Origin of the sequence: Providencia sp. PROV269, assembly GCF_028477785.1 — a bacterium.
GTDB classification, from domain to species: Bacteria; Pseudomonadota; Gammaproteobacteria; order Enterobacterales; family Enterobacteriaceae; genus Providencia; species Providencia rettgeri.
Genome location: NZ_JAMPLV010000005.1, coordinates 115,344 through 346,029, shown reverse-complemented (window position 1 = coordinate 346,029; position 230,686 = coordinate 115,344). Strand labels below are relative to the sequence as shown.

Here is a 230,686-nt window from a genome sequence, read left to right as displayed (position 1 = left end):
TTCTCGTGTTCGTGATATGTTCGAACAAGCGAAAAAAGCAGCGCCTTGTATCATCTTTATCGATGAGATTGACGCAGTAGGTCGTCAACGTGGTGCCGGTCTTGGTGGTGGTCACGATGAGCGTGAGCAAACACTGAACCAAATGCTAGTTGAAATGGACGGTTTTGAAGGTAATGAGGGTATTATTGTTATCGCAGCAACTAACCGTGCTGACGTACTTGACCCTGCTTTATTACGTCCAGGTCGTTTTGACCGTCAGGTAGTTGTTGGCTTACCAGACGTTCGTGGCCGTGAACAAATTCTGAAAGTACATATGCGTCGTGTTCCTATCGATCCAAGCGTAGATACTTTCATTCTTGCTCGTGCAACACCTGGCTTCTCGGGTGCTGAATTGGCAAACTTGGTTAACGAAGCCGCGTTGTTTGCCGCACGTGCAAACATGCGTGTCGTTTCCATGGTTGAATTCGAAAAAGCGCGTGACAAAATTTGGATGGGTGCAGAGCGTCGTTCTCTGATGATGACCGAAGAGCAAAAAGAATCAACGGCTTACCATGAAGGTGGTCATATGATTATCGGTCATTTAATGCCAGAGCATGACCCTGTTCACAAAGTCACAATTGTTCCACGTGGTCAAGCACTGGGTGTGGCCTTCTTCTTACCGGAAGGTGATGAAGTTAGCCGTAGTCGCTTGAAACTCGAAGGTATGATTGCGACAGCCTATGCGGGGCGTATTGCTGAAGAACTGATTTACGGTCGCGATAAAGTAACGACGGGAGCATCTTCAGATATTCAGTTTGCAACTAATACGGCACGTAACATGGTAACGCAATGGGGCTTCTCAGACCGTTTAGGCCCAATGCAATACTCGAAAGAAGAAGGTCCAGCGTTCTTAGGTCGTTCTTCAGGTAATGGTTCTGGAATTTCTGATGAAACAGCACGTATTGTTGATGAAGAAATTAAGAAAATTTTAGACCACTGTTACCAACTGGCTTACAAAACACTGGAAGACAATATCGATATTCTACATGCAACGAAAGATGCATTACTGAAATATGAAACTATCGATATGCCAATGATTGATGATTTAATGAATCGTCGTCCAGTTCGTGAACCAGCGGGTTGGGATGAAGATAAAAAAGTCAGTAATGTGACGGGAACATTTGGTAAAGGTGCGGCAAATGTAGCAAAAACAGCCGAAAAACCTCAATCTGAAGAACCTAATAACAGTGCTGAAGAACCAAGTAATACCGATAATAGTAATAATACTGATGAATCAAAACCATCAGATAATAACGACAGCAAACCACAATAAGCGGTCGTGAAATAAAATACTAAGACCCCAGTTCGCTGGGGTTTTTTTCGTTAAGGAAAAATAACAATGCAAATCAAAGCGAGAGGCAGTGTTCTTGACTTATCCACACCAAAGGTGATGGGGATTTTGAATGTCACTCCTGATTCATTTTCAGATGGTGGCACTCATAATCGTTATCATGATGCGCTTGAGCATGTGGCAAAAATGGTTCAACACGGCGCGGCTATCATTGATATTGGTGGCGAATCGACCCGTCCTGGCGCCGCTGAAGTCTCTGTGAATGAGGAACTTGACCGAGTTATTCCCATTGTTGAAGCGATAGCACAGCGTTTTGATGTGTGGATTTCAGTTGATACTTCGAAAGCGAAAGTCATGGCCGAAGCTGCAAACGCAGGCATGCATATTATCAATGACATTCGTTCGCTCCATGAGCCAGGTGCATTAGAAGTTGCTGCGAAAACAGGTTTACCCGTTTGCATTATGCATATGCAAGGCCAGCCAAGAACGATGCAAGAAGCACCAAATTATGAAAACGTGGTGCGTGAAGTAAAAGACTATCTTGACGCTGAAATCACCCGATGCGTGACTGCAGGGATAGAGAGACAGCAAATTATCCTTGATCCAGGCTTTGGTTTTGGTAAGAACTTGTCGCATAATTACCAGTTATTGGCAAACTTAGAGCAATTTCATAATTTCGGACTACCGCTATTGGCAGGGATGTCACGTAAATCTATGATTGGACAATTATTAAATGTTCCACCACAAGAACGTCTCGCAGGCAGCCTAACTTGCGCAGTGATTGCTGCGATGCAAGGAGCACACATCATTCGAGTTCATGATGTCAAAGAAACCGTGCAAGCGATGCAAGTGGTACAGATGACTCTGTCAGAAAAGGAAAAATAAGCGTATGAGCGACCGTAAATATTTTGGTACTGATGGTATTCGTGGCAAAGTGGGCGATAGCCCAATTACCCCTGATTTTGTTTTAAAATTAGGTTGGGCGGCAGGAAAAGTTCTCGCACGTCATGGTTCTCGTAAAATTATTATTGGTAAAGATACGCGTATTTCTGGTTATATGTTGGAATCCTCGCTAGAAGCTGGCTTAGCTGCTGCAGGTTTATCTGCATCTTTCACTGGCCCAATGCCAACCCCTGCGGTCGCTTATTTAACACGTACTTTCCGCGCAGAAGCGGGGATTGTCATTTCAGCATCTCATAACCCATATTATGACAATGGAATTAAATTCTTCTCAATTGATGGAACCAAATTGCCTGATGAAGTCGAAGAAGCTATTGAAGCTGAAATGGAAAAGCCGATCACATGCGTTGAATCAGCAGAATTAGGTCGTGCAAACCGTATTGTCGATGCTGCGGGCCGTTATATTGAATTTTGTAAAGGTACGTTCCCGAACGAACAAAGCCTAGCAAGTTTAAAAATAGTGATTGACTGTGCTAACGGGGCGACTTATCACATCGCACCAAATGTGTTTCGTGAATTAGGGGCTGAGGTTATCACTATCGGTTGTGATCCTAATGGGATCAACATCAATGAAGAATGTGGTGCAACGGATGTGCGTCAATTGCAACAAAAAGTACTGGAAGAAAAAGCGCACGTTGGCTTGGCATTTGATGGTGATGGCGACCGCATTATCATGGTTGACCACCTCGGTGAAAAAGTCGATGGTGACCAAATCCTCTTTATTATTGCTCGTGAAGCACTACGTCAAGGCCAGCTAAAAGGCGGCGTAGTCGGAACACTAATGAGTAATATGGGATTAGAAATCGCTCTGAAACAGCTAGGAATTCCTTTTGAGCGTGCAAAAGTGGGCGACCGCTATGTCCTCGAAAAATTACAGGAAAAAGGTTGGCGCATGGGGGCTGAAAACTCAGGCCACGTGATTTTATTGGATAAAACGACTACTGGTGACGGGATTGTTGCAGGCTTGCAGGTATTAAGTGCTATGGTACGTAACCATATGAGCTTACATGACTTATGCAGTGGTATGAAATTATTACCTCAAGTGTTAGTCAATGTCCGTTTCAAAGGCCAACACGATCCACTACAAAGTGATGCGGTGGTTGCAGCGAACGAAGAAGTTGAAAAACAATTGGCAGGAAAAGGCCGTGTATTACTGAGAAAATCAGGAACAGAGCCGTTAATCCGTGTCATGGTTGAAGGTGAAAATGAAGCTGATGTGACTGCAATGGCAAACTATATTGCGGATGCTGTAAAAGCAGCGGGCTAAGTTATTATGGGTGAAGCTGAGCGATATTTTGATGATTTGTTGTTTTTTTCTGCAAATAATCAAATGGAATCAAAATAGACTTGCTTGTCGGCTCAGCTTTGGTTAGTATTCGCACCTGCTCAATCCCGTAAGAGTATTCTTTCACGGTCGAAATGAGTAGGTGTGCAGTGATAAAGGTCATAGCATTAGGCTATGCACCGCAACTGAATAGGTAACTCAAATGTATGTAGCTCTTTTAATTATTTTCTTGCTAGCGGCTATCGGGCTTATTGGTCTGATTATGTTACAGCAAGGTAAAGGTGCTGACATGGGAGCTTCATTCGGTGCGGGCGCTTCTGCAACACTGTTTGGTTCATCGGGCTCAGGTAACTTCATGACCCGTATGACTGGAATCTTGGCTGCTGTGTTTTTCATCATCAGTTTGATACTTGGCAATATGACTGCTAACAAGTACGGAACTGGTAGTGGTAGTAAGTGGGAAAACATTAGTGAACCTACAAAAGTCGAGCAACCAACAGACGTTCCGGCAGCACCAGCTACACCAACGAGCGATATCCCTCGTTAAGTGTGAAAGATTCCGAATGAAGGCAACTAATGCCATCATTAAGTAGTAAGCTCAGCGATGAGTGAGAAGTTAAAATTTGAGGTTATTGATTAACTATTGATAACCTCGCCTCAGTGCCGAGGTGGTGAAATTGGTATACACGCTACCTTGAGGTGGTAGTGCCTACAAAACGGGCGTACGGGTTCAAGTCCCGTCCTCGGCACCATTATTTTAGATAGCTTGTGATTTGCAGGTTATCTGTGTAGAATATGACACGTTTTCGAACGCGGGATGGAGCAGCTTGGTAGCTCGTCGGGCTCATAACCCGAAGGTCGTCGGTTCAAATCCGGCTCCCGCAACCATTTCTTATTCAATATACCTTGTCAGTATCTTAGTCTATAGTAGTTATCCGGTGTAGCAATCAAGTGCAGTTATCTAACAGCTCTCAAAATTTCTCATCGATTTCTCTAGATTTTACAGGTATAATAAGAATATGGTGAACCCGTGCACTACAGGGTCCAGTTGCATAAAGCCCCGAATTTCGGGGTTTTTTGTTATTTGACAATCGAATTAACTGGGCTTTTATAGCCCTTTTTTTATGTCTGGGGGTGGGCTTGTCCACATTAGAACAGAAATTAACAGAGATGATTTCAGCACCGGTGGAGGCGCTAGGCTTTGAATTTGTTGGCTTAGAGTTTATCCGTGGTCGCACATCGACACTGCGTGTCTTCATCGATAGTGAAGAAGGCATCACTGTTGATGATTGTGCTGATGTCAGCCATCAGGTCAGTGCAGTATTGGACGTTGAAGATCCAATTTCTGTCATTTATAACCTGGAAATATCGTCACCAGGGCTTGAGCGTCCATTATTCACTATTGCGCATTACGAGCGTTTTATGGGTGAAGAGGTGGCATTGACTTTGCGTATAGCAATGCAGAACCGCCGTAGGTGGCAAGGCGTTATTAAGGCCATAGACGGTGAAATGATTACGGTTACTGTAGATGGTAAGGATGAGGTGTTCGCCCTCGGCAACATCCAGAAAGCTAACTTGGTACCCCACTTTTAATAAAGTTCAATGAGGCAACTAGGATGAATAAAGAAATTCTGGCTGTTGTAGAAGCGGTTTCTAACGAAAAATCCCTCCCTCGTGAAAAAATCTTCGAGGCTCTGGAAACTGCATTAGCGACGGCGACTAAAAAGAAATACGAGCAAGAAATTGATGTCCGTGTAGAAATTGACCGTAAATCAGGTGATTTCGACACCTTCCGTCGTTGGTTAATTGTCGAAGAAGTCACAATGCCAACGCGTGAAATTACGTTAGAAGCGGCTCAATACGAAGATCCTGCACTGCAGCTTGGAGAGTACGTCGAAGACCAAATCGAGTCTGTTGTATTTGACCGTATTACCACTCAAACAGCTAAGCAAGTTATCGTACAGAAAGTACGCGAAGCAGAGCGTGCGATGGTTGTTGACCAATTCCGTGAGCAACAAGGTGAAATTATCACTGCTCAGGTGAAAAAAGTTAATCGTGAAAATATCACGTTAGACTTAGGCAATAACGCTGAGGCTGTGATTCTGCGTGAAGATATGTTGCCACGTGAAAACTTCCGTCCAGGTGACCGTATCCGCGGAGTCCTGTATGATGTTCGTCCTGAAGCGCGCGGCGCACAACTTTTTGTTACGCGTTCTCGCCCTGAAATGCTGATTGAGTTATTCCGCATTGAAGTGCCAGAAATCGGTGAAGAAATTATTGAAATCAAAGCCGCTGCCCGTGACCCAGGTTCTCGTGCAAAAATTGCGGTTAAAACTAATGACAAGCGTATCGACCCTGTTGGTGCTTGTGTTGGTATGCGTGGAGCGCGAGTTCAAGCCGTTTCTAGTGAATTAGGCGGCGAAAGAATTGATATTGTGTTATGGGACGATAACCCAGCTCAATTCGTTATTAATGCAATGGCTCCGGCTGATGTTGCATCTATCGTGGTCGATGAAGACAAATGTACGATGGATGTTGCCGTAGAAAGCAGTAATCTGGCGCAAGCCATCGGACGTAACGGTCAAAACGTGCGTCTGGCAGCGCAATTACTGAAAAAACACCGTGGTGATGACAAGTGGGAATTAAACGTCATGACCGCAGAAGAGCTTAATGCAAAACATCAGGCAGAAGCACATGCTTCTATTGATACATTCACCAAGCATCTTGATATTGATGAAGAGTTTGCCACTGCACTTGTTGAAGAAGGCTTCTCGACGTTAGAAGAACTGGCTTACGTGCCTATTAATGAACTTCTGGAAATTGATGGTCTTGATGAAGAGACTGTTGAAGTTCTACGTGAAAGAGCGAAAGCGGCCCTCACCACAATAGAATTGGCTCAAAAAGAGAGCCTAGGTGATAATCAGCCAGCAGAAGATTTGTTGAATCTTGAAGGTATGGATCGTACTCTTGCCTATAATTTGGCTACTCGTGGAATCTGTACACTGGAAGATCTTGCTGAGCAGGGCATCGACGACCTGATTGATATTGAAGGTCTGGATGATGAGAAAGCAGGTACGCTCATCATGGCCGCACGTAATATTTGCTGGTTCGGTAACGATGCGTAAACACTGTAGCAGGAAGGAACGGCATGACAGAAACTGTAAAAACATTGGCAACGGAAATTCAAACCACAGTTGATCGCCTGGTACAGCAATTTGCTGAAGCAGGGATCAAAAAAGGTGAGAATGACTCTGTTAGCCAGTCAGAAAAAGAAGCTTTACTGAGCCATTTAAACCGTGAACAAGGCGGAGCAGCGGGTCAGCCAAGCAAATTGACACTACAGCGCAAAACTCGTAGTACGCTGAGTGTCCCCGTCACCGGTGGCAAAAGCAAATCGGTAAATGTCGAAGTCCGCAAAAAACGCACTTATGTGAACCGTGATGCTGAAGAAGCAAAAGCGGAAGAGCAGGCGCAGCGTGAAGCGGAAGAGCAGGCACAGCGCGAAGCTGAAGAACTGGCACAACGTCAAGCAGAAGCAAAACGATTAGCAGAAGAAACAGCTAAACGTGAAGCGGAAGAAAAGGCAAAACGTGAAGCCCAAGAGAAAGCAAAACGTGAAGCAGCAGATAAAGCTACGCGCGAAGCAGCGGAAAGAGAAAAAGTGAAACCAAGCGAAAATCAACAAAAAGCAGGCAAAGCTGTAGAAAGTAATGCCGACAAACAACGCCGTGAAGCTGAAGCTGCGGAGCTAAAACGTAAAGCTGAAGAAGAAACTCAGCGCAAAGTTGAAGCAGAAGCACGTCGCGTGGCTGAAGAAGCACGCAAAATGGCTGAAGAAAACGGTGAAAAGTGGACTGCAGACACGAAAACTGAAGAAGATAGCGATTATCACACAACAACTTCGACGCACGCTCGTGCAGCCGAAGATGAAAGTGATGAGAAAGAAGAAGGCCGTCGTTCACGTAATCGTACTGCAAAAGCACCTCGCCAAAAGAAAGGTAATAAACTTTCTGAAAAAGCAGATCGCGAAGAAGAACGTGCCGCTGGCCGTTCAGGTCGCAGCAAAGGTAAGCAACGTAAAGGTAGTTCTTTACAACAAAGCTTTACTAAGCCAGCCGTTGCGGTTAACCGTGATGTGGTAATTGGTGAAACGATCACCGTTGGTGAACTTGCTAATAAAATGGCAGTAAAAGGTTCTCAAGTCATCAAAACTATGATGAAGATGGGCGCCATGGCGACTATCAACCAAGTGATTGACCAAGAAACTGCACAGTTAGTCGCAGAGGAAATGGGCCACAAAGTTATTCTGCGTCGTGAAAACGAATTAGAAGAAGCGGTAATGAATGACCGTGACACGGGTTCTGCACTTCAAGAGCCACGTGCGCCAGTTGTGACCATTATGGGTCACGTTGACCATGGTAAAACCTCTCTACTTGACTACATTCGTTCAACGAAAGTAGCATCAGGTGAAGCGGGTGGTATTACTCAGCACATTGGTGCTTACCACGTACAAACTGACAAGGGTATGATCACCTTCTTAGATACCCCAGGTCATGCCGCGTTTACTTCAATGCGTGCTCGTGGTGCTCAGGCAACGGATATCGTTGTTCTGGTTGTTGCCGCAGACGATGGTGTTATGCCACAAACAATTGAAGCTATTCAGCATGCGAAAGCGGCAGGTGTGCCAATTGTTGTCGCGGTAAATAAAATTGATAAACCAGAAGCAGACCCAGATCGCGTTAGAAATGAGCTGTCTCAGTACGGTGTTATTTCTGAAGATTGGGGTGGTGATACTCAGTTCATCAGCGTTTCTGCGAAGAAAGGTACCGGTATTGATGAGCTGCTCGATGCTATCTTGCTGCAAGCTGAAGTCTTAGAACTGAAAGCGGTATATGCAGGTATGGCAAGCGGTGTCGTTGTTGAATCGTACTTAGACAAAGGTCGTGGCCCAGTTGCAACAATCCTGGTTCAAGAAGGTACATTGAACAAAGGCGATATCGTCCTGTGTGGTTTCGAATATGGCCGTATTCGTGCAATGCGTAACGAATTAGGTAAAGAAGTTCAATCTGCAGGTCCTTCTATGCCTGTTGAGATTTTAGGTTTATCTAACGTGCCTTCGGCGGGTGATGAAGCCACCGTTGTACGTGACGAGAAAAAAGCACGTGAAGTTGCCCTGTACCGTCAAGGTAAATTCCGTGATGTTAAATTAGCTCGCCAGCAGAAATCTAAACTGGAAAACATGTTTGCTAACATGGAAGAAGGTAAAGTATCTGAGCTGAACATCGTTCTGAAAACCGACGTTCAAGGTACTTGTGAAGCGATTACTGACTCTCTAATGAAGCTGTCGACTGATGAAGTTAAAATTAAGATCATCGGTTCTGGTGTCGGTGGTATCACTGAAACTGACGCAACATTAGCTGCGGCATCGAATGCTATTATCTTAGGCTTCAACGTACGTGCAGATGCTTCTGCTCGTCGTGTGATTGAAAGTGAAAGTGTTGACTTACGCTACTACTCTGTTATCTATAGCTTAATTGATGAAATCAAACAAGCTATGAGCGGTATGTTAGCGCCTGAGTACAAACAGCAAATTATTGGTCTGGCAGAAGTTCGTGATGTGTTTAAATCACCGAAATTCGGTGCTGTTGCTGGTTGTATGGTCACTGAAGGCACCATCAAACGTAATAACCCAATCCGTGTATTACGTGATAACGTCGTTATCTATGAAGGTGAATTAGAATCACTGCGTCGCTTTAAAGATGACGTCAATGAAGTTCGTAACGGTATGGAATGTGGTATCGGCGTTAAGAACTACAACGACGTTCGCGTTGGCGATATGATCGAAGTCTTCGAAATCATTGAAGTTAAGCGTTCTATCGACGGTTAATTTTGTGGGAGCCCACGAAGTTTCGTGATTACAAAATAGTGTTATAAGGGGGCGATAGCCCCCTTTATTGTCAGGAGATATAACGATGGCAAAAGAATTCAGTCGTGCTCAGCGCGTTGCGCAAGAGATGCAAAAAGAAATTGCGATCATCTTACAACGTGAGATCAAAGACCCACGTATTGGTATGGCTACTGTTTCAGGTGTCGAGTTATCTCGCGATCTTGCATACGGTAAAGTCTTTGTGACCTTCTTCAATATCGCTAATGATAAAAGTGAAGAAGAAATGGTTGCAGACGGCATTAAAGCATTAAATGAAGCATCAGGCTTTATACGTTCATTAATTGGAAAAGCAATGCGTTTGCGTATTATTCCTGAGTTAACATTTGAGTATGACAACTCTCTTATTGATGGTATGCGGATGTCTAATTTAGTGTCAAATGTGATCCGCGATGATGAAAAACGTCGTGCGGATGTTAGTGATAAAGAGGAAAAATAATGGGGCGTCGTCGTAGCGGCCGTAATATTGACGGTGTAGTGCTGCTGGATAAACCCACGGATATTTCTTCAAATGATGCGCTGCAAAAAGTGCGGCGCTTTTTTAATGCCAATAAAGCTGGGCATACGGGGGCACTTGACCCTCTCGCAACAGGTATGTTGCCTGTTTGCCTCGGCGAAGCGACGAAATTTTCCCAGTTTTTACTCGATTCAGATAAACGTTATCGCGTCATTGCTCGTCTTGGACAACGTACTGACACGTCAGATTCACACGGCGAAATTATCAGTGAGCGTAACGTAGAGTTTACACAGCAGCAATTGGATGACGCTTTAGCGTTTTTCCGCGGTGATACATTACAAGTTCCTTCAATGTATTCTGCGCTGAAACATCAAGGTCGTCCATTGTATGAATATGCGCGTAAAGGAATTACGGTTGAGCGTGAAGCTCGTCCAATTACAGTGTATGAATTGCAGTTTATTCGTTTAGAAAACAATGAATTAGAGCTGGAGATACACTGTTCTAAAGGAACCTATATTCGTACCATTATTGATGACCTAGGTGAGATGTTAGGCTGTGGTGCGCATGTGATTTACTTGCGTCGAGTGCAAGTGGCTAATTATCCTTATGAGCGAATGGTAACATTAGAGCAATTAGCCGCTTTACGAGCAAAAGTAGATGCAGGTGAAGGGTCTTTTGAGTCCTTGCTTGATACTTTATTATTGCCAATGGATACCGCAGTCGTTCATTTCCCAGCTGTAAATATTACAGAGGAAACAGCGGCTTACTTTAAACAGGGGCAACCTGTAAGAGCTGCGGTTGAAGGCCTTGAAGAAGACGGTATGGTTCGAGTCACTTGTGGTACAGCGCAGCGGTTTATCGGCATTGCTCTGGTGAGTGAGGATGGACGTATCGCACCGAAGCGTTTGGTTGTGGAAAATGAACAGCCCGCGTAGTAGCGCTTATTGCTTTGCTGCCTTAAGCAGCGTAGAATAGCGGCGCTTAATCTTGAGATGCTAAATTAGAGATTGGCTCTCATCACTTACATTAATCATTTTGGAGTTTATTATGTCTCTAAGTAATGAAGCGAAAGCTAAAATCGTTGCTGAGTTCGGCCGCGGTGAAAATGACACTGGTTCAAGCGAAGTTCAAATCGCTCTGCTGACTGCACAAATCAACCACCTGCAAAGCCACTTTGCAGAGCACAAAAAAGATCACCACAGCCGTCGTGGTCTGCTGCGTATGGTTGCTCAGCGTCGTCGCTTACAAGCTTACTTGAAAGGTAAAGATATCGCGCGTTACACTGCTCTTATCGAGCGTTTAGGTCTGCGTCGCTAATCTTACTCTAGATAATTTGAGTTGCAGCTAGGCGACAAATGAGTGAGTTGCTAGGTATATACATCAGTATGTGGCTAGTACAAGTGAATGTAGTCAGCAACGTTGCAACTTGAAGTATGACGAGTAGAGTCAGTTTCAGAGAAAAGGGGCCAGAGGCCCCTTTTCTTCTAAAAGTTATTTTGAAAGTTGAAGTAATACTCGAATTATACTTAACTTAAATGCTAAGCTATAAGTCGTAGTAAGCTGTTTTATTAATGCCTCTTCGCTGCATCCGATTCGCGCGGCTAATGAGAGAGCTGATCACTGGAATATCAGTATTCTCATTAGTCGCGAGGCTGTAGTAGGAAGAGTAAGCCAATGCTCCCTGAGAATCTCAGGTAGCCTTACAAAAAGGGTAATATAGTGTTAAATCCTATTGTTCGTAAATTCCAATACGGTCAACATACTGTCTCGATTGAAACAGGTATGATTGCACGCCAAGCATCTGCTGCTGTTATGGTTAACATGGATGACACTGCAGTATTTGTGACTGCAGTTGCACAGAAAAAAGTGAAAGAAGGTCAAGACTTCTTCCCTTTAACTGTTAACTATCAAGAACGTACATATGCAGCGGGCCGTATCCCAGGAAGCTTCTTCCGTCGTGAAGGTCGTCCTGGTGAAGGTGAAACGTTAATCGCTCGTCTGATTGACCGTCCTCTACGCCCTCTGTTCCCAGAAGGTTTTTATAACGAAATTCAAATCATTGCGACTGTTGTGTCTGTTAACCCACAAGTTAATCCAGATATTGTTGCGATGATCGGTGCGTCTGCAGTATTAGCACTGTCAGGTGTTCCATTTAATGGCCCAATCGGTGCGGCACGTGTTGGTTTTATCAATGACCAATATGTTCTGAACCCTACAGCAGACGAGCTGAAAAACAGCCGTTTGGACTTAGTGGTTGCAGGTACTGATAACGCGGTATTAATGGTTGAATCTGAAGCTGATTTATTAAGCGAAGAGCAAATGTTAGGTGCGGTGGTATTTGGCCACGACCAACAACAAGTTGTTATTCAGAATATCAATGAATTAGTGAAAGAAGCGGGTAAAGAGAAATGGGATTGGCAGCCAGAGCCAGTTAACCAAGCTCTGCATGACCGTGTTGCACAATTAGCTGAAAGCCGTATGGGCGACGCTTACCGCATCACTGAGAAACAAGAGCGCTACGCGCAGGTTGACTTAATCAAAGAAGAAGTCACTGCAGTATTAGTTGCTGAAGACGAAAACGTTGATGTTTCTGAAGTTGCTGACATTTTAGCAAGCTTAGAAAAACAAGTTGTTCGTAGCCGTGTTATCCGTGGTGAGCCACGCATCGATGGCCGCGAAAAAGATATGGTTCGCGCTCTGGACGTTCGTACAGGAGTTCTGCCACGTACTCACGGTTCTGCACTGTTTACTCGTGGTGAAACTCAAGCACTGGTAACGGCAACGTTAGGTACAGAACGTGATGCGCAGGTTATCGACCAATTAATGGGCGAATATACTGACCGTTTCTTATTCCATTACAATTTCCCTCCATACTCTGTTGGTGAAACTGGTATGGTGGGTTCACCAAAACGTCGTGAAATCGGCCATGGCCGTTTAGCGAAACGTGGTGTGTTAGCAGTAATGCCAGACCACGCTGATTTCCCATACACTATCCGTGTTGTATCTGAAATCACTGAATCTAATGGTTCATCATCAATGGCATCTGTTTGTGGTGCATCATTAGCACTGATGGATGCTGGTGTGCCAATTAAAGCCGCTGTTGCAGGTATTGCAATGGGTCTGGTGAAAGAAGGTAACGATTTCGTTGTTCTGTCTGACATCTTAGGTGACGAAGACCACTTAGGTGACATGGACTTTAAAGTAGCTGGTAGCCGTGAAGGTATCAGTGCACTGCAAATGGACATCAAAATCGAAGGTATCACACGTGAAATCATGCAAGTTGCTCTGAACCAAGCAAAAGGTGCACGTCTGCACATTCTTGGTACAATGGAACAAGCAATTAATGGTCCACGTGAAGAGATCTCTGAATTTGCACCACGCATTTACACGATCAAAATTAACTCAGACAAAATCAAAGATGTCATCGGTAAAGGTGGTTCAGTGATCCGTGCATTAACGGAAGAAACTGGCACAACGATTGAAATCGAAGATGATGGTACTGTTAAGATTGCCGCAACTGATGGCCTGAAAGCGAAAGAAGCCATTCGTCGTATCGAAGACATTACTGCAGAAGTTGAAGTGGGCCGCATTTACCCAGGTAAAGTAACCCGTATCGTCGACTTTGGTGCATTCGTTGCGATTGGTGGGGGTAAAGAAGGTCTGGTTCATATTTCTCAAATCGCGGACAAGCGTGTTGAGAAAGTGACAGATTACCTGCAAATGGGTCAAGAAGTTCCTGTTAAGGTATTGGAAATTGACCGTCAAGGTCGTATCCGTCTTAGCATGAAAGAAGCGGTAGCAACTGAAGAATCAACTGCACAGCCGCAGGACTCAGCAGAGTAAGCTGACCTAACAGCGCTCTATTAAGTTAGGGCGCTATCAGCCTAAATTTGCTGAAACCATAATTTGTAAAGCGTGGTAATGTAAGGGCGGAGTATGTCGAACAGTATCTGTCTTCGGGTGAGAGATTATCGCACGTTACCGCGTGTGCTCTTGGCGCTTATCTTTTTTGTTATTATTGGATGTAGTAGCAAAGATTGGCGAAAGAACGAGGTATTTGCCGTTCCACTTCAACCTTCATTGCAACAAGAAGTGATACTGGCTCGTATGGAACAAATTCTTGCGAGCCGGTCTTTAACCGATGATGAATACGCACAGCTTTTATATGAGCGCGGTGTGTTGTATGATAGTCTCGGTTTAAGGGCACTGGCGCGTAATGATTTTTCAACTGCGTTAGCCATTCGTCCTGATATTCCTGAAGTTTTTAATTTTTTAGGAATATATTTTACGCAGGCAGGCAATTATGATGCTGCCTATGAAGCGTTTGATTCTGTTTTAGAGCTTGATCCAACTTACAATTTCGCGCGAATGAATCGTGGCATCGCATTATATTACGGTGAACGATACAAACTAGCGCAGGATGATCTGCTGGCGTATTATCAGATAGATCCAAATGATCCTTTTCGTACTCTGTGGCTTTATCTCGTAGAGAAAGACATAGACCCGCGTATGGCGCAAGATAATCTTGCCGCCCGCTACAACCAAGCGGAGAAAGGGCAATGGGGCTGGAATATCGTAGAATTCTATCTTGGCAATATCGATGAAAATACATTGATGGCGCGTTTGAAAGAAACGTCTACGGATAACACTTCGCTCGCTGAGCATCTCAGTGAAACTAACTTCTATTTAGGTAAGCATTACCTAAGTCTGGGGGATAAGGATAGCGCAGTTGCGTTATTCAAACTGACGGTAGCTAACAACGCTCACAGCTTTGTTGAACACCGCTATGCATTGTTGGAATTGGCGCTGTTAGGCCAAGAACAAGACGACCTTTTAGAATCGGGCCAGCAATAGCTGACGAACATTTCACGATATTTTTTTAAGTCATCATCCCTCGGGATGACGGCCTATTTGTTCGTTTAATAAACACAATTTGAGCCAGTTCACATTTTAAATGAAAATGACCGAAATGATTTTCGCATGGTTATGTAAACTGGCTGCCATTATGTATGAGGCACCTTTACATGACTACTGAGACCGATATTTCTTTTGCTGAGTTAGGTTTATCAGCATCTATTTTGACAGCACTAAACGACCTGGGATATGAAAAACCATCACCAATCCAACAACAATGTATTCCATTGTTAATGGATGGTAATGATGTATTAGGTATGGCACAAACAGGTAGCGGTAAAACTGCTGCATTTAGTTTGCCATTACTGCATAACATCGACCCAGATTTAAAAGCTCCGCAAATTTTAGTCCTTGCACCAACTCGTGAGTTGGCTGTTCAGGTAGCGGAAGCAATGAGCGATTTCTCTAAACATATGAATCGCGTTAACGTTGTTGCCCTGTATGGTGGCCAACGTTATGACGTACAATTACGTGCGCTGCGCCAAGGACCGCAAATTGTTGTGGGTACACCAGGCCGCCTTCTGGATCACTTAAAACGTGGAACGTTAGACCTCTCTAAATTAAAAGGCTTAGTTTTAGACGAAGCTGATGAAATGCTGCGTATGGGCTTCATTGAAGATGTTGAAAACATCATGAGCCAAATTCCAGCTGAGCACCAAACTGCGCTGTTCTCTGCAACAATGCCTGAACCAATTCGTCGTATTACACGTCGTTTTATGAAAGACCCGAAAGAAATTCGCATTCAGGCTAGCATTACCACTCGTCCAGATATTGCTCAAAGCTATTGGACTGTGTACGGCATGCGTAAAAATGAAGCGTTAGTACGTTTCTTAGAAGCAGAAGACTTTGATGCTGCGATTATTTTCGTACGCACCAAAAATGCAACATTAGAAGTGGCTGAAGCATTAGAACGCAATGGCTACAACAGCGCCGCATTGAATGGTGACATGAACCAAGCACTGCGTGAGCAAACGTTAGAGCGCTTAAAAGATGGTCGTCTAGATATCTTGATCGCTACTGACGTTGCAGCGCGTGGTCTGGATGTTGAGCGTATTAGCTTAGTTGTTAACTACGACATCCCAATGGATGCGGAGTCTTACGTTCACCGTATTGGTCGTACAGGTCGTGCGGGCCGTGCGGGCCGTGCGTTACTGTTTGTTGAGAACCGTGAACGTCGTCTGCTACGTAACGTTGAACGTACGATGAAACTGACTATTCCTGAAGTTGAGTTACCAGATGCAGATCTGCTTAGCCAACGTCGTCAGGCGAAATTTGCTGAGAAAATTCAACAGCAATTAGAAAGCAGCGATTTAGACCAATACCGTTCACTGTTAGCGAAAATGTCCCCATCAGAAGATGTTGATATGGAAACCTTAGCCGCAGCCTTGCTGAAAATGGCACAAGGTGAACGTGCGCTGATCTTGCCACCAGATGCACCGCGTCGCCCACGTCGTGAATTCAACGACCGTGATGATCGTCGTGGTGATCGTCGTGACCGTAATAGCAATGGTAATGGTTTTGACCGTGCAGAACGCGGTGAGCGTGGCGGTCGTCGTGAGCGTCGTGATGTGGGTGATATGGAGATGTACCGTATCGAAGTTGGCCGTGATGATGGTGTGGAAGTTCGTCACATTGTTGGTGCGATTGCTAACGAAGCGGATATCAGCAGCCGTTATATCGGTAATATCAAATTGTACGGAACGCACTCGACAATTGAATTGCCAAAAGGTATGCCAACGGACGTGTTAACTCATTTAAGTCGCGCACGCATTTTGAATAAACCAACTCAAATGCAGCTGATCGGTGATGCACAACCGTTCGAACGTCGTGGCGGTGGTGAGCGTCGTGGTGGTGGTCGTCGTGATGGCGGTAGCGAAGGTGGCTTCGGTGCAGGTCGTCGTAATGACCGTGGCGGTGAGCGCGGTGGTGAACGTCGTGGCGGCGGTGAGCGTCGTGGCGGTGGTAACCGTGACCGTGGTAACTCTGCTCCACGCCAAGATGGCACTAATGCGGCACCTCGTCGTCGTAGCAGCAGCCATAACGCATAATGACTTGGTTTTATAGGGATTAATTCCCTACTAAAACACAAAACCCGCATTTCATTGAAGTGCGGGTTTTTTTATTTAAGTTTGTTTAGCCCTTCTTTCAATCAACCTTCTTCTAGCTTCACTAACTGTCATTATACGATTATTATCCACGTTATTTTTAGCGGCCATAATCAGTTTTAATAAAGCATCTGATTGTTGTGTTTTCAAATTGTTATACATATTAGAGAACAATTTTTCATATTATGATTTTAAGCTAACCCCAATGCCTCTTTTAGTGGTTTTAGATAACGACGGCTAACAGGAATGCGCTCACCTGAGCTCAGTACTAACTCCGCTTGCCCACTGTCACCAAATAAAATTTCGTTTAATTGGGTCATATTGACTAAATATTGGCGATGGCAGCGCACTAAAGGTGTTCGAGTTTCTAAGGTTCGTAAAGTGAGCTCTGTAAAACCTTCCAATCCTTGCGTACTCATTACATACACGCCACTCATTCGCGAGGTGGCATATAGCACTTCATCAAGTTTCATTAAATAAATACGGCTATGGCCAGTGCAAGGGATAAATTTTAGTGGCTCATTGTTACTTAACAGCTCTAGATTTTGTTTTTGCTTGCCTTGGCGTAGGCGGTTTAAGGTCTTTTCTAATCGTTCTGTTTCAAGGGGTTTTAACAAGTAATCAAAAGCATGTTCTTCAAAAGCCTGAATGGCAAATTCATTAAAAGCGGTAAGAAAGACAATATAAGGGCGGTCTTCTGGATCTAGCATGCGTACCATTTCTAAACCCGTTAGGCGTGGCATTTGAATATCCAAAAAGACCACATCAGGCTTTTTTTTATGGATGATGCCAATCGCTTCTATTGCGTTGGCACATTCGCCAATAATTTCAATATCATCGTGTTCTTCGAGCAGGCAACGCACATTTTCCCGTGCAAGAGGTTCGTCATCAACAATCAATACATTCATAGAGGTAATTTAATCATTATTATGTTGTAGCCAAATAAGGCAGGCGAATTTTCATTCGGGTGAATTTTTCTGGCTCGTGTTCTACGCTGATGCCATATTGCTCACCATATTTTAAACGTAAGCGCCTATCGACTAAGCCCATCCCTAAGCCATCAGACTGTTTTGCAGGCTTATATAGCCCTGCGTTATCTTCTATTTCGATATACACATGTTCACTGCCGATATAACTACGTATTGTAATATAACCCGTTTCTAATAACTGTGAGGTGCCATGTTTAATTGCATTTTCAACCAATGGTTGTAGGGTAAATGCAGGCAGTTCAACCTGTTTGACTTCATCAGGGATCTCAATATGAATTTGTAAGCTTTCTTGAAAACGGGCTTTTTCTATCTGTAAATAGGCATTGATATGTTCAATTTCTTCGCCGAGTGTGGCACTTTGCTCGGGCCGTTTTAGGTTATTACGGAAAAACGTCGAAATATACTGCACAAGCTGGCCTGCTTGTTGGCTATCTTTGCGGATCACGGCTTGCAGAGTGTTGAGCACATTGAACAAAAAGTGAGGATTTACTTGAGCGTGAAGCAGCTTAACTTCGGATTGCAACAATGATTGTTTGTTGCGTTCATATTGGCCCGCTAAAATTTGTGCAGAAAACAAGCTGGCAATTCCTTCACCGAGAGTACGGTTTATGGAACTAAACAGGCTATTTTTCGCTTCATACAGTTTAATGGTACCAATCACTTTTTCGTTTTCTCCGCGTAATGGGATCACTAACGCAGAGCCGAGTTTACAGGTGGGGCTTAATGAACATTTATACGGGGTCTCATTGCCGTCAGCATAGACGACTTCATTATTTTCAATAGCTTGCCTTGATTGGCTTGACGAAATCGGTGTCCCGGGTCGATGGTGGTCAGCGCCAATGCCAATAAACGCGAGTATTTTTTCACGATCTGTAATGGCGACAGCACCAATTTCTAACTCTTGATAAATAATCTTAGCGACCTTCATGCTGTTGTCAGCATTAAAGCCTTTACGCAGAATCCCTTCAGTCGTTAAAGCAATTTTTAGTGCCTGAGCAGAGAACGCGGTAGTGTATTTCTCAACAATCGCACGGCGGTCGAGTAAAATTCGAATAAACATTGCCGCACCAATAGTATTCGCGATCACCATCGGTGCAGCGATATTTTTAACGAGTTCTAGCGCTTCATCGAAAGGTTTCGCCAGCAATAAAATAATTAGCATCTGTATGATTTCAGCGATAAAAGTGACACAACTGGCAATCATAGGATTAAAAATTTTATTAATTTCGCCACGTTTCATAAAGTAACGATGAACTAACCCGCCAATCAATCCTTCAACAATGGTCGAGACCATACAAGCAAAGGCGCTCATCCCTCCTAATGAATAACGATGCAGCCCACCAGTGAAACCGACAGCAAAGCCGACCACAGGGCCGCCTAATAGGCCGCCAAGTACGGCTCCAATAGCGCGAGTATTGGCAATAGAATCATTGATATGCAAACCAAAATAAGTACCGATAATGCAAAATACCGAGAAAATCAGGTAGCACATGACTTTATGCGGTAAGCGGATGGTCACCTTCAGAAGAGGGATAACTAATGGTGTGCGGCTAAGCGCCCAAGCAATAACGAGGTAGACACACATTTGCTGGAGTAGGAGTAATATTAAATCAAATTCGTACATGCTCGTCATAATTCGTGATGTGGGGGTGTTGACTTCGTCATCTCGCCCTAGTCACATACTGATGTATGCTCCTAGGGTCTCGCTTCCTCGTCGCCTACCCACATCGCGAATTATTTAGAGCATGGCTCGTTATGTTTCACGTTGTGGGGGTGTTGGCTGCTCTCGCCTACTCGGGTCACATGCTGATGTATGCTTCCCAAGATAGTCTCGCTTGCCGCCTACCCACATCGCGAATTATTTAGAGCATGGCTCGTCGTGTTCACGTTGTGGGATTCTTATTTGGGGTTGAGTTATTTACTATTGTTATCTATTTTTAGTATTTATTTGGCTAGTCATTATACCGTAAGTCATTGGCTAAGTAATCGGCATTTGAGAAAAGTGCACTCATCATTATTTGACATAAGGTAGAAATCGCTTCAATATTAGTCAATGTCCTACCTTTTCGTGATCTTGCGCACGAATTTATTAACGCTGTATTTAACTTTCTTGTCATACTCTAGGGATGATAGTTTCCCCCGTTATTATTTAAGGTTCACATAAATAATGAAAAAAAGAACAATAGCACTGATTTTGCTGATGCTTATCTTAATCGCAGCAGCGGCACTTTTTCATTCCCATAACCAATATTTATTGTTACAGGGAGAGGTGGATGCACCCGAGGTAATCGTCACCTCGAAGGCAAAAGGACGAGTGATAGAACGGCACGTAGAGCGTGGCGATGATGTCAAACAAGGGCAATTACTGATAACTCTAGAGAGCCCAGAACTGCAAGCGCAATATGAGGCATCGAAATCCGCGAGAGACCAAGCAAAAGCGCAACTAGAACAATCCATGAATGGGACTCGTGTTGAAACCATCCGCGATTTACAAGCCTCATTATCACAAGCCAATTCTCAATATCAAAATGCGTCTCGTGAATATGCTCGTTTGAGTAATTTGAAAGGTAAAGGGTATGTTTCCGCGAATGAGCTTGATAATGCACGTAAAGCCAAAGATGTGGCTTTTTCGCAAGTGCAAAGTGCAAAAGCGCGCTTAGATGAGGGCTTACATGGTGACCGTATAGAGCAACGCCAACAATATGAAGCGGCATTACAACAAGCAGAACATAAACTTGCTGAAATCCAAGTACAAATTGATGACTTGCAAGTAAAAGCCCCTGTAGATGGCGAAGTTGGCCCTATTCCTGCTGAAATAGGTGAACTTTTCAATGCCGGTAGTCCTTTAATTTCATTAATTCGACTTCCTCAAGCTTATTTTGTCTATAACTTGCGTGAAGATATTTTAGTTGATGTGAAAAAAGGCGACAAAGTGCAACTTGATGTGCCTGCCTTGGGGAATAAGTTAATTGAGGCTGAGGTTCGCTATATCGCACCGAAAGGTGACTATGCGACAAAACGAGCGACACGTGCAACCGGTGACTTCGATTTAAAAACATTTGAAATTCGTTTATACCCTGTAGAGCCGATTGAAGGGCTAAGGCCTGGTATGAGTGTATTATGGCACTGGGATAAGTAAAAGGTGTTGCCATGAAATTTAAGTTCGCTTGGCACGGTTTTGAGCACGCCTTTAGCCGTGAAACCCAAATGGCTATTCGTAGCCCTGTTTTTCATTGGTTAAGCTGGCTGTTTCCATTAATGCTGTTTACGTTAGTTAGTGCTAACTTTTCAGAGGGGACATTGATGGATTTACCCGTTTCTGTGGTGGACAATAACCATAGCCCAGTGTCTCGGCAAATTATTCGTGACCTCGATGCGGGTTCACATGCGGATGTGAAAACCATTGATGACAATCTCAGTACATCATTAAAAAGACTCGGTAGTTCAAAAGATTACGCGTTATTGTACATTCCTCATAACTTCGAAGAAGATGTCTTACGGGGGCGTCAACCTGAGCTACGTATGTATTATAATGCGCTCTTCTATGCATCAGGCAGTTATGCGATTCAAGATTTTAGTGGGTTAGTGGCAGAGCTGAATGCGAAGTATCGCCAAGAAATGGCCAAGTCAATGGGAAAGGCGTTGCCTCCGTTAGCCCAAGTGACACTTTCTTATGACAGTTTATTTAACCCGAGCGGTAGTTATATTTATTATCAGCAGTTTGCTGCAACCATTCATATGCTCCAGCTGTTTGTTGTTACCGCAACAATCTATACGATGTCACGAGGTTCTACCTTACAAAGTGTTAAACCGTTTGTGATGGCGTTACTTGGGAAGTTAGCCCCTTATACCTTATTTTTCAGTATATTACTTGCTGTAGAGATTGCGGCATTAGTTACTATTTTTGATGCTAAAGTGGTAGGAAACCCGTTGTATATGATTATATTAGGGTTTTTCTATGTCATAGCAGCGCAGAGTATTGGTTTATTGCTGTTTAGTTTTACCTCAAGTGCCATTATGGCGTATAGCTTGATAGGGATGCTGGTGAGTATCGCTTTGGCCTTTTCGGGTATGGCGGTACCGGAACTGTCAATGATATTGCCTGCACAAATTATTTCGAATATTGAACCACTTACACATACGTTAAATGCCATGTTTGATATTTTCTTGCGGGAGATTTCCTTTGCTCGCATTGTTCAAGTGTGTCTATTCTTATTGATTTACCCATTTGTCATTGGCTTTTTAATTCGTAAGCGTTTAGTCAAACGGTTAGAAAACCAAGGAGGGGTTGTCTGATGGCTATTTATTTTGCAACCTTTCGTAAAGTGCTACTGGGAATGCTGGAAAAACCGATGTGGCTATTATTGTTGGTTTCTCTGTGCGTCATGAGCTTAGTTTATGCAAAGCCCGTTCTTTGGGATTTACCTGTTGCTGTGATTGATATGGATCACAGCACAGCAAGCCGCGAGTTAATCCGTGACCTCGATGCGACACCGAAAGTGGAATTGCAAAGTTATGATAACCTTGCTCAAGCGCGTCAAGATATGATCGCGAGAAAACTATTCGCGATAATTATCATTCCAACGGATTTCCAACAACATTTACTGAGCGGTAAAAATATCACGGTGCCAGTGTATGGAGATGGAACCAACCGGCTAGCGAGTGGGCAAATTCAGCAAGAGTTATCAAAAGCCTACCAAACCCTGCTCAATGCTTATAACACCCAATTACTCACTAAAGCAGGTTATAGCCAAGAGCAGGCTAAAGTGATTATTACCCCTATCCGCAGTGAAACTGAGCCATTGTATAACCCAGGGATCAGCTTTGCAGCGATCGTTTTTCCTGGCTTATTGGTGATGTTATTGCAGCACTCCTTACTGATTGCCTGTGTACGAGTCAGTATCGCGGTGCGTTCTACGCCTAAAGGAAAGCCGCCATTAGCCGTTTATTTAGGGGCGTTATCTGCTTTAATTCCGATCTGGTTATTTTTATCCACTGTATTTTTCGCGCTTTGGCCATGGGTATTGGGCTACCGACAAGAAGCGCCATTGTATGTAATTTGGATGTTCACGTTCCCATTCCTATTAGCTGTTTTAGGGCTTGGCAAGTTAGTGACGGAATGTTTACGCAGTGTTGAAATGATTTACTTAACTTTGGCATTTATTACCACCCCGGTGTTTTATATGTCAGGCACGATTTGGCCACTACAGGCGATGCCTGATTGGGTACGTATGATTGCCTCTGCATTACCATCTACATGGGCTACAAACGCCATGGCAGGCCTTAACCAAATGGGATTACCGTTTAGTGATGTACTTATGGATATCGTGATGATGTTGATTTTAGGCGTTATTTACACGGTTATTGGGGTATTCATTGGTATGCTCCGAGATGGAGAATTACGCCATATTAGCCATATGTTTAACCGTTGGCGCAGGCATCGGCATTAACCGTTATTTTTGAGTAGGAAACCTATTGCTGAGTTGGGATCAACGGCTTTTGTTGCCATTTTTGCTTCTTGGCTTAAGGTTTCCCAGTCATCAGGAGGGCTACCTGTACTTAGCATTGAGGCAAATACTTGATAGGCATCACGTATAGCCGCAGGGATAGTTGTTTGGCTGCATTCGGTAAGGTGGGATTTTGCACGTAAAGACACGGTGCTTGGGTCTATATCAATCATTTTATTTACCTCAAAACTTTCCAGTCTATCCTCAGTGTAATGCAAATGCATTGTACCTGAGGATAGGTGGTTATAAGGTGGATAATTGATTTAAGGCACCATCGACAATCCTGCAATTTGTCGCCAATAACCATTGCAATTTTTATCTGAAATATTCAATGGAATATCCCCATTTTCATTCGCTTTAAATTGCTTGAATATCTCAAGTGACTCAATACCTTCAGGGGATATGCGTACAATATCCACAAGGTCATGCATTGAATACAGGTCATTGCCAAGGTTATAGCAAGCACCACTGAGCGTTTGAATACCATTCAACGTAAACACCTGCTGATGTTCCTGAGAAAGCACCTTGCGCCCTTGTGGGTAGTTTATACAACAAGTTTCGCATTCATCTTTTTGCTTATTTTCAGAGCGCGCAGTAAAGCAGCGTGCGGAATAGGCAAGTGGTAAGTGACCGTAGCTCATTACTTCAACATCAAATTTGCCACGAATACCGATGTCATCGCACTGATTTAGCAAATTAACCAGCCAGTCACGCGATAACTCTACAGGCATACACCAGCGCACCATACCTTGGCGTAACAGAATATTTAAGGTTTGTGCGTTATAGCAATTCAAACCGTGACCAGCGACAAAAGGAAGGTTTCTTTCGACTAACATGTTGATCACACCAAAATCATGGGCTTCAACGAGAAACTCGCCATTATCAACTAATTTGCTGATTTCTTTAAGTTCGGAAGGAGCTTGAAGAAGAGCAAGGGTACTCAGAACAATTTGTTTGCCACTCTTGGCGAGTTGTTGTGCGAGTTCTATCCAGTCATTGGGCTTCATTTCTCGGCGTTTACTACACACCGTCTCACCGAGATAAATAATATCAGCGTCGCTTTGCATGGCGTGTTGATAAAAATCTTCCAGCGTTTGTTTTGGCCAGTAATAAAGAATAGATCCTAACGAGTACTGCATGATATTTACCTTTTAAATTACTGCCATTTACGATGATAGGCACCCAATGTGGTTTGGCTTCCTTCAGACAGCCCACCTAACGCTTTTAGCCATTTCGGGTCAGTGACAAAATTGTTAGGGTTGGATTTGAAGCGGTCGATGGCTTGGCGCCAAATACGCGTCACTTCAGTCACATAAGCAGGACTGCGCTGGCGGCCTTCAATTTTGACAGAGGCAATATTTGCTGCCATCAGTTCAGGTAATAATTCAATGGTGTTGAGGCTGGTAGGCTCTTCAAGGACATGATATTTCTGTTCATCGACAAGATAACGTCCTTTACATAGCGTTGGGTAGCCTGCATTTTCATCTTTTTGGTAACGGTCTATCAACACATTATTGAGGCGTGATTCCATTCCTTCTTCCGTTTGTTGCCAACGAACAAAACGGGCTGGAGAGCATGCGCCTACCGTATTTGGTGACTCACCTGTGAGATAAGAAGACAGATAGCAGCGCCCTTCAGCCATGATACATAAACTACCAAAAGCAAACACTTCCAGTGGCACAGGGCTATTTTTGGCTAATTGTTTTACTTGGTGAATAGATAGCACACGTGGAAGGACAACGCGGTGGACTTGGAAATTACGTTCATAGAAGCGGATGGCTTCAGTATTGGTCGCTGAGGCTTGGACAGAAACGTGCCTTTCAATATGTGGGTATTTATTTGCAGCGTACTCTAACATGGCAATATCGGCTAAGATCAAGGCATCAGCACCAAGATCTGCGGCAAGATCGACGGAGTTTTGCCAACGTTCGTAACCATTAGGATGTGCAAACGTATTAATCGCAATATGTAATTTTCGTTTACGGTTATGGATATAGCGCTCAGCTTCATGCAGTTTTTTTTCAGTAAAATTAAGTCCTGCGAAATGCCGTGCATTGGTATCATTTTTTAGTCCAATATAAACGGCATCAGCGCCGTTATCGACCGCCGCTTTTAATGCGGGCAAATTCCCTGCGGGGCAGAGTAATTCCATTGTCCTATCCCTGTGTAAAATTTAACAGCTGACATTCTAGTCAACAGAACTGTTATAGATTTTGATTTAGAGCAGAGAAATTGTTAATGGATATCAGTATTCGTTAATTAAGGTCGTTAGGGAAATAAGGGGGCTGGTGGGTAATAAAGCAACTTTACCAAATGAAAGAGGATAAGTTTTATAAATAGGGTATATGAATTATTTATGACTAGTTTTTGATCGTTTATTGGAACGGATAGGTAATTAGGGATGATTTTTTATCCATGGGAAGTGAGAAATAAATATTGGCGGGATGGGCAAAAATTGATATAGGATCAAGCCAATAATAACATTTTTTGGCAAGATAACTTATCGTGAGTCAAATGTTAGGTTAATGGCTTCAATAAATGGGGTTATTAGCGTCGAAAATTTAATCGTCTAAATATGCAATATGTTACCCTAAATAATTCGAGCTGCTACTGCTGTTAAGTAGTTACACGAAAACGGGCAGACAATTACTACGGGAGTCAGTACTGTGTTAGGTAAAATTCGTTCTCAACTCATCACGAAAGGCCCTTCATTTTTGAAACTGCCTTTAAAAGTAACCCCATTCGCATTGCAGCGCCAAGTTCTTGAGCAATTACTAAGCTGGCAATTTCGTGAATCAGTGAAAGAAGGGGAACTTGATTTTCTCGAAGACAAATGGCTAAAGGTTGAAGTTCGTGACTTAGCGTTAGTCTGGTTTATCAGTTTGCAAGGTGGCCAACTGTCCGTCAAACAGCATGCAGAGGCTGATGTTAGTGTGAGTGGTAATGCGAATGATCTAGTACTGATCGCCGCGCGTAAAGAAGACCCTGATACGCTCTTTTTCCAACGTAGGTTGGTGATTGAAGGGGATACAGAGCTTGGCCTCTATGTGAAAAACTTAATGGATGCTTTTGAACTCGAAAATATGCCAGCTCCGTTGCGTTTTGCTTTATTACAATTGGCTGATGTAATTAAAACCGTGCATGAAAGTGAGGACGTAGAGCATAAGTCGCCTGCGTTAACTTCATGCTAATTCGAGTTGAAATCCCTGTCGACGCAATGGGTATTGATAAATTATTGCGTGAAACGTTTCCAACTGAAGCAGAAGCTAATCTTGTTCAACATTTACGTGAGGATGGTTTGCTAACTCTCGGGGTTGTGGCAACAAATGATGATGGTGAAGTGATTGGCTATGTAGGCTTCACGCCTGTCGACGTTAACGATGAAGACGTGCAATGGGTTGGCCTTGCACCATTAGCGGTAAATAAAGCGCATCAAGGCCAAGGGATTGCAGAAAAACTGGTCTATGAAGGGTTAGATAGCCTCAATGAGTTTGGTTATGGTGCAGTCGTTGTACTGGGGGATGAACGCTACTATTCGCGCTTCGGTTTTGAACCCGCTGCAAGTCACGGTATAAGCTGCCAATGGCCTGAACAACAAGCTCATTTTTTGGTTTGTGGCTTAGAGAATGGTGAAATTGGCGAACACCAAGGTTTGGTGACTTACTCTTCACACTTCAATAATTTATAGTTAGCTAAGTAGTTAACTAAGTCATCGGGCTGGTCTATGACCAGCCTTTCTTTTGTTTTTTTATTCAGTTGCTTAACTTGATATTCTATTTTCGACGCTGCTGAACGAGAACCAATAAAACACGAGAATGCTAATGTCAGTGGCATTTTCCCTTTCAATGCTTTTGCCCCTGTTCCTGCTTTATGTTGCTCAAAACGACGTTGCACATTGGTGGTGATACCACAATACAAGGCGTTATTTTTCTCTCTCACCAAGTAAAGATACCAGTCATTTTGTTCTAATTGGCTATTATTTAGTGTTTTTTTTATCATTTTGTGCTGATTTATAAGGGAAAAATATTGGGTGAACAACGAATATATTCGTTAAGTAAGATATTTATAACATATTAAAATTTAAATAAAAAATGATATGAAACTGTCACAAATTTGTAACCTCAATCTAAGTTATGATTCAAATTATTTGAATAACTATAGCAAAATTAGCTAATTTTCTTTTCAAACTAAAGCGCATAATATGATCCATATCACAGAGGGACAGTAAAAATCCCAACTAAAAATCAAGTTTACAAGAAGGAATATACAATGAAAAAATCAACATTATTTGCTGCTGCTTTAGCTTTAGGTGCTGCATCATTCGGTTCAATGGCTGCTGAAGAAGTTCAACATACTAGTCAGCCAGCTGCGGGTTATGTCTCAGTAACAGGTGCAGTGAGTGTCAATGACCTGACCGCACAATTAGCCAAAAAAGCTGATGAAGCTGGTGCAACTTCATTCCGTGTGATTTCTGCTGGTGGTGAAAACTCAATGAATGGTACCGCGGCTATCTATAAATAAATTTATTCGTCATATTTACTCGTCATACTTCGAGCCGTAGCGTTGTTGGCCGCGTTCATTCGCACTAGTCACATACTTATGTATGCTCCTAGCGCCTCGTTCACTTGCCGCCTAGCTACAACTCCAATTATTTAGAGTAATGACTCGAATTTAGTTGGCGTATAGGCCTAAAAATATTTAGGTTAATATTTCAGCTAGTTAGAGTATAGTAATAGCGAATTTTATGCCTACGTTCAGAACGGTTTAAGCAAGCTTAAGGGGAATCCCCCAAAAGCTTGTTCTGAACGGGTTTACATGGAAACCGCTATGACGCCTGAACAAACTTTAAAGCACATCCAGCGCTATATTGCCCGCCAACACGTTTTCTCTCTTTTTACTCACCATAACAATGATATCTGGCCTGCCAGTTGTTACTATGCATTTGATGCGAAAACGATGTGCCTGGTTTTAATGACAGACGCGAATTCAAGGCATGGGCAATTGATGGTGGCTAACTCGCAAGTTGCTGGCACAATATCAGCGCAAACCAAAGCCGTTAATGCAATACAAGGTATTCAATTTACAGGTGAAATTAAAATATTAGAAGGTGAGGAAGAACGGCTTGCCCGCGGTTTTTACTGTCGTCGTTTCCCTGTGGCATTAGTAGCGAAACTGCCTGTTTGGCAGCTTCACTTGCGGAATGTCAAAATGGTCGATAACAAATTAGGTTTTGGTACCAAACTACATTGGGAATGCCAAATTTAGCGCAATTTGTGGATCACTTGATTGGAGCTACCGCGCCAAATTAAGCGTGGGTCATGTAAATCCTGTTCAAATTTACCGTCAATTACGGTATTAACTAAACTCACCACTTTTTGTTGTTCAAGCGTCAAATCACTCAATATGTATCCTGTCCATAACCAAATATCCTTATCTGGGCAAACGGCTTTTACGCGTTTAACTAACTTGAGCACCGCAGGCAAGTTGGCTGGGTGTAGCGGGTCTCCGCCCGACAGGGACAAACCCTGTCGACGAATACGCGTGTCTTGCAAATCTTGGATAATTTGATCTTCCATTTCTTGGGTGAATGGCACACCTGAATCTACTCGCCATGTGCTTTGATTGTAACAACCACGGCATTGATGAACACACCCTGCCACAAACAGTGTACAGCGAGTTCCGGGGCCATTGACGACATCAACAGGATAATATTGGTGATAATTCATAGTATTAACCTATTTGACCGTTACCTAAATGCTTAATACGGCGTTTTACTTCTTCTTGTTTACCTGCATTAAATGGTCTTGCATCTGGGCTGCCTAAATAGCCACACACACGGCGGATAACCGAAACTCGGTTAGTATCATGGTTACCACAAGCAGGGCAGGTAAAGCCTTTGCTGGTGCAGGAAAACTCACCGGAAAAACCGCATTCATAACACTCATCAATGGGTGTGTTAGTACCATAATAAGGCACATGTTGATAGCTGTAGTCCCACACGTCTTCTAAGGCTCTAACATTATGTTGTAAGTTTGGATATTCGCCATAACAGATAAAACCGCCATTCGCGAGTGCAGGGTAAGGCGCTTCAAAATCAATTTTATCGTAAGGATTCACCTGTTTTTCAACATCTAGATGGAAGCTGTTTGTATAGTAACCTTTGTCGGTAACACCTGGTATCACACCAAATTCAGCGGTATCGAGACGGCAGAAGCGGTCACATAGGTTTTCACTTGGTGTGCTGTATAAACTGAAACCATAGCCTGTTTGGGCTTTCCATTCATCAGTGGCTTGGCGTAAGTGGTTGACAATTTCGACGGCTTTTTCACGTAATTTTTCGTCATCATAGACATGGGTCTGTGTGCCAAAAAGTGCATTGATGGTTTCATGCAACCCAATGTAACCTAACGAAATGGACGCGCGACCATTTTTGAAGATCTCAGCAACGTTGTCATCCGCTTTTAAGCGAACTCCGCAGGCGCCTTCCATATACAAAATTGGGGCAACACGCGCTTTTACGGTTTCTAAACGGGCAATGCGAGTCATTAAGGCTTTTTTGGCAATGGCTAAACGTTCATCCAGTAATGCCCAAAACGCATCTTCGCTGCCCTGTGCTTCGATAGCAATACGAGGCAAATTGAGGCTAATAACGCCTAAATTGTTGCGCCCATCGTGAATTTGTTGCCCATTTTCTTCATAGATACCCAAGAAACTGCGGCAGCCCATCGGCGTTTTAAATGATCCAGTAACATCAACGACACGGTCGTAGTTAAGAATATCGGGGTACATGCGCTTACTGGCACACTCTAAAGCGAGTTGTTTTATGTCGTAATTAGGGTCACCCAATTTATGGTTTAGGCCATCTTTAATTGCGAATACGAGCTTAGGGAAAACCGCCGTTTTACGATTTTTGCCAAGGCCCGCAATGCGGTTTTTCAGAATAGATTGCTGAATTAATCGTGCTTCTTTAGAGGTTCCAAGGCCAAAACCAAAGGTGACAAATGGAGTTTGGCCATTCGCAGTGTGAAGTGTATTAACTTCATACTCTAAAGATTGAAAGGCGTCGTAACACTCTTTATCGGTGCGGCTGTGTGCATAACCCTCTGCGTCTGCAATTCCCCATTCTTTGGCGACGTTTAGGTGTTTTTCGAAGCTAATTGCCACATATGGCGCTAAAATTTCGTCAATACGGTTAATGGTTGTGCCCCCATAAATATGGCTTGCAACTTGGGCAATAATTTGTGCGGTAACGGCTGTTGCGGTTGAAATAGACTTTGGCGGCTCTATTTCGGCATTTCCCATTTTAAACCCGTTAGTTAACATGCCTTCAAGGTCAATTAACATACAGTTAAACATTGGAAAGAAGGGAGCATAGTCGAGGTCATGATAGTGAATTTCACCGCGTTCGTGTGCGATAACGACATCTCTTGGTAAAATATGCTGTTTTGCATAGTGTTTAGCGACAATACCCGCGAGTAAATCGCGTTGTGTCGGGATCACTTTACTGTCTTTATTGGCATTTTCATTGAGTAAAGAGACGTTACTTTGTTCGATTAGCCCACGAATGTCATGAGTCAATTGGCTGCGTTTTTCACGTTCGCTGTCTCTATCGTGGCGATATTCAATATAAGCACGAGCTAAGTCTTTATAAGGCCCGGCCATTAGTTGGTCTTCAACCGCATCTTGAATGTCAGCGATATCCACTCGGTCACGGCTGCAAAGTTGTTCTGTGACGACAGAAGCAACCTGAAGACAATAATCGTCATCCTTAACATTCACAGCAGCCGCTGCGCGTTTAACGGCTTCCTGAATTCGTGGAAGGTCAAAACCGACCTGACAACCATCTCTTTTAATAACAACCGTTCCCACGGGCATTCTCCTTGTTAAGTTATCCACAATACGACTTCAGCTATTCGCCATGTTTATCACGGGTACTAATCTGTGGATAAAATGTGAATAAATACTATATGTTGTGTCAATTGGTGTAATTAAAGCACAATATGTGGGATATTGCTTTTATTTAGATCGCTAACATTTGATTTAAAACAAAGAAAAAAATAATTTGTATGAAGATCAAAAGCGCAGAGGAAATAAATCTTTTCAGTTACTAGGATTCATTTTAATCATGCAAATAAAGTGTGTGTAATCGAATTTCCATCAGCGGAAAACGGGAAAAGTAGAGTTATAGTGTACAATCGGGAAGTTTTATGAGGACGGTAATACGTTTGGGGTGACAAAATCAGCGGGAAAAATAAAGACACCCCACTCAAAGCATGGGGTGTTTGGCTCGAACTAATCGTTATTTACGTACTGCGATTGCTTCGATTTCAATTTTTACGTCTTTTGGCAGACGAGCAACTTCAACACAAGAGCGAGCTGGGAATGGTGCATTATGTTGCTTGAAAAACTCTTCATAGGTGGCATTCACTGTCGCGAAGTCATTTAAATCTTTTACAAATACCGTTGTTTTCACGATATTAGCCGCACTTAAGCCAGCTTTTTCTAAAATTGCTTTTACGTTAGCCAGTGATTGGCGAGTTTGTGCTGCGATATCTTCAGGCACTTCACCGGTTTTAGGGTCAACAGGGATTTGACCTGATGTGATAACCATACTACCCAAATCTACGCCTTGAACGTAAGGACCGATCGCTGCTGGTGCGTTTTCTGTATTGATTTCGTATGACATAACTACTCCGTTTCATCACGTAAAGAGAAAATACTCATCATGTGGCAAGCCACAGCAGTGTTTGTGGCTTGGTGTGACTTTGAGTATAACTTTATGGGGTATTAGGCGCTATTATAAACATGGATTGCACCTAGACAACACCGCAGTCTACGCAAAAACAACCTACTGGTTATTGATCACAGCGTCTCTATCGAACTCTTTTTCGCAGAATTTACACGTCAGTGCGACTTCTTTGCCGATTTTTTTCACTCGGAAACTGCTTGATACGGGCTCATTATGGCTAATACAGTTGCTATTTGGGCAAATTAACACATTGTCGATATACTGAGGCAGTGTGAGTTCAAGCTTTTCGACCACTTGGTAATCTTCAATGCGATTCACAGTGGCTTCAGGGGCATACATAGCTAATTGGTTAGCTTGCTCAGGAGTTAAAAAGGTATTTTCAATTTTGATAATATCTTTCTTGCCTAAGTTGCTTGAAGGTAAATTTAAACCAATGGTGATGCGCTCATCCGTTTTGGTCAGTTTGAACAGTTTGAGTAATTTGAAGCCAATTTGAGCAGGAATGTGGTCAATCACTGTACCGTGGCTGATTGCTTCAACTTGTAATTTATGGTCGTGTGTCATGATGATTTCCTCCTCAGATAGCCAATTCTTTATTTAAAACCAGTGATAGCAATGCTTGCCTTGCATAAATCCCATTGCCTGCTTGTTGAAAATAATAAGCATATGGGGTGCTATCTACATCAACCGCGATTTCATCAACTCGAGGTAATGGATGTAAGACTTTTAAATTCGGTTTTGCACAATGCAGGTCAGCGGCACTTAAAATAAATTGGGCTTTCACATTCGCGTATTCAGAAGGGTCGAGACGCTCTTTTTGTACGCGAGTCATATACAGAATGTCGAGTTCTGGCATCACTTCATCAATGTTATTGTGCAGGCTGTAGGTTGCGCCTTTTTCTTCTAAGATGTGCAGAATATGGTTTGGCATTGAAAGCGCTTCGGGAGCAATAAAGTAGAAGTGATTACCTTCAAATTTAGACAGTGCTTGTGTAAGAGAATGCACGGTTCTACCATATTTTAAGTCACCAACCATGGCAATTTGTAGGTTCTCTAAACGGCCTTGCGTTTCTTGGATAGTAAACAAGTCGAGTAATGTTTGCGTCGGATGCTGGTTCGAGCCATCGCCTGCATTAATGACAGGAATATGGCCTGCAAACTGGCTAGCGAGGCGAGCGGCACCTTCTTGCGGATGGCGCATGACGATAGCATCCACATATTGGCTGATAACAGAGATAGTATCGGCCAATGTTTCCCCTTTTTTACCGAGGGAGGTGTTGGTGCTGTCAGAAAAGCCAACAACAGAAGCGCCTAAACGGTGGATAGCTGTTTCAAATGACAAGCGCGTGCGTGTCGAGGCCTCAAAGAAACAGCTTGCGATAACTTTATGTTTTAGGAACTCGGGTTGTGGCTGCTTTTTTAATGAAGCAGCGACGTTAAGTACTAATTCAAGATCTGAACGGTCTAAATCATTAATCGAGATGATATCGCGGTGGTATAAAGGGTTCGGCATTGTTGTTCTCCTGTGTCAGCAAGACATATTAGGTCTATAGGCCAAAAAAAAGCCCCTCATTGAGGGGCTTTTTTATAAATAAGAAGGGGAAAAACAGGCTGTCCAGACCGCCAGAAGGCAGTGCAGTGGAGGTGTTCTCTGTAAAAAATAGAGCAGCAACGTTCATGGTTTCTCCCGGCAAATTGTGGCGCATTATACGCATCTGATTCCATGACGCAAGCGTTTGCATAAAGAAAAATACATTTTTTTTATTTTTGCGTTTTGGTGAATATTTGAACTAACTGAAAAATGGGAGAAATAGTATCTCTCAATAGGGAATGCGCTGAGTATTGGTGTTTTTTAAACCAAAATTAAATCACATGATTGAATATACAGTACATTTATTTACACTTATTTTATGTGCGAGTAAGATAATTTTTCTTTTTAATTAAATATGATCATTATGAAATCACGACTTTTTATTCTATTGGCATTCCTTCTCTCTGGCTGTTCATCTGTTTGGGTACCTGTTTCCGGCGGTTCAAAATTCACTCAAGCTGAGGCGAATGCAGTTTGTAAACCTGAAGCCCTTCATTTGTACCCAATCAAAAATGAAGTTGCGCAGCGCTCTGTTATGTCTTATGTCGAAAAAAAATGCAAAAAAGATGATGATTGTGGCAAAGACAAAACTTATAAAGAACAAACACCAGTTATGGAAAGCTATGTGATTGATGTCAATGAAGACACCCGTAATAATTATTACTTGGAATGCATGGTGTCTAAAGGCTGGACAAAAAAAGATAAGTATATGTGGGAATAGCATACAAGCAGCTAAATAGCCCAGTAGGCGCAGTTTACTTGGCTATTTAGCATGACAACGTTTATTTTTGCCCAAGTCTTTTCGCTACTTTCTCTAATTTCATCATTAGTAATAATGTAATCGAAACTAATACAATCGTTAGTGCCGAACCATCTGCAATATTGCCTCTATCGGTTAAACTGAAAATTGAAACAGGTAATGTCGCCCAGCCGGGGGGATATAACATCATCGTGGCGCCAAGTTCCCCTAAAGACAGTGAGAGGCTTAATGCCAGTGCTGAAATCATCCATGGCATTAAGAGTGGTAAGGTCACATGGCATAAACGATACCAAGGGGAAGCGCCTAAGCTAAAAGCTACGTTTTCTATATCGGGAGAAATACGTGCTAAGCCAGTGGAAACATTGCTAAAAGTAAAAGCCGAAATCAACACAAAATGGGCACTAAATACAATCCAAAAGGTGCCGTTCATCTGTAAATAGCCTTGGCTGAATGCCACAAGGATCCCAAGCCCGATAGAAACAGAAGGAATGGCGCTGGGGAGGTAAAATGCAATACTCAGCCACTTTTGTATTTTCCCACTGTGTCTTCTTAATGCTAACGCAGCCCAAAGCCCACAAAACAGCGCAAATAGACTGGCACTAAAACCAACCACTAGGCTGGATAACATGGCGTCCCAAGCTGGCCCACTAAATGCGTTCACAAAATGTTCAAAAGTAAAGCCTGAAGGCAAAATGCCATTCCATTGGCGGCTGAAACTCGACATTAAAATCATCACTAAAGGCAGTAAAAACAATAAACTAAATAAGCTGATGGCAATGATAGTAGCAGTAACTCGTCCTTTTTTAGACCAAATCAACATAATTAATTCCTTACACCAAGACGAGTGGTTGCCATTCTGTAGAGAAAAAATAACCCGAGTGAAAGCAAAATGTTAATTAAGGCAATCATGCATGCTACGGCATAATCTGACTCTAATATTGCCTTGCTATAGACCATCATCGGTAAGGTATTGACGCCTTTCGCCCCGATAAACAGTACGATGCCAAATTCATTGGTGGTTAACAGCAGGCACAGGCTACCCCCTGCTAATAGAGCGGGAAGTGCTGCTGGGAAAATAACTTGCGCGATAACCCGTGCAGGATGTGCGCCTAAAATACTGGCGGCTTCTAATTGGCTCTTGTCGATTTGGCGCAGTGCCGCCATAAGGGGACGCATCACCAAAGGGGTAAAAACGGTAATTTCTGCTAAGATCACGCCATGAATTGAATAAAGGAACTCAACGGGCGGCAATTCGAAATCAAACAATGCCATCAAGGTGCCATTGAGTAGCCCTGCAGAACCATAAATGAAGGTAAAAGCGAGTGTAATCAAAAAGGTCGGTAGAGCAATAAAAGTATCAATCACTTGCGTGATAAAACGACTTCCCGGGAAAGGAATAAACACTAAGATCAGTGATAAGATACTACCTATCACAAGGCAACCTAAAGTGGCCAAAATGGCGATGTAGAGTGTGTTCCATAACCCATTAATAAAGCGCTTTGACTCAATAAGTTGCCAAAATGCGTCTAACCCCCATTTTCCCGCCTCATTTTGTAGTGCTTGTTGCGCTATCAACAATAAGGGATAAAAAAACAGCGTAGCTAACACCAGTAATGGCGGTAATATCCAATAAATGGGCTTTATTGTTATTGATGAACCTTTTGGCACGCTAATATGTGACATGTTATTCCTCAATTAAAACGGTATCTACTGGTGAAAACCATAAGGTGAGTTTATCGCCGATTTTAGGCGGTGAGGCCAAATGGGTGATGGCAACACTCACGGTTTCACCCGCAACATCACAAATTAAATGCGTTAAATCCCCCTGCCAACGAATAGACGTTAATGTGACTTGTAATTGATTGGTGGTATTGGCGTTTTGTACTAGCGTAATGTGTTGTGGGCGGATACACACCCATTTGTGGGTGCCAGCTCGCATACCTAATGTATGAGCTTCCAGCAATGTTCCACCACAACTGACATTTACTTTTCCGGGAGTTGTTGAAAAGCCAAGTGCTGTCGCGGCAAGAATATTGGCTCGGCCTAAAAACTCAGCTGCAAAACGGTTGGGGGGGCAGTGATATAAGGCATTTTTCTCACCATGTGCGACTAAATAGCCATCTTTCATAATGCCAATTTTATCACCAAGCGCGAGAGCTTCCGTTTGGTCATGGGTCACATAAAGAATGGTTAAATCAGGTAGTTCACGGTGTAACCGGGCGATTTCTTCAACCATATTATGGCGAATTTGCGCATCTAGCGCGGAAAGTGGTTCGTCGAGTAACAGAACACGAGGCCTTACGGCAATCGCTCTAGCAATCGCCACTCGCTGTTGCTGACCTCCTGAAAGTTGGTGAGGGTAGCGGGTTGCGTAATCCGTCATTCCGACGATTTTAAGGGCTTCAACGACTCGCTCATTAATGAGTGCTTTAGGTTGTTTTTGAGCTCGTAAGCCAAATGCCACATTTTCTTCCACTTTCATGTGGGGAAATAATGCGTAGTTTTGTACAACCATACCAAGTCCACGTTGGTAGGGGGGAAGGTGGGTGATATCCATATCACCTAATAAGATGCGCCCGCTATCAGGTTGAGCAAACCCGGCAATAGCACGTAATACCGTGGTTTTCCCCGATCCTGAAGGGCCGATTAAGACGAGTATTTCACCGGGGTCGATAGTGAGATCCAAGGGTTTCAATACCACATTGTTGTGGTAGGACACCCGCAAAGACTCGAGTTTGATCCCTGAGTGCTCGTTTTGCTGCATTGCAGTAGTGGCTTTTCGTTTCATCAACATCACAAGTTACTCACCATCAGTGACTTTTTGCCAACGTGAAATATCATCGGATAGGGAAACTTCAACTTCATTCCAATTAGGCTGCCAGGTTTTCACACCGTCTAACATTTGGACAGCAGTGTGGTATTGCTTATCAGATGGTGTGATATCTGAACGAACAGGCATTCCCCATGAAAGCTCACTGACTCGGCTTTGTGAGGGTTTATCTAAAAGGAAATTAATCAGCTTTTTGCCGTTTTCTGTTTCAGGGGCGTTGTTAACTAAGCCGATAACATAAGGTAAAACCAGTGCACTACGTTCCCCATTGGCATCTTTTGGCCAGAAAATTTGGACATTCGGGTTACGTGCCATTTGAGATAAATTCATTTGTAAGTCGCCATTAGCGACATACAGTTCCCCTTTATTGACAAGTGCGGTGAGTTTACCTGTGGAGGCCGATGGGCCAACGTTATTAGCCTGCAATTTACCGAGGTAATCAAACCCTGCATCTTTGCCATTAAAACTGTGGAAAACTTGTAACATCACTGCGGTGCCGTCCCCTGCTTGTCCCGGTGTTGAATATTGCAGTTTATTATTAAAGCGAGAATCGAGTAGGGAGTCCCAATTTTCAGGAGGAGACTTAAGCAGTTTAGCGTTATAGATAAAGGTCAGGTAATTATTGACTAACGGTGTGTAATAGTGATTGGAATTAGGAATATTTGCTGCATTTTCTGGCGTAAATTCAGCTAATAACTGGTTTTTTGCGGCACGTTGAATAAAGGGAGGAACAGTAATCAGCACATCGGCTTGTGGATTGGTTCGCTCTTTAGCGAGCCTTTCAACTATCGCCCCTGAACCACTTTCGACATACTGTACTTTGATACCGGTTTGTTTGGTAAATGCTTCGAACTGATTTTTATACCAACTGTTGTTGCCATCGTGAAGCCCATCAGCGGAGTAAACAGTCACAACATCAGCAGCAAAAACAGAGGTAGAGCAAAGGGTTGCCATTAATAGGCCAGCTAAGTAGGTGCGTTTCATGGTTTTCTCCTGTTAAGGTAAAATGTATTCTGGTATATACCAGATGTTTTTTACGCTAACGGGTTTATATGACAGAAAGATGAAATGCAGATAAATAGCTAAAATTATTTTCTATAGGCAGAAATAATCACAAAGTATCGACTTCGATGCGCAAGCTATCATGACGCCAGTACTCAACATCATAATCTAAAATTCGGCCATGTTGGTCATAGTTTAAGCGCTGCAACAATAGGGCTGGGCGACCAACGGTAACCCCCAGTGCTTGTGCTGCTTGCGCCGGCATTGCTGTTGGGTAAAAAGACAAATGCATGCTGGTATAAATTAAATTGAAATGGGCTTCGTATACCTCCGTTAGGCTGCCATTGAGATCGTAACGTAGCAGCTCAGGAACGCGAGCAGGTAAGCAATGGTTTTCACAGTAACAAACAGGTCTGTCATCAGCAAAACGTAGGCGGGTGAGTAAATAAATTTGTTCAAACGATTGAAGTTTTAAGGGAGTCATCGCTTCGAGAGGAACGGGAATGACTTTTCCATTCAGTAAGACTGTCTTCGGTTGGCGACCTTGTTCAAGGCAAAGTTTATGGAAATTGGTATTTTGGGTTGGATCTAACCAGAGGCGCTCAGGTGTGACAAACCAACCGCGGCGTTCAGAGCGGTAAATGACTCCACTGGATTCTAACTGCGCCAAACTTTCGCGAATAGTGACGCGAGTAGTATTGAAAATGGCGCAAAGTTCGCGTTCAGAGGGGAGTTTATCCCCACATTTTAACGAACCATTTTGAATCCTTTCCTGTAATTGGGCTTTGATAAGCAAGTATTGTGGGGTTTCATCCGCTGATAATTTCATGGTTATTTCCTATCATTGTTTCAATCATATTATACATAGTTATATGAATTTTTTGTTTCACGCACACTTTTCCTTTGACCTTTTGAGTCGCCTACGACCATTATAATAGCAATCTGGTATAGACCAAAGGTGAATTGAATGACAAACAATAATTATTTGCTATTAACACCGGGACCGCTCACGACATCTAAAACGGTGAAGGAAGCCATGTTGTTTGATAGCTGTACATGGGATGATGATTACAATTTAGGCGTTGTACAACATATTCGCCAACAATTAGTGGCACTGGCAACGGCCAACGCAGGGTATTCATCGGTACTACTTCAAGGAAGTGGAAGCTATGCGGTTGAAGCTGTTTTAGGTAGTGCTATCGGCGATAAAGAGAAAGTTTTGATTATCAGTAATGGCGCCTATGGTGCTCGAATGGCACAAATGGCCCAAGGCTTAGGTGTTGCCCATTGTGTTTATGATTGTGGTGAAGTGGCTTTGCCTGATCTGCAACGGGTCGAGCAGTTATTACAACAAGATAACCAAATCACTCATATTGCGATGGTACATTGTGAAACCACGACTGGGATTTTAAACCCGATAGAGAAAATCGCGAAGTTAGCGAAACAGTATCAAAAATGTTATATCGTGGATGCAATGAGCAGTTTTGGCGGAATTCCCATGGATATTGCTGAGCTTAACATTGATTTTCTCATTAGTTCGGCAAATAAGTGTATTCAGGGAGTTCCGGGGTTTGCTTTTGTCATTGCTCGTGCTGATGCACTTGAAGTCTGTAAAGGGCGTTCCCGTTCATTATCGCTAGATTTGTATGCGCAGTGGCGCTGTATGGAAGATTTCCATGGTAAATGGCGTTTTACGTCTCCAACCCATACGGTATTAGCATTTGCCCAAGCACTTAAAGAGTTAGCTCAAGAAGGTGGCGTAGCCGCGCGTTTTCAACGTTATCGACAAAATCAACATAAGCTGGTGGTTGGTATGCGTCAATTGGGTTTTACCACATTGTTAGAAGATGGTCTCCATTCGCCGATTATCACCGCATTTTACTCACCAAATTCGCCTGATTACCAATTCAAGCAATTTTATCAAAATTTAAAATCACAAGGCTTTGTCATTTATCCGGGCAAGGTCTCGCAAAGTGATTGTTTCCGCATTGGAAACATTGGTGAAGTTTATGAAAAAGACATTGATGCCTTGTTGGTAGCAATAGAAAAAGCCATTTACTGGGAAAAATAAGGGAAAGAAATGAACCGTATTGAAGCTGTTATTCTTGATTGGGCGGGTACCACTGTTGATTTTGGTTCTTTTGCGCCTACTCAGATTTTCATTGAAGCATTTAAATCTGTGTTCGATATGGATATCACACTGGCTCAAGCGCGCATTCCTATGGGGCTAGGAAAATGGCAGCATATTGAAGCACTGGGTAAATTGCCTGAGGTAGACGCTTTATGGAACGCGAAGTTTGGCCGCTCAATGAGTAGTGAGGATATCGATAAAATTTATGCGGCCTTTATGCCATTGCAAATTGCTAAAGTGGTCGACTTTGCTGCGCCAATTGCTGGAGTTGTCGACACAATTGCTACATTACGCAGCCAAAACATTAAAATTGGTTCTTGTTCAGGTTACCCTCGTGCCGTGATGGAGAAGTTAGTTCCAGCAGCAAAGGTGTTGGGCTATCAACCTGACTACTGGGTCGCGAGCGATGATATTCCCGCGGGTGGGCGACCGGGGCCTTGGATGGCACTTCAGAACGTGATTAAGTTAGGTATCGGCTCCGTATCAGCTTGTATTAAAGTGGATGATGCTGTTCCTGGTATTGAAGAAGGACGTAATGCCGGGATGTGGAGTGTTGGTTTGTCTATCTCGGGTAATGAGTTTGGTAAAACATGGGAAGAGTATCAAGAGATGACTGTAGATACGGTTAACTCGTTAAAACAACAAGCCGCCGAGAAATTGTATGCTGCTGGTGCTCATTATGTGATTGATACGTTAGCGGATTTGCCATCGGTTATTGATTGTATCAATCAGCGTTTGGCGAAAGGTGAACGTCCATAATGATAGGTTACCCTCAACTCATTTGGTTGAGTTGAGGGTAGGAATTTAAAAAACATTAATAGGAAGTTCTGGCGCTAATGTCGCCACCATTACCGCTTTGATGGTATGTAAACGGTTTTCTGCTTGATCAAAGACAATACTGTAAGGAGATTCAAAGACTTCTTCCGTGACTTCTAACCCACCAAACATATTGAATTCTTTAGCAAGTTGCGCTCCCAATGTGGTGTCTTCATTATGGAATGCAGGTAAGCAGTGTAAGAACTTAACATTCGGGTTGCCAGTGAGCTTAATCACATCCATATTCACTTGGTATGGTTTTAATAAATTAATGCGCTGTGCCCATACTTCTTTGGCTTCTCCCATCGATACCCACACGTCGGTATAGATAAAATCGGCATCTTTAACACCTTCGGCGACATCTTCCGTGAGTGTGATTTTCGCACCCGTTTTTTGAGCCAGTGCTTGGCAAGTATTCACTAATTCTTCTTCTGGCCAGCAGCTTTTCGGCGCAACAAGGCGTAAATCTAAACCTGTAAGCGCAGCAGCTTCTAGCATCGAATTACCCATGTTATTGCGTGCATCGCCTAAATAGGCAAATTTAATTTTTGAGAATGGTGTATTTGGTCGGTGCTCTTGAATAGTTAGCAGGTCGGCTAATAACTGTGTGGGATGGAATTCGTTAGTTAGTCCATTCCATACAGGCACTCCCGAGTGCGCGGCTAAGAGTTCTACTGTGTTTTGAGCGAACCCGCGGTATTGAATACCGTCATACATCCTGCCCAATACTCGAGCAGTATCTTTCATGGTTTCTTTGTGGCCGATTTGGCTACCAGAAGGCCCTAAATAAGTGACTCTAGCACCTTGGTCAAATGCACCAACTTCAAATGCACAGCGTGTCCGAGTTGAATCTTTTTCAAAAATAAGGGCAAAATTTTTACCTGAAAGAAAGGGCTGTTCTGTACCGGATTTTTTTTCTGATTTTAACCAAGAAGAGAGTTTTAAAAGTGAATGAATTTCGCTAGAAGTAAAATCAAGTAACCTTAGAAAAGGTTTATTATATAGGGGGTTCATAATTGGTAGCCTTTTTGTTTTGAATTAATATTCAATTTATATTCATAAAAATTCAAAATCAACCCCCAATGCAAAAGAAATTATCTTTAAATATATGGTTTCACTGTCAACCGTATGGGAGAATGGCGCAAAGAAAGACGAGCGACAAAGAAATAAAAGGGGTGTGGATATGGTAGATAAAGCTGAATTGGATGCGCAGTACGAAGAAACTCGCTTAATTATCGAAGAATTATTGGAAGATGGCAGCGATCCTGATGCATTGTATGCGATTGAGCATCATTTCTCTGCTGACAACTTTGCACTGTTAGAAAAAGCGGCTGTTGAAGCTTTTAAACTAGGCTATGAAGTCACGGATGCGGAAGAACTCGAAATTGAAACGGGTGAAACTCTGATGTGCTGCGATGTGATCAGTGAAAGTGCTTTAAATGCAGAGCTGATTGACGCACAAGTTGAACAATTAATGAAACTGGCTGAGAAAATGGGCATCAACTATGATGGTTGGGGCACGTATTTTGAAGACCCAGACGCAGAATATGACGACGAAGACGGTGACGATATCGACCCTGAAGATCGCGTTCATTAATTATTAGTCGCATCATGCAACTGCATAAAAGGATAGCTAAAAACTATCCTTTTTCGTTTAGCGTAGAATTATAATGCCTTTAACATGCGAATTTCACAGTCACTATGACCCGTATTTCCTAACGGTTCATCAATAAATTCAAACCCTAATTTTTCATATAACTTAATAGCTGCTTGGAGCTCTTTGGTTGTTTCTAGGTAGCAACGGGTGTAACCTTGCTGTTTAGCGAACTCCAGAGACATCAGTACGATTTGCTTCGCTAAGCCTTTGCCGCGTAGTACTGAAGATAAATACATTTTCTGTAATTCTGCTGTTTCGCTATCACCACCAGCAACTTGTGAAACACCGCCACCGCCAACAATTTTGCCATCCATTTCAACTACCCAGTAAGCACTGCGCGGTTTGCTATACACCTCAAATAAGGTATCTAAAATAGGGTCAGCAACGGCAAAGCCTTTGTCCGCAGTTAAGCCATGTTCAGCGGAAACTTCGCGAATAACGGCGGCGATCCCAGGGTTGTCTTGAGGTTGAATTAAACGAACTTTAACGGTTTGGTTTGTGTCTGTTGTCATGGGAACATCTCTTTTATTTGTATTAATTATATTTTTCATTGCGGCATTGGTAGTCGCAATATGTATGATATTGGCACATTTTTAATATTTTCAATGCCCTAATACAAAAAAGCCCTGACTCATCAACGACGAGTCAGGGACAGATACTTAAAGCTTAATGATTACAAAGAGGCAATCGTCACTTTTTGTGCTTCAATTTTAGCTTTTGCTTCAATATTGGCAGTTAAGCGTTCACGCTCTTTTTCAACAACGGCAGCAGGCGCACGGCTCACAAAACCTTCGTTTGCCAGTTTGTTTTCAATGGTTTCGATTTCTTTCACCACTTTTTCCAGCTCTTTATCTAAACGAGCCAGCTCTGCGTCTTTATCGACTAAGCCAGCCATTGGGATAAGGAGATCTGCACCGCCAACCAGTTTGGTGACAGAAACCGGTGCTTCTTCGCCTTCAGATAGCACGCGGATGCTTTCTAAACGCGCCATTGATTTGATAAAGTTTTGGTTTTCTTCGATACGGCGTTTTGCATCAGCAGAAGCACCACGCAGCATCACATCGAGCGGTTTACCTGGTGAAATATTCATTTCTGCACGAATGTTACGAACGGCAATAATCGCTTCTTTGATCCACTCAAGGTCACTCAGCGCAAGTTCATCGACTTTAGCGGCATCGAACTCAGGGAACGCTTGCAACATAATGGTATCAGCGTCAATACCTTTAACGACTTTCACTCGTTGCCAGATAGTCTCAGTGATAAATGGAATGATTGGGTGAGCAAGGCGCAATAAGCCTTCCAGCACTTCGATCAGGGTGAAACGCGCTGCACGAACTTGCGCTTCATTACCTTTATGAACTGCAGGTTTAGACAGCTCTAAGTACCAGTCACAGAATTCATTCCATGTGAAATCATACAAAATACCCGCTGCGATATCGTAACGGTGAGTATCTAACGCTTCACGGTAAGCTTTTACAGTCTGATTAAATTGCGCCATGATCCAGCGGTCAGCCAATGAGAAGCTCATTTCACCGCCGTTTTGGCCGCAATCTTGGCCTTCGGTATTCATCAGAACGAAGCGGCTCGCATTCCATAATTTATTACAGAAGTTACGGTAACCGGATAGACGTTTCATATCCCAGTTGATGTCACGACCTGTTGAAGCTAATGCGGCTAAAGTAAAGCGTAGGGCGTCAGTACCGTGGGCTTCAATGCCTTCTGGATATTCTTTACGAGTACGTTTAGCAATTTTTTCAGCCAATTGCGGCTGCATCATGTTGCCAGTGCGTTTTTCAAGTAAGTCTTCTAAAGAAATACCGTCAATCATATCCAGTGGGTCAATAACGTTCCCTTTGGATTTTGACATTTTTTGGCCTTCTTCATCACGGATCAAGCCTGTCATGTAAACGGTTTTAAATGGTACTTGTGGTTCACCGTTTTCATCTTTGATGAAATGCATGGTCATCATGATCATACGGGCGATCCAGAAGAAAATAATATCGAAGCCACTGACCAATACATCTGTTGGATGGAAGGTTTTCAGTGCATCGGTATTTTCTGGCCAGCCGAGAGTCGAGAATGTCCACAGACCGGAAGAGAACCACGTATCCAGTACGTCATCATCTTGACGCAGAGCGATATCTGCACCTAAGTTGTTTTCACGACGGACTTCGTCTTCATCACGACCCACATAGACATTGCCTTTTTCGTCATACCATGCAGGAATGCGGTGACCCCACCAAAGTTGGCGAGAAATACACCAGTCTTGAATATCACGCATCCAAGAGAAATACATGTTTTCGTACTGACGAGGAACGAACTGAATACGGCCATCTTCAACAGCCTTGATAGCATCACGAGCTAAAGGCTCGGTGCGCACGTACCATTGGTCGGTCAGCATAGGTTCAATAACCACGCCACCACGGTCACCGTAAGGCACTGTTAAGTCATGCGGTTTTACTTCAACCAGCAGGCCAAGTTGTTCGAACTCTGCCACGATAGCTTTACGAGCCGCGAAACGTTCCATCCCACGATACGCTTCTGGCATTTCGCAACTATAAGCCGTAGATGGGTTACCGTTGGTATCGAAAACCTCTGCTTCGTTACGAACGTTACCGTCTAAGTCCATCATGTTAATCATCGTTAACTGATGGCGTTTACCGACTTCATAGTCATTAAAGTCATGAGCTGGCGTGATTTTCACGCAACCAGTGCCTTTTTCCATGTCGGCGTGTTCATCACCCACAATTGGGATACGGCGGTTAACGATTGGCAGAATAATTTCTTTGCCAATTAAATCTTTATAGCGTGGATCTTCAGGGTTAACTGCAACACCAGTGTCCCCTAGCATGGTTTCAGGACGAGTGGTCGCGACCACTAAGTAGTCTTTGCCTTCAGCGGTTTTTGCACCGTCAGCCAGTGGGTAGCGCAGGTGCCACATAGAACCTTTAACTTCACGGTTTTCAACTTCTAAGTCAGAAATTGCCGTGTGCAGTTTCGGGTCCCAGTTGACTAAGCGTTTGCCACGATAAATTAAGTTTTCTTTATAGAGACGAACGAATGCTTCTTTAACAGCTTTAGATAAGCCTTCATCCATGGTAAAACGCTCGCGATCCCAATCAACAGAGTCGCCTAAACGGCGCATTTGTTGTGAAATTGTACCGCCAGATTCCGCTTTCCATTCCCAGATTTTGTCAATGAACGCATCGCGGCCGTAGTCGTGACGGTTTTTACCTTCTTCGGCTGCAATTTTTCGCTCAACGACCATCTGAGTTGCAATACCCGCATGGTCTGTTCCCGTTTGCCATAAGGTATTTTTACCTTGCATACGCTGGTAGCGGATCATGGTATCCATGATAGTTTGCTGGAAGGCATGCCCCATGTGCAGGCTACCAGTGACGTTCGGTGGCGGAATGACGACACAGAAGCTGTCTTGGGTGGTATCCCCATTAGGTTTAAAATAACCGCTTTTCTCCCAGTGAGCATACAGTGACTGCTCAATCTCTGCGGGGTTATATGTTTTATCGAGCGAGGGCTCATTCATTGGGCTATCTGGTTTCTTTTCCATTATCTTTTTGTATTCAGTAAGTTGGCGGCGTCGCCATAGTCAAATTGAAGCCGACGCTACGGTACGTTTTATACCGTTCACGCGCCAACTGTTTTAAAGTTTCATCAATAGGTACGAAGTCTATCACTTCATGGAAAGCCGAGGCAAAATCTGCGAACTGATTTTGTAAATTAATCAGTATATCGCGAGGTGTTGTGCCTCTTTTGGCCGGCCAGCAAATTTCAATCGGTGCACCATAACGCGGGCCTTCCCCTGCCAAATTATGCGGGACAAACTGGTGTGGATCACGCTGCCAAAGGGCCTCATCAATCTTTTCTGCTTGTAGCTGTGTTTCGCAAGCAACCAAAACACGCTTTCCACTGCGCCACATCTGAGCGGCAAGCTCACAAGCTAACCATTCATGGGCTTCAAGTTCAGAATGTGGTGATGTCTGTTCTAGTTGGTAAAATGTACCTTTTTTCATATACCCGTCATACTTCAATTTGTAGGGGTGTTGGCTACGCGCTTTCGCCTTAGTCACATACTCTTGTATGCTCCCAAGGCCTCAATTGCTTGCCGCCTACCTACAAACTGAATTATTTAGGGTATAGCGTAAATTGCCATCCTTCAATTTGTAGGGGTGTTGGTTAAGTTTTTTGGTGGCATAGCTCAAAATTATTTCTATGTTGAATTATAACCTTTTTTATTGCTGCCTCAAAATGGCTTCTATGTGTATCGAAAAGCCAAAAATAATATCCCGAATCGCATAAGTGCTCATCGGGATATTTTTACGAGTGATGTACAGCTAAAATGCTAAATCGGGTTATTCATCACCATTAAGGCCTGCACGGTTCAACAAGAACTGCGCTAGCATGGAAACAGGGCGGCCAGTGGCCCCTTTCGCTGCACCTGAACGCCAAGCAGTTCCTGCGATATCAAGGTGTGCCCAGTTATATTTCGTCGCAAAGCGAGACAAGAAACAACCTGCGGTGATAGCACCCGCTGGACGTCCACCGGTATTGGCTAAATCAGCAAAATTTGGTGTGATTTGGTCAAAATATTCATCTGCTAATGGTAAACGCCATGCACGGTCGCCTGCTTGCTCAGAAGCATTTAATAGCTCGTGAGCCAGTGGATTATGGTTTGACATCAACCCAGTGTAATGGCTACCTAATGCAATCACACAAGCCCCTGTTAAAGTGGCTATATCGATAACCAGCTCTGGCTCAAAACGCTCAACATAGGTGAGTGCATCACACAGAACTAAACGGCCTTCGGCATCGGTATTGAGGACTTCAACGGTTTGCCCAGACATGGTAGTAAGGATATCACCTGGGCGATAAGCACGGCCACCAGGCATGTTTTCACAGCCAGCAAGAACCCCAATCACATTAATTGGCAATTGCAATTCAGTGATAAAGCGCATGACGCCATATACACTTGCAGCACCGCACATATCGTATTTCATTTCATCCATGCCTTCGGATGGTTTAATTGAAATACCGCCGGAGTCAAAGGTTAGGCCTTTACCAAGTAAAACGATAGGTTTGCTTTCTGGGTCTGGACTGCCTTTATATTCCATGATGGACATTAGCGATTCATTTTGTGAACCTTGACCGACCGCTAGATAGGCATTCATTCCAAGTTCTTTCATTTGCTCCTCACCAATCACTCGAGTGGTGAGTTTACTGTCTGAAATATCAGCTAATTGACGAGCTTGAGATGCTAAATAACCTGCATTACAGATGTTTGGCGGCATATTGCTTAAATCTTTCGCCGCTTTAACACCTGAAGCAATCGCTAAGCCGTGGGAAATAGCACGTTCACCACTAGTTAATTCACGGCGAGTTGGCACGTTGAAAACCAGTTTGCGTAGCGGACGGCGATGCTCTGTCTTATTACTTTTCAGTTGATCAAATACATACAGCGACTCTTTGGCTGTTTCGACGGCTTGGCGCACTTTCCAGTAATTATTACGACCTTTGACGTGTAATTCAGTTAAGAAACAGACGGCTTCCATTGAGCCAGTTTCATTCAGTGTGCTGATTGTTTTCTGAATAATTTGTTTAAATTGGCGCTCATCTAATTCGCGTTCTTTACCACAACCGATAAGTAGAATGCGTTCAGACAGAACGTTGGGTACATGATGGAGTAGCAGGGATTGCCCCACTTTACCCTCAAGTTCGCCGCGGCGCAGCAGGGCGCTGATATATCCGTCACTTATTTTGTCCAGCTGTTCAGCAATTGGGGACAGACGGCGTGGTTCAAAGACTCCGACAACAATGCATGCGCTGCGCTGTTTTTCCGGGCTACCACTTTTTACACTAAACTCCATGCGTTCTCCTGAATCTTAAAGACAAAGGCCGATGCTCCCGCTAAAATTAGCGTTTCGCATGATCTACCTCATAGAGAATGAACTCTTTATGTTAAACTAACCATCTATACGCGAAATAGCTCACATTGTATGCTGTTAATCGCGATACACCATGAAGTATGGCGGGTATATCTGGTTTCTCGAATATTAAGCATGTTCTGATATTTCAATCAGTATAGATAATGCTTTTATATCATTCTAGCCATACAATAAACTAGAGTATATGTTAGTAAATGGCAGACATCGAACGAACTTAGCCATTTTCTTCCCAAAAGACAAGTTTTCACAGGCGTAATAAGCGTGATCATTATTAGATATTTGGTACGGGAAACCCTGAAAAGTCAGTTAGCCATACTTTTTGTATTGATGCTAATCTTTTTTAGTCAGAAGTCGATAGATATTCTTGGCGCTGCGGTTCAGGGCAATATTCCTTCAAACTTAGTACTTCCTTTGCTGGGGTTAGGTGTGCCTGAAATGGCTCAGCTTATCTTACCTTTGAGCCTATTTCTTGGGCTTTTGATGACCTACAGTAAACTTTATACTGAAAGTGAAATCACGGTAATGCATGCCTGCGGTTTAGGTAAAAGTGTTTTAGTGAAAGCTGCGTTAGTCCTTGCAGTCATTACCGCTATGGTCGCGATTGCTAATATTACGTGGATGTTGCCGTGGTCATCTCAATATCAAGAGCAGGTATTGGCTGATGCGAAAGCCAATCCCGGGTTAGCTGCAATGGTCGAAGGGCAATTTAAAACCACTAAAGATGGCAACTATGTGCTGTACATTGGTGATGTAAAAGGTAACAACTTCAAGAATGTATTTCTTGCACAACTACGCGCCGCTAATGAACAACGGCCTTCTGTTGTGGTTGCTGATAGCGGCTATATGAAAGAAGATCCTGATGGTCGACAAGTCGTTGTTTTAAATGAGGGTACTCGTTATGAAGGAACCGCGTTACTGCGTGATTTTCGCATAACTGACTTTGTTAATTACCAAGCCATTGTTGATCACCAAACTGCAGAAACGCGTAGTGACAGAGTCGAGCAAAAAAATATGCTGCAACTGTGGTCTGAAAATACGCCTGAGGTGAACGCTGAGTTTCATTGGCGTTTAACCATTGTTTTCTCCGTTGTCGTCATGGCTTTGATGGTTGTGCCGTTAAGCGAGGTTAACCCACGTCAGGGGCGGGTACTCAGTATGCTTCCTGCAATGTTGCTGTACCTCATTTTCTTTTTATTACAAAGTACATTGCGTAACAGTGCTGATAAGGGCGACCTTGACCCAAGGTATACCATGTGGGCGGTGAATGTGGGGTATTTGGTATTAGCGATAGTCCTAAATGCGTGGAATACCGTCCCAATGCGCCGTATACGTCTTAAATTGAGTAAAGGGGTTGCCTGATGTTTGGTGTTTTAGATAGGTATATCGGTCGAACCATCTTAAATTCGATTTTAGTGACGTTATTTTTGCTCGTTTCCCTAGCTGGGATCATTAAATTTGTCGAGCAGCTTCGCAAAGTGGGCGATGGCGACTATACGGCATTGAGTGCAGGTGTATTCACCTTATTAACTGTTCCAAAAGATATTGATATTTTCTTTCCAATGGCGGCGTTGTTAGGTGCGCTCATGGGGTTAGGGGCACTGGCCTCACGTAGTGAGCTAGTCGTTATGCAAGCTTCTGGTTTTACTCGCTTGCAAATCGCATTATCGGTGATGAAAACGGCGGTTCCATTGGTCATTGTCGCCATGTTTATCGGTGAGTGGATCGCACCAGCGGGAGAGCAGTGGGCAAGAAATTATCGCGCAGAAAAAATCGTGGGTAATTCATTAGTTGTGACAGATGAAGGTATGTGGGCAAAAGATGCCAACGATTTTATCCATATTCAGCGGATTAATAATGCGACATCGATTCAAGATGTGTCGGTGTATCGTTTTGATGACCAACGTAAATTGAAGTCAGTGATGTTTGCTGCGAATGGCGAGTATGACTCGACAAATCAGCTTTGGGTATTATCTCAAGTGGACGAGTCAATTCTAAGTAGTGAGAAAAAAATTACAGGTTCACAGCGATTAACGGTTGATTGGAAAACCAATCTCACCCCAGAAAAACTAGGAATAGTTTCACTGAATGCTGACTCGCTTTCCATCCGTGGCCTATATCAATATGTCTCGTACTTAAAAGAAAGTGGCCAAGTTGCCGCGGTTTATGAGCTCAGTATGTGGAAAAAAATACTGGCGCCATTATCCGCAGCCGTCATGATGTTAATGGCAGTTTCATTTATTTTTGGGCCGCTGCGTACCGTTCCGATGGGTGTTCGTGTTATTTCAGGTATTGTGGGTGGGTTCTTGTTTTACGTACTCAACCAAGGGTTTGGTAACTGGAGCCTAGTTTATTCGGTACCACCCATTGTTGCGGCAATTTTGCCAAGTTTACTGTTTTTGATTGTTAGTATCGTATTATTAGTCAAACGAAAATAGTGATAGAGGAATGAGAGATAAAAAACGGTAGTATATTGAAAAAACTACCGTTTTTTATTATCCAAATAACGCATAACCTAATGCACTGATAAAGGCTACTATCCTTGTTTGCGGTTGAAATAACTTTTTTCTGGCACCTGGGATATTACTTTGGTCATCAATAGCTAAAATATTTTGGCGACTCCGGTTTGCTAATTGCTGAGCAAGTGAAAAAATTCCACCTTTCATACTATTTTGTCGTTTAAATTTAAAAGCCATCTGGCACTTTTCCCGATATATTCGTCTTTCTTCTTGTCGGCAAGCTTTGATAGCTTGTAATTCTGAGCCTTCGAAATACTTGTAGGGATATTGAATAGCAATAGACCTATTTTCTACATACTCTGGTTTTTTAGTACAATGGCCTTTAATACTATTTAAAACTTCTATCAATTCAAATTGGCTAATTTTGGGGTATTGTGTAGCCTGACAACTTGATGTTATCGCGTGGTTTTTTGTTCTCATTTTAGCTCCGCATGTGTTAATGGAAGGCTAAAAGATTATCGGTAATCTGAATGAATTGATTTTAAAAATGGATAGTAAAATTATCAAAAACAGCCTGAATTTATCAGGCTGTTGTCGCAATTAATGAGATAACGCGGGTAAATCCACGTTTTAGGGTCGGGGTGTAACTCGCCATTGTTTGTAACACTTCGGCGGTACTCCTTCAATGTTTCCCATACGCATGGTTAGTAGATAATGAGGCGACTAGTTCATTAACACCAATCGTTAATTTACTGAATTTACTGTTATCTTTGCGGGTCATTACCACAAATACCCCAATATTTTGCTGTGGGATCATCGCCATATAGGTGTTAAACCCGCCACCGCCACCTGTTTTTTGGTAAATACCAGGAATGCCATTTTTCGGTTTCATATACACCCACCCAAGGCCTAATCCATCAGCATGGCCTGCAACATCCATCCCTTTAATTTCTAAAAGTTTTTCACGGGGAAAATAGATGCCTTGTTCACGGGCTGCGGTGACTTTTCTTAGGTTACTGTCTGTCGATAAAAATTGCTGCATCCATTTTTGCATATCTGCAGGGGTGGAATACACACCACCACTTCCTGCTGCTGCAAGAGTGTTATGGCAAGGGCTGGGTTTCGTTCCTTCCATTAACCGCGCGCATTGTGCATTATTGGGGGTGTAAGTGGTATTCGTCATTTTGGCGGGAGAAGTAACATAGTGGTTAAATAGCTGAGGGTAAGAGACTCCTGAAGCTTTAACCATCGCATCTGCCAATAAGTCATACGCTAAGTTGGAATAAGAAGCTTCTGTTCCCGGTGTTGCATCTAACTTACCTGTTTTTAGCCAGGTCCAGCGGTTATCTTGAGTTGGCCAAATAAAAACAGGACGTCCCCATTTCCCACCGGGTTGTTCGCGAGGTAAGCCACTGGTATGGCTTGCTAAGTGATATAAGCGAATAGGTTGCCCGCTGGCATTATCAGGAACAGTAACGCCATGGTAAGCGTATTGTTGTAATGGGTCCGTAATTAGTAGTTTCTTATCTTGTTCAAGCTTAATTAATATTTCGCTTGTCATTAATTTTGTAATTGATGCAATGCGAATTAATGAGTTTGGACCAGGTTTTTTACCATTACCCGGTGCGGTTTCACCATAATAACGCGATAACGCCTGATTATTATCGATAACAATGATAGCCATGCCCCGTGCATTGCTTTCATTAAAAATGCGATTAGCGTATAAATCGACAATCTTAGCGACGCGCTCGTAAGTCCTTCTATCTCCCTCAAAAACTTGCCAGTCAGAGGATTCAATATCATTACTTTGCAAAAACTTTGGTGCTTTTTCTGTCTTACTTGAACATGCCATTAACACTAAGGATAATGCAGATACAGACAGAACTTTTAGAAATGATTTCTTCATGTTGGAAGCCAGCCGATATGATTGTTTGCAAATGGCCTTTCAGCCATATTATTTTTTCTTCGCGAAAATCTTCATTACCACACCAATTAAGATGCCAATAAAGATACCTGTTGCTATCCACCCAACAAAACCCATGATTAAACCTTAAATATTGACATTAGATTGCAGATAAACTAACAAAAATAATGACCTGCCGCCAGTCACAGAGCCTCGTGATAAGAAAAATAATTTGGGAGAAGTTAACATACTCATTAATAGATATATAAACAAAAGAAGCTTTCCTTGTGATTTTATAAGATCTAAGGAATATGCTTTTTTTTTAATCGAACAAACCGTATCTTCACGAATAAGTGTTGCCAGTAGGCACAAGGCAAGTATAATGGCAGCGTTTTCCAAGAAACACATCACTTCGTGCCGGAGTGGCGGAATTGGTAGACGCAGTTGATTCAAAATCAACCGCCTTCGGGTGTGCCGGTTCGAGTCCGGCCTTCGGCACCATAAGAACATCAAGAGACGTCAACGGACGTCTTTTTTTGTATCTAAAATCCAGTGTTTGCAAGGCTTTCACCGCGTTTTCAGTCAATGCATGTCAATCTAACTCAACCCACATCAATCTCCGAGTGAGTATATATCTGAGTATATACGTCGCTTCGATAATGAATGTATACTCGTCATACTTCGAATTACATGGGTGTTGGCTTCGTTCAGCTATCCGAGTCACATAGTTATCTATGCTCCTCGGCTATCTTCACTTGCCGCCTACATGTAATCCGAATTATTTAGAGTATATGCTTGCTCAAAGGTGAGAGGACAAAGAATATGGCATTAACCGATACGAAAGTTCGAGCAGCTAAACCTGACGAGAAAGCTTATACACTGACAGACAGTGATGGCTTGTTTCTTTATATTCACCCCAATGGTTCTAAATATTGGCGCTTCCGTTTTCGCTTTGGCGGCAAACAACATTTGATGGCTTTTGGTGTATACCCTGAAATCTCCTTAGCGGATGCAAGAGAAAGAAGGGATGCTGCCAGAAAGCAAGTTGCTTTAGGTATCGACCCACGCGAACTCAAGAAAGAATTAAAGGAAGAACAGCAAAAGGAATTTAATACCTTTGAGAAAGTTGCTCGCGATTGGCACGCAACCAATAAGAAGTGGTCTGAAGGGCATAGCCATCGAGTACTCAAAAGCCTTGAAGACAACATCTTTGCTGCTATCGGTAAACGTAATATTGCCGAACTAAAAACTCGCGATCTCCTCGAACCGATTAAAGCCGTAGAGATGTCTGGACGTCTTGAGGTGGCGGCACGCTTACAACAGCGTGTGACAGCCATTATGCGCTATGCCGTACAGAGCGGTTTAATCGACTATAATCCAGCACAAGATATGGCTGGCGCAGTTGCCACTGGTAAACGAGTTCATAGAGCCGCATTAGAGCTTAAACGTCTACCTGAGTTCTTACAACGTATTGATGATTATAAAGGAAGACCTTTAACTAAACTTGCAGTCAAACTCACCTTATTAGTCTTTATTCGTTCCAGTGAACTGCGCTTTGCTCGTTGGGATGAAATCGATTTTGATAATGCCATGTGGACGATCCCCGCTGAACGCGAAGCGATAGAAGGCGTTAAACACTCTCATCGCGGATCAAAAATGCGTACACCTCATTTAGTTCCTTTAAGTAGACAAGCCATTGAGATCTTAAAGCAGATCTATCAATTTAGCGGTAACCATGAGCTGATCTTTATCGGCGATCATAATCCTAGAAAACCAATGAGTGAAAACACAGTGAACAATGCATTACGTGTGATGGGATATGACACTAAAACGGAAGTGTGTGGGCATGGTTTTAGAACAATGGCCTGTAGTTCGTTGATTGAGTCAGGGTTATGGTCGAAGGATGCAGTAGAAAGGCAGATGAGCCACCAAGAACGCAATTCAGTAAGAGCAGCTTATATTCATAAAGCAGAACATATTGAAGAAAGGCGGCTGATGGTGCAATGGTGGGCGGATTATTTGGATGCGAATAGGGAACGGCATGTGGGGGCGTTTGGGTTTGGGAAAAGGTAGATTAATTTATATCTGAATCTAATTTCAAGGAAGGTTGAATGTGAATAATTATGAAGAAATAAAATCATTTCTTGATGAATTGAACCAATATAATCAAGTCGTAGATAAAGAAACATCTATCTTTTGCATCGGTAGCCGAGGGTATTATGAAAATCCGACAACTGATATTCTTGCATTTTTTCTCGATGATAATGAATCTCATGGCTTAGGTGCTTTGGTTATTGAAGCATTAGTTGCTATTTTACCAGACGAATATAAAAAAATAGACTGTTCTCTGGTTTCACCTCCAGAGCGTGAAATCAGAACTAAAACGGGTAAAAGAATTGATTTATTACTAGAGAATCAGCAGTGGATTATGGTGATTGAAAATAAAATTTTTCATGAACAAAATAACCCATTTAAAGATTATGAAAATCATGTTTCAAAAAAGAATGCTTCTGATAACAAAAAAAGTATTTTCATTATTTTGTCGCCATCAGGGAGTGTTTCGCAAAAAAATACAAAATGGATTGGAATAAGTTATGCTACCTTAATTAATTCTATTAAGGATAAGCTCTCGGGCTACTTTATTTCAGAGCCACTAAATAAATGGGTGATTTTGCTTCGTGAATTTATTTTACACTTGGAAAATATAATGAATAAGCCAGAAGTCTCAGATGAAAATATAAATTTTATCTTGTCTAATTTAGCTAAAATAAAGCAAGCACAAAAAATGCAAGATAAAGTATTGAAAGCATATAAAGATCAATTGCATAACGCTTTGTCTGTGAAGCTTAATGCTGAATTATACTCAGTTATTGTTCATTGGCACGGTTATCCAGCAATCAGATTTGCATTAAAGGGATGGCCCACTGATTCTGATGTAGTACTGTTTTTAGACTCACGAAAAGGGAAATCGTTTTGTATTAATTATTATTCCAGTGTTGTTAATGATACTCAACGTAAAGTAGCAGATGAGCATTTCAAAGAGGAAGATTGTACCGATATATGGAATGAACTTAAGGGTACTTATCGTTGCTACAAAGCTCATTTTACAGCAGAAGAATTAGAAAATTTCAATCAAGATGTAGCTCTGAAAAAATTAGCACATAAATTGGAACTAATGGATAGATTTGAGAAAGAAAAAAGGCCAAAATTGCTCTAACCAAACTATATTCATTATAATTATTTATAGATTAAGTAATTTATAACTTGATAATAAACATTATAGAATGGTTTAATCGTTGAGAAAAATCTCAACGATTATTAATTTTAAATTACAGTCTCTTAAAGTTAGGTTTTAAATTTTTAAAAAAATTATTTTAATTCTAGTGCTTTCTCTCTATTAATTAATCCAGAACTACCACAAGTAGAGCATTCTAATGTAATATTCCCCCTACAATCAGGACATTTGAATTCATTATAATTAGCGAGATTAATATTTTTAACTTCAGCTATTTTTATCGACCCCATACCATTACAAACAGGGCAATCCTCTTTAGTTAAGCGGCACTTACCATTACAAATAGGGCATGTTGTTGTTGGTAGGTGTTCACTTATCTCTTTATTATTATTGATAATAGATTTTTGAATACCAGTATTTACAGTTAAATTGTACTTAACAGGCTCAGGGAATATTAAGCCTAGATCTCTTGGATTAATTTTAAACAGAGGCCCTTTTTCCGATACTCTACCATTTTTTGCTGAGCGTTTAATCAAATGGTCCATCGTTATGGTTCCATTTTCAAGCAAAGGCATTAGTTGGTTTAAGAGGGGGGCTTTTGTATGAGTAACAGAAATTAGCTGAAAGTATTCAACGCCATCAATAAATTGACTTTTAGCTTCAATCCAAAATGTTTCAGAATGCTTTTCTTTCAATCGTTTGCGAAGTAGTTTGCCACTCCAACTTGCTACGTGCTCTTTAAATATATTTTTATCATCTTTATACTCAGCACACCACTCCTGTAAAACATCCTCTTCAACCTTGAATACTAATCCTTGGCTGTTAGGTTTTCGCGTACTAATGGTACAATAGAGCTTAAAATCATCTTCTCTGAAGTAGCCAAATTTATCTAGGATCTCAGCACTTTTCTTATAGGGGCTTATTTCCCATTCAGCAACTTGAGCGAAAATTGTTGTTCTATTTTTCTCGGCATTACGCCCAGACTTTAGTTCAATACCTTTATAATCTGGTAACTTACTTGAGTTTGCTTGAATACCTAATGCATCTTCAATAGACATACCTACTGCAGTATCACCAACATGTGTCGCTTTTATTGGTGTTTTGGCTAATTCTTTTAGCTTGTTGAGTAATTCATTAGCAATAGCATTATTTTCGCTTAAGTAACTATCAACGAACTTTCTTAGCTGACTTGCTGTAGATTCTAGTTCTAAGGTCAGATTTACTGAACTTAGATCTATTAGATAGGCGCAGTCATTATGAATAACAATAGCAATTTGTGCTCCGGCGAATGTGAAATGTTGAAGGCTGGGGAACCACATTCTTGGGTCACCTTTTTTCGTTTTAGGGCGATATAAACTAACAGTGGTCTGTTTCCGTTTTTCGGATGTGAGCAAAAAGGCTGTTTTATTTATACCATATTCTTTCGCCCCTTGGCCTTGTTGCTCATAGTGATGAAAATCTGTTATTTCAAAGTGAGTCCTTACGACTTGTGTTGCATCTAATATTCCTTTTTTTAATCCTGTCTTAGTTGGTTCAAAAATAGAAAACTCGATAGCTAATTGTGCAAGGATTTTTTTATTATTGTTGACTCGTAATTTTGTTACTTCATCAATATCTTCAGTCCGTTCTTGCTGAAGTAATTGTTGGTCACTATCATCTAAAATAACATCGGAGTCATTAATAAAAGTCTGAGATACATTAGGAGTCGGTGTTTTGATGCTAGCATCATTATCATAGGCGTTAACTACAGCTTTCCAATTACCAAAGCAATTACTTTTAGCAACAATCTCAAGCGCTTTAGCATGGGATATATTTTTTTCTTTCTTGATTTCTTTTGCTTGTTTTTTAAGCTTTTCGAATTTTGACGCAGTAATACGTGGGGGTTGTGACATGTATAGCCTCTCTGTAATTTAGTTTCAGAAACAAATACATGCACCATTTCTTACTGCCCATAAATAAGTGATGCATAGATATTGAAACTTAAAAATTACAGAGAGGACTCGAAAGTCTTTGCTTGCTTGGGCTGAAGGCTTCTCTCTAAGCCGTAAATGGACTCTATAATTTCAGAGAAACTATGTCAATGAAATTGAAATTTAGGCCTGGACATTTCTAAATAATTCCTTTAGAATCTGTCAATTATTATCAATACTGTATATTTATATAGTTTATGAAAAAAGAAAATAAATTCAATCATATAGAGCTTTTCTCTGGGTGTGGGGGGCTTTCTCTAGGTCTTGAAAAAGCAGGATTTGAATTATTATTGGCTAATGAGCTATCGCCTATGGCGGCAGAAACATTTTCATATAACTTTTTTAATGAAGATTACCAAGATCTTGCTAAAAAAGATAAAAAGCCTAAACATTCATTTTGGATCAGTAGCAAGCATGAGAAGTTATTACCTCGACTGAGAGAAAATCCTTTTGAATACCCTGACTGTGCAGATAAAAGCAGTGTTACTGATATTCCTAAAAATATTAAAAGCCTGAAAGGTAATTTATTAATAGGAAACATTATTGAGTTAAACAAGCTTATTGAAAGTAAGGAAGAACTACGCCAAGCGTTAATATCAGGTTTTTCAAGTGGTGGTGTTGATCTTGTTTCTGGAGGCCCTCCATGCCAAGGTTTTAGTATGGCTGGATTACGGGAAAAAGATAGCGACAAAAATATGCTTCCTTGGGAGTTTGCTAAGTTTGTTGAGTATGTGCAACCTAAAATCGCTGTTTTAGAAAATGTAACAGGGATCTTAAGGGCATTCAAAGATAGCGATGGAAAGCCTTTCTATGCTTGGTTTGAGGTTGCAAAAGCGTTTGCTGAAAAAAAATATATTCCACTATGCTTACATGTGAACGCTAGGTTTGCAGGTGTCCCACAGAACAGGCCTCGTTTTATCATGATAGCAATACGCTCTGATATATTTGAAGATATCAAAAGATCGTTTGACAGTGATAGTGTTGATTATCAATTGCTTTCTTCATCAGAGAAATTCTACAAACTTGTTCAAAATAAACCTGATAAAGCGATCATGGGAACACTTGAATGTTATGACCCAGTGAAGAATATTTCGTTGTTTGAAGATTCATTTTTACGTCATCTTGTTGGTCATGCTCTTGTATCAGTCAAAGAAGCTTTAGATGATTTAAAGCAAACATCTCCTACAAAACCATCGAAATTTGTTGAAAGCTTGAATGAAACATTCTCAACCGTATTGTTAGAGCATGAGAAGTTAAGTAACCACGACCATAGAAGTAATGGTTATCATGTTCAGCGTAGATTTCGATTATACCAAGTTGTACAACAAAGCCAAAGTACAACGGTAAAGAAAGAAATATTCGATATATTGAAAGGTGATTCTTGCTCACTATCAGATGCAGTCTGGGAACAAGTAAAAGACTATGAGTTTTTAAAAGATAACAATAAAATTGAATGCTTCTATTCAAAAGATAGTTTTATTGAATATTTACGAAATCACCCAACTAAGAAGCATTCACAAAAAGCGTTAGATCCTAATCAACCTGCGCCGGCTGCTTTATCGATACCTGATGATGCATGTCATTATGATAAAAATGAATTGAGAGTTCTCACTGTTAGAGAAATGGCAAGAATTCAGTCATTTCCTGACAATTTTGTATTTCGTTCAAAAGTGACTACTGGTGGGCAAATGCGTAAATTTGAAGTTCCTCAATATACTCAGGTAGGAAATGCAGTTCCACCATTACTAGGGGTGGCAATTGGTAAGGTGGTTACTGAATTACTGGATAAATTGATAATTAGTAAATAGGATAAATCATTCCTATATTTATTAGTATAGGAATGATTATTTTCATAATTTTTGCTATTTGCAAATAGTATAATTTACTCAACTATGGCTGCTTTATCTATACATAGAGGAAGCTTTTCGTCGCCTAACCCATTCGATTTCATCAACACCTATTCTGTTAAAATCACCGACTATTGAAGACACTTTATTTTGTATATCTAAATCTTCAAGATCTCCGATCCATCGATATTTTTTTTCATTTTTTGATTGGAAATATATTTCATTCCCATTCTTTACTGCTGTAATTTTAGAAAAATCTCCAGCAGCAAACTCAATAGTTTGTAAATCATAAAATTTTAAATTAGTTTTAAGGTTTACATAAGAGCCTTCTTGAGTAATATCTGGAGCGATTAAGTCATAAACATCGTCATTTTTATCGAGCTTAGCAAATAAAAAATTTCGTTCGCCTTTTACCCTAGCTGTATCGCATTTAGGCATTACGCAAACAAGATAGCCATTTTCGGATGAATCTTTGAGCAATGTTCCTTGTGTTAAATAAGGTATTCCTTCTCGTAAATCTTGATATGTCCGTCTAAAAGCTGTAAGTGCCGATAATTTTTGAGATGATTCTTTAACTGATTCTTCTGATGATCCGAATATCCCAACGATACGTTCGAGATTTTCCCCTTGTTTTGTTATGAATTTTGCTTGCTTTTTGCTAGTTTGCTTTTGAATTTCTTTAAATAATCCTTTTTTTCCTTCAGTAAATCCATATTCACATGATGCTAAAAAGTTTTCTTTTGTAAAAATAATCTCTTTAGTTCCATCGGTTACATCGGTTACATCGGTTCCATCACTGACAATAACTGTAGCTTTTTTATGGCAATTTATATAGTTATCTTCAATCCAGTTTTTGATTTTTTCATACCCTAGAGTATTTTTGTCCACTTGAGTAATAGCTAATACATTCCTTAAATAAGATGCATAATTCTCAAGCATTAGTAATTCCGCATCTTCTGGATTTGGTAGTAGCACCCTATGTGCTAAATAGCCTGCATCAAGATTTGAGCTGAATTTGGCTAACAATGCCCCCGTATTTTGCCTTAGAGTAGAGGTTGCTTTCATGGCAAATGCAGGTACAAGGCCATCTACAAGTTTAGCAAATTCACCTAATACTGTTTTAGGTAAGTCATTTTCAGAGACGGGTCTGAGCCCATTAATGGCATCTGCTTTATTATAGAAAACAATGTTCAAATGTTCAGCGTTTATTTGATAATCAACATCCTTGCTTAACCTATGATTATTCAAATTTGTCCAAAGGGTATCACGTAACTTTGCAAGATCTGATTCTCCTGTATAAATAACAATCGTCCTTAGCCTTCCACCAGATTCTAAGTCTTGTTCTAATATTTTCTTAACTATTTCAATACTATAATTTGGATCATGATCTGTTAGCATCCAGTCTAAAATAATTATATCTGCAGCTGCTGAAATTTTTTTTGCCTTAGCAGCAAATGATTCGGCAGAATCCCCTTGTTTTATTTTAGGTTGGTAAAGGCCAGCAATAATATCTAGTTCATAGAATGCATTTGTTAATGCTAATGTGTTTAGGCTATGGGTATTTTTAGTAGACTCAGTAGACTCAGTAGACTCAGTAGACTCAGTAGACTCAATTAATGGATTATAAGATTCATCATCTATATCAATTCTTTCTGCTTCTGTGTCATAATTTAGCCCAGCTCCATCATCAATGATTAAAACTGTCTGAACATACTCTCCAACGATGCTTCTACAATGATTTGCGAAAATCCCCATTATGCTTCCTCCGAAATTTGTTTGCTGATAGCAAAACATGGAGAAGCACTAGCACCCCCATTAATTAATTGGATGTCAAATCCTTCATTATTTAGAGATTGCTTACTTATATACAAACCCATTCCTCTACCACTACTTTTTCTTGAAAAAGTAAAATCAAAAATTCTATCTTTATCTTGAATCGCGATTTCTGGACCATTATTGCTTATTGTCAAGGACTCACCATCAACATCTAACTTGATAGTCTTGAATGGGTTCTCACTATCACTCTGTGTATTTAACCAATAGATAGCATTATCAACAACATTGATAAATACGGGTAAAAAAGAAGATGGATAAACTTCAGTTGTCCTAGTTAAAAAATCATTCGTAGACTCAAAATGAATATTGTGTCGGCTCAGGCGTTCATTAAATATATCTTGTAGATAGTTTTTAATCTCTTTACCTGAAAGCTCAATTTTACTTCTGTATAAGCGCCGATTAAGGGGGGTAAACATTTTTAGATAACCATCAAGATGAGAAAAACTATGATTTATGTTATTATATAATTTACCTAGTTTTTCATTTTTATTAGCCCATGGTTTTAATGAACGTATTGATTCTCTTACATTTCGTGCCGTACTACTAAACTCATGTTGAATAATACCTAAAGACATACCTAATTGAGCAAACTCAAAGTACTGATTTAATGATTCTTTATATTTTTCATTTTCATTTTCTAATGCGCTTAGTATATCAACTGAATTAAGTTCATCATTATTTATTTCACTGAGCACCTGCTCTATGGTATCACGCATTTTTGTAAAATAAGTTTCTGTTTGCATGTTAATATCATCCAGCCGAGCATCCCAATCATTCATATAACTCATGGATTTTTCAATTGGTAGTGTATCAATAGGTGTTGAATTAATTTCTGCCATGATTTCAGATAACGCATTAGTGAACTCGGTTGATTTAGCTCTAGCCTTATTTTTAATCGTAGAATCTATTATCTCAACGTTTTCAGTTAACTCATTTTTATAATTAGAAATGCTTTTAGATAATGTTTTTTTCTCATCCTCTAATCTCTCAGTTGCTCTGGAGCGAAGAGAAAAGGAAATTTTATTTTTCTGTATATAACTAGACAGCAAAAATTCAATTTTTTGTTTCTCTACATTAATAATTTCATTAATTATTTTTTCTCTATTTTTTAAGTAAGACACCCAGTCTTGTTTAATTTGCTTATTTAAGCCGATGTTAGGTTTGGTTATTTTTATTTTTTTATCTAAATCTTTTAATGAGCTGGATACAAAATTCCTTATTGACGTAATATGATCACTTTTTTCTTTTTCAGTCCAGCTACTGTCACTTTTGGCTAATTCCGATTCAACAAAAGATACTAGTCCATTAGTTTCTCTAATGTAATATCCATCTTTTATATCATCAAAAAAGGAGTCAAGCTCAGCTTGTAATTTATCTTTTTTAGGTCCAATAAGTTTTTTTCGCTTTGCCAATAATTCCTTTTCTGCAAGTGCTTCTTGTCTAAATTTATTTTTAATTTCACTAAATCTATCATTCACTGATGAATCACGGAAAAAATCAATTGCTAATTGCTCAAAGAAATTCTCTAAAACTCCTTTAAATTCCCGATATGCGGTATTCTCTCGTAATCCTTCTCGCCCGGCTTTTTCTTCAAGCTCACTATTTTTATCATGTTCGATATCTATTGCGCCAAACATTAAACGGTGAGAGAAGAATGCTGTACCTGCATTCTTTGTTCTTTTTTCCTCAAACCTAAGAAAATCGAATTCTTGCTTTCCATATGGTAAAACTCGAATACCATCTTTATAGAGGTATAAACCACCATACATAGTTAGCTTATTTTTTATATCAACATATATATCCGGTGGTACTAAACTTTCTGAGCTATCACCTTGTAAATAGGTGAACTGAATGTTAAATGGTCCACAGCGAGTTTTTTGCCCAAAATTATCATTCCAATTAATTATATGGTATTGAGGCTCACCACGAAAAACGGTTACAAAACCTTTAAATTGACCATATTCATCAAATTTACCTTCAATAAAATGGTCTCCATTCCCAGCATCAGCTTTACTAAAAAAACTAGCTTCGATTAATTCTTGAGCATCAGCATTGCCTTGGTGTAATCGAAATTTTGTTTTTAATACTAATGCTTGTTCTTCAGATAGAGGGTTTGAGAAGCCAACAAGAATTTTTTGCAACTCTGTAGTTGATTTATTGTTCGTTTTTACATCTAGTGCTAGAGTCTCATCACAGGGGATAATAATAAAATGAGTTCCTTTACCAATACCATCGAGCTTTGGTTTTTTACCGTGTGGTATACTCATTAATTCAGATTGTTTACTTAATTTTTCCCAATTCTTCTCTGTTTGTTTTTGTAAGTTTTCGAATAATATTTTAGGTGAAAAATTTAATAACTTGGAATCTTCTTCAATTAAATTAAAATAATCAGTTGGTATTTTATTCCCCAGCTTTTTAAGATTGGATATTAATTCATCTGACATACTTTTAAGATCGTCAGCGGTGGGGAGAGTATTTTCACCAAAAGTGCGAATTGGAATGATAATATCTGAAATACTAATGTCAGGAATCTCAAATTGGCTCCAATGAATGAGCCCGACAACCATATCATGTAAGCCATCATTGCGTTCAGCGCGAGTTAGAACAACTACTTGGCGGCCAATAGATGCAATAGCAAGGCGACCAATACCTTTCTCCCCCATCAGTTTTCGCTCATTCATTCCCATTGGTATATAGTCTGATTTTCTATTTACACCGTATTTACTGGATGTTCCAATAGTCAGCCATTTACGAATGAAGTCCTCTTCAGTCATACCAATGCCATCATCACGCAGTACAACGAGGTTCTGATTTTGATAGTAATCAATTTCGGCGTTATTGGCATATGCATCATGAGCGTTTTTAAATAACTCATGAATTGCAGTAGGTATGCCAGCAATTTGCTGTCGGCCTAACATATCAACAGCTCTAGCACTAACACTCATTTGAGCCATGTAATTTTGTTCCTATGTTGATAAAAAAGTAGCTAGTGGTGTAGATACTTTTTTAGTTCAATATACGGCATATGTCTTGAATAAGAAGACTTCCGAGCTTTGGTGGTACAGCATTTCCGATCTGCCTAGCTTGTTGAGTTGAATTCCCGAAAAACCGAAAGTTATCAGGAAATGTTTGTAAGCGAGCAGCATGGCGTAGCGTGATACCATGATTTTTCCACGGGTGAACAAATCTACCTTTAGAGGGATTATTACAACCAGTTGTTATCGTGTTACTTGGCTGATGAATTAAAATTCGACCATATACATCCTTGTGGCCTTTATAACCGTTAGAATGACAGCGTAGGAGGTGTTTTTCTCCTGCGTCCACTCTGCTGCCATTTAGTGGCGTATCTTTGAATCTAATCATCATTTGTGGAGTTGGTTGCATAAAAACTTCATTAGGAGATACTGGTTCTCCTGCAGGTAAACTATCAAGAAGAAGGTATGCATCATTAGAGTTGAGAATACCTTTCTTCACAAAATATTCGTTAACAAAACGTTTTTTAATATCTTTTGGTATTGGTTCAAAGACTGTTGACGCTGGTAACCATGTAGGCTCTTTGCCAGACGAACGAGAATAATGTGTTGGCGCCGGAGGAAACGTAATAGTTTCGTTATCTAGGTCCTCATGGATACCAAAAATAAAGACTCGTTTACGGTTTTGAGGGACGCCATAGTCAACAGCATTTATAATTTCTTTGAATTTAATAATGTAATGATTTTCTTCCGCTAATTTAATAAATTCTTGAAGATATTTTTCATGCCTTTTCCACAGTAAGCCAGCGACATTCTCAACTAGAAATGCTTTTGGTTGAAATTCATGTACATATTCGAAGTAACGAAGCAGTAATGCATTACGGGGATCATCTATACCAGCATTTTTTATTCTGTGAGATGAGAATCCTTGACAAGGTGGCCCACCCAAAATAAGTTCTAAATCACCACGATTAAGTCCTAAGCTTTTCCTTAAAGTAATCGGATCAACTTTTGTTATATCACCGTGCTCAGGGCCTGCTCTGAGGTCAATTTTTCGTTCTAATTTTTCAATAAAATTCTGTTTATAGGTATTAGCAGCTGCACTATCAAATTCGATAGCGGCGATAACTTCTACCCCGGCATTGATAGCTGAGAGAGTGAAACCTCCAGCACCAGCGAACAAGTCTATAGCTTTAACTGTCATTGAAAATACCTAAAAAATATAAAAAAATCATTTTACTTATTAATTTTCAAAAAGTCATTTCTTAACACTTCCAGACCCTAGCCATTGTGATGGAGGATTGTTTATTCTGATATGGAAGGTAAGGGGTGTTCATGACTCGATGAAAGCCCTGTGTAACGTCATTGTTTTTCCCACAATGAGAGTTGTAATCGTTTTCTTTTGAGCAGCGCAGAGCCCCAGTAAGGACGATTATTCTGACTGGGGCTAATACTATTTGTAAGTGATCTCCATTCATTGTAATACGCACTGTTTTTACTTTGAGGTATTTAGGAGTGAATTTAATTTGTCTAATCGAGCTTTAGCTGAACCTATCGAATACCTAAGGTCAAAAAGGGAGATTTAACCCACTTTGATGAGTGGCTTTAAATTAAAACATCACGTTTTTCTAAAGAGTACTTAATGGTGTTAGGTGCAATGTAACGTAGTAAGATGACAAATTAGGTAGGCTGTGCTAAGTGGGCTATAACAACAGCTAATGGCTTAACATATTGGGGTAATGCTTATCCTCTAGACTGTTCAATACGTGCATTTAGCCATGACTCCACTTCACTCTTGAGCCAACGTGAACTACGCCCTAATTTGATAGGCTTAGGAAACTCCCCATCCTGAATCAGCTTATAAAACCATTTATCCGTTAAGCCCGTTAGCTTAGTGATGAATTTCATGTCAATGAATTGGTCGCTCAGTAGTGGGGTGCCAGTTGTTTGAATAGTCATTGTTTGTTTCTCCGATAATTGAAAAGGAGAAGGATTCGAAAAGGGATAATAGGTGTGGCGGGAATCCTTCAAACAATAACTGGTTGGCGTTATTTTTGACTCAGCATGAATAGTGGTATCAGGTTTACTGGCCTGTATCCATACATAAAACAGTCTCCCATTGAACAATGGGGGACTGAATGACGATGTTAATTTGTTCTCAATATTATCTTACACTTCGTCTACGTCCTCGTTGTTTTGCCTCTGGAATATCACTGACCTGATAAACACGACGTTCTGTGCGCTGATTTTCTTTTCCAAGATAGCTCAAGATGTGCTTCATACCATGGCGGCCTTCATCGTCATCGTGACTAATAGTACGCTCACCACGAACGCGATAGTGAGATTTGGGTTCACAGCGGTGCGCATAGCCTTCACCATGCGTCATCGCTTCCCACAGGTCTCGAATACCCTCCCAAAACGGCCATATGTATTGGTGACGTTGACCATTAATGTAAAATGCTGCATGAATATGCAAACGATGTTGTTCTCCGTATTCTAATACCCATGCAAATCCCACGATGCCAGAAATATCTTTTACCTGTTCGATTAACAATGTTATCTCCGAAGTGATTTGATGAATATCGGCATATTCAAATGATTCACTTTCTTTGCGATAAGCAAAATCGATACGTAACATCATGAGTTTTGAATAACACTCAAATAAACTATCTTGATGGTTAAATAATTTACGTTGCAATGAATGGTCAGGTCTGTGATTAAATTTAATTGTGTTTTTCATAATGGTTATCCTCAGTGAATAATGTTTCTCATGGGATAACGGAATGTTTTAAATTTTGAATGAAAATGAAAATATTCATGATGATAATGATGGAAGGTTGATATCAATTGAATATTATTATCACTACGTAGTTAAATTGAGCGTAGTGGTAGAATTGTTGATGGTTTTTTATGAAATAACCTTAATTCCTCAGTTGCGAAAGACACATAGTCAATTTCGGAGTATTTGCATCAAAAAATTATTATCATGACAGTGTTGTTCATAGTAATGGTAGAAATAAACACTTGATAAAATCGATAGTCTAGTCTCTTTATCGATTAACAAAATATCTTCTTTATTAAATAATACTAATTAACCTTAATGAAATATTTTAATCAAAAAACTGGTAGGGAAAATACTGATTAACCTACATAGAATTTTAGTGTTTCTGGGAGTTATCACTTTAACCAAGTGCTCGTTAACCATAAAGAATATCTTCATTAGAACTACACTCTTACATAAGAAGCATTTTAGGCTGTAAAAACGCCTGAGGCTTTGCTAATCACCGTTAAAAACGCATGAATAAAGCATGGAATATTGATGTAAAAAACAGGTAAAAATCATGAAGTTTAAATGGTAATGTTTTGACATTATCACGGCGTGATTAACAGGGGGAGTGATGGGTTTTATTGACAGTTCAAGTAATCGTAATAACGAGATAATATCTAAGCGTGATAAACTCTTGAAAGGTAGTGAGAGAGAGTTGATTTATTACCTTCATTTTTTACAGGAGGATAATAATGGGAAAATTTATATATCTAACGTGGATTATAAAAATCTTAGTGATATTAAAAAACAAATTTCAAATGTTATAGGTAAATTGAATCGTAGCGAAATTAATGTGATTTATTTAATGGATGAGATGGTCGATAAATATGATTGTGACGCTATCGGTGAATATAAACTTGAATGGTTGAAAAATAATGATAGGTCATGTTTTGGTTGCTATTAAAATTCTTCTCTAGGTATTCAGAAAGTCAATATTTAGATGATATTGAAAGAGGGAATAAACTTAATTTACAGTCAGGTTCAATTTACTATTCAATGATTGCATGGTTTGATAAAATTGCAGTTTTAAAAAATGAACGAAAGAAAAATGAAAGGAATCTTGAACGATATAATAAAGATTGGACTGATATAATACAAAGCCCGACCTCATTATGGTTTTCAAAAATTAATGAACCAGCTGAGATAGATTATTGTTTTGACTACCTCAAAGGGTCTGGTATGGAGGTAATACATATTGCGTTGAGGCGTGAAACTATTGAATTTTTTATCCGATTAGGAGAAAGGAATTTGATCGCCAAAAAAGATATTATAATGGCTTTTTTTGATTATTTATTCTCATTGCGGCGAGCAGGTGCATTTGCTGCTGAAAACTTAAAAATGAAAATGGCAAGTGGGCTTTCTTCTTGGAAAAATAGAAAAAATAAAGAAGGGTATGTTGATGTGCATTTTGATATTAAAAAGGAAAATATTTCTAAGTTGGAAGCGCTTAAAAAGCGCTTTAATTTGATGTCAAAAAAGGAAGTCGTCAATGCGTTGATAGAGCGTGAGTACGATAAAAAAGAGTAGTCTTTCTATTCATACTCAATGGCTAATTTAAAATTTTTTCAGATATATATCATTTTAGTGATATCTCATCCTTGAGAGCTCAATAAACCACCCGCCATCCATTGTGATGGCGGATTTATTTTGAGGTTAATATGAAAAAATTATCAGGCTATGCCCTTATTCGCCGTCATCTCCGACGCTATCCTCGTTCACTTCGACAAACGTTACTCAAAGAACTTAACCAATTAGTCACCTATGAGCCCGTCATTGGCATTATGGGAAAAACAGGAGTAGGTAAAAGCTCGCTATGCAATGCGCTGTTCAGAAATCAAATTTGTGATGTCAGTGCGGTAGAGGCTTGTACCCGCCAGCCTCAGCGTATTCAGTTACGTTTTGGTCGACATACGCTCACACTGGTTGATTTGCCCGGTGTCGGAGAAAGCCAAGTACGTGATGAGGAATATCGTGAGCTCTATCGTGAATGGATACCTAAACTCGATATGGTGCTTTGGGTACTCAAAGCCGATGACCGTGCTTTCTCCATTGAGGAACAGTTTTATCAAACGGTATTTAGTGAGTATAACGGAGCTCTGCCCGCCATAGTTTGGGTTTTAAATCAGGTGGATAAAGTTGAGCCCACTGAAGAATGGCATCGAGCATCCTCTCAACCTTCAAAGCAGCAGTTATCCCATATCGTGTTGAAGCATCAATTAGTCGCAAGCCAAATGCGCGTAGCCCTTGATGACGTTATCCCGATATCGATTAAAGGTCGTTACCATTTATCCCAGTTAGTGGAGGGCATTATTACTCATCTCCCAAAGCAAGCTCGCAGCCCGTTAGTGCCTCATTTGCAGAATCTCTACCAAACATCTCACGTAATTTCTCAGGCACGTCGTTCTTTCAGCGATGCCGTCGTCGAGATTATTGACCGAGTAATTGATTTAGCACCACTACCGCAGGTGGCTCGCCGCGCGTTACAAGCAACTACGCATCATATCGCGAGTGCTGCTCGTTCTGCTTGGTCATTTTTCTTCAATTAATTCAATCATATTCCTGCAATACGAATCTATCGATAAATGATTTTACGTTGTCATGATCGAATTTGTCGATCGAACCGATCGGTTTTATTCATTATCCACCGCCTGTTTAAGCCTATAGACTCTCTCAGAGAGATTTGTAATTTATATTTACTTATAAAAATCAATGCGATAAATCGCAGGGTTTGTCACGTATTTAAGGAGGTAACACACATGCCATTACTACTGCTGTGGGTTGGACTGGCTCTTTTACTGGGAATAGTTGCATCAAGCAATAGTCGTTCATTTTGGGGCTGGTTCATTCTTGGGATAATCATTGACCCTCTACTGGCGGGACTACTCTATTGGCTACTTGGGAAGTTTCGCTAATGAAAACACTGTTACGTCTGCTTGGCAAAATTACTCGTTGGTATATCACACTCATCATCTTTATGGCTTGCCTGTTATTTATTATTACCACACTCGGTGGTATGGCTGGCTTCTAATTGGAAAATCCCATGAAAACAAAATGTATTATTTCAGTGATGTTAATTTCAGCATTAACCCCGACATTAACGCAGGCTTTTGGTAATCAACACACTTGGACAAGCCATAAAACGCAAGGCCTCTCCGAGTTTGTGATTTTAGGCCAAGGACAGTCTCAGCTCTATCTGACCTGTGATGATGAAGGTAAGCAACCCGCCACAATGGTATTTACGGATGTGAATGGCCAACAAGTGCGTATGGATGCAGACCAATATCTTGAGATGAAATTTGACGGTGAAGACGCTGCTAATGTGAGCGAAAGTGAAACCCATATTGGAGCGCAATTTGTGCAGTGGGCTTGGAATATGCTACGCAGCGAGAAGCAAGTCACCGTATCCGGCGAAGGTGTGACATCGACCACGTTTACACTCAACGGTGCAGCCGCCGTCATTCCACACTTTGAAGAGAAGGGTTGTGTGCCTAAATTTGTATTCTAGCCCACACCATCATGTTGCCTAAAAAGTATCACTATTTACCGTGTTCTTGGCAAAAAATAATCAATACATCATAAGAGTGAAAGTAATGAAAAAAGCTATTTTAGCTATTTTGTTTGGTCTGAGTTCGTTTTCAAGTTTAGCGGATAATATCCCCATCCAAGTGAGCGCAGGCCCCAGCACCGCAGGTCGGTCTTACAGTAAAATCTATGTCACTTCGCGTGTCGATAGCGTGGTAATCAAAAAGATAAATGTGAATCGAGGAAACTGTAAGGATGCGGAGGACCGCCCTTGGAAGGCTGTGAGGTTATCATTTGGAAGTACGTATGAGCGTATTTTTACTGGTAAACGCGGGGGAACGCCGTGCAATGTGATTGAAGTGGTGGTTGATACTAACCAAGGTGTATGGACATTTAATTTCAAATAATCATTCTTATTACCTTCATCATTTATGGCCTGCTCAACATAGCAGGCTACCTTATTTTGTTTATCAATGACTTCCCTCTCTGACATCTAATATAAAACGCACTACCTCAGGTTATTTATCAAACCCAACTTTTTATTCTTCGTTATACCCCTAAAGCCTATTTATTATTGAATTATTACATGGAGATATCACATGTCATCCCCTTATTCAGTCTCACAACCAAACACACTTATGCAAGTTAATATTATTCCACTTACTGCTAGGCCAAATTTCTGGCAAAGCCACTTCGGTACTGTAAAAGGCTTCGCCACGTTTGAAGTGGTGATTTTCACTATCATGGGGCAATTCTGTGATGAATATACTGGCGGCTATTGGGAATACTGCACCTTACCCAATGGAGGGGCATTTATTTACCCAGATTTGGCCCCTGAAAAACTCACGCTGTTCAATATGCACAATGGTAATGAAGCGGAAATCAGCCCTGAAGCGGCTGGCGTTGCCATCTGTTTGATGCTGTACAGCCAGTGGTCATTTAGAACCGAAAGTGAAGTACTGGTCGAGCGTTTCTATCAGCTTCGTGATTACGCCATTCAACATCCTGAAAGCTCGGCTATTTTCCATTTAATCGATTAGCCCCACTCTTATTTATTCTCTCAGTCTTACCTACCTAATTTATTTTTAAGGAAATTTATTATGACTCGTTTAGCTTCTCGCTTTGGTGCGGCGAATAGCATTCGTCGCGACCGCCCGTTAACCATTGAGGAATTATTTCGTACTGTACCGAGTGTTTTCTCTGAAGAAAAACACGAATCCAGAAGTGACCGATATACTTACATTCCCACAATTACCTTGTTGGATAGTCTTCAAAAAGAAGGCTTTTATCCGTTCTTTGCTTGCCAAACTCGTGTACGTGATATGAGTCGTCGTGAGCACACAAAACACATGTTGCGACTCAGGCGACATGATCAAATCACGGGCGTACAAGTCCCTGAAATTATTCTTTTAAATAGCCACGATGGCTCAAGCAGTTATCAGATGTTACCGGGCCTTTTTCGCCAAGTTTGTCAAAATGGTTTAGTGTGCGGCGATACCTTTGGTGAAGTGCGTGTGCCACATAAAGGTGATGTTGTTGGCAAGGTGATTAAAGGGGCTTATGAGGTATTAGAGACGTTTGATGCAGTAGCGGAAAAGCGCGAACAGATGCAGTCACTATTGTTACCGCCACCAGCACAGCAAGCCTTGGCACAAGCAGCTTTAACTTATCGCTTTGGTGAGGAACATCAACCGATCACTGAGGAACAAGTATTACAGCCTCGTCGCTGGGAAGATAAGAAAGATGATCTTTGGACGGTATATCAACGGCTACAGGAGAATTTAATCAAGGGTGGATTATCGGGTAGGAATGCGAAAGGCAAGCGTGCTCGTACTCGTTCAGTGAATGGTATTGATGGGGATATCAAATTGAATAAGGCGCTGTGGGTGATGACGGAAAAGATGTATGAGTATATTGGCAAATGAAACTCCATTGAGTGTTTAGGGAGGGTATAATGTGGGTAGAGACTAGGGCTCTACCTTATATTAACGCCGTCCTAAAGACTCTAATGCCCATATCATTTTTAAATAAAATAATAAAATGATCACAGCTGAAACGAGTATACTCCAATTGAATAATGTATCCTCTTTTAATTCTGAGGCTAAGTAAATACCATAGGCTGCAATAATATAATCAGAAATGATTAAGAGCCGTCTTGCAAGAATTAATCGCTTTGAATAATGGTAATTCGTGGTATAGCGTTTTTTTATTTCAAAATAGGCTATTACCCCTAATAAAGCAAAAAAATAGTAAGCAATATAGGGGATCATTTCATAATATCCCCATTAGTGTGATACTTCTGCTCATTCCCTTTATCATCAGTACATTTGTAGTAAGAATTGTTTTCATCATTGTTTGAAATCACAATGTAAAGTTCACAGTTCTCAACAATATCTTTTACATTAGTAATGCTTTGTGGTTCAGCAACAACCATCATCACATTATTAGAATCTTGGTCTAGAAGAAAAGCATTCTGAATGTCATCTTTTATTTTGAATAAATTGATAGTATCACTAAGTATTTCAATACTTAAAAGTTTATCACTCATTTGTTTGTATGCTTTTTCTAAATCTTGTCGCGCATACTCTTTAATAAATAGATTTTTCTTTGGATCACCAAATTCATTTAGTTTTGGGACGAGTTTTAGTTTACCATGCACAGATATTCCTAAATCTATAAGGTCATAAGTAAGATTTCCAACAGACTCATTAAAGCCAAGCTCTTTAGCAGCTATTTGATAACCTTTTCTTAGTGGCCCATCAATATCGTCTCGTCCTTCTACTAAACCTTCTACACCCTCGTAAATACCATTAGCGCCATGTGCAATTAAAGGAGCTCCGATAATACAGCCAAGCCCTGTTCCACATAATGCACCACCAGCCCACACCATGCCTACACCACCAAAAATTGAAAGACCATTAGTTAACCAGTTTAGTGATTGTTCCAGTAAGCTTTTCTCTTCCTGTTTTAACTCGGCAGAACCTTGTTCATAACTTTTTTGGCCAGATTCAACTTGATCAACAATAAGATAAGCAAAAGCTTCTACTTGGCTTTGGAAGGCATTTTTTATATCAGGATAGTAAAGATGTTTTTCACATAGCTCATCAGCACAATCAATAAGATGTTGTGCATCAATTCTAATTTTGTTGTTGTCATTGGCAATAATAGGAGAAGCGTAATGATTACTTGGTTGACTAATTGGTTGCTGAGTAGGGGGCTCGGAAGCTACAGGGTTATATCCGCGAGACATTGGCTCATCTTCTTTACTGTAGCAATCTGTGATGGAGTTTATCAGTCTTGCTTTACACGGACAGGAGCTAAAGCTATCCAGTGTTCCCGCCATCATTCTGCCATTACCCCATACATTGCTAACGCCGCCTAGTATGTTGTATGTCCCAGAATGCTTTCCACAGGTAACTAGATCGCCCTGACGAGCAGCAGATCTTCCATGAAATATAAAGGTATTGTCGCCGGTTAAAATTTGACCGCCACATGTTGTTTTATCACCAACTCGTAAAAAATATCCTATAGCCATGCCTGTCCCTAAACGAAATTGAACTTAAGTTAAATGTTATTGTCGACCAGTGTTAAGCTATTGACAAGTTATTTTTAACAATTACTAAGGATTACAATAGATAAGAGTAGGGGGGGTATTTTAATAATATTCAATAAAAATGATAAAGATGCTATTATGGCAACAGCTTATGTAAGAGGGTGGATGGTGCTAATTAACCCAGTTTTCAAACCTCAAACCATTGAGTATACATTTAAGTATATAAAAAATTGATTATAAATTTATATCAAATAAAAACAATGCATTGTCTGTTGAAAGCGAGTCCGGCCTTCGCACCATAAGAACATCAAGAGACGTCAACCGACGTCTTTTTTTGTATCTGAAATCCAGTGCTTGCAAGGCTTTCCCCCGCATTTTCAGTCAATGCATGTCAACTTAACTCAACCCACATTAACCTCCGAGTGAGTATATACGTCGCTTCGATAATGAATGTATATTCGTCATACTTCGAATTACATGGTTGTTGGCTTCGTTCAGCTATCCGAGTCACATAGTTATCTATGCTCCTCGGCTATCTTCACTAGCTGCCTACACGTAATCCGAATTATTTAGAGTATATGCCTGCTCAGAGGTGAGAGGATAAAGAATATGGCACAATCCACCCGCAGCAGCGGATTGATTATTTAGCTCAGCGACTACAGCGCATAACGCAGCATATGCCATGGCATTCGCGGCTTTATTATCTTCATCTACTTGCTGTTTTATCAATGTCGCTTAGTACGGCGGCGAGGCATTTGCCAATGCACCTGCTAAATTATCAACTGCCAGGCCTTGTAGCTGCCTCGACGCTGACCTCTTGTTGTTTGGCATCATAGCCCGGGTCGATTTGGACGTTATCGCCCGTGAGGTTCAAGTCTTTTTGAGCAATCAGCTCCGCCCACATGCAGTTTGTTGCCAGCGGTTAAGCTGACATCGTTTTCTGCGGCCACCGAGGAGCCTTTAACGTTCAGGTCGTTCCCTGCGGTAATGGTGACTTTTTCGCCACTGAGCAAGCTGCCTTTTTCACGAGTGGTCTCATCGTGTTGGATAGTGTGCTCACTGCTGGCGCTTAAAAAGCCTTTACTGCTACGCTGCTCTTCGACGGTTTTTTGTTTTCTTAATTCTGCAAGATTAACGTGTTATGGCGGATATTCAAGTGGCCAAATTTATTATTAAGTAGCTACAATTTAGAGCCAAACAATTGAGCTCTAACATAGATTCTTTAAGGCTTTTTTCTTAGTATGTAAATTAAACACTCTTGTTTAATGATATCTTATACCTTAAGAAAAGAGATAACTAAAATGCCAGCTGCTAAACGCCCTATTTTTAATTTGGAGCTTGACTTACTTCGTACTTTTATTGCGGTTGTTGATGGTGCAACTTTTGCCGCCGCTGCAGAATCTGTTTGCCGAACGCAATCAGCGGTGAGTCAACAAATGCAAAGGTTGGAGTCACTCATTGGCAAGGAGTTATTTGTGCGGCAAGGCAGAAACAAAGCATTGACAGATTCTGGTACACAGCTATTGAGCTATGCCCGTCGTATTCTGCGGCTTAATGATGAGGCATGTTTATCGCTAGTTTATGAAGAAATTGACGGGGTATTAAAAATTGGTTCGCCAGATGACACAGCGAATACCATATTACCTGATTTACTAGCCAGATTTTCAGGGGCTTATCCAAATTTGATCATGGATATTATTGTCAAACGTAGCCCATTTCTTATGTCAATGTTAGAGGATAATGAACTCGATTTGGCCATTTCAACCGAGGAACATGTTGGTTACCCTAAAATTGTCTTACGTGTTTCCCCTTCGCTATGGTATTGCGGGAAGCATTTTACCTTTAATTTAGAGCAGCCACTGCCATTAGTTGTGCTAGATGAACCGAGCACTTACCGTGAGATGATGATCAATCACCTCGATCAACAGCAAATACCTTGGCGAATTGCGTACATGGCAACAACATTATCTGGTGCACGTGCTGCGGTTAGGGCGGGATTGGGCATTATGGCGCGTTCAATTGAGCTTTCAGGGGAGGATTTACGCATACTCGGTGAAGATGAAGGGCTACCAGCACTTCCGGCAATTCGATATAACTTGTACCTCAACTCAAAAAGTCCAACTAAAGCCGCCCAAATTCTTTTTAACTCATTAAAAAATGAACAAACAGACGTTATCTCCCATAACAACTAAAATTAGGAGTGATTATGACCCATTTTCACGGTATTTTTCCTTATCTTGTTTCACCAGTTGACCAAGCTAAAGGGGTTATTCTTGAATCATCCCTTCGTCATCTAATTGAACATCTTATTTCGAGCGGAGTTCACGGGTTGAGTCCGTTAGGGAGTACAGGTGAATACGCATATTTGTCACAAGAATTGCGAAATGAAGTCGTTCGCATTACGGTTGATCAAGCCGCGGGGCGGGTACCCGTATTAGCGGGGGTCGCCGGTTTCTCAACATCAGATGCGTGTTCACAAGCAGAGCAATATGCCAAGTTAGGTGTGGATGGTATGGTACTGATATCCCAAAAAATGTACCCTCTGAGTGACAAAGCTCAATTGAGTTATTTCCAGACAATAGCAGAGTCTTTTCCTGAAAAATCGATGACGGTCTATACCAATCCTGGTTTATTAGGGGATGTGCTGTCAATTTCTCTTTTGAATGAATTAAGTTATATCCCTAATATCGAATATGTTAAAGATGCATCGAGTAATACTGGAAGGTTATTAACAATGCTCAACACCTTCGGTGAGCGAGTTAAAATTTTTAGTGCTTCAGCTCATATTCCTTTATTAGTCATTAAATTAGGTGGCGTGGGCTGGATGGCGGGTCCTGCCTGTGTATTGCCAAAACAATGTGTTGAACTATATGAGTTGGCCACTAGAGGGGATTGGGATACAGCGTTAGCAAAACAGAAAGAAATGTGGCAAATCAACGAAGCTTTTACGCAATATGCATTAGCATCATGTATTAAAGCATCTTTAAACATTCAAGGATTTAATGTTGGTGACCCGATCCTTCCACAAGAACCTCTCAATGATGTTGCTATTGCTCATTTACAGCAAATTATTGCTCAGTTAAATGAATAATAATAAGGGGAAAGAAAAATAGAAGCCCATTTAGTGTGGGCTTCTATTCGTTAGTCGGTATTATTAAATACCGACACGCAATAACTGTGTGATAGCCTGTATAGTTTTCGTTTCGAAGGACAATACACTTTTAGCAAGCTGCGCAGCTTGTTCATTTTTCATTACCAACTCTGCATTGTCATAAAATTTGCTCACAATATCCTCCAACGACATTGGATTTTGTGGGTTACCGTATTGGATATCTAGTCGTTCCGTTATTGTCTCACCATTAGTTAATGTGACAAAAATTAAGCCGGGAAAATAGGTTGGAAAAGGAATTTCATTTTCAGTGGGATAACGATAACTGACTTTTTTCGCGAGGTTTTGGATATCTGTTCGCTGTAAATTTTGGGCTGAGAGCAAACTTAATGTTAATTTGTCTTCGATAAAGCCTGCGGCAAACAACCACGGGAGGCTAAATTTCGCTGCATAGGCACTCTGAGGAGCCCATTTTTGTTCTGGTGGCTCACAAATTAAGGCAGCTGCAACGGGATCGACAACGCATTCTACTTTAGCAATTTGCTCGAGGGTTATTCCTTGTTGTAATAATCGTCTCCCACAATCGACAGTGGCATGAGCAAAATGGCAAGCAGGGTAGGGTTTAATGGAAACATTCATGAACTGCCAAATATTACCTAAGTCTTGGGTGACTTGCTCGGGATGCGCATTTTCACGAAGACCATGTGTTTGGTACAGGCTATAGCGCCCTTCAAAAATAGTTTCTGGCCCTGTCATTCCGCCTTTAGCTAAACAAGCTGCAATAATGCCTGATTGCGCAGCCCAGCCCGCATGAAAACATTTTGCAGACGAGCTATTGGTTAGGTATTCAGCAACACCACTGGCTTGGCTTCCTGTTAGTCCAAGAGCATGAACCGTTTGTTCCCGAGTTAATTTAAGTAATGAAGATGCACAAGCTGTCGAGCCAAAAATACCAGCTATGGCTGTAGAATGGAAGCCGCGTTGATGGAACCCGCTGTGGCTTGCTAATCCCACTCTGGCAGCAACTTCCCAGCCAATAATCCATGCAGTAATGAGCTCTTGCGTTGTTGCTTGTAAATGTTCGCCGAGTGCAAAGGCGATAGGGGTAAGTACGGCACTACCGTGAGTGATTGAGTCGGTGTGTGTATCATCAAAATCTAATGCATGTGCAGAAATACCATTTACTAAAGCGGCGGTGGTAGTTGAAACGGTTTGGTTACTTCCCCAAATTGGAATTTTTCCTTGATGATCAGGTAAATAAGCGACTCCCTTACGGCATTGTGTTGCACTTTGTTGGAGACTTCCGGCAAGTGCAACGCCTAATGTATCGAGTAAATGATACTTGGCGCGTTCAACAACCTGCGGTGGAATATCAGAAAATGATAGGGATGTGATAAATTGGCTTAGCTGTTGGCTTAATGTCATAGATACCTCCGGTGAATGAAAAAGCCAGCACTTGACTGGCTTTAAGAAAGTAAAGATTTAAACTTTGCTAAAATGAATTAGTCATTAAGCCAACCGGATGCTTTGGTTTGTTCTATTACTCGAGTGACTTGTTCAGGAGCATTTCCCACATAGGTCGTTGGATCTAATAGGGCATCAAGTTCTTCTTGCGTTATATGGTCACGAATGCGCGTGTCACGGTTAATGGCCTCAATAAAAGTGATGCCTTCTTCTTGGCCAGACATAGAAGCTTCATAAACAATTTCATGGGCAGTTTGTTTACCCGCTTTGTCTGATAAAGCAAACATGACGCGCTCAGCGAGCATAAATCCACCTAAAATATCTAAATTTTGGCGCATCTTATCGACATGCACGTTTAATCCCTCTAATACCGTTTTCATGTTATCGAAGATCACCGAAAGCATCAGGCACATTTCTGGCATCACTTTCCATTCCATCTTCCAAATCGCACCATCTCTTTCGTGTTGGTGTTTCATCATGTCGGTAAGCACTGAAAGATTAGCTTTCAATGTATTACTGACACATGCTGCATTTTCGACAATGGCAGGATTACGCTTGTGTGGCATCGTTGAGGAGCCAACTTGACCTTTACTAAAAGGCTCTGAAAGTTCATCAATTTCATTGTGAGCTAATAATAAAATTTCATTGGCAATTTTTCCTAACGTGCCGCTAATTAAACCAATCAGCATGCCATATTCACTAAATCGGTCGCGAGCGGGTTGCCAAGAGATTTCAGGGGTGCCTAAACCGAGCCGATTTAATACACGAACTTCAAGCTCATCTGCTTTGTCGCTCAATGAGGCCTTAGTTCCAACAGCGCCAACAACGCTACCAACGAATAAGCGAGGTTCGATTTCTTTTAATCGTTGATAATGGCGTGCTAATTCCGTTAACCAAATTGCAGTTTTGTGTCCAAAGGTAATCGGTAAGGCTTGTAAGGCTAAGGTTCGTCCTGCCATTGGTGTATTGCGATGCTTTTCGCTTAACGATAATAAAGAACGCCCTAATATTTTGATATCACGTAAAAAAACGTTATGAGCCTCTTTAAGTTGAAGCACTAAGCCTGTGTCCATAACATCTTGTGTCGTGGGGCCAAAGTGGACGTATTCACCAAAATGTTCAGGACAAGCATGTTCTAAACCACGGATGGTTGGAACAAGTGGGTGACGAGTTAAACGCACTTGCTCTAAGATGAAATCCATATCTAATTTTTCCAGTTTTGCTGTATCAGCAATGATCTTCGCAGCTTGCTTTGGAATCAAGCCTAATTCAGCTTGTTCAATTGCTAATGCTGCTTCGTAATCAAGCCAATTTTGCATTCTGACTTTATCAGAAAAAATAGCTCGCATTTCTTCTGTAGACCATAAGTTCTTTAATAATACCGAATCAAAAACACTAGTACCCATAATATTCCCCTGTGTAAGAATAATATTGAAAATTAAAAAGCAATTATTTGTTAGAGAGTTTCTTTATTTATGCAACAAATAATAAAAATAAACACCTTAATAAGATTAATGTTAATTAAAGGCTTTCTTATGTGTTTATAATTTCATTAAAATCAATGTGTTGTATTTTTATTTATTGTTTATTATCTATCGATTTTAATTCTTAATTTTCTCTTAAGTTTTCATTAATTTAATTAATGCTCATTTGTATGATGAAGATCATCTTTTTAAATAAGACATGTTTTAAAAGAAAAGTAATTTGATATACATAATATGAATTAAAAATTATTAAAAATAAATAATCTTCCTTTTAATTATCAGGGGATCTATTCCTATATTTGGAGAAATAAATAATGACATTAAATAAATATACAAAATTGATACATAGTGGACGACAAACTATTACAACATCAGGACCAATCAATCCACCAGTAATGCGAGCGAGCACTATTGTTTTTGATTCAATTAAAAGCTGGCGTGATGTTCGCGATCGCCGCGCAACGGAACGTGTTTTAAGTTACGGTGCGCGAGGTACAGAAACAGCATTTGCACTTGAAAGCTTGGTGACTGAATTAGAAGGAGGTTATAGAGCACAGTTATTTCCTACAGGTCTAGCCGCGATTGCCGTCACTATTATGGGCTATGTACATAGTGGTGGGCATGTATTGTTTGTGGATTCGGTTTATGAGCCTGTGCGCAAAATTGCCGATGCTTTTTTAAAACCAAACAATATTGCCTATAGCTTCTTTAAAACAGATGGCTCAGATTTTGAACAAAAAATTCAGAGTAATACACAGCTTATTTTTGTTGAGTCCCCAGGTTCATTACTTTATGAAATGTTGGATTTACCCGAAATATGCCGCATCGCACATGAACGAGATATCCCTGTCGGCGTTGATAATACTTGGGGCTCAGCATGGCTTTATAACCCACTAGAATTAGGCGCGGATGTTTCTGTAATTGCAGCAACAAAATACCTCTGCGGGCATTCTGATGTGATGATGGGAATTATGGTCGCGACAGAAAAAGCTTGGAAACAAATTGGTGCCTTGCCAGAAGCTTTAGGTCAAGCCAGTAGCCCCGATGATGCAGCTTTAGTTTTACGAGGAATGCGGACTTTAGGGCAGCGATTAGCTGCGCATGGCAAAGCCGCGTTAGCGATTTCACAATGGCTGGAAACGCGTCCTGAAGTGGAAAAAGTCTGGTTCCCTGAATTACCATCTCATCCGCGACATGATCTATGGAAGCGTGACTGCAAAGGTAGTAACGGTTTATTAACCATTGAATTCAAAAAACAATATACCGCGAAGCAAACAGAAAACTTTATTGATGCTTTAGCCCTGTTTGGTATCGGTGCATCGTGGGGTGGGTTCGAAAGCCTCGCACTACCCGCTAACGTAGTCGGTGCAAGAACAGCATCAGATTGGCGTGAAGGCCACGGGCCTTTTGTTCGTTTACATATTGGCTTGGAGTCTGTGGATGATTTGATATCCGATATTACACAAGCATTTTCAACATTAAACCAATAACAATAAAGCTGCACCAATACTGGGGAATTCTTCTATGACAGGTTTAATCATTGCCGCGCTAGTTACAGCGCTGGTTGTTTACCTGCTGGCTCGAGGTTATAAGCCTCAGCCAGTCTTGTTGCTAGGGGGCTTGCTTTTGCTGCTCCTAACCGCATCTTTAGATCTTAATTCATTGTTACCAGAAAACAAAACTACGCATTTTAAGTACTTTGATATCTTCCAAATTTTTACTGATATCATGAGTTCTAGATTAGCAGGTCTAGGGTTAACATTAATGGCGATTGCTGGATTCTCCCGTTATATGGAGCATGTGGGGGCAAGTCGCGCATTATTTGCTATTTTTGAAAAACCACTAAAGACTATTAAATCACCTTATTTGTTATTAGTGATTTCATTTTTAGTAACGCAAATTCTCGTTATTTTCATTCCAAGCCATGCCGGGTTGGGGATGCTACTAATGGTGACTATGTACCCAATATTAATTCGTTCAGGTATCAGCCCGCTTTCTGCTTTAGCAGTTATCGGTTGTTGCCAATTTATTGACCATGGACCCGGTTCCGGTAATGTCATTATGGCAGCGAAAACAGCAGATATTGAACCCGCCGTTTACTTTGTTCAGTATCAATTACCCGTAACTATCCCTATTATTATCGCAGTGGCAATCACCCATTTCTTTATCCAGCGTTGGTGGGATAAGCGTGAGGGGTTTGTTTTTGATTTGAGCAAAATTGATTCTATTAAAGAAGATAGCGGTAATAAAGTTCCATTGTCTTATGCGTTGTTACCAGTTATTCCATTGATCTTAATTATCGGATTTAGCCCATTATTACATCCATACATTAAGTTGGAAGTCACCACTGCGATGATCATCAGCACTGTCATTGCACTGATTTTTGAATACGTCCGTTTACGTGATGCGAAAGCCGTCATGGACAGCTTTATGTTGTTCTTTGAAGGCATGGGGAAACAGTTTGTTTTAGTGGTTTCTTTGATTGTTTCAGGGGAGTTTTTCGCAAATGGATTACTCAAAAGTGGAGCGGTGGATACGTTAATTAGTGCTGCTCAAGATGCTGGCTTTGGTATCGGGGCGATGATTATTGTTATGAGCGCCATCCTTGCACTTGCGGCGTTCCTAATGGGCTCAGGGAATGCAGCATTCTTCTCTTTTGCTGCATTGACACCGAAAATTGCTGCTTTTCTCAAAGTGGATGTGGTGACGCTCATTTTACCAATGCAGATCATGACAAGCTTTGGACGTACAGTTTCACCTATCACTGCAGCAATTGTTGCAATTGCAGGGATTGCAGGGGTTTCACCGTTTCAAATAGTAAAACGGACGGCAATCCCAATGGCAGTTGCCGCAATAGTTAACCTTGTTGTAACTTTCTACTTCTTATACTTCTAATTAGACTCGCGCATTTATCCCTTAAACTTTTCGTTACTCTTCGGTTTAAGGGATTTTTTTATTGATTGGAGGGCCATTATTCATCCTTTTATCAAAAACTATCATCAATGATAGTATGGGTATGTGAATATTTTTGTCGCAGTAACCGTTGATTGGATTATTAGTAATAAGGTTGATAAATCAGGCACTGAAAGAAATATTAGTGCCCAGATATGAAAAGCAAAACTAATTAATATTCATAAAAGCAGCGTATTTTATTAAAAAATACGCTACTCAACTATCAAGTCAGTGAATTGGGTTAGAAGGTTTTGATTAACTAATTAAATGCAATAATGACGACTGCATTTCCAGTGTAATACCCAGGTGTTACCGTTCCTGATGCATGTAATTCAGAAGTGAATGTAAATGAATTCGCCGCATTATTCCCAGAAATGTTCATGTTCGCGCCATTCCAGCCATTTTGATTATTAATTAATGGATTTGAATAAAAGTTAGAAGTCGAATTTAAATATACATAACGCTCACCCGTGGTTGAACGAGCAAATAAATTGATATTTGTCGCCTGTGTACAAGTGATATTGCCAGAAACTGAGTTTGTTTTACCATTTAAACTCGTGTTACTGAGCGCCCCGTGATTAACAAAAGCAGGCAAAGAAATACTACATGTTTGATTTGTAGGTGGAATTTTACCACAGACGCTACCTGGCCACTGGATTGCATTCCTAACTCCCGGGGTTGGTTTATGGTTAACATAGAATAATCCAATACAAGTCGCATTTGGGCTATCAATGACAAACGATGCACGATAAGGAATTCCTTTTGCACTACGAAAAGCCGCTGCGACTTCTTCCGCTGTTCGATACTGGTTAATTCGAATGCAGTTACCATAATCTAAGCAAGATCCACTCAACGATGGCGCACCAGATGCATACAGAACATCAGGGCCTACCCAGCACTCGGTTGATCCATAACAAGGGTTAGTAACACCACTTGCTTCACTCCAAGAAAGAATGTCCATCTCAACACGAGGCCAAGCTCCAGAGGTCATACTCACAGGCATTACATACGCAATCGCATTGGCAGGACGAGAAGGAAATAGAGACGCTAATGCGATGATTAATAATAAAATACTCAAACGGCTTGTATTTAACATTCCGTATATTTTTGCTTTTTTCGCATACATAATGATTTACTCATAATCTAATTTGAACGTGGCACTCGCAGCCCATGAACCGAGCACAATTGATTTATTTTGCAATGCAACTGGCTCAGCTCTCACATACGCTTGAAATCGTAGGTCATTATTATTTCCGGTATACAACCCTTGGGTATAACTGCCACTATTAATTTTGATTGCTGTACCGGAAATACTTTCAATACCAACCGCCACACCTGTTGCTTGGCTTCCAGCATCTAACGCTAATAAACCAGGTAAAGCCAAACTTTCTGCGCCCATAAATGTGACTTTCACTTCATGGCCTAACGCTAAATCGCAATTGATTAAGCGAATGGTAAAAGGTTGGCTATTTGTTTGAGTATTCAGATACAGGTATTTATCCACGATCGTTCCGAAATCTAATTCAATCGATTCGTCGCCAGGATAAACGTCACAAGCATCTTCAATTAGCGTGCCATCAAATTCCACATTTGCAGAAAAAGCGGCAGTGGCACCCAAAAACCATAAGCCAAAGGCAAAGCTCATATTACGTTTAATATTCATAGTTATGACTGCCGCCTCCTATTCAAAAATAATGGTTAACGTGCCTGATGCAGTAAAATTATCCCCTACGAGTTCGCTTCCTGAGCGCATGACAGGAACCGCTGAAAGGGATGGTAGTGAAGCCGCATTAATCAAAAAGGGTTCATTCAATGGTTGAGGTTGGCCATTTTTCTGAATTTGAATGCCTAATTTGCCATTATTCAACGGTGTCACCGTTCTTAATGTCGCATTATCAAATCCACTTCCCGCAGGTGTTCCTCCGAATAACAAGCTGATATCCCACGGTTGTGTCATATCGCCAACACAATCTAATTGAAAAGGAATAGATTGCTTGAAGGCGGTACCATTGATTTTTCGTACACCGACTTTACCGAATGAAACCTTTATCGGGTCGTCATGGCTTAATTGGCAAACAGGAGGAATAATTAACGTACCATCAAATGCCCAATTTGCTTGCGCTGAAGATATGGACATCACCATTATAAATCCTGCCATCCAATGCTTAATTTGATTGTTATTCCACATAATCATTCTCACTGATACTCAATTTTCAGTGTTGCCAGCGCTGTAAAAAATCCGCCATCGGTATTGGTAAAATTGGCATTACTGTTTTTTACTGGAGCAACCTCCAAGGTTGGCAGCGCTGTATATAACACATTGAAAGGCTGGTTAATAACTTGCTTAGCATTGTTCACATAAAAGGAAAGCCCGAGTTTTGGGTTACTCGTTTTTAATGCGCCATTGCTATTAAATGATGTTCCATCGCCGACAAGCGTGAGCTTTATAGCGTTTTTCGCTAGATTTGTGCAGCTGAGTCTCATCGGTACAGTACGCTTGTATTGAACTCCATCAATACGCGGAAGCAATATATCGCCAAAATGTATAGTTTCTTGTTGGTTGTTATTCAAAATGCACTCGGGCGGTGTCACCAATAATCGACCTTTTAGCTGGATACCAAGTGTTGCTGCTTGGCTTTGGCTAAACAGGCTAAGCATCATGCAGACCGAGAGAAGATAACGGAATAATTTCATTGATATCATCCTATTGGTAATCCAATACCATCGTAAGATTGCCCGTAAAATCCCCACCTGATGTTAAGTTTACTCCTGTAGGCTTAACGGGGACGGCATACAAAGCAGGCGAACTTCCATAATTAAAATTGAATGTCGCACCATTACTAAGGCGGGTTCCATCACGGTAAATGGCAATACCTAAATTCGGGAGATTGGTTGTCACGGATGACTCACCATTAATTTGCCTATCAGTCCATTTCAGCGTCATCTTTAATGTATTCTTATATAAGCCATTACATATCAAGTTGTAATTAATAGGTGAGCGCCCATAAGCACCATCAATCTTTGCCTGATGTATATCGCCAAAATCTACCGAAGTCGTTGTTGCACCGCCAAGGGTACATTCCGGCTCACCGTATACCGTCACGCGGATTTGGATATTAGTGCTTAGGTTTGCAGCGATAGCATTGTAAGAAAAACTGAGTGAAATCAGAGCACCAAAGAGAATTACCCCAGCGAGGACAAGCGCTTTAAAGCATATCGTAAGAAAATAAGTTCCTCTCATCTCCATGCTCCTATTCATAACTTACCTGAAATCTAATTAACGCCTGATAAGCTCCAGCATTTAGTTGAGCGGAGGTACGTACCGGCGTTACATAGTAAGTTAATTGGTTTTGTCCAGGTGAAACCAACTGTGGTGTACTGTACTCACCTAAGTTAATTGGTGAACGCGCTGCATCACTTAATTGCAGGCCAATCCCCTGAACACCGATAACAGCTGCCAAGCGCGGGTCTTGAGTATCTATAGGAGCCAAAAAGCGGATCTTCATTGAAGGCATTTGTTGGCTCCACAAAAGATTCCCCTGTGCAGTGCGGCTGCGGCTTTCACCACTTAGACAATCTTCTAAACGTAGCTCAATCGCAACAGGATTACCTGTTTGCCCGACATGCTGAAGCTGTCCGATTCCCACAGTACCTAAATTAATAGTTTGATATGCTGATGACATTGCTAAACGACAAGCACTTTCCGTCAAGGCCCCATGGACATATAGCGTGCCATGTGAACCATCTACATCCCAGTTATCAACTTTATTTAGAGCTGTTCCCATCGCCATGTTACTGAATAAATTCAGCGCTAAACTTCCTAAGCCCACATAACGGAGCATCCTGCTTGTGTTTGCCATGATATTCTCCTGCTATCTCATCGCACATTTCAAATCAGTCTATTTTTTTTCAGGTACCACATGGCAGCTATTTCCCTGACATGTAAACGACAGTGTTGGACGACCACCGTAATCATTGATATAGGTCAGCACAGGTTTATTACCTAATGCGTCTGCACTGACGTTCAGTGCTTTGCTGCTTTTTGGTGCCACCATCACTGGCTCAAACCCTGCGACCGTTTGTCCATTTTTGTTGGGAACAGCATCGACAAAAGAAACGTAATAGGCAGTTGGGTTATTAATCGTATACTGGTTACCTTGGCGAGTAAGAGTCACTTTTTCCTGCCATGGGTTATCCATTTGCTCACGTGTCGGAATGATTGCTTTCGGTCGATAAAACAATTTGATACGTGTCTGTAACGCCAGTTGCAGTGTATTGGGCTTATCACTTTTTGGTGGGATCTCACGCAAATTAAAGTAATACACGGATTCTCTGTCTTGCGGCAGTGCCGCTGCACTTGGCAGTGCTTGGATTTTGATTTGGCTTTTTGCCCCTGGCTCAACACGTTGCACCGGTGGCAATACCGTAAATGGATCGCTTATTTTTTCACCTTTCTCATTTTCCACCCAACCTTGAGCGAGATAAGGTAATTGTTTGTTTTCATTGCTGATATTTAAACTGATCGATTTTTCGTCTCCCGCAATAATCGCTCGAGTTCTATCTAATGCAACTGCCGCTTGAGCAGAAGATAGCGTTGTTGAAGTCAACACAACGCCAGCCAATGCGAATACTGCTCTATGGGCATTTTTTTTGTTCATCAATTTGTTTTTCATCATGTTATTCATCATATTGTTATCTTCTATGGTTAAGGAGCACTCATCGCTCTTTGCGTACCACCATTTTTATTATTTTTGTAACCAGCGACTTGGTTCCTTTGGCGCCGTTCTTTCAACTGCAGGCACAACAAGTTCTGCTGCTTTCGGCATTGCTTCTAATGCACGACTCGCTGATTGTGTCTTTATGGTCGCTGGCGATGCGGCTTTTGCTCCCGGTTTGTGGCACGGTAGTAACCAGCTTGCCTGTAAATATTCATCTTCTGGCAAGGTATTAGGGAGTGTGATTTCACACTGCACTTGGTCATCCCAACGAACTTGCAAGGTATCTTTTGCATTTAAACCAGTAAGATAGGTATTTCCATCATCACCCACCATACCGACTTGCTGACCACGACCGTTTAAGACTATTGCTCCGAAAGGTGGTGTGCTATTGTCCGATAGCCTTAACAACGCCATCGCACTGTTTCCTGCGACAACATCAAATTGACGGTAGCCAATTGCCCCTTCTGTTAAAGTGCCTTGCTTTATAGATTGAGACACTTGCGCTTCATCTGGTAATGCATTCAAATCAACGCTAATTTGGTTACGGTAATAGCTATTCACGTCACTAATAACGGCTTGTCCAAAGCGGTTGGTACGCACAATAGAGCCGTAACCACGTAGTGGAATATTAGGTACACCATCGGTATCAACAAATATGCGAGTACCGCCAATTTGACTACCACGATGCAGTACGGCACCTTTCTCTGTTGCGGTGAAACCACCTTGCAAAGAGAACCCCGCAGACCGATAACGGTCTTGTTGGTACGTTGCGTTTGCGTTGAGCTGTGCTAAGTCCCCCTGATGAGTGTAATAGCCACTCACGAGCGCACCTGAACGCGCCCATCCGGTACTTAGCTGATAGTTATTTCTCTCATCGATGGTGCTGTAGTAACTCACACGTTGTGAGTTATCATTTTTATCCCAACTACTGTTATAACTAACGGAGCTTTTTTCACCCCAAGGCACGGTGAGTGACGCATATACGCCATCATCATTACTTTCACGATAACGATTTCGATAGGCCGTCAAGTTGAGGCTAAGATTCTTCCATTTACCAATATCAAAGTAGCGCGCTAACGAAATACTATAGCGGTCGTTATCGGGTTGATCCCAATAGGTTTGATGGTAATAGTTAATGAACGCACTTAGTCCTAACTCTGAAAATTGTTGGTTATAAGAGATGGTATACATTTCTTTGCTGTTGTATTGGCGAGCACCTGTTTCCTGCGCATCCAAATACTCAGACATACTCATAAAACCTTGCTCAGAGAATCGATATCCTGCAAATGTCACTTGGCTGTTATAGGTATCAAAACGTTTAGAGTAACTTAAACGATATGAGCTCCCACGATACGTTTTGTTGCCAATATCACTTAAGTTGGTTAGATGCGCCCGAGCATGAGTGATATCGAATGACAATGCACCGAATACCATTAAGTCACGACCAATCCCTATAGCCGCGGATGCATAGTTTTCCGCACCAATTCCACCCCCATACAGTGACCAGCCGTTGTTAACTCCCCAAGAGAACTCGCCACTTGCGAAGGTATCGCCACTAACATGATGGCGCCAATTTGTTGGGCGCCCAGCGGCTAATTTGTAACGCAGTTGTCCCGGACGTGTTAAATACGGAACACTTGCAGTATTGACAGTGAAATTCTGTGTTGAGCCGTCCTGTTCTTTAACTTCAACATCGATTTGCCCAGCTAATGCATCATTCAAGTCTTGGATACGAAATGGACCCGCAGCGACTTGAGTTTGATAAATAATTCGTCCTTGCTGGCTCACAATAACTGTCGCATTACTTTTTGCGACCCCAGTAATTTCTGGTGCGTATCCACGTAGATTGGGTGGAAGCATATTGGTATCGGTAACCAGGCTAAGCCCTGTAAATCTGAAACTATCAAAAATATCAGAGGTTAAATAATCCTCACCTAAAGTGAGTTTTGCACCTAATGATTTGATTGCTCGGTAGACATAATAACGAGTCCAATCTAGTGATGTGGTCGTGCTTTGTCCTTGCTGCTTATCAATACGCATTTGCCAGTCAGCGCGAACACGCCAAGCACCCAAGTTAACACCAGCAACCCCATTACCGCTGGTACTGTAGTTGGTTTGTTGTCCAGAGCGGGTTTGCTGGCCCACTTGTGCATTTAGGTTGTAATCAAACAATGCGCCGGGTAACCCTTCTTCCCAGCGTGCGGGAGGATCCCAATTTTCAGCGGTATATTCGAGGTAGGCTTGCGGCAAACTAATATACATAGCCGAAGTCGCAAGGTCGGCTTTAACCTCAGTTCCGGGTAAACTTTCAAGTGATAGACACTGTCCTTCGTGCCACCACTTCAATGTCGACATCAATTCAGGCTTGATACCGAATTTTTCAACTAAAGCAGGGTTCAGGCAAGGGAGGCTTTCATCCGACTCACCTTCAGGCGCATAGTAAAAGACAGTTTCTTCCGGCATGCTTTGCTTGTTTAAGAAAACCGTAAAACTGTATTCACCAGGCATGAGATAGCCTGGACGCGCAAATTGGCTTAAATCAATGTTGTTACGATCATTGACGTCTAGCATATCCATATTAAATGTAATATCGGATGCGTGACCACCACAGCTAATAGCCAACGCGACTAAAAGCCCTAATCTGCAAGGCCGAGTTATCCGTAACACAGGCGTGTGAATGAAATTCAGGGTCATCATCTCGACCTTCTTTTGCGTTCTTTTATCCGTAATGTCATTTCGCTCACGAAGCTCGTCCTACAAAGGAGATCTTCATTTCTTAGAGGAACCGACTATTCATAATCCAGTTTGAAACGTAATTGACTGTAGTATTGACCTGATGCCAATGGGCGGTTATTCGCCACCAACCGTAGCCGATAGGTGAGATCTTTTGTTCCAGCTGTTAGTGCGCTCATTGACATTCCTTGGCCTGGTATGGCAATTTCACCATCTCCCTCACGTTGAATTTGTAATCCAACACCTTGAGCTTGTCCGTTTACACCAAATAACCCCCTATCATGGGAGCCATCGAATGTTACGCGAAAATATTGCCAATTCGGTTTGTCAGGATTTTGGCGTTCAAGAACACAATTCACTAATCGGATAACAAAAGGGCGAGCAGGTCCTTGCCCATCACGGCGAATTTGAGTCAGCGCAATACTTCCCATATCAATAGTTTGATCACGGCTGCCGACATCAATTGCACATGCTGTTTCAATAATGCTTCCATTCATACTCACTGAGCCTTGAGCATGTGCAGTTGATACCGCAGCCAACGTGCCTATACTTAAGATCAATGAAAACACTCCACTGGTTATCGAATTATTCATTGCTCCCTCTCTTACACCCAATTCAGTCGGAATGAGCCAACAAATTAATTTGTTGGCTCAAGATGAATTACTCGTAAGACAGAGTGAAATCCGCTACTGAGCTAAAGTCACCGGCAGTGATAGTGTCGATATCGCCACCATTACCTTTTAAGTAAGCAGCGAAATTCAGTGTGTTGTTACCATTTTGAACTTGTTGGAATGGTGCAGCTGTTCCTAAAGTCACCACATTGCCGCTACCATTAGTGATCTGAACACCAGCGCCAGCACCAGTACCAACAATACCCAGTGTTTTATTGGTATTGTCGAAAGATGCAGCAGCACCACTAAAGGTTAATTGAACACCTTTAGTCAGTTTAGTGATATCACAGTTCTCTAAAGTGATTTCGAATGGACGTGGAGTTGATTTACCGCCATCAACTAATGCCATGTTAGAAATTTGGCCTAATTCAACTGTTTGGTCGATTGAGCTAGGAGAGATTGAGCATGGAGCATCGATAATAGCGCCTTTGAACGTTACTTTACCGTGGCCTTGATCAGCAGCATTTGCTGCAGAAGCTAAACCCAGAGCCATAAAAGTTGCCATTGCAATAGATTTCATTTTCATGAATATAAAGTCCTATGTTTTTTGTTAAATAAAGAATGAGTGTCAATTTTCATTGCTCATTGCAGACACTCTATTTGCAATGAACTGGAAAAAACAAAGCACTAGTATTTGATTTAAAAAAATCAAATACTAAAAATTAAATTTTAATAATTAAAAAATATATTTAGTCTTCTATTAAAAAAAATTGAATTGGTACTTTAAATAACTCAGATAATTGAGAAAGAAAATCAATATTAATATGATTAATTCCTGATTCATAACGGGAAATTTGCTGTTGACTTACGCCGATATATCTCCCTAACTCCTCAGCAGTTAATTTCATTTCTTTTCTATATCTTTTTATTTTCTTTCCTACAATAATATTAAATGTTGGTTTTATTATATTTTCTGACATAAGGTTAAGCCTATTTCATAAATTGACTAGATCCTGAAAACCATCCTTCAGCTTTAAAATAACATTCCATATTATGGATATAATTTACTGAGTTATTTTGAAATCCAACGCCATCTAATAAACAATTAATATCAATATCAAGTGAGTTCGCAATTTGCTTAATTTGCTCTAGGTGTAGTCGAATAACGCCGCGCTCAATACGTGAAACATGCTGCTGTGAGCATAAAAGTAAGTCAGCTAGCTCAGAACCACTTAGCCCTTTAGCTCGGCGAGCTTTATGTATATTGCTCCCAACAATTTCTTTAGGAGATAAGTTAGATTGCATAAAATCCTCCTCATGAAACTGAATGATTTATTAATTTAACTGTTGTCAAAATGCACCAAATTGACAATAGTTGTATATTGTTAGTTAAATATTTCGTTAATTACTTATTAACTTATATTTTATATTTTATTTTTAAATCTATCGGAAGATTATTCCAAATAAAACATTTCAGAATATTACAATGTGTAAGTTTGAGATGTTACGGAGAGTTTTAACGTGTGAAAAAATTAATAAATTCAATGATCTTTTAATAATGGAATGTGCTTATTTTTAGTAATATATACATAGCGTTATTTACACGCTACGTATTTGACGTGTATTTTCATTTAACTTAAGATGCACCTAATTCATTACGTTTGTCAATTTGGTGCATTTTGACAACTCTTTTAACGCCTTTATCTCACCATACTCCCCGAAATCTTGCTGGGTTACTTGCTGTGTATCGTACGGTATGTTGTATATTTGTGTGTCCCAAATAATCCTGAATTAGACGTGTATCGGCGCCTCTATCCGCTAATGCATAACCACATGCATGTCGTAACATATGGGGATGAATACCTAGGGTTAGCTCAGCTAGCTCACCAAGTCGTGAAAAAAGTTGATAAAAGCGCTGACGAGTCATCGCAGTCCCTCTTTCAGATAAAAATAACCACTGACTTTCTTTCCCTTTCCATGTATTTCTAGTTTTTAGCCAAGCTTTAATGAGTGGGATCTCTTCATCAATCAGTGGGTGATTAACTGAAAAACCATTCTTTAAACGATGTACATAAAGCTCATTACTTTCTAAGTTAAGATCAGATAATTTTAGTGATAGGGCCTCGCTTGCCCTTAGACCATGTATAAAGCACATATAAATTAAGCAAGAATTACGTTCGGGATGTCGCGACAAATGACAAGCAGCTAAAAGTCGAGATATTTCCTGTTGAGTTAAATACTTACGAGTGGACATGAACGTTTCCCCATTTAGTCAAAAAAGGTCAATCATATCTAAATTAATCGGCCTAACATATTAATTTTTTTAGATAAATATAATGCTTTTATTCTATAGGTGAAATAAAAAATTATTTATTATCCGTCAGGTCAGTAATCAAAGATTAATTAACTAAAATTTTATATTTTATTAAGCAGTTTTTATTCTGCTTTATAAATGTGAGAGAAAAGAGATTATTTACTTGTAAAACAATACTTACTCGTCGATGAAAGCAGCTAATTTCCATTTTTCGTACCGAGCTATTAATCATTCTACGAGTTATTTTTAAGGAGCTAGTGTCATGTTTTCTCTGAGTATTTTATGATTAAATTCCTACCCATATCTTTAAATTGAAAATTTCTTTAAGATGAAATGAAATTAAGTCAAATAAAGTCACTGTTAGGTTCTCATGAGAATACTATTAATTGAAGATCACCTAAAAACCCAAGGGTGGGTCAAAAATGGGTTAGAAGAAGCAGGTTTTCTTGTGGATGTGGCTGATGATGGTCGCGACGGTCTCTATTTTGCTTTAGAAAACAGTTATCAGTTGGTGATCCTCGACATCATGCTGCCCGGTATGAATGGCTGGGAGATTTTAAAAATCTTACGCACAGCAAAAAATATTCCTGTTATCTGCCTCACTGCACGGGATGCCGTTGATGACAGAATTAAAGGCTTAGAGCTGGGTGCTAATGATTATCTCGTTAAGCCGTTTTCATTTTCTGAATTATTAGCTCGGGTTAAAAACCAATTAAAAGTTAACCAGCCAGTCTCAACCACCATGGTTATTGCGGATTTAAAAATCGACTTAACTCGCCATGATGTTGAGCGGGCTGGAAAGAAAATCATCTTAACTCGGCAAGAGTTTTCCTTATTACTGTTCTTTGTTCTACATTGTGATGAAATTTTACCTAGAACCTTAATTGCTAGCGAAGTTTGGGGGATCGATTTTGAAAGTGACACGAATATTATTGATGTGGCAATCCGTCGATTGAGAAAAAAAATCGATGATGAATTTGACGTTAAACTCATTGAAACTATTCGTGGGATGGGATACCGCTTAAATAGGCCGATAGAATGAAAAAGAAGTCACTTCGTTTTAAACTTATTTCTTTGTTTATCATTCTTATGATTGCTAATGCCGGAGTGGTGACATGGGTTTTGTATCATTCACTCAAAAATGAATTATCTGAACAAGATAATAACTTACTGGTTAACCGCGCGGAGCAACTTGCTAAACTCATTGCTGGTGGCATTGATATCAAAACACTCCCCATGTATTTTCAAAGCATGATGGATATGCGACAAGACTTAATCCAAATTTCTGATGCGGCAGGGCACATATTGGTCACCACCAATCGCGAATTACTGGGTTCTCAACCTCTTCAGTTAGTCAAACTTGAACAGCTAAATATTAATGCCATCAACCATTGGCAAACCGCTCAAGGTATCCCTATTTCTGCGGTTTATTTCTCGATGAATTCCCCAAAAGGGCCACTCCATGTGGTACTTGGTAAAGTGTCTGTCGACCGTAGTGGAGTGTTGACTCAATATCTCACCCAAAGCGTAGTGATTTCTGTCCTCTCAATTTTGTTGATGGGGCTGCTCAGCTTATGGCTGTTGAAAAAAGGGTTATCCGACATTCAAGCATTGAGCCAGATAACGGTCAAAACAGACGTTCATGCGTTAAATGACCCAATCGATATTGACCAGCTACCACAGGAATTGAAAGAGCTGGGCGAATCGATGAACACGATGCGCCAGCGCTTAAAGCATGATTTTGTCAAACTTACTCAATTTGCCGATGACTTGGCGCATGAACTGAGAACCCCAATTAATGCGATTCGGGTACAAAATGAAATTACACTCCAGCGCTCGCGTAGTGTTAGCGAATATGAAGGGATGATAGTCAGTAATATTGAAGAGCTCGATAAACTGTCACAAATGATCCAAAGTACTTTGTTTATTGCCCGTGCTGAAAATAAAAATATTACCTTAAATCGAGAAAACCTTTCTTTATATACGTTAGTTAACGATGTCTATGAACTCTTTTCTGCCTATGCAGAAGAAAAACAGATTGAACTGTATAGCGAGCCCTCATCCCTGACGCTTGATGCTGACCCTGTATTACTCAGCCGAGTTTTAGTGAATATTGTCTCCAATGCGATTAAATATTCTTACCCGGGCACCCGTGTCGTTACCCAAATTAATACGCTTTCGCAACAACGGGAAATTAAAATCACTAATCAAGGAGAACTTCTACAAAACAGTGATGAAATTTTCACCCGTTTTTGGCGTGGGGATAATGCTCGAACCACAGAAGGAACTGGGCTAGGGTTGGCGATTGTGAAAGCGATAGTGGAATTACATGGCGGGTCAGTGAGTTTTGAACATCATACAGGAACCAGTACTATTACACTGAAATTTCCTACAATTAAGTAAGATGACAAATTTGTCATCTTACTGTCAGCCATTTTTACTGCGCTTTCAGTATAACTGATCTCATTTCCCTTTTGCTATGGAGCGCATGATGAAAAAGTTACCTAAAATTCCCGCATCTCAAATCACGGATGAATCCCTCTTTTTTATGAAACGCCGTCAGTTACTTAAGGCATTAGGCATTGGAGCCGCTGGTTTAACCGTTGCGGCGACGGCCAATGCGGGGCTGTTTTCTTGGTTCAGTGACGATACACCAGCACCTCCGATGACGCCAAGAAAACCGCTGACATTTATTCAACCTGAAGAGTTTCAGCCATCATTAACCCTCACACCTGAAGATAAAGTGATTGGTTATAATAATTTTTATGAATTTGGGTTGGGTAAATCCGATCCTGCCGAGAATGCCCATACTTTAGTGACGGATGAGTGGACGGTAACGATTGATGGAGAAGTAAATCGTCCCCTGACCCTTAATTTAGATGATATAAACACTAAGTTTCCCTTAGAGGAGCGTATTTATCGTATGCGCTGTGTTGAGGCTTGGTCGATGGTCATTCCATGGGTTGGCTTTCCTTTAGCGAAATTATTGGCTTTAGTTGAACCCACTAGCAAAGCCAAATATGTGGCTTTTGAAACACGCTACGCTCCAGAACAAATGCCAGGACAAAAAAGTCGTTATATTGGTGGTGGCTTATCGTACCCCTATGTTGAAGGGCTACGCTTAGATGAAGCCATGAACCCACTGACTTTGCTGGCGACTGGCGTTTATGGCAAAACATTACCCAACCAAAACGGAGCACCGATCCGGTTGGTCGTACCATGGAAATATGGCTTTAAAGGAATTAAATCTATCGTCAAAATTCGCCTTACTGAGCACATGCCTGAGACTACATGGAACCTATCAGCACCGAGCGAATATGGCTTTTTTGCCAATGTGAATCCAGATGTAAGCCATCCTCGTTGGTCACAAGCCACCGAACGTTTTATTGGTGCAGGAGGCTTAGGCCAAGTGACTCGCCAACCAACATTGTTGTTTAATGGATATGGTGAACAAGTGGCAAGCTTGTATCAAGGAATGGACTTGCGGAGAGATTATTGATGCCCCAAGACAATAAGTTTATTGTTGGATTAACCAAAGGGAGCTTTCATCTTCTTGCTTTGCTCCCTTTGGTATGGCTGATTTTTTTAGTCGATACCCAACAGCTTGGAGCTGACCCCGCCAAAGATATCCAACATTTTACAGGAATAGCGGCTTTACGTTTGCTCGTCGTTATTGTATTGATCCCTCTGGTTGCAAAATTATTGCGATTTACGGCATTGTTTCAAACGCGAAAATTACTGGGATTATGGTGTTTTTTCTGGGCTGTGCTGCATTTAAGTAGCTATCTATTACTGGAAATTGGTGTAAATAATTTAGCGCTATTTTTCGAAGAGATTTTTTCGCGACTCTATTTAGTGATTGGCGCGGTAGCTTGGTTGTGTTTATTGTTGATGGCGGTCAGTTCATTCAACCGTATACGCCTTTATTTGGGCGTATGGTGGAAAAGAATTCATATGCTGCTTTACCCAACGATTTTACTCGCATTTTGCCACTATATGCTGTCATTAAAAACCTTAACACCTGAACCATTTATCTATTTAGCCGCCGTTGGGAGTGCATTTGCGTATCGCATGTGGAACCAGCAATCACAACGAATAAAACCTTCATAAAGGTTGGCGTGCTTAAATTGTATTCTTACTTGGTATTATAAAATGCCTAATACTGCGGTTTGCTAGGATTAGGCATTTGGTGTGCATTACAATATAGTGTAAAGCAAATCTATGCTTCGTTTTATGATAATACTTTACCACCTTACTCAACCCCTTCTTACGATAACCGTTAAATCGTCACTCTTTGAATTGTTCTTAAACTTAGTGTGGCTAGCAAGGCTCTCACCTTTCTATAGATAAAAATATTTAAAAGAAGTTTTCATTAGAATTTCTTTAAAGCTTAAAGTTATACATTGATATATAATTTTTAAATACTCGTTATTTGCGTAATTAATATCCTTATTTTTGGGTAATATCGGGATTTATTATATGTGGGTGATGATTTTTGTGAGATATAATTTCGTTGATAAACTTTACAATTATTTATAATTAATTTGTTGGTGTTTGTAAATAATGAAGTTAAGATAAATCTTAAAAAAAATATTTAATAATTTACAAACTCAAAATTCGAGTAATACTACTTTTTTAAGTTGTATTTTATGGTTGAAATTTAACCATAAAATACATCTGATTAGTAAAAGATATGTTTTAATATTTTCAAATGTATCAAAATGTAATTTGAAAGGTGATTGGCTGAAGTTTTATGTCTATAACATGCTGTTATTTATATTATAAATTTCAGTGTGGTTATTTTCTGTTACATTTATCCTATGTTAATAGAGCGATAAATGATTTTAATGGTAATCAATTTGCCCTATCGATTATACAAAATAAATAATCAGACATATAATCATCAAAAATTTTAGGACGGTATCTATGGTTCAGATGGTGCCTATAATTAATTTTTAATATAAAGGTTAAATTAAATGACTTATTTTTCTAATGAGATAAATAAAGAAATAGGGCAGTATTTGAGAGGAATTAGAAAAGAGCAAAACTTAACAGGGGAAGATTTGGCAAAAAAGTTGAATATTAGCCAGCAGCAGATATCCCGATATGAAACGGGAAAAACAAAGCTGACATTTGAAATGATGGATACCATCCTTGTGATATTCAATAAGTCATGGAGAGACCTTTTTAACCATGTAATAGATAGATACGATAATGAAAGATTACAATGTATCATAAAAAATGAAAATAATTATTTTGCTATCTTAGATAAAGACACTAAAAAAATGTGGCGTTAATTCAGCCAATAAAAAATCAAATCTTTTTGGTGAAGTGTAATTAGTAAATATAATAAATTTAGCCTATTCATATGATAACTTTATTAAAAGTAATCATTAATTTAATTAAAATAATGATTACTTTTATCTAAAGTTGTTATTAACAACTCTTATGGCGAAACATACATTATACAAGTATTATACAGGATTAAATAATCATGAAATTGAATAAATTTGTAATGGGTGCTGTATTTGCATCAGGCTTTGCTTCGTTCGCAGCAATGGCAGCTTATACGGGTACACCTACTAACGGTACTATCGAATTTTCAGGTGAATTAGTGAATTCTGCTTGTGGTTTAAGTGAAGAATCAAGTCCTGTAAAAGTAAACTTTTATCAGATCCCTGTTTCTAATTTAAAAAATGGTGAGCGTGCAGGTAATATTAAGAAAGATATCGTTCTGCAAGGTTGTGATACTACAGTTGCACAAACTGCAACTGTAACTTACACACCATCAACTATTAACCCTAATGATAAGACATTAGCGGCGTTCACTTCAGGTACTGCAAGTGGTGCTGGTATTGGTTTAAGAGACAATGGAAATAAAGATGTTGTTTGGGGACAAGCTTCTACTGCAGTTAATCTAACTGAAGGTAAAACTGCTATTCCATTCGTTGCTTATTTAAAATCTGATAATGCATCTAATGCAGTGACTCCAGGTAGCTTTGATTCAACTATCAATTTCAAAATTGATTACCAATAATTTGTAATTGGTTTTATATCAATATGCGGAGTATTTAATACTCCGCATTAATAAAATCTACCAATAACTAAATGGTATTGTCCATGATAATTCGGGTTGCAAAAATAGCACTAGGCTCTAGTTTGTTATGGCCTCTATTAAGTTGGGGAATGACCGGCAATAACACCCCTGGTGATATTGTAATGCAAGGTGAATTAATAGAAGCTTCATGCACGATTGATCCTGAAAGCCGAGAGCTTTGGGTTAATTTTGGGGAAATCAGTGCCCGAGAAATCACGCCTGAAGTCAATATGTTGGTGAGTAAGAATTTTGCTATAAAACTTGTTGGATGTACGTTGCCTTCTAATGACAAAGGTAGTGCATCGCGCGCGCAAATAACCATGATGGGAACCTCTGTTAATGATGATCAACTTTTACAAGTGAGTGGTGATTCAGAAGGGTTTGGAATTCAATTTAGGGACTCTCACGGTGAAATACTTAAACTTAATAGAAAAATGCCGGATTACACATTATTAGAAGGGCGTAATAGATTAGATTTTACTGCAATTTTAGTTGCTTATCAAAAGCATATTAAGGCAGGTGATTTCGCAGGAGTTCTACGATTTAGAATGGATTATTTCTAAAACTAATAATAATTACATATAAAAGAGAATTGAGCTAAATCTCTAGCCTAATGAGTGAATACTGAGTAACTAAAATGATTATTTTAAATGGAAATATAAATAATATAAAAAAACTATTTGCAATATATATTGCAGTACTTTGCTATTCACCAAATATGTCTGCAAATGATCTTGTTGAGTTTAATGTTGACGTATTAGATGTTGGTGATCGTAACAATATTGATTTAACTCGATTCTCTAAAGATAACTTCGTATTTCCAGGAACTTATTTATTGGATGTCTATATTAATGGACAATCATTGTCGCAGCAGAAGGTCACTTATATTACCGATCCTCAAGATAGTGAAAAATCATTAGTCTGTTTTACCCCTAAGCAAATTGAAATGTTAGCGCTCAAAGAAGATGCGTTAAAAAAAATCCAAGCCATATCTCCTGAATGTTCAAATATTTTACCTATTTCAGGTGTTAAAATTAATAATCATGAAGGCAAACTGGATATCACTATTCCACAAGCATGGATGAAATATTCCGATCCTAGTTGGGTGCCGCCTGAGCGTTGGGATTCAGGGGTTTCAGGCCTTATATTTGATTATAACCTGACAGGGTCAATTTCACGTTCTTTGACGACACATACGAATAAGCATTCATTGTCAGCATATGGCCAAACCGGGTTTAACTTAGGAGCGTGGCGCTTTAGAGCTGATTATCAAGCTAATTATAACGAGCGTGGCGATAGAAAATTCGATTGGAACCAGTTTTATGCATATCGCCCTCTGATCCACATGGCGGCTAAGCTGACACTGGGTGAAATTTATTTAAATTCTCAAGTTTTTGACACGATTCGTTTCACTGGCTTTAACCTTGCCAGTGATGAGCGTATGTTACCGCCAAATCTGCGAGGATACGCACCACAGATTAATGGTATTGCGAAAAGCAATTCAAAAATTGTTGTAACCCAAGCTGGGCGTGTCGTTTATGAAACGACGGTACCTGCGGGGCCATTCAGTATTCAGGATTTGCAAAGTTCAATTCGTGGAACCCTAGATGTCAAAGTTGAAGGTGATGACGGTGAGGTATCGACTTTTCAAGTTGATACGGCAAATATCCCTTATTTAACGCGTCCGGGCTATGTGCGTTATAACGCTTCGGTCGGTAAACCATCACGATTTAATCATAAGCCTGAGGGGCCAATGTTTGCCACGGGAGATTTCTCTTGGGGGCTGAGCAATAACTGGTCACTCATTGGTGGTCTACTTTTTGCGGGTAGGGATTATACCGCTATATCTGCTGGATTAGGCCGTGATTTATCTGTATTTGGGGCACTTTCTGCGGATGTCACACAATCCATTAGCCGAATGCCAGGTGATAACACGCAAACGGGTTCTTCTTATCGCCTGAGTTATTCAAAGTCATTTGATGAACTTAACAGCACGATTACTTTTGCGGGTTACCGCTTCTCGCAGGATAAGTTTAGAACACTGTCGCAATATTTAGATGAGCGTGAAAACAAATATCTGGGTATTGGCCGTCAAAAAGAGATGTATACCGTAACAGGGAATAAAACTTTTTGGGCTGATGATCCTGATTGGAGAACAACAGTATTCTTAACGTATACCCATCAGACCTTTTGGGACCAGACATCTCAAGATAGATATGGCTTATCTGTGGGTCGAACATTTCGTTTAATGGGCATCAATGGTGTTTCAACCAATATTGCGGCCTACCGTTCTGACTATCGGGGTCGACGTGACGATAGCATTTCACTTTCGGTTTCAGTGCCTGTTGGTGATAGCCGTTGGGCGGGATATGACTTGCAAAATAGTGGTAGTAAGACCAGCCACATGCTGTCTTACAGTGACAATAGGGATATGAATAACTTATGGCGAGTTAGAGCCGGTCGAAGCAGTGATGATCGCGTACGGTTTGATGGATATTATCAAAAACGGACGCAACTTGCTGAAGTTAATACTAATGTCAGCTATCAAGAAAGACAAACGGCATCGATCAACGGGACATTGCGCGGTGGTTTCACTGCTACCAAGCATGGAGCTGCATTACATAACAGTACCGGTACAACGGATACAGCAAGAATTATGGTCGATACCAACGGTGTTGGTGGCGTGCCGTTTAACCATGAAAAAACACGAACTAACTGGGCCGGTATTTCTGTTGTGCCTGATATTGTCAGCTATTACAGCTTCGACACGCGTATTGATGTCGATAAGTTAAAAAATAACGTTGATACCAATAAGGCGATAGCAACATCGACATTAACAGAAGGCGCAATAGGTTATCAGCGCTTTGATGTTGCAGAAGGTGAAAAGCTCATAGCAACTATTCGTTATAACGATACGGTACCTCCATTTGGTGCTGATGTGACAAACGCTGATGGCATTAACATTGCCATGCTGATGGAAAATGGATTGGCGTATTTGATGGCAGTAAATCCTAAAGAAACATTAACGGTATCTTGGGGCGGAAAAGCGCAATGTAAAATTCAACTGCCTGAAAAAATTAATTCGGGTATGTCAGTTTTGCTGCCTTGCCAATAATGTAATGACAGTTTGAAAAAGTATTCTATAAGGTAGAGAAAATGGCGATTCGTATAAATAAATGGGTAGGTGGTTTGCTAGTTATGATGGTTGGCGTAGGGCAATCATATGCGGGTATTTCACTGGATAGAACACGACTGATTATTACAGGCGATGAAAATTCTGCGAGTGCTAATTTATCAAACACCAGCTCAAGTATTCCTTTTCTTGCTCAGTCATGGGTTGAAGATGCCAATGGGAAAAAAATCACATCGCCATTAGTTGTATTGCCACCATTACAGCGCATTAATGGTGGGCAAAAAGGGGTTGCCCGTGTTTCAAAAACAGCCGAGATAGATAAGTTACCCCAAGACCGAGAAAGCCTGTTTTATTTAAATGTGCGCGAAGTTCCGCCAAAACCCGATAAACCGAATGTTTTACAGTTAGCGATGCAATCGCGCATTAAATTATTTTATCGGCCGACAGCCATTATTCCTGAGTCTAAAAGTGCAGTTTGGCAAGACCAAGTCATATTTTATAAACAGGGAAATAATTGGCGTGCTGAAAACCCAACCCCTTATTTTGTGACCATTATTAGCCTTAATAATAAACCGGTGGCAGAAGGTGGAAAAAAACTAACTGATTTTCCAGGGGTGATGATTGCACCTAAATCGCATCTCGATATTAAGGTCAATAGTTCAGGCGAGAGTTTCACCATGATGTATGTGAATGATTATGGTGGTCATCCAGAACTTAAATACAGTTGTAGCGGAAATACGTGTAAAGCGTTACCACCAGAGCAACAGATTCGCTAGGAGTATTGATATGAACATTAGGTGCTTAGGGATAGTGTTATTGGGGCTAGGAAGTTTCTCCGCAGTTGCAGAAATTGCGGATGAAAAGCTGTCCCGCCAAACATTGCTAGACGTACATAGTACTGTGCATTTTACAGGGAGCGTCTATGCATCGCCTTGTGTTCTTGAATTAGAAACACAAGAGCAGTATGTCGATTTAGGTGAAATCAATGCTAGAGAGTTTCATCGTATTGGCGATAGAAGTACTCCTGTTGCATTTAATATTCGCCTCAAAGATTGCCAACGCGGAGCATCCAAGTCATTTGTGAATTCTGCCGGAGAAGCAACTCAAAATGCGCAGCGTTATTACTTGACGGGAGAAAGCGCTGTTTCATTGAGCATTGCGGGAGATACGGATTTTTTTAACCCTGATCTGGTGCGAGTGACAGGTGATATTCGAGGTGCCGGGTTGCGTATTTCTAGTAAAGAACATCAAAACCTAATGGTCAACCAGCCAACAAGTTCATGGGTGATCAAACCTGGCGATAATAACATCACACTTAATGCATCATTGGAATCTACAGCACGGTCTGTTTCGGCGGGAACCTTTAGCGGATTAGTTAGGCTAAAACTGGAGTATTTATAACCATGTTTGTATCCAACAACAAAAAACTAAAAGATATGACTATTGTGGCTGGTTTACTCACAATAGGGGTCTTGCCGTTATCTGCTTTAGGTTATCCTCACGGTTCCGCTATACCGGACGGGGGAACTTATACATTCGAAGCGAGAATGAATAATCAATTACTCGTTAATGAGAAGGATGCAGAAACGGTATTCAATTTTGATGTGGGTAACTGGCCTTACTTTGATATTTACTGCCAAAGCTACATGAATCCAGGAGGGGTTGGGAATACCGGTCCTGATTCAGGAATGACATTTGATTTAATGTCAACTATTCCTACATCAATGCAAAACCCGGGGTACCTGAACCTTAATGAATATTTTGATGTAAAAGTTGAAATTCAAATAGGGGGAAGGGTTGGTCAGAAAGTCACTGTTCCAGTGAAGGATATGTGGAATGGGGGTTCTGACCCAATAGAGTGTAGACCACCGAGTGTTAATAGCCGTGATTATGGTGTCGAGCTACGGACAGGGTCGAGTGGAACAATCACGTTTAGACTGAAAAAACCGATTATTAATGGCATTACCATCAACCAAGCGGAACTGGTGCAGGTTTTTGCTAAAAAAGGCAGTCCAGCGAATGGCAGTACAGCTTATGCGCCAATTCCATCAACTCGAGTCGTTTTAGGGGCAGGAATTATCACGGTTGCTGATGAGTGTACGATTAATGAAGGCAACCCAATAGATATTAATTTTCTTGATGTGGCAAACACGAGTGAACAGTTAAATGGCACTAATTATGCTCAGCCCTTTAAGATCCCAGTTAAATGTACCGGTGGCAGTTTTACGACAGGTGATTTAAATATTAAGCTGTCATTGTTGCCAGGAGCGTCAGGCAGCGCGGATTTTAACCCTGATTATTTCGGTACGTTAAAGAACGGTGTGAAACGCACAAATCTTGGCATTGTGGTGACTGATAATTTGACCGGAACCTTGGTAAGACCAAACCAAGCTTATCAAGTGCCTAATTTTATCAATAACCAAGGCACTTGGAACTTAACGGCTGCGCCAATAGCTGCGCCTGGTAGCAGCGTGGAAGAAGGTGAATTTACAAGTACCGGGACAATTCTTGCTGAATTCCAATGAGGCCGATCATGCGAAATAATAATCAGATAAAGCGTAATAAATATTTATTGTCGATTGGCTTATATTTACTAATCTCAGGGTCGGTGAGTGCAAGTGTGATCCCGAGTAATATGGGAAGCTATTCATTCAGAGGCATGGTTGTTGCTACGCCATGTCAGATAGCGCCGGGAAGTGAGAAGGTCCCTGTTGATTTTCAACAAATTTCGGTTAAAGACCTTTATAAAGAAGGTAAGTCGAAACCTTTAATTTTCTCAATCCATTTAACGAATTGTAATACGACCATATTTAAATCGGTGACAGTGACTTTTAATGGAATTGAAAATAAAAATCTTCCTGACCATCTTGCGATTAGTGACCAAAGTGAGGCAAGCGGAATCGGTATTGGGTTATTAAACTTAAATGAAACACCCATAGAATTGAATACGCCATCATTAGCGCAAAATTTGGCAAAAAATGATACGGAAATTCAATTCAAGGCTTATGTCGAAGCTGAGCCAGAAGCGAGAATTAACGAAACGATTACCTATGGGAATTTTTATAGCACTGCATACTATACATTAAATTATCAATAACGAATGAAACATGATGTTTGCAATCAAAATTAAAGATAATAAAAAAGAAAGTTATCCATGGGTACTTTTAGTTTTTGTCGTTATATTTTTTGGCATTATATTGCATATTTATCTGCCGAATATGGGCGGAACAGGTTTGTCATTGCCATTCAATATAATTAGTGGTTTTTTTATTGCTTTTTTTATTGTGATGATTAGTATTACACAAATTAAAAATTTAACCTTATACTATTCTAAGTCGAGTAATTATATTACGATTGGGTTAGTCTTATTATTAGGCTTGTGTTTTTTTGCGCCAGAAAATTACCAGCTTAATGCGTACTTGACTGCGTATTGGTTATTGGGGGCGTTGTTTTTTTATCAAGCTTTATTGCAAATAAATATTTCAGAAACTGTATTGAAAATAATTGTTTGCAGTGTATTATTTGCTGCTATTATTGAGAGTCTATATTCAATAGCACAGGTTTTTAATTTTTTTCCGATATCAGGGGATAGGCCATATGGTGTATTCCAACAAGTTAATGTTCTTTCTAGTTTTATTTGTGTTGGTATTGCCAGTGCAATAGGCATGTTTATTTTAATGAGAACTGTCACACGGTATGCGTTTGCCATTATCATTGTGAGTCTCATTTTAATGAGCATGGTATTGCCATTGTCCCAATCATTAACTGGATATTTAAATTTATTATTAATTGTTATTGTTTTTTATTTTTTCGCAAAGTATCATCGTCAATATATTGTTTACTCTTTAATAGCGATTGTTATCGGTCTTATTATTGGTTATGGAATAAAAGTTAGTTTTAATATTTCTGACTTTTCTGAAAGTAAATTACAAACATCACATATTAGATGGGTGCTATGGCAACATAGTTTATATTTATTTAGCGAAAATATTTTATTTGGCTCTGGGGTTGGTAGTTTTGAATCTGTATTTTTAGAGCGTTTTGGTGGTGGTTTGCTAGGAACCAGTGAAAAGGTTATTTCACATCCACACAATGAGATATTGCGTTGGATGGTTGAAGGTGGGTTAGTTGGTATTGCGGCAATATTGTTAGTTATTATTGGTGGTGTGCATCTACTTTGTTCTTCATTAAAAAATAAAAATAACAATTATGTTTTTTTAGTTATTGCGTTACCAATTGTTTTTCATATGATGACAGAGTTTCCATTGTGGCTATCCATACCTCATGGTGTGGTATTGATATTGTTAATACGTTGTGCCGATGTTCCAACTAAAAAATATTCATTGAATAAGTTTGTAGGGTATTTTTCGAAAACAATTATTGCGTTAGGTGGTTTGTTATCCATGGGGTTATTGTATTTTACTTTGCAAACACAGCAATATTTAACATATATAGAAAAAACAGGACAGCAGTATCTTCTTTCAATGAATGAGCCTGATTATAGTGAATGGAAATACTATTTAATCGATGATCGTTACAAATTAGATCTTAATATGGGGTATTTATTACGCTATAACGAGACACAAAACCCTTATTATTTGAATTTATTTTCATCTTGGGCAGAAAACTATTCGCGTTCTTGCCCAGATCTTAATGTTTATTTTTCTTGGATCCTTGTTTTAAATGAATTAGGTGAGAAAGAGAAAACAAAAAGCGTCAAAGAAAAAGCGATTTTTTTATTTGATAATAATGAGAAATTAGAAGGATTGAATTTTTAATTATTCATGCGGTAATTCGTGTGTTAATTAAAAATATAAAGGATTTATTGGTGTTAATTATCAATAAATAGGGCGTTTTATTAATTAAAATCTATATTAAAGGAAATAACATGAAAAAGTTAAATGCTATCGAAGCTGCTGCTGTAGTTGGTGGAACAAAACAAGTTTGTACTAATTCTTACGAGAGCATCACTGTTGGTGGTGTTAAATCTTGCCAATTAGTGACCACTTGTACTGATAAGCACGGTAATAAAACATACAAAGCAAAAGCTGTTGGTGCATCAAACTGTGATGTAACAGCTCCATAGTATTAAATTTGATTTTTATTAATTGATACATGGGGAGCTATCCCCATGTATTTTTCGTACCGGAATGGAATTAACTGTTATGAATACTCGTTTTAAACCAATAACTATTACACTTTATACTCTATTTGTTATTATCGCTTCTTCACTCATGACGGTTTTGTTCTATCATATTTTTGTTTTTAACACTTTCTCAAATGATGATGCACAAAGCTCTTCTTTTATTGAATTTAATAGTGAACAAGTTTTATTGAGTCCAATAAAAGAAAATAACAGTATCATAGAAGTCCTTTCTTATGGTTGCCATTATTGTGCCGTAAATCATGATAATGTCAGTCAATTCGAAAAAACACTCCCTGAGAACGTCAATTTTAAAGTCGTGCATTTAGCCATGGATAATAATATGGGGCTTGCTGCCTATGCGCCTATTTTTGCGACATTGGAAGAGATGGGGGTGGAATCTCAATACCGTCAGGATCTTTATACCGCAGTTATCAATGATAAGCTTGATTTAGCTAATAAAGATGTCTTAAACCAATGGTTAAAACAGCACAATGTTGATTCAACCCAATACCTAAAAACCAGTGAGAGCCAAGCGGTTCAAGAACGCCTGAAAAACATGCTTGAAATTAGCAAGTTTTATCAAATTACTGGAACACCTGCATTTATTATCAATAAACGCTATGTCGTCTATCAAGACCGTGATTTTGCAGACTTTACTGCTTATATGCTTGAGTTATTAGACAAAAGCAATAAGGAGTTACGGTGATCCGGTTTTGCATTGTCTGGACGGTATTTACAGTGAAAAACTGTTTGATGCCGTTTAAAAAAGGATATCAAAAACTTAATCATAGTGGACTTGCCTTTTTACGGTTGTTATTGCGCCGAGGCTATATCACATCGGTATTATTTGTCTCCAATTTATTATGTCGCGTCGGCTTATTAGGTCGTCAATATCGTAATCGGAATAAAGTCGCCACGGAAAACTTTCGTAGTTTAATGGAAACGAAAGGGCATATTGATATGAGCTGGATAGCTGTTCGACGCTTCATTTTGGAAGAGGCAGCCACATGGGGACAAAACCAAAAAATCATGGCGCAAGTTCGAGTTTGTACCCTTGAACTTGATAGCGTCGTTGCGCCTTTGCACCAACAAAATAACCCCGTTGTACTTGCTCCATTGCATATGGTTTCTGATGTTTTAGCTACCATGGTTGGCGCGGGGGTGACTCCAGGCAATGCGACGGTGGTGGTTTCGTCGAGTGCAGAACAGCAGAAGTATAACGCCTCGGCACGTGAGTTAGGGCAGGTGAATTTATCGTATTGTTCTATTCATCAAGGGAATAAAGTATTAGCTAGCCAGTTAATGACTGCGATGACAGAAGCGGCGACAGGGCAAAAGAATATAATTGTTTTTCCTGATATCACCCCTGATTACACGGTTCAAACAGAAGAAGGGGCGTCGAGCAAATTATCGTGCCATTTATTTAACCGTGCAGCAAAGCTGCACAATGGTGTAGTGCGTTTATCCAGTGCGATTTCGGCACAGGTGGTTTTTTATCATCTGTACTACCAAAACGGTTTAAAAATCAAGGTTTATCCGCCTGTTGCAGCAAAAGATGTTGCAACTCAAATGCCCGCCATCATTGAAAATGCGGTTCGTCATTATCCCAATGATTGGCTTTTATGGCATAGCCATTCACTTTATTTTATTAGCCATTAAATAATAATGAAAAATATTATTCCAAATTTTGTTTCTCAAGAAGAAACCAATGAATGTGGCTTAGCATGTATTGCGATGTTAGCACAAACTCAAGGTCTCAATGTTTCTCTTGAAACGCTGCGAGAGGTGTATCCAGCATCGGATCATGGAACTTCTTTGATTGACCTTTCGTCCATTTTAGCTAATTACGGTGTTGCGACGACACCAGTGCTATTTGAGCACCAAGAGCTCAATAGCTTACCACTTCCCGCTATTTTACATTACGGAGCAAGCCATTTTGTACTGCTTGCTTATCGCAAAGGAAATAACGTGTGCGTGATGAACCCTGCAATTGGGCAGCAGTGGTTACCTTTCTCTGCATTAAAAGCGGAAATCAGCGGTTACGCATTAATTTTAGAACCAGATACTGCGCTGGAAAAAATTGAATCACTCGCACCAGAAGACAGAAATGATGGGACTACAGGGAAAAAAGCCCCTCATGCAATGAGTCTGAAAGAAACCTCAGAAATTCGTGGTGTTTATTGGTTGATGATATTCGCTTTTTTGGTTTCTTTAACGCTATTTTTAATGCCAGCAATGGTGAGCAATGCGATCAACCAAGCTTTTTCCGACGCTAAAAATGCCATTTTCCCTTACGGCTGGTTCATTGTTGCCTTTGTGGTTGCAACACTGTTAGCACTCGGCGTGAGAATACTAAGCGAGCGTTTCGTAAAACACTTTGTGTTGATTAAAAGCGGGGTGGGTTTTTCACGTTTATTGAGTAATCCATTGCGCTTTTTTGAAAAACGCGCCCCCGGGGATGTGTTTAGCCGTTTTGTTGCTTGGCAGGGGGCATTAACCGAAAAAATCGAGCTGGATAACGGGCTACGAACGGATTGGGTTATTTGTGCGATAGCATTAGGTACCATGTTTTGGATTGCGCCCGTATTAGCAGCTATTTCAGCTGCGGGTGTTACCGTGATGGGCTTAATTAGTGTATGGGCGATTATTCGTGATCGGTGGTATACCCAACAGTTACAGTTAAAATCAGCAGAATTAAATGACTTTTTTATGGAGACGCTGCAGGGCATTCTGACCATAAAAACAGCAGGGATAGAAAATCAGCGTAAGGCGCAATTTGCATGGTTAAGCCGTGAATTGTTTACCTGTATGCAACGCAGAAATGTGTATCAACAAATTAAAGATGGCATCTATCAATTAACCGGTAGTTTGGAGATGGTCATTTTTATGTTAGTGGTTTTACCCATGGTGGCCAATGAGTTAATTTCTTTGGGGGATTTCTTTGCTTATAGTTTCTTGCGTCAAATTTTCACCAATTATGTGACGCGTATTTTTTATGCGATTATCCATAAGTCGCAACTGCATATTATTGATACACGTGCCCATTCTTTATTCCCTAAGAAAAGTGAGCAGGACACCGCGCCATTCCACGAAAAACAAGCCGCAGTGCTAGGAAAAGCCCCTCACTTATCTTTCAATGGGATTCATTTCAGTTATGACCCTGCGAAACCGATTTTAAATAATGTGTCATTAGACTTACCTTCAGGTACGCAGGTTGCCATTGTTGGGGAGTCAGGAGCAGGAAAAAGCACATTATTACGGACAATCGCGGGTTTATTCAGTCCACAGCAAGGAGTATGCGAGTCCAACGGTGAGGTTGTCAGTGTGCAGCAGCTTACGCAATTGGTTTGCTTGCAAAGCCAAGAAGATATTTTATTTAATGCGACCGTCTTAGATAACATCACGCTATTTGACCCTAACTTCCGCGAAAAAGATAAAAAAAGAGTCGAAGTGTTGCTTGATAAACTGGCTCTCGGTGCAGTGATTAATCAATTACCTGGTGGGGTTAATGCGTTAATAAGAGAAAGCCATGCGGCGCTGTCACTTGGGCAACGTCAACGTTTGTTATTGGCTCGTTCGTTATACAGTGCCCGTCCTATTTTGTTATTGGATGAGCCCACCGCCAATTTGGATGAAGAAACGGCGAAAATAGTCATGGCGACCATTCAGTCACATTGCCAGAAAACAGGTAAGACATTGATTGTTGTCACTCACAGTGAAGAGCTGGCGGCTAATTTCGATGCACTTTACCGAATAGTTGATGGGAAATTAAGTCTTGAGAACAGCCCTAATAAAGCCCCTTGTGTGACAACAGGTACGCCTCAACCTGAACCTTCTTTGTTAGCGGCAATGGAAGGAACTCCCTCATGACCTCTCGCCACGTAGCACCAAAATTGGGTTTAACGACTCAACGATTACGCATTTTAGGTGGGTTGGTAGCACTACTTGTGCTGATCGTGGTGATCGGCCGTTTTGTTTGGCAATCACCCGCGCCAGCGTTGCATGAAAACGTAATTTTATCGGTGGAACGTGGCGATATTGAAAAAGTTGTCATGGTCACGGGGACATTAAAGCCCTCAATGCAAGTTAACGTAGGGGCTCAGGTTAACGGGCAAATCAAAAAACTGTATGTAAAACAAGGCGACAAAGTAGTTAAAGGGGAATTGTTGGCAGAAATCGACCCAACTATCCAGCAGTCTGAGCTCAAAAATGCAACCGCTCGGTTATCCAGTGCTCAGGCGCAAAAACGGGCTGCAGAAGCGACATTAATACAGTATATCAAAGCCTATCGGCGCCAAGTGGTGATGCAGAGAGATGGCTCTGGTATTCGCAGTGAATATGAACAAGCACAAGCCCAATATGAGGCGCAATTACAGCAGGTTAATGTCAATGAGGCGTTAATCACGCAATCAGAAATGGACGTGCAAACTGCACAAGCTAACCTCAATTTTACACGGATCATCGCGCCGATTAGTGGCGAAGTACTGGGTATTGTGGCGAACGAAGGGCAAACCATCGTTTCTTCACAGACAGCACCGACCATTTTAGTGCTGGCGAACCTAGATAAAATGCAGGTTCAGACACGAATTTCGGAAGCGGATATTCAAAAAATTCGCCCAGGTCAACCCCTCACATTCTATGTGATTGCGGACCCTGAAACGCACTACGAAAGTACCATGGGGTATGTTCAACCCATTCCTCCCGAAGCGCTTGATGAAAATAACAATAATTCTGGGGGGCAACAGAACAGTGCAATTTATTACAATGGAACATTTGAGGTCGATAACGCCGATCGTGCATTAAAGACATCAATGACAGCTCAAGTATTTATTCGTGTTGCACAAGCGAAAGATGCGTTACGACTCCCCGTTAGCGCACTGGGGCGAGCGGTAGGTGCAAACCAATATGAAGTGACCGTGATCAACAATGAAAAACCGGAAATTCGCACTATCAAAGTGGGGATTAATGATCGCCATTTCGTCGAAGTACTTGAGGGGATTAGCGAGAGTGAACACGTTGTTATTCAATCAGATAATGTGGCGAGTTAATGATGGCGACGACACGAAATGTATCTTTTACCCGCCCTCTGATTGAACTTCATCATGTTTACCGTGAGTTTTCAGCAGGTACGCAAACTATTCCTGTTTTGAATGATATTTCGCTATCAATTAACCAAGGAGAAATGGTCGCTATCATTGGCGCATCAGGTTCAGGTAAATCGACTCTGATGAATATCATTGGTTGTTTAGATAAGCCTTCTCAAGGAGAAGTGTTTATCAATGGGATTGCGGTTCATGAGGTGAACAGTGACCAACTGGCGGAATTACGTAGCCAATATCTTGGATTTATTTTTCAACGTTATCACCTGATGCCCTACCTGACTGCAGAGGAAAATATTGCTATCCCTGCTTTGTATACGGCAATGCCAGAAGATGAGCGGAGCGCACGAGTTGCTTTATTAGCAGAAAAGTTAGGGTTACAAACACGCTTGGATCACAAACCTTATCAGCTATCTGGTGGGCAACAGCAGCGTGTTAGTGTTTGTCGCGCCTTGGTCAATGGTGCACAAATAATTCTTGCAGATGAACCTACAGGGGCATTAGATAGCGCCAGTGGCCATGCATTGATGGATATTTTACATCAGCTTCATCTCGATGGGCACACTGTTGTGATTGTGACCCACGACCAAAATATCGCTCAGCAAACTCAGCGAATTATTGAAATTAGTGATGGAAAAATTGTTTCTGATAAGCAGAACCAAGCACAGACAGACACAAAACAACGGCACCAGCTTCCTTCTGTTGAAGATAATGGCCGTGCATCGGTGTGGCGCAATATTATTGAGTCCATTCGTATGGCATGGCGGGCCTTACTCGGTCATCGTATGCGTGCATTTTTGTCGATGTTGGGAATTATCATTGGTATTTCTTCTGTGGTGTCATCAATGGCCGTGGGGGAAGGTGCAAGACGCTCCATCATGGATGAAATCGGGAAGCTTGGTAGCACGACACTGGAAATTCGCCCCGGTACTGGGTGGGGGGCAAAGCGGCCTGATATGGAGCGTGCGTTATCGTTAAATGATGTTAAAAGCCTAAAGCAACTGCCATGGATTGAGTCTGTTTCTCCCGTCGCGAGTAGCATGACGATGGTCGTTAATAAAGGCTTGGATAACTCCATCATGCTTAATGGTGTTTCAGAAGAGTATTTTGCGGCACAAGGGTTTCAGCTTTTACATGGCAGTTTATTCAGTACGCTCGATATGGCTGACAGTGAGCCCGTTATTGTATTGGATGAAGGAAGCCGAGAAGTACTTTTTCAGCCAGAAGAAGAACCGTTAGGGCAAATTGTGCAGATTGGCCATTCACCATGGCGAATTATTGGTATTGCCCGTAAACCGGGGCCCAAAATGTCGAGTGGCTTTGTTATGGGATGGGTACCTTACTCATCGTTACAGCAACGTGTGGTCGGGGACAAACCTATTGAGTTTATTTCACTGCGCTTCCCTGAAAGCTTAACCTCTCAGCAAGCTGAATTACAGGTTGAGCGTTTGTTATTACGCGAACATGGTAAAAAGGACTTTTTTATTCAGTCGGATGACCAACTCGCCAATGCATTACAAAAAACATCCGATTCTATGTCATTACTGATCACTTCGATTGCCGCTATTTCCTTATTGGTTGGCGGCGTTGGGGTGATGAATATCATGTTGGTTTCTGTAACGGAACGAACTCATGAAATCGGGATCCGCCTTTCCGTCGGTGCGCGTCCTCAAGATATTATGAACCAATTTCTGATAGAAGCTGTGATGATTTGCTCGCTTGGCGGCTTAATTGGTATTGTCGGTTCATGGTTAACGGGGTGGATTTTCTCTTATTTCACCACTGAATTTACGATGGTGTTTACTCTGTTCCCTGTTTTATTAGCGTGCGGTTTCTCTGCTTTAATTGGTTTGGTTTTTGGTTATTTTCCTGCCCGTCGAGCTGCCAAACTCAACCCAACGGAGGCATTGGCACGCGAATGAATATCAAATCACTTTATATTATTTCTGCTTTATTTTTGCTTAATGGCTGCGGCAGTTTTACGCGTACCGAATACCAACGCCCTGAACTCACATTGCCTCAGAAGTGGGATGATAAAATACGCCAATCTGGTGCGAATGACGTGATTACGTCAGTGCAGGGGGGGAATGTTGCTGGAAATTGGTGGGATAAGTTTAAAGATCCTCAACTATCCCAACTGATCAATCAGGTACTAGAAAATAATAATGACTTAGCTACCGCGGCAATTAAATTAAAGCTTGCGCGAAGTACTGCTGGGTTAGCAAATACCAATATAACCCCGGATTTCTCCCTTGGCGGCTCAGCAAGTAATACGAAATCCATTCGCCATGGCACTTCCCCTCAAGAAAGCTATAGCTCAAACCTAACCTTAAATTATGAAATCGATTTATGGGGAAAACTGGCACGTATTCGTGAAAAGAATGAGTGGGAAGCTATAGCAACCGAACAGGATTACCATGCAACAGCATTAGTGGTTATTAATACGACAGCACAATTATATTGGAATATTGCGCTGTTAAATCAACAGATTGATAACCTGATAGCAAGCCAAAAGATTGCAGAAAAAAGTCAGCAGCAAATTAAGTCATGGTATTTGGCAGGAAAAGTTAGCCAGCTGGATTTTTTACAATCACAGCAAACGGTGATTAGTCGAAAAAATGAATTGCGACGACTCATTAAAGAGCGTGATAGTTCCCGTAATGCATTAGCACTATTGTTAAACCGCCCTGCAGAGCAACATGTGCGTGAGCTTAGCGCACTTAATCGAAATCAACGGATTGAAATTCTTAACGCGACACCGTTGGCCGTATTAGCACAGCGGCCGGATATTCAAGCCGCCGAGTCACGTTTACGTTCCGCGCTTGCTGATTCTGACGCTGCTAAATTGAGCTTCTACCCGACACTGTCTTTGCAAGGTGCGCTTAATGCGGGTAGCCAGCTGTTTTCTCAATGGTTTAGTGACCCGACACGGGTTGTTGGGGGTTCGATTTCTTTGCCATTTATTCAGTGGAACACAGTGAAATTGACCATTGAACAATCCGACTTACAAGTGCAACAAGCTGCGGTGGCATTTCGTAGTGCGGCTTATACCGCCTTGTCAGAAGTCGATAATGCGATGGAGGCCCGTTTTGCCGCGGATGAAATTCGTCAGCAATTGCAGCAGTCATTATCACTTAGCCAGCAGCGACTAAAACTAACCAACAGCCGTTACAGAGCCGGTGCTGTGGATTATCAAACACTGCTTAATGCGCAAGATGACCTTTTAACTATTGAGAACTCATTAGCGCAAAATCAATACGATTATCTTTATGCAACGCTACAACTTTGGCTAGCACAAGGTGGCGGTAGCGCTCGACAGGAGGACAACCCATTATGAACCAAAAATCTCACTTTAAACGCGTTGTTGTCACAGGCTATGGGGCTGTCACTCCTCTGGGTGATACGGCTTCGGCATGTTGGCAAGCAATTATGGATAAAAAGCTCGGTTATCGTTACGTTGATAAAACCGCGCAAAATATCCACAGTCATTTTTTAGGGCTTATTGATAATGAACCTAGCTTAAAAGGGGTTCCCGCGGCTATTCGTCGTCGTTTACCACGCCATACGCGTTTAGCCTTGGGGGCAGCGCGGGAAGCCATGGATATGGCCTTCGCAGGCACGCCATTAACTGATTTTTATGACCCACTGATGTGCGGTGTCATTATGGGAACGGGATGGGCAGGGCTTGATGAAAGTTATATGTCAGTAAGTGAATTTGAAGCGACAGGGATGACCTCGCCTTTCAACTGTTTTTATGCAATGCCAAATGTGACAACGGCGGCTTGCAGCCAGTTTTGGAATTTGCGTGGATATCAAAATACCACCATCGCGGCTTGTGCGACAGGCACTATTGCGATTGGTGATGCTTTTGAAGCGATTCGTCATGGACGAGCCGATATGATGCTCGCTGGTGCAGGGGAGTCCTTGCGGACAGATTGTGCTGTATGGAATATCGATGTTCTTGGTGCTTTAACACGTGAAGCGGAAGACCCGACTCGTGCCAGTTGCCCATTTAGCGCAGATCGCAGTGGTTTTGTCCTTTCTGAAGGTGCGGCCGTGTTGTGTTTAGAAGAGCGTGAGAGCGCTATTTCTCGTGGCGCCACCATTTTGGGCGAGATTACAGGGTATGCGAATTTTTCTGATGCCTTTGATTTTACATCACCAGCAGAAGATTGTGTTGCCCGAGTGAAAACCATTGAAATGGCTTTACAACAAGCGGGAGCTGCTCCTGAATCTCTCGATTATATCAATGCCCATGGAACCTCAACGGCTCTTAATGACTTAAATGAAACAGAATCATTGAAAAAGGCATTAGGTGCGGCAGCTTACCAAGTCCCAATATCCAGTACGAAATCCTATACGGGACATTTAATTGCCGCTGCTGGCAGCTTTGAAACCATTATTTGCTTGCAAGCGATGGCGCATGGTGTGATGCCTGCAACTGCGAACTTGCACCACTCGGACCCGCAATGTGACCTCGATTATATCCCTAATGAACACCGCATTGGTGAAGTTAAGCGTGCATTAAACCTAAGTTTTGGTTTTGGTGGGGCAAATGCGGCACTGATTTTAGAGAAAGCGTCATGAGGACTTTACGCTATACCCTTGAGGATGCAAAACAGTGGGCCTCATTTTCTGGTGATGATAACCCGATTCATTTCGACCTTGAATGGGTCAAAGCAAAGGGTGGAGATCAACTGAGTGTGCATGGCATGCGTGCATTACTCGATGTGAAACAATTCGCGAGTGAATCATTAAATCATCCATTATTGGCTTCAAAAGAGGTTACCGCCCCTGAGTTTATCAAATGTGTTGTGCGACTGCGTAATCCCCTGTGGAACGATAAAGATTATCAATTAGTTGCACGAAATAAAGCGGGGTCTGTAGCTTTACTTTCTTCTGATACACAACAAAATTGCTTAACTTGCCAATTGTCGAACAGTCCTCCACCTGTATTACATGAAATCGCCAATGAGATAACGATTTCGGCCGCAGAGATGGTGAAATTGCAGTCAATATTTTCTCAGTTTTCCAACGAAATGTATGAATGGCAGTTTATTGACGCAGTTTTGTTCTGGTACTTAATTCATGATAGCTCGTTATTTGAACAACAAGAGATCGCACAATGGCTGCCGGTCGGCTCAACATTGAAAGATATTTTTTGCCGTTATCCTATCGTACAAACCCATCAAGAGGTGGTGTTTGACCGTGAACTTCTGACTAAATGGGTTCCTATCACCTCTCCTGAGCCTATTTACCTACGTATTTTGCCGGCCTTAGTGATCGCCGATAGTGAGAGTGGTCGATTAGTGAGTATTAGTATCGCTGCTCGTTACAGAGAAAAAATAATAAATAATTCAATAACATTGAAAGTTAATTCAATAACTCAATAAGAATGCAAGGATAAAACAAATGAGCCAATATCAAGAAATTTATACCAAAATTAGTGACATGATCTGTGACGCAAAAGATTTAGAAGCAGAAGAGCTGAATGCGGAGATGACTTTAGTCCAGTTAGAGTTCGATAGCTTAGATTATGTTGAACTTATGGTGCTGGTTAAACGTGACTTTAATGTTGCTTTAGATGCGGAATTTTTCCTAGAACATCCAGAAATTTCGGTGAAAGCGTTGTGTGAACATATTGATAAGGAGTCGAAATCTTAAAATGGCAAATAATCAATGGATACTCGTGACGGGAGGAAGCCGAGGAATTGGACTTGCACTGGTTAGCGAATTGCGACGCCATTGGAATGTAGTTTTTACTGGGCGTAGCGTTGATGGTGTTAATGAAACTCAAGCGAATCTTGAAAACCCCGATTTAGATACATGGGTGAAAGGATCCCCGTGTGATGGTAAAAATGAAGCCCAAGTTGATGCGCTTTCTAGCTCGTTATTGGAACAATTTGGAGCGCCTACGGCGATTATTCATAATGCAGGTATCACTAGGGATGCCTTACATATTCATCAAGATGCTGAAATCTGGCGAGACGTGCTAGAGAACAACGTCATTTCCGTGATGAATTGGCACCGTAAATTATTACCTGCCATGTTGATGGCGGGGAGTGGCTCAATCGTATTGATGTCATCAATTACTGGGTTAAAAGGCAATATTGGTCAAACAGCTTATGCGGCGAGTAAATCGGCGATGATGGGGTTGACGCGTTCATTGGCTCATGAAGTTGGGCGTTTTGGATTACGTGTGAATTGTATTGCTCCGGGGCTTATTGATAGTGATATGACCCGTGCAATGCCTGAAGCTAAATTAAAAGCTATGTGCCAAAACATCCCTTTACGTCGCTTAGGGCAACCTCAAGAAGTGGCAGAGCTAGTTGAATTTTTGATTGGTAATAACAGCCAGTACCTAACCGGGCAAACATTGGTCTTAGATGGTGGGTTAACGGCGTAATTGCCAGTTTTGAGTGCTGTTAAAAGAAAAAAGTCACTAGATAAGGTTAGTTTCTATGTTTCCCCTTAAACGCTTTAGTCAATTTTCGTTTAAGGGGATTTTTTATGGATAGAGACTCGGAAATAAATGAAAAACAGTAAACTCAAGTTAAAGAAGAATGGAATTATATTTATTTCAATTTAATTCATAATTAAACATTAAAAATAATTATTTTAATTTTAGTCTGGCTTGAATGACTCGATATAACGTATCAAAACCACACAATTTGTATTGGATTGTTGATCGTGCACAATACCCCACGGTGCCTCGGTTATAGAATGGTAATTGGAAGTTGATAAATAAATTAAAGATAAAAATAAATTTCAGAAAACCATTTTAAAACGCTGAAGCAATGTAAAGTGAGGCAGATATGAGTAAAGCATTATCTGAGGGAGTACTCCAATCGGAGATCAGCCGCAGGAAGCTAATGCAAACCAGTACCGTCGGGGGACTCGCACTTGCAAGTGGAGCGCTAAGTTTACCTTTTAATAGTGTTGCTAATACCAGTGAAACCGCATCCAAAACAACCATACCTGAAGAGAAAATAGTTTGGAGCGCATGTACTGTTAACTGTGGGAGTCGCTGCCCACTGCGTATGCATGTGGTTGATGGTGAAATCAAATATGTCGAAACCGATAATACCGGAGATGATGTTTACGGCAATAATCACCAAGTTAAAGCCTGTTTACGTGGTCGCTCAATGCGCCGTCGTGTCTATAACCCTGACCGCTTGAAATACCCAATGTTGCGCGTTGGGGCGCGTGGTGAAGGTAAATTCAAACAAATCAGTTGGGATGAAGCCTACGATCTAATCAGTGGTAACCTAAAACGAATTATTGCCGATTATGGTAATGAAGCAGTGTATTTGAACTATGGTACTGGCACATTAGGTGGCACAGTCGCACGTTCATGGCCGCCAGCGAATTCACCCATCGCCCGTTTGATGAACTGTATGGGCGGCTATTTAAACCATTACGGAACCTACAGTACGGCACAAATCAGCTGTGCAATGCCGTATACCTATGGTAGCGGAGCGGGTAATAGCGTTTCCGATATCGAAAACTCAAAGCTGGTGGTTCTCTTCGGTAACAACCCTGCAGAAACCCGTATGAGCGGTGGTGGGATTACTTATCAATTAGAACAAGCTCGTGAGCGTTCTAATGCAAGAATGATAGTGATCGACCCGCGTTATACTGATACAGCAGCAGGGCGTGAAGATGAGTGGATCCCAATCCGCCCAGGAACAGACGCCGCATTAGTGGCAGGGATCGCCCATGTGTTGATCACTGAAGATATGGTTGATCAACCCTTCTTAGACCAATATTGTGTAGGTTATGATGAGAAAACCCTGCCAGCAGACGCCCCGAAAAACAGCCACTATAAAGCGTATATTTTAGGCCAAGGGGATGATGGCGTAGAAAAAACACCACAATGGGCTGCGCAGATTACCGGTATTCCGGCTGATAAAATCATTAAACTCGCGCGTGAAATCGGTTCTGCAAAACCTGCGTATATTAGCCAAGGTTGGGGGCCGCAACGTCATTCGAATGGTGAACAAACCGCACGTGCGATTGCGATGTTACCGATTTTAACCGGTAATGTTGGCATCAATGGTGGTAATACAGGGGCTCGTGAAGGGAATTATGATATTCCATTTGAGCGGATGCCAACGTTAGAAAACCCAGTCAAAGCAAGCATTTCCGTATTTTTATGGACTGATGCAATAGAGCGTGGCCCAGAAATGACCGCAACTCATGATGGCGTACGCGGCAAAGATAAACTGGATGTTCCGATTAAGTTTATTTGGAACTACGCCAGCAACAGCTTAATTAATCAACACTCTGATATTAATAAAACGCATGACATTCTTCAGGATGATAAAAAATGCGAAATGATAGTAGTGATTGATAACCATATGACCGCCTCAGCGAAATATGCGGATTTAGTCCTACCAGATTGCACCGCCTCTGAACAAATGGATTTTTGTTTGGATGGTGCCGCCAGTAATATGGGGTATGTCATTTTCGCCAGCCAAGCTATCGAACCGCGTTTTGAGAGTAAAACAGTGTATGAAATGTGTACACAAATTGCGCGTCGCATGGGCGTTGAAGAGAAATTCACCGAAGGGCGAACCCAAGAAGAGTGGCTACGCCATTTGTATGAAATCTCACGACAAAAGTTACCTGAGCTACCTGATTTTGAGACATTCCAGCAGCAAGGAATTTATAAAAAAATGGACCCGCAAGGGCATTTTGTAGCACACAAAGCCTTCCGTGAAGACCCTATTGGTAATCCATTAAATACCCCGTCAGGAAAGATTGAGATCTATTCATCTCGCTTAGCGGATATTGCGAAAACATGGACTCTAGCGGAAGGTGATTTGATATCAGCACTTCCAATGTATTCCCCAGGCTTTGAAAGCCATGATGATAAGCTCACCGAAAAATACCCACTGCAATTGAGTGGTTTTCACTATAAATCACGAGTTCACTCCACCTACGGTAACGTTGATGTGATCAAGGCGGCTTGTTTACAAGAGATGTGGATCAACCCTATTGATGCAAAACGTCGCAATATTAAAGATGGCGACATGGTACGAATTTACAACGATAGAGGGGAAGTACAGATCACTGCCAAAGTGACTCCACGCATCATCCCAGGCGTTGTCGCAATGGGGGAAGGGGCTTGGTACGCACCTGATGAAAACAAGGTAGACCATGGTGGTAGCCTAAACGTCCTGACGACTCAACGCCCGTCACCGTTAGCGAAAGGTAATCCGCAACACAGTAATTTGGTTGAAGTGGCAAGGGTATAGGGGGATAAATCATGACAACACAATATGGTTTTTATATTGATTCCGCACGATGTACGGGATGCAAAACATGTGAGTTAGCGTGTAAGGACTACAAAAATTTATCTCCTGCGGTGAATTTTAGGCGCATTTATGAATATGCAGGGGGAGATTGGCAAGAAGATAACGGTGTGTGGCATCAAAACGTATTTAGTTATTATTTGTCGATTTCATGCAACCACTGCGAAGACCCTGCTTGTGTCAAAGTGTGCCCAAGCGGCGCGATGCACAAACGTGAAGATGGCTTTGTCGTTGTAGATGAAAGCGTGTGTATTGGCTGCCGCTATTGTCATATGGCTTGCCCATATGGTGCACCGCAATTTGATAGCGAAAAAGGACATATGACCAAGTGCGATGGTTGCTATGAGCGTGTTGCAGTTGGTAAAAAACCGATTTGTGCCGAGTCTTGCCCATTGCGTGCATTAGACTTTGGCCCCATTGATGAATTACGTGAAAAACATGGCAATTTGGCCGAGATTGCGCCACTACCTGAAGCGCACTATACCAAGCCCAATCTTGTCATTAAACCAAATGCCAATAGTCGCCCTGTCAATGATACGACAGGCCATTTAGCCAATCCTCGGGAGGTATAACATGGGCAATGGATTACATGAATGGCCGCTAATTTTATTTACGGTATTAGGCCAAAGTATTGCAGGTGGTGTGATTGTAACGGGGCTTGCATGGTTATCGACAGACGATAAACCCCAAAAACAGCGTATTGTGAATGCGATGTTGGCATTATGGGTATTGATGGGCTTAGGTTTTCTCGCTTCTATGATGCATATGGGCTCACCGATGCGTGCATTTAACTCGATGAACCGTGTATTTGCCTCGTCACTGAGTAACGAAGTGTTATTCGGCTCTATTTTCTTTGCTTTGGGTGGCTTATGGTGGTTGTTATCCGCAATCAAAAAGATGCCAACAGGACTCGATAAGGTGTGGTTAATCATCACCATGTTGATGGGATTGCTATTTGTTTGGGCAATGACACGAGTTTATATGATAAGCACAGTACCGACATGGAACACGCCACATACCACTATCGGCTTCTTTATGACTCTGTTTGTTGTGGGGCCAATTTTAGGTACTTTACTATTACGAGTTGCTAAATTTCCATTTAATAGTGGTAAATTAGCGGCAATTAGTGTCGTTGCTTATATCGTGACTATTGCATCAGTACTACTGCAAAGTGGTGAGATTGCGCTTATCACCACCTCAGTACAGAAAGCTGTGGATTTAGTCCCTGACTTTGGTGTTTTACCAGTGGTACGCATCGTGGTGACAAGTATTGGGCTGTTGTTATGGATTTTGCCTGTTGTGCGACAAAATCAGCCTTCGGTTTTGAGCTTACTTCTTGGTACCGTGCTGGTACTGGTTGGTGAATTTATCGGTCGTGGGCTATTCTATGGTTTACATATGACAGTCGGCATGGCTGTAGCTTAATTAGTAAACTTTCAGCGCAGGGTGTGATTTCCCTGCGCTGATAATTTCAGAGACAATCAATATGCAACAAGCGCACTTTCTTGAACACGTCGCAGTGACAGGGCGGGTTTTGGGATCTTTATTTTATTTCTCCCCAGAGAATGAAAACAATGCAGAAATTATCGCGATTTTACAGGAGCCGACTTGGCATAACGAATGGCCATTTGCTTTACCTTCCTTAGTAAAAATTAGCCAGCTTTTGCAATCCAGTGCTCAGGGGAATGAACCACTGAGTGAAGCATGGCAGCGCTTGTTTATTGGGCCTTATGCTTTACCTGCTCCCCCTTGGGGTTCGGTTTGGCTAGATAAAGAAAAGATTGTTTTTGGCGACTCAACCGTTGAATTGCGTCAGTGGATGCGTATTAAAGGTGTTGAACCCGTAACGACACAAAAAGAGCCTGAAGACCACTTTGGGTTGATTTTGATGTTAGCGGCTTGGCTGGCTGAGCAAAATCGCAGAGCAGATTTAGAAGAGTTGCTCGCTTGGCACTTATTACCTTGGTCGGCACATTTTCTCGAAGTATTGATAGATTCGGCTAACAGCGATTTTTACCGCGCATTGGCGATATTATCGAAAGAAACACTGGATGGGTATCAACAGCAATTGACTTTACCTATATCAGAGAAAAACGTGTACCTCACCAGAAATAGTACCCTGTAGCATTCTGTTTTTCATTGGTAATAAATTTATCTAATTCAATTGCCTGCAATAAATCTATGGATAGTGGTACTATTGATTATTGCTGCGATTTTTAGGTGACTAACTCAATATGAATGATGCGCATTTATCTCTGATCCAACAACTTTGTACCCGTCTTGCTGAAATAGACAATACACCTTTGTATGTAAAATTTGCTGAAACGGTGAAATTTGCTGTGCGAACAGGGGTTTTGCATCAAGGTGATATGCTACCCAGTGAAAGGGAATTAGGTCAGCAGACAGGGGTGTCACGTATTACCGTTCGAAAAGCGTTAGAGCTACTTGAACAAGAAGGCGTTATCATTCGGTCACAAGGTTATGGCACCCAAATTAGTGATAAGTTTGAGTATTCACTCAAAGAAGCTAAAGGTTTTTCACAGCAAGTTGTTTTACTTGGAAAAAAACCAAACACACTTTGGGTCAATAAAAGTATCGTGCCTTGTTCACAGGAGGTGGCAGAGTCACTAGCGCTCCCCATCAATAGTAATGTATTTATGTTAAAACGTATTCGCTATGTGGATGAACAGCCGGTCTCTATTGAGGAGTCATATGTTCCTATTGGGCTGATTGGTGATGTCGATGATATTGGCTTATCTTTGTACGATTATTTTCGCAGCCAAAATATTTATCCTACACGAACAAAGAGCAAGGTGAGTGCTCGAATGCCAGATGAAGACTTCCAAACGCACATTAAATTGGAAAAGACCGTACCTATTTTAGTGATTAAGCAGGTGGCTTTCGACCATAAAAATGTGCCCATTGAATACAGTTTTAATCAGTGTCGCAGTGATATGTATGTATTTGTCTCTGAAGAGTAAAAAAGAGGCTAGGCCTCTTTTTTCTCTGATGATTAATATTGCTGTAAATATGCGGTGAGTTGCTCAGACGAAGGCGCACAATCCCCTCCGCGATGGCTAACTACATAGGATGCGACAGCATTTCCGAGTAACACGGCGTCTTCTAGTGCCCAGCCGGACGCCAATGCCGCAATCACGCCTCCTGCATGGCTATCTCCTGCTCCAATGGTATCGACAACGGTGGTTTCAAATGGTGCCACCCAGCCTGATGAACGACCACTTTCTTGAAAGAACGCGCCTTCTTTGTCGACTCTAACAATCACGGGAACTAAAAATTGAGAATGCCAAATATTGGCTAATGCTTCTGTATCCATTCCTTGATGCGCGATATCAGGGAATAATGTGACGATATGTTCGACTTCTTGGCGGTTCAACGAAATGATTGGTTTTAAAGCCATTAATCGTAATAATTGTGTTTTCGAAAGGTCGGCGATCCGAGGGCCAAAATCGATAAATAAAGTGACGTTATCGGAGAGCGACTCCAGCCATGAAAGCAGAGTTTCGCCACATTTTGCGGCTAGTTGGTAGCCAGAAAGATAGATGATAGTGTTAGATGTAATTGGCAATTCATCTAGGGTTTGGCGTTCCCATTGGTTTTCTACACCGCTAATTGAAAGAAATGTCCTTTCTCCATCGGGTTCAACCAAGGCTAAACACCAGCCATTATCACCTTTATTCGTTTCTATAACGGAACTCACACCTTTTTTATTGAGTTGGTTGCGGATGATATCTGCCCATACACCTTGCCCAATAGGTAATGCATTGAGAGACTGGATACCAAGACGCTGCAAGGCCACCGCAATATTCAGAGCACATCCACCGATATTGACACTCTGCTGGTGCAATTCGATATCACTTCCGCGATAAGGCAGTGAATATGCATCTGCAATCACATCAATAACGGCAGCGCCAATCAGGCAGACAGGACGATGCTCTGCTTGCAATGGAAGATGGGCAATAAGTTCAGCAGTTTTCATAAGCTTTTTCTCTTGCAGTTCTCAATGCCATAAAGGCTTGGCTATACTGTGTAAAATCAAGTTGATTCACATCATCTAATTGTTTTTTGAGCTGTTTATCGATGGCATCAACGCCATGGAGGGCGCCACAAATGGCGGTGGCCATTGCCCCTATGGTATCGGTATCTCCCCCTAAATTAGCACACAGAATGGCACAGCGGTTGGGATCAGTTTCCGCTAATTCAACCATAGCAATGGCGGCAGGAACTGACTCAATGGTGCTCGTACCAGCGCCAACGAGTTGATAAAGCTGTTCCATTGCTTGCTCGGTGCCAATCGTGTTTTTCACCGTGTGTAAAGCAAGTTCAATACGTGCAGCTATTGATGGGCTAAAGGTTGTGACATGCTTTTCTTGTGCTAGCTTCGCAATAGCAGGTAATTGGTCGCGAATTTGCGGCCAATTTTCGCCATCTATCGCTTTAGAAATTGCCCAAGCAATAGCGACCGCCCCCGCAATTGCCACATCCGATTTATGCGTTGGCGATGAGGCGAGTGTAATTTCATCAATAAATTCATCAATAGAATGAGTTGGCAGCAAACAACCGAGTGGGGAAACTCGCATTGCGGCACCATTTGTCATGCCATTGTTTTCTAACTGAGAAATCGGAGTCCCTTGTTTTATTGCCTTTAATGCAATTTTAGAGGTCGGCCCTAAGACATTTTTATTAAAGGCATCAAATTGCTCTGCCCATTTTAAAATATTACGGCCAATAAGTTCAGGACTCACTTTGCCATCACATTCTATAATCGCGTCCGCAAGTGCGAGCGCCATTGAGGTATCATCTGTAAATTCTGCCGTATTGAAGTAGCAAGCTGCATTATTTTCTTTTGGCCCAGGTAAGAAGCGGTCTATCCAACCAAAATGTGCTTTAACACGAGAGCGAGGCCATAATTCAGAAGGCATTCCCATTGCATCACCTAAGGCTTGGCCATAAAACGTGCCTAAAATACGGTTCTCTTTGTTCATTATAATTCCTTCAATTTTGGCTAAAAACAGCGCCCTTATGTGTTGGCAGTCGGTCAATAAAGGCGTTTAATTAATGATTGCTTAACTAATTGGATGTGGGTTTTATGCCACTTTTATTAATATCAATTTCTTGAATATCACGGCTCGACTCTTTAAACATCAACATGAAAACAACCGTGATTACGACGATCATAGCAGCGCCGAAGCCCCACATACCGGCCCAGTTAAAGGTCTGGCCGTTGACAGGTTCACCGTAAGAAAAAAGTTTTTCCATCATTTGCCCACCTAGGCTATAACCCAGTAAGCTACCAAAGCCTTGGCAACAGAGAGTAATTAAGCCTTGAGCCGCTGTTCGCATATGCACAGGCGTCTTTTTGTCGACATAAATATATGCGGTGACATAGTAAAAATCGTAGCTAACACCGTGTAATAAAATACCGAGGAAGAGTAATCCGTAGGTGAATAGGTGGTCTGCATCGCCATAGATAAAGAAAGCATAACGGATAGCTGCAGTGATTAAACCAAGAAGTAATACCTTTTTGATACCAAAACGTTTAGTAAAGAAGGGCAAAGCAAGCATGAAGAAGATTTCAGAGAATTGCCCCAAGGTCATCCATCCGGTAGCATTTTTCATCCCAACTTCAGTAAGGTAGCCGTTAGCAAAAATATAGTAAAAAGCTAAAGGCATGGCGAAGAGGAATGAACACACGAAAAATACTAAGAAATTACGGTCTCTTAACAGCACAATGGCATCCAATCCGAGCATGACTTTAATACTCATTTTGCCAGTTCCTTTTGGTGGGGTGTCTGGCAAGAAATAGGTAAAAAAGCCCAGTAAAGCGGAGCTAGCGGCTGTCACTAAGAGCGGGATATTAGTCGCAGAAATATCACCAAAGCCCATTATGGAAGGTAAAAATCCACATGCAATGCCTGATGCAATCCAGCCGATAGTCCCCATTACACGAATACGAGGATAGTCACGTTCCACATCTTCCACATTGGAAAAAGCGATACTATTGGTGAGCGCAATGGTTGGCATATAAGTTAATGCGTACGCCAAGAGTAGAGGGAAAAAGCTAGAAAATTCAGTTTGCTGAGCTGCAAAAAACATAAAAACCGCCCCTGCAAACATCAGTACTGCCAGGACTTTTTGCGCGGCAAAAAATCGGTCAGTAATTGAGCCTACAAGGATGGGAGAGATAATTGCAGCAATGGCTGTACAGGCGTAAGACCATGCTATTTGAGAAGGGGTAAAGCCACTTTTATTCAAAAATAGCCATAAGGGAACAAACCAAGCCCCCCATATAAACCATTCAATGAACATCATGAATGAGAGTTTTGCTGTTGTTTTTTTCATCTTTCATTCCTTTATACGGCTAATTATAGGTATTGTAGGGTACAGCAATGACAATACCACTTAATAATACCTTTTAAATACCATTCAATGAAAACTTTGAGCTAGTTAACATTGTTTCGTATAAATTGGGAAACTGGGATCGTTTAAGTAATAACACAGTGGGAAAGAGATACGCGATAACGTGAATTGCTTTGAATATAGATTAAGTCGGGGTTGTAGGTAGCCTATACGGCAGTTTTAAATAAAAAAATAGCACCGCTATTATTTGAGCGGTGCTATTGGTTTTTCATATCAATTAGCTATTGATATTTACTGTTGTGATTCACCTTGTTGTACATACGGTGTATACACACCCGTTAAGCTTTCAAGAAAGGCAACAATATCATCGACATCTTTTTGTGGCAGTTCTTTACCGACTTGATAACGTAGCATCAGTTTCACTGCTTCATCTAAGGTAGCCACATCTCCACGGTGGAAGTATGGCGCGGTTAGCTCGACATTACGTAGTGTTGGGACTTTTTGGCGTAACTTATCGCGCTCATCAGAGGTGACATTCATGCGACCAATATCTTGTGCGGTAATTTCACCGAACTCATAGTCTTTTTTCAGGCCCAGAGGTTCGAAGGAACGACCACCTAAGATCACGCCACCATGGCAGGTTGCACATTTGTTCTCTTTAAATAACTGGTAACCATGGAGCTGTTGTGCGGTTAATGCAGTTTTGTCGCCTCTTAACCAATTATCAAACGGAGAGTCTGGGGTGATTAAGGTTTTTTCGAACTCAGCAATCGCATCTGTGATGGTGTCACCCGTAAACCCTTCTGGGTAAACTGCATTAAAATCTTGTTTTAAGACAGGGTCTTTATCCAATTTTTCAATGATTTCATCCCATGATTTTGATGCCATTTCGATAGGATTTAATGGTGGGCCACCGGCTTGCGCTTGTAAATCAGGTGCTCTACCATCCCAAAATTGCTCGACATTAAATACAGAGTTAAACACCGTTGGCGCATTGATTGGGCCTACTGCGCCACCAACACCAATTGATGTTTTACGGCCATCAACACCACCTGCATTGAGTGCGTGGCAGTGCGCACAAGAAATCGTGCTATCCCCTGACAGGCGCGCATCATGATACAAGCGGAAACCTAATGCGACTTTTGCATCATCAACATCCAGTGATTTTGGAATTGGTTGAATTGGTTCGTTACGGTGCTCAGCAGCGGTATCTTGGCTGGCATAGTGCTCTTCTCGCTGTTTAGCTATCCAATTCAAAAGGCTATTACGCTCTTCATCACTGACGCTACTTGCCCAATGAAGTGCAACATAACGAGTTGGCGGCATGGTGTGGTTCTGCATAACCCACTCAATTTTATTTAATTCACTTTGTGGTACAGGTTCTCCTGCGATGAGTGCAGCGCGAGCAGCCTCAAGGTTGAATGATTTATAACCTAGCTGAATATCGTATTCCATCAGTTGCTTAGCAATGGGGAACGATGCGTAGGCAGGTAAATCAGTTGACGGCGTGTGACAGTAATCGCATCCCTTTTCAGCGAAGAATTTGAGAACTTGATTATTTTCTGCAATTTTAGATGTCTGAATGTCATTATTTTCTCTTCGTTGATTATCGTGATACCACACATATCCAGATAACCCAAAATAACCGAGTAAAAGCAAAAATATGACAGCGACCGTAATGCGAGTAAGTTTTTTCATTACACTATCCTTGAAAGATTGCGGTCAAATATATTTAAATATTTTTTAATTAATATAATTCTACAGCCGGACTATCATGTATAAATAAGGTCGAGAGGTTCTTGATTTTTATCAATGATGGCCATCGGTTTAAGCAATTGCTGAAATAAGATTTGCCTATCAATAAGAAAAAAGTTAAAAATTAAACTTATAATTAATTTTTATTTAATTGAATTTAAAGGGTATTATTTGTTTCTGATCTTATTGTAATAAATTTTTAGTTCAATTTAATTGGTGGGTATTTATAAATAATAAATTCTGAATTATTCAAATAAATTAAGTAAAACTAATCAAAAAATTTAGTTTTATACTTTTTTAATTGTTGTGGAATAAATGCATATTATAAAATGAGTAAAATATAAATTATTCAAGAAAGCAATATTCGGAAAAATTATTGATTTTAGATAACTATAATATTAGTAAATGAAAAGTAATGATCTACATCATCATTTTTGTGCTTTCACCATTTTGTCATAAAATAAACATATTGTTGTTATGAGTCTGACTTAAGTTCGTCGTAACTCAGTTAGGAGATAGCATTATGTTTAGTGTCGATACCCTGCTGCACGATATTTTTCCTCATCAAACACCAGGCAAATGGAAACGTCGTTTATTAAAAAAGCTGCTGTTTGAACAAGAATTTCACCAATTTGCCCAAGATTATCCGCACTTAAAGGGCTTGGATCTTATTGAACAAATCATGGAGTTCTTTGATATTTCTTGCGAAATGGTTGAGGGAGACTTAGAAAATATTCCAACTCAAGGTCCTGTTGTCTTAGTTGCTAACCACCCGATAGGCTCACTCGATGGTCTTGCACTATTACGTGCAGTTGCTGCCGTTCGTCCTGATGTCAAAATCGTGGCAAATCAGTTCCTCAATTATATAGAGCCACTAAAAAGCTTATTTATTTCAGTGGACAACATGAATAACCGAACCAGTCGGCAGCAAGTTGAAGCAATACAACGGCATTTGGACAAACAAGGGGCATTAATTGTGTTTCCTGCGGGTGAAGTCTCTCGGTTTGGCCGTAAAGGGGTTCGTGATGGCCACTGGCGTACAGGTTTTTTGCGTTTAGCCGCAAAGGCCAGAGCACCTATTGTCCCCATTCATATTCAAGGGCGAAATAGCCATTTATTCTATTTAACCTCGTTGGTTTACAAGCCGTTATCGACTTTAATGTTAGTCAGGGAAATGTTTAAGCAGCGAGGAAAAAGATTAAAAATTCGTATTGGTGGCAGCATCCCATTTATTCATTGGCATGATGGCCATACAGCGGCTCATGAGCTAGCAGGGCGCTTTCGTCGCCATGTCTATTTGTTGGGAAAAGGTAAGGAAGGGCTATTTACCAGCGAATCACCAATTGCTTTACCAGAAGACAGAATTGAATTAAAAAAAGCGTTGGTGGCATGTGAGCGGCTAGGAACATCCCCTGATGGGAAAGCGATTTACCTTTATCACCGAAACCAAGAAGTAAGGTCGCCGATTTTGCGAGAAATAGGGCGATTACGCGAAATTGCATTTCGTGCTGTAGGGGAAGGCTCAGGTAAGCGCCGTGATTTAGACAGCTATGATAACGATTATTATCATCTGGTATTATGGGATGAAAGTGAACTTGATATTGTAGGGGCTTATCGGTTTATACCCACTAAAAAGCAAATTGAGACCAAAGGTTTGCAGGGTATTTACAGCTCTAGCTTATTTCATTATGACCAAGCCATGATGCCAATATTAGCGCAAGGTATTGAGCTTGGTCGGAGCTTTATTCAGCCTAAATATTGGGGAAAACGGGGTTTAGATTATTTATGGTTAGGTATTGGCGCGTATTTGGCGAAATACCCACAATATCGCTATCTTTTTGGTCCTGTATCTATGTCTGGCTCAATGCCGATTGCGGCGCGTGACTTACTGATTACTTTTTATCGGCTCTATTTTTCGGCGCAACACAGCATTGCACAGTCACATCAGCCGTATCCAGCTTCTTTGCCACAGGTATTAGCCCAATTTTCAGGGGGCAATTACCACGAAGATTTAGTTAAATTGAAAAGCTTACTCAATAACATTGGCTGTTCAATTCCGACGCTTTATAAGCAATATACTGAATTATGCGAGCCGGGTGGCGTACAGTTTATGGATTTCGGTACAGACCCCGCATTCAATGATTGTATCGATGGCTTGGTACTGGTGGACTTAACCAAATTAAAACCCGCACGTTATCAGCGATATATAGGGGTACATTTGGTTTCACAAGAAGAGTATAAAGGGCAAGTGGAAGAGGGGGACTAACCCTCTTTCACTATTGGGCCATTAAGGTACAGGAACGGCTTTGCTTTTATAGGTAACTATCAGTTAATAAAGTTATTATTGGCAGTTCTTGCTGTGCTTTATTTATTTAACATTCATATTAGTAATGTGTTTGCTAATTGAAAGAAAACAAAATAACTGCATTAGCGTTAAACTTACCTGCAGATGTGAACTTACCTGTTGTGGTTGCCTTAAAATTAAGTGGTGCTATTTGCCCTCTAGCAACGCTCTTATTATTGATATCCAGTGAAACTTGATTGACTGAAATATCAACAGGAAGATTACTTAAATAGGGAGTAGCTAATAAGCTAGCCCTTATATCAACAATATTGGTGCAGCTAAAAGCCCCTGTAGCTTCTCCAGACCAAGAGCCATTTTGGCCACTAACTGCGGAACCCAGATCAATACTCGTAGGGAAGCTAAAATTACAAGAAGTGTTTGATGGCGGTACTACCCCACAGGCAGCACTAGGCAATAAAGTGCCATAAGAAGTTCCCCAAGTTGAGATTTGAAAAACTTGGAACCCGTAACAAACCGATGAGAAGTCTGTATTTGGATAATTACCCCACATGCCAGTAACTGTTTGTGTATTGGCGGTGCCGTATTGTAGTTTCCAAGCATTAAAAGCATCCAGTGCCGTCCCATTATTGCGGATGATGACTTTTTGTTGCATGCCATAGGGTAAATTTATACCTCCAAATGTTTTAGGATCAGCGCTAGATCCCCGGTAATCATATGGGCCAACGGTTACAACACAACCTGATGGATTAAAGCAAATTACACTATTGCTATCTTCATTAGGCCATCCCCATTGAATAGTAACATCATTACCATTTCTTTGAGTAAATGCGCCCCAACTTACAGAATAAGCATTTATATTATAAATAAAGATTGATACAGTAATAAAAATTATTTTTATTACTGTAGCTTTATAATCGCGAATTATTGCTGAGATTTTCATTTTTGAATACCTATGATTTAAATGTAGCTTTTATACTTTTAGTTGTATTCTAAAAAGAATGTTAACGTTGATATAAATGTTCCATATGAAATTGTTTTATTTGCTAATGCAGAATGCTCTCCTTGGATAAAGGCTTTAAGTTTTATTTCGTTATTACCTGCTGACAATTTTTGTGTGTGATCTTTTTTGTTTATATCGATTTTTTCTCCAGTATCTGTTTCTAAACCAATAGCAATACCATTAGCTTGGCTTGCTGGGTCTAGTGCAAGATATCCAGGTAAAAAAGAGTTTTCATTGCCATTAAATGAAGCATTAATTTCACGACCTAAAGATAAGTCACAGTTAATTAATCGAATACTAAATGATTCACTTAGCGTGCGGCTATTTAAATAAAGATATTTATCTGCGATTGTTCCGAAATCTAATGTAATTATTTCATCTCCGGGATATAGGTCACAAGTATCTTCAACAAATATACCATCAAAATTAATTGTTTCGGCCATAGATGGTAAGGAGTAGCATATAAATACTGTTAAAAATAATAAATTATAATATCTTATTGTCGAGAACATCATAATTCCTATTGAAATGTAATGGTTAATGTCGCTGTAGCATTGAATGTGTCTCCAATAAGTTTAGTTCCTGCTTTTTTGACAATAACAGCGGATAAAGCGGGTAATGTCTTTTGATCAATTACAAATGCTTTATTTAAAGTGATAGGTTGTCCATCCTTTTGAATTTGGATACCTACATTATTTCCATTTTGATCAGATTTAACTTGCAGTGTTGCATCATCAAAACCTGCACCTGCTGCTATACCAGATAATGTTAAAGAGATATTCCAAGGTTGTGTTAGATCGCCATCGCAAATAAGTTCATAAGGAATTTTTTCCTTATAGTGTATTCCATCAACCTTATTAACACCGACTTTACCAAATGAAACTTTGATAGGATCGCTATGACTTAATCGACATTTTGGCGGTATAATTAACGAACCATCAAATCCCCAATTAGCATAGGTTATATTTGCTAAGAATATTAAAAGAAAACAACATATCTGATACTGAATTTTATTATTTATTGAGTTGTTTTTCATTATTGATAGTCCACATTAAGAGTTGCTAGTGCAGTGAAATCTCCGCCATCGGAACCATCAAAACTTGTTGCAACATTTTGTACAGGACTAACCTCTAATGATGGTAATTCTAAATAATTAAAATTTATTTTTTTATTAATATCTTGTTTTATACCATTAATATAGAAGCTTAATCCTAGCTTTGGGTTACTGGTCTTGAGAATGCCATTATTAAAATTACTAGGGTCACCTTGAATACTTAACGTTAGGTTATTCATGGCTAAATTAGTGCAAGTTAATTCAAAAGGTAATTTATGCTTATAATTTACTCCATCAATCCTGCTTAATAATATATCTCCAAAATGAATCATTGATTTTTGACTGTTATTTAAAATGCATTCAGGAGGCGTGATAATTAGATTTCCATTAAACTCCACAGTGAGTGAAGATGAATAAGAAAAAGCACTAAAAACTATTAATATATATAAAAATTTAATTTTCATATTGGCTCTTAATTTATTGATATTCAATTGTCATAATCATTTCTGCATTAAAATCCCCAGCGTCACTTAGCATTGAACCACTTGGTTTTATGGGAACAGCATAAATAGAGGGCATAGCACCATAAATAAAATGAATATTTGAATTGTTGGATACTATATTATTATCTTGATAAATGGCGATACCAAGGTTATCTCTATTCGTTTTTATTGCATCAACACCATTAACTCTAAAGTTAGTCCAACTCAATTTCATTTTTAATAGATTAGTAGATAAATTTGTGCATTGTAAATTGTAGTTAACATTCGTTTTTTTATATGATGACCCATCGATTAAATCTTGCTGGACATCGCCAAAGTCAACATTTAATGTATTTCCTCCTACAAAACTACAATTAGGGGGTTCTATGACTGTAATTGTTAAACCAATAGAAGCCATTGAAGCGCTGGCTGTATTAAAACATATTAATATAGAAATAATGCTAATAAAAACCTGCGATTTAAATAATAGGTATTGATATGATGGTTTCATATTTTTATCCTAGTCATAGACTAATTGGAATCTTATATTTGCTTGATAGTTACCAGCATTAAAATGACTATTAATTCTCACCGGAGTAATGTAATAGGTTAATTTATTATTGCCCATTGATAATAGTTTTGGCCTAGTAAAAACACCTGGTTTAATTTTTTTAAAATTTTCATCATTTAACTCAAGAGCAATGCCTTCAGCACCATTTACTTTTATTAATTTGCTATCTGTATTATCTGATACAGCAAGAAAACGAATTCTTACGGCTGGCATGTCAGAGCTCCAAGTTATATTACCTTGTTGATCATGATTACGACTTTCACTCCTTAAACAATCTTCTAATTGAATATTAAAAGGAACAGGTGTGCCTTTATGCCCTAGAAATTTAAATGCTGAAGAACTATTTGTGCCCAAATCTACTGTTTGAAATGCAGATTGCGTGGCTAATCTACATGCACTTTCGGTAAGCACACCTCTAACCTGTAAAACACCATTGGCACCATCAACATCCCAATTATCAACTTTACCAATATCAGTAGCTAATGTCTGAAAGGCAAGTGTACTGAAAATAATCCCTATTAAAGGAGCGCTATAACTCACTATTTTACTCATACCTTCCTCTATTACTATTTGATAGATAGATTATTTATTACTTGGAGATACCTTGCATTCATTTGCTTGGCAGTTAAAACTAAGATTAGGACGGCCACCATAGTCATTGATATATGTTAGTACTGGGGTATTACCTAATGTTGCAACATCGACACCTAACGGCTGGCTATTTTTGGGAGCGATCATAATTGGCTCGAAGCCTTTTACGGTATCACCTTTAATTTTCTTTGCTGCATCAATAATGGTTATATAATAAGGCGTCGGATTAAATGCAATATATTTGCCGCCTTGCTGTTTTAAAACCAATTTTTCTTGCCATGGGTTATCGATATCATTCTTAGTTGGAATGATAGGTGTTGGCCTATAAAAAAGTTTTATTCGTGTTTGTAATGCAAGTTGCAACGTATTTGCTTTATCACTTCTCGGTGGAATCTCACGTAAATTAAAATAATATACTGACTCAATATCTTGCGGTAATTTTTCTATGCTAGCTAAGGGTTGAATTCTTATTTGACTTTTATCTCCAGGCTCAACACGTTGTACTGGAGGTAAAACAGTAAATGGATCATTAATTTTTTCACCCTGTGCATTTTCAATCCAACCTTGAGCAAGATAAGGTAATGTTTTATTTTCATTACTAATATTCAGGCTAATCGATTTCTCATTACCATTAATAATTGCACGAGTGCGATCTAAGGAGATAGCCGCATTTGCTGTCGATATACTCATCAAAAAAATAGCTGCCAATATAACTTTATAACTATTAACTAATTTTTGGTTAGGATGGGTACCCTTTTTATTTATATTTAATTTTTTCATAAACGATATAATCTCTTTAAGTTTAATTTGATAAAATATATTATTGCTTACTTTATTGGTTTAAATAACTAGCATTAATGGTTTTATAATGACATGTGTGAAATGTTATTTTATACATGGTAATAGTAATGTATTTGCTAAATTTATTTCTGATGAAACACTATCCGGTAATGTTATATTGCACTGTATTTCATTATCCCAAGAAATATTCAATTTTTCTTTAGGATTTAAACCTGATAAATAAACGCTACCTTCATCACTAATTATTCCAACTTGCTGTTTACGTGCATTTAATACAATAGCGCCAAATGGAGGAGCACTATTATCCGATAAACGAATAGTCGCCATTGCGCTGTTACCTGTTATAACATCAAACTGGCGATAGCCAATAGCGCCTTCTGTCAATGTCCCTTGTTTTACAGAATGGGTAATTTCTGCCTTATTAGGTAAAAGATTCAAATCCACATTAATATTGCTACGGTAATAGCTATTAACATCAGCAATGACAGCTTTGCCAAAATAATTTGACCGTGTCACAATTCCATTACCACGCAAAGGGATGTTCGGGACACCACTGGTGTCAACAAAAACACGCGAAGCACCCAATTGGTTACTTCTATGGAGTGCTACCCCATGTTGTGTTGCCGTTAATCCACCTTGTATTGATAGCCCGGCGGAACGGTAACGATTCTGTTGGTATGTCGCATTTGCATTAACCTGAGCCATATCACCTTGATATGTATAGTACCCGCCAATAATTGCTCCTGACCGTGCGACCCCAGTATTAATTTGGTAGTTACTACGCTCATTAATGCGGTCATAATAATTTATATTCTGCGTTGTATTACTTTTATCCCAGCTACTGTTAAAACTGACTGTAGAGGTTTCACCCCAAGGCACAGATAACGCAATATAAACACCATCATCATTTGTGTTTTGGTAGCTAGTACGGAATGCTGTCAAGTTAATGCTTAAATTTTTAAATTTTCCGAGATCAAAATATTTAGCTAATGATAAACTATAGCGGTTATTATCGGGTTGATTCCAATATGTCTGGTGGTAAAAATTTAAGTATGTGCTCAATCCACTGTCGCTAAACTGTTGATTATAAGAAATGGTATACATCTCTTTGCTATTATATTGTCGAACGCCACTCATTTTTGCATTGAGGTATTCAGACATACTCATAAAGTCTTTTTCTGAAAAACGATAACCCGCAAAGGTAACTTGGCTGTTAAAATATTCAAAACGCTTTGAATAACTCAATCTATAAGAGTTTCCGTTATAACTCGTTTCGTTATTTGAAGTGATTTCTTTAATTTTTGCATGTGTTCTTGTCGCATCAAATGAAAGAGCTCCAAATTGCATGAGATCGCGACCAATTCCCAACGTTGCTGAGATATATTTTTGTGAAGCAATCGTGCCACCATATAAAGACCAACCATTATTAATTCCCCACGAATACTCGCCGCTAGCGAAATTATCACCATTAATTCGATGATTGGAATCACTAGGTCGCCCTGCAGCAATTTTATAACGAACTTGCCCTGGTCGAGTAAGGTAGGGAATACTCGAGGTATTTACTGTAAAAGTTTGCGTTTTACCATTTTGTTCCTCTACTCTTACATCTAATTCACCCGATAAAGCATCATTGAGATCTTGAATGCGAAAGGGGCCAGCAGCAACTTGAGTTTGGTAAATAGTGCGGCCTTGTTGGCTAATAATAACGGTTGCATTACTATTGGCCACTCCTGTAACTTCAGGAGCATATCCCCTTAAATTGGGGGGCAACATATTAATATCAGTAACTAAACTGAGCCCTGTGAATCTAAAACTGTCGAAAATATCGGAATTTAAATAAGATTCACCAAATGTTAGCTTTGTTCCTAATGATTTGATATCCCGAAAAATATAAAAACGATTCCAATCAAAAGAATGTGTTGACTCAGAAGATGGACGCTTCTCAAACCGCGTTTGCCAATCAGCTCTGAATCTCCATGGACCTAAATTTATTCCTGCCACTCCGTTACCATTAGTGGTATAGCTTGTACTTTGGTGACTACGTATCTGTTGATTCGCTTGCGCGTTTAGATTGTAATCAAATAAAGCTCCCGATATACCATCTTCCCAACGAGTGGGTGGATCCCAATTATCTGCTGTATATTCTAAATAGGCTTGAGGAATATTAATATATAGCGTTGATGTCGATAAATCGGCCTTTGTAGTTGCACCAGATAAGCTGTTTAAATCTAGGCAGGAGTCATTATGCCACCAGGTCAACGATGATAATATTTTGGGCTTTAGTCCAAACTTATCAACTAAGCTGGGATCTAAACATACTTTACTGTCATCAATATCTTCATCTGAGTTATAATAAAAAATACTTTGCTCAGATAATATATTCTTGTTTACATGAACACTAAAAGTGTATTCTCCTGGCATAAAATAACCAGTTTTAGAGAAACGGCTTAGATCAATATTAGCACGATCATTTATATCTAAAATATCTGTATTAAATTCTATATTAGTAGAGGCGAATCCAGTATTACAGATGATAGTTATCATGCCAGCTAATATATATAATCGATTAGCTGATGATAATTTAATATGGATTTTATGATGCGCCATTATACTTGACCTTATTCAAACTCATTTATAATAAGAGAAGGTGTCTCCTATTTGGAAAAATGTTCATGTGGACAGCGTTATTTTCGATATTACTCATAATCTAATTTATACTTTATTAGACTAAAGTAATTACCTGGTTCTAAAACTTTATTATTTCTTATTAATCGTAGGTTGTAATTTAAATCACGATTGCCATCAGTTAATTCTTGCGATGACATTACCTTTCCTGGATAAACGACTTCACCATCAGCACTACTAATTTCAATGCCAAACCCTTCTGCTTGTCCATTGACAGTAAACAAATTACCATCATGAACTCCATCAAATGTTACTGTAAAATATTGCCAGTTTGGTTTTTTTGTTTCAGTTCTTTCGAGTACACAATTAATTAATTTTATTGAAAATTTTTTTTTGTTACTTTGGCCATCACGAATCATTTGCGATATAGATAAGCTTCCCATTTCAATGGTTTGATCTCTGCTACTTATATCAATAGAACAGGCGGTCTCAATAATACTTCCATTCATTGTAATTAATGATTCAGCCGAACAATATGATGACAAACTAGTTCCTAATAATAGAATGAATGTCAACCATGAAAATTTATATAGCATATTTTCGCTCTATCATTATGCCCAATGAACCTAAAAACCTATCCATGTGTTTTTAGGTTAAAATTAGAAGGTGGCTAATTTTATTCGTAAGATAAAGTGAAGTCTGCTACGGAACTGAATTCACCAGCAGTAATAGTTGAAACATCACCACCATTACCTTTCAGGTATGCAGAGAATTGTAATGTGTTACTACCATCCTGAATTTGTTGGAATGGCGTTGCTGTATTAATCGTAACAACTTCACCGTTACCGCTAGTGATTTGAACGCCTGCACCACTACCTGTACCTACAATACCTAACGTTTTATTATCTTCATCGAATGCAGCAGATGCACCAGTAAAGGTTAATTGAACACCTTTAGTTAAGCTGCTAACGTTACAGTTTTGTAGTGCGATCTCAAATGCCTTAGGTGATGATTTTCCGCCATCGGCTAAAGCCATATTAGAGATTTGGCCTAATTCAATTGTTTGGTCAATACTTTCTGGTGCAATTGAACATGGTGCTTCAATAATCGCACCTTTAAAAGTAACTTTACCGTGGCCTTGGTCAGCCGCATTTGCTGCAGAAGCGCCGCCTAAAACTAATAAGGTTGCCATTGCAATACTTTTGATTTTCATCAATCTTTTCCTTTACTGTTAAATATATAAATATGATTATTGTTAATCTCATTATGTTAATTTCATAGTGAGATTAATTAATAACAATCAGAGTTAATTGCTATTAATTAATAATAATTTCGTTTGTCATTGAATATTACAATAATGCTCTTGAATCATTGATATATAAGATTTCTTTTTCAATTTCTGACTTTAATTTAGATAAATCTAGGTCAATATGGATTGTTAACTCGATTAATTTTTCAAAACTTAGTTTTGTTGCTCCTCGCTCATATCTTGATACTTGTTGTTGACTTACATTTAGTTTTTTTGCTAATTCAGCTCCACTAATTCCTTTTTTCTTTCTCAATCTTTTTATTAAATATCCTAATTTTATATTTACATTTTCTTCATCATTCATTTGCTTTACCTAAATGTGAGGATTGAAAATATGATGAGTTAATCTTTTTTAAAGAAGTAACAGACATCTACCTTAAAATACACGGATATCAACATGATTTTAGATGTTGATATATCACTAAGGCCATTTTCGTAACGTGATAATTGTTGTTGAGATATACCTATAATTCTGGCTAAATCAGATCCACTTAACTGATATTCTGATCTTAGCAATTTAATTTTTTTACCAATATTCTTGGCAACTATATGCGTAATGTTTTTTTTGTTTTCTAAAACAGTTAAGCAAGTAAAAATAGAGTCCTTCATTTTATTAGGATACCAATTTAAATTTCAATTTTTGGATTGCTGTTTAATTTGTGAATATAGATTACTCTTGATAAAGGTATTTTCTAAATATAAATAATCAGTATGCTAAATCGATAAAATCGATTAATTACAATACATGTATCTAATTACAAGCTAAATAAGTGATGCTCTAATAATGACTTGTTTAATAGCTTGAATCTTAAATAAAAATAAAAAACATTATCAATTGAATGGTTATTTTTATAACATATTGTTAATATGATTTTTTTTGAAACAAAATATCAATATAAGATTATTCTTACTAAAATGGTTGTGAATTTTGCATTTATTAAGATATTTCTGTTCATTTTGGAACATTATTTTTGGAGGGATACTAATAGAATTAGTATTAATTGTATAAATAAGACTATCTGAATGTGATTTATTACCTTCATATTTAGATATTTTAATGGGGATATGTTATTTAAACAGTTGTGACTTTAACCAAGGGTATTTGGTTTTAGGGGAATAATACTGTGCTAGTTGGGGAATACTGAGACTTAAAATCGATAAATCTCAGTATTGGTAATGGTAATAAACTTAATAACTAGCTTATATCACTCGCATCGTGGCGTTCGCGTACTTGTTGTGCAGGGTCACCTTGTAGGCGATTAACCCGGCGACCTCGCTGTACTGCTGGGCGTGCATAGATTTCATCAGCCCAACGAATAACATTTTTATATTCATGGACAGATAGAAATTCTGCGGCATCATAAAGCCAACCTTTCACTAATGCACCGTACCATGGCCAGATGGCGATATCAGCGATGCTGTAGTTTTCCCCTGCAACATATTTATGTTCTGCTAAACGCTTGTCTAACACATCTAATTGACGTTTAGTTTCCATGGCAAAGCGGTTAATTGGGTATTCAAACTTTTCAGGTGCGTAGGCATAAAAATGCCCAAAACCGCCACCAGCAAAAGGTGCTGAGCCCATTTGCCAAAATAACCAGGATAAGGTTTCAGCTCGTTCCGGCTGAGTTGTGGGTAAAAAAGCAGAAAATTTTTCGGCTAAATAGGTCAGAATCGAGCCTGACTCAAATACTCGGATAGGCTCCTTGCCGCTTCTGTCGACTAAAGCGGGAATTTTTGAGTTAGGGTTAATTTCAACAAAACCAGAACTAAATTGGTCGCCTTCACCAATGTTAATTAACCAAGCGTCATATTCTGCCTCTTTAATGCCAAGGGCTAATAACTCCTCTAACATGATAGTGACTTTTTGCCCGTTCGGCGTTCCTAAGGAATATAGCTGTAGTGGGTGCTTACCTATAGGTAAAGATTTTTCGTAAGTTGCACCGGAAACTGGACGATTAATATTGGCGAATTTTCCGCCGTTACCTTGCTCCCATTGCCAGACTTTTGGGGGAATATAGGGGGTGTTTGCCATGAGTTATCTCCTTAACCGTTTGCAAAGGTGGCGATTTTTTTCTCATCAATTTTTTCATTATGAAGGTCTTACACTGTAGCAATCTCTAGTGAATTCTCCACTGTTTTTATCGTATTTGGTTTGGTGGGAGGGCTAAATAGCACAGAGTGCAAGAACATATAGAGGATAAGCAGATGAGTTAAGTATTACTGCTGAGCGACTTTTTAGTCTGGGGGTCATTGTTTATACGCACAATCATAGTTGAGTTATTCATCGAAATTAATATGCATTTTGAATGGTTAGATAATAACAAAAGGTAAATATCTTCATGTTCAATAAAAACCAGCGCTTAAAATAAGACGTAAGTAACAAAATTGTTAACAAATTCGTTGTGCAGATCACTAATTCAAATAAAAAAAGGGTGTGAATAATTTGTGAAGATTGGCACTAATTTGCTGGAGTGTATTTTATACATTGATAGCATATCAGTCATATTCAGGTGTATCGGAGTGTGTCCATGCTTGCGCCAAATTCAAACATCTACCAAAGCTTATTACAAAGAGCAAAAGTGCAGCCAGACGCTGTTGCGATTGTATTTGAAGAGCAAAGTTGGAGTTATCACCAATTACTTGAGAAAGTAAACCAAACAATGTTGTGGCTAACTACAGCCGCACAGTTGAAAAAAAGTGATCGGATAGTACTCGGCTGGGGAAATACGATTGAATTTTGCCAATTATTTTATGCTGCTGTAGGGCTGGGCATTCAGGTCATTCCTTTAAGTACTAAAATGAAAGAGTTTGAAGGCAAAGAGCATTTATCTTGTATTAATGCGGATGCTATTTTTTGGGATGACACATATCAACCATGGTTAGCTCAGTTCAGTACAAAAGGGATGAGTCTTTCTCAGTGGCGTAATCTAATACTTACTGAAGAAATTAACTTTACCAACCAAGTTAATGAGGAAGACCCCGCGGTTGTGATATTTACTTCGGGTACAACAGGTGCACCAAAAGGTGCGGTGATCACACACAAGAATATATTGTCTGCAGTATATGCCTATCAGGAAACATTAAAGTTATCTGAACACGATAAAACAATTTTAGCAGTACCGATTTATCATATTACTGGGCTTTCTGCTATTTTAGCGTTATTTATTCATATTGGTGGGACGGTTTATCTTCAAAAGAAATTTAATGCAAAAGATATTATTTCAACAATTGCAAAAGAAAAAATCACATTTTTACATGGTTCTCCAACTGTGTTTATATTATTAATTCAAAAAATAAAAGAAAATAAAAGTATTAATCTGGAAAGATTTAATTCATTAAAAATGATTGCTTGTGGTGCAGGTCATTTGAATGAAGGCACGATTAAAGAGCTTTCTTATCTATTCGCTAAAACATCCATTCATTCTATTTATGGTTTGACAGAGACATCATCCCCAGCCACCGTATTTCGTGAAGATATTCGGTACAGTGATAAAAAGGCGAGCTCAGGCACTCCGGTTCCTGGGTTACAGGTGGCCATAAGAGATGATAAAGGTGAAGATAAACCTGCTAACAGTACTGGCAATATCTGGGTTAAGGGGGATGTTGTTATCCAACGTTATTGGCCTGATAGTCCTGCGAATAGCACGTCGTTTAATGATGGTTGGTTTTTTACCGGCGATATTGGTTATAGGGATGATGATGGTTTCCTTTATATTCAAGATCGAATTAAAGACATGATTAACCGTGGTGGAGAAAAAATATATTCTATTGAAATCGAAGATTTGATTTCTAATTACCCAGGCGTTAATGAGGTCGCGGTCATTCCAATTGAAAGTACAATATATGGCGAAGAACCCATTGCATTTATTATTCCTGAGAACCAAGTATGTTTAACCAGTAAAGAAATTATTGAATGGTTAAAAGATAGAGTGCCAACGTATAAAGTTCCAGTAAGAATTATGTTTACACGTAATTTCCCTAGAACTTGGAATGGGAAAATAAGTAAGAAAGATTTGAAATTACGCTATTACTCTTTAAATAACTAAAATCTAAATTAGTTTTTAATTAATCAAAAAGGGGCTATGAAATATTAGCCTTCAGGTAGGTTTTATCATGAATAATAAATTTATTTCTAAACAAGATGCCGCTAAATTAATTAATAATGGCGATACAATTTGTACTGTGGGAATGACATTAACCAGTGCTGCTGAATCTATTTTATCGGCAATTGAACAACGTTTTTTATCCGAGGGCGTACCAAATCAATTAACTCTCGTTCATGCGGCTGGGCAATGTAACCGTATTCGCGGGAATCAACACTTTGCCCATGAAGGAATGGTGAAACGGATTATTGGTTCTCATTGGGGGTTAGCGCCTAGATGGATGCAGATGATTAATGACAATCAAGTCGAAGCGTATTGTCTTCCGCAAGGGCAAATGGTGCATTTATATGGCGCAATGGCCGCAGGCTTACCAGGACGCTTATCCAAAGTGGGGTTAGGGACATTTATCGACCCTGATCTTGAAGGCGGGAGGATGAACGTTAAAACGTTGGCGCTTCCTCCTTTAGTTGAAAAAGTGAATTTCAAAGGGGAAGAATGGTTATGGTACCCAGAAATTCCTTTAGATGTGGTGGTGATCAGAGGAACCCATGCGGATAGTAAAGGTAACCTCACCACCGATGAAGAAGCCATGGCGTTAGAAGTTTTACATGCGGTACTGGCTGCTAAACGCTTTGGTGCCAAAGTAATTGCACAAGTGAAGTATTGTGTTGAAGAAGGGACTTTACATCCTAAGCGTGTCACGGTTCCCGCCAGCTTTATTGACCACATTGTCGTGTGTGATAACCCTGAAGAAGACCATCGCCAATCCTCAAGCTGGTTTTTTGACCCAACGCTATGCGGTGATATTCGTACGCCTATCCAACAAACTACGCCATTACCTTTAGATATTCGCAAATTGATTGGGCGAATTGCATGCCGTTATCTATATGAAAACTGTGTGATTAATTTAGGAACGGGAATTCCAAACGATGTTATTGGTTCAATTATTCAGGAAGAAAATGCAACCAAGCGGGTTGATATTACCGTGGAGTCAGGGATCTGGGGGGGCGTTCAAGCCGGCGGTATTGATTTTGGCATAGGCCGTAACCTGTCAGCGATGATTAGTCACCAAGACCAAATGTTGTACTACAACGGGGCAGGCGTTGATATCACCTATATGGGCGCAGGGGAAATGGATGCCAGTGGTCATGTCAATGCGACATTGTTAGGCAATATTTGCCCTGGTGCAGGTGGGTTTATTGATATTACCCAAAATGCTCGGCACGTAGTGTTTTGCTCGACGTTCACGGCAAAAGGGTTAGATATTCGTTGTGAAAATGGGCAATTAACTATTGTGCGGGAAGGGGATATTAGAAAGTTAGTTAACCAAGTACGGCAAATTTCATGGAATGCGGATGTCGCACGAAATATCAACCAAACCATGCATTTTGTCACGGAGCGTGCGGTGTTCACTTTAGGGGGGAAAACACCAGTACTGGTTGAAATTGCCCCCGGTATTGACCTAGAGCGTGACATTCTTGCCCATATGGACTTCGTACCTGAAATTTCGCCTGATCTGAAAGTGATGGACTCTTCATTATTTGAAGAGGCGCCTTTTGGTCTGATTTCGTATTTGTAGTTTCAATATTAAAGAGGAATTTATCCATGTTAGTAAAAGATAAAGTTGCCATTGTGACGGGTTCTGCAAGAGGTATTGGTTTTGCGATTGCTCAGGTACTTGCAGAAGAAGGGGCAAAAGTTGTTATTTCTGATTTAGCCATGTCATCAGGTGAAGAAAGTGCAAAACAGCTACAAGAACAAGGCCATCAAGCCATTTTCATTCCTTGCGACATTGCTAAACGTGAAGAGGTGAATGCCTTATTTTCTAACGCATTAGCACATTTTGGGGTGATTGATGTACTGGTGAATAATGCGGGGATCAACCGAGATGGCATGCTGCATAAATTAACGGAAGATGATTGGGACAAAGTGATTGATATCAATCTGAAAGGGACATTTAACTGCATGCAAGAAGCGGCAAAATTAATGCGTGAGCAAGGAAGTGGCCGAATTGTCAATATTTCCTCGGCGAGTTGGCTTGGGAATGTTGGGCAAGCCAACTATGCCGCGTCCAAAGCCGGGGTTATTGGTCTGACTAAAACGGCTTGCCGTGAACTAGCCCGTAAAGGTGTCACAGTAAATGCGATTTGCCCAGGATTTATTGATACAGATATGACTCGTGGTGTACCTGAAAAAGTTTGGGACATCATGATTAGCAAGATCCCTGCGGGTTTTGCTGGCGATCCACGTGATGTCGGCCAATGTGTTGCATTCTTAGCCTCTGATAAAGCGCGTTATATCAATGGGGAAGTGATCAATGTTGGCGGCGGAATGGTGTTATAGGGGGAAATAATGAAACAAGCGAATGATATTGTCATTGTCAGTGGTGTGAGAACAGCAATTGGCACGATGGGAGGAAGCTTTGCAAATACGCATCAGCACGACCTTGGGGCCGCGGTTATCCGTGAAGCCGTGAAAAGAGCTGGAATTGCTCCCGAAGATGTCAATGAAGTCATTGTGGGTAATGTTGGGCAAATTGCAGAAAGTGGTTTTATCGCTCGTATTTGCCAACTGCGAGCAGGGCTACCAAAAGAAACTACAGCATATTCGGTTAACCGCCAATGTGGTTCCGGGTTACAAGCTTTAGCCGATGGCATGATGTTACTGCAGACTGGTCAATCCGATGTTGTGGTGGCATGCGGTACAGAAAATATGACGATGCTGCCGTACTACTTACGCAAAGCGCGTTATGGCTACCGCATGGGGAATGATGTGCTCGAGGATGGATTAACGTCCATCCTAACTTGGCCAGAAGGCCCTTATCACAACGGAATGACTGCAGAAAACGTTGCAGAACAGTTCAATATTACCCGCGAAGAGATGGACGATTTTGCATGGGACAGCCAGCAAAAAGCGTTAAAAGCGATTCAAGCGGGTTATTTTGCTGACCAGATATTGCCAGTAGAAATACCGGAAGGCCGTAAAGGCACACGTATTTTTGATACCGATGAACATCCACGTGATACACCACGTGACAAATTGGCTAAGTTGCGCCCTGCATTTAAAGCCGACGGTGTGATCACGGCGGCAAACTCGTCAGGGATTAATGATGGCGCTGCGGCATTAGTGATGATGCGACGTGAAGAAGCAGAAAAACGTGGCCTGAAACCAAAAATGAAAGTGGTCGATTGGGCAGTTGCGGGTTGTGAAGCTGCCATTATGGGCTTTGGGCCTGCACCAGCGACGCGCCGACTCATGGAAAAGCTCAAGATGAATGTAAAAGATATTGACTTAATTGAGCTAAATGAAGCATTTGCGGCACAAGCTATCGCAGTTATGAATGATTTATCTCTTGATAGCACTAAGGTGAATGTGAATGGTGGCGCAATTGCTTTGGGTCACCCAGTGGGTGCCAGTGGGGCTATTTTGCCCGTGAAGTTAATGTATGAAATGGAACGCCGTCAGGTTGCCACCGGGTTAGTCACGATGTGTATTGGTGGTGGCCAAGGGATTTCAATGTTGTTCGAAAGAGAATAAGAAAAACTGCAAGCAGAAAGCCCGACGTGGGGCGTCGGGCTGTTGCTGAAGTAAAAGCTACAGGTATGGGTCACTTAGAACCAAGAGCCGTACCTGTTTCACTACAACATGAGGATCTTATCTATGTTTTCTACAAATGCAAAGTTAGATTATGCGGCTCAGGGGAAAAAAACCAACGCAAAGATATACCGTAACCTGATGCCGTTGTTGATTTTAGCGTACATTATTAGCTTTATTGACCGAACGAATATTGGCATGGCAAAAAATGCGATGTCGATTGATTTAGGATTATCTGCAACCGCATTTGGTATCGGAGCAGGGCTTTTTTTCCTAACCTACTCAATTCTTGAGATCCCAAGTAATTTGATCATGGAAAAAGTAGGCGCGCGTTTTTGGATCACGCGGATCATGATCACGTGGGGGTTATTATCTGCGGCGATGGCATTTGTGACAGGGCCGACTTCTTTTTATATCTTACGGTTATTACTGGGAGCAGCTGAAGCGGGTTTATATCCCGGGGTTATTTTATATATGACATATTGGTTTAGCCAAGAGGAACGAGCTAAAGCAACGGGGTTATTTTTACTTGGGGTCTGTCTTGCGAATATTATTGGAGCACCGCTAAGTGGCTTATTGCTGAGTATGGATGGCTTATTAGGTTTCCATGGTTGGCAATGGATGTTTGTTATTGAAGGTTTACCCGCGGTGATCCTCGCATTTGTTGTGTGGTTTGTGTTGCCGAATAAACCGGAAGATGCGAAATGGTTAGATGAGGATGATCGGAATTATATTAAATATAAACACGACCAAGATAAAAACAGCATTAGTGTGAGTAATAGTAAATTCTCACTTAAGGCGGCATTTAAAAATAAAGCCTTTATGATGATTGTTGCTATCTATTTTACTCACCAGTTCTCCGTCTATGGTTTAAGTTACTTTTTGCCTACTATTATAGGTGAGTATGGCAAACTGACACCGATTCAAATTGGCTTATTAACGGCGATCCCTTGGATTTCAGCTGCAATTGGTGGCATTTTTGTGGCGAGAAAAGCCAATACACCGCGTCGTTCATCACGTATTTTAATTTCAGGTTATGCCGTGATGGCGGTTGGATTAGTGATAGGTGCACTGGGAGGCCCAGTTGTTGGCTTAATAGGCTTTTGCTTGACTGCATTTATGTTTTTTGTGGTTCAATCGATTATTTTCTCTCTTCCACCCACTTATATGAGTGGCAGTATGCTGGCGGGAAGTTTAGCATTATTGAACTGCTTAGGATTATTTGGTGGTTTCCTCGGCCCGTTTATTCTTGGTTTTTTTGAGGATTACACTGGAACAGCGACTTCTGGATTATGGTTTGGTGTCGGTTTGTTAGTTATCGGAACGATTATTGCTTCACGAGTGAATACTAACGGTATGAGCGAACCTCAACCATTACAAGTATCGGCTTCAGTGGAAAGCAAATAATTCAACATCGCCATTTACAATAGGAAAGTCTGCATGAAAATTGTTATCGCACTTGATTCCTTTAAGGGAAGTTGTTCTGCAAGGTTAGCATGTCAAGCCGTTGCTGAGGGTTTCAAGCGTGTATCCTCTGAATTAGATATGACGTTATTACCCATATCTGATGGTGGAGAAGGTTTGTTGGAGTCACTGGAACATAGCCCGGCGCTTTCTGGTGTAACACCTTACATTTTTAGCTGTACTGGACCTTATGGTAGTAAGGTTGATGCAGGATTATTAGTGCTGGAGGAAAAAACTGCTTTTATTGAAATGGCACAATGCTGTGGGCTGGAATTAGTTCAACGCGAGCACCGTCGCGTTGAAAATGCCTCGACTTATGGTTTGGGGGAAATGGTCAAGCATGCACTCGATATGGGTTGCTCTCGTATTGTCATAGGGATAGGAGGAAGTGCAACTAATGATGGTGGTGCAGGGTTTGCTCAAGCATTAGGTGCTTTGTTTTATGATAAAAATTCTCAGCTTATTGAGGCGCCAATTTGCGGTAAAGACCTCATTAATATTGCAAAGATTAATTTTGATAAATTTGACTCGCGAGCCGCTAAGGTTGAATTTAATGTCTCTTGCGATGTTGAAAACCCTTTATTAGGCAATAACGGCGCGACTTATATTTATGGTCCTCAAAAGGGAGCGGACAAAGCCACACTTGATCAGCTTGAAATGGGAATGGCTCACTATGCGAAATTAATGTCAGCAATAACGGGAAAAGATGTTTCGCTGGAGGCGGGCAGTGGCGCTGCGGGTGGATTAGGTGCGGGGCTTCGTTGGTTTGTTTCGGCAAAGCTCGAAAAAGGAATCGATCTCGTTTTGGGGCTCCTTGGTGCGAAATCCTATATTCAACAAGCGGACTTAGTCATTGTAGGAGAAGGGCGGCTTGATAGCCAAAGTGCGAACGGTAAGGCTCCTGTGGGAGTGGCTCGTATGGCCAGTCATTATGGTGTGCCTGTTATTGCGCTTTGCGGAGGATACAGTGAAGATAGCCGTATCCTATATCAACATGGTATTAGCGCAATGTGGTCATTGTGCCCTGGGCCGATTTCCCTTGAGCAAGCCATGACAAATGGTGAGCGTTACTTGGCAGATACAGCAGAAAATTTGCTGCGAACCGTACTAGCGAATCCGAATAAGCAAATAAAACCCTAAAGTGAGGCGGTAAGATGCTACTGACTGAAAAATTAGCCAATGATATTGTCACGCGTGCAATGGGGATTATCCATCACAACGTCAATGTGATTAATAGTCAGGGCGTGATTATCGCCTCAGGGGAAAAAAAGCGTATTGGTGAAATTCATGAAGCCGCAGTGGAAGTGATTCGCTGCGGCAAACGGATCACTATTTACAATGAAAATGAAGCACGAGCTTATTCGAATGTAGCTCCGGGGATAAACCATCCGATTGTTGTGGCAGATAAAGTGGAATTAGTCATTGGGGTGAGTGGTGACCCTGTTGTGATCCAGCGTTATGCTGAGCTTGCCATACTGACGGCTGAGCTGCTAATTCAACAAGAAATTGAGCGGCGTAGTATTAACTGGCAGCACCGTTTGCGAGATATGTTATTTGTCCAGTTTATAGAAAGTACAACGCAAGCACAGGGGCGCAGTGCGTTACTCAAACTGCATAACTCTGGTTTTGCATTCACTTTACCGACTATTCCTGTGATTATTAATATTGAAGCTATTCAGTATCGTCCTGAAATACTCGATACGATCATTACTGAATTATCAGCCATGGAAAAAAGTGATGTGTTATTGCTTAATAGCCGCGAAATTTTGATGCTATTTCCATCAACTCATTATCAAAATGAATCATTTATTCCTAATCTTCATTTCATTCTAGATAGCCAGCTTAGCCAATATTATATTGGTGTTGGTGTCCAGGCAGATACGCAGGAACATGTGAGGGATGCCGTTCATTTCGCACGTTCAGTCATTGAAGTTGGCCGGCTAACTGTGCCCGATAAACAAGTTTTTCTATTTAAAGAAATGGCATCTTTATGCCTCTTTAATGAATTGGAAAATAGCTATCTATTTAATTTCTTTTTGGATATTTGCCATAAAATATTGTTGCATGATTCGGGGGATATTTTAATTGAAACCCTTGAGTTATTCCTATCGCAAAATGGGGAAATAGGCAGTACCGCACAGCAATTAGGCATTCACAGAAATACATTAAGTTATCGGTTACAGCAAATTAAAAAGCAAACCAGTTTGGACCCGACAAGGTTTACGGATCTGATTCAATTATCTGTTGCTATGCATGGCTATCGTCGACGTTACCCAAAACAACAGCCATGGCTTGATGCATTAAGTTAAGGTGCAGTGTCATTACTTTTGTTGTAAAACCCAAATAGCCGCTTCAACGCGTGATTTTAAATTGAGTTTCTTTAGTAGGTGTTTGACATGGACTTTGACGGTGCTCTCTGTGATTTGTAATTTATTAGCAATCATCTTATTTGATAGCCCCTGAGAGATTAAATCTAAGATATGGGTTTCTCTTGGGGTTAATGCCGATAAATTATGCTCTGTAGAGGCTCGGTTATCTCTTAAGGATTCAGCTAAAATAGAGGCGAGCGTTGGGCTAACGACCATTTTACCACTTGCTGCTTCTTTTAATGCAATAATTAATTTTTCGGGTTCCATGTCTTTCAGTAAATAGCCATCAGCACCTCGTTTTAATGCATTAATTAAGTCTTCACCGTAATTGGATACTGTAAATAAGATAATACGGCCTGAAAGTTCGCGGCTACGTAAACTATCGAGTACTTCAAAGCCATTCATACCCGGCATATTGAGATCTAATAGGATTAAATCGGGGTCTTGCTCTTCAGCAATTTTAATACCCGTTATTCCATCGTCTGCTTCACCAATTACTTTTAATGTGGGTTCTAAACTAATTAATTGTTTAACTCCGTTACGTAGCATCGGGTGGTCATCAATCAGTAAAATGGTGGATTGCCCAGTTAGTTTATTTTCATTTTTCATTAATGAGTTACTCCAATTCAATTAAGCCACAGTCAGTGGAAATTCGACATTAACAGTAGTGCCTCCTTGAACTCTTGGCGAAATTTGATATTTCCCATTTAGGCTCAGAGCTCTCTCCCTCATAATAATCAATCCGTAATGGTTATTTTTTGTTGGCTGAGGCTGAATCCCTTCCCCATTATCTTCTATCGTCATGGTGATTAATCCGTTATTTTCAATTAATGAGACTTGTGACCAGTTTGCATTAGCATGTTTGAGAATATTGCTTAAAGCTTCTCGGATTATCTGGATAATATGGATAGATTGATGTGGGGAGAGGCTTTTTGCTGGAATTTGGTAATTTAATCCAATTTGAAAACCAAGGCGCTGACTGAATTCTTGGATTGTGCTTTCTAAAGCCGGGAATAAGCCGGGTTCAGTTAATTTTAGCCTGAAGGTTGTTAAAAGTTCACGTAATTGGCTATAAGCGGAATTTATTTCATTACGCATTTCGTTTAATAGTTCTTGGTGCTTAGTTGGCAATGTTTTAGGTTGCATTTGCAGATAACTAATTTGCATTTTGAGACAAGATAATGATTGTGCGATTGAATCATGCAATTCTCTCGCAATCGCCGAGCGTTCATCCATAATCAGTAACTGCTGTTGTTGTTCTAATTGGTGCTCCATCGCTAGCATTCCAGCAATTTGTTTAACTAGCATCAGCACTAAATTATTTTGCTCTTCAGATAATGGCTGATTTATATCTATTTCAGCCAAAATCATGCCATAACGCTGTAAGTTATCGGAAATCTCCCATGATATTACTTTAAGTTGTTCAGTTACCTTGGGTGACTTGAGAGAGTGCTCTTCGTTTTCTGGGCAATGAATTTCATGAAAGTAGGTATCATTATTTTCTTCGTATAGTCTCAAGCTGATATTCTGTAGCGGTATTAAGCTTTTAAGCTCAGATAATACTTTTTCTAACCTGACTGATAATGGCCCAATGGCATGTAAGGTGCGATTAGATTGGTATAAATAGAGTAATACTTTATTTTTATTTTGCAGGTCAGCCGTTTTTTCGATAACTCGGGATTCTAATTGATGGTAACTTTGTGCAAGCTCATCCGACATTTGATTTAACGTTTGGCCCAGTGAATTTAGCTCATCTTGTTTTTTGCCTGCAGGAAAGCGCTGACTAAAATCTTGGTGACTAATCGCATTCACCATATGAAGTAACTTAAGCCAAGGTGTATAAATTTTCTTTCTAAAATGGCAGATAGCAAAAATAAGTAGCAACGAAACGAGGCTAATAAATACCATTTGAGTGATTGCTACATAGGTTATCTTTCGTTCTGTTTTTTCATCAATATTGCGAACTAATGCATCAAGCTTATTAACAAAAGTAACGACCGCAAGCCGTGCATCATTAGGCGAAACTGCATGGTTAAGTGCAGGTTTTAATTCTGTAACCCAATATTGATAAATCTCAGAAAATTGCGGTTTTAAATCTTCTATTTCGACGACTTGTGTCAGTTCATCGCTTAATAAATTTTTCTCAAGTTCACTTACATATACGTCAGAATATTGGTTGAGTGGTACTAATGAAAGTAAATGATAGCTTTGCATCCGCAATGAGCCTGATTTATTAATTGCATGTGCATTTCCTTGCACACTAATGATCATACTATTTGAGATTGTCATGCCAATAATACCGAGTACGGCAATCAATAACATTAAACCAATAACTTGGTTAATGATTGAAAATCGGTGATAAGCAATAGACATAAATAATCCTTTCTACGGTACATGTTTATTCATTATTTTTGATAACGTAGATATTGTTTCTCTATTATATAAAATTGAATATGCCACTTCGGTATTACTCCTTAATATCCCATTGAAATATTCGCTTTAAATTCCAATACATAAAATTACCGAGTAATAAATTTTTTTGTTTTAATTCAATTTGTTATTGGCTTGTACTCCTAATACCCCTCTAGTGGTTAACGAAAAAAAACGCGAATATTTCATTTAAGTCTCTCTTGATTTAGATCAGCTTCACGGTGGTCTATTCGCCACACACTGCGAACAGAAATTGTATTTATCGGGGTGATTTATGTCTCAACGAGATAATGTTAATAACGTAGTTGCACCGTCAAATAACGGAGTTATACAGGATTGGCGTCCTGAAGATACTCGGTTTTGGCAGCAAACAGGGCAGCGTATTGCAAATCGTAATTTATGGATTTCTATTCCATGTTTATTGCTCGCATTTTGCGTATGGATGTTATTTAGTGCAGTTGCAGTTAACTTAAATAAAGTGGGTTTTAATTTTACGACAGACCAATTATTTTTATTAACCGCATTACCTTCCGTTTCAGGCGCTTTATTAAGAGTCCCTTATTCATTTGTTATTCCTATTTTTGGTGGGCGTCGCTGGACGGCGATTAGTACACTATTTTTAGTGATCCCATGTATTTGGCTAGGTTATGCGATTCAAAACCCTGCCACGCCTTATCAAGTCTTTGTCATTATTTCCCTACTTTGTGGTTTTGCTGGCGCTAACTTTGCGTCCAGTATGGCCAACATCAGCTTCTTCTTTCCTAAAGCTCGCCAAGGCGGGGCACTTGGTCTAAATGGTGGGTTAGGTAATTTAGGGGTCAGTGTCATGCAATTGGTGGCTCCTTTCATTGTAGGTGTTGGCGTATTTACTTTTGTGGGTGGAGCTGGAGCGGCTCAGCCGGATGGCTCAACGTTGTGGTTAGAAAATGCCGCTTGGATTTGGGTGCCATTTCTGCTGCTTTTTACTGTGATGGCTTGGTTTGGCATGAATGATTTAGCGGCGAATAAGGCATCTCTTAAAGCGCAGTTACCTGTTTTGAAACGGGGTCATCTATGGGTATTAAGCCTGTTATATCTGGCAACATTCGGCTCATTTATCGGTTTTTCTGCCGGTTTTGCTATGTTATCGAAAACGCAGTTCCCAGACGTCATTATTTTGAAGTTTGCCTTTTTTGGCCCTTTCCTCGGAGCTCTAGCTCGTCCAGTCGGCGGCATGTTGTCTGACCGTTTTGGTGGTGTGAAAGTCACATTACTGAACTTTGTGGTCATGGCGGTTTTCTCCGGCTTGCTATTTTTTACGTTACCAGAAAACGGCCAAGGAGGCTCTTTTGGAGCATTTTATGGCGTATTTATGGTGTTGTTTTTAACGGCAGGGCTAGGTAGTGGCTCAACCTTCCAAATGATTGCTGTCGTTTTCCGTAAATTAACTATGGACAAGGCCATCTTAAGAGGAGCTTCAGAGCAAGAAGCCCAAAAAGAGGCGGTAACAGAAAGTGCTGCGGCTCTAGGGTTTATTTCTGCAATTGGGGCAATAGGTGGCTTCTTTATTCCAAAAGCGTTCGGTACATCACTAACACTGACGGGGTCACCGGCAGATGCGATGAAAGTGTTTTTTGTATTTTATCTTTCCTGTGTGTTTATCACATGGCTGGTATATGGCCGTAAACACAAATAATAACAAGTCATAAAAATCAATTTTAGCAATGTACGGCGCCGGTCGCCGTCTCTTTGGAGGCAATCCGATGAGCAAGTTTTTAGATAGATTTCGGTATTTTAAGCAGTTAGGCGAGACCTTTTCAGGTGATCACGGGCAAGAATTAAATGTAAATCGTGATTGGGAAGATGGTTATCGTAGCCGTTGGCAGCATGACAAAGTCGTGCGTTCCACCCATGGTGTTAATTGTACTGGCTCTTGTAGCTGGAAAATTTATGTCAAAAATGGGTTAGTCACTTGGGAGACCCAACAGACGGATTACCCACGCACTCGCCCAGACCTACCTGATCATGAACCAAGAGGATGCCCTCGTGGGGCGAGCTACTCTTGGTATTTATATAGCGCAAACCGTGTTAAATACCCAATGATGCGTAAGCGCTTACTTAAATTGTGGCGTGAAGCAAAAGCAGAGCATCAAGACCCTGTTGCAGCGTGGCTATCTATTATCAATGATCCGCAAAAGGCACAAAGCTATAAACAAGCTCGTGGCCGTGGTGGTTTTGTTCGTTCAAGCTGGCAAGAAGTGAATGAACTGATTGCAGCGGCAAACGTCGCGACGATTAAAGAATTTGGTCCTGACCGCATTGTTGGCTTTTCACCAATTCCTGCGATGTCGATGGTTTCCTATGCCTCAGGCGCCCGTTATTTATCCCTTATCGGTGGAGCTTGTCTGAGCTTCTACGATTGGTATTGTGACTTGCCACCCGCATCCCCAATGACTTGGGGCGAACAGACTGATGTACCTGAATCAGCGGATTGGTACAACTCATCCTACATTATTGCTTGGGGTTCTAACGTTCCGCAAACCCGTACGCCAGATGCTCACTTCTTTGCAGAAGTCCGCTACAAAGGGACTAAAACAGTCGCGGTGACGCCGGATTACGCGGAAATTGCCAAATTATGTGACCATTGGTTGAACCCGAAACAAGGAACAGATAGCGCCATGGCAATGGCGATGGGGCATGTGATCCTCAATGAGTTCCATGTAAAACGTGAAGCAGAATACTTCCGTGAATATGTGCGAACTTACACCGATATGCCTATGTTGGTGATGCTCGATAAGCACGAAAATGGTGCCTATGTTGCTGGGCGTATGCTGCGTGCTTCGGATCTCGTTGATTCTTTAGGCGAAGAGAAAAATGCCGAATGGAAAACCATCGCGATTGATGAAGAGACGGGCGAATTATGTGCTCCACAAGGTTCAATGGGGTTCCGTTGGGATGGCGGTCAAAAATGGAATTTAGAGCCGCGTGCGGGACAAGATGCACATGACATAAAAATGAAACTCAGCTTGGCAGATAGCCATGATGAATTTGTTGAGGTTGGCTTCCCATACTTTGGTGGTTTAGAAAGTGAGCATTTTCAAAGCGTTGAACTGAAAGACGTCTTACTGCATAAATTACCTGCGAAACGTATTCAGCTTGCCGATGGCAGCGAGTCACTGGTTACTAGTGTGTATGATTTGATGCTTGCTAACTACGGCATTGACCGTGGTTTTGGTGATGAAAACTGTGCGGTTGATTACGATGATATGAAAGCGTATTCACCGGCGTGGGCAGAAAAAGTCACTGGGGTTAGCCGCCAAAATATCATTCGTATCGCCCGTGAATTTGCGGATACCGCAGAGAAAACTCACGGTCGTGCGATGGTGATTGTCGGGGCAGGGATTAACCACTGGTACCACATGGACATGACTTACCGTGCGATTATCAATATGTTGATTTTCTGTGGTTGTGTTGGGCAAAGTGGCGGCGGCTGGTCTCACTATGTTGGGCAGGAAAAATTACGTCCACAAACGGGTTGGTTACCTTTAGCATTCGGTTTGGACTGGCAGCGCCCACCTCGTCATATGAATAGCACCTCTTTTTTCTATAACCATTCAAGCCAATGGCGTTACGAAACGGTGGGAACAGAAGAGTTGCTGTCGCCTCTAGCCGATAAACACGCCTTTAGCGGCAGTTTAGTTGATATGAATGTACGTGCAGAACGCATGGGGTGGCTGCCGTCAGCGCCACAATTAAATGTAAACCCATTAAATATTGCGAAGAATGCACAAAATGCAGGTATGTCACCCACAGACTATACTGTTAAGCAATTGAAAGAAGGGAATATTCGCTTTGCAGCAGAGCAACCTGATGATCCTCAAAATTTCCCACGTAACCTGTTTATTTGGCGTTCAAATTTATTGGGGTCTGCAGGGAAAGGTCATGAATATTTATTGAAATATTTATTGGGTACTGAAAATGGTATTCAAGGCAAAGACTTAGGCCAACAAGGCGGCGTCAAACCTGAAGAAGTGGAATGGCAAGATAAAGCGGCAGAAGGGAAAGTTGACTTAGTGGTGACTCTCGACTTCAGAATGTCGAGCACCTGCCTGTTCTCGGACGTTATCTTACCGACCGCTACTTGGTATGAAAAAGACGATATGAATACCTCGGATATGCATCCATTTATTCACCCATTGTCAGCTGCGGTCGACCCAGCTTGGGAATCCAAAAGCGACTGGGAAATTTATAAGGGGATTGCCAAAGCATTTTCTGAGGTCAGCGTTGGGCACTTAGGCAAAGAAACGGATGTGGTGACGTTGCCGATTCAACATGATAGTGCAGCCGAGATGGCACAACCGTTTGATGTTAGAGATTGGAAAAAAGGGCAGTGTGAGCTTATTCCAGGGAAAACAGCGCCACATATTATCTGTGTTGAGCGTGACTACCCAAACACTTATGCACGTTTTACCTCTCTTGGCCCACTCATGGATAAACTGGGTAATGGTGGTAAGGGCATCAGTTGGAATACGCAAGATGAAATTGATTTCCTGAAAAAGCTCAATAAAACTCAGCCTGAGGGGGCTAATGCAGGGCGACCAAAAATTGAAACAGCGATTGATGCCGCAGAAGTCATTTTAACACTCGCGCCTGAAACTAATGGGCAAGTGGCAGTAAAAGCATGGGATGCGTTAAGCAAAGTAACGGGCCGCGACCATACTCATCTTGCTCGTTATAAAGAAGACGAAAAAATCCGTTTTCGCGATATTGTTGCGCAGCCGCGTAAAATTATATCGAGCCCTACATGGTCAGGGCTGGAAGATGAACATGTTTCCTACAACGCCTGTTATACCAACGTACATGAAATGATCCCATGGCGGACGCTCAGTGGTCGTCAGCAATTGTATCAAGATCACGAATGGATGCGCGCCTTTGGGGAAAGCCTTGTGGTGTATCGCCCACCGATTGACACTCGAGCGGCTCAGCCTCTTATGGGGAAAAAATCGAATGGATTTCCTGAAAAAGCACTGAACTTTTTAACACCGCACCAAAAATGGGGGATCCACTCTACTTACAGCGACAACTTATTAATGTTGACGTTAGGCCGCGGTGGTCCAGTTGTTTGGCTTAGCGAAGAAGATGCTCGTGAACTGGGTGTTGAAGATAACGATTGGGTTGAAGCTTTTAACAGTAATGGGGCATTAACCGCCAAAGCGATCGTTAGCCAACGTATTCCTGATGGCATGATCATGATGTACCACGCCCAAGAACGGCTGATCAACTTACCCGGCTCTGAAATTACGGCTCAACGTGGCGGAATTCATAACTCGGTCACGCGTGTTTGCCCGAAACCGACCCATATGATCGGTGGCTATGCGCACCTTGCCTATAGCTTCAATTATTACGGAACAGTAGGTTCTAATCGTGATGAATTTGTGGTTGTTCGCAAAATGAAACAGGTTGACTGGCTGGATGGTGAAGGTGATGCCTACCAGCAGACCTTGAGCGGAAAGGAGAAAGCATAATGAAAATTCGTTCTCAAGTCGGCATGGTGCTAAACCTTGATAAATGTATTGGTTGTCACACTTGTTCAGTGACCTGTAAAAACGTGTGGACTAGCCGCGAAGGTGTAGAATACGCATGGTTTAATAACGTCGAAACCAAACCGGGTATTGGTTATCCCCAAAATTGGGAAGACCAAGAGAAATGGAAAGGCGGCTGGATCCGCACCATTAAGGGGAAATTGGTTCCACGGATGGGAAACAAAGTGGGTGTTTTATCGAAAATCTTCGCTAACCCAGATGTACCTGCCTTGGATGATTATTATGAGCCGTTTAATTATGACTACGGCCATTTAAAAAATGCCAAAGAAGGCAAGCACGTACCGACAGCACGTCCTCGTTCATTAATTACGGGTGAGCGAATGAGTAATGTCAAAATGGGACCAAACTGGGAAGATGATTTAGGTGGTGAATTCGCCAAGCGAGCCCAAGATAAAAACTTTGAACATATTCAAAAAGAGATGTATGGGCAGTTTGAAAATACATTCATGATGTATTTACCACGCCTTTGTGAACATTGTTTAAACCCAGCGTGTGTCGCGACCTGCCCAAGTGGGGCAATTTATAAGCGCTCAGAAGACGGTATTGTGTTGATTGACCAAGATAAATGCCGCGGCTGGCGTATGTGCTTAACCGGTTGCCCGTATAAAAAAATCTATTTCAATTGGAAAAGTGGTAAATCAGAAAAATGCATTTTCTGTTATCCACGTATTGAGTCAGGCATGCCAACGGTCTGCTCTGAAACCTGTGTTGGTCGTATCCGTTATTTAGGGGTATTGCTGTATGACGCGGACAAAATTGAGTCAGCGGCCAGTGTAGAAAAGGAAACTGACCTTTACCAGAGCCAACTTGATGTTTTCCTTGATCCTCATGATCCAAAAGTGATTGAAGAAGCGCAAAAACAAGGGATCCCATTAAGTGTGATTGATGCGGCACAGAAATCCCCAGTGTACAAAATGGCGATGGAATGGCGCTTAGCTCTGCCACTGCATCCTGAATATCGCACGTTACCAATGGTGTGGTATGTGCCACCTTTGTCACCGATCCAGTCAGTGGCAGATTCAGGGCTCTTAGCCAATAACGGTGTATTGCCGGATGTAGAAAGCTTACGTATTCCAGTGCAATACCTTGCGAATTTGTTAACGGCGGGGGATACCGAGCCGGTGTTATTGGCGTTAAAACGTATGTTAGCGATGCGCCATTTCAAACGGGCAGAAACCGTGGAAAACCAATGTGATACCAGCGCGTTAGAACAAGTTGGCTTAACACAAGCTCAGGCACAAGAAATGTACCGCTATTTAGCCATTGCTAACTATGAAGACCGTTTTGTCATTCCATCCAGCCATCGAGAATTGGCACGCGAAGCGTTCCCTGAAGCCAAAGCTTGTGGCTTTAGTTTTGGTGATGGTTGCCATGGCAGCGATAGCAAAGCGAATTTATTTAATAGCAGGCGAATTGATGCCATTGATATCACACCAAAAAATAATCAGGAGAAAGCACTATGATGACACTAAAAGTGATTTCTCGGTTATTGGAATACCCTTCGGAAGCGCTTTGGTTACATCGCGATGAGCTCATTGAAGCACTAGAACAGGCTGATGAGCTGCCTGTCACACGGGCTGTTCAATTGATGGTGTTTGTGCGCGAGTATCTTAACGAAGACTTACTTGATATGCAGGCGCAATATTGTGAGCTGTTTGATAGAGGCCGCGCAACATCATTATTGCTATTTGAGCATGTGCACGGTGAGTCCCGAGACCGAGGACAAGCGATGGTGGATTTAATGGCTCAATATCAGCAACACGGTTTGCAAATTGATTGCCGTGAATTACCTGACCATTTGCCCATTTATTTGGAATATCTAACGGTATTACCGACCAATGAAACTATCGAGGGGTTGCAGGATATTGCGCCAATTTTAGCGTTGTTAGGGGAAAGGCTGAAACAGCGAGAAAGCCGTTTCTCTGTTTTATTTGATTTTTTACTTGAGCTTTCTCATAGCGATATTGCGGCGGAGCAATTAAGCAAACAAGTGGCAACCGAAGTACGGGATGACACCCCAGAGGCATTAGATGCGGTTTGGGAAGAGGAGCAAGTGAAATTTTTTGCCGATGAAAAAACATGTGGTAGCGAAGTGGCGGCACATCAACATCGCTTCGCCAATGCGGTGGTACCACAGTATTTGGATCTCAGTGTGGGCAGCAGCCATGTAGGAGTTCAAAAATGAATTTTATCAATCAATTTTTCTTCGATATTTACCCCTATATCGCTGGGACGGTATTTATTGTCGGTAGTTGGTTACGTTACGATTATGGGCAATACACGTGGCGAGCGGGTTCCAGCCAAATGTTGGATAAAAAGAATATGCGTTTGGCATCAAACTTATTTCATTTGGGGATTATTGGGATTTTTGTCGGCCACTTTTTAGGCATGCTAACGCCTCACTGGATGTATGAATCTTTCTTGCCAATGCATATTAAGCAGTTAATGGCAATGATTGGTGGGGGCGCAGCAGGTGTGATGATGTTAATTGGTGGTGCGATGCTATTGAAGCGCCGCCTAACAAACCCACGAGTGAGGGCAACTTCATCCTTCGGTGACATCATGATTTTAACCTTGCTGGTGGTGCAAGTTTGCTTAGGATTACTTACCATTCCATTCTCAGCACAACATATGGATGGCAGCGAAATGCTGAAATTAGTGGGATGGGCGCAGTCTATTGTGACATTCCATTGGGGGGCATCCAATTACCTTGAAGGTGTTGGCATCGTTTTTAAACTGCATATTGTGTTGGGGATGACGATATTTTTACTCTTCCCATTCTGCCGTTTAGTGCACATTTGGAGTGCACCTATCGAATACCTGACTCGTCGGTATCAATTGGTGAGAAATCGCCATTAGGTTGGGTTCCACAAGGAGGTGGGCCAGTACATTGCTTTTGTACAACTTGTTCTTGTGTAAACAACAAATATTGCTATTTTGGCACCCCATCTCATATGAGATGGGGTTTTTTGTTTTATTTAGTGCTGGTTGGCTCGATATAGCCAAGGCGGCGGGAAATCAGTAAGCAAACGTGGGCAAGTTCTTCATTAACACGGTCTATTTTGGAAACCATTCTGTGAGTCGGCCCAGCGACACTAATCGCGCCGATCACATTACCGGTATAATTAAATATCGGCCTAGCAACACAGGTGAGCCCTTCTTCATTTTCTTCATTATCTAAAGAAAAACCTTTTATACGAATATCGGCCAAAACTTCATACAGTTTCATGCGGTCGATAACTGTTTTTTCAGTGTATTTGGTTAACGGTTTATCCAGTACTGCATCAATTTCTTCTAACGGTTGGAAGGCTAATAAAGCTTTCCCTATACCAGTACAATAAGCGGGTAGTCGAGCACCCAGTTTTGCGGAAGTTTGAATGGATAGCGTTCCTTCACTTTTATAGAGATAGACCACATGGCCACTGTTATAAACCCCTAAAAAGCAAGTTTCAAACGTTGAACTCGACAACGTTTTTAAATAAGGGATTGAAACTTCGACTAAATTAACATTCATTAAGCCTTTAATGCCTAATTCGAGGCTTTTTAAGTCAAGGTTATAGCGTTCTGTAAGATGGTCTAAGCTGACATATTGGCGTTCTTTTAGTGTTTCTAATACGCGAAAAGCCGTGGTTTTTGGAATTTCCGTATTCTTGACCAATTCGGCCAAAGAAATTCCGTCAGAATGGTTACTAATCTCTTCAAGTATGGTCAGTACTCTGTCGATACTCGACGAGTTTGCTTGACTTTCTTTCGTCATCGTAGGCTCCTCACTCACGCTAAGCTCTTTCATTGTACTCATTATTTAAACGTCGTTCCATTTTTACCTCGATGCAATTTTTTTCTCTGAAAAAACATGCAGTACGTAATGTATTGATCTTCATTGAATTTGATTTTTTGATTGTGATCGCTGTCGTTATTCTTATAAAAACGGAACGACATTCCTATATTTTAATGTATGTTATTAAAAAAGGAACGACGTTCCGTTATTTTAAAGGGATAAACATGTTGATAGTGACCATTGATACAGGGACAACGAATACCCGAGTTAGAGCATGGAAAAATAACGCGGTTGTTCGTGAACAAAGTGTTGAAGTTGGTATTAGGGATTGTGCAAAAAATGGCGATAAAACGCTGTTAATTCAATCAATAAAAATAGTACTAGATAAGCTGTTGTTAGGAGTGAGTGCTGAAGAAAGAGAAAATTATCAGCTCGTTGCATCTGGCATGATTACATCCGAAATTGGGCTGTGTCACTTACCTCACCAAGTGACCCCGGTTTCAATGCAGCAACTTGCTAAAGCCACAATGCCTTGTGTTATCAAGGAGATCAGTGAAAAACCGATTATTTTTATACCAGGCGTTAAAAATAACGTGGCAAATATGACGTTTGATTCAATTGAAAGTATAGATGTAATGCGTGGTGAAGAAGTTGAAGTTTTTGGCATTCTAACACAGCAACCGGATCTTGGCCCTGCCTTAGTCATTTTGCCCGGCTCGCATTCTAAGTTTGTACGTCTTGATGAAAATAATAATGTGGTTGCATTGGCAACAACGATGGCAGGGGAAATCTTCGATACATTAACGCACCAGACTATCTTAGCCAGTTCTTTAGAACACCAATTTGTTCAATGTTTAGATAAAGAATATTTACGCAAAGGTGCTGAGCTTAGTCTGCAAGTAGGGATTGCGAGAAGTTGTTTTTCGGTGAGGCTACTAGACCTTTTCACGGAAGCGACACTTGACCAACGCTCAAGTTTTTTATTGGGAGCTATTTTGGCGTCAGATTTACTCGCAATAAAACATAGCCAAGCTCTTAATATTACTAGCGATATAAAAATTGTTATTAGTGGAAAACCTATTTTAGCGGATGCACTTAAAGAGTTAATTAAAAATGATAGTTACTTCACTGGGGAAATACACCTATTAGACGATAAAAAGGAACAGCCTTTTTCTGGATTGGGTGCAATTTCAATATTAAAAGAAACGCAATACAAATAAATATTATTAATGGTTTTTTATTAGGTGATTGTTATGAATTCTAAAAATGAAATACCGCTTATTGCAATATTACGGGGAATAAAACCTGACGAAGTTTTAGAACATATCGCTATCCTTGCAGATGAAGGTTTTAATTATATAGAAATTCCTCTTAACTCTCCCGAGTGGGAAAAAAGTATTCCATTAGCGATTGAAAACTACGGCGATAAATTAAAAATCGGTGCCGGTACTGTGCTCAATAAAAGCAATGTTGAAAAGTTGGCAATAATGAACGCTAAAATTATTGTCACACCTAACATTAACGTTTCTGTGATCACGACTGCTCTTGAAAATAAGATGGAAATATTTCCAGGTTGTGCAACAGCAACAGAAGCTTTTACCGCGATTGACGCTGGTGCTGTTAATTTAAAAATCTTTCCTACTGCGCCTTTTGGGGTTAATTATGTGAAATCGCTGATGTCAGTGATCCCAAAAAATATTGCCATTTATGCGGTAGGAGGTATCACGCCGAATAACTTGCATGAATACCTAAGTATTGGCTGCCATGGTGCAGGGTTGGGAAATGATCTTTATCGAATAGGTCAAACACCAGAGAAAACCAGAGAAAAAGCGAAAGCATTTATATCTGCATATATCGCATTTAAAAATCAAACTAATTAATCTTAAAGAGATATTCAAATGAAATACGATTATGTTTTTAAAAATGCCACTGTAATAGATGGTAGTGGTAAAAGTGAGTTTGTCAGTGATATTGCCGTTAAAGATGAACGGATTATTAAAATATCAAAAAATATAAGTGAAGATGCTGAAAAAATAATTGATTGCTCAGGTTTAATTTTATCACCTGGATTTATTGATGTGCATACTCATGACGATTTAATTGTGATTGATAAGCCTGAATATATCGAAAAAACATCACAAGGTGTAACGACAATTATTGTCGGTAATTGTGGTATCAGTGCAGCGTGTGCAACATTAAAGGACGAAGTTCCTGACCCAATTAATTTATTAGGTGAATTAAGCGAATTTCAATTTGCTGATTTAGCCAGTTATAAACAAAAAATTAATAATGTGAAGCCAACTGTTAATGTCGCGACATTAATAGGGCATACAACCTTAAGAAATAATTGTGTAACAGACTTATTAAAGCCCGCGACGCCAGACAATATCGCTCATATGAAGCAAGTATTGGCCTGTGCGTTAGATGAAGGGGCTTTAGGGCTAAGCACTGGTTTATCTTACGGTAACGCGATTAATTCTTCGACCGAAGAAATTTGTGAGTTGGCTGAATTATTAGCAGAGCATCAGGGAATTTATACCACTCATATGCGAACTGAATATGACGGTATCATTGATGCGATGCATGAAGCCTTCCATATTGGTCGTCATGCAAAAGTTCCTGTGCAAATTTCCCACCATAAGTGTGCTGGGGCAAAAAACTGGGGACGCACAAAAGAAACGCTGGCTCTCATTGAAAAATACCAAGTCATGCAGGATATCAATTGCGATTGTTATCCATATCGTGCGGGTTCATCAAACTTAGATATCACACAAGTTACTGAAGACTATGACATTCTAGTAACTTGGTCGACACCATTTCCTGAAGTCGCGGGCAAGACATTAAAAGAAATAGCCGCAATGTGGAGTAGCGATATTTTCCAAGTTGCAGAAAAAATTGTTCCTGCGGGAGCTATTTATTTCCAAATGCACGAAGACGATGTGCGTCGTGTGTTACAGCACCCAAGCAGTATGGTGGGTTCTGATGGCTTACCACGTGACCCTAATCCACATCCTCGTCTTTGGGGAACTTTCCCTCGAGTTATTAGCCACTATAGCCGTGATGAGCAGCTTTTCCCAATGACCACCGCGATTTACAAAATGACAGGCATGTCAGCACAACGTTTTTCTTTAAAGGATAGGGGCCTTATTCAAGAAAATTATTTCGCAGATATCGTTGTATTTGACCCTGAAAAAATTAATGAAACAGCCACATTCCAAGACCCAAAACAAAAAGCAGATGGCATTGAATATGTGTTTGTTAATGGTGTTCTGACCTATACCAAAAAAGAAATGACAGGGAATAGAGCAGGTAAATTCTTAGAAAGAAATAAATAAAAGAGAGATAAAAATGATTAAAAGATTCGGAATTGAAGGCTCAAAAGGTACTGGCGGGCAATCATTGCCTTTTGCTAAAGCGGTGTTAGCTGACGGATGGCTGTATGTTTCAGGGCAAACACCCATGATTGACGGGGAAGTGATTGATGGCGGAATTATCGCGCAATCTAAATTGGCTATCGAGAATTGTTTAAACATTATGAAAGATGCGGGATTTGCTACGCAAGATATTGTGCATATGAAAGTGGTATTAAGTGATGCGCGCTATTTCCAATCTTTTAATAAAGTATTTCAGCAATTCTTTGCAGATAACCCACCTGCGCGGGTGTGCTTTGTCGCTGACCTTGTCGTCGATTGTATGGTTGAAGTGGATATCACCTGCTTCAACAGCAAATTCAAATCTTAATTGCTAAGGCGATGAGAGGCTACTATGGAACATAATAATTTCTTAATGTGGTTTTTGTTATATGCATTTGTGATGATGTTTGTGGGTTGGTACGTCACAAGGCATCAAAAAACCGGTGAAGACTTCATTCTTGGGGGCAGAAAGCTCCCTATGCTACTCACTCTCGGTTCAACTGTCGGTACGATGGTGGGAACGGGCTCAAGTATTGGTGCAGTCAGTTTTGGTTATTCCAATGGTTGGGCGGGAATGCTGTATGGGATTGGTGGAGCGACGGGGATCTTACTAACGGCTTGGTTATTTGCGCCAGTAAGAAATTATCGCTTTATGACCATGAGTGAAGAGATCTGCTATTACACAGGCGGCAGCCGTTTAGTGAAAAACTTGGTTGCGTTATTAATATTTTTAGCATCGATAGGCTGGCTGGGCGCTCATATTCTTGGCGGCGGTTTATACCTAGCATGGGCGGCAGATATTGATATTACTGTTGCGAAGATCATTATCGCAGTTGGCTTTGTTTTTTACGTGGGGATTGGTGGCTATAAAGCGGTTTCATGGATTGATACACTGCAATCAATTGTTTTATTCCTCGGGTTTATCATTCTAGCGGTTGCTTCGGTAAGCTATGTTGGTGGTTGGGATGTTGTTGTTAAGAGTACAGACCCTGACGCCTTTACTTTATTCGGTATTGGTAAATTAGGCGTTTTACCTGCGATATCATTGGCTGTGGTCATTGGCATTGGTGTATTAGCGACACCGTCATATCGCCAACGTATTTATTCAGCAGCATCAACTAAAGCTATCCGCCAGTCCTTTATTATTACAGGGTTACTGTATATGGGGTTTTCGTTCCTACCTGCGATTATCGGGATGGCAACGCATGTGATGGAGCCGAATTTAGAAAACAGCAGCTTTGCTTTCTTATATGCAACTAATGCTTTACCGCACGTGTTAGCGATGGTGGTATTGATTGCAGGTATGTCTGCCAATATGTCATCAGGCAGCTCAGATGCTATCGCGGGTGTTTCTATTATCCTACGTGATATCTATACGATGGTAACAGGTAGGATGCCTCCACCTGAGAAAGCGATCAATTTATCTCGTATCTTCTTACTTGGCGTCATCTTGTTAGCACTTGTCTTTGCATTAACTTCGAATGACATTATCGGCTACATTACCAAAATGATATCAATGATTATGTCAGGCCTGTGTGTAACCGTGTTATTGGGTAAATTCTGGCATCGTTTTAACTGGCAAGGCTGTATTGCTGCATTGGTTGCGGGGAGTTCAACATCATTAACGATTATCTTGACGCCAGAGTGGTCTGCAAAATTAGGCAACCCAGTAATCCCTGCATTAGCCATCAGTTTGGTCTGCGCGGTTGTTGTGACATTGATAACACCAAAAAATAAACTCAGTCGTGAAGAAGTACTAGAAAATATTACTCACGAGAGAGAAAACACAGCCAAAAGCCAGTAACCAGCAAGTTGAGGGAAAAAAATGACGAAACTGAATGTGTTAGCAGGCGTAGGGCATAAATCAGCCACATTAAATCAGGAAGGTATTTCGGTAAACATTCTACATGAGGATGTGTGTTTGCCTGCGGTGGTAGTGAAGCGTAATGAGCTGGAAAATAATATTGCATGGATGCAGCATTATTCGAATGTGGCGAATGTTTCGTTGTCTCCACATGGTAAAACCACCATGACGCCTGCCATTTTTAAACGACAAATTGCTCAAGGTGCATGGGGGCTAAGTGTAGGAACAGCTTATCAAGCCAAGGTGGCAGTGGAGTCAGGTGTTCAGAATATCATTATTGCGAATCAAGTCGTGGGTAAAACCAATATTCGATTACTTGCAGAGTTAGTGCAATTAAATCAAGCCAATATTTATTGTTGTGTTGATAGCGTGATTCATGCAAAACAGCTGGCGGCTATTTTTTCATCGTTAGATTTAGCCATAAATGTGCTGATTGAGTTAGGGGTTAATGGTGGACGCTGTGGATGTCGAAGTGAAGAAGAAGCCATCATATTGGCAAATGAGTTAACCAAACTCCCTTCTTTAATGATTGCTGGCATTGAATTCTATGAAGGCGTTATTCATAGTGATGATGCTCAAAAGGATATTGAAGAGATACAGCAATTTTTACAGCGAGTGTTAACCACCAGTCAAAAACTGGATAACTTAGGTGTATTTGCACGTTATTCAGGGGAGCTATTAATAACTGGGGCAGGTTCAGTTTGGTATGATCTGGTCAGTAAAAAAATGGCAGAGTTTCATCTTTCTAAACCTATTCGGTTTGTGATCCGCCCTGGATGTTATATTACACATGACCACGGTATTTATGATGAAGCTCAGAAAGCATTGAAAGTTAGAGATAGTATGGCCTGCCAGTTAGATGGCGATTTGATGCCAGCGATGGAAATTGTGGCATTAATTCAGTCAGTACCTGAGAGGGGACGAGCGATTGTTAATTTTGGCAAAAGAGATGTCGCCTTTGATGCAGGTTTGCCTCAGCCTCTAATGCAATACCGAGAGGGGAAGCCTGTCTATTTTCAAACTAATAGTGCGAAAACAGTTGGTTTAATGGACCAACATGCCATTTTATCTTTTGATGAAAATTGTGATTTCCAAGTTGGTGATATACTGGCATTTGGGACATCTCATCCCTGTATTACATTTGATAAATGGAAAGTGATTTATCTTGTTGATGATAAATATGATGTTATAGAGGAAATGCCAACCTTTTTCTAATGTTGAGTTATTAACTCACTTTATTTTAAATCGGTCACCTGTTTTAAGTGGCCGATTTTTTTATTCATCACATTCTTGTGATCGAATTCATAACAAATTGTGCATTTGCACAATTATATTCAATTTTTAACATTGAAAACTAGTCATTCTTACAATGCCTTCCTGATAAGTGAATTATATAATTTTATTAAATCAAAAAGTCTAATTGATATTCATTTTGTTGGTTAATTGGGTGGTAATAAAAATGACAGTTAAAATCGTGTTTCTCGATCATGAAACTTTCCCCGAAGGAATAAATATTAAGAAAATAAATAAAGAATATAGTTTAGAACTGTATGGGAAAACATCGGAAGATGAAATTATTGAGCGAGTAAAAAATGCAGACATTATTATTACCAATAAAGTAAGAATAACTAAAAAAGTTATTGAAGCTGCAAAGAGACTTAAATTTATTTCTGTCGCTGCAACAGGAACGGATGTGATTGATATTGGTGCTTGCAATGAGCGTAATATATTAGTTTCTAATATCAGGAATTATGCAATAAATACAGTTCCTGAGCATACGTTTACCTTGATTTTAGCCTTACGTCGTAGCTTATTAGCCTATGCACAATCAGTACGAAATGGTCGCTGGCAAGAATCAGGTCAATTTTGTTATTTTGATTATAAAATTAATAACTTAGCTGGCTCGACGCTTGGTATTATTGGTGATGGTGTCTTAGGTAAGGCAGTTGCTGATATCGCAAAAGTTTTTGGTATGAAGGTGTTATTTTCCACATACAAGGGCACGAATAATATGGGCCCACTATATACACCTTTTGAAGATGTTATTGCGAAAAGCGATATTATTTCTATTCATTGTCCATTACTCAAATCCACCAAGGATTTAATTAGCTTTCCAGAATTCGAACAGATGAAACCGTCTTGTATTTTAATTAATACTGCACGAGGTGGGATCGTTAATGAAGAAGCATTATATGGCGCTCTAATAAATAATAAAATATTAGGTGCTGGGTTTGATGTTTGTATTTCAGAACCACCTGAAAAAGAAAGTTATATGATGAAGTTAACTCAGTTATCAAATTTTATTCTTACTCCTCATATCTCATGGGCTAGTTTTGAAGCCATACAAACCTTATCAGACATGATGATGGACAATATCGAAGCCTTTTTATCTGGCCATCCTCAAAATTTAGTTAATTAATTCACTCATTGATTTAAAGAGGTCATCAATATGTTTTTAGGAAAAGAAATCCGTTTAAAAAGATTATTAAATAAAAAATCTAGCCGTCTTCTTGCAATTACCATGGATCATCCGATTACACGTGGTGTATTACCGGGAATTGGTGATATTAAATCCGTCATGAAACAGGTTGTTGCGGGTGCACCTGATGCTATTACGATGCATAAAGGTATTATTGAAAAAGTTTATCCTCCATATGTTGCTTCCGATGTTTCTATCATCATGAAAGCGACAAGTTACTCCATACCTTACCATGAAGCTTATGACACACCCGTTGCTGACGTTGAAGAAGCCATTCGTTTAGGAGCAGACGCAATTTCAGTCGGCTGTATTATGGGCGGGCCAGAACAGGCACAGCAATTGACATTTTTAGGCCAAGTATCGAAAGCCGCTGCTTCCGCAGGACTGCCTTTAGTCGCACACATTTATCCAAAAGGCCCAATGATTGAAGACAGTTTTGATGCGAAAAATCTCGCTTACTGTGTTCGCGCAGGCGCTGAGCTAGGTGTCGATATCATCAAAACACTCTGGTCTGGTTCCCCTGAGACATTTAAATCTGTCGTTGATAGTTGCCCAGCTATGGTTGCTTTAGCTGGTGGTGATATGGGGAGCGATCTTGTTAGCTTCCTAACAAATACACGTAAAGCATTAGATATTGGTGTTGGTGGTGTGACATACGGGCGCTTTGTATGGCAGCACGAAAACCCAACAGCAGTCATTAAGGCTCTGAATGCATTAATCAATGATGATTGTTCGGTTGACCAAGCTATCGCGGAATATAAGCAAGCGGGTGGCAAATAACCAACGGTCATAGCTGTCATGCATGGGGAGGAAAAAATGAAAGCAGCGGTATTGTATGCGCCTAATGAACTTAGAGTGGCAGACGTTAAATATCCACAAGTTGGTAAAGGCGATGTGGTTATTAAAGTCAAGGCAGCCGCGATTTGTGGAACTGACGGACGGATTATTTCCGGTAAAAAAACCAAAGGCGTGCGTTACCCTTCTGTAATAGGGCATGAATTTTCAGGGGAAATTGTCGAAGTCGGTGAAAATGTGACTGACCTAAACGTCGGGGACGCAATCGCTGTTGACCCTGTCGTGCCATGCCGTTCTTGTGTTTATTGTCGTATCGGTAAAGAAAATGTCTGTTTAAACCGCCAAGCAATCGGTTATGAATTTGATGGCGCTTTTGCGGAATATGTTCGAATACCAGAGGTTGCTTTGTCATCGGGTAATGTCTTTAAGATACCGAAAGGGATGTCTTTTGAAGCCGCAGCATTAGCTGAGCCGTTAGCTTGCTGTATCAATGGACAAAAAAATGTGGGTATTGAGCTTGGTGATACGGTGGTCATTATTGGTGCGGGGCCTATCGGGTTAATGCATGTGCAACTTGCGCGTTTCTCAGGTGCGAAAAATATTATTGTTAGTGAACTCAATGAACAACGCCAACAGGCTGCGTTAAATTGCGGTGCCACACGTGTCATCAATAGCCAGCAAGAAAACTTACTGGATGTAGTAAAAGGCTTGACGGAAGGGGTGGGCGCAGATGTGGTGATTATTGCTATTGGCATTCCTGGATTAGTTAATCCCGCATTGGAACTCGCTAGAAAAGGAGGACGAGTTAACTTGTTTGCCGGCTTTTCAAAGGATGATATGGCGCAAATTGATGTCAATATTATTCACTACAACGAGCTTATTCTTACAGGAGCCAGTGCGTTAAGTCGAGAAGGCTACCAGCAAGCCTTGACACTGATTTCTTCGGGCTTAATTGATATCGAGAAATTAGTGACTCACCGATTTGCTTTAGATGAGATCAACGAGGCCATGGCAACCGCTCAAAAAGGTGACGCGATTAAAATTATTATACATAACAATTAAAAGCAGGCGTTGGAGGCAGCATGATGGACAGTGTCTATTTGGGAATTGATGCAGGTAGCAGTAGCGTGAAAGTTTGTGCATTTAATTTCCATGGAGAATTATTGGCAAAGGCTTCACGTGATACCAATATTATTTCCAAATCTCCCAAAAATCATGAAATTGACTTAAATGACTTTTGGAAAAAGACCGCAGATGCAGTTAAAGAAGTGACTTCTCAAGTAAAGAATATCGTATCTGTGAGTTTTTCTGTTGCTTGCCCAACGCTGGTTTTATTGGATAAACATCATAAGCCTGTTGCAAATGGGATTACTTATCTTGATGGGCGTTCCGAAGGTTTCATACAGCAAACACTCGGGGAAAATATAACGCATGTTCGGGCACTTTCTTGTAATAGTCCAAGTCCGTCTGCATGTTGGGTGGGAACGTTAGGATGGCTACAAGAACAACAGCCGGAATTAATGCAAAAAGTTCATAAGGTCGTTCTACTTAATAGCTTTTTATCTTTAAAGTTAGGAAGTCAAAAAGCCGCCATTGACCCGACCCAAGCCGCGTATTCTGGCGCAGTCGTTTTGTCTAAAGCACCTAAGTGGTCAAAAGAACTATTAAGGTATTGGAAGTTTAATCACGATATTTTACCGCCAATTTACCAGTGCACTTCTGTGGTTGGTAAGGTGAGTAAAGAAGCCGCTCAAGAAACGGGGTTGAAAGAAAATACGCCAATTATTTTAGGGTCGGCAGATACTGCTGCTGCTGCATTTGCCGTTGGGTTACTTGACCTTGAAACAGCTTTTGAATCAACAGGAACATCAGGAGTCATTACGTTTTGCTTAGAAGAGCCGAACTTTGATCCTCGTTTTATGAACCGATATCACATCGTTCCCAATCAATGGTTGGCCCATGGAGCGATGTCGACAACTGGGGGGACATTCAGTTGGCTAAACCAGGCGGTTTGGCCGGAAGTTAATGACCATGAACAGTTGGAGATATTTTCAAAATCATCAGTACCTGGTGCTAATGGCTTAATTTATCTGCCTTATTTAGCTGGAGAACGTAGTCCTATTTGGGATGTTAATGCATCGGGAGCATGGATAGGCTTACGGCTAAATCATACTCGCGATGATATGGTCAGGGCGGCATTTGAAGGTACAGCATATGGTTTAAAACAGATTTTGAATATTGCTAATGAAAAATGGGGAGTGATATTAGATGAATTACTCAGCGTAGGGGGAGGATCACGTAATACGTTATGGACTCAAATTAAAGCGGATATTCTTCAGGTTGAATATAATATTGCCCAAACAGCAGATGCAGCGGCTTTTGGCGCGGCAATGGTTGGTGCGACAGGAGCCGGTTTTTTCTGTGGCATTAATGACCCTGATTTACCGATTATAAAAACAGAAGATATCACATTCACACCAAATCAAGATAAAAAAACACAAGATACTTATAACAAGCAGTTTAATATTTACAATGGGCTGTATCCTTTATTAAAAGAAACAATGCATAGCTTGTCGAGTAAATAAAATTAGTTGAAGTAAGTTTAAATTAAATAACGTTCCTAAATGTTAATTTTAATGAATTAGCAGGGATCGTTTCATTCTTAAAAAAGCAGGTAATAAAACGTGTATTAAATAATAAACTGCTCTGGAGCGAAAATAATGATAAATTCAAATCCGATTAGGCCAAAGACGAATTATCGTTGGGTGGTATTAGCCCTGATTTTTATCGTCTATGCTGTAAATTATGCAGACAGAAGTAATATTGGTGCGGTTCTACCTTTTATTACTGATGAGTTTAAATTAACTAATTTAGAAGCGGGCTCTCTCGCGAGTATGTTTTTCCTCGGTTATGCTTTATGTCAAATACCCGCAGGCTTTTGGATGGCGAAACGTGGGATAAGAGGTATGGTGTCATTATCCATTCTCGGTTTTTCTGCCATGACTTGGTTTATTGGCTTAGCCCAATCTGCCTTTGCAATTAAGTGGTTGCGTCTTGGCCTAGGTATGGCCGAAGCACCAACTCCTGTCGGGCTAACGTCGACAATTAATAACTGGTTTCCAGCAAAAGAAAAAGCAACCGCCACTGGCGTTTATATTGCTTCAACGATGTTTGCTCCGATTATTGTTCCACCATTAGTTGTTTGGATTGCATTAACTTATGGATGGCGTTGGGTCTTTATTCTGTTCGCTATTCCCGGTATTTTTCTTGCAATTATTTGGTATTTATTTGTTAGAACAAAACCAGAGGAAAGTCGTTTTGTTTCGCAAAGTGAATTAGATTATATTCGTGCCGATAATTCAGAAATTGCAGAAAAGAAAATAGAAGGCAATATTGTTCTGAGTCCTAAATTTAATACGCTAGATAAATTTATTCGTGTTAAATCAGTCACTCCATTAAGTTCAGCTTCCCAAATATTTAAATCTAAAAATATTTGGTGTAATACTATTTCTTATTTCATGATGGTCAGTATTTTATATGGAATATTAACCTGGATACCTTCTTATCTGGTAAATGAAAAAGGCTTTTCATTTATGAAAATGGGCTTTGTTGCATCAATGCCATTTGTTGGTGGGTTTATCGGCTCGATTTTTGGTGGCTGGATCTCTGATAAAGTTTTTGGTCGTCGTCGCAAACCCACCATGCTTTTTACCGCAGTAGCGACGATTGCGATGATGTTAGTGATGTTGAATGTACCCGAAAGCACGAGCGCAGTTGCACTTGCCCTTTTCTCGGTTGGTTTGTTCTTGAATATTGGCTGGCCTGCATTTACTGCTTATCCAATGGGAGTCGCTGATAATAATAACTATCCAATTGCGATATCTGTTGTAAATAGTGGAGGAAACTTAGGTGGCTTCGTTTCACCTATGATGGCAGGGTTATTGTTAGATATGACCGGTAAGTTTGATGCTGTTTTCTCTTACTTTGGTATCTGTGCGGTGATTGGCTTAATTATGATCCTCTTACTCGATGAACCGAAATAATAAAAAGTCGTATCAGGTGGGCGAGTACCCACCTGAATTTTTAACTTATTGATAATAAAAATTTCTAAAGGATTATTTTTATGAAAATAGTCATTGCACCTGACTCATTTAAAGAGAGTTTATCTGCATTGAAAGTCGCAACGGTTATTGAAAACGGGTTCAAAGAGGTTTTTCCGCATGCAACTTATGTTAAGTGCCCTATTGCGGATGGTGGTGAGGGTACAGTTGTCACGATGGTTGAGGCTACCAATGGGGAAATCTATCATCTTGATGTTATTGGTCCTTTAGGTACGAGTGTTCAGGCATTCTATGGTTTATCTCAAAATAAACAGCAAGCATTTATTGAAATGGCTGCGGCAAGTGGGCTAGAGCTAGTCCCTATTGAATTAAGAAATCCATTACTAACGACATCATATGGCACAGGAGAGTTGATAAAGGCCTGCCTAGATACTGGGGTAAAGCAGATTATTATTGGTATAGGTGGAAGTGCAACCAATGATGGCGGAGCAGGAATGTTGCAAGCACTTGGGGCCAAATTATTAGATTCTCATGGGCAACAAATCAAATTAGGAGGGCAAGCACTTGCCGATTTAGCGAGTATTGATGTCAGCACAATGGACCCGAGGATAAAAGCGTGCCAATTTAGTATTGCTTGTGATGTTTCGAACCCATTAATAGGGAGAAATGGCGCATCTGTGATATTTGGCCCTCAAAAGGGGGCGACAAATGAACATGTTGAAATGTTAGACAAAAATTTAGAACATTTTGCAGATATCATTAAGCGAGATTTGCATGTTGAAGTTCATTATATTGCAGGAGCCGGTGCTGCAGGAGGAATGGGAGCAGCCTTACTTGCTTTTCTCAAAGCGGAACTCAAGCCTGGCTTCGATATTATTGCACAAACCTTGAACCTTGAATCACACATGGTAGGAGCAAATTTAGTTATTACAGGTGAAGGGCGGTTAGATAGCCAAAGTTTAAATGGCAAAGTGCCTTTTGGCGTCGCTCAGTTAGCGAGAAAACATAAAATACCCGTTATTGCCATTGTTGGAAGCCTTGGTGATGATCTCAGTCATTTACAACAATATGGTATTGATTCAGCGTTTAGTATTTTACATAAAATTAGTTCACTAAAAGAAGCTTTAAATAATGCTGAAAGTAATTTATTTAATTGTACTAAAAATATTGCGAATACGCTGAATATTAAAATAGATAATAAAAATTGAAATAATAGTTTTAAAATTTAGCTTTGTTTGCTGTATTTTAAATGAAATTTATTTTTCTTGATTTTTTCAAGGAATATTGAATACTGGAGTTAATTAAATTAAAAATAAACATTATTAAAATTTATGATTGGAAAGTTTATTTCTATTTTACAGCACCAGTAAAAGAGGTTGAAATATGTATGATTATTGTCTTACCTCCAAATTAGCGCAAGAAATTGTTGATAGAACCATGAAAATTATTGATTGTAATATTAATGTTATGGATGAAACTGGATGTATTATAGGAAGTGGAGATAGTAATAGATTGGGTGAATTCCATGAAGGTGCATTACTCGCAATAAAGCAAAAGCGAACAGTTGTTATTGATGACGCCACTGCGAATCATTTACATGGGGTTAAACCAGGTGTTAATTTACCTCTTTATTTGAATAGTAAAATTATTGGTGTAATAGGATTAACCGGAGAGCCAACCCAAATTAAACAATTTGGGGAGCTGGTTTCCATGACGGCAGTAATGATGTTAGAGCAGGCAGAGATTTATAACCATTTGAATTTAAACGATCGTTTTAAAGAAGAAATTATTCTAGCGTATATTGAAAATGGAACCATTCCTGATAACATAACTGAATGGTCTAAAAAGCTTAATATTAATTTTTCTATTCCACGAGTCGCTATTATTATTGAAGTAGATAGCGGACAATTAGGTGTAAATAGTGCATTTAGTGAATTACAAGAAATTAAAAAATTAATAGAGTATAATAATCCTGATAACTTAGTCGCTATTCAATCTTTGACGGAAATTGTCTGCTTAACTCCTGCATTAAATAAGTTCAATCGCTGGGATATTGACACTGCAAAAAAGAAAATTTTAAAATTAGAATCGGATATTCTTAAATTATTTAAATTACAAGTGAAAATATCATTAGGTAATTTCTTTTTAGAACCTGCAGAGGAATCAATTAAAAAATCATATGAGACAGCTAAAATTACCATGCAAGTAGGGAAAGCTAAAAAACCCCAGTTAAAAATTTATTGTTACCAAGATATCATGCTACCGGTATTATTATACGGGTTAAATTTTAAATGGTCTTCAGAAGAACTATTAAAACCATTGAATACATTATTACATGAAGATTCTAATGGTGTATTGATTAAAACATTAACAGTCTGGTTTAAAAATAATTTATTATCTCGTGAAACAGCTAAAGAATTATTTATTCATAGAAATACATTAGATTATCGTTTAAAAAGAATATCTGAGATAACAAAATTAGATCTACTAACGATTGAAAGTAAGGTTCTATTGTATGTTGCTCTACAGCTGAAAAATTAATCCAATAACACTATTGATGATCATCTCTCATGGAGTAAGAGAAGAATATGTTAGCCTTGTTGGCAATCGCCTCAAACTCTGACGCCACGAAGTGGCAGTAAAATTTCTACTTCTTATCTTATATTTTGACTAGTTAGAGACTATCTGCCGACCCACCGATGCTTAGAGCATGATATGGCTTCTTGCCTACTCACATGTACCATCTCAATGAATACCCTATCAAGAAAATAAAGACGTATTGACATCAAACTAAGCTAGCATAGATTGTTCTTAATCTGATTGAGATCAATCTATTTTATATTTGACTCAATAATATCTACTTTCATCATATTTTAGTTCCTTTGTTCTTGAGTAGTACATTAAGTTTTTAGCTACCTACAAATGCGAAAATAAGTATGTCGATAATGTTAAAAATAAAGATGAATTATGTTTTACTTGATTAGTGTTTTTACTTAAATGTAGGGTCTCTATATTTAATTTCACTATTATGTCAGTGATGTAATTATCGATAACAATTTAAGATATCATACTTACTCATTGTGAGTTTTCTAATAAATTATTTTATCTAACTTATCTTAATTAAATGGGTTAATTTCATTATGAAATAATTCAATTGTTATTGAAAATATTTTTTTTGAAATTTTCAGGTCTTAAGATAAGGTTTTTGTATTTATAAATTAATTAAAAATTACCTTTAATTACCTTTTGAAATATTTTGTAATGCCAAGGTTTTTCTCGATCATGCCTTTTTTTAAATTTTCACTTAATTGTTTCTATTTTTATTTTAATTTAAAAAAATGTTTTATGATATTGTTCTTTTTTCGCTGATTTCTATATTTTTATGTATGTTAATTGTTGGCTATATATTTGATATTGCTACCATTATTTTTATTTTTTAATTTTCAAGATAAATGTAACAATTAATGAATTAAGAAATATTATGAAATTATTTAATTCTTTTTTTTGGGATATTTCTGATTAATTATCCACCGATAAAAATTTCGTTTTAATAATTTAGGCTTGTTTTAATGTTAGCGTTATTTTCTGAACCATTTTTTTTCACTAATAAGAACCCGTTTTATGAGTATAAAAAACTTTATTAATATTGAATGGGTTTATTTTGTGGTTTTTTATTAAGAAAAAATCAATTTAATTAGGTATGCATCACTTGTTTATCCTGTAATGGTGTATTCAAAATAGAGTATATTGTGGATATTATATATATATCACTAACTTACAGTGAAGGTTGTTAATTAATTGGTGGATTTGACATAATTAAAATGAGATATAATAATGGCAACGCATTGATGCATTGTTTAATTGTCTTATTTATTAATGGAGTTTGATAAATAGGAATGGTTATTAGTGTCAATCCTTAATGTTTACTAACCGAATATATTTTAAGAAAAAAATTAAAATAATCAGATTAATAATAACTTGTTATTTTAATTTGTATTGTCTTTTTATCTAATGGAAATGTATAAAATGAAATTAAATAAACTTGCTTTAGTATTAGGTTTAGGTCTGGCAGTGGTTGCTGGTTCTGCTTCTGCAAACCAAGGTGGCGGCCAAGTCACTTTTAAAGGTTCAATCATTGATGCTCCTTGCTCAATTCCACCAGGTTCTCAAGCATTTGAAGTACCAATGGGTGCTATCGCAACATCTGCATTAAACGGTGGCGGTAAAAGTATTGCTCGCGATTTCAACATCCAATTAGAGCAGTGTGATATCACGACTCTGAAAACTGTTCAAACTACATTTACTGGTACGCCAAGTGCTTCTGTAACTGATGGTTTAGCTATCGCTGGTACTGCAAAAAACGCAGGTATCGTGATCACTGATTTCAACGGTACTAAAATTGCTTTAGGTGCTAAATCTCCATCTCAAGCTTTATTCACTGGTGCAAACACACTGCGCTTCCAAGCGTATTTGCAAGGTGATGCTGATGCAACAAATAAACCAGCTGTACCAGGTGAATTTGACACAATCGCAACATTTGCTCTGAGCTACCAGTAATTGGTACCGCCCGTACAAGGATGTATGGGCACTAATTTTAATGCGTTGAAATTGGTTATTAAGTTGAAATGGAGTCGCTATGAATCACTTTGGCATCATTGTCATGGTGCTTTCAGGAATGATATTTGCCCCGATAGCGAGTGCGCAAAATCAAAATTCTCGGGCACAAAGTCAGTTCAAAGGAACTGTCACTATGGGTGGTTCAATTATTGAGAGCCCTTGTGCAATTGATGCAGATAGCCGAGATCAATCAGTTAACATAACAACTGTACCGGTTAGCCAGATAATTAACGATAGAGAAAGCCCTGCAAGTAATTTCTCTATACGCCTTATCAATTGTGTTCTAACACCGGTAACTCCTGGAACTCCTAATTGGCAAACTTTCAATATTACATTTGATGGCCCGACAGATGGCCGCAGCTTCGATGTTTTCGGGCATGCAAACGGATTGTCAGTAAAAATTTCTGACACAGCTGGAAATGTTGCAATACCTGGTAAGGCAATGCCGGATTTACCCATCAGAGCAGGGGAGACAACTCTGCACTATAAGGTGCAGGTAGTACCTAATAATAAACGCTTAAAACCAGGAAATTATCAGACAACTATCCGTTTTAAAATGGATTATTACTGAGTTATTACTAAGGGACTATTATGGCTCTGCGATTAAAAAGTAAAAATAAAGTATTTAATAACTCAGTAAGTTATTTTTTTACGCCTGTTGCTACCATGGTGTTTATAGCTATTGCTCATATAAATTTAGCTAATGCGAATAATGATAATATTGAGTTTAATACGGATGTTTTAGACCTTCAGGATAAAAGCAATATTTCCTTAAATGAGTTCTCTCGAGCAGGCTATGTCATGCCAGGGAAGTATCCATTTAAAATTAATTTAAATAGTCGCGACTTAGCTGACACTTTTGATATTGAATATATCGCGGATCCTAATGATCCAAGTATGACAGAGCCTTGTTTAACGCCAGATGTTGTCGACCATATCGCTTTGCGCGATGAATGGAAACAGAAGGTTGAGTTTTCTAACAATGGCCAATGTTTAATTCCAGAAACGATTCCTGGAATGACAATAAATGGCTCTTTAGCTAAAGAAACTATCACAATTACGGTACCTCAGGCTTATATTGAGTTTACTTCTGATAACTGGGATCCACCATCTCGTTGGGATGAAGGGGTGCCCGCTCTAATTTTTGACTATAACTTGAATGCTAACGTGACAAGGCCTGCGGATTCAGCCAATACCCAGTCGGTTACTGGTAATGGTACAACAGGTTTTAACCTCGGCGCGTGGCGTTTTAGGGCTGATTGGCAAGCTAGTTATAATCGGACTAATGGGCAGTCAACCGATCGTAAATGGGATTGGAGCCAGTATTATGCTTATCGAGCAATCAAAGAGTTAAATGCAAAGCTAACGATGGGTGAGCAATTTTTACGCTCAGGTTTGTTTGACTCATTCCGTTATATGGGGGTGAGCCTGATCTCAGATGAGAGAATGCTACCACCAAATCTACGAGGTTATGCACCTGAGGTAACAGGTGTTGCAAGAACCAACGCAAAAGTGATTGTAACTCAGCAAGGGCGCGTTATTTATGAAACGCAAGTCGCTCCGGGACCTTTCCGTATTCAAGATTTAAGTGATGCGGTTAGCGGTAAGTTAGATGTACGAGTAGAAGAGCAAGATGGCTCTGTACAAGAGTTTCAAATGAATACCGCCTCTATTCCTTATTTAACACGTCCAGGCTCAGTGCTATTTAAGATAGCGGGTGGTCGACCGAATAATATGGAACATGAAACCGAAGGGCAAGGGTTTGTTACGGGGGAGTTTAGTTGGGGAGTTTCTAACGGTTGGTCATTATTTGGTGGTGGTATAGCAGCGGGTGATTATAACGCGTTATCACTGGGTGTTGGTCGAGATTTACTTGCCTTCGGTGCAATTTCATTCGATATCACCGAGTCACGCGCAAAACTGAAAACAGATAACAAAATCTATACGGGTGCATCGTATCGCTTAAGTTATTCAAAACGTTTTGAAGAATATGATAGCCAAGTAACCTTTGCTGGATACCGATTCTCTGAACGTGACTTTATGAGTATGAACCAATACCTCGATCGTCGTTATAGAGGTGTGGAGTTCGATAATAGTAAAGAGCTATATACGATTACATTTAATAAGTATTTCACGAATGCAGACCTAACCGCGTATCTGAACTATAACCACGAAACCTATTGGAATAAGCCAGCGGCAAAACGCTATAACGTTTCTATTGCGAAATATTTCAATATCGGTCGTTTTAAAAATATCAATTTAAGTTTAACGGCATTCCGCAACAAATTTGATAATAGAAATAATGACGATGGGCTATACATGAACCTCTCTTTGCCATGGGCAGATAGAGCATCAATTAGCTACAACAATATGATAACGAGAGATGGTAACTCACACACTGTCAGCTATTTCGACTCCGTTGATGATAAGACCAACTATCGTGTTGGTACTGGGGTGAGTAGCCGAGGTCGTGGAACTATTGATGGCTTCTATACGCGTTACGCAGATTTAGCAACAGTAACTGCAAGTACCAGCTATATCAATGGTGATACTTCTTCAGCCGCCTTTTCTCTACAAGGTGGTGCAACAGTCACAGGGCATGGTGCCGCACTGCACCGTATTAATACCCCAGGTGGTAGCCGTGTGATGGTGGGTACTGAAGGTGTGAAAAATGTGCCTATTCAAGGTTTCGGGCCGACCACGGAAACCAATATTTTTGGTAAAGCGGTAGTTGCTGATATCAGTGATTATTACCGTACTAATACACATATTGATGTGACTCAATTGCCTGACAATGTGGAAGCTATTCGGACATCTCAGCCAATTACGCTGACCGAAGGGGCGGTTGCTTATCGTGAGTTTGAAGTGTTATCGGGTATTAAAACTATGGTGAGATTGGCATTGGCCGATGGAAGTTATCCGCCATTTGGCGCCACAGTGAGAAATGAAAAAAATAGAGAGCTCGGTATCGTGACTGATAATGGCTCTGTGTATATCTCTGGTGTCAATCCAAATGAAGTTTTAGATGTGCATTGGGATGGAAGCACGCAGTGCAAAATTCAGGTTCCAGAAAATATTACAACGGCTGAATTTAACTCACTGTTATTACCGTGTACAAGCAGCCCCAGTGTTGAACCTGGGTATATGCCAGCAAAAGCCGTTCCTGTTGGGCAGCCAGCACCAGTTTACAAGCCTGCACCGATTAAACAGGGCGTAGCACCCAGTCAGCGTTGGTTATTGAAACCACCGGATATTGCTTACAGCGTAGATTATACCGAGTAACCCAAATTGCTTGATTTTATAACTAGTTGGTACATATGAACATTAAGAAAATTGCATTTTTTACTACAACAATCACGTTATCCGCGGTGCTATGTGGGCAGGCTTTGGCCGCGATTGCCCTCGATAGAACACGCGTCATTTATAATGGGGCTGAAAAGACCATTAGCTTGAATATTAAGAATGAAAACACAGAGTTACCATACCTTGCACAGGGGTGGATTGAAGATGCAAATGGTAACAAAATTGAAAGCCCACTCACAGTTTTACCCCCGGTTCAACGTGTAGAAGCGGGTGAAGGTAGCCAAGTTAAAATTCAAGCTCTTCCTGATATCGCGACATTGCCTCAGGACAGAGAGAGTGTTTATTACTTTAATTTACGTGAAATTCCACCACGTAGTAAAGAAGCGAACGTATTACAAATTGCATTACAGACGCGAATTAAATTGTTTTATCGACCAAAAGCGTTATATGCCACACGCACGGATTTAGAGAATCCATGGCAAGAGAAAATTACGCTAACACGTAAAGGTGATGCCTACGAAGTCACGAATCCAACCCCTTATTTCGTCACCATTGTAGACGCAAGTACAAAAGTGGGCGGAGACACGGTGAAACAGTTTGAGCCTGTCATGATCTCACCAAAAAGTAATGGAATGCTTAAAGGTAGTGCAAGTGCGATGGGGGCAAAACCCGTTCTAACTTATATCAACGATTATGGTGGAAGGCCTAAACTGACGTTTGGTTGCGCTGGTACAACTTGCAAAGTTGAATCTTCGACGGATAGATAACGGGGAATAACGTATGAAAAGGACTCTCCTGTTCAGCACTATCTTATTCGGTTTAGTTCCAGTGTTCACCTTTGGAGCAGACAGTTGGGATATTGATGGATTACATGGAACATTGACAGTCAATGGCATGATGACCGAAGCACCTTGTACGATGGATGTGACTAATTCAATGCGCCAAGAAGTGTCTCTAGGGGAGATTCCTTCTTATTCACTGCGTAAACCTGGTGATAGAGCTGAGCCAGTTTCATTCGAATTAGAATTTAGACATTGCATTCGCACGGAAAGCCGAATGAAAGACACAAGAACGGGAAGATCGCTTTGGGATGCAATGCAACCGGTGATAACTGTCTCTTTTGTTGCCGTATCGGATCAACATTTTCCAGAAATGTTAAGTGTAAAAGGCGTCTCTGGCTTGGCGTTAGAAGTGACAGATGCACAACGAGAAGACATCAGGCTAGGAAGCCGAGGTCGTCCTCAATTTCTCGATGCACCGCAGGGTACTCTTCAATACTTTGTAACGCCAGTGAGAACCCCTGAAAAATTGACTGAAGGAAGTTTCAGCGCCGTAATGGACTTTAAGGTGGATTATGAGTGATTTAAACAAGCAGCGGTACCTGCTGGCATCTTGTCTCGCTGGACTATTTTTTACATCGGTTTCTTATGCAGGATTACCTGATTCACGTATTAGCCCATCGGGAAATACACGGGCAACAGTTACACCCGGTATGATAACTGTACCGATTAAAGGGGTTGTTTTGGCTCCACCGCCTTGCAAAATTAATGGTGGAAATATAATCAAAGTTAATTTTGATGAGATCATGAGTACCCGAATTGACGGTAACGCCTATTCGAAGCCCATAAATTACAATATTAATTGTGAAAAAAGGCCAACATCACAAATGAAAATGACGTTGATTGGTATTCCTGCATCTTTTGATAGTGGGGCAATTGAAACAGATCTTCCGGGTTTAGGGATTGCTTTTCGTTATAACGGAAGCAAGCTTCGATTGAACCAAGAGGTCAAGTTTGTGTACCCAAATGCGCCTCAATTTGAAGCCATACCTGTTCGTGATTTATCCACAACTCTGACAAAGGGTGGGGTTTTTCATGCAGGCGTCACTATCAAACTTGATTATCAGTGAGGGAAAAATAATGCAAAGAATAATGAAAAGACTTCCTCTGATAATGAGTTTGTTAGTTATACCTAGCAGTGCCGTGATGGCAAATGATGTGGAGTTTACTGGAACCTTGCTAATTCCACCGCCTTGCACTGTTTTTGAAGATAAAGTCCACGTTATTGAATACAAAGATATTGGTTTACATAAGATTGATGGTATCAGATTTACGAAACCTATTAATTACGCTTTGAAGTGTGAAGACAATTTAAAAGGTTGGGACTTAATGCTAACTATCAAAGGGACAGCAACAGATTTTGATAAGTCGGCACTGGAAACCAATATTCGAGATCTTGGCATGCGTATTACCCAAAATGGTTTAGGTTTTGAAATCAATAAACCATTGAAAATTACTTATGGGCAACCGCCTGTTTTAGAGGTTGTTCCTGTCAAGCGATTGGGAGTGACGTTGCCTGAAGGGGGCTTTACTGCAACAGGCACATTGCTAGCGGAGTACCAATAATGAACAAAGTAATCCAATGTGCAGTAGCAGGCGCCTTACTTATTAACTTTAATGCTGCTTTTGCTGTGCCTGATAATTTAAGAGTTATCGGTAATTTAGTGGAGGAGCCTTGCACTATTTTACCGGGTGATGAAAACATTCCGATGGATTTTTTTGATACACCGGAGAAAAACTTTTATGCCTATGGTGAAACTCCGCCTAAAGAGTTTGTGATTAAGTTGTCTGACTGTGACACGACAATAGGCAAATTTGTGGAAGTGACTTTTTCAGGGACACCTAATCTTGCACTTCCTGGTTTTTTAGCATTATCAACAAGTAGTGTTGCATCGGGTTTCGCGGTGGGGCTGCAAAATTCAGATAAAACACCACTGGCTATTGAACAGAAAGGCTCGAAGCTAACGCTACAAGATGGCGCTAACCAATTGCGGTTCTATGCCTATTTAAAAGGTGAACCGGATGCTATTGCTGATAAGACAATAAAAGTAGGGCCTTACAGTGCTGTAGCAACATTTAAATTAGATTATGAATAATAAGGCTGTGAACTAATATGAAAGTATTTTTATCGCTATTAATTGGTGCAGTCATGTTTTCGCCTTCTGCATCAGCTTATATTTTTTCCTATATCACTGAATCAAGACCCGGTAATAATCCAAATAACGGAGATGCAGATTATAAATATGTGATTGCTCGTTGGGATCCTGAATCGCCGAGTACGCCTAATCCTTGTTATGGGTGGTCGACATGCTATCTCACCATAAGTCATAAGCATACCGCTGATGGAACACCGGGGGCTGCAACAGTCAATTTGGCCGAAATTTCTAAGTATCGATATATGATAGATGTTCAGAATATCCCCGGGGTTTTGGCAAGAGCGACAGCTCCAGCAACACAGTGGGCTGTTCATACCGGAGTTAGGTTACAGAATAATCAAGAGTGTGTGGGGCTGTTTTACCAAGATCGCACTGGTGTTACAAGCAGAGGAGGTCTACTTCCTGGTTCTCAATGTGGTATAGCTCCGCCACCAATAGGAGCTTGTAAGATCAACAATAACATCCCGGATATTAACTTTGGCCCAATTAGCGAAGCTGATCTCGCTGGCCAATCAAAACAAGTGAACGTTAGTGTGACATGTAACTTAGCGATGGATGTTTTGGTGATTGCCACTGGTGTGAACGTGACAAATGGACGTGTAAATTTACGAGCAGATAATAGCTTATATGCGAATTTGTATTTAGGTGGGAATGATACTCCAGGGGAAAATGGTTACAAAATCCATGTGCCTGCAGGTGGAACAAACTCGGTATCCCTAAAAGCCGTATTAGGTACCAATGGCCGAGTTCAAGCTGGTCAGTTTGAAGGTGCCGCAGCCCTTATTTTAACTGTGCCTTAATAAATGGTGATAATATGTATTCAGAAAATGGCAGCGAAAAAATCCATTATATGGTAGGTCAGAGGATCTTAGAAAAACGTAGAGAACTGGGATATACAGGGTTTCAGTTAGCTCAATTGTTAGGTGTTAGTCAACAGCAAATCTCACGCTATGAAAGAGGTAAAATCAAGATTGATTTGTTTCATTTATTTAAACTTGCATTTTTGATGAAAACGCCAATTGATTGGTTTCTTGAAGATATTAGTTCTCAGCTCAATGAAAATGGGCAATTAGATGACATGTAATCATGCGCATTTAAATGGGAATTAATGGTATATAGGTTGAGATTACGGATTTATATCGTCTGCTGTCATAAAAATAGTTAAGCAAACAAATACAGTCGCAGGCTCAACCTATTTATTTTACCCAATGAAGTGCAGTCAAATCACGTTTTACTCTATTTTCCTGATTTTCTATATCTATCCTCTTTGTTTAAACATTAAAACCTACGTGGTCAATTCATTGAATTGATGTTTTTGTGCGTTAAGACAACTTTTTAGTGAATGCAAATGCAAACTAATATCATTTGCGCTTGTTTGCGTGTAATATACGCCAAATTGTGAATCACAAAATTTAATCATCAGTACTTTTATCGATGGACGGAGGAAATTAGATGTTTGCAAAATCATTAGTTTCGGGTATTGCTTTGTTATCTGCGTTAGTATTAGCCGGTTGTGATAACGCGAAAGACACGACAGAAACAACACAAGTTGCAGAAAAACAAACTATCACGATAGAACATGCCCAAGGCAAAACTGAAATTCCTCGTCATCCTCAAAAAGTCATTGTGATGAACATGGAAACATTGGACATCATGGATGCACTTGGCGCCCCAGTTGCGGGTGTTCCACAAACCAACGTTCGCTTCCCTGAATTCTTAACGAAATATAGTGGTTCTGAATACGTCAATGGCGGAACATTATTTGAACCCGCTTATGAAACATTAAGTAATGCTAAACCTGACCTGATTTTAGGTGGAAGCCGTGCCCGTGATGCTTATGACAAACTCAGTGGCGTTGCTCCAACTATCTCATTAGACATTGATAACAAAAACTTTATTGGTAGCTTAACTGAGCGTACTAATGAACTTGGTGCATTGTTTGGTAAAGAAGAACAAGCCAAAAAATTGATTGCTGACTTCAATACTAAAATTGAAGGTATCAAAACTAAAGCACCTACCGCGGGTAAAGCGATGGTGATCTTAGTCAGTGGTGGTAAAATTTCCGCATACGGTCCGGGTTCTCGTTTCGGCTTTATCTTTGATGTATTAGGTTTTGAACCTGCTTATGTATTTGAAGAAAACACGGGTCGCCACGGTAACATCGTTAATGCAGAGTTACTGGTGAAATTAAACCCAGATTGGTTATTTGTTATCGACCGTGATAGCGCGATTGGTAAAACAGATGCACAGCCAGCAGCAGAAGTATTAGATAACGCATTAGTGAGAAAAACCGCAGCGTGGGAAAAAGGCCAAATTACATACCTTGACCCAACTGCCGTATATATTGCAGGTGGTATTCAAACTTACTCTAAGTTAATGGACGATATCAATACAGCATTAGAGAAGAGCCAAGCAAAATAACCGATGAAAACGCTTTATCTTTTTTGTGGAATTATCGCGTTATTGGTTTTAGCGGTATTAAGCTTGTTTATTGGAGCGGGTGACGTGTCACCCGTTTCGCTTTTCACCGACCCAGAGATGCAAGACATCTTTTTTATTAGCCGAATTCCCCGAACCGTCTCTTTGATTTTAGCAGGTAGCGCCATGAGCGTTGCTGGGCTAATCATGCAATTATTAACACAAAACCGCTTTGTTGAACCTTCTCTTGCAGGGACAACCCAGTCAGCCAGTTTAGGTTTATTGGTCGTTATGGTGCTTTTCCCTGCAGCAAGTATTATGACTAAGATGGTGGTCGCTAGCGGTTTTGCGCTTCTTGGCACCATGTTGTTTATGGTGCTATTGCGTCGTGTCATTTTAAAATCCGCCCTGATAGTCCCATTGGTAGGGATTATGTTGGGAGCAGTGATTAGCGCATTGACCATTTTTACTGCTTATTATTTCGACTTATTACAATCACTTGGTGCATGGATGAGCGGTGACTTTTCTAGCATCATTCAAGGCCGATATGAACTATTGTGGTTAGTAGGAATATTAACGTTAATTGCTTGCTGGATTGCCGATAGCTTTACGGTTGCCGGTATGGGGCGTGAATTTTCAATTAATGTTGGCCTAAATTATCGCAAAGTAATGACCATCGGTTTATCGATTATCGCTTTAATTAGCGGCGTAGTGGTCGTGGTGGTCGGCGCGTTACCTTTCCTAGGCTTAATTATTCCAAATCTCGTGAGCTTAGTGATGGGGGATAACATACGTAAAACCATCCCTTGGATTTGTATTGCTGGTGGTGGTTTAGTTTTACTGTGTGACATTATTGGGCGTTTAATTCGCTATCCATTTGAAATCCCTGCAAGTGTGATTTTAGGTGTTGTTGGCGCGGTGATTTTTTTATATTTATTGTTGAAGCAACAACGTTATGCAAAAAGTTAATACATCAATAGCGTTACCGAAGAAAAGGGTAACGCCGTTGCAAAGAATATGGATACTACTGGCTTTGTCATTGTTATCCATTATTCTTTATATGACGGTCAATTTGGGCAGTAACCTTGCCTATATTTTGCCGCATCGAGGCTATATTGTTCTCACGATGATCGTGGTGGCTTTCGCTGCTGGGGTTTCAACAGTTCTCTTTCAAACCATTGCTAATAATAAGATACTGACCCCATCTATCATGGGGTTAGAAGCATTATTTATATTATTACAAACCATTTTTGTCTTCTATACCGATAGCTTTCCATCCTCTTGGTTATTGAATATTGGTAAATTTTTATTAGAGTCCACATTACTTGTGTTGTTCTCTGTTCTGCTTTATCGCTGGTTATTTGTGTCAGTTAAAATGAATATCAACCTAGTATTGATGGTAGGTATCATTCTTGGCACATTATTTCGCAGTGTAGCGACATTACTACAGCGTTTAATGGACCCCAATGAATTTTCCATTTTACAAAGCCGGATGTTTGCCACCTTTACGAAGGGGACGCCTGAGCTGATTGTATTCACACTGCTGATTACAGCGGTGGTAGGGGTTTTGTTGTGGCGCATGCGCTATTGTTTTGATGTTATCGCGTTAGGGCAAGCCAATGCGGTGAACTTAGGGATTAATTATCGCCAGCAAGTCACGGTTATTTTGTTACTTATTTCAATCTTGGTTGCTGTTTCTACAGCACTGGTTGGCCCTTTAACATTCTTAGGCTTGATGGTCGCGAACTTAGCTTATTTAGTGGCTGGCAGTAGCCAACACCGCTATTTGCTCCCCGTTTCCTTTCTACTTGGTGTCATTGCGCTGATTGGTGGCCAGTTGATTCTTGAGTACGGTTTAAATATGGCGGGAACATTATCAGTCGTTATCGAATTTGTCGGCGGAATTTTCTTTATTTATATGGTGTTAAGAAGGTTTTAGTATGATTGAAATTAGTCAGATATCGAAAAGTTATCAGGATACTAAAGTCTTAGATAACGTGACAACAACAATTAAAAATAGCGGTATTACCTCAATCATCGGGCCTAATGGTGCAGGTAAATCAACACTGCTGTCGATTATTGGGCGTTTGTTACAGCCCGATGATGGCGGTTATGTCAAAGTGAATGAGCTTGATGTTTCAACAACACCCAGTGATAAATTAGCAAAATGCTTATCGGTTTTGCGCCAAGAGAACCAATTTGCGAGTCGATTAACCGTCGAGGAGCTGGTTGGTTTTGGGCGTTATCCGTACACGAAAGGCCGTTTAACTATTGATGATAAAAAGAAAATTGATGAATCACTCTCTTTTCTCAATTTGTCAGATTTGCGCCACCGCTATTTAGATGAGTTATCGGGTGGCCAGCGCCAACGAGCTTATGTTGCAATGGTTTTATGCCAAGATACAGAATATGTTTTACTGGATGAACCACTCAATAATCTCGATATGAAGCATGCGGTGATTATGATGAAGTTATTACGTAAAGCGGCTGATGAACTAGGGAAAACCATTATCCTAGTGATCCACGATATAAACTTCGCTTCTGTTTATTCAGATTACATTGTTGCACTGAGAAACGGGCGTCTGTCTTATCATGGCAAACCAGAAGAGATCATGAAATCTGAAATTATTGAGGATATTTTTGATACGCCAGTGGATATTAAGCGGGTGGATGATCAGTATATTGCTCTCTACTACTAAATTTGCGTCATCTTTCGCACTGTAGTTGTGTTGGCTACGTTTAGCTACTCCGGGTCACATACTTTTGTATGTTCCCAATTTTCGTCATCCTTCGAGCTGTAGCGGTGTTGGCTACGTTCAGCTACTCGGGTCACATACCTTTGTATGCTCCCCGAGGTATCTTTTCTTGCCGCCTTGCTGCCGTTCGAATGGTTTAGAAAATTAAATTTTCGTCATCCTTCGAGCTGTAGCGGTGTTGGCTACGTTCAGCTACTCGGGTCACATACCTTTGTATGCTCCCCGAGATATCTTCTCTTGCCGCCTTGCTACAGTTCGAATGATTTAGAAAATTATCGTGAATTAGAATATTTTTCTTGAGAAGAAAATAAAAAACAAAATATTTATGGTGAAATTTCAATATCTTCATCGGTTGTCAGTAAATCTAGTGACTGCAACACTTCTAAGCGTTTAATTCCATCGGCATTCACCACTAAACGAGCTAGCTCATTATAAGTTTTTTTGTTAATTGTGACGCGACGGCAAAGGTAAATGTGATACACCTTTTCACCAATAATCGCAGGCTCATCATCATTCACAGTGAGTTCTTCATAGCTAATATCAATATATTTTAGGAAATCCGAAATATTAAAACGCGTAATATCTGCGATTGATGATTGGTTTTTTTCAAACACGGATTGGCGGTTATGTAGCAATACATCTTTGCGGTAATACAGAATATCTTCCATTCGCTGGACGTTAACTAAATTGACCCAATGCGATTTTTGCCGCATTTCACGGATATCTGGGGAAAGCATATTTTCATTAATAAAACGAAAAGACTCTTTACAAATACCGACTGGTGCTTTCACTCCTTCGCGGTAAATACGTAATTGCCGGTCAGGGATCCATTTTTGAAATAAGCGATACAGCTGCTCTCGACCTACTTCTTTCAGCCTATCTTTGAAGATATAGCCGATGACCATAGCCAAAAATAAGTTGGCACTTAAAGCCCCATATTTTCCTTGCCAGAAAAAGGCGATAACAGTTGCGAAAAGCATTGAAATTGCAGCAGCAATACCATAAATAGAGTGCAATAACAGGGGAAGTCCCCGCTTGTGGCGAATTTCTAAATAGAGATAGCGATTGATATATTTTTTCAATAAATTACGGCGATATGTGACTAATTCAGCATCCGTCTCATCACTAGGAAAACAATCAGGGTATTGTTTCTTTAGGTAACGCATTTCTTGATACCAGAAATGACGTATTTCTTCGCGCAATGGCATTTGCTTATCGGCTAATAAATCACGTAAATAATTCATGGTGTAATACGTCATGAATTCGTCACAATAAGAAAATGCATTGGAATGGATTGCTTCTTCAATTTTGGTTGACTGTGTTGCTAATTCCCGATAAGTACAGAGACATTTTGCGATGTTTGCCATGAACTCAGCTAAGTATTCAGGCGTTTGCCGTTGGGGATTTTGGCTTACCATTTTAACATTCAAACGAACGGTTCTTTTGAAGGTTAAAGCATAGCGCTTTAGCCTATTTTCATACTCGTCTAATGAAGGTAAGTTTTGTGGCGTACATTGTTGTAACCACTGTTTTAGTTCATCTAATGCCCCGTTTTCATCAGTCAGTGATGATAATTTTACGGTCGGTGGGCGCAGCCGAATATAGTTTTTGAGGCTGCGCTGGAGGTTTGATGCTGTGTAGAGGTCTGGGTTAATCTGTAATGATGAAGGCAAAAAGAAAAAGGTCTCTACTTGGTAACGGATCTCTTTAGACTTACGTGGAAACAACACTTTTTGTTTGATTTCAAACTGTTTTTTTCCATGGATCTTGAGAGATTCTTTAATCATATTTTCCTTCACACTGTTCTTTTGGCCAATATTCTATCTTTACCAAAGATAACTATTAAATCCCATGAGTGGCATAATGTAATGTGTCCATAGTATTAGTAGTATCCAGATAAGAATGAGTTGAATCATACCATATTTAAATGAGTCACCGGTTGAATATTGGTCAGTCAAATAACTGATATTAGCAGGCTTAGAGTTAAAATAGAGAACATAAACCTGATTAATCATAAACGCCATTGGTAAACAGAAGCCAACTAAATCCCAGTTATATCGTTGAGCAATGGCAATAATAATAGGGAATAAAATAATTGTACGTGCTGTTTTACTTTCACTAATCAATGTGGTGAGTGCAAATACTGCGCTTAATACAGCGAAAACAAGCAGTTTTCCAGCACCTTGAGGGTCTATGTTCCAATGGTCAAAGGCTTTGTGGACATAAAGGCCGACAATATCCGTCTGGTCCATCATACCGCCTAATACGTAAGCACCAAAACTAAACATTAACATGTGCCATGGAATATCAGCATCATTCCATTTCATGACACCCATTGCTGGCAGCCGTGAAAAAGAGGGCATCAGGACAATACAAGCACCTGCTAATGCGACAACTTCAGCTCGTAAGCCTGTCCATTTACCCGTGGACCATAATAGTAAAACAAGAATAAATACGACCCCTGCTTTAATTTCACTGATTTTGACTTTACCTAATGCATTATATTCCGAGCGTAAGCGGTCCATGCCACCTTCGAGTTTCGGTGTTTTTTCTTCATCTGTAATCCTAAAAATAAACCGAGTCCCAGTCCACCATGCGACTAAACATTGAATGACAGCCAATGGGAATAGTGCAATAAACCAATCTTGATAAGTGACTAATGCACCTGCTTTTTCTAGCATTGCTGCCGCTAATAAATTGGCCGCAGAACCTGTTAAGAATGCGCTAGCGGAGACATTATTCGCCAGTAAGTTAAGGAGCACCATATTACGGCCAACATTGTTACGCTGAGCACCACCAGTGGCACCGTAGATAGCCGAAATCACCATAAATAATGGCAGCAGTAGTGCCGTTTTTGCCGAGGTTGCACTAATAAATGCACCAAAAATCAAGTTTAATGCCACAAAGCATAGGAATAACATGGTTAAATGATTTTTAGTTTTGAGTACTAGCATGAGTGAAATACGTTTTGCCAAACCTGTCGTAACTAATGCGCTCGCTAGGATAAAGCTGGCAATATTTAGAATCATGACGGGTTCACCCAGCATCGCGAAGGCAGGGCGCATTTTCATCACACCAGTAATGATAACGACAACAACGACAATTAATGACGTGAGATAATTTGGAATAGCTTCAGTGAGCCATAAAATCAGTGAAGCAACAAAAATCCCCATTGCACTATAGCAATGAGCTGCGGGAACTTTTGTTTGTGCTTCAAATACATCGATTGTCCCACACCATTGTAATTCGAAAAATAGAAATGAGAGAATAGCTAAAGGTACACCAATGAGTTTGAGATTTTGCATTAGTGCGCCAGCTTTGATATCACGGAATTTTTCTAATGAATAATTACGCATATCAAGTGGGTCAAAGCTTGGCTTACTATTTGCTGACATACATATCTCCTTTTATTATTATCATTCAAGGGTCGGTGTTATTTGACTCGACCCATATAGATGAACAACGATATGCATTACATAAAAGAGTTACATGCCAACAACACGCTTGGCGGCTTTCAAATAATTTGTATTAGGTAATTTGTTGATACCTAAGGCATTAACGACGGCTTGCATTTTTTCGTAATCTTCACTTTCACAACAAGCGGTTTCCATTAGTGCCCCATTGAACCAAACGCGTGCAAACTCACAAATAATGCCATCGACCATAAAGCCATAGCGCATTTTTTCAACGGTGACTGCATTGAGACAAGGGTGTTGGCGCACAATAGCTTTGAATTCCTCAATTTCATAGCTGTCTTTATCGAGAGGAATATCAACTTCAAGGTGAGATAAAATAATATTTAATTCTTCTTTTTTTACTGGAAATTGGAATTTGCCTCTCGGTTGGAATATTTCATAGCCCTCTTTTGTTTCACCAACTTTAACTTTAATATCTAATAATCCATCACGTACTTTTACATTGGCATCATTCGTTTTTTCAGATAAAAAATAGGTTTCTATTGGCATTTTTCGCGCAGCGTATAAGGTTGCTTTGACATCCCAAATTTTAGTTTCTATTTCGTTAATAAGGTCATGTCCAAATATTCTAAATTCTGCTCTAGGTACTATTTTACTTGCATCTTCTTCTGATATCGCAATATTTTTAGTTAATGTATTCATAAAATTCCCCTTATTTTTTCCATGTGGTATAAGGATTAGCAACAAGATTAGAATTAAAATATTTGGGGTCTGAAGATATTTCGTCGCCTACCCATTCGGGTTTTTTAAAGGATTGGTTTTCATCGCTAAGTTCGACTTCAGCAACAATTAACCCTTCGTTAACACCAAAAAATTCATCTACCTCCCAAATTAAGCCATCGAAGGGGATTTTATAACGTTTCTTGTCGATAATGGGTTGTTCTGCTAATTGCGTCAGCATAGCAACACAATCAGCATGGGGAATTTCATATTCATATTCAGTTCGAGTAATACCGACGGTAATTCCTTTAATTGTTAAGAAGGCTTTATCATCGATAGTTCTTATTCTAACGGTACGTTCTTTCTGGCTATTTAAATAACCTTGGGTGTAACGAACACCATTGGCTAACTCTCTCCATGAATCACCCGATACTAAAAATTTACGTTCAATTTCTTTAGCCATTATGATTACTCCTGAGAAGAACAAAGTGGTTAATTTTTATTATTAACCATGCATTTTATTTAAAACCATCTTTGCACATTCATAGAGGAACCAAAAATCAGCAAGTTGTATGCGTAATATAAGTAAATATTATAGTTGCTTATCTGTTGTATAATTGATGCGATTTAGATATTTTCGGTATGAATAAGTTGCGCTATATCACTATTTAATGATATTTCGTCAGATATTTCGCGTAATAGCATAATAAATTGAAAAGCAGCTGCGGAAAGCGAACGATTAGTTTGATAAGTTAAATAATAATCTGCATCAACATCAAAGGCATTAATTTGTAGCTGGATCAATTTTCCAACACTAATATCATCGATAACACTTAAATAAGGCAACGCGGTAATCCCAAAACCACTTGCGACTAATCTTTTTGTCGCCTCTAAATTAGTGACAGTAATAATAGGGGGAGGGGAATCATGGAGTGCAATATGTGCTTTTAGCCAATCTTCAATTTTAGCACGAGTGCGTGTTCCCTTTTCCCTCATCACGAGAGAAGCGTTTGTGAACTCTTCTATTGTTAATGGACGCTGAAGTTGTAGAAGTGGAGAATTGGGACCGACAACGGCGATATAGGGCTCCCGGTGTAAGAATACTTGGTTTACATTCGGTACAATAGGGACTCGGCCTGCTAAACCAATTTCTGCCTCTTGTTCTGCTACCCAATCCATCACTTGCTGTGAATTGCCAATTTTTATTTTTATATGAATCAGCGGATAGCGAGTATTAAATTGTTTTAGGATATCTGGCAAATAATAACTGCCCATAACAGCAGTTGCTGCAATTGTTAGCGTTCCAGTTTGTAATAAATTTAAATCTTGAAAGACATGCTCTATCTCATCAAATAATGAAAATAACCTTTTGGTATAGCTATAGAGTACTTTTCCTTCACTGGTTAAGGTGATTTTTTTTCGGGAACGATCAAATAAAGCAACCCGTAGAGAATTTTCTAAACCTTGGATTTGTTGGCTAACAGCTGGTTGGCTCAAAAATAAAATATGTGCTGCTTGAGTAAAGCTACCACTTTTAGCCACGTAATGAAAAGTTTTAAGATGGTCTAAATTCATTCGACTGACAGTATTGTGAGTCATTTTTGTTTACCCGCGATGTCATATTTTTCAGCCCTGATCCGTTCTTTGAAATTATAAGTAGGTGTGAAACGGTTGCACAGAAAAGGAGTGATAATTTGTGACCGCACAGAGGATAGGGGGATAAATAATAGCGGTAGCGTGAAGTAATGTATCAAAAAAAGAATGGAATAGGGTTATTAGGGGGAAATATAATGGGGCATAATGATTATGCCCCATTATTGATTATTCTTCGTTAGAAGAACTTATTTTTTTGCAGCAGGGCGTACCGCTGTCACTTCGATTTCTACTCTCCAAGCTGGGTTAGCCAGTTTAGCGACTTGGAAGGTAGAACGAGCTGGCAGATTAGTAATTTTCTCAGACTCATAGAACTTGTTGTAACCAGCCATAAAGCCAGCGAAGTCCATAGTACCTTGAGTTTCTTCACCACCAACTAAGAATACTTGCATTTTAACAACGTCATTCATCGTCAAGCCCATACCTTCGAGGTTAGCTTGGATTTGTTTTAATACGTTGATTGTTTGTGCTTCGGTATTACCATAAGACTCTAAAACGCCTTCTTTTGCGTCAGCAGAGATTTTAGAAGGAACTTTTCCGCTTAGGAAAATGAGGTTGCCCGCGTTGATTTCTACTGATTCAGAGATAGGGAATCCTTTCACTGGAACGCGTTTAACATCATCGGCTGCATTCGCACTTGCTACACCTAAAATCAAAGGCAGAGAAAGCAATAAAGTTTTATAGCGCATGTAAACTCCTTAACATTATCAAAGTAAATAGGATCTATTAGTTTTATCAAAAATTAAACTTTCATGTAACTTTAAACTATTCGCTAATAGATCCACAGTAAAAATCGCTTTTTTTCCTGTTTTTTAGCTAAAACGGGAAAGTTTATACGGCGTAGGATCGATAAATGGTGTTTCGCCCATTAACAATTCTGCCGTTAATCGACCAGATGCAGGGCTTTCCGTCATACCCCAGCCTGTGGCGGTGTTGATGACTAGTCCTGGATACTGCTCGATTGTTGAAATAATTGGAATTTCATCATCTGTTGGTGCAACGGTACCACCCCAACGTTCAACCACTTTAGACTCTTTAAATACTGGGAATTCTTTTCTCAGTCTTTCCAGAACGCCATCTAAGTGTTCGTTGTTTGGTGTATTAGTTGCGGTACGGAACTCTTCAAAAGGTGTTTTCTCGTCTAAGTTCCAAGACGTTGCCATCATGAAGGAGTTGAATAAATCTTTACCAAGAGAGAACTCTAATGGTAATTCCCCGCCGCCTAATACGTGTAGGAATCTTGGTCCTAACAGGAAGCTGTCTTTTACGATAGAGCTAGTAAAGATACGTGGCGCAACGGCGTAGGTACCATCAGCTTGTTCACGGAAGTGAATACCGTTAGGTAAGTGGACGTTACCTTTTGGTGCGCCTGGTACGCCAGTAATACGCTGTTGTGATAGGTAAACGTTCAGTGTTGGAACATCAATGCCTAAGTTACCCATGAACAGACGCGACCAAATACCGCCCGTCAGAACAACACGAGAAGTTTTGATTGCACCTTTTTCTGTGACAACATCAGAAATTTTGCCGCCCGCCGTTTCAATACCACGTACTGCGCAATTGGTGTAGATGCGAATACCGATTGATTTTGCGTAGTTTGCCATGGTTGGTGTGACAACTTCAGGGTCAAGGCTACCTGAGTCTTCTTCAAATCCACCGATTTTCCATGGAGTTTGTGCATCAACCAGACGATTCGCCAGTTCAGTTCCTTCAATCATACGGGTACGTAAAGGTGTATCGAAACCTGGGTTTTCAGATGCAGATTTAATCCAGGCTCTTGAAATTTCTAAATCTTCTTCGCTTGAAGGTACTTCAACACGGCCTTGAACACGGTAGCTGGTATCAGCACCGATTTTTTCGTTCATGCCAAGCCATTGAATTTTTCCGTAATGGTGTAAAGGGAAAATAGCTGGGGAAGTCTTATAACTGATAATTTGGCTATATGCACGGCCTGATTGCTCACCACCGACAACACCTTTTTCACAGATAACAACATTAAGACCTTTTTCAGCAAGGTTAATTGCAGTCATGATCCCTTGAAGGCCGGCACCGATGATGACTGCATCTGCAGACTCTGGTAATTTGCCTTCTGTGCCAGCAACAGCTGGTACACGTGATTTAGTCGATTCAAAACGACCTTCACGATTGATCATAGGAACAACCGCAGCACCCCCTGCTAAAACACCAGCAGCACCAACCCCTAATAATAGCTTTCTTCTCGAGATTTTCATCTATAACCTCAATAACAATCTTGTTTTTTATATAGTAAATAATTTCAAATTGAGATTATGATCTTATCATATATTTCATAATTATTAAGTATGGGTAGCATTTGTTAATAAAGTTGGGTGAATGATTCGCGAAAGTAAATTGATATTGTCAGTGTTGTAAAGGGTTTGTCGGAGATTATGCTGTTTTTCTAATTTATGATTTATTATTTTTTATAACTAACTGTCATGAAAAGTGTACAGGTGTAAATATAAATATTTCGCTTAAATAGTGTTATTAAGAGTGAAACCAAAATAAGGGATGAATATTTCATCACAGAAGAAAGTGCTGAATATCCCTTAAATGCTAAAGGGGGGAGTGAATATAAAAAATATGTTTTAAATGAAATAAATGAGTTATTTTTTGTTCGTTTGATTATTAATTATACGTAGAGTCAGAGCAATATAATTCATATTGATTTAAAAATACTCACTTATTTGTATGTATTTTATACATCTAGGTGGTGTTTTTTAATTTATTGATAATTATGATTATTTTGTTTTCATCTATTTTTTAGCGTAGTAACTGAGTGAGGGTAATAACCTAATTGTTATTAAGGTTAATAATCTTGATAAATTAACAAAGTGCATTTGTAGATTACGAAAAACCAGTCACTTTGATTACTTTGAGTATTATAGCTAAATAATTAGAGACTTTGGTTTCCACTACTGTGCAGCAAATGATTAAGATGCTGCAAGATAGAAATCAATTATTAAGAATATATTATAAAATAGTTTTTTTGGATGAATGAAAGAATTAAGAATAATAAAAAAATACATAATTATTCATTGAGTTAATAATAAAATGATTTATTAACCATTTTGTTTCAGGGTGTATATCATTAAATTATTTTACATTATTAGTCGATACACACCTAAATAGCATCAATTACGAGTGATATATTCATTTCCTGTAGGAATTTGTGCAAAAAAATCAGCATAATCTTCGGAACGAACCTGTTGAAGAATGATGGAAAGCGCTGATAGCGGTGCTTCTGACCAGTCACTGCGAATATCGATATCTGGATATTGTCGGTTATTCCATACTTTTAATGCAGCGGAACGGATCCCTCTGTAGTCACCACCTTTATCTGCACCTGCTTGCATGGCGATGAGTAATCGATCAGCCAGAGCTTGATGTGAGTTGTTATGGTAGCTCTGATAAATGGCATTCAGGACTTGCTCTCCAACTAACATATTTCCAGCAATGGCTAAGTTAGGCTCCGATAAACTTCCGCACCAAGGTAAGCAATTTTGGCCGGTCCAATCAGCTGTACCTCCATGATTATCAAGAATAATCAGCTGCCGTTGCTTCCGCTCAATATCTTGCGTTACAAGATAGTCTAAGCTGTTATTTGCATTATGGCCTTGCTGCAAATATTCAATACCGGTTAAGCCTGCAATTGGGTTTGTCATTGCTTGAGTGGCGATGGCTCCCGTTTGGCTTTTACCATGTAAGACTAATGCTCCAACCGCAGGACCACCTGTTGCCGTCGCTGCACCTATTTTTCCTGTCAATGGGCAGCGCGCCACAATTGAAAATGTCATTTTGCACCTCATAAATTAGACCTTGATCAAATTTATCATTATAAATTCTTGCTTGAAATATAATTTATCATCATAAATAAAGAAAAAGATAAAATTATTAACAAAATTGACACAAATCACACTTCACAATCATATGGCAATGTCAGTACTCGGGGAGGAGCGAATGAATATGCGTTTATGTAGGTGGATAGCCAGTTTTTGGCTTTTATGCTTTATTTCGCTACCGACATTGGCGGTGAACCACCCGAATGTTTTGTTATTAGGGCAAGTTGCAGAGCCGCAGTCATTAGACCCGCAAGTTGCAACCGCTGCGAATGATTCCCGAATTTTGGTTAACTTGTACGAAGGGTTAGTTCGTAATGCTGATGGCACATTAACGCTTGAACCTGCTTTAGCCCAATCATGGTCTATTAGTGATGATGGCCTCACATACACTTTCCACTTGCGTGAGAATATAAAGTTCCATGATGGCAGCCCCTTCAACGCGGATGCAGTCAAATTCACGTTTGAACGAATGTTGGATAACCAGCACCCGTATTACCATACTGGGCCATTCCCATTATCGTTTTTTTTCTCTGCGATAGACAAGATTACAACCCCGAATGACAAGACTGTGGTTTTTACCTTAAAAGAACCGTTTGCCCCGTTTTTATCAAACTTAGCCACACCCGCAGGGCTGATTGTTTCACCCGCAGCAGTAAAGCAATATGACAAAGACTTTAGTCGCCATCCCAGCGGAACAGGCCCCTTTAAATTTGATGAATGGACGGCAAACCAAAGGGTTGTCATATCCGCTAATGAAGACTATTGGGATGGTAAACCCAGCTTACAACATGTTGTTTTTCGGCCTATTACTGACGCCAATACCCGGGTAGCCGAAATGTTATCAGGGGGGATTGATGCCATGGTTGAAGTCCCTGCTGATAATGTCCCGTTATTTGTTAATGACAACCGCTTCCATGTTTATGAAGCTGTAGGACCTCATGTTTGGTATGCCATGCTTAATGCGTCTCAGCCACCGTTTGATGATGTGCGTGTAAGGCAAGCAGTTAACTACGCGGTAAATAAAGAAAATATTGTGAAATATATTCTTCAGGACTCCGCAGGCGTCGCACAAGGTCCGATTCCATCAGCTTTCGATTGGGCATTTGATGAAGAAACCAACGCTTACCCTTATGACCCTGAAAAAGCTCGCCAATTGATAGCAGAAGCGGGGGCACAAGGGCAAAAAATTATTTTTTATGTCACCGAAGGGGGCTCAGGAATGTTAGACCCGATTCCTATGGCTACTGCTATTCAAGCTGACCTAAAAGCGGTTGGTTTAGCTGTCGAAATTCAAACCTTTGAGTGGAATACCTACTTATCCAAGGTCAATGCAGGCCTCAAACAAGCGCATATGGCCGAAATGGCGTGGATGACGAATGACCCAGATACCTTACCTTTTTTAACCTTGCATAGCGCTTCTTGGCCGGATAAAGGCGGATTTAACTCCGGTTATTACAGTAACAAGCAACTGGATGAATTGTTAGATAAAGCGCGGGTCACAAATAACCTTGAGGAGCGCGCTCAGTTATATCGACAAGTTCAAAAAATTGTTCATCAAGATGCACCTTGGTTGTTTGTGGCGAACTGGAAGCAAAATGCGGTCGCTAATGAGCATGTTAAGCATTTCAAATTGCAGCCTAATTTTAACTTATTACTTAAAGACGTTCGTAAAGATTGATTAATTAATGTGAGTTAGCTATTCAATTAATTATTTGATTTTATGGGGAAAAACTATGTGGTTATACTGTTTGAAACGCATTTTAGCGACCATACCCATACTGATTGGTTTGACGTTAATTGTCTTTTTTATCATGGCAATGATCCCTGGAGAGCCAGCTCAAGCACTGCTTGGCCCTTGGGCGACTCCTGAAAATGTGGCTAGAGTAAAAACAGAGCTTGGGTTGGATAAGCCGTTATATCAGCAATATTTTATTTGGATGAATAATTTGATTTCGGGAGATTTTGGCCGCTCATTTGTCCTTAACCGACCTGTTGTTGATGAGGTTTTAGAGCGATTTTCAGCCACATTAATTTTGGGCGGAAGTGCGCTGTTACTCAGCTCAATTTTAGGGCTATTGGCCGGGGTTCTTTCTGCCATTCGTCAATTTAGTTGGAGTGACCGATTTATTACACTCGCCGTTTTATTGGGTATCTCAATGCCATCTTTTTGGATTGGTTTATTGATGATTATGCTTTTTTCTGTTCAATTACAATGGTTTCCGGCATCTGGAATGTACGATATTTGGCAAGGCGGTGGCCTGAGCGATTTATTGCATCACCTTGTTTTACCTGCTGTGACGCTTTCATTGGTTGCGACAGGGGTGATAGCACGTTTGACGCGCACAGCAATGTTAGAAGTACTGCGACTTGATTTTATTCGCACCGCAAGGGCAAAAGGCTTAAGTGAGCGCAAAGTGATTTTCCGCCATGCATTTCGTATGGCATTAGTTTCCGTCATTCCCGTCATTGGTATCCAAGCGGGCTTTGTTTTTGGTGGGGCGGTATATATTGAAACCGTTTTTCAATGGCCGGGGCTAGGCGCCATGTTGGTGAAGGCTGTGGCAACTCGTGATTTGTTTTTAGTCCAAGGGGGCGTATTGATTGCCGCGGCGTCCTATGTCTTTATCAATTTACTTGCGGATGTTGCGCAAGCCATATTAGACCCGAGGTTGAAATCATGAGCCAATCTGTGACCCCTGTTATTCAGCATCGTCATCGCCAATCGGTCGGCTCGTTACTGCTAGCGAACCGCCTAGCAACTTTGGGGCTATTTACTTTATCTATCATTATGCTCTTGGCATTCTTAGCGCCTTGGCTCCCCCTTGCTAATCCTGATGAAACTGATTTAGTTAATCGGCTACTTCCCGCTTTTTCGTCTGGTCATTTATTAGGTACTGACCATTTAGGGCGAGATATTTTATCTCGATTGCTGTGGGGAACGCGAGTGTCTCTATTAGTCGGTATTTCAGCAACACTAATCGCTGCAATATTCGGCACCCTGATTGGTTTAGTGGCTGGGTATGTCGGCCATCGCACCGATACATTATTGATGCGTTGTATTGATATGCTAATGGCATTTCCATACATTCTATTGGCATTAGCCATTGTCGCGGTACTTGGGCCAGGGTTACTCAATGCGTTATATGCGATCGCATTAGTGAATATTCCCTTTTTTGCTAGGAATATTCGTGGATTAACAGTGGGTTTACGCGATAGGGATTTTATTCAAGCAGCTAGGTTGTCAGGTAAAAACCATTTACAAGTCCTATTAACGGAAGTGTTACCGAATGTCTTGCCAATCATTGTGGTTACTATGTCAACGACCATCGGTTGGATGATTTTAGAGACGGCAGGTTTGTCATTTTTAGGGCTAGGTACTCAGCCACCTAATGCAGACTTAGGTTCAATGTTAGGGCAAGGGCGCGCACAGATGTTTGTCGCTCCTCATGTGGCATTGGTACCCGGTATTATGATCTTTCTTATTGTGATTAGTTTTAACCTGCTAGGGGATGGCGTGCGTGACATTCTTGATCCCCGGTTAAAATCGGGAGCCTTACAGCGATCACAACCAATGACACAAACCGATAGAGTTAATATTCCTGCGAAAACGGGAGGTGAACAAGCGGTATTAGAAGTCAAAGATTTGTCGGTTGCTTTTTGCCAAGGAAATCAATTACGTTCAACTGTAAAAGGGATCAGTTTTACTGTTGGGGCGGGGGAGTGTCTAGGGTTAATTGGGGAAAGCGGCTCTGGTAAGAGTGTCACCGCTTTATCTGTGATGGGGCTGCTCGCATCACCTCCGGCATTGATTACGGCGGGGGGAATTTATGTGGAACACGAAGAAATGCTGTCATTGCCGCTATCTGTTATGCAGCGCCGTCGCGGTGCGAAGGTTTCATATATTTTCCAAGACCCACTGACGACGCTCCATCCCCAGTTTACCATCGGTGTGCAATTACGTGAGGCCATCACCGCTCACCAATCTTTGTCACTCTATGAGGCGAAAAACAAAGCCATTGAATTGTTGGACAGCGTCGGGATCCCAGATGCGCGAGAACGTTTCGATGCCTATCCCCATGAGCTTTCGGGCGGACAGCGCCAGCGGGTAGGGATCGCAATGGCTCTGGCTAATGACCCCGTGTTGATTATTGCTGATGAGCCGACCACCGCATTAGATGTCACAGTACAAGCGCGAATTCTAGAATTACTTGACCAGCTACGCCGTGATCGCGGTGTTGCGCTCTTATTTATTACCCATGATTTTGCGGTCATTAACCAAATTTGCGACCGTGTTGCGGTGATGCAGCAAGGTGAGATAGTCGAAACCGGTGATACGCAAACGGTATTACGGCAGCCTCAGCATCCTTATACACAACGTCTGATCGCCAGTGTACCTAAGTTAGGGGAAGGACGTGGGTTTTTAAAACAAGTCCAACAACTCTATGGTCATCAGCCCGATAGTAATGATTTGACATCGGCACAGGAGGTTTAATGAAAAAAGTGATTGAGGTTAATCAGTTAGTGAAAACCTTCGGGCAGCCAAGAAGCCTATTTCACCCTCGAGGGCGCCAAGTTCATGCATTAAAAAATATTTCTTTATCACTTTATGAAGGTGAAACTCTGGCGGTGGTTGGGGAGAGTGGCTCAGGAAAAAGTACGTTAGCACGTATTTTAGTTGGCTTGGACCGCGAGACCTCAGGAGATATTACTGTCTTAGGACAAACTCGTGCAGAGTGGCAGCAGCAAGGTGCGCGAGCTTTTGGGCAAGCCATTCAGTATGTTTTTCAAGACCCTGTCGCATCTTTGAACCCGCGAAAAACCGTTGGAGAAACTTTGTCTGTTCCGTTGAAATATTTAAAACACATGAACTCATCACAAAGAGCGGCTCGGCTGGCGGAATTACTTGAGGCCGTCAATATGCCAATCGATGCTTTAGCTTGTTATCCCCATGAGTTTTCGGGAGGGCAAGCACAGCGGTTAGCCATTGCGAGAGCTTTAGCCGCAGATGCACGAATATTAGTACTAGATGAGCCGGTTAGTGCGTTGGATGTTTCGGTACAAGCGCAAGTTTTGTTGTTACTAGAACAACTTAAACAACAGTTTTCGTTATCCTATTTATTTATTAGTCACGATTTAGCGGTAGTGGAATCAATAGCAGATCGAGTCGCCGTACTCTATTTAGGGGATTTGCTAGAATGTCGAGATACCCGCAGCTTATTTGCCGCACCGGAGCATGAATATACGCGAAATTTATTGGCTAGTGCCCCTCGTATTCGTGTTGATTCAGTCGCTTAGAAACTTATTTAAACCAGTTGAGAACCTAATATGAGCACCAATAAGCCGACAACGATAGAACCAGTACGTATTAAGCGGACTGATGAAATCGTCAATGCAATAAAAGAAACTATCATGGCCGATAACCTCATACCCGGTGACCGTTTGCCACAAGAAAAAGAACTTATTGAACATTACAACGCCAGCAAAAGTACTGTGCGAGAAGCACTGAAATCACTCGAAGTTCAAGGGTTAATTAAAACGAAAACCGGGCCGGGTGGTGGTGCGTTTATTGATTCCATGACTGAATCGCGAGCAATGAGTTTGTTATCGAACTATTTGTTTACGCGGGATATATCAATCAAAGATATTTATACGTTACGTAAATTACTAGAACCGGTGGTTGCGGTTAGTGCGATTGACAACATCGATAATGACGGTATCCAGAAGCTATACGATACCATCGCCATTTATGACCATGAACCCGCAGATGAAAACGAACGCTGGCAGCAACGGATGGCAGAACTGGATTTTCATGCGGTGGTTGCCAGCTATTCCGATAACGTTTTATTAGTGTTTATTTGCCACTTTTTACAGCGTTTACTCAAAGATTTAGCGGTTTGTAAGGACATTTATTTAAAACCTGAGCCCGTCGACAGGCGCCAAGGTATTGAATACCAATATCAATTAATCGAGGCTTTACGCCGTAAAGACGCCGAGAAGGTTCAATCGGTGATGGAAGCACACATGGCCTACGCAGAAAAAGCTATGTTAGCGCTACAAGCCACATTGCAAGAACGTTTTTTAAGTGAAGATAGGTAACGTAATGATAGATAAAGCATATCTGACCTCTGTATTAAAAACATTGTTATGTACGCCTAGCCCGGTTGGGATGACTGAACAAGCCGTTGCGCGGACACATCAATGGTTGACTGAGTTGGGATTCACTCCGAAATATACACGCCGTGGAGTGCTATATATTACGCTTGGCTCTGAAGAACCTAAACGTGCATTAGCCGCACACCTTGATACGCTTGGGGCGATGGTGACACAACTCAAACCAAATGGGCGCTTGGCACTGCGTAATACAGGCACATGGGCAGCACGCTTTGCGGAAGGTGCAAGGGTGACGGTATTTAGTGACAATCACCAATATCGCGGCACTATTTTGCCATTAAAAGCGTCTGGGCATCGCTTTAATACTGAAGTTGATACTCAAATTGCGGATTGGGATAATTTAGAAATTCGCCTTGATGCCCCTTGTTATAATTTCGCTGATTTACAATCCCATGGCTTAAATGTCGGTGATATTGTTGCGGTTGATGCACAACCCGAATTTATTGATAACGGCTTTATTGTATCGCGTCATTTGGATGATAAGGCTGGATGTGCGGTGATGTTAGCCGCATTAAAATCACTGGTGGATGATGGCGTTGTGCCTGCGGTACCTTGCCAAATGATATTCACAATTTCAGAAGAGGTCGGAATTGGCGGAACACACGGTTTTGGTCCGCAAGTTCAAGAATTGCTAGCGATTGATAACTCAGTTTCTGCCCCAGATCAAACCACACGAGATGACGCATTGACTTTAGCCTTTCGTGACAGAACCGGCCCGTTTGATTTGGCAATTACACGACATTTGCTGCAATTATGCCAGCAGTATGATATTCCTCACGTCCGCGATACATTTAAACATTATCGTTCTGATAGTGCTGCGGCCATTGATGCCGGATGGGATATTCGTGCGGCTTTAGCGTGTTTCGCACTAGACAGCTCCCACGGCTGGGAAAGGACTCATTTGGACTCGTTAGTGGCGCTCGCGACCTTAGTGAGACGTTATATTGAAAGTGATTTAGTGCCATTACCGGGGCAATTATTACAAAGCTAATAAGGTGTGGTTGATACTAAAAAGCCCTCTTCTCATTGAACGCGAAGAGGGCGTTGAATACATTAATTGTTAACTTAGGTTGGCTTGTGATAAATATTTTTGCATCTCATTCACAGGCACCATACCGCCCCCCGTTGCCCATACAAGATGTGTTGCGTTGGCCAGTTTCGTCGGCGTGAGGGATTTGGATTGCAAATAACCCGTGTTTTGCGTGACATGTACGCAGCCAGTCATACCTGCCAAGGCTGACGGTTCTAATTTAATCGACTCAGTTTGGTTGAGTAAACCTAACAGGTTATACATTTCGCTATCGTCAATGGTGCAATAACCATCAATAAGCCGCTCCATTGCACGCCCCACAAAACCGGATGCACGGCCAACTGCCAGCCCGTCTGCGGCGGTGATATTATCAATACCAATTTCTTGGACTGACACACCATCATGTAGGCCAGTATGCACTCCTAGCAGCATACAAGGCGAGTGCGTTGGTTCGGCAAATAAGCAATGGACGGCATCACCAAAGGCCAGTTTTAACCCGAAAGCGACACCACCGGGGCCACCGCCGACACCACAAGGTAAATAGACAAATAGCGGGTGGTCGTTATCCACAGTAATCCCTTGCTCTAAAAATTGTCTTTTTAGACGAAGGCCTGCGACAGCATAGCCGAGAAACAGGGTGGTTGAGTTTTCATCATCAATAAAAAAGCAGTTAGGATCTTTTTCGGCTTCTTTACGGCCTTGCTCAACTGCGATGCTGTAATCTTGCTCATATTCCACCACATTCACACCATGTGAACGCAATTTGTCTTTTTTCCACTGTCTGGCATCAGCGGACATATGCACGCTGACGCTAAAGCCGAGTTTAGCGCTCATAATGCCGATGGACATACCAAGGTTACCGGTTGAACCGACTGCAATACGGTATTGGCTAAAGAATTGGCGAAATTGTTCAGAGAATAAAATTTCGTAATTATTATCTGTCGATAAAATACCGGCGGCTAAGGCAAGTTTTTCCGCATGAGTGAGTACTTCATAGATCCCCCCTCGGGCTTTAATTGACCCCGAAATTGGCAGGTGACTATCTTTTTTCAGTAACATTTTTCCCGCGATTGGCGTTTGATAACGTTTTTCCAGCGCGGCTTGCATGTTTGGAATATCGATAACTTCAGATTCGATAATTCCTTGTGTTGCTTGAGTTTCTGGAAACGCTTTCGTCAAATAAGGCGCAAAGCGATTTAAGCGCGCTTCTGCATCTTGCACATCTTCAATGGTTAGCCCGACATAAGGCAAACCCGCTTGTGTCGTCGTGACATTTGGGTTGAACCACGCAATTTGCTTTAAATCGATTAAGTCCTGAACTAAAGGGTAGTCAGCAATTAACTTATCAACATTTATCTGAGTCATAATTACTCTCTTTTAAATCACAAATGAAAGTGCAAAAGTCCCTGCCAGCGCGACGAAAGATGCAATCAACGTGGCGACACTGTAAAAACGGAATGTTTCGGCTAAAGTGGCATTACAGTACTGTTTGACTAACCAGAACAGCGAGTCAGTGACGATAGTGCAACCAATTGCGCCTGAACCAATGGCTAATGTCATGATTTCTGGGCTAATATGCGGGTACATTGGCATTAGCGGAGCCACAATCGCAGTTGCGCCCATCATCGCAACAGTGGCAGAACCGACTGCGGCATGCAGGATGATTGCCACTAGCCAGGCCAGTAAGATTGGGTGCATATCAATACCCGATAGCACCATCGCTAAGGAGTCACTCAGCCCACTGCCTTTTAAGATACCGTTAAATGCCCCTCCCGCACCGATAATCAATAAAATATTAGCGATTGAGCTAAAACTCTCTTCGGTTTTGCTGAGTAATACGCTCATTCCCATATTACGTCGGATCCCTAACATGTAATAAGCGACAAAAGCGGCAATAAACATAGCGGTTATTGGGTTACCAATAAACTGTAAAAAGGTAAATAACTGGTTATCTTTGCTCATGTTTAAATCAGCGGCTGTTTTGATCAACATGAGGATAATTGGCAGTAAAACGGTAAACAGTGTGGCACCGAGAGACGGTAAATCTTTCTCTTCTCGTACTTCGAGGTCAGAGAAGGCTTCTGGCACCGTTTTAAATGGTAAGCGGTCACCTAAGAACTTAAGGAACAGCGGCCCACCCACTAATGACGCGACTAAGCCTACTGCGAGCCCTGCCACAATCACTGTACCAATGTCAGCACCTAATTCATTTGTGACAAAGAGAGCCGCAGGGTGTGGTGGTACAATACAGTGTACCGCCATCAGTGCGGTACATAATGGGATAGCCAGTTTTAATAACGAGGTATTGGTTTTTTTCGCAATAGAAAAAGCTAATGGGATTAGCAGGACAACGCCCACCTCAACAAACAGCGTAATACCGCAGATTAAGCCAATCAGCACCATGGTAACGTCAGGCGTTAACCAACGGCTCTTTTGTAATGTCACCCCAATGCGCTCTGCTGCACCGGAGATTTCCATCATTTTACCGAGTATAGTCCCCAAACCGATAATAGCGGCTAAAAACCCAAGTGTACCCCCAATGCCATTTTCGATGGCGCTGACCATCTCTAATGGGTTCATTTGCATGGAGATACCGACAAAGAAGCTGGCGAGTAAAAGTGCTAAAAAAGGGTGAAACTTAAACTTAATAATTGAAACGATGATTAGTAAAATACTGATAACTAAAGTACCAATCATCCACATTGTAGAGTCCATATCCTACCTCTGATCATCTTGTTGTTGTTCTTCTATTGGATAATAAATATTCAGAGGTGACAAACGATGAAACATGCAGTTTAGATGAACTAAATTAACCCAAGGCTGTGATATTAGTCATGTAAATTGGATTTTAGAGTCTTTGGGACACCTAAATTCATCTTAAAATGGGTATTGTAGGGATTATTAGGCATCATGGTTTTTATTGGGGGCATTGTGTCGGCAAATTTCAATCAATTTGAGCAATCTGGATTTATTCAATGGAATAAACGGCTATCAAGTTATCAACTATCGCGCTTGCATACCTTTGAAGCAGCAGCACGGCATCTTTCTTTTGCCTTAGCGGCGCAGGAACTTTCGTTAACACCAAGTGCAGTTAGTCACCGAATTAACATGTTAGAAGGGGAATTGGGGTTTAAATTATTTGAGCGTTTTCATCGGCGTATTGAGCTAACCTCTGACGGGGAACGAATTTACTGGGCTCTACGTAAAAATTTGGATGATATTAACCAAGAAATCATTGATATCAAAAACCAAGAAATCTCGGGTGAACTGACGGTGTATTCACGGCCATCTATCGCTCAGTGCTGGTTAATCCCCAAAATTGCAGATTTTGCTAATCAATACCCCTCAATTCAGTTGAATCTCTTAACGGGAAACGATGATGTTAATTTTCGTGGGTATGGTATTGATATTGCTATTTATTATGATGATATGACAAGATCTAATCTGTATTGTGAGGATTTGATGACTGAATCTATTGTGCCTGTTTGTAGCCCGCAATACGCGCAGCAATATGATTTACTTAATAATATTCATCAACTAAAAAATTGCACTTTATTACATGACCGTCAGGCATGGAGTAGCAACTCCGATTATGATGAATGGAAAGCGTGGAGTGAGCATTACCAGTTGGCACTGTTTCCACATCGTCGCAACCTGTGCTTTGATCGTTCCGATTTAGCGATTGTTGCCGCAATGAACCATGCCGGTGTGGCAATGGGGCGTAAACAATTGGTTGAAAAACGGCTGAAGCGACAAGAACTGGTGATGCCATTTGGCGATATTTCGCTGAAGTGCCAACAACGCTATTATTTTGCCATGTTGAATGAAAAACGAAACCCAAAGGCAGATATATTTATTCAATGGCTAAAACAGCAAGTTAACGCAATACCGCAAGTAAAATGACACTTATTCGAGTAAGATAACCACTTGGTGATGTTTTTAGAGAATGGAAAAACCGAAAGCTATGGCCCCGAAAACGCAAAAAGTTGCCACGATCAAAGATGTCGCTGCCAAAGCTCAGGCAGGGAAAACCAGTATCTCACGTTATTTGAATGGTGAATTTCATTTGCTTTCAGATAATTTGCGTCAACGTATTGAAAGCGCTATTCGTGAATTAAACTATCGGCCAAACCAAATGGCGCGTAGCTTGAAACATGGGCGGACAGGCTTGATCGGTTTGATTATTGCCGATATCGGTAATCCATTCTCTGTTGAAGTGCTAAAAGGGGTGGAAGCCGAGTCAATCAAACAAGGTTTTATGACCGTCGTTTGCAATGCGGATAACAGCATTGAACGTGAATGCCAATTTATTCAACTGTTAAAAGGTTACCGCGTGGATGGGCTTATCATAAATTCAGCGGGTGTTAACGAACAATTTATTGACGTACTGAAAGAAACCACCCTGCCTTTTGTCTTATTAGATAGAAAAATCGACAATTTTCCCAGCGATATGGTTGGATTAGATAACCCCGCATCCGCACAAATGGCCTTTAATCATCTGGTTGAACAAGGGTTCGAAGCGATTTGCTTCGTTACTGAGCCTATTGTGTATAACAGTGCACGCCAAGAGCGCTTACAGACATTCCAAGCGTTATCGCAGAATCATCAACATATTCAAAGCGAATTTCATGAAGTCACCTTGCCTGATCCGGCAAAATTAGAAGCCATCGTTGCTGATTTTTGTACTGCACATCGTGGTATGCGTAAAGTGATTGTCGCCGCCAATGGCGTACTGACCTTGCAGCTGGCGTATGTCATGAATAAACAAGGGTTACGCTGGGGGACAGATATTGGCTTTTTAAGTTTCGATAACCTCGAATGGGCTGCATTAGCTGGGCAAGGGGTGACCTCGGTGTCTCAACCGACAGCGGAAATGGGGCACAAGGCGGTGGAGTGCTTATTAGAAAAACTGGAAAACCCGGATAAACCTCCAATGCAATACTTATTTAATGGGGAATTGCTGATCCGTAAATCAACGACATTGTAGCTTTTGAACGCTAAATTGTTCGGCTCTTAAGATTTGGTTACCATTTTTCAATTTAGCTTAAGGTGTATTGCAGGTATATTGGCATGTAGATTACGTTATAACCATTTTGAGAGTGTAGGGAACATATGAAAAAGATAGGGATATTATTGCTAGCTAGCCTTATTTTAGCGGGGTGTAGCACCAGAAGTCAGGTTAAAGAATATACCTGCCAAGTTGACCAAAGTTATAATCACATCACGATAGAGCGTAATGGTAAGTTTTTCTTCCCCACCGGTGCCAGTAAAGTTCAAATCTTTTTCAATAATAATCAAATTAATGTTGTTGATTTTGTTGGCTATGAGTATATGAGTTATCCGCTAGTGAAAAGCACAGAGCAGCAACGTGTTGAGAAAATAAAAGATTTTAATGTTGTGATCAACAAAGGTGATTTTTATTCTGATGTCAATGGCATGTTGGAGATTTACTCACCCAGCCAAAAAACCATCGGATTATATTATTTAGCGCCGTCAACCAGTAAACTTAATTCTATCCAGTTTCTGACGGAGTGCGAGCGAACAAATTTTGCTCGTCAGGGCAGTACCCATAGCCACTAACTCTTTATTTAAAAGCCCTAATTTATATGATTAGGGCTCGATAGTATTTCTGCTATTTCCTAATTTCAGGATTTACACAGTTCTTGCTCAGATCGCCATTTAAGGCTGCAATCAAGTTATCGACGGCACATTCTACCATCGCATAGCGGGTCTCATGGGTCGCAGAACCGATATGCGGCAGTGCGACCACATTAGGTAGCGTGAGTAGTTTAGAGTTGCAGGGAAGGGGTTCAACTTCAAACACATCTAAACCTGCACCTTGAATTGTGCCTCTTTCTAATGCGTCGATCAGCGCGGCTTCATCAACGATCCGGCCTCTTGAACCGTTGATCAAAAATGCACTGGGTTTCATTTTTGCCAACTCATTTTTACCGATCAACTTTTCGGTTGATGCTGATAATGGCAGCACGACACAGACAAAATCAGATTCTGCCAGCAACGTATCGAGGTCACAACGGCGTGCGTTAAGTTGGTTTTCTGCATCAGGATGGGTATGGTTATTGTAATAGAGAACCGGCATTCCGAAGCCTAAATGAGCGCGTTTGGCAACGGCATAGCCAATGCGTCCCATACCTAAAATGCCGATAGTTTTACCATTCACATTACTGCCGTATGCATCTTCACCAATGCTTTTTGTCCATTGGCCATTTTTTACCATTTCAGCCATTTCGATAATGCGGCGTGCACTGCAAAGCACTAACGTAAAAATGGTATCCGCAGTTGTTTCGGTTAATACATTAGGCGTATGCATCAAGGCGATCTTTCTGGTATTCATTGCATCAATATCAAATTGGTCGATACCAACGGAAATGGTCGATGCCGCTTTCAAATTTGGGGCATTGGCAATGTCACCCGCGGTAATAGGATAACTGGCCCCGATAATGCCGTCAGCGCTGGATAACGCTTGTTTAAAGTTAGCGAGATTCTCAGGTGTAATGCTGTCAAATGCAGTGACATTAAAGTGCTGTTGTAGCCGCTCAAGTTGATCCGCGGGAATGGATTTATATAAAATAATGTTCTGTTTCATAGTATCCCTTTTAAGCATGTTTCGTGATGACCGCATCACTATTTTGTTCTTGGCTTGGTTTGACAATTAAGGTAAAGAAGACCGAGGCTAATAGTGCGAGCCCCATAAACATATACGAAGCACTTGGGCTACCGGTCGCCCCATTTAAATAGCCAACAAACCATGAACCAAAGAATGAACCTAATGCGCCCATACTATTGATTAATGCCATTGCACCACCTGCAACGTTCTTTGGCAACATTTCAGGAATGATAGCGAAGAAGGGCCCGTACGGAGCGTACATTGCAGCGCCTGCAATCACCAATAAGGTATAAGAGAACCAGAAATTCGTGCTACCGAGCAGATATGAGCCGAGGAAACAAACCGCCCCAAGCAAAAGCATTGGCCAAACGAATAGTTTACGGTTATGCATACGGTCAGATGCCCATGACACGAGGATCATGGCTAAGGTTGCAGCAAGGTAAGGCACGGCAGAAAGCCAGCCTGTTTCTACCATTCCAAGGTTGGATGCCCCACGAATAATAGATGGCAACCACAGTACAAAACCATACACCCCAATGCTCCAACAAAAATATTGAGCGCATAGTAAAATCACATTACGAGACTTAAAAGCTTCGCGGTAATTGCGAACAGGCTTGATATTTTTTTGTTCGTCACTAAGAATTTTATCTAATGTCTCTTTTTCAGTCTGGCTGAGCCAGCTCACTTGGCTGGGTTTATCACGTGCAGTTCTCCACCAGAAAAAAGCCCACAAAATCGCAGGAACCCCTTCAATGATAAACATTTCCCGCCAACCGAATGCCTGAATGAGGTAACCGGATAGCACAGACATCCACAGCACTGTAACTGGGTTGCCTAAAATTAAAAAGGTGTTGGCGCGTGACCGTTCTGACTGAGTAAACCAGTTACTGATATAGATAAGCATCGCAGGCATGACTGCGGCCTCAACGACTCCAAGGCTAAAGCGAATAATTACCAACATCGGAATATTGCTGACCATCCCTGTTAGGCTAGCAAAAATTCCCCAGAGAAAAATACAGGCAAAAATCAGTTTGCGGACACTGCGCTTTTCCGCGTAAATAGCGCCAGGTATTTGGAAAAAGAAATAGCCAAGGAAAAATAATGAGCCGAGTAGCGACGACATCCCTTTGGTAATACCTAAGTCGGCATTGATACCTGCGGCGGCGGCAAAGCTGTAGTTTGCTCTATCCAAATAGGCAAGGCTATAGGTGATAAACACGATTGGCATGATGCGCCACCAACGTGACATTGCTGGAGTATTCATTGTCATAATCGATTTCCTTTTAACATACCGCTTTAGTGGTGGCTGCGTAGAGTAATGCCATTTCATGCTGCAGTTGCGCTTGGGTTGGTAAACCTTCACTATCACCTATAACTTGAATGGCTCTTGCTCCAACAAAATTACCTCTTGCAACAGCTTGCGGTAATGTTAAGCCTTCAAGTAAGGCGCTAATGACGCCAACGGCAAAGCCATCGCCAGCTCCAACGGTATCAATGACGTGTTTAACATGAACGGCAGGAGATATGCCCTGCTGGTTATCCGCTGTTTTATAATATGCGCCGTGTTCTCCGGTTTTAATCACAACGGCTTCAACACCGTGAGCGAGATAAAAATCAGCAATAGACTCGGGTTGGTCGAAGCCTGTCAGAATTTTGCCTTCTTTTAAGCCAGGTAAAACCCAATTAGCTTGAAACGCGAGTTGGTTGAGCTGTTTCACCATTTCTGTTTCACTCTTCCATAGAGAAGGGCGCAAGTTTGGGTCAAATGATAGTGTTTTACCTGCATTTCGCATCCATTTCGCGGCATACAGTGACAGTTGGTAGCTGGTGGGTGAAAGCGCGGCTGCCACACCACTTAAATGCAAATGGCGTGCGGATAAGAAATAATTTTCATTAAAATCGGTTAAATCTAAATGGCTTGCCGCAGAGCCTTGACGGAAATACTCCACGATGGGATCGGTTCCATTTTCAGCTTTAGATTTAAGTTGAAAGCCTGTTGGGTAATGAGAGTCTACCGTAACACATTGAGTATCCACATGTTCATTATCCAATGTGGCTTGAATAAAACGCCCGAAAGAGTCATTACCTAAGCGGCTTATCCATCCTGTTCTTAACCCAAGGCGTGAAAGGCCAACAGCAACGTTGAGCTCTGCTCCTGCAGCACGACGAACAAAGTTTTCGACCTCATGCAATTTCCCTGTTTGCGTGGCGACGAACATCATCATGGCTTCGCCAAGAGTAACTACATCTAATTGATTTTTCATTAAATTAATTTCCCCTTTCACTGAGAGAGCTTTTAACAGAGAAGTTCTTTAATAGAGAAACATAGTATTCAGTGACTGCGTGTAAATCATGCCCTTCGAGCGGAAACTCGATACCACAAGGAGCGTCATCTGGTAGAAGGTTGAGTACTTCTTTCCATGTGCCGTCGCTGTCATCAAGTGCTACAGCAACGCGTTTATAGCCACGCAATTGGCAGGCTTTAACGTGAATGTAAGCGACTTGGGAAGCAAAAATATGTGCAGCTTTTAACGGATCTTCCCGATGCCAGTACCAGTTCGCCATATCAAACGCCATTTTTATAGGCATATTTTGGTGGTTTACATCAGCAAAAAAACGTTCAAGAGGCGCAATATGGCCACCGACTTCGGTTTGGTCATTCTCGATCACTAACTGCGTGTTGTATTGATTGAGAAGATTAATGACTTCCGATAAATCATAATTTTCTGGTAATTCACCGAGTGATAGTTTTAAAAAGCGAGCATTAAGTTGTTTGGCATCTTCAAAATAGCCTTGTAGTTTAGTGATAGCGATAGGGCTACGTTGCTGAAATAGCGTGTCAGGCACGGAATAAACGGCGGTGAGCTGCCTTGATTGTAACCCTTTGGCAATATCCGAAAGATTATCGCTTGGTAGTAAGAGTTCTTGGCGAATCTCTGCGCCATCCGCATGGCTGTTTTGAATAATATCTAATACAGCCTGTTGGCCACCTAATTGTTTTACGGTTTGTGCCCCATAAGCGGCGGTGACAACAATAATGTGTTTGCTCATGACTTTCCTCTCTCTGAATAGGGCATTAGCCTATTTGTCATTGCGAATAACTCATTATGGAACCGGTTCCATTGTGCTTTCTAGTGACAAAAGAGCAAAATCAGAGCTATATCACTAACCCAATAGCGACAAATGTTTAATTGCCGATCTTTATCACAACTCTAGATGTAATGGGTGTAACGCCTATTATTCTTTCTGATCAATACATTTATATTCCATAACTAATTGATTATTATTTTTTTATATACAGGCAATATGAAAATGTACCTAATAAATGCGTGATTCTTCATAATTAATTACTGTTAGCGGTATCTCAATTTCGTCTTCTTTGTCTTTCAATGAAACAATATTTCAATATATTAATTAATGTGTGAAATTTTAGTGCAATGACTGCATTAATTTCACAAACTCTACCCTGGCTACACCACAGCAACTCATAAAAAATAATAAGTTACGAAGATGAGGTTCTGAATATGAAAGTAATGAAATTAACCGCACTTTGTAGTGCGCTTCTGTTAGCTAGCGTTACATGGGCTCAAGCAAATACTAATGAAAGTGCGGGAGTCTATAAAAAAGCCTGTACACCAGAGTTAATCCAAGCAGCAAAAAGCAATGCAGATCTTTGCTATGGGGTGAATACGGCTAGTGATATTCAAATTACTAAAAAAAATGATGATAAATATAAGATAAAAGTCGTCATTATTGGTGAAAGTACCAATAAAAATTATATGAATACTTATGGTTATCCATTAGAAAATACACCATTTCTTTCATCGGTAAATGGACGTTTTTTCAATAATTTTATTAGTGCAGCATCCAATACGGTACCGACCTTAACGCGTGCATTAGCGAAAAATGATTTAAATACAATCACACAGCACCATGAAAAGCCGTATTACAATAATAATTCGGTTGTTGATTTAGCCAATAAAGCGGGTTATGAGACCTATTACATCGGTAATAATGGCAGCTTTGGTGATGATGAAATTGGCTTTACAAATTATTTTCTAAAGGCGAATTATTTTTTACCGGTTAGAGACAGCAAGCCTGGTTTTGACAACCTTTTCGTGCAAGAAAAGGTTGTCGTTGATGACAGTGTGAATAAACTCACCAATGATTTTAAAATGTTACCTGCCTTTAAAGCCGCGTTAAATAACCCATCCGATAAAGAAAAAGTCATTTTTGTTCATATGTGGGGGCCTCACCATGATGGTTGGCCGAAAGGGGCTTGTGAACTCGTTAAAAATAATTACAACATTAACCCTGAGCAATTTGATACGGGCTGGGGAAGTATAGCGAACTGTTATGTTTCAGCGATTAAACTGAGTGATGATTTTATTGGTGATATTTATAGTATCTTGCAAGAAAATAATAAAAATGGGGATAACCCATTCTCCATTTTATATTTTTCTGACCATGGGCAAGGGCTAGTCAAAGCTAATAAACAGCACGTAAAAGCACTGGAAGCAGAGTATAAAGGGTATATCAAAGAAGGAAATCTATACTTACGTCATGGTCAACTCGTGAAAGGGGCATATCAAGTTCCATTAGTGGTCATCAATTCGGATGATACTAAACGTGAATTTCGCGATGAAACGTTAAGTGAGTGGAATTTATTTGATTATTTCGCGTCGTGGTTAGGCGTAGAAACTAACCTAACATCCCCAGCGAAAAGTATCGTAGCGGAGACTATCACACCTGAAAAAGATATTGATGTCTTTGTTTTCCCACGGGATGAGTTTGTGAAGTACGATAGCCTGCCGCAGGATACCGTATTATCACCAGCCACAGTTAATACCCAAGTCGTCGCTGACAATTAATTTGTCAAAAAATAAGGCAGAATTGGGTCATCAATTCTGCCTTTATTATCTTTATTCAATAGGTTATTGACTCAATGCATCGGCAACTGCTTTAAAGCGGGCAAATTTATCACGTAAATGTTGATACCCAACGGCGTTTGGTTGGTAAGTGGTGATTTTAGGGGTACTTGCTGCAATGGCGACATCAAAACCTGAGTAGTAACCTGTTCCGACTGCGGCACAAAGTGCAGCGGCTTGGCAACCTGATTGCTGCACGTTGACGACATCTAACGGCAAGTTACTGGCATCACAGAACATTTGCATCCACAATGGTGACTGTGTTGGGCCACCCGTGAAGCGAATAGATTCAGTTGTATTATCAAGGCCAACAATACGGTCTTGGTGCAATAAATGTGAAAATACAATCCCTTGATAGATAGCATAAACAATATCGGCATCCGTATGGTGTGAACTTAATCCGAGTAGACCACCGTGCAAATTACTGTGGTAGTTAGAACCGTACAGCCAAGGGAAAAATAGAATATCGTTTGGCCGCGTTGCCCCTTCAGCCACACAGTGATTCAGTACATCATAATCTTGCAAACGTTGATTGAAGAAGTGACGAGTGAACCACGCGAGGTTACTGGCGGAAGTCGGGCTGCCTTCGTGGACAAAATAGGTACCTGGAATACAGTATTTACTCCATACGTATGGGTAATCTGAAGGCACGATTTCATCGAAGACACGTGTTGAAATGGTCCAAGTTCCGGCTACGGCGCTGAGTTTATCTTTTTGACTCACCCCTGACGCCAACGCTGCACCCACGACATCAAAGAAGCCACCAAATACAGGGGTTCCTTCCACAAGCCCAGATTCTACAGCAGCTTTGTGGGTTACCGTTCCTGCTAATTGCGCTGAGTTAATTACTGGGGCCAGCTTGTCATTTGCTTCATCAATACCAAATAGTTGGCATAATTTAGGATCATAGCTCGACAGGGTTTGGTTAAATAATTGGCTACCAGAAATATTGGTTTCTTCGCAGGCAATTTGGTCGGTTAGACGGTAGCGGATGTAATCGTGGACCATCAAAACATGCTGAGTATCACGATAATTATCAGGCTCGTATTGTTTTAACCAGCGTAGTAGGGCCACAGGATGAGAAGCCCATAATTGCTGTAAACTCAATGGATAAGCTTTATCCGCAGTGCCGTCTTGGTGCCATTCATCAACAATAGATTGAGCGCGTGAATCAGATGACACAATCCCATTTCTAACCGGTTTTCCTTGGCTATTGAGCAAATACAGCCCTTTGCCGTGAGAAGAAAAGCTGACACCGGAAATTTGGGCGGGACTGAGTTGGCTATTTTGAATCGCTTGGCGAATCACACTGCAAGCCGCTTCCCACAGCATCTCCATATTACGTTCACTAAAACCTGCTTGTGGACTCTCAGTGGGAAAAGAATGTTCAGCAACGGTAATTTCTTGGCCTTCTGCGGTGTAGATACCCGCTTTAATGACGGTACCACCAAGGTCAACACCCATAAAAAATGCATTCATTATCGGCTCCTTTAGGCGTTGTACCAGCCTGCTTGTTGCATTTTGTCTTCCATCCAATGACGGGCTTTGATAATTTCAATCAGCGGCTCATCGGCTTTTTCTGTCCACATTTCAATCAGGAAGGAACCGCGGTAATTTAAACGTTTTAATAATTTGAATAAATTAACAAAATCTACGCAGCCTTCGCCGAAAGGCACATCACGAAATTGGCCTTTGCAGGTTTCGGTCACTGCATACGTATCTTTTAAGTGAATCGCTGCGACGTGTTCAATTCCTTGGGTGAATTCTTTTTCGACATCATTACCCCACGCGGTTAAGTTACCGACATCAGGATACACACTGAACCAAGGTGAGCGAATCTTATCGGAAAGCGTTTGCCATTTGCTAATGGAATTCATAAAAGGCGTATCCATGATTTCCACTGCACACATCACTTGAGAAGCGGCTGCAATTTCACTGACCCATTGCATGCCTTTTTCGAAATTAGCAATCGTTTCGGCATCTTGCTCTTCATAGTAAACGTCATAACCCGCAAGCTGTATAGTACGAATACCTAAGTCTTGAGCGAGCTTAATGGCTTTTTCCATTAAGGTATAGGCCATCATACGGGTGGCTTCATCATGGCTACCGAAAGGAAAGCGGCGATGGCCGGATAAACACATACTTGGAATGCGAATGCCTGTTTCTTGAATGGCGCTAACAACTTCCAGGCGTTCTGCGGTGCTCCAGTCTAACCGAGCTAAACGCTCGTCAGTTTCATCTACTGAAATTTCTACAAAATCGTAACCCGCAGATTTTGCGATAACTAATTTTTCTAACCAACTGCTGTTTTTCGGTAATGCTTTTTCATAAATACCAATTGGATGCTTGCGCATGGTTTTCCCCTTGAAAAATTAACTTTGTGTCGATGCTTTATTAAGGCGTTGGTTGCGGTTCATCGCACGTTTAGCACTCCATTTTTCTTTGAAGAACTTGAATGCTAATGCCAAGATGAGCGTGATCCCCCAAACAGCGAGGTTAAAGTGCAGGCTCACGCCTAGCAGGCTTAAACCTGTCGCAATGACCTGTAAAACCAATAAGGCACAGAACACTCGGCTAACCTTACCAACCCCCCCAAATGGGTTAGTTCCACCTAATACGATGGCAAGAATGGTGAGCAGTAAATAGGAATCTCCGTAGCCCATACGTGCAGAGTTAAAGCGAGCCATCATGATTAGCCCAGCTAACACACATAACAGACTAGAAATGGTGTATATCGCAATCATGACACGGTCGGTACGAATACCGCTGAACCACGTTGCATTGATATTACTGCCACTCATATAGATATTTTTACCTAGCCGAGTACAGCCTAGAAAAAGCGCTAAGAGAATTGCGGTAACGATGAAAATAATCATCGCGATTGGCACCCCAAGCACGGTATCGGAACCAATGGCACGAACAATGGGCGGCATGCCACTCAGTGCCGCTCCTTTGGTGAGGTAAACACCAATACCGCTGATAATCGTCATGGTGCCGAGAGTGACTAGAATAGGGTGTGCCCCGATGTGGGAGATCATCAGTCCCGTTAAGCTACCAATAATGACCGCAATTACGGTTGCGCCAATTAATGCGAAGACTAACCACATCAGCTGTGTACCCGTTCCTGCATCCACCGGAAGGTAATTGATAAACACCCAAGCCATAAACAGGCCGGTTAAGTTAGCGGTACTAATAATTGCAAGGTTTAAGCCGCCACTTAACATAGGTACAAACATGGCAAAGGTAAGTAAGCCCAATTCAGGTAACTGAAAAGTGATACTTAAAAACGTGTTTTGGGTAAAAAAGTGACCTGGCATGGCAATACTAAATGCGGCGATAGCCAGAACAAAGATTGAAAGCAGTCCGATAACAGAGCCATCAATTTTAAAAAAAGCATTTTTTTTCATGGTGATATTCCTGTTAAACAAAACCTACGTCCGTCTCTTTACGTTTTTTGTAGTGAGTAATACAAATCGCAATGAGAATAACCAGCCCAATGACGATATTGACGAAGTAGTTTGAAACACCAATCAGGTTTAGGCCGTTTTTCAAGATACCAATCAGGAAAACGCCCATTAGTGTACCTATCACAGAGCCTCGTCCGCCGGATAAACTGGCGCCACCTAATACAGCTGCAGCAAGCACATCCAGCTCTCCGCCCACAAGGGCACTCGGTACCACTTCGCTCATTCGGTAGGTTTGCAACATGCCGCCAATCGCCGCCATTGCACCAAGGTAGCCATAGGCAAACAAGTAAATCACTGAAACACGGATACCAATACGAGATGCAGATTCTTGACTTCCGCCTACAGCGTATAACTGACGGCCGATGTGGGTTTTATTCATCAAAATCCACGTTAAGAAGGCAATGCCAAGCATCACAATTAACGGCAAGCCAACTTGGTAATATTCGCCATCCACTTCAAAAGGCAAGATAGTCACAGGGTCAACCCACCAATCAGGCAAGTCATAAATACTGTGCCCATTGGTTAACCACATCAGCATCCCAAACAGCAGTGATTGCATACTAATGGTGATAATGATCGACACAACATTCAGCGAATAAATTAAAATGGCATTGATTAATCCAAAGGCGATACCGATGATAATCGCTAATGTGATACTGACCGCAGGGCTTGCAATAAAACCTTGTAATAACCAAGTCGCAATCACGTATTGCACTACGGAAGCCACAGCAGCAAACGAAATATCAATGCCCCCAGTGACAAGAACCACAAATAAGCCCAAGGCGAAAATACCCGTCACCGCATAGCTTTCACTGAGGTCGAGTAAATTTTGAATAGTCAGAAATTGCGGGCTCATCAATGTGAAGAACACCACCATGATAAGAATGACCCAAGTCAGCCAGCCTTCGACAGATTGTGGTCGTAATTTTTGCCAATTAGCCATTGATGATTTCCTCCAATTGTTGCTCATTGATGGAATCTGTCACAATTTCTTTGACGATAGAGCCTTGTTTCATATGTAAAATTCTGTCGCAATTGTAATAAGCTTCGGAGGCTTCATCGGTAATTAATAAAATAGAGATACCGACACCTGACAAACGGTGAATGAGTTTGTAAATACTGTCTTTTGCACCGATATCGACGCCAACGGTTGGCGAATCTAAAATCAGTACTTTAGGGCGTGTTAAAATCCATTTGGCAAGTACCACTTTTTGCTGGTTACCGCCTGAAAGTGTTGAAAGGGCGTTATTTGGGTCGGTGACTTTAATATCTAAGTCGGCTATCCACTCTTGTACGATGTCTTGGCACTGTTTTTCATCGATTAAATGCCATGGTGTTTTGAGTCGATCAAGAATCGAAATCACCATATTGTCTGCGATGGATTGCTGTAAGATAGCGCCTAAAGTCAGGCGGTCTTCAGATACATAACCAATACCACGCTTAATAGCGTCGGTGTTATTTTTTAACTTAACAGGCTTGCCTTCGATGAATAATTCGCCGCTGTCTGGATGGGTAATGCCAAACAACGATAGCGCTAATTCGGTGCGGCCTGAACCAAGCAAACCACATAAACCTAATACTTCGCCGCGTTTTAAATTTAAGTTGATATCACGATATTGCCCAGCTCGACTGAGGTTTTTTATCTCGAGTACAGTGCGTCGGTCTTCCGCGTTATTTGGTGGCTTACGTTCATGGACAATGTCTAAGCCAGTCATTAATTCAGTAATTTTGCGTGTAGTTAAGCCTTCAGCAGGCCATGTCCCAATTTTTTGACCATCACGGATCACGGTGATGCGGTCAGAGATCTCTTTGACTTCTTCTAGTCGATGACTCACAAAAACAACGGTAATTCCCTTATCTTTTAGGTAATTAACTGTTGAGAGTAGTTGGTTGACTTCTGTACGGGTCAATGAAGCTGTTGGTTCATCCATAATCACCAGACGTGCATCGGCGACTAAAGCTCGGCAGATAGCAACTTGTTGGCGTTGAGCAATGGGTAAGAATTGTACCGGTGTGTCAGGGTCAATGGTGAAAGCCAACTCATTGAGGATTTCTAACGCTTTTTCGCGCAGTTGTTTTTTGCGAAACCAGCCAAAATAGCCTTTGAGATTCAGCTCAAAAGCGATATTTTCGGCAACGGTTAAATTTGGAAATAACGACAAATCTTGGTAGATAACTTGTACACCTAATTCACGGGCTTTATCTGGCGTCAGCCGATGATAGCTTTTTCCATCAATTTCAATTTTGCTACCGTCATCAGGGGCATAGACACCACTGATGGTTTTAATTAATGTGCTTTTCCCACACCCATTGGTGCCTGCTAAACAGTGCACTTCACCTTTGTTGAGCGTCAAATCGATATTGCGTAATGCACGGTGACCACCGAAGCTTTTGGAAAGGTCTCGCAAGGTAATGAGTGGATCGGATTTGTCAGCTTTTGAGGTGCTTGTCATAAGTACAATTCCTACTGCAAATAAATTGGTGTTGGCTTGTTCGTGATGAGTTCGAGCTGCTGTGTTAGTACAGGCAACTCGAACTCAAAGAACATAAAATTTAATATATTGATAAATATTGTATTTTTGTTGTGAATGTTATTTTAACAGGGTGAAATTACAGACCGACTTCGACTAATTTTTTAGTATTTTCAATATTCAAATTAACGGGGTTATCACTCAAAATGGTGTTACCACTGACTTTGATTTCACCCATATCACCAATAGACACGCCATCTTTAATTTCTTCACCATTCATCATGGCAGTCGCAACCTGTACAAATACTTGTCCTGCGACTTTTGGATTGGAAATATAGCCGCCATCAATTGCACCTTTTTCCAGTAATTTGATGCCTTGGCCTGGCGTAAATGTCCCGAATACACAGGTTTCATCATTTTTGCGGCGTTTATCAATGGCACGGCCTGCACCGATAGGGCCTTGTGAACCAAATGACATGATGCCTTTTAAGTCTTTGTGTTTAGATAATAAATCATTGGCTGTGCGCATTGAGTCATCAACGGATTCGGCAACACCAAAGCGGTCATCGACCATTTGCATTTTCGGGTAATTTGCTTTTTGGTAAGCAATTGCCGCGTCGGCCCATTCGTTCACTAATGGTACTGTCAGGCTTCCCACAAACATGGCATATTTGCCTTCTTCGCCCATGCATGCCGCCATATCTCTCATATGGTTAGCCCCCATACTTTGGGTATCAAGTAATTCAAAGTCCCAATCTGCATTTTTTTGGTTTGGTGATTCGTGGGTAATGACTTTAATTCCAGCGTCTTGAGCTCGCTTTAATACAGGTTCAAGAACTTTAGCGTCGTTAGGGACAACGCCAATGACATCTACTTTTTTGGCGATTAAATCTTCGATAGCACGAACTTGTTCTGCAGGGTCAGCGGTTGTTGGGCCAACTTGGAAGGCGTTTACTCCCAGTTTTTTGCCTTCTTCAGTAATACCTTGTTCCATAACATTAAACCAAGGAATACCACCGACTTTCACGACGACACCCATGGTAAAGGGCTTTTGTGCTTTTTGTGATTCAGCCATCGCGACATTTGAAAATAGTGCAACGCTCATTAAACAAGGTAAAACTAGCTTCTTCATGTTCATAGTTGTATTCCTTAGTGTAGATGGATACTAAATCAAGAATTTTCATTTTTAGAAATAATGAATTTCTCATATTTAGATATGCCTATAATTAAGTGCTAGGAATTATGAGTAAATAATATCCCTGCACTTATTTAATACAGAAAATAAAATGGAACTTATTATTTTTACTTACATTACAGCTATATAATTTTTATTTTTATAAATTATTTGTCACACTCGATAATTTTAAGATTAGAGAATTGTTTTTGAAAATTATTATCATTTAGTTTGTTTGTAATTAATACGTCAATATCATCAAATGTACAAACCTGACTAAATGCATACTTTCCTAATTTACTATTATCCGCGAGCAAAACTTTATTTTCAGAAACCTGTAACATAATATTTTTTAATTTTGAGTTTATTTCACTGCCATCGCGAATACCATTTTCGATATTGAATCCTTGGCATGAAAGAAATAAGGTTTTTATCTGAAAGCTACGAATAATACTTTCTGCAATTGGGCCATGAAAATCATCATGACGTTCTGAATATTCCCCACCAATACCAATAACACGAACTCGGTCACGGCAGGCCAACGCTTGGATAATTTTGACCGAGTTTGTCACCACGGTGATGTCGATATCGGGTATTTGCCGCGCTAGAAACCAGCAAGTACTGCTGTTATCTAGCATAATACAGTCACCAGGCTGGATTAATTTTAGTGCAGCCTTCGAAATTTTCATTTTGGCATCAGGATGCTCTTCAGTTCTTTTACGAAAAGACTCTGCGCCATCAACCATTTGACTGAGTTTGACCGAAGATGGCATAACATTCACCATCGGCATTTCTTCTTGGTCGATGGCCACCGCGCCTCCAAAGCTACGGATGATCCTATTTTCTCGCTCAAGAGTCGTTAAATCGCGACGAATAGTTTCTTGAGACACGAGACATAATTGGGCTAAATCACGTACCAACGCCGAACCATTCTGCGAAACATGAGAACATATTAATTTATGGCGTTCGGCTTGTAACATATTTAGCT

The 230,686-nt window shown here is 40.7% G+C and carries 209 protein-coding genes, 3 tRNA genes and 1 pseudogene (1 of these 213 running past the window's edge); 123 read left to right on the top strand and 90 right to left on the bottom strand.

Annotated elements, in window-relative coordinates; all coding sequences use genetic code 11:
* From ftsH to PR683_RS09520, 15 genes are all read left to right on the top strand, one after another.
* A protein-coding gene (gene ftsH / locus PR683_RS09590; protein ID WP_004907466.1) for an ATP-dependent zinc metalloprotease FtsH crosses the window boundary here: on the top strand, nt 1-1,312 show its 3' portion. 698 nt of this gene lie to the left of the window's left edge; only the last 1,312 of its 2,010 coding nucleotides appear in the window; the start codon falls outside the window, past its left edge; the stop codon is at nt 1,310-1,312.
* Between the two features lie 66 nt (nt 1,313-1,378).
* A complete protein-coding gene (folP, locus tag PR683_RS09585) occupies nt 1,379-2,215 on the top strand; it encodes a dihydropteroate synthase (protein ID WP_004907467.1) in 837 nt (278 codons plus the stop codon).
* 4 nt (nt 2,216-2,219) lie between these two features.
* The gene (gene glmM / locus PR683_RS09580; RefSeq protein ID WP_004907470.1) at nt 2,220-3,557 is read left to right on the top strand and encodes a phosphoglucosamine mutase; all 1,338 of its coding nucleotides are present in this window, start codon (nt 2,220-2,222) and stop codon (nt 3,555-3,557) included.
* 220 nt (nt 3,558-3,777) lie between these two features.
* Nucleotides 3,778-4,122 carry a preprotein translocase subunit SecG gene (gene secG, locus PR683_RS09575; RefSeq protein WP_004905902.1) on the top strand — a complete coding sequence of 115 codons (345 nt, stop codon included), beginning with the start codon at nt 3,778-3,780 and terminating at the stop codon, nt 4,120-4,122.
* A gap of 115 nt (nt 4,123-4,237) precedes the next feature.
* A tRNA-Leu gene (locus tag PR683_RS09570) sits at nt 4,238-4,327 on the top strand.
* A gap of 59 nt (nt 4,328-4,386) precedes the next feature.
* A tRNA-Met gene (locus PR683_RS09565) sits at nt 4,387-4,463 on the top strand.
* Nucleotides 4,464-4,715: 252 nt separating this feature from the next.
* Nucleotides 4,716-5,168 carry a ribosome maturation factor RimP gene (gene rimP, locus PR683_RS09560; RefSeq protein ID WP_004907471.1) on the top strand — a complete coding sequence of 151 codons (453 nt, stop codon included), beginning with the start codon at nt 4,716-4,718 and terminating at the stop codon, nt 5,166-5,168.
* A 23-nt stretch (nt 5,169-5,191) separates the two neighbouring features.
* A complete protein-coding gene (gene nusA, locus PR683_RS09555; RefSeq protein ID WP_004905898.1) occupies nt 5,192-6,700 on the top strand; it encodes a transcription termination factor NusA in 1,509 nt (502 codons plus the stop codon).
* A gap of 23 nt (nt 6,701-6,723) precedes the next feature.
* Nucleotides 6,724-9,462, top strand: coding sequence for a translation initiation factor IF-2 (gene infB, locus PR683_RS09550; RefSeq protein ID WP_004907473.1), 2,739 nt, complete (start codon nt 6,724-6,726; stop codon nt 9,460-9,462).
* Between the two features lie 85 nt (nt 9,463-9,547).
* Nucleotides 9,548-9,958 carry a 30S ribosome-binding factor RbfA gene (gene rbfA, locus PR683_RS09545; protein WP_272571136.1) on the top strand — a complete coding sequence of 137 codons (411 nt, stop codon included), beginning with the start codon at nt 9,548-9,550 and terminating at the stop codon, nt 9,956-9,958.
* The gene (truB, locus tag PR683_RS09540; protein ID WP_109912119.1) at nt 9,958-10,911 is read left to right on the top strand and encodes a tRNA pseudouridine(55) synthase TruB; all 954 of its coding nucleotides are present in this window, start codon (nt 9,958-9,960) and stop codon (nt 10,909-10,911) included. The genes rbfA and truB overlap by 1 nt, the downstream gene beginning before the upstream one ends.
* A gap of 112 nt (nt 10,912-11,023) precedes the next feature.
* Nucleotides 11,024-11,293, top strand: a complete 270-nt coding sequence (rpsO, locus tag PR683_RS09535; protein WP_004905890.1) for a 30S ribosomal protein S15 — start codon at nt 11,024-11,026, stop codon at nt 11,291-11,293.
* A 402-nt stretch (nt 11,294-11,695) separates the two neighbouring features.
* The gene (pnp, locus tag PR683_RS09530) at nt 11,696-13,819 is read left to right on the top strand and encodes a polyribonucleotide nucleotidyltransferase (RefSeq protein WP_004907477.1); all 2,124 of its coding nucleotides are present in this window, start codon (nt 11,696-11,698) and stop codon (nt 13,817-13,819) included.
* A 93-nt stretch (nt 13,820-13,912) separates the two neighbouring features.
* A complete protein-coding gene (gene nlpI, locus PR683_RS09525; protein ID WP_004907480.1) occupies nt 13,913-14,830 on the top strand; it encodes a lipoprotein NlpI in 918 nt (305 codons plus the stop codon).
* A 170-nt stretch (nt 14,831-15,000) separates the two neighbouring features.
* On the top strand, nt 15,001-16,938 hold the full coding sequence (locus PR683_RS09520; protein ID WP_004907484.1) for a DEAD/DEAH family ATP-dependent RNA helicase: 1,938 nt from the start codon (nt 15,001-15,003) through the stop codon (nt 16,936-16,938).
* A gap of 248 nt (nt 16,939-17,186) precedes the next feature.
* Here PR683_RS09520 and btsR read toward each other — a convergent pair whose 3' ends face one another.
* Complete coding sequence (gene btsR, locus PR683_RS09515; RefSeq protein ID WP_110731590.1) at nt 17,187-17,903, bottom strand: two-component system response regulator BtsR; 717 nt, start codon at nt 17,901-17,903, stop codon at nt 17,187-17,189.
* Nucleotides 17,904-17,922: 19 nt separating this feature from the next.
* Nucleotides 17,923-19,608 carry a sensor histidine kinase gene (locus PR683_RS09510; RefSeq protein WP_004907485.1) on the bottom strand — a complete coding sequence of 562 codons (1,686 nt, stop codon included), beginning with the start codon at nt 19,606-19,608 and terminating at the stop codon, nt 17,923-17,925.
* A gap of 543 nt (nt 19,609-20,151) precedes the next feature.
* Between PR683_RS09510 and PR683_RS09505 the strand changes: the two genes are divergently transcribed.
* Genes PR683_RS09505 through PR683_RS09495 form a run of 3 tightly spaced genes read left to right on the top strand, consistent with a single transcriptional unit; the run spans nt 20,152 to nt 23,434 of the window.
* On the top strand, nt 20,152-21,123 hold the full coding sequence (locus tag PR683_RS09505; protein ID WP_004907488.1) for an HlyD family secretion protein: 972 nt from the start codon (nt 20,152-20,154) through the stop codon (nt 21,121-21,123).
* A gap of 11 nt (nt 21,124-21,134) precedes the next feature.
* On the top strand, nt 21,135-22,280 hold the full coding sequence (locus PR683_RS09500) for an ABC transporter permease (RefSeq protein ID WP_109912115.1): 1,146 nt from the start codon (nt 21,135-21,137) through the stop codon (nt 22,278-22,280).
* Nucleotides 22,280-23,434 carry an ABC transporter permease gene (locus PR683_RS09495; RefSeq protein WP_004907491.1) on the top strand — a complete coding sequence of 385 codons (1,155 nt, stop codon included), beginning with the start codon at nt 22,280-22,282 and terminating at the stop codon, nt 23,432-23,434. Before PR683_RS09500 ends, PR683_RS09495 begins: the two co-directional genes overlap by 1 nt.
* Here PR683_RS09495 and PR683_RS09490 read toward each other — a convergent pair.
* The 3 genes from PR683_RS09490 to ubiU form a co-directional block, all read right to left on the bottom strand.
* A complete protein-coding gene (locus PR683_RS09490; protein ID WP_226537978.1) occupies nt 23,431-23,664 on the bottom strand; it encodes a hypothetical protein in 234 nt (77 codons plus the stop codon). The two genes, PR683_RS09495 and PR683_RS09490, sit on opposite strands and share 4 nt — an antisense overlap.
* Before the next feature lie 90 nt (nt 23,665-23,754).
* Complete coding sequence (locus PR683_RS09485) at nt 23,755-24,630, bottom strand: U32 family peptidase (protein ID WP_109912114.1); 876 nt, start codon at nt 24,628-24,630, stop codon at nt 23,755-23,757.
* 17 nt (nt 24,631-24,647) lie between these two features.
* On the bottom strand, nt 24,648-25,643 hold the full coding sequence (ubiU, locus tag PR683_RS09480) for a ubiquinone anaerobic biosynthesis protein UbiU (RefSeq protein ID WP_004907495.1): 996 nt from the start codon (nt 25,641-25,643) through the stop codon (nt 24,648-24,650).
* 514 nt (nt 25,644-26,157) lie between these two features.
* Between ubiU and ubiT the strand changes: the two genes are divergently transcribed.
* Nucleotides 26,158-26,682, top strand: a complete 525-nt coding sequence (gene ubiT, locus PR683_RS09475) for a ubiquinone anaerobic biosynthesis accessory factor UbiT (RefSeq protein ID WP_004907497.1) — start codon at nt 26,158-26,160, stop codon at nt 26,680-26,682.
* The gene (locus PR683_RS09470) at nt 26,676-27,179 is read left to right on the top strand and encodes a GNAT family N-acetyltransferase (RefSeq protein ID WP_004907498.1); all 504 of its coding nucleotides are present in this window, start codon (nt 26,676-26,678) and stop codon (nt 27,177-27,179) included. The genes ubiT and PR683_RS09470 overlap by 7 nt, the downstream gene beginning before the upstream one ends.
* Here PR683_RS09470 and PR683_RS09465 read toward each other — a convergent pair.
* Nucleotides 27,152-27,490, bottom strand: a complete 339-nt coding sequence (locus PR683_RS09465; protein ID WP_272571137.1) for a GIY-YIG nuclease family protein — start codon at nt 27,488-27,490, stop codon at nt 27,152-27,154. The genes PR683_RS09470 and PR683_RS09465 overlap by 28 nt on opposite strands.
* Nucleotides 27,491-27,760: 270 nt before the next feature.
* On the opposite strand from PR683_RS09465, the gene PR683_RS09460 reads away from it, so the two are divergent.
* On the top strand, nt 27,761-28,012 hold the full coding sequence (locus tag PR683_RS09460) for a DUF1471 domain-containing protein (RefSeq protein ID WP_004907501.1): 252 nt from the start codon (nt 27,761-27,763) through the stop codon (nt 28,010-28,012).
* 306 nt (nt 28,013-28,318) lie between these two features.
* Nucleotides 28,319-28,756: a YhbP family protein gene (locus PR683_RS09455; protein ID WP_272571138.1), complete on the top strand. Its 438-nt coding sequence runs from the start codon at nt 28,319-28,321 to the stop codon at nt 28,754-28,756.
* On the opposite strand, the gene nrdG is transcribed toward PR683_RS09455, so the two are convergent.
* The 6 genes from nrdG to PR683_RS09425 form a co-directional block, all read right to left on the bottom strand.
* On the bottom strand, nt 28,753-29,217 hold the full coding sequence (gene nrdG, locus PR683_RS09450; protein WP_004907505.1) for an anaerobic ribonucleoside-triphosphate reductase-activating protein: 465 nt from the start codon (nt 29,215-29,217) through the stop codon (nt 28,753-28,755). The genes PR683_RS09455 and nrdG overlap by 4 nt on opposite strands.
* A 4-nt stretch (nt 29,218-29,221) precedes the next feature.
* Entirely contained in the window at nt 29,222-31,360 is a 2,139-nt protein-coding gene (gene nrdD, locus PR683_RS09445) for an anaerobic ribonucleoside-triphosphate reductase (RefSeq protein WP_109912112.1), read from the bottom strand.
* 430 nt (nt 31,361-31,790) lie between these two features.
* Nucleotides 31,791-32,177 (bottom strand): 2-iminobutanoate/2-iminopropanoate deaminase, encoded by a 387-nt coding sequence (gene ridA, locus PR683_RS09440; RefSeq protein ID WP_004907508.1) that lies wholly within the window; start codon nt 32,175-32,177, stop codon nt 31,791-31,793.
* 162 nt (nt 32,178-32,339) lie between these two features.
* A complete protein-coding gene (gene pyrI / locus PR683_RS09435; RefSeq protein ID WP_004907509.1) occupies nt 32,340-32,804 on the bottom strand; it encodes an aspartate carbamoyltransferase regulatory subunit in 465 nt (154 codons plus the stop codon).
* Nucleotides 32,805-32,817: 13 nt separating this feature from the next.
* Entirely contained in the window at nt 32,818-33,753 is a 936-nt protein-coding gene (pyrB, locus tag PR683_RS09430; RefSeq protein WP_004907510.1) for an aspartate carbamoyltransferase, read from the bottom strand.
* A 34-nt stretch (nt 33,754-33,787) separates the two neighbouring features.
* Nucleotides 33,788-33,919 carry a hypothetical protein gene (locus PR683_RS09425; protein ID WP_255456629.1) on the bottom strand — a complete coding sequence of 44 codons (132 nt, stop codon included), beginning with the start codon at nt 33,917-33,919 and terminating at the stop codon, nt 33,788-33,790.
* Between the two features lie 276 nt (nt 33,920-34,195).
* Between PR683_RS09425 and PR683_RS09420 the strand changes: the two genes are divergently transcribed.
* Nucleotides 34,196-34,552: a hypothetical protein gene (locus tag PR683_RS09420; RefSeq protein ID WP_036958764.1), complete on the top strand. Its 357-nt coding sequence runs from the start codon at nt 34,196-34,198 to the stop codon at nt 34,550-34,552.
* A 61-nt stretch (nt 34,553-34,613) separates the two neighbouring features.
* Here PR683_RS09420 and phnV read toward each other — a convergent pair whose 3' ends face one another.
* The 5 genes from phnV to phnR all read right to left on the bottom strand — a co-directional run bounded on the left by phnV (nt 34,614) and on the right by phnR (nt 39,252).
* A complete protein-coding gene (phnV, locus tag PR683_RS09415; protein WP_004907512.1) occupies nt 34,614-35,411 on the bottom strand; it encodes a 2-aminoethylphosphonate ABC transport system, membrane component PhnV in 798 nt (265 codons plus the stop codon).
* Between the two features lie 2 nt (nt 35,412-35,413).
* Nucleotides 35,414-36,274: a 2-aminoethylphosphonate ABC transporter permease subunit gene (phnU, locus tag PR683_RS09410; RefSeq protein WP_109912110.1), complete on the bottom strand. Its 861-nt coding sequence runs from the start codon at nt 36,272-36,274 to the stop codon at nt 35,414-35,416.
* A gap of 1 nt (nt 36,275) precedes the next feature.
* The gene (gene phnT / locus PR683_RS09405) at nt 36,276-37,385 is read right to left on the bottom strand and encodes a 2-aminoethylphosphonate ABC transport system ATP-binding subunit PhnT (RefSeq protein WP_109912109.1); all 1,110 of its coding nucleotides are present in this window, start codon (nt 37,383-37,385) and stop codon (nt 36,276-36,278) included.
* Between the two features lie 6 nt (nt 37,386-37,391).
* On the bottom strand, nt 37,392-38,405 hold the full coding sequence (locus PR683_RS09400; RefSeq protein ID WP_004907517.1) for a 2-aminoethylphosphonate ABC transporter substrate-binding protein: 1,014 nt from the start codon (nt 38,403-38,405) through the stop codon (nt 37,392-37,394).
* Between the two features lie 127 nt (nt 38,406-38,532).
* Complete coding sequence (phnR, locus tag PR683_RS09395; protein ID WP_109912108.1) at nt 38,533-39,252, bottom strand: phosphonate utilization transcriptional regulator PhnR; 720 nt, start codon at nt 39,250-39,252, stop codon at nt 38,533-38,535.
* Nucleotides 39,253-39,390: 138 nt separating this feature from the next.
* On the opposite strand from phnR, the gene phnW reads away from it, so the two are divergent.
* Complete coding sequence (phnW, locus tag PR683_RS09390) at nt 39,391-40,494, top strand: 2-aminoethylphosphonate--pyruvate transaminase (RefSeq protein ID WP_004907520.1); 1,104 nt, start codon at nt 39,391-39,393, stop codon at nt 40,492-40,494.
* A gap of 9 nt (nt 40,495-40,503) precedes the next feature.
* On the top strand, nt 40,504-41,313 hold the full coding sequence (phnX, locus tag PR683_RS09385) for a phosphonoacetaldehyde hydrolase (RefSeq protein ID WP_004907521.1): 810 nt from the start codon (nt 40,504-40,506) through the stop codon (nt 41,311-41,313).
* Between the two features lie 45 nt (nt 41,314-41,358).
* Here the strand turns inward: phnX and argF are convergent, their stop codons facing one another.
* A complete protein-coding gene (gene argF / locus PR683_RS09380) occupies nt 41,359-42,384 on the bottom strand; it encodes an ornithine carbamoyltransferase (protein ID WP_196719599.1) in 1,026 nt (341 codons plus the stop codon).
* Nucleotides 42,385-42,553: 169 nt separating this feature from the next.
* Here argF and rraB point away from each other — a divergent pair, with 169 nt between their 5' ends.
* On the top strand, nt 42,554-42,967 hold the full coding sequence (gene rraB / locus PR683_RS09375) for a ribonuclease E inhibitor RraB (protein ID WP_004907524.1): 414 nt from the start codon (nt 42,554-42,556) through the stop codon (nt 42,965-42,967).
* A gap of 68 nt (nt 42,968-43,035) precedes the next feature.
* Here rraB and PR683_RS09370 read toward each other — a convergent pair whose 3' ends face one another.
* From PR683_RS09370 to pepA, 4 genes are all read right to left on the bottom strand, one after another.
* Nucleotides 43,036-43,539 carry a GNAT family N-acetyltransferase gene (locus PR683_RS09370; protein ID WP_110731594.1) on the bottom strand — a complete coding sequence of 168 codons (504 nt, stop codon included), beginning with the start codon at nt 43,537-43,539 and terminating at the stop codon, nt 43,036-43,038.
* 161 nt (nt 43,540-43,700) lie between these two features.
* Entirely contained in the window at nt 43,701-46,571 is a 2,871-nt protein-coding gene (locus tag PR683_RS09365; RefSeq protein ID WP_272571191.1) for a valine--tRNA ligase, read from the bottom strand.
* A gap of 37 nt (nt 46,572-46,608) precedes the next feature.
* On the bottom strand, nt 46,609-47,058 hold the full coding sequence (locus tag PR683_RS09360) for a DNA polymerase III subunit chi (RefSeq protein ID WP_272581783.1): 450 nt from the start codon (nt 47,056-47,058) through the stop codon (nt 46,609-46,611).
* Between the two features lie 339 nt (nt 47,059-47,397).
* Entirely contained in the window at nt 47,398-48,909 is a 1,512-nt protein-coding gene (gene pepA / locus PR683_RS09355; RefSeq protein WP_004907531.1) for a leucyl aminopeptidase, read from the bottom strand.
* A gap of 339 nt (nt 48,910-49,248) precedes the next feature.
* Here pepA and lptF point away from each other — a divergent pair, with 339 nt between their 5' ends.
* A complete protein-coding gene (lptF, locus tag PR683_RS09350; RefSeq protein ID WP_110731596.1) occupies nt 49,249-50,346 on the top strand; it encodes an LPS export ABC transporter permease LptF in 1,098 nt (365 codons plus the stop codon).
* Nucleotides 50,346-51,422, top strand: a complete 1,077-nt coding sequence (gene lptG / locus PR683_RS09345; protein ID WP_004907535.1) for an LPS export ABC transporter permease LptG — start codon at nt 50,346-50,348, stop codon at nt 51,420-51,422. Before lptF ends, lptG begins: the two co-directional genes overlap by 1 nt.
* Nucleotides 51,423-51,479: 57 nt before the next feature.
* Here lptG and PR683_RS09340 read toward each other — a convergent pair whose 3' ends face one another.
* Together PR683_RS09340 and ampH are read right to left on the bottom strand one after the other, a co-directional pair.
* Entirely contained in the window at nt 51,480-51,923 is a 444-nt protein-coding gene (locus PR683_RS09340; protein ID WP_164529233.1) for a hypothetical protein, read from the bottom strand.
* A 202-nt stretch (nt 51,924-52,125) separates the two neighbouring features.
* Nucleotides 52,126-53,349 (bottom strand): D-alanyl-D-alanine-carboxypeptidase/endopeptidase AmpH, encoded by a 1,224-nt coding sequence (ampH, locus tag PR683_RS09335; protein ID WP_004907539.1) that lies wholly within the window; start codon nt 53,347-53,349, stop codon nt 52,126-52,128.
* Between the two features lie 413 nt (nt 53,350-53,762).
* Here ampH and PR683_RS09330 point away from each other — a divergent pair.
* From PR683_RS09330 to PR683_RS09320, 3 genes are all read left to right on the top strand, one after another.
* A tRNA-Leu gene (locus tag PR683_RS09330) sits at nt 53,763-53,847 on the top strand.
* Between the two features lie 321 nt (nt 53,848-54,168).
* The gene (locus tag PR683_RS09325; protein WP_272581773.1) at nt 54,169-55,419 is read left to right on the top strand and encodes a tyrosine-type recombinase/integrase; all 1,251 of its coding nucleotides are present in this window, start codon (nt 54,169-54,171) and stop codon (nt 55,417-55,419) included.
* Between the two features lie 40 nt (nt 55,420-55,459).
* Nucleotides 55,460-56,563 (top strand): PDDEXK-like family protein, encoded by a 1,104-nt coding sequence (locus PR683_RS09320; RefSeq protein ID WP_272581772.1) that lies wholly within the window; start codon nt 55,460-55,462, stop codon nt 56,561-56,563.
* 152 nt (nt 56,564-56,715) lie between these two features.
* Here PR683_RS09320 and PR683_RS09315 read toward each other — a convergent pair whose 3' ends face one another.
* The gene (locus PR683_RS09315) at nt 56,716-58,473 is read right to left on the bottom strand and encodes an MvaI/BcnI family restriction endonuclease (protein WP_272581771.1); all 1,758 of its coding nucleotides are present in this window, start codon (nt 58,471-58,473) and stop codon (nt 56,716-56,718) included.
* 275 nt (nt 58,474-58,748) lie between these two features.
* Here PR683_RS09315 and PR683_RS09310 point away from each other — a divergent pair, with 275 nt between their 5' ends.
* Nucleotides 58,749-60,359, top strand: a complete 1,611-nt coding sequence (locus tag PR683_RS09310; protein WP_272581770.1) for a DNA cytosine methyltransferase — start codon at nt 58,749-58,751, stop codon at nt 60,357-60,359.
* 93 nt (nt 60,360-60,452) lie between these two features.
* On the opposite strand, the gene PR683_RS09305 is transcribed toward PR683_RS09310, so the two are convergent.
* The 5 genes from PR683_RS09305 to PR683_RS09285 form a co-directional block, all read right to left on the bottom strand.
* Nucleotides 60,453-62,153, bottom strand: a complete 1,701-nt coding sequence (locus PR683_RS09305) for a response regulator receiver domain (protein ID WP_272581769.1) — start codon at nt 62,151-62,153, stop codon at nt 60,453-60,455.
* Nucleotides 62,153-65,188 carry an ATP-binding protein gene (locus PR683_RS09300; RefSeq protein ID WP_272581768.1) on the bottom strand — a complete coding sequence of 1,012 codons (3,036 nt, stop codon included), beginning with the start codon at nt 65,186-65,188 and terminating at the stop codon, nt 62,153-62,155. Before PR683_RS09300 ends, PR683_RS09305 begins: the two co-directional genes overlap by 1 nt.
* Before the next feature lie 52 nt (nt 65,189-65,240).
* A complete protein-coding gene (locus PR683_RS09295) occupies nt 65,241-66,410 on the bottom strand; it encodes a DNA cytosine methyltransferase (RefSeq protein WP_272581767.1) in 1,170 nt (389 codons plus the stop codon).
* Between the two features lie 539 nt (nt 66,411-66,949).
* Nucleotides 66,950-67,165 carry a helix-turn-helix transcriptional regulator gene (locus tag PR683_RS09290; protein ID WP_272581766.1) on the bottom strand — a complete coding sequence of 72 codons (216 nt, stop codon included), beginning with the start codon at nt 67,163-67,165 and terminating at the stop codon, nt 66,950-66,952.
* Nucleotides 67,166-67,370: 205 nt separating this feature from the next.
* Nucleotides 67,371-67,946, bottom strand: coding sequence for a hypothetical protein (locus tag PR683_RS09285; RefSeq protein WP_272581765.1), 576 nt, complete (start codon nt 67,944-67,946; stop codon nt 67,371-67,373).
* 658 nt (nt 67,947-68,604) lie between these two features.
* Between PR683_RS09285 and PR683_RS09280 the strand changes: the two genes are divergently transcribed.
* The 8 genes from PR683_RS09280 (at nt 68,605) to PR683_RS09245 (ending at nt 73,480) form a co-directional block, all read left to right on the top strand.
* Nucleotides 68,605-68,937 (top strand): hypothetical protein, encoded by a 333-nt coding sequence (locus PR683_RS09280; protein ID WP_272581764.1) that lies wholly within the window; start codon nt 68,605-68,607, stop codon nt 68,935-68,937.
* Nucleotides 68,919-69,560 carry a hypothetical protein gene (locus PR683_RS09275; RefSeq protein WP_272581763.1) on the top strand — a complete coding sequence of 214 codons (642 nt, stop codon included), beginning with the start codon at nt 68,919-68,921 and terminating at the stop codon, nt 69,558-69,560. Before PR683_RS09280 ends, PR683_RS09275 begins: the two co-directional genes overlap by 19 nt.
* A 131-nt stretch (nt 69,561-69,691) precedes the next feature.
* Nucleotides 69,692-70,579: a GTPase family protein gene (locus PR683_RS09270; protein ID WP_272581762.1), complete on the top strand. Its 888-nt coding sequence runs from the start codon at nt 69,692-69,694 to the stop codon at nt 70,577-70,579.
* 210 nt (nt 70,580-70,789) lie between these two features.
* Nucleotides 70,790-70,945, top strand: coding sequence for a hypothetical protein (locus tag PR683_RS09265; RefSeq protein ID WP_272581761.1), 156 nt, complete (start codon nt 70,790-70,792; stop codon nt 70,943-70,945).
* A gap of 128 nt (nt 70,946-71,073) precedes the next feature.
* Nucleotides 71,074-71,538: a hypothetical protein gene (locus tag PR683_RS09260; protein WP_272581760.1), complete on the top strand. Its 465-nt coding sequence runs from the start codon at nt 71,074-71,076 to the stop codon at nt 71,536-71,538.
* An 85-nt stretch (nt 71,539-71,623) separates the two neighbouring features.
* The gene (locus PR683_RS09255) at nt 71,624-71,962 is read left to right on the top strand and encodes a hypothetical protein (protein WP_272581759.1); all 339 of its coding nucleotides are present in this window, start codon (nt 71,624-71,626) and stop codon (nt 71,960-71,962) included.
* 231 nt (nt 71,963-72,193) lie between these two features.
* Nucleotides 72,194-72,595 carry an antirestriction protein gene (locus PR683_RS09250; RefSeq protein ID WP_272581782.1) on the top strand — a complete coding sequence of 134 codons (402 nt, stop codon included), beginning with the start codon at nt 72,194-72,196 and terminating at the stop codon, nt 72,593-72,595.
* A 60-nt stretch (nt 72,596-72,655) separates the two neighbouring features.
* Nucleotides 72,656-73,480, top strand: a complete 825-nt coding sequence (locus PR683_RS09245) for a DUF932 domain-containing protein (protein WP_272581758.1) — start codon at nt 72,656-72,658, stop codon at nt 73,478-73,480.
* A gap of 60 nt (nt 73,481-73,540) precedes the next feature.
* Here PR683_RS09245 and PR683_RS09240 read toward each other — a convergent pair whose 3' ends face one another.
* The 4 genes and pseudogenes from PR683_RS09240 to PR683_RS20410 form a co-directional block, all read right to left on the bottom strand.
* Nucleotides 73,541-73,825 (bottom strand): hypothetical protein, encoded by a 285-nt coding sequence (locus PR683_RS09240; RefSeq protein WP_123382210.1) that lies wholly within the window; start codon nt 73,823-73,825, stop codon nt 73,541-73,543.
* Nucleotides 73,822-75,090, bottom strand: coding sequence for a DUF4225 domain-containing protein (locus PR683_RS09235; protein WP_272581757.1), 1,269 nt, complete (start codon nt 75,088-75,090; stop codon nt 73,822-73,824). The genes PR683_RS09240 and PR683_RS09235 overlap by 4 nt, the downstream gene beginning before the upstream one ends.
* A 567-nt stretch (nt 75,091-75,657) precedes the next feature.
* Entirely contained in the window at nt 75,658-75,837 is a 180-nt protein-coding gene (locus tag PR683_RS09230; RefSeq protein ID WP_148044887.1) for a hypothetical protein, read from the bottom strand.
* 125 nt (nt 75,838-75,962) lie between these two features.
* A pseudogene (locus PR683_RS20410) lies at nt 75,963-76,175 on the bottom strand (hemagglutinin repeat-containing protein); the annotation flags it as partial.
* Between the two features lie 234 nt (nt 76,176-76,409).
* Here PR683_RS20410 and PR683_RS09225 point away from each other — a divergent pair.
* Nucleotides 76,410-77,300, top strand: a complete 891-nt coding sequence (locus PR683_RS09225) for a LysR family transcriptional regulator (RefSeq protein ID WP_004907568.1) — start codon at nt 76,410-76,412, stop codon at nt 77,298-77,300.
* A 14-nt stretch (nt 77,301-77,314) separates the two neighbouring features.
* Nucleotides 77,315-78,199 (top strand): dihydrodipicolinate synthase family protein, encoded by an 885-nt coding sequence (locus tag PR683_RS09220; RefSeq protein WP_117162619.1) that lies wholly within the window; start codon nt 77,315-77,317, stop codon nt 78,197-78,199.
* A gap of 63 nt (nt 78,200-78,262) precedes the next feature.
* Here the strand turns inward: PR683_RS09220 and PR683_RS09215 are convergent, their stop codons facing one another.
* Together PR683_RS09215 and purB are read right to left on the bottom strand one after the other, a co-directional pair.
* Nucleotides 78,263-79,642 (bottom strand): MmgE/PrpD family protein, encoded by a 1,380-nt coding sequence (locus PR683_RS09215; protein ID WP_004907570.1) that lies wholly within the window; start codon nt 79,640-79,642, stop codon nt 78,263-78,265.
* 77 nt (nt 79,643-79,719) lie between these two features.
* The gene (purB, locus tag PR683_RS09210) at nt 79,720-81,087 is read right to left on the bottom strand and encodes an adenylosuccinate lyase (protein WP_115168062.1); all 1,368 of its coding nucleotides are present in this window, start codon (nt 81,085-81,087) and stop codon (nt 79,720-79,722) included.
* Nucleotides 81,088-81,479: 392 nt separating this feature from the next.
* On the opposite strand from purB, the gene metC reads away from it, so the two are divergent.
* Nucleotides 81,480-82,655, top strand: a complete 1,176-nt coding sequence (gene metC, locus PR683_RS09205) for a cystathionine beta-lyase (RefSeq protein ID WP_004907573.1) — start codon at nt 81,480-81,482, stop codon at nt 82,653-82,655.
* Between the two features lie 34 nt (nt 82,656-82,689).
* Nucleotides 82,690-84,060 (top strand): C4-dicarboxylate transporter DcuC, encoded by a 1,371-nt coding sequence (dcuC, locus tag PR683_RS09200; protein ID WP_004907576.1) that lies wholly within the window; start codon nt 82,690-82,692, stop codon nt 84,058-84,060.
* A gap of 316 nt (nt 84,061-84,376) precedes the next feature.
* On the opposite strand, the gene PR683_RS09195 is transcribed toward dcuC, so the two are convergent.
* From PR683_RS09195 to PR683_RS09135, 13 genes are all read right to left on the bottom strand, one after another.
* Complete coding sequence (locus PR683_RS09195; protein WP_004907580.1) at nt 84,377-85,243, bottom strand: MrpH family fimbial adhesin; 867 nt, start codon at nt 85,241-85,243, stop codon at nt 84,377-84,379.
* Nucleotides 85,244-85,249: 6 nt separating this feature from the next.
* Nucleotides 85,250-85,780, bottom strand: a complete 531-nt coding sequence (locus PR683_RS09190) for a fimbrial protein (protein ID WP_004907582.1) — start codon at nt 85,778-85,780, stop codon at nt 85,250-85,252.
* An 18-nt stretch (nt 85,781-85,798) separates the two neighbouring features.
* The gene (locus PR683_RS09185; protein ID WP_117162616.1) at nt 85,799-86,311 is read right to left on the bottom strand and encodes a fimbrial protein; all 513 of its coding nucleotides are present in this window, start codon (nt 86,309-86,311) and stop codon (nt 85,799-85,801) included.
* A gap of 2 nt (nt 86,312-86,313) precedes the next feature.
* Nucleotides 86,314-86,811, bottom strand: coding sequence for a fimbrial protein (locus PR683_RS09180; RefSeq protein WP_004907589.1), 498 nt, complete (start codon nt 86,809-86,811; stop codon nt 86,314-86,316).
* Nucleotides 86,812-86,821: 10 nt separating this feature from the next.
* Nucleotides 86,822-87,358 (bottom strand): fimbrial protein, encoded by a 537-nt coding sequence (locus PR683_RS09175; protein WP_226538001.1) that lies wholly within the window; start codon nt 87,356-87,358, stop codon nt 86,822-86,824.
* A 10-nt stretch (nt 87,359-87,368) separates the two neighbouring features.
* On the bottom strand, nt 87,369-87,977 hold the full coding sequence (locus tag PR683_RS09170; RefSeq protein ID WP_272581756.1) for a fimbrial protein: 609 nt from the start codon (nt 87,975-87,977) through the stop codon (nt 87,369-87,371).
* Nucleotides 87,978-88,016: 39 nt separating this feature from the next.
* Nucleotides 88,017-88,793 (bottom strand): fimbria/pilus periplasmic chaperone, encoded by a 777-nt coding sequence (locus PR683_RS09165; protein ID WP_272581755.1) that lies wholly within the window; start codon nt 88,791-88,793, stop codon nt 88,017-88,019.
* Nucleotides 88,794-88,862: 69 nt separating this feature from the next.
* Nucleotides 88,863-91,532, bottom strand: coding sequence for an outer membrane usher protein (locus PR683_RS09160; protein ID WP_272581754.1), 2,670 nt, complete (start codon nt 91,530-91,532; stop codon nt 88,863-88,865).
* A 92-nt stretch (nt 91,533-91,624) separates the two neighbouring features.
* The gene (locus PR683_RS09155) at nt 91,625-92,161 is read right to left on the bottom strand and encodes a fimbrial protein (RefSeq protein ID WP_004907606.1); all 537 of its coding nucleotides are present in this window, start codon (nt 92,159-92,161) and stop codon (nt 91,625-91,627) included.
* Between the two features lie 67 nt (nt 92,162-92,228).
* Complete coding sequence (locus tag PR683_RS09150) at nt 92,229-92,765, bottom strand: fimbrial protein (RefSeq protein WP_004907609.1); 537 nt, start codon at nt 92,763-92,765, stop codon at nt 92,229-92,231.
* Between the two features lie 163 nt (nt 92,766-92,928).
* Complete coding sequence (locus PR683_RS09145) at nt 92,929-93,159, bottom strand: helix-turn-helix domain-containing protein (protein WP_109912789.1); 231 nt, start codon at nt 93,157-93,159, stop codon at nt 92,929-92,931.
* A 10-nt stretch (nt 93,160-93,169) separates the two neighbouring features.
* Nucleotides 93,170-93,484 (bottom strand): helix-turn-helix domain-containing protein, encoded by a 315-nt coding sequence (locus PR683_RS09140; protein WP_004907614.1) that lies wholly within the window; start codon nt 93,482-93,484, stop codon nt 93,170-93,172.
* A 400-nt stretch (nt 93,485-93,884) separates the two neighbouring features.
* Complete coding sequence (locus tag PR683_RS09135; RefSeq protein ID WP_004907617.1) at nt 93,885-94,433, bottom strand: tyrosine-type DNA invertase; 549 nt, start codon at nt 94,431-94,433, stop codon at nt 93,885-93,887.
* Between the two features lie 430 nt (nt 94,434-94,863).
* On the opposite strand from PR683_RS09135, the gene PR683_RS09130 reads away from it, so the two are divergent.
* From PR683_RS09130 to PR683_RS08990, 29 genes are all read left to right on the top strand, one after another.
* Nucleotides 94,864-95,535, top strand: coding sequence for a heavy metal response regulator transcription factor (locus PR683_RS09130; RefSeq protein ID WP_109912788.1), 672 nt, complete (start codon nt 94,864-94,866; stop codon nt 95,533-95,535).
* A complete protein-coding gene (locus PR683_RS09125) occupies nt 95,532-96,896 on the top strand; it encodes a heavy metal sensor histidine kinase (protein WP_004907623.1) in 1,365 nt (454 codons plus the stop codon). The genes PR683_RS09130 and PR683_RS09125 overlap by 4 nt, the downstream gene beginning before the upstream one ends.
* A gap of 85 nt (nt 96,897-96,981) precedes the next feature.
* Nucleotides 96,982-97,992, top strand: a complete 1,011-nt coding sequence (gene msrP / locus PR683_RS09120; protein ID WP_181937062.1) for a protein-methionine-sulfoxide reductase catalytic subunit MsrP — start codon at nt 96,982-96,984, stop codon at nt 97,990-97,992.
* Nucleotides 97,992-98,603 carry a sulfite oxidase heme-binding subunit YedZ gene (locus PR683_RS09115; protein ID WP_004907628.1) on the top strand — a complete coding sequence of 204 codons (612 nt, stop codon included), beginning with the start codon at nt 97,992-97,994 and terminating at the stop codon, nt 98,601-98,603. The genes msrP and PR683_RS09115 overlap by 1 nt, the downstream gene beginning before the upstream one ends.
* Before the next feature lie 866 nt (nt 98,604-99,469).
* Nucleotides 99,470-99,790 (top strand): helix-turn-helix domain-containing protein, encoded by a 321-nt coding sequence (locus tag PR683_RS09110; protein ID WP_240105584.1) that lies wholly within the window; start codon nt 99,470-99,472, stop codon nt 99,788-99,790.
* Nucleotides 99,791-99,987: 197 nt separating this feature from the next.
* A complete protein-coding gene (locus PR683_RS09105) occupies nt 99,988-100,530 on the top strand; it encodes a fimbrial protein (protein WP_109912786.1) in 543 nt (180 codons plus the stop codon).
* 83 nt (nt 100,531-100,613) lie between these two features.
* Nucleotides 100,614-101,153: a fimbrial protein gene (locus tag PR683_RS09100; RefSeq protein WP_004907638.1), complete on the top strand. Its 540-nt coding sequence runs from the start codon at nt 100,614-100,616 to the stop codon at nt 101,151-101,153.
* A 74-nt stretch (nt 101,154-101,227) separates the two neighbouring features.
* Nucleotides 101,228-103,705, top strand: coding sequence for a fimbria/pilus outer membrane usher protein (locus PR683_RS09095; protein WP_110731616.1), 2,478 nt, complete (start codon nt 101,228-101,230; stop codon nt 103,703-103,705).
* Between the two features lie 41 nt (nt 103,706-103,746).
* Entirely contained in the window at nt 103,747-104,499 is a 753-nt protein-coding gene (locus PR683_RS09090; RefSeq protein WP_109912784.1) for a fimbrial biogenesis chaperone, read from the top strand.
* A gap of 10 nt (nt 104,500-104,509) precedes the next feature.
* Nucleotides 104,510-105,124, top strand: a complete 615-nt coding sequence (locus tag PR683_RS09085; protein WP_117162613.1) for a fimbrial protein — start codon at nt 104,510-104,512, stop codon at nt 105,122-105,124.
* 2 nt (nt 105,125-105,126) lie between these two features.
* Entirely contained in the window at nt 105,127-106,248 is a 1,122-nt protein-coding gene (locus tag PR683_RS09080) for a fimbrial protein (protein ID WP_004907648.1), read from the top strand.
* 8 nt (nt 106,249-106,256) lie between these two features.
* Nucleotides 106,257-106,820 carry a fimbrial protein gene (locus tag PR683_RS09075; protein WP_004907651.1) on the top strand — a complete coding sequence of 188 codons (564 nt, stop codon included), beginning with the start codon at nt 106,257-106,259 and terminating at the stop codon, nt 106,818-106,820.
* 10 nt (nt 106,821-106,830) lie between these two features.
* On the top strand, nt 106,831-108,501 hold the full coding sequence (locus tag PR683_RS09070; protein ID WP_110731618.1) for an O-antigen ligase family protein: 1,671 nt from the start codon (nt 106,831-106,833) through the stop codon (nt 108,499-108,501).
* Nucleotides 108,502-108,611: 110 nt separating this feature from the next.
* Nucleotides 108,612-108,809, top strand: coding sequence for a DUF4762 family protein (locus tag PR683_RS09065; RefSeq protein ID WP_004907658.1), 198 nt, complete (start codon nt 108,612-108,614; stop codon nt 108,807-108,809).
* Between the two features lie 79 nt (nt 108,810-108,888).
* A complete protein-coding gene (locus PR683_RS09060; RefSeq protein ID WP_231136532.1) occupies nt 108,889-109,575 on the top strand; it encodes a thiol:disulfide interchange protein DsbA/DsbL in 687 nt (228 codons plus the stop codon).
* Nucleotides 109,572-110,528: an ABC transporter gene (locus tag PR683_RS09055; RefSeq protein ID WP_110731620.1), complete on the top strand. Its 957-nt coding sequence runs from the start codon at nt 109,572-109,574 to the stop codon at nt 110,526-110,528. The genes PR683_RS09060 and PR683_RS09055 overlap by 4 nt, the downstream gene beginning before the upstream one ends.
* Before the next feature lie 6 nt (nt 110,529-110,534).
* Nucleotides 110,535-112,739, top strand: coding sequence for a peptidase domain-containing ABC transporter (locus PR683_RS09050; RefSeq protein ID WP_109912779.1), 2,205 nt, complete (start codon nt 110,535-110,537; stop codon nt 112,737-112,739).
* Entirely contained in the window at nt 112,736-113,917 is a 1,182-nt protein-coding gene (locus PR683_RS09045; protein WP_272581753.1) for an efflux RND transporter periplasmic adaptor subunit, read from the top strand. The genes PR683_RS09050 and PR683_RS09045 overlap by 4 nt, the downstream gene beginning before the upstream one ends.
* Nucleotides 113,917-115,890 (top strand): ABC transporter permease, encoded by a 1,974-nt coding sequence (locus PR683_RS09040; protein ID WP_109912778.1) that lies wholly within the window; start codon nt 113,917-113,919, stop codon nt 115,888-115,890. Before PR683_RS09045 ends, PR683_RS09040 begins: the two co-directional genes overlap by 1 nt.
* Nucleotides 115,891-115,892: 2 nt before the next feature.
* Entirely contained in the window at nt 115,893-117,305 is a 1,413-nt protein-coding gene (locus PR683_RS09035; RefSeq protein WP_210850695.1) for an efflux transporter outer membrane subunit, read from the top strand.
* Entirely contained in the window at nt 117,302-118,555 is a 1,254-nt protein-coding gene (locus PR683_RS09030; protein ID WP_109912777.1) for a beta-ketoacyl-[acyl-carrier-protein] synthase family protein, read from the top strand. Before PR683_RS09035 ends, PR683_RS09030 begins: the two co-directional genes overlap by 4 nt.
* Nucleotides 118,552-119,361 (top strand): MaoC family dehydratase, encoded by an 810-nt coding sequence (locus PR683_RS09025; RefSeq protein ID WP_109912776.1) that lies wholly within the window; start codon nt 118,552-118,554, stop codon nt 119,359-119,361. Before PR683_RS09030 ends, PR683_RS09025 begins: the two co-directional genes overlap by 4 nt.
* A 19-nt stretch (nt 119,362-119,380) precedes the next feature.
* Nucleotides 119,381-119,632, top strand: coding sequence for an acyl carrier protein (locus PR683_RS09020; protein WP_004907686.1), 252 nt, complete (start codon nt 119,381-119,383; stop codon nt 119,630-119,632).
* Between the two features lies 1 nt (nt 119,633).
* Complete coding sequence (locus PR683_RS09015) at nt 119,634-120,374, top strand: SDR family NAD(P)-dependent oxidoreductase (RefSeq protein ID WP_004907691.1); 741 nt, start codon at nt 119,634-119,636, stop codon at nt 120,372-120,374.
* A gap of 409 nt (nt 120,375-120,783) precedes the next feature.
* Complete coding sequence (locus PR683_RS09010; RefSeq protein ID WP_109912774.1) at nt 120,784-123,228, top strand: DMSO/selenate family reductase complex A subunit; 2,445 nt, start codon at nt 120,784-120,786, stop codon at nt 123,226-123,228.
* Between the two features lie 11 nt (nt 123,229-123,239).
* Nucleotides 123,240-123,857, top strand: a complete 618-nt coding sequence (locus PR683_RS09005) for a DMSO/selenate family reductase complex B subunit (protein WP_004907698.1) — start codon at nt 123,240-123,242, stop codon at nt 123,855-123,857.
* A gap of 1 nt (nt 123,858) precedes the next feature.
* On the top strand, nt 123,859-124,710 hold the full coding sequence (locus PR683_RS09000; protein ID WP_272581752.1) for a DmsC/YnfH family molybdoenzyme membrane anchor subunit: 852 nt from the start codon (nt 123,859-123,861) through the stop codon (nt 124,708-124,710).
* 61 nt (nt 124,711-124,771) lie between these two features.
* A complete protein-coding gene (gene dmsD / locus PR683_RS08995; protein ID WP_109912771.1) occupies nt 124,772-125,410 on the top strand; it encodes a Tat proofreading chaperone DmsD in 639 nt (212 codons plus the stop codon).
* A 109-nt stretch (nt 125,411-125,519) separates the two neighbouring features.
* Nucleotides 125,520-126,266, top strand: a complete 747-nt coding sequence (locus PR683_RS08990; protein ID WP_004907708.1) for a GntR family transcriptional regulator — start codon at nt 125,520-125,522, stop codon at nt 126,264-126,266.
* A gap of 32 nt (nt 126,267-126,298) precedes the next feature.
* On the opposite strand, the gene PR683_RS08985 is transcribed toward PR683_RS08990, so the two are convergent.
* The 4 genes from PR683_RS08985 to PR683_RS08970 all read right to left on the bottom strand — a co-directional run bounded on the left by PR683_RS08985 (nt 126,299) and on the right by PR683_RS08970 (nt 131,361).
* The gene (locus tag PR683_RS08985) at nt 126,299-127,282 is read right to left on the bottom strand and encodes a PfkB family carbohydrate kinase (RefSeq protein WP_164529216.1); all 984 of its coding nucleotides are present in this window, start codon (nt 127,280-127,282) and stop codon (nt 126,299-126,301) included.
* Nucleotides 127,269-128,288: an ADP-ribosylglycohydrolase family protein gene (locus PR683_RS08980; protein WP_164529215.1), complete on the bottom strand. Its 1,020-nt coding sequence runs from the start codon at nt 128,286-128,288 to the stop codon at nt 127,269-127,271. Before PR683_RS08980 ends, PR683_RS08985 begins: the two co-directional genes overlap by 14 nt.
* An 85-nt stretch (nt 128,289-128,373) precedes the next feature.
* Nucleotides 128,374-129,645 carry a nucleoside permease gene (locus tag PR683_RS08975; RefSeq protein ID WP_196719624.1) on the bottom strand — a complete coding sequence of 424 codons (1,272 nt, stop codon included), beginning with the start codon at nt 129,643-129,645 and terminating at the stop codon, nt 128,374-128,376.
* Between the two features lie 309 nt (nt 129,646-129,954).
* Nucleotides 129,955-131,361, bottom strand: a complete 1,407-nt coding sequence (locus tag PR683_RS08970; protein ID WP_109912769.1) for a cytochrome-c peroxidase — start codon at nt 131,359-131,361, stop codon at nt 129,955-129,957.
* A gap of 580 nt (nt 131,362-131,941) precedes the next feature.
* On the opposite strand from PR683_RS08970, the gene PR683_RS08965 reads away from it, so the two are divergent.
* A complete protein-coding gene (locus tag PR683_RS08965; RefSeq protein ID WP_109912768.1) occupies nt 131,942-133,684 on the top strand; it encodes a lysophospholipid acyltransferase family protein in 1,743 nt (580 codons plus the stop codon).
* A gap of 133 nt (nt 133,685-133,817) precedes the next feature.
* Here the strand turns inward: PR683_RS08965 and PR683_RS08960 are convergent, their stop codons facing one another.
* The 13 genes from PR683_RS08960 to yghU form a co-directional block, all read right to left on the bottom strand.
* The gene (locus tag PR683_RS08960) at nt 133,818-134,663 is read right to left on the bottom strand and encodes a hypothetical protein (RefSeq protein ID WP_109912767.1); all 846 of its coding nucleotides are present in this window, start codon (nt 134,661-134,663) and stop codon (nt 133,818-133,820) included.
* A 38-nt stretch (nt 134,664-134,701) separates the two neighbouring features.
* A complete protein-coding gene (locus PR683_RS08955) occupies nt 134,702-135,166 on the bottom strand; it encodes a fimbrial protein (protein WP_272513260.1) in 465 nt (154 codons plus the stop codon).
* 77 nt (nt 135,167-135,243) lie between these two features.
* The gene (locus tag PR683_RS08950) at nt 135,244-135,759 is read right to left on the bottom strand and encodes a fimbrial protein (protein WP_110731623.1); all 516 of its coding nucleotides are present in this window, start codon (nt 135,757-135,759) and stop codon (nt 135,244-135,246) included.
* A complete protein-coding gene (locus PR683_RS08945; RefSeq protein WP_227024195.1) occupies nt 135,759-136,241 on the bottom strand; it encodes a fimbrial protein in 483 nt (160 codons plus the stop codon). Before PR683_RS08945 ends, PR683_RS08950 begins: the two co-directional genes overlap by 1 nt.
* 13 nt (nt 136,242-136,254) lie before the next feature.
* Nucleotides 136,255-136,770 (bottom strand): fimbrial protein, encoded by a 516-nt coding sequence (locus PR683_RS08940; RefSeq protein WP_228367291.1) that lies wholly within the window; start codon nt 136,768-136,770, stop codon nt 136,255-136,257.
* A 9-nt stretch (nt 136,771-136,779) separates the two neighbouring features.
* On the bottom strand, nt 136,780-137,382 hold the full coding sequence (locus tag PR683_RS08935; RefSeq protein ID WP_109912763.1) for a fimbrial protein: 603 nt from the start codon (nt 137,380-137,382) through the stop codon (nt 136,780-136,782).
* Between the two features lie 30 nt (nt 137,383-137,412).
* Nucleotides 137,413-138,111 carry a fimbria/pilus periplasmic chaperone gene (locus PR683_RS08930; RefSeq protein WP_162617372.1) on the bottom strand — a complete coding sequence of 233 codons (699 nt, stop codon included), beginning with the start codon at nt 138,109-138,111 and terminating at the stop codon, nt 137,413-137,415.
* Between the two features lie 195 nt (nt 138,112-138,306).
* A complete protein-coding gene (locus PR683_RS08925) occupies nt 138,307-140,829 on the bottom strand; it encodes an outer membrane usher protein (RefSeq protein ID WP_272581751.1) in 2,523 nt (840 codons plus the stop codon).
* Nucleotides 140,830-140,918: 89 nt separating this feature from the next.
* Nucleotides 140,919-141,356, bottom strand: a complete 438-nt coding sequence (locus tag PR683_RS08920) for a fimbrial protein (RefSeq protein ID WP_109912800.1) — start codon at nt 141,354-141,356, stop codon at nt 140,919-140,921.
* Between the two features lie 167 nt (nt 141,357-141,523).
* Nucleotides 141,524-142,060, bottom strand: coding sequence for a fimbrial protein (locus tag PR683_RS08915; protein ID WP_109912761.1), 537 nt, complete (start codon nt 142,058-142,060; stop codon nt 141,524-141,526).
* 136 nt (nt 142,061-142,196) lie between these two features.
* Nucleotides 142,197-142,460, bottom strand: coding sequence for a helix-turn-helix domain-containing protein (locus PR683_RS08910; protein WP_109912760.1), 264 nt, complete (start codon nt 142,458-142,460; stop codon nt 142,197-142,199).
* Nucleotides 142,461-142,498: 38 nt separating this feature from the next.
* Nucleotides 142,499-142,765: a helix-turn-helix domain-containing protein gene (locus tag PR683_RS08905; protein ID WP_109912759.1), complete on the bottom strand. Its 267-nt coding sequence runs from the start codon at nt 142,763-142,765 to the stop codon at nt 142,499-142,501.
* A gap of 586 nt (nt 142,766-143,351) precedes the next feature.
* Complete coding sequence (yghU, locus tag PR683_RS08900; RefSeq protein ID WP_272581750.1) at nt 143,352-144,191, bottom strand: glutathione-dependent disulfide-bond oxidoreductase; 840 nt, start codon at nt 144,189-144,191, stop codon at nt 143,352-143,354.
* Nucleotides 144,192-144,687: 496 nt separating this feature from the next.
* Here yghU and PR683_RS08895 point away from each other — a divergent pair, with 496 nt between their 5' ends.
* From PR683_RS08895 to PR683_RS08865, 7 genes are all read left to right on the top strand, one after another.
* Nucleotides 144,688-146,205 carry a class I adenylate-forming enzyme family protein gene (locus tag PR683_RS08895; RefSeq protein WP_117162604.1) on the top strand — a complete coding sequence of 506 codons (1,518 nt, stop codon included), beginning with the start codon at nt 144,688-144,690 and terminating at the stop codon, nt 146,203-146,205.
* A 67-nt stretch (nt 146,206-146,272) separates the two neighbouring features.
* Nucleotides 146,273-147,841, top strand: coding sequence for an acyl CoA:acetate/3-ketoacid CoA transferase (locus PR683_RS08890; RefSeq protein WP_109912756.1), 1,569 nt, complete (start codon nt 146,273-146,275; stop codon nt 147,839-147,841).
* A gap of 26 nt (nt 147,842-147,867) precedes the next feature.
* On the top strand, nt 147,868-148,605 hold the full coding sequence (gene fabG / locus PR683_RS08885) for a 3-oxoacyl-ACP reductase FabG (protein ID WP_209101757.1): 738 nt from the start codon (nt 147,868-147,870) through the stop codon (nt 148,603-148,605).
* 9 nt (nt 148,606-148,614) lie between these two features.
* Entirely contained in the window at nt 148,615-149,799 is a 1,185-nt protein-coding gene (locus PR683_RS08880; protein WP_004907765.1) for a thiolase family protein, read from the top strand.
* A gap of 123 nt (nt 149,800-149,922) precedes the next feature.
* Nucleotides 149,923-151,263 (top strand): MFS transporter, encoded by a 1,341-nt coding sequence (locus tag PR683_RS08875; protein ID WP_004907769.1) that lies wholly within the window; start codon nt 149,923-149,925, stop codon nt 151,261-151,263.
* A 33-nt stretch (nt 151,264-151,296) separates the two neighbouring features.
* Nucleotides 151,297-152,460 (top strand): glycerate kinase, encoded by a 1,164-nt coding sequence (locus PR683_RS08870; protein ID WP_102138109.1) that lies wholly within the window; start codon nt 151,297-151,299, stop codon nt 152,458-152,460.
* A 14-nt stretch (nt 152,461-152,474) separates the two neighbouring features.
* A complete protein-coding gene (locus PR683_RS08865; RefSeq protein WP_004907773.1) occupies nt 152,475-153,629 on the top strand; it encodes a CdaR family transcriptional regulator in 1,155 nt (384 codons plus the stop codon).
* 12 nt (nt 153,630-153,641) lie between these two features.
* Here PR683_RS08865 and narL read toward each other — a convergent pair whose 3' ends face one another.
* Nucleotides 153,642-154,298: a two-component system response regulator NarL gene (gene narL, locus PR683_RS08860; RefSeq protein WP_004907776.1), complete on the bottom strand. Its 657-nt coding sequence runs from the start codon at nt 154,296-154,298 to the stop codon at nt 153,642-153,644.
* A 21-nt stretch (nt 154,299-154,319) separates the two neighbouring features.
* Nucleotides 154,320-156,062 carry a nitrate/nitrite two-component system sensor histidine kinase NarX gene (gene narX, locus PR683_RS08855; protein ID WP_102138108.1) on the bottom strand — a complete coding sequence of 581 codons (1,743 nt, stop codon included), beginning with the start codon at nt 156,060-156,062 and terminating at the stop codon, nt 154,320-154,322.
* Nucleotides 156,063-156,393: 331 nt separating this feature from the next.
* Between narX and PR683_RS08850 the strand changes: the two genes are divergently transcribed.
* From PR683_RS08850 to narI, 5 genes are all read left to right on the top strand, one after another.
* Nucleotides 156,394-157,794, top strand: coding sequence for a NarK family nitrate/nitrite MFS transporter (locus PR683_RS08850; RefSeq protein WP_102138107.1), 1,401 nt, complete (start codon nt 156,394-156,396; stop codon nt 157,792-157,794).
* 67 nt (nt 157,795-157,861) lie between these two features.
* Nucleotides 157,862-161,623, top strand: coding sequence for a nitrate reductase subunit alpha (locus tag PR683_RS08845; protein ID WP_267751102.1), 3,762 nt, complete (start codon nt 157,862-157,864; stop codon nt 161,621-161,623).
* Nucleotides 161,623-163,164 carry a nitrate reductase subunit beta gene (narH, locus tag PR683_RS08840; RefSeq protein WP_109912751.1) on the top strand — a complete coding sequence of 514 codons (1,542 nt, stop codon included), beginning with the start codon at nt 161,623-161,625 and terminating at the stop codon, nt 163,162-163,164. The genes PR683_RS08845 and narH overlap by 1 nt, the downstream gene beginning before the upstream one ends.
* Nucleotides 163,161-163,886, top strand: a complete 726-nt coding sequence (gene narJ, locus PR683_RS08835) for a nitrate reductase molybdenum cofactor assembly chaperone (protein WP_004907791.1) — start codon at nt 163,161-163,163, stop codon at nt 163,884-163,886. The genes narH and narJ overlap by 4 nt, the downstream gene beginning before the upstream one ends.
* A complete protein-coding gene (narI, locus tag PR683_RS08830; RefSeq protein WP_004907792.1) occupies nt 163,883-164,560 on the top strand; it encodes a respiratory nitrate reductase subunit gamma in 678 nt (225 codons plus the stop codon). Before narJ ends, narI begins: the two co-directional genes overlap by 4 nt.
* 115 nt (nt 164,561-164,675) lie before the next feature.
* Here narI and PR683_RS08825 read toward each other — a convergent pair whose 3' ends face one another.
* Complete coding sequence (locus tag PR683_RS08825; RefSeq protein WP_226538021.1) at nt 164,676-165,458, bottom strand: IclR family transcriptional regulator; 783 nt, start codon at nt 165,456-165,458, stop codon at nt 164,676-164,678.
* Between the two features lie 245 nt (nt 165,459-165,703).
* On the opposite strand from PR683_RS08825, the gene PR683_RS08820 reads away from it, so the two are divergent.
* From PR683_RS08820 to PR683_RS08690, 27 genes are all read left to right on the top strand, one after another.
* Nucleotides 165,704-166,699: a 2-dehydro-3-deoxygalactonokinase gene (locus PR683_RS08820; RefSeq protein WP_162617356.1), complete on the top strand. Its 996-nt coding sequence runs from the start codon at nt 165,704-165,706 to the stop codon at nt 166,697-166,699.
* Nucleotides 166,700-166,732: 33 nt separating this feature from the next.
* Nucleotides 166,733-167,359 (top strand): 2-dehydro-3-deoxy-6-phosphogalactonate aldolase, encoded by a 627-nt coding sequence (locus PR683_RS08815; protein WP_115168032.1) that lies wholly within the window; start codon nt 166,733-166,735, stop codon nt 167,357-167,359.
* Between the two features lie 18 nt (nt 167,360-167,377).
* The gene (locus PR683_RS08810) at nt 167,378-168,814 is read left to right on the top strand and encodes an N-acyl-D-amino-acid deacylase family protein (protein WP_109912748.1); all 1,437 of its coding nucleotides are present in this window, start codon (nt 167,378-167,380) and stop codon (nt 168,812-168,814) included.
* Nucleotides 168,815-168,827: 13 nt separating this feature from the next.
* Nucleotides 168,828-169,220: a RidA family protein gene (locus tag PR683_RS08805; RefSeq protein ID WP_004259329.1), complete on the top strand. Its 393-nt coding sequence runs from the start codon at nt 168,828-168,830 to the stop codon at nt 169,218-169,220.
* 24 nt (nt 169,221-169,244) lie between these two features.
* Nucleotides 169,245-170,696: a sodium:solute symporter family protein gene (locus PR683_RS08800; protein ID WP_004907804.1), complete on the top strand. Its 1,452-nt coding sequence runs from the start codon at nt 169,245-169,247 to the stop codon at nt 170,694-170,696.
* Between the two features lie 21 nt (nt 170,697-170,717).
* Entirely contained in the window at nt 170,718-171,971 is a 1,254-nt protein-coding gene (locus tag PR683_RS08795; RefSeq protein ID WP_272571176.1) for an amino acid deaminase, read from the top strand.
* A 244-nt stretch (nt 171,972-172,215) separates the two neighbouring features.
* Nucleotides 172,216-173,175 (top strand): D-2-hydroxyacid dehydrogenase, encoded by a 960-nt coding sequence (locus PR683_RS08790; RefSeq protein WP_117162595.1) that lies wholly within the window; start codon nt 172,216-172,218, stop codon nt 173,173-173,175.
* A 30-nt stretch (nt 173,176-173,205) separates the two neighbouring features.
* Entirely contained in the window at nt 173,206-174,015 is an 810-nt protein-coding gene (locus PR683_RS08785; RefSeq protein WP_196718271.1) for a class I fructose-bisphosphate aldolase, read from the top strand.
* Nucleotides 174,016-174,051: 36 nt separating this feature from the next.
* Nucleotides 174,052-175,092, top strand: coding sequence for a zinc-dependent dehydrogenase (locus PR683_RS08780; protein WP_272571178.1), 1,041 nt, complete (start codon nt 174,052-174,054; stop codon nt 175,090-175,092).
* Between the two features lie 20 nt (nt 175,093-175,112).
* On the top strand, nt 175,113-176,615 hold the full coding sequence (locus PR683_RS08775) for a xylulokinase (RefSeq protein ID WP_272581749.1): 1,503 nt from the start codon (nt 175,113-175,115) through the stop codon (nt 176,613-176,615).
* A 135-nt stretch (nt 176,616-176,750) separates the two neighbouring features.
* The gene (locus PR683_RS08770) at nt 176,751-178,073 is read left to right on the top strand and encodes an MFS transporter (protein ID WP_004907815.1); all 1,323 of its coding nucleotides are present in this window, start codon (nt 176,751-176,753) and stop codon (nt 178,071-178,073) included.
* A gap of 80 nt (nt 178,074-178,153) precedes the next feature.
* On the top strand, nt 178,154-179,299 hold the full coding sequence (locus PR683_RS08765; protein ID WP_004907817.1) for a glycerate kinase: 1,146 nt from the start codon (nt 178,154-178,156) through the stop codon (nt 179,297-179,299).
* A 175-nt stretch (nt 179,300-179,474) separates the two neighbouring features.
* Nucleotides 179,475-180,632, top strand: a complete 1,158-nt coding sequence (locus tag PR683_RS08760; protein WP_272581748.1) for a sugar diacid recognition domain-containing protein — start codon at nt 179,475-179,477, stop codon at nt 180,630-180,632.
* Nucleotides 180,633-182,117: 1,485 nt separating this feature from the next.
* Nucleotides 182,118-182,648, top strand: a complete 531-nt coding sequence (locus tag PR683_RS08755) for a fimbrial protein (protein WP_272581747.1) — start codon at nt 182,118-182,120, stop codon at nt 182,646-182,648.
* A gap of 79 nt (nt 182,649-182,727) precedes the next feature.
* Nucleotides 182,728-183,279 carry a fimbrial protein gene (locus PR683_RS08750; RefSeq protein WP_109912690.1) on the top strand — a complete coding sequence of 184 codons (552 nt, stop codon included), beginning with the start codon at nt 182,728-182,730 and terminating at the stop codon, nt 183,277-183,279.
* Between the two features lie 20 nt (nt 183,280-183,299).
* Nucleotides 183,300-185,990 (top strand): outer membrane usher protein, encoded by a 2,691-nt coding sequence (locus PR683_RS08745; RefSeq protein WP_272581746.1) that lies wholly within the window; start codon nt 183,300-183,302, stop codon nt 185,988-185,990.
* A gap of 35 nt (nt 185,991-186,025) precedes the next feature.
* Nucleotides 186,026-186,778, top strand: coding sequence for a fimbria/pilus periplasmic chaperone (locus PR683_RS08740; protein WP_109912689.1), 753 nt, complete (start codon nt 186,026-186,028; stop codon nt 186,776-186,778).
* Between the two features lie 13 nt (nt 186,779-186,791).
* Nucleotides 186,792-187,373: a fimbrial protein gene (locus tag PR683_RS08735; RefSeq protein WP_004907828.1), complete on the top strand. Its 582-nt coding sequence runs from the start codon at nt 186,792-186,794 to the stop codon at nt 187,371-187,373.
* Nucleotides 187,366-187,920: a fimbrial protein gene (locus PR683_RS08730; protein WP_004907830.1), complete on the top strand. Its 555-nt coding sequence runs from the start codon at nt 187,366-187,368 to the stop codon at nt 187,918-187,920. The genes PR683_RS08735 and PR683_RS08730 overlap by 8 nt, the downstream gene beginning before the upstream one ends.
* Before the next feature lie 10 nt (nt 187,921-187,930).
* On the top strand, nt 187,931-188,416 hold the full coding sequence (locus PR683_RS08725; protein WP_227024197.1) for a fimbrial protein: 486 nt from the start codon (nt 187,931-187,933) through the stop codon (nt 188,414-188,416).
* Nucleotides 188,416-188,946, top strand: a complete 531-nt coding sequence (locus tag PR683_RS08720; protein ID WP_004907834.1) for a fimbrial protein — start codon at nt 188,416-188,418, stop codon at nt 188,944-188,946. The genes PR683_RS08725 and PR683_RS08720 overlap by 1 nt, the downstream gene beginning before the upstream one ends.
* A 17-nt stretch (nt 188,947-188,963) precedes the next feature.
* Nucleotides 188,964-189,806: an MrpH family fimbial adhesin gene (locus PR683_RS08715; protein ID WP_004907835.1), complete on the top strand. Its 843-nt coding sequence runs from the start codon at nt 188,964-188,966 to the stop codon at nt 189,804-189,806.
* Between the two features lie 14 nt (nt 189,807-189,820).
* Nucleotides 189,821-190,090 carry a helix-turn-helix domain-containing protein gene (locus tag PR683_RS08710; protein ID WP_004907837.1) on the top strand — a complete coding sequence of 90 codons (270 nt, stop codon included), beginning with the start codon at nt 189,821-189,823 and terminating at the stop codon, nt 190,088-190,090.
* A gap of 368 nt (nt 190,091-190,458) precedes the next feature.
* Complete coding sequence (locus PR683_RS08705) at nt 190,459-191,427, top strand: siderophore ABC transporter substrate-binding protein (protein WP_004907838.1); 969 nt, start codon at nt 190,459-190,461, stop codon at nt 191,425-191,427.
* Nucleotides 191,428-191,430: 3 nt separating this feature from the next.
* The gene (locus PR683_RS08700; protein ID WP_004907840.1) at nt 191,431-192,393 is read left to right on the top strand and encodes an ABC transporter permease; all 963 of its coding nucleotides are present in this window, start codon (nt 191,431-191,433) and stop codon (nt 192,391-192,393) included.
* The gene (locus tag PR683_RS08695; protein ID WP_109912688.1) at nt 192,380-193,363 is read left to right on the top strand and encodes an iron chelate uptake ABC transporter family permease subunit; all 984 of its coding nucleotides are present in this window, start codon (nt 192,380-192,382) and stop codon (nt 193,361-193,363) included. Before PR683_RS08700 ends, PR683_RS08695 begins: the two co-directional genes overlap by 14 nt.
* 1 nt (nt 193,364) lies before the next feature.
* On the top strand, nt 193,365-194,123 hold the full coding sequence (locus tag PR683_RS08690; protein ID WP_102138091.1) for an iron ABC transporter ATP-binding protein: 759 nt from the start codon (nt 193,365-193,367) through the stop codon (nt 194,121-194,123).
* A 380-nt stretch (nt 194,124-194,503) separates the two neighbouring features.
* On the opposite strand, the gene PR683_RS08685 is transcribed toward PR683_RS08690, so the two are convergent.
* From PR683_RS08685 to PR683_RS08650, 8 genes are all read right to left on the bottom strand, one after another.
* Nucleotides 194,504-195,967 (bottom strand): hypothetical protein, encoded by a 1,464-nt coding sequence (locus tag PR683_RS08685; protein WP_109912687.1) that lies wholly within the window; start codon nt 195,965-195,967, stop codon nt 194,504-194,506.
* A gap of 39 nt (nt 195,968-196,006) precedes the next feature.
* Complete coding sequence (locus PR683_RS08680) at nt 196,007-197,575, bottom strand: SLC13 family permease (RefSeq protein WP_109912686.1); 1,569 nt, start codon at nt 197,573-197,575, stop codon at nt 196,007-196,009.
* A gap of 90 nt (nt 197,576-197,665) precedes the next feature.
* Nucleotides 197,666-198,298: a hypothetical protein gene (locus PR683_RS08675; protein ID WP_117162591.1), complete on the bottom strand. Its 633-nt coding sequence runs from the start codon at nt 198,296-198,298 to the stop codon at nt 197,666-197,668.
* Nucleotides 198,299-198,308: 10 nt separating this feature from the next.
* The gene (locus tag PR683_RS08670) at nt 198,309-198,779 is read right to left on the bottom strand and encodes a CYTH domain-containing protein (RefSeq protein WP_109912684.1); all 471 of its coding nucleotides are present in this window, start codon (nt 198,777-198,779) and stop codon (nt 198,309-198,311) included.
* A gap of 164 nt (nt 198,780-198,943) precedes the next feature.
* Complete coding sequence (locus tag PR683_RS08665; protein WP_109912683.1) at nt 198,944-199,915, bottom strand: LysR family transcriptional regulator; 972 nt, start codon at nt 199,913-199,915, stop codon at nt 198,944-198,946.
* A gap of 242 nt (nt 199,916-200,157) precedes the next feature.
* Nucleotides 200,158-200,658 (bottom strand): RidA family protein, encoded by a 501-nt coding sequence (locus tag PR683_RS08660; protein WP_004259262.1) that lies wholly within the window; start codon nt 200,656-200,658, stop codon nt 200,158-200,160.
* 123 nt (nt 200,659-200,781) lie between these two features.
* The gene (locus PR683_RS08655) at nt 200,782-202,200 is read right to left on the bottom strand and encodes an NAD(P)/FAD-dependent oxidoreductase (protein WP_004907849.1); all 1,419 of its coding nucleotides are present in this window, start codon (nt 202,198-202,200) and stop codon (nt 200,782-200,784) included.
* A 921-nt stretch (nt 202,201-203,121) separates the two neighbouring features.
* The gene (locus tag PR683_RS08650) at nt 203,122-203,784 is read right to left on the bottom strand and encodes a DUF1028 domain-containing protein (RefSeq protein ID WP_004907850.1); all 663 of its coding nucleotides are present in this window, start codon (nt 203,782-203,784) and stop codon (nt 203,122-203,124) included.
* 163 nt (nt 203,785-203,947) lie between these two features.
* Between PR683_RS08650 and PR683_RS08645 the strand changes: the two genes are divergently transcribed.
* Genes PR683_RS08645 through PR683_RS08620 form a run of 6 tightly spaced genes read left to right on the top strand, consistent with a single transcriptional unit; the run spans nt 203,948 to nt 210,991 of the window.
* On the top strand, nt 203,948-205,507 hold the full coding sequence (locus tag PR683_RS08645) for an ABC transporter substrate-binding protein (RefSeq protein WP_109912681.1): 1,560 nt from the start codon (nt 203,948-203,950) through the stop codon (nt 205,505-205,507).
* 55 nt (nt 205,508-205,562) lie between these two features.
* Entirely contained in the window at nt 205,563-206,510 is a 948-nt protein-coding gene (locus PR683_RS08640) for an ABC transporter permease (protein WP_004907851.1), read from the top strand.
* Entirely contained in the window at nt 206,507-208,321 is a 1,815-nt protein-coding gene (locus PR683_RS08635) for a dipeptide/oligopeptide/nickel ABC transporter permease/ATP-binding protein (RefSeq protein WP_211888522.1), read from the top strand. Before PR683_RS08640 ends, PR683_RS08635 begins: the two co-directional genes overlap by 4 nt.
* Entirely contained in the window at nt 208,321-209,124 is an 804-nt protein-coding gene (locus tag PR683_RS08630; protein ID WP_196718262.1) for an ABC transporter ATP-binding protein, read from the top strand. The genes PR683_RS08635 and PR683_RS08630 overlap by 1 nt, the downstream gene beginning before the upstream one ends.
* A 30-nt stretch (nt 209,125-209,154) precedes the next feature.
* A complete protein-coding gene (locus PR683_RS08625; protein WP_109912678.1) occupies nt 209,155-209,925 on the top strand; it encodes a FadR/GntR family transcriptional regulator in 771 nt (256 codons plus the stop codon).
* Nucleotides 209,926-209,929: 4 nt separating this feature from the next.
* Nucleotides 209,930-210,991: an osmoprotectant NAGGN system M42 family peptidase gene (locus PR683_RS08620; protein WP_164529200.1), complete on the top strand. Its 1,062-nt coding sequence runs from the start codon at nt 209,930-209,932 to the stop codon at nt 210,989-210,991.
* 69 nt (nt 210,992-211,060) lie between these two features.
* On the opposite strand, the gene PR683_RS08615 is transcribed toward PR683_RS08620, so the two are convergent.
* Both PR683_RS08615 and dsdX read right to left on the bottom strand, forming a co-directional pair.
* Complete coding sequence (locus tag PR683_RS08615; RefSeq protein WP_211888521.1) at nt 211,061-212,395, bottom strand: D-serine ammonia-lyase; 1,335 nt, start codon at nt 212,393-212,395, stop codon at nt 211,061-211,063.
* A 12-nt stretch (nt 212,396-212,407) separates the two neighbouring features.
* Nucleotides 212,408-213,745, bottom strand: coding sequence for a D-serine transporter DsdX (dsdX, locus tag PR683_RS08610; protein WP_109912675.1), 1,338 nt, complete (start codon nt 213,743-213,745; stop codon nt 212,408-212,410).
* Nucleotides 213,746-213,961: 216 nt separating this feature from the next.
* Between dsdX and dsdC the strand changes: the two genes are divergently transcribed.
* The 3 genes from dsdC (at nt 213,962) to PR683_RS08595 (ending at nt 216,610) form a co-directional block, all read left to right on the top strand.
* Nucleotides 213,962-214,933, top strand: coding sequence for a DNA-binding transcriptional regulator DsdC (gene dsdC, locus PR683_RS08605; RefSeq protein ID WP_051128906.1), 972 nt, complete (start codon nt 213,962-213,964; stop codon nt 214,931-214,933).
* A gap of 43 nt (nt 214,934-214,976) precedes the next feature.
* Entirely contained in the window at nt 214,977-216,017 is a 1,041-nt protein-coding gene (locus tag PR683_RS08600; RefSeq protein ID WP_109912674.1) for a LacI family DNA-binding transcriptional regulator, read from the top strand.
* A 125-nt stretch (nt 216,018-216,142) separates the two neighbouring features.
* Nucleotides 216,143-216,610, top strand: coding sequence for a hypothetical protein (locus tag PR683_RS08595; protein WP_109912673.1), 468 nt, complete (start codon nt 216,143-216,145; stop codon nt 216,608-216,610).
* A gap of 52 nt (nt 216,611-216,662) precedes the next feature.
* Here the strand turns inward: PR683_RS08595 and ghrB are convergent, their stop codons facing one another.
* The 4 genes from ghrB to PR683_RS08575 are packed head-to-tail and all read right to left on the bottom strand — an operon-like array spanning nt 216,663 to nt 220,709.
* Entirely contained in the window at nt 216,663-217,637 is a 975-nt protein-coding gene (ghrB, locus tag PR683_RS08590) for a glyoxylate/hydroxypyruvate reductase GhrB (protein ID WP_115168017.1), read from the bottom strand.
* 10 nt (nt 217,638-217,647) lie between these two features.
* Nucleotides 217,648-218,928, bottom strand: a complete 1,281-nt coding sequence (locus PR683_RS08585) for an MFS transporter (protein ID WP_109912671.1) — start codon at nt 218,926-218,928, stop codon at nt 217,648-217,650.
* A 13-nt stretch (nt 218,929-218,941) separates the two neighbouring features.
* Complete coding sequence (locus tag PR683_RS08580; RefSeq protein ID WP_109912670.1) at nt 218,942-219,922, bottom strand: sugar kinase; 981 nt, start codon at nt 219,920-219,922, stop codon at nt 218,942-218,944.
* A 4-nt stretch (nt 219,923-219,926) separates the two neighbouring features.
* Nucleotides 219,927-220,709 (bottom strand): sugar phosphate isomerase/epimerase family protein, encoded by a 783-nt coding sequence (locus PR683_RS08575; protein ID WP_238563328.1) that lies wholly within the window; start codon nt 220,707-220,709, stop codon nt 219,927-219,929.
* A 473-nt stretch (nt 220,710-221,182) separates the two neighbouring features.
* Here PR683_RS08575 and PR683_RS08570 point away from each other — a divergent pair, with 473 nt between their 5' ends.
* Entirely contained in the window at nt 221,183-222,529 is a 1,347-nt protein-coding gene (locus PR683_RS08570; protein WP_004907869.1) for a phosphoethanolamine transferase, read from the top strand.
* 63 nt (nt 222,530-222,592) lie between these two features.
* On the opposite strand, the gene PR683_RS08565 is transcribed toward PR683_RS08570, so the two are convergent.
* From PR683_RS08565 to PR683_RS08535, 7 genes are all read right to left on the bottom strand, one after another.
* Complete coding sequence (locus PR683_RS08565) at nt 222,593-224,065, bottom strand: FGGY-family carbohydrate kinase (protein ID WP_196719640.1); 1,473 nt, start codon at nt 224,063-224,065, stop codon at nt 222,593-222,595.
* Between the two features lie 11 nt (nt 224,066-224,076).
* On the bottom strand, nt 224,077-224,940 hold the full coding sequence (locus tag PR683_RS08560; protein ID WP_272581745.1) for an L-ribulose-5-phosphate 3-epimerase: 864 nt from the start codon (nt 224,938-224,940) through the stop codon (nt 224,077-224,079).
* Between the two features lie 18 nt (nt 224,941-224,958).
* Nucleotides 224,959-225,993, bottom strand: coding sequence for an ABC transporter permease (locus PR683_RS08555; protein WP_004259206.1), 1,035 nt, complete (start codon nt 225,991-225,993; stop codon nt 224,959-224,961).
* Between the two features lie 13 nt (nt 225,994-226,006).
* Nucleotides 226,007-226,996, bottom strand: coding sequence for an ABC transporter permease (locus PR683_RS08550; protein WP_004259203.1), 990 nt, complete (start codon nt 226,994-226,996; stop codon nt 226,007-226,009).
* A complete protein-coding gene (locus tag PR683_RS08545; RefSeq protein ID WP_004907876.1) occupies nt 226,989-228,506 on the bottom strand; it encodes a sugar ABC transporter ATP-binding protein in 1,518 nt (505 codons plus the stop codon). The genes PR683_RS08550 and PR683_RS08545 overlap by 8 nt, the downstream gene beginning before the upstream one ends.
* 157 nt (nt 228,507-228,663) lie before the next feature.
* Nucleotides 228,664-229,656, bottom strand: a complete 993-nt coding sequence (locus PR683_RS08540) for a substrate-binding domain-containing protein (RefSeq protein ID WP_036958239.1) — start codon at nt 229,654-229,656, stop codon at nt 228,664-228,666.
* A 209-nt stretch (nt 229,657-229,865) separates the two neighbouring features.
* Complete coding sequence (locus tag PR683_RS08535) at nt 229,866-230,678, bottom strand: DeoR/GlpR family DNA-binding transcription regulator (RefSeq protein WP_004907878.1); 813 nt, start codon at nt 230,676-230,678, stop codon at nt 229,866-229,868.
* Nucleotides 230,679-230,686: the final 8 nt, after the last annotated feature.

Bases quoted from the DNA above. Each gene is read 5' to 3' on its own strand.
- folP (WP_004907467.1), top strand. From the start codon at position 1,379: ATGCAAATCAAAGCGAGAGGCAGTGTTCTTGACTTATCCACACCAAAG.
- glmM (WP_004907470.1), top strand. From the start codon at position 2,220: ATGAGCGACCGTAAATATTTTGGTACTGATGGTATTCGTGGCAAAGTG.
- secG (WP_004905902.1), top strand. From the start codon at position 3,778: ATGTATGTAGCTCTTTTAATTATTTTCTTGCTAGCGGCTATCGGGCTT.
- nusA (WP_004905898.1), top strand. From the start codon at position 5,192: ATGAATAAAGAAATTCTGGCTGTTGTAGAAGCGGTTTCTAACGAAAAA.
- infB (WP_004907473.1), top strand. From the start codon at position 6,724: ATGACAGAAACTGTAAAAACATTGGCAACGGAAATTCAAACCACAGTT.
- rbfA (WP_272571136.1), top strand. From the start codon at position 9,548: ATGGCAAAAGAATTCAGTCGTGCTCAGCGCGTTGCGCAAGAGATGCAA.
- truB (WP_109912119.1), top strand. From the start codon at position 9,958: ATGGGGCGTCGTCGTAGCGGCCGTAATATTGACGGTGTAGTGCTGCTG.
- rpsO (WP_004905890.1), top strand. From the start codon at position 11,024: ATGTCTCTAAGTAATGAAGCGAAAGCTAAAATCGTTGCTGAGTTCGGC.
- nlpI (WP_004907480.1), top strand. From the start codon at position 13,913: ATGTCGAACAGTATCTGTCTTCGGGTGAGAGATTATCGCACGTTACCG.
- PR683_RS09520 (WP_004907484.1), top strand. From the start codon at position 15,001: ATGACTACTGAGACCGATATTTCTTTTGCTGAGTTAGGTTTATCAGCA.
- btsR (WP_110731590.1), bottom strand. From the start codon at position 17,903: ATGAATGTATTGATTGTTGATGACGAACCTCTTGCACGGGAAAATGTG.
- PR683_RS09510 (WP_004907485.1), bottom strand. From the start codon at position 19,608: ATGTACGAATTTGATTTAATATTACTCCTACTCCAGCAAATGTGTGTC.
- PR683_RS09505 (WP_004907488.1), top strand. From the start codon at position 20,152: ATGAAAAAAAGAACAATAGCACTGATTTTGCTGATGCTTATCTTAATC.
- PR683_RS09500 (WP_109912115.1), top strand. From the start codon at position 21,135: ATGAAATTTAAGTTCGCTTGGCACGGTTTTGAGCACGCCTTTAGCCGT.
- PR683_RS09495 (WP_004907491.1), top strand. From the start codon at position 22,280: ATGGCTATTTATTTTGCAACCTTTCGTAAAGTGCTACTGGGAATGCTG.
- PR683_RS09490 (WP_226537978.1), bottom strand. From the start codon at position 23,664: ATGATTGATATAGACCCAAGCACCGTGTCTTTACGTGCAAAATCCCAC.
- PR683_RS09485 (WP_109912114.1), bottom strand. From the start codon at position 24,630: ATGCAGTACTCGTTAGGATCTATTCTTTATTACTGGCCAAAACAAACG.
- ubiU (WP_004907495.1), bottom strand. From the start codon at position 25,643: ATGGAATTACTCTGCCCCGCAGGGAATTTGCCCGCATTAAAAGCGGCG.
- PR683_RS09470 (WP_004907498.1), top strand. From the start codon at position 26,676: ATGCTAATTCGAGTTGAAATCCCTGTCGACGCAATGGGTATTGATAAA.
- PR683_RS09465 (WP_272571137.1), bottom strand. From the start codon at position 27,490: ATGATAAAAAAAACACTAAATAATAGCCAATTAGAACAAAATGACTGG.
- PR683_RS09460 (WP_004907501.1), top strand. From the start codon at position 27,761: ATGAAAAAATCAACATTATTTGCTGCTGCTTTAGCTTTAGGTGCTGCA.
- PR683_RS09455 (WP_272571138.1), top strand. From the start codon at position 28,319: ATGACGCCTGAACAAACTTTAAAGCACATCCAGCGCTATATTGCCCGC.
- nrdG (WP_004907505.1), bottom strand. From the start codon at position 29,217: ATGAATTATCACCAATATTATCCTGTTGATGTCGTCAATGGCCCCGGA.
- ridA (WP_004907508.1), bottom strand. From the start codon at position 32,177: ATGTCATACGAAATCAATACAGAAAACGCACCAGCAGCGATCGGTCCT.
- pyrI (WP_004907509.1), bottom strand. From the start codon at position 32,804: ATGACACACGACCATAAATTACAAGTTGAAGCAATCAGCCACGGTACA.
- pyrB (WP_004907510.1), bottom strand. From the start codon at position 33,753: ATGCCGAACCCTTTATACCACCGCGATATCATCTCGATTAATGATTTA.
- PR683_RS09425 (WP_255456629.1), bottom strand. From the start codon at position 33,919: ATGAACGTTGCTGCTCTATTTTTTACAGAGAACACCTCCACTGCACTG.
- PR683_RS09420 (WP_036958764.1), top strand. From the start codon at position 34,196: ATGAAATCACGACTTTTTATTCTATTGGCATTCCTTCTCTCTGGCTGT.
- phnV (WP_004907512.1), bottom strand. From the start codon at position 35,411: ATGTTGATTTGGTCTAAAAAAGGACGAGTTACTGCTACTATCATTGCC.
- phnU (WP_109912110.1), bottom strand. From the start codon at position 36,274: ATGTCACATATTAGCGTGCCAAAAGGTTCATCAATAACAATAAAGCCC.
- phnT (WP_109912109.1), bottom strand. From the start codon at position 37,385: ATGTTGATGAAACGAAAAGCCACTACTGCAATGCAGCAAAACGAGCAC.
- PR683_RS09400 (WP_004907517.1), bottom strand. From the start codon at position 38,405: ATGAAACGCACCTACTTAGCTGGCCTATTAATGGCAACCCTTTGCTCT.
- phnR (WP_109912108.1), bottom strand. From the start codon at position 39,252: ATGAAATTATCAGCGGATGAAACCCCACAATACTTGCTTATCAAAGCC.
- phnW (WP_004907520.1), top strand. From the start codon at position 39,391: ATGACAAACAATAATTATTTGCTATTAACACCGGGACCGCTCACGACA.
- phnX (WP_004907521.1), top strand. From the start codon at position 40,504: ATGAACCGTATTGAAGCTGTTATTCTTGATTGGGCGGGTACCACTGTT.
- argF (WP_196719599.1), bottom strand. From the start codon at position 42,384: ATGAACCCCCTATATAATAAACCTTTTCTAAGGTTACTTGATTTTACT.
- rraB (WP_004907524.1), top strand. From the start codon at position 42,554: ATGGTAGATAAAGCTGAATTGGATGCGCAGTACGAAGAAACTCGCTTA.
- PR683_RS09370 (WP_110731594.1), bottom strand. From the start codon at position 43,539: ATGACAACAGACACAAACCAAACCGTTAAAGTTCGTTTAATTCAACCT.
- PR683_RS09365 (WP_272571191.1), bottom strand. From the start codon at position 46,571: ATGAATGAGCCCTCGCTCGATAAAACATATAACCCCGCAGAGATTGAG.
- PR683_RS09360 (WP_272581783.1), bottom strand. From the start codon at position 47,058: ATGAAAAAAGGTACATTTTACCAACTAGAACAGACATCACCACATTCT.
- pepA (WP_004907531.1), bottom strand. From the start codon at position 48,909: ATGGAGTTTAGTGTAAAAAGTGGTAGCCCGGAAAAACAGCGCAGCGCA.
- lptG (WP_004907535.1), top strand. From the start codon at position 50,346: ATGTTTGGTGTTTTAGATAGGTATATCGGTCGAACCATCTTAAATTCG.
- PR683_RS09340 (WP_164529233.1), bottom strand. From the start codon at position 51,923: ATGAGAACAAAAAACCACGCGATAACATCAAGTTGTCAGGCTACACAA.
- ampH (WP_004907539.1), bottom strand. From the start codon at position 53,349: ATGAAGAAATCATTTCTAAAAGTTCTGTCTGTATCTGCATTATCCTTA.
- PR683_RS09325 (WP_272581773.1), top strand. From the start codon at position 54,169: ATGGCATTAACCGATACGAAAGTTCGAGCAGCTAAACCTGACGAGAAA.
- PR683_RS09315 (WP_272581771.1), bottom strand. From the start codon at position 58,473: ATGTCACAACCCCCACGTATTACTGCGTCAAAATTCGAAAAGCTTAAA.
- PR683_RS09310 (WP_272581770.1), top strand. From the start codon at position 58,749: ATGAAAAAAGAAAATAAATTCAATCATATAGAGCTTTTCTCTGGGTGT.
- PR683_RS09305 (WP_272581769.1), bottom strand. From the start codon at position 62,153: ATGGGGATTTTCGCAAATCATTGTAGAAGCATCGTTGGAGAGTATGTT.
- PR683_RS09300 (WP_272581768.1), bottom strand. From the start codon at position 65,188: ATGGCTCAAATGAGTGTTAGTGCTAGAGCTGTTGATATGTTAGGCCGA.
- PR683_RS09295 (WP_272581767.1), bottom strand. From the start codon at position 66,410: ATGACAGTTAAAGCTATAGACTTGTTCGCTGGTGCTGGAGGTTTCACT.
- PR683_RS09290 (WP_272581766.1), bottom strand. From the start codon at position 67,165: ATGACTATTCAAACAACTGGCACCCCACTACTGAGCGACCAATTCATT.
- PR683_RS09285 (WP_272581765.1), bottom strand. From the start codon at position 67,946: ATGAAAAACACAATTAAATTTAATCACAGACCTGACCATTCATTGCAA.
- PR683_RS09280 (WP_272581764.1), top strand. From the start codon at position 68,605: ATGGGTTTTATTGACAGTTCAAGTAATCGTAATAACGAGATAATATCT.
- PR683_RS09275 (WP_272581763.1), top strand. From the start codon at position 68,919: ATGTTTTGGTTGCTATTAAAATTCTTCTCTAGGTATTCAGAAAGTCAA.
- PR683_RS09270 (WP_272581762.1), top strand. From the start codon at position 69,692: ATGAAAAAATTATCAGGCTATGCCCTTATTCGCCGTCATCTCCGACGC.
- PR683_RS09265 (WP_272581761.1), top strand. From the start codon at position 70,790: ATGCCATTACTACTGCTGTGGGTTGGACTGGCTCTTTTACTGGGAATA.
- PR683_RS09260 (WP_272581760.1), top strand. From the start codon at position 71,074: ATGAAAACAAAATGTATTATTTCAGTGATGTTAATTTCAGCATTAACC.
- PR683_RS09255 (WP_272581759.1), top strand. From the start codon at position 71,624: ATGAAAAAAGCTATTTTAGCTATTTTGTTTGGTCTGAGTTCGTTTTCA.
- PR683_RS09250 (WP_272581782.1), top strand. From the start codon at position 72,194: ATGCAAGTTAATATTATTCCACTTACTGCTAGGCCAAATTTCTGGCAA.
- PR683_RS09245 (WP_272581758.1), top strand. From the start codon at position 72,656: ATGACTCGTTTAGCTTCTCGCTTTGGTGCGGCGAATAGCATTCGTCGC.
- PR683_RS09240 (WP_123382210.1), bottom strand. From the start codon at position 73,825: ATGATCCCCTATATTGCTTACTATTTTTTTGCTTTATTAGGGGTAATA.
- PR683_RS09235 (WP_272581757.1), bottom strand. From the start codon at position 75,090: ATGGCTATAGGATATTTTTTACGAGTTGGTGATAAAACAACATGTGGC.
- PR683_RS09225 (WP_004907568.1), top strand. From the start codon at position 76,410: ATGCCAGCTGCTAAACGCCCTATTTTTAATTTGGAGCTTGACTTACTT.
- PR683_RS09220 (WP_117162619.1), top strand. From the start codon at position 77,315: ATGACCCATTTTCACGGTATTTTTCCTTATCTTGTTTCACCAGTTGAC.
- PR683_RS09215 (WP_004907570.1), bottom strand. From the start codon at position 79,642: ATGACATTAAGCCAACAGCTAAGCCAATTTATCACATCCCTATCATTT.
- purB (WP_115168062.1), bottom strand. From the start codon at position 81,087: ATGGGTACTAGTGTTTTTGATTCGGTATTATTAAAGAACTTATGGTCT.
- metC (WP_004907573.1), top strand. From the start codon at position 81,480: ATGACATTAAATAAATATACAAAATTGATACATAGTGGACGACAAACT.
- dcuC (WP_004907576.1), top strand. From the start codon at position 82,690: ATGACAGGTTTAATCATTGCCGCGCTAGTTACAGCGCTGGTTGTTTAC.
- PR683_RS09195 (WP_004907580.1), bottom strand. From the start codon at position 85,243: ATGTATGCGAAAAAAGCAAAAATATACGGAATGTTAAATACAAGCCGT.
- PR683_RS09190 (WP_004907582.1), bottom strand. From the start codon at position 85,780: ATGAATATTAAACGTAATATGAGCTTTGCCTTTGGCTTATGGTTTTTG.
- PR683_RS09185 (WP_117162616.1), bottom strand. From the start codon at position 86,311: ATGATTATGTGGAATAACAATCAAATTAAGCATTGGATGGCAGGATTT.
- PR683_RS09180 (WP_004907589.1), bottom strand. From the start codon at position 86,811: ATGAAATTATTCCGTTATCTTCTCTCGGTCTGCATGATGCTTAGCCTG.
- PR683_RS09175 (WP_226538001.1), bottom strand. From the start codon at position 87,358: ATGAGAGGAACTTATTTTCTTACGATATGCTTTAAAGCGCTTGTCCTC.
- PR683_RS09170 (WP_272581756.1), bottom strand. From the start codon at position 87,977: ATGGCAAACACAAGCAGGATGCTCCGTTATGTGGGCTTAGGAAGTTTA.
- PR683_RS09165 (WP_272581755.1), bottom strand. From the start codon at position 88,793: ATGATGAAAAACAAATTGATGAACAAAAAAAATGCCCATAGAGCAGTA.
- PR683_RS09160 (WP_272581754.1), bottom strand. From the start codon at position 91,532: ATGATGACCCTGAATTTCATTCACACGCCTGTGTTACGGATAACTCGG.
- PR683_RS09155 (WP_004907606.1), bottom strand. From the start codon at position 92,161: ATGAATAATTCGATAACCAGTGGAGTGTTTTCATTGATCTTAAGTATA.
- PR683_RS09150 (WP_004907609.1), bottom strand. From the start codon at position 92,765: ATGAAAATGAAATCTATTGCAATGGCAACTTTTATGGCTCTGGGTTTA.
- PR683_RS09145 (WP_109912789.1), bottom strand. From the start codon at position 93,159: ATGTCAGAAAATATAATAAAACCAACATTTAATATTATTGTAGGAAAG.
- PR683_RS09140 (WP_004907614.1), bottom strand. From the start codon at position 93,484: ATGCAATCTAACTTATCTCCTAAAGAAATTGTTGGGAGCAATATACAT.
- PR683_RS09135 (WP_004907617.1), bottom strand. From the start codon at position 94,433: ATGTCCACTCGTAAGTATTTAACTCAACAGGAAATATCTCGACTTTTA.
- PR683_RS09130 (WP_109912788.1), top strand. From the start codon at position 94,864: ATGAGAATACTATTAATTGAAGATCACCTAAAAACCCAAGGGTGGGTC.
- PR683_RS09125 (WP_004907623.1), top strand. From the start codon at position 95,532: ATGAAAAAGAAGTCACTTCGTTTTAAACTTATTTCTTTGTTTATCATT.
- msrP (WP_181937062.1), top strand. From the start codon at position 96,982: ATGATGAAAAAGTTACCTAAAATTCCCGCATCTCAAATCACGGATGAA.
- PR683_RS09115 (WP_004907628.1), top strand. From the start codon at position 97,992: ATGCCCCAAGACAATAAGTTTATTGTTGGATTAACCAAAGGGAGCTTT.
- PR683_RS09110 (WP_240105584.1), top strand. From the start codon at position 99,470: ATGACTTATTTTTCTAATGAGATAAATAAAGAAATAGGGCAGTATTTG.
- PR683_RS09105 (WP_109912786.1), top strand. From the start codon at position 99,988: ATGAAATTGAATAAATTTGTAATGGGTGCTGTATTTGCATCAGGCTTT.
- PR683_RS09100 (WP_004907638.1), top strand. From the start codon at position 100,614: ATGATAATTCGGGTTGCAAAAATAGCACTAGGCTCTAGTTTGTTATGG.
- PR683_RS09095 (WP_110731616.1), top strand. From the start codon at position 101,228: ATGATTATTTTAAATGGAAATATAAATAATATAAAAAAACTATTTGCA.
- PR683_RS09090 (WP_109912784.1), top strand. From the start codon at position 103,747: ATGGCGATTCGTATAAATAAATGGGTAGGTGGTTTGCTAGTTATGATG.
- PR683_RS09085 (WP_117162613.1), top strand. From the start codon at position 104,510: ATGAACATTAGGTGCTTAGGGATAGTGTTATTGGGGCTAGGAAGTTTC.
- PR683_RS09080 (WP_004907648.1), top strand. From the start codon at position 105,127: ATGTTTGTATCCAACAACAAAAAACTAAAAGATATGACTATTGTGGCT.
- PR683_RS09075 (WP_004907651.1), top strand. From the start codon at position 106,257: ATGCGAAATAATAATCAGATAAAGCGTAATAAATATTTATTGTCGATT.
- PR683_RS09070 (WP_110731618.1), top strand. From the start codon at position 106,831: ATGATGTTTGCAATCAAAATTAAAGATAATAAAAAAGAAAGTTATCCA.
- PR683_RS09065 (WP_004907658.1), top strand. From the start codon at position 108,612: ATGAAAAAGTTAAATGCTATCGAAGCTGCTGCTGTAGTTGGTGGAACA.
- PR683_RS09060 (WP_231136532.1), top strand. From the start codon at position 108,889: ATGAATACTCGTTTTAAACCAATAACTATTACACTTTATACTCTATTT.
- PR683_RS09050 (WP_109912779.1), top strand. From the start codon at position 110,535: ATGAAAAATATTATTCCAAATTTTGTTTCTCAAGAAGAAACCAATGAA.
- PR683_RS09045 (WP_272581753.1), top strand. From the start codon at position 112,736: ATGACCTCTCGCCACGTAGCACCAAAATTGGGTTTAACGACTCAACGA.
- PR683_RS09040 (WP_109912778.1), top strand. From the start codon at position 113,917: ATGATGGCGACGACACGAAATGTATCTTTTACCCGCCCTCTGATTGAA.
- PR683_RS09030 (WP_109912777.1), top strand. From the start codon at position 117,302: ATGAACCAAAAATCTCACTTTAAACGCGTTGTTGTCACAGGCTATGGG.
- PR683_RS09025 (WP_109912776.1), top strand. From the start codon at position 118,552: ATGAGGACTTTACGCTATACCCTTGAGGATGCAAAACAGTGGGCCTCA.
- PR683_RS09020 (WP_004907686.1), top strand. From the start codon at position 119,381: ATGAGCCAATATCAAGAAATTTATACCAAAATTAGTGACATGATCTGT.
- PR683_RS09015 (WP_004907691.1), top strand. From the start codon at position 119,634: ATGGCAAATAATCAATGGATACTCGTGACGGGAGGAAGCCGAGGAATT.
- PR683_RS09010 (WP_109912774.1), top strand. From the start codon at position 120,784: ATGAGTAAAGCATTATCTGAGGGAGTACTCCAATCGGAGATCAGCCGC.
- PR683_RS09005 (WP_004907698.1), top strand. From the start codon at position 123,240: ATGACAACACAATATGGTTTTTATATTGATTCCGCACGATGTACGGGA.
- PR683_RS09000 (WP_272581752.1), top strand. From the start codon at position 123,859: ATGGGCAATGGATTACATGAATGGCCGCTAATTTTATTTACGGTATTA.
- dmsD (WP_109912771.1), top strand. From the start codon at position 124,772: ATGCAACAAGCGCACTTTCTTGAACACGTCGCAGTGACAGGGCGGGTT.
- PR683_RS08990 (WP_004907708.1), top strand. From the start codon at position 125,520: ATGAATGATGCGCATTTATCTCTGATCCAACAACTTTGTACCCGTCTT.
- PR683_RS08985 (WP_164529216.1), bottom strand. From the start codon at position 127,282: ATGAAAACTGCTGAACTTATTGCCCATCTTCCATTGCAAGCAGAGCAT.
- PR683_RS08980 (WP_164529215.1), bottom strand. From the start codon at position 128,288: ATGAACAAAGAGAACCGTATTTTAGGCACGTTTTATGGCCAAGCCTTA.
- PR683_RS08975 (WP_196719624.1), bottom strand. From the start codon at position 129,645: ATGAAAAAAACAACAGCAAAACTCTCATTCATGATGTTCATTGAATGG.
- PR683_RS08970 (WP_109912769.1), bottom strand. From the start codon at position 131,361: ATGAAAAAACTTACTCGCATTACGGTCGCTGTCATATTTTTGCTTTTA.
- PR683_RS08965 (WP_109912768.1), top strand. From the start codon at position 131,942: ATGTTTAGTGTCGATACCCTGCTGCACGATATTTTTCCTCATCAAACA.
- PR683_RS08960 (WP_109912767.1), bottom strand. From the start codon at position 134,663: ATGAAAATCTCAGCAATAATTCGCGATTATAAAGCTACAGTAATAAAA.
- PR683_RS08955 (WP_272513260.1), bottom strand. From the start codon at position 135,166: ATGGCCGAAACAATTAATTTTGATGGTATATTTGTTGAAGATACTTGT.
- PR683_RS08950 (WP_110731623.1), bottom strand. From the start codon at position 135,759: ATGAAAAACAACTCAATAAATAATAAAATTCAGTATCAGATATGTTGT.
- PR683_RS08945 (WP_227024195.1), bottom strand. From the start codon at position 136,241: ATGAAAATTAAATTTTTATATATATTAATAGTTTTTAGTGCTTTTTCT.
- PR683_RS08940 (WP_228367291.1), bottom strand. From the start codon at position 136,770: ATGAAACCATCATATCAATACCTATTATTTAAATCGCAGGTTTTTATT.
- PR683_RS08935 (WP_109912763.1), bottom strand. From the start codon at position 137,382: ATGAGTAAAATAGTGAGTTATAGCGCTCCTTTAATAGGGATTATTTTC.
- PR683_RS08930 (WP_162617372.1), bottom strand. From the start codon at position 138,111: ATGAGTATATCGACAGCAAATGCGGCTATCTCCTTAGATCGCACTCGT.
- PR683_RS08925 (WP_272581751.1), bottom strand. From the start codon at position 140,829: ATGGCGCATCATAAAATCCATATTAAATTATCATCAGCTAATCGATTA.
- PR683_RS08920 (WP_109912800.1), bottom strand. From the start codon at position 141,356: ATGAATGGAAGTATTATTGAGACCGCCTGTTCTATTGATATAAGTAGC.
- PR683_RS08915 (WP_109912761.1), bottom strand. From the start codon at position 142,060: ATGAAAATCAAAAGTATTGCAATGGCAACCTTATTAGTTTTAGGCGGC.
- PR683_RS08910 (WP_109912760.1), bottom strand. From the start codon at position 142,460: ATGAATGATGAAGAAAATGTAAATATAAAATTAGGATATTTAATAAAA.
- PR683_RS08905 (WP_109912759.1), bottom strand. From the start codon at position 142,765: ATGAAGGACTCTATTTTTACTTGCTTAACTGTTTTAGAAAACAAAAAA.
- yghU (WP_272581750.1), bottom strand. From the start codon at position 144,191: ATGGCAAACACCCCCTATATTCCCCCAAAAGTCTGGCAATGGGAGCAA.
- PR683_RS08895 (WP_117162604.1), top strand. From the start codon at position 144,688: ATGCTTGCGCCAAATTCAAACATCTACCAAAGCTTATTACAAAGAGCA.
- PR683_RS08890 (WP_109912756.1), top strand. From the start codon at position 146,273: ATGAATAATAAATTTATTTCTAAACAAGATGCCGCTAAATTAATTAAT.
- fabG (WP_209101757.1), top strand. From the start codon at position 147,868: ATGTTAGTAAAAGATAAAGTTGCCATTGTGACGGGTTCTGCAAGAGGT.
- PR683_RS08880 (WP_004907765.1), top strand. From the start codon at position 148,615: ATGAAACAAGCGAATGATATTGTCATTGTCAGTGGTGTGAGAACAGCA.
- PR683_RS08875 (WP_004907769.1), top strand. From the start codon at position 149,923: ATGTTTTCTACAAATGCAAAGTTAGATTATGCGGCTCAGGGGAAAAAA.
- PR683_RS08870 (WP_102138109.1), top strand. From the start codon at position 151,297: ATGAAAATTGTTATCGCACTTGATTCCTTTAAGGGAAGTTGTTCTGCA.
- PR683_RS08865 (WP_004907773.1), top strand. From the start codon at position 152,475: ATGCTACTGACTGAAAAATTAGCCAATGATATTGTCACGCGTGCAATG.
- narL (WP_004907776.1), bottom strand. From the start codon at position 154,298: ATGAAAAATGAAAATAAACTAACTGGGCAATCCACCATTTTACTGATT.
- narX (WP_102138108.1), bottom strand. From the start codon at position 156,062: ATGTCTATTGCTTATCACCGATTTTCAATCATTAACCAAGTTATTGGT.
- PR683_RS08850 (WP_102138107.1), top strand. From the start codon at position 156,394: ATGTCTCAACGAGATAATGTTAATAACGTAGTTGCACCGTCAAATAAC.
- PR683_RS08845 (WP_267751102.1), top strand. From the start codon at position 157,862: ATGAGCAAGTTTTTAGATAGATTTCGGTATTTTAAGCAGTTAGGCGAG.
- narH (WP_109912751.1), top strand. From the start codon at position 161,623: ATGAAAATTCGTTCTCAAGTCGGCATGGTGCTAAACCTTGATAAATGT.
- narJ (WP_004907791.1), top strand. From the start codon at position 163,161: ATGATGACACTAAAAGTGATTTCTCGGTTATTGGAATACCCTTCGGAA.
- narI (WP_004907792.1), top strand. From the start codon at position 163,883: ATGAATTTTATCAATCAATTTTTCTTCGATATTTACCCCTATATCGCT.
- PR683_RS08825 (WP_226538021.1), bottom strand. From the start codon at position 165,458: ATGACGAAAGAAAGTCAAGCAAACTCGTCGAGTATCGACAGAGTACTG.
- PR683_RS08820 (WP_162617356.1), top strand. From the start codon at position 165,704: ATGTTGATAGTGACCATTGATACAGGGACAACGAATACCCGAGTTAGA.
- PR683_RS08815 (WP_115168032.1), top strand. From the start codon at position 166,733: ATGAATTCTAAAAATGAAATACCGCTTATTGCAATATTACGGGGAATA.
- PR683_RS08810 (WP_109912748.1), top strand. From the start codon at position 167,378: ATGAAATACGATTATGTTTTTAAAAATGCCACTGTAATAGATGGTAGT.
- PR683_RS08805 (WP_004259329.1), top strand. From the start codon at position 168,828: ATGATTAAAAGATTCGGAATTGAAGGCTCAAAAGGTACTGGCGGGCAA.
- PR683_RS08800 (WP_004907804.1), top strand. From the start codon at position 169,245: ATGGAACATAATAATTTCTTAATGTGGTTTTTGTTATATGCATTTGTG.
- PR683_RS08795 (WP_272571176.1), top strand. From the start codon at position 170,718: ATGACGAAACTGAATGTGTTAGCAGGCGTAGGGCATAAATCAGCCACA.
- PR683_RS08790 (WP_117162595.1), top strand. From the start codon at position 172,216: ATGACAGTTAAAATCGTGTTTCTCGATCATGAAACTTTCCCCGAAGGA.
- PR683_RS08785 (WP_196718271.1), top strand. From the start codon at position 173,206: ATGTTTTTAGGAAAAGAAATCCGTTTAAAAAGATTATTAAATAAAAAA.
- PR683_RS08780 (WP_272571178.1), top strand. From the start codon at position 174,052: ATGAAAGCAGCGGTATTGTATGCGCCTAATGAACTTAGAGTGGCAGAC.
- PR683_RS08775 (WP_272581749.1), top strand. From the start codon at position 175,113: ATGATGGACAGTGTCTATTTGGGAATTGATGCAGGTAGCAGTAGCGTG.
- PR683_RS08770 (WP_004907815.1), top strand. From the start codon at position 176,751: ATGATAAATTCAAATCCGATTAGGCCAAAGACGAATTATCGTTGGGTG.
- PR683_RS08765 (WP_004907817.1), top strand. From the start codon at position 178,154: ATGAAAATAGTCATTGCACCTGACTCATTTAAAGAGAGTTTATCTGCA.
- PR683_RS08760 (WP_272581748.1), top strand. From the start codon at position 179,475: ATGTATGATTATTGTCTTACCTCCAAATTAGCGCAAGAAATTGTTGAT.
- PR683_RS08755 (WP_272581747.1), top strand. From the start codon at position 182,118: ATGAAATTAAATAAACTTGCTTTAGTATTAGGTTTAGGTCTGGCAGTG.
- PR683_RS08750 (WP_109912690.1), top strand. From the start codon at position 182,728: ATGAATCACTTTGGCATCATTGTCATGGTGCTTTCAGGAATGATATTT.
- PR683_RS08745 (WP_272581746.1), top strand. From the start codon at position 183,300: ATGGCTCTGCGATTAAAAAGTAAAAATAAAGTATTTAATAACTCAGTA.
- PR683_RS08740 (WP_109912689.1), top strand. From the start codon at position 186,026: ATGAACATTAAGAAAATTGCATTTTTTACTACAACAATCACGTTATCC.
- PR683_RS08735 (WP_004907828.1), top strand. From the start codon at position 186,792: ATGAAAAGGACTCTCCTGTTCAGCACTATCTTATTCGGTTTAGTTCCA.
- PR683_RS08730 (WP_004907830.1), top strand. From the start codon at position 187,366: ATGAGTGATTTAAACAAGCAGCGGTACCTGCTGGCATCTTGTCTCGCT.
- PR683_RS08725 (WP_227024197.1), top strand. From the start codon at position 187,931: ATGCAAAGAATAATGAAAAGACTTCCTCTGATAATGAGTTTGTTAGTT.
- PR683_RS08720 (WP_004907834.1), top strand. From the start codon at position 188,416: ATGAACAAAGTAATCCAATGTGCAGTAGCAGGCGCCTTACTTATTAAC.
- PR683_RS08715 (WP_004907835.1), top strand. From the start codon at position 188,964: ATGAAAGTATTTTTATCGCTATTAATTGGTGCAGTCATGTTTTCGCCT.
- PR683_RS08710 (WP_004907837.1), top strand. From the start codon at position 189,821: ATGTATTCAGAAAATGGCAGCGAAAAAATCCATTATATGGTAGGTCAG.
- PR683_RS08705 (WP_004907838.1), top strand. From the start codon at position 190,459: ATGTTTGCAAAATCATTAGTTTCGGGTATTGCTTTGTTATCTGCGTTA.
- PR683_RS08700 (WP_004907840.1), top strand. From the start codon at position 191,431: ATGAAAACGCTTTATCTTTTTTGTGGAATTATCGCGTTATTGGTTTTA.
- PR683_RS08695 (WP_109912688.1), top strand. From the start codon at position 192,380: ATGCAAAAAGTTAATACATCAATAGCGTTACCGAAGAAAAGGGTAACG.
- PR683_RS08690 (WP_102138091.1), top strand. From the start codon at position 193,365: ATGATTGAAATTAGTCAGATATCGAAAAGTTATCAGGATACTAAAGTC.
- PR683_RS08685 (WP_109912687.1), bottom strand. From the start codon at position 195,967: ATGATTAAAGAATCTCTCAAGATCCATGGAAAAAAACAGTTTGAAATC.
- PR683_RS08680 (WP_109912686.1), bottom strand. From the start codon at position 197,575: ATGTCAGCAAATAGTAAGCCAAGCTTTGACCCACTTGATATGCGTAAT.
- PR683_RS08675 (WP_117162591.1), bottom strand. From the start codon at position 198,298: ATGAATACATTAACTAAAAATATTGCGATATCAGAAGAAGATGCAAGT.
- PR683_RS08670 (WP_109912684.1), bottom strand. From the start codon at position 198,779: ATGGCTAAAGAAATTGAACGTAAATTTTTAGTATCGGGTGATTCATGG.
- PR683_RS08665 (WP_109912683.1), bottom strand. From the start codon at position 199,915: ATGACTCACAATACTGTCAGTCGAATGAATTTAGACCATCTTAAAACT.
- PR683_RS08660 (WP_004259262.1), bottom strand. From the start codon at position 200,658: ATGCGCTATAAAACTTTATTGCTTTCTCTGCCTTTGATTTTAGGTGTA.
- PR683_RS08655 (WP_004907849.1), bottom strand. From the start codon at position 202,200: ATGAAAATCTCGAGAAGAAAGCTATTATTAGGGGTTGGTGCTGCTGGT.
- PR683_RS08650 (WP_004907850.1), bottom strand. From the start codon at position 203,784: ATGACATTTTCAATTGTGGCGCGCTGCCCATTGACAGGAAAAATAGGT.
- PR683_RS08645 (WP_109912681.1), top strand. From the start codon at position 203,948: ATGAATATGCGTTTATGTAGGTGGATAGCCAGTTTTTGGCTTTTATGC.
- PR683_RS08640 (WP_004907851.1), top strand. From the start codon at position 205,563: ATGTGGTTATACTGTTTGAAACGCATTTTAGCGACCATACCCATACTG.
- PR683_RS08635 (WP_211888522.1), top strand. From the start codon at position 206,507: ATGAGCCAATCTGTGACCCCTGTTATTCAGCATCGTCATCGCCAATCG.
- PR683_RS08630 (WP_196718262.1), top strand. From the start codon at position 208,321: ATGAAAAAAGTGATTGAGGTTAATCAGTTAGTGAAAACCTTCGGGCAG.
- PR683_RS08625 (WP_109912678.1), top strand. From the start codon at position 209,155: ATGAGCACCAATAAGCCGACAACGATAGAACCAGTACGTATTAAGCGG.
- PR683_RS08620 (WP_164529200.1), top strand. From the start codon at position 209,930: ATGATAGATAAAGCATATCTGACCTCTGTATTAAAAACATTGTTATGT.
- PR683_RS08615 (WP_211888521.1), bottom strand. From the start codon at position 212,395: ATGACTCAGATAAATGTTGATAAGTTAATTGCTGACTACCCTTTAGTT.
- dsdX (WP_109912675.1), bottom strand. From the start codon at position 213,745: ATGGACTCTACAATGTGGATGATTGGTACTTTAGTTATCAGTATTTTA.
- PR683_RS08600 (WP_109912674.1), top strand. From the start codon at position 214,977: ATGGAAAAACCGAAAGCTATGGCCCCGAAAACGCAAAAAGTTGCCACG.
- PR683_RS08595 (WP_109912673.1), top strand. From the start codon at position 216,143: ATGAAAAAGATAGGGATATTATTGCTAGCTAGCCTTATTTTAGCGGGG.
- ghrB (WP_115168017.1), bottom strand. From the start codon at position 217,637: ATGAAACAGAACATTATTTTATATAAATCCATTCCCGCGGATCAACTT.
- PR683_RS08585 (WP_109912671.1), bottom strand. From the start codon at position 218,928: ATGACAATGAATACTCCAGCAATGTCACGTTGGTGGCGCATCATGCCA.
- PR683_RS08580 (WP_109912670.1), bottom strand. From the start codon at position 219,922: ATGAAAAATCAATTAGATGTAGTTACTCTTGGCGAAGCCATGATGATG.
- PR683_RS08575 (WP_238563328.1), bottom strand. From the start codon at position 220,709: ATGAGCAAACACATTATTGTTGTCACCGCCGCTTATGGGGCACAAACC.
- PR683_RS08570 (WP_004907869.1), top strand. From the start codon at position 221,183: ATGAAAGTAATGAAATTAACCGCACTTTGTAGTGCGCTTCTGTTAGCT.
- PR683_RS08565 (WP_196719640.1), bottom strand. From the start codon at position 224,065: ATGAATGCATTTTTTATGGGTGTTGACCTTGGTGGTACCGTCATTAAA.
- PR683_RS08560 (WP_272581745.1), bottom strand. From the start codon at position 224,940: ATGCGCAAGCATCCAATTGGTATTTATGAAAAAGCATTACCGAAAAAC.
- PR683_RS08555 (WP_004259206.1), bottom strand. From the start codon at position 225,993: ATGAAAAAAAATGCTTTTTTTAAAATTGATGGCTCTGTTATCGGACTG.
- PR683_RS08550 (WP_004259203.1), bottom strand. From the start codon at position 226,996: ATGGCTAATTGGCAAAAATTACGACCACAATCTGTCGAAGGCTGGCTG.
- PR683_RS08545 (WP_004907876.1), bottom strand. From the start codon at position 228,506: ATGACAAGCACCTCAAAAGCTGACAAATCCGATCCACTCATTACCTTG.
- PR683_RS08540 (WP_036958239.1), bottom strand. From the start codon at position 229,656: ATGAAGAAGCTAGTTTTACCTTGTTTAATGAGCGTTGCACTATTTTCA.
- PR683_RS08535 (WP_004907878.1), bottom strand. From the start codon at position 230,678: ATGTTACAAGCCGAACGCCATAAATTAATATGTTCTCATGTTTCGCAG.